185 protein-coding genes, 1 tRNA gene and 1 riboswitch are annotated in these 182,821 nt (G+C 68.8%); of the genes, 113 read left to right on the plus strand and 73 right to left on the minus strand.

The window, feature by feature from the left end; translation table 11 throughout:
• Positions 1 to 181 precede the first annotated feature (181 nt).
• A complete protein-coding gene (locus tag ASH02_RS04345) occupies positions 182 to 877 on the plus strand; it encodes a GNAT family N-acetyltransferase (protein ID WP_056678005.1) in 696 nt (231 codons plus the stop codon).
• Positions 878 to 912: 35 nt separating this feature from the next.
• Here ASH02_RS04345 and def read toward each other — a convergent pair whose 3' ends face one another.
• Positions 913 to 1,551 (minus strand): peptide deformylase, encoded by a 639-nt coding sequence (def, locus tag ASH02_RS04350; RefSeq protein WP_056678010.1) that lies wholly within the window; start codon positions 1,549 to 1,551, stop codon positions 913 to 915.
• A gap of 105 nt (positions 1,552 to 1,656) precedes the next feature.
• Here def and ASH02_RS04355 point away from each other — a divergent pair, with 105 nt between their 5' ends.
• Positions 1,657 to 3,033: an acyl-CoA dehydrogenase family protein gene (locus tag ASH02_RS04355; RefSeq protein ID WP_156388649.1), complete on the plus strand. Its 1,377-nt coding sequence runs from the start codon at positions 1,657 to 1,659 to the stop codon at positions 3,031 to 3,033.
• Between the two features lie 29 nt (positions 3,034 to 3,062).
• A complete protein-coding gene (locus ASH02_RS04360; protein WP_056678015.1) occupies positions 3,063 to 4,274 on the plus strand; it encodes an acyl-CoA dehydrogenase family protein in 1,212 nt (403 codons plus the stop codon).
• A 126-nt stretch (positions 4,275 to 4,400) separates the two neighbouring features.
• Here the strand turns inward: ASH02_RS04360 and ASH02_RS04365 are convergent, their stop codons facing one another.
• Positions 4,401 to 4,688, minus strand: a complete 288-nt coding sequence (locus ASH02_RS04365) for a YiaA/YiaB family inner membrane protein (RefSeq protein WP_056678020.1) — start codon at positions 4,686 to 4,688, stop codon at positions 4,401 to 4,403.
• A 92-nt stretch (positions 4,689 to 4,780) separates the two neighbouring features.
• Between ASH02_RS04365 and ASH02_RS04370 the strand changes: the two genes are divergently transcribed.
• Positions 4,781 to 5,392 (plus strand): hypothetical protein, encoded by a 612-nt coding sequence (locus ASH02_RS04370; protein WP_056678024.1) that lies wholly within the window; start codon positions 4,781 to 4,783, stop codon positions 5,390 to 5,392.
• Between the two features lie 78 nt (positions 5,393 to 5,470).
• Here the strand turns inward: ASH02_RS04370 and galK are convergent, their stop codons facing one another.
• Positions 5,471 to 6,628, minus strand: coding sequence for a galactokinase (gene galK, locus ASH02_RS04375; protein ID WP_056678029.1), 1,158 nt, complete (start codon positions 6,626 to 6,628; stop codon positions 5,471 to 5,473).
• A gap of 26 nt (positions 6,629 to 6,654) precedes the next feature.
• On the opposite strand from galK, the gene ASH02_RS04380 reads away from it, so the two are divergent.
• Positions 6,655 to 7,110: a peroxiredoxin gene (locus tag ASH02_RS04380; protein WP_056678032.1), complete on the plus strand. Its 456-nt coding sequence runs from the start codon at positions 6,655 to 6,657 to the stop codon at positions 7,108 to 7,110.
• A 3-nt stretch (positions 7,111 to 7,113) separates the two neighbouring features.
• Here ASH02_RS04380 and ASH02_RS04385 read toward each other — a convergent pair whose 3' ends face one another.
• Genes ASH02_RS04385 through ASH02_RS04400 form a run of 4 tightly spaced genes read right to left on the minus strand, consistent with a single transcriptional unit; the run spans position 7,114 to position 13,043 of the window.
• Positions 7,114 to 7,872 carry a class I SAM-dependent methyltransferase gene (locus tag ASH02_RS04385; protein ID WP_056678033.1) on the minus strand — a complete coding sequence of 253 codons (759 nt, stop codon included), beginning with the start codon at positions 7,870 to 7,872 and terminating at the stop codon, positions 7,114 to 7,116.
• A 52-nt stretch (positions 7,873 to 7,924) separates the two neighbouring features.
• Entirely contained in the window at positions 7,925 to 10,699 is a 2,775-nt protein-coding gene (locus ASH02_RS04390) for a bifunctional YncE family protein/alkaline phosphatase family protein (protein ID WP_056678034.1), read from the minus strand.
• Positions 10,700 to 10,701: 2 nt separating this feature from the next.
• Positions 10,702 to 12,060 (minus strand): ABC transporter permease, encoded by a 1,359-nt coding sequence (locus ASH02_RS04395; RefSeq protein WP_056678037.1) that lies wholly within the window; start codon positions 12,058 to 12,060, stop codon positions 10,702 to 10,704.
• A complete protein-coding gene (locus tag ASH02_RS04400) occupies positions 12,057 to 13,043 on the minus strand; it encodes an ABC transporter ATP-binding protein (protein WP_056678040.1) in 987 nt (328 codons plus the stop codon). The genes ASH02_RS04395 and ASH02_RS04400 overlap by 4 nt, the downstream gene beginning before the upstream one ends.
• Positions 13,044 to 13,229: 186 nt before the next feature.
• Between ASH02_RS04400 and ASH02_RS04405 the strand changes: the two genes are divergently transcribed.
• The 5 genes from ASH02_RS04405 (at position 13,230) to ASH02_RS04425 (ending at position 20,655) form a co-directional block, all read left to right on the plus strand.
• Positions 13,230 to 14,666: a GuaB1 family IMP dehydrogenase-related protein gene (locus tag ASH02_RS04405; RefSeq protein ID WP_056678043.1), complete on the plus strand. Its 1,437-nt coding sequence runs from the start codon at positions 13,230 to 13,232 to the stop codon at positions 14,664 to 14,666.
• Positions 14,667 to 14,752: 86 nt separating this feature from the next.
• Entirely contained in the window at positions 14,753 to 16,579 is a 1,827-nt protein-coding gene (locus ASH02_RS04410) for an ABC transporter ATP-binding protein (RefSeq protein WP_056678046.1), read from the plus strand.
• Entirely contained in the window at positions 16,576 to 18,474 is a 1,899-nt protein-coding gene (locus ASH02_RS04415) for an ABC transporter ATP-binding protein (RefSeq protein WP_082563563.1), read from the plus strand. The genes ASH02_RS04410 and ASH02_RS04415 overlap by 4 nt, the downstream gene beginning before the upstream one ends.
• Positions 18,475 to 18,746: 272 nt before the next feature.
• Positions 18,747 to 20,069, plus strand: coding sequence for a lytic transglycosylase domain-containing protein (locus ASH02_RS27370; RefSeq protein ID WP_327152809.1), 1,323 nt, complete (start codon positions 18,747 to 18,749; stop codon positions 20,067 to 20,069).
• A 34-nt stretch (positions 20,070 to 20,103) separates the two neighbouring features.
• Positions 20,104 to 20,655, plus strand: coding sequence for a nucleosidase (locus tag ASH02_RS04425; RefSeq protein ID WP_056678050.1), 552 nt, complete (start codon positions 20,104 to 20,106; stop codon positions 20,653 to 20,655).
• Between the two features lie 72 nt (positions 20,656 to 20,727).
• On the opposite strand, the gene ASH02_RS04430 is transcribed toward ASH02_RS04425, so the two are convergent.
• Entirely contained in the window at positions 20,728 to 21,489 is a 762-nt protein-coding gene (locus ASH02_RS04430; protein ID WP_082620812.1) for a LysR family substrate-binding domain-containing protein, read from the minus strand.
• A gap of 328 nt (positions 21,490 to 21,817) precedes the next feature.
• Between ASH02_RS04430 and ASH02_RS04435 the strand changes: the two genes are divergently transcribed.
• The 3 genes from ASH02_RS04435 (at position 21,818) to ASH02_RS04445 (ending at position 23,633) form a co-directional block, all read left to right on the plus strand.
• Positions 21,818 to 22,438: a M23 family metallopeptidase gene (locus ASH02_RS04435; protein WP_200951074.1), complete on the plus strand. Its 621-nt coding sequence runs from the start codon at positions 21,818 to 21,820 to the stop codon at positions 22,436 to 22,438.
• 511 nt (positions 22,439 to 22,949) lie between these two features.
• Positions 22,950 to 23,150: a cold-shock protein gene (locus tag ASH02_RS04440; protein ID WP_056678061.1), complete on the plus strand. Its 201-nt coding sequence runs from the start codon at positions 22,950 to 22,952 to the stop codon at positions 23,148 to 23,150.
• A 72-nt stretch (positions 23,151 to 23,222) separates the two neighbouring features.
• Positions 23,223 to 23,633: a pyridoxamine 5'-phosphate oxidase family protein gene (locus ASH02_RS04445; protein WP_057294339.1), complete on the plus strand. Its 411-nt coding sequence runs from the start codon at positions 23,223 to 23,225 to the stop codon at positions 23,631 to 23,633.
• A gap of 60 nt (positions 23,634 to 23,693) precedes the next feature.
• Here the strand turns inward: ASH02_RS04445 and ASH02_RS04450 are convergent, their stop codons facing one another.
• From ASH02_RS04450 to ASH02_RS04460, 3 genes are all read right to left on the minus strand, one after another.
• Positions 23,694 to 24,206, minus strand: coding sequence for a ferritin (locus tag ASH02_RS04450; protein WP_057294340.1), 513 nt, complete (start codon positions 24,204 to 24,206; stop codon positions 23,694 to 23,696).
• Positions 24,207 to 24,268: 62 nt separating this feature from the next.
• Positions 24,269 to 24,889 (minus strand): response regulator transcription factor, encoded by a 621-nt coding sequence (locus tag ASH02_RS04455; RefSeq protein WP_057294341.1) that lies wholly within the window; start codon positions 24,887 to 24,889, stop codon positions 24,269 to 24,271.
• Positions 24,886 to 25,968: a sensor histidine kinase gene (locus tag ASH02_RS04460; protein WP_235538980.1), complete on the minus strand. Its 1,083-nt coding sequence runs from the start codon at positions 25,966 to 25,968 to the stop codon at positions 24,886 to 24,888. Before ASH02_RS04460 ends, ASH02_RS04455 begins: the two co-directional genes overlap by 4 nt.
• 109 nt (positions 25,969 to 26,077) lie before the next feature.
• Here ASH02_RS04460 and ASH02_RS04465 point away from each other — a divergent pair, with 109 nt between their 5' ends.
• From ASH02_RS04465 to ASH02_RS04475, 3 genes are all read left to right on the plus strand, one after another.
• Positions 26,078 to 27,127: an ABC transporter permease gene (locus tag ASH02_RS04465; protein ID WP_235538981.1), complete on the plus strand. Its 1,050-nt coding sequence runs from the start codon at positions 26,078 to 26,080 to the stop codon at positions 27,125 to 27,127.
• Positions 27,124 to 27,807: an ABC transporter ATP-binding protein gene (locus tag ASH02_RS04470; protein ID WP_057294343.1), complete on the plus strand. Its 684-nt coding sequence runs from the start codon at positions 27,124 to 27,126 to the stop codon at positions 27,805 to 27,807. Before ASH02_RS04465 ends, ASH02_RS04470 begins: the two co-directional genes overlap by 4 nt.
• A gap of 68 nt (positions 27,808 to 27,875) precedes the next feature.
• Positions 27,876 to 28,676 carry an alpha/beta fold hydrolase gene (locus tag ASH02_RS04475; RefSeq protein ID WP_057294402.1) on the plus strand — a complete coding sequence of 267 codons (801 nt, stop codon included), beginning with the start codon at positions 27,876 to 27,878 and terminating at the stop codon, positions 28,674 to 28,676.
• A gap of 77 nt (positions 28,677 to 28,753) precedes the next feature.
• On the opposite strand, the gene ASH02_RS04480 is transcribed toward ASH02_RS04475, so the two are convergent.
• The 3 genes from ASH02_RS04480 to ASH02_RS04490 form a co-directional block, all read right to left on the minus strand.
• A complete protein-coding gene (locus ASH02_RS04480) occupies positions 28,754 to 30,415 on the minus strand; it encodes a SulP family inorganic anion transporter (protein ID WP_056891089.1) in 1,662 nt (553 codons plus the stop codon).
• 16 nt (positions 30,416 to 30,431) lie between these two features.
• On the minus strand, positions 30,432 to 31,331 hold the full coding sequence (locus tag ASH02_RS04485) for a universal stress protein (protein WP_082620794.1): 900 nt from the start codon (positions 31,329 to 31,331) through the stop codon (positions 30,432 to 30,434).
• Positions 31,332 to 31,482: 151 nt separating this feature from the next.
• A complete protein-coding gene (locus ASH02_RS04490) occupies positions 31,483 to 32,379 on the minus strand; it encodes a universal stress protein (protein ID WP_057294345.1) in 897 nt (298 codons plus the stop codon).
• Between the two features lie 180 nt (positions 32,380 to 32,559).
• Between ASH02_RS04490 and ASH02_RS04495 the strand changes: the two genes are divergently transcribed.
• Positions 32,560 to 33,000, plus strand: a complete 441-nt coding sequence (locus ASH02_RS04495) for a pyridoxamine 5'-phosphate oxidase family protein (RefSeq protein ID WP_057294346.1) — start codon at positions 32,560 to 32,562, stop codon at positions 32,998 to 33,000.
• Between the two features lie 26 nt (positions 33,001 to 33,026).
• Here ASH02_RS04495 and ASH02_RS04500 read toward each other — a convergent pair whose 3' ends face one another.
• Positions 33,027 to 33,821: an ABC transporter permease subunit gene (locus ASH02_RS04500; protein WP_082620796.1), complete on the minus strand. Its 795-nt coding sequence runs from the start codon at positions 33,819 to 33,821 to the stop codon at positions 33,027 to 33,029.
• Complete coding sequence (locus ASH02_RS04505; protein WP_200959070.1) at positions 33,760 to 34,725, minus strand: ABC transporter ATP-binding protein; 966 nt, start codon at positions 34,723 to 34,725, stop codon at positions 33,760 to 33,762. Before ASH02_RS04505 ends, ASH02_RS04500 begins: the two co-directional genes overlap by 62 nt.
• Positions 34,726 to 34,889: 164 nt before the next feature.
• On the opposite strand from ASH02_RS04505, the gene ASH02_RS04510 reads away from it, so the two are divergent.
• A complete protein-coding gene (locus ASH02_RS04510; protein WP_057294348.1) occupies positions 34,890 to 36,272 on the plus strand; it encodes an MBL fold metallo-hydrolase RNA specificity domain-containing protein in 1,383 nt (460 codons plus the stop codon).
• Positions 36,273 to 36,327: 55 nt separating this feature from the next.
• On the opposite strand, the gene ASH02_RS04515 is transcribed toward ASH02_RS04510, so the two are convergent.
• Positions 36,328 to 37,194, minus strand: a complete 867-nt coding sequence (locus tag ASH02_RS04515) for a universal stress protein (RefSeq protein WP_082620797.1) — start codon at positions 37,192 to 37,194, stop codon at positions 36,328 to 36,330.
• Positions 37,195 to 37,421: 227 nt separating this feature from the next.
• On the opposite strand from ASH02_RS04515, the gene ASH02_RS04520 reads away from it, so the two are divergent.
• The gene (locus ASH02_RS04520) at positions 37,422 to 37,844 is read left to right on the plus strand and encodes a pyridoxamine 5'-phosphate oxidase family protein (RefSeq protein WP_056891096.1); all 423 of its coding nucleotides are present in this window, start codon (positions 37,422 to 37,424) and stop codon (positions 37,842 to 37,844) included.
• Here the strand turns inward: ASH02_RS04520 and ASH02_RS04525 are convergent.
• On the minus strand, positions 37,769 to 38,722 hold the full coding sequence (locus ASH02_RS04525) for a universal stress protein (RefSeq protein ID WP_057294349.1): 954 nt from the start codon (positions 38,720 to 38,722) through the stop codon (positions 37,769 to 37,771). The genes ASH02_RS04520 and ASH02_RS04525 overlap by 76 nt on opposite strands.
• 132 nt (positions 38,723 to 38,854) lie before the next feature.
• Here ASH02_RS04525 and ASH02_RS26350 point away from each other — a divergent pair, with 132 nt between their 5' ends.
• The 5 genes from ASH02_RS26350 to ASH02_RS04550 all read left to right on the plus strand — a co-directional run bounded on the left by ASH02_RS26350 (position 38,855) and on the right by ASH02_RS04550 (position 42,676).
• Positions 38,855 to 39,760 carry a hypothetical protein gene (locus ASH02_RS26350; protein ID WP_057294350.1) on the plus strand — a complete coding sequence of 302 codons (906 nt, stop codon included), beginning with the start codon at positions 38,855 to 38,857 and terminating at the stop codon, positions 39,758 to 39,760.
• 82 nt (positions 39,761 to 39,842) lie between these two features.
• A complete protein-coding gene (locus ASH02_RS04535; RefSeq protein WP_162254270.1) occupies positions 39,843 to 40,253 on the plus strand; it encodes a pyridoxamine 5'-phosphate oxidase family protein in 411 nt (136 codons plus the stop codon).
• Positions 40,250 to 41,260, plus strand: coding sequence for a magnesium transporter (locus tag ASH02_RS04540; protein ID WP_057294351.1), 1,011 nt, complete (start codon positions 40,250 to 40,252; stop codon positions 41,258 to 41,260). Before ASH02_RS04535 ends, ASH02_RS04540 begins: the two co-directional genes overlap by 4 nt.
• 83 nt (positions 41,261 to 41,343) lie before the next feature.
• Positions 41,344 to 42,246 carry a universal stress protein gene (locus tag ASH02_RS04545; protein ID WP_057294352.1) on the plus strand — a complete coding sequence of 301 codons (903 nt, stop codon included), beginning with the start codon at positions 41,344 to 41,346 and terminating at the stop codon, positions 42,244 to 42,246.
• Between the two features lie 13 nt (positions 42,247 to 42,259).
• Positions 42,260 to 42,676: a pyridoxamine 5'-phosphate oxidase family protein gene (locus ASH02_RS04550; protein WP_057294353.1), complete on the plus strand. Its 417-nt coding sequence runs from the start codon at positions 42,260 to 42,262 to the stop codon at positions 42,674 to 42,676.
• On the opposite strand, the gene ASH02_RS04555 is transcribed toward ASH02_RS04550, so the two are convergent.
• Together ASH02_RS04555 and ASH02_RS04560 are read right to left on the minus strand one after the other, a co-directional pair.
• The gene (locus tag ASH02_RS04555) at positions 42,666 to 43,655 is read right to left on the minus strand and encodes an Acg family FMN-binding oxidoreductase (RefSeq protein ID WP_156409702.1); all 990 of its coding nucleotides are present in this window, start codon (positions 43,653 to 43,655) and stop codon (positions 42,666 to 42,668) included. The genes ASH02_RS04550 and ASH02_RS04555 overlap by 11 nt on opposite strands.
• Positions 43,652 to 44,107: a hypothetical protein gene (locus tag ASH02_RS04560; protein ID WP_200959072.1), complete on the minus strand. Its 456-nt coding sequence runs from the start codon at positions 44,105 to 44,107 to the stop codon at positions 43,652 to 43,654. Before ASH02_RS04560 ends, ASH02_RS04555 begins: the two co-directional genes overlap by 4 nt.
• A gap of 184 nt (positions 44,108 to 44,291) precedes the next feature.
• On the opposite strand from ASH02_RS04560, the gene ASH02_RS04565 reads away from it, so the two are divergent.
• Entirely contained in the window at positions 44,292 to 45,704 is a 1,413-nt protein-coding gene (locus tag ASH02_RS04565; RefSeq protein WP_056891105.1) for a DUF4389 domain-containing protein, read from the plus strand.
• Positions 45,701 to 46,120 carry a DUF5655 domain-containing protein gene (locus tag ASH02_RS27480; protein ID WP_442938369.1) on the plus strand — a complete coding sequence of 140 codons (420 nt, stop codon included), beginning with the start codon at positions 45,701 to 45,703 and terminating at the stop codon, positions 46,118 to 46,120. Before ASH02_RS04565 ends, ASH02_RS27480 begins: the two co-directional genes overlap by 4 nt.
• Here the strand turns inward: ASH02_RS27480 and ppdK are convergent.
• The 3 genes from ppdK to ASH02_RS04585 form a co-directional block, all read right to left on the minus strand.
• On the minus strand, positions 46,051 to 48,711 hold the full coding sequence (gene ppdK, locus ASH02_RS04575) for a pyruvate, phosphate dikinase (protein ID WP_057294357.1): 2,661 nt from the start codon (positions 48,709 to 48,711) through the stop codon (positions 46,051 to 46,053). The genes ASH02_RS27480 and ppdK overlap by 70 nt on opposite strands.
• A gap of 63 nt (positions 48,712 to 48,774) precedes the next feature.
• Positions 48,775 to 48,957 carry a hypothetical protein gene (locus ASH02_RS04580; protein ID WP_057294358.1) on the minus strand — a complete coding sequence of 61 codons (183 nt, stop codon included), beginning with the start codon at positions 48,955 to 48,957 and terminating at the stop codon, positions 48,775 to 48,777.
• Between the two features lie 11 nt (positions 48,958 to 48,968).
• Positions 48,969 to 49,352 (minus strand): carboxymuconolactone decarboxylase family protein, encoded by a 384-nt coding sequence (locus tag ASH02_RS04585; protein WP_056891107.1) that lies wholly within the window; start codon positions 49,350 to 49,352, stop codon positions 48,969 to 48,971.
• A 186-nt stretch (positions 49,353 to 49,538) separates the two neighbouring features.
• On the opposite strand from ASH02_RS04585, the gene ASH02_RS04590 reads away from it, so the two are divergent.
• Positions 49,539 to 49,925, plus strand: coding sequence for a DUF302 domain-containing protein (locus tag ASH02_RS04590; protein WP_235530069.1), 387 nt, complete (start codon positions 49,539 to 49,541; stop codon positions 49,923 to 49,925).
• A gap of 2 nt (positions 49,926 to 49,927) precedes the next feature.
• A complete protein-coding gene (locus tag ASH02_RS04595) occupies positions 49,928 to 50,188 on the plus strand; it encodes a metal-sensitive transcriptional regulator (protein WP_056891109.1) in 261 nt (86 codons plus the stop codon).
• Positions 50,189 to 50,306: 118 nt separating this feature from the next.
• Here the strand turns inward: ASH02_RS04595 and ASH02_RS04600 are convergent, their stop codons facing one another.
• Positions 50,307 to 50,861, minus strand: coding sequence for a hypothetical protein (locus ASH02_RS04600; protein ID WP_235530070.1), 555 nt, complete (start codon positions 50,859 to 50,861; stop codon positions 50,307 to 50,309).
• A 257-nt stretch (positions 50,862 to 51,118) separates the two neighbouring features.
• Here ASH02_RS04600 and ASH02_RS04605 point away from each other — a divergent pair, with 257 nt between their 5' ends.
• The 3 genes from ASH02_RS04605 (at position 51,119) to ASH02_RS04615 (ending at position 56,368) form a co-directional block, all read left to right on the plus strand.
• Positions 51,119 to 53,836, plus strand: coding sequence for a bifunctional acetate--CoA ligase family protein/GNAT family N-acetyltransferase (locus ASH02_RS04605; protein WP_057294359.1), 2,718 nt, complete (start codon positions 51,119 to 51,121; stop codon positions 53,834 to 53,836).
• Positions 53,837 to 53,914: 78 nt separating this feature from the next.
• Complete coding sequence (locus ASH02_RS04610) at positions 53,915 to 54,580, plus strand: response regulator transcription factor (RefSeq protein WP_321163504.1); 666 nt, start codon at positions 53,915 to 53,917, stop codon at positions 54,578 to 54,580.
• Between the two features lie 57 nt (positions 54,581 to 54,637).
• Positions 54,638 to 56,368: a sensor histidine kinase gene (locus tag ASH02_RS04615; protein WP_057294360.1), complete on the plus strand. Its 1,731-nt coding sequence runs from the start codon at positions 54,638 to 54,640 to the stop codon at positions 56,366 to 56,368.
• A 7-nt stretch (positions 56,369 to 56,375) separates the two neighbouring features.
• Here ASH02_RS04615 and ASH02_RS04620 read toward each other — a convergent pair whose 3' ends face one another.
• The 5 genes from ASH02_RS04620 to ASH02_RS04640 are packed head-to-tail and all read right to left on the minus strand — an operon-like array spanning position 56,376 to position 60,791.
• The gene (locus tag ASH02_RS04620; RefSeq protein ID WP_200950014.1) at positions 56,376 to 56,927 is read right to left on the minus strand and encodes a flavodoxin family protein; all 552 of its coding nucleotides are present in this window, start codon (positions 56,925 to 56,927) and stop codon (positions 56,376 to 56,378) included.
• A gap of 56 nt (positions 56,928 to 56,983) precedes the next feature.
• Complete coding sequence (gene arcC / locus ASH02_RS04625; RefSeq protein WP_082563568.1) at positions 56,984 to 57,997, minus strand: carbamate kinase; 1,014 nt, start codon at positions 57,995 to 57,997, stop codon at positions 56,984 to 56,986.
• Between the two features lies 1 nt (position 57,998).
• A complete protein-coding gene (argF, locus tag ASH02_RS04630) occupies positions 57,999 to 59,000 on the minus strand; it encodes an ornithine carbamoyltransferase (protein WP_056678117.1) in 1,002 nt (333 codons plus the stop codon).
• A 3-nt stretch (positions 59,001 to 59,003) separates the two neighbouring features.
• Positions 59,004 to 60,227 (minus strand): arginine deiminase, encoded by a 1,224-nt coding sequence (locus tag ASH02_RS04635; protein WP_057294361.1) that lies wholly within the window; start codon positions 60,225 to 60,227, stop codon positions 59,004 to 59,006.
• Between the two features lie 24 nt (positions 60,228 to 60,251).
• The gene (locus tag ASH02_RS04640) at positions 60,252 to 60,791 is read right to left on the minus strand and encodes a universal stress protein (RefSeq protein WP_057294362.1); all 540 of its coding nucleotides are present in this window, start codon (positions 60,789 to 60,791) and stop codon (positions 60,252 to 60,254) included.
• 216 nt (positions 60,792 to 61,007) lie between these two features.
• On the opposite strand from ASH02_RS04640, the gene ASH02_RS04645 reads away from it, so the two are divergent.
• The 8 genes from ASH02_RS04645 (at position 61,008) to ASH02_RS04680 (ending at position 72,240) form a co-directional block, all read left to right on the plus strand.
• Positions 61,008 to 62,564, plus strand: a complete 1,557-nt coding sequence (locus tag ASH02_RS04645; RefSeq protein WP_082620798.1) for a YfcC family protein — start codon at positions 61,008 to 61,010, stop codon at positions 62,562 to 62,564.
• A gap of 17 nt (positions 62,565 to 62,581) precedes the next feature.
• Positions 62,582 to 63,511 carry a universal stress protein gene (locus tag ASH02_RS04650; protein WP_268793369.1) on the plus strand — a complete coding sequence of 310 codons (930 nt, stop codon included), beginning with the start codon at positions 62,582 to 62,584 and terminating at the stop codon, positions 63,509 to 63,511.
• 102 nt (positions 63,512 to 63,613) lie between these two features.
• Positions 63,614 to 64,876 carry an MFS transporter gene (locus tag ASH02_RS04655; RefSeq protein WP_235538983.1) on the plus strand — a complete coding sequence of 421 codons (1,263 nt, stop codon included), beginning with the start codon at positions 63,614 to 63,616 and terminating at the stop codon, positions 64,874 to 64,876.
• 132 nt (positions 64,877 to 65,008) lie between these two features.
• Entirely contained in the window at positions 65,009 to 68,710 is a 3,702-nt protein-coding gene (locus ASH02_RS04660) for a nitrate reductase subunit alpha (protein ID WP_057294405.1), read from the plus strand.
• Between the two features lie 60 nt (positions 68,711 to 68,770).
• Positions 68,771 to 70,420, plus strand: coding sequence for a nitrate reductase subunit beta (narH, locus tag ASH02_RS04665; RefSeq protein ID WP_056891112.1), 1,650 nt, complete (start codon positions 68,771 to 68,773; stop codon positions 70,418 to 70,420).
• Positions 70,417 to 71,121: a nitrate reductase molybdenum cofactor assembly chaperone gene (narJ, locus tag ASH02_RS04670; protein ID WP_056678136.1), complete on the plus strand. Its 705-nt coding sequence runs from the start codon at positions 70,417 to 70,419 to the stop codon at positions 71,119 to 71,121. Before narH ends, narJ begins: the two co-directional genes overlap by 4 nt.
• Positions 71,118 to 71,849: a respiratory nitrate reductase subunit gamma gene (gene narI, locus ASH02_RS04675; RefSeq protein WP_056891113.1), complete on the plus strand. Its 732-nt coding sequence runs from the start codon at positions 71,118 to 71,120 to the stop codon at positions 71,847 to 71,849. The genes narJ and narI overlap by 4 nt, the downstream gene beginning before the upstream one ends.
• Before the next feature lie 58 nt (positions 71,850 to 71,907).
• Positions 71,908 to 72,240, plus strand: a complete 333-nt coding sequence (locus ASH02_RS04680; protein WP_056678144.1) for a cupin domain-containing protein — start codon at positions 71,908 to 71,910, stop codon at positions 72,238 to 72,240.
• Between the two features lie 23 nt (positions 72,241 to 72,263).
• Here ASH02_RS04680 and ASH02_RS04685 read toward each other — a convergent pair whose 3' ends face one another.
• Positions 72,264 to 73,205, minus strand: a complete 942-nt coding sequence (locus ASH02_RS04685; protein ID WP_056891114.1) for a hypothetical protein — start codon at positions 73,203 to 73,205, stop codon at positions 72,264 to 72,266.
• 78 nt (positions 73,206 to 73,283) lie between these two features.
• On the opposite strand from ASH02_RS04685, the gene ASH02_RS04690 reads away from it, so the two are divergent.
• Positions 73,284 to 75,671, plus strand: a complete 2,388-nt coding sequence (locus tag ASH02_RS04690) for an outer membrane protein assembly factor BamB family protein (RefSeq protein ID WP_082620801.1) — start codon at positions 73,284 to 73,286, stop codon at positions 75,669 to 75,671.
• 57 nt (positions 75,672 to 75,728) lie between these two features.
• Here ASH02_RS04690 and ASH02_RS04695 read toward each other — a convergent pair.
• Positions 75,729 to 75,814 (minus strand) — tRNA-Leu (locus ASH02_RS04695).
• Positions 75,815 to 75,892: 78 nt separating this feature from the next.
• Here ASH02_RS04695 and ASH02_RS04700 point away from each other — a divergent pair.
• From ASH02_RS04700 to ASH02_RS04715, 4 genes are all read left to right on the plus strand, one after another.
• Entirely contained in the window at positions 75,893 to 77,221 is a 1,329-nt protein-coding gene (locus ASH02_RS04700; RefSeq protein WP_057294365.1) for a M20/M25/M40 family metallo-hydrolase, read from the plus strand.
• Positions 77,222 to 77,533: 312 nt separating this feature from the next.
• The gene (locus ASH02_RS04705; RefSeq protein WP_057294366.1) at positions 77,534 to 78,193 is read left to right on the plus strand and encodes a hypothetical protein; all 660 of its coding nucleotides are present in this window, start codon (positions 77,534 to 77,536) and stop codon (positions 78,191 to 78,193) included.
• A 115-nt stretch (positions 78,194 to 78,308) separates the two neighbouring features.
• Entirely contained in the window at positions 78,309 to 78,956 is a 648-nt protein-coding gene (locus ASH02_RS04710; RefSeq protein WP_057294367.1) for a hypothetical protein, read from the plus strand.
• A 77-nt stretch (positions 78,957 to 79,033) separates the two neighbouring features.
• Complete coding sequence (locus tag ASH02_RS04715) at positions 79,034 to 79,522, plus strand: cupin domain-containing protein (protein WP_057294368.1); 489 nt, start codon at positions 79,034 to 79,036, stop codon at positions 79,520 to 79,522.
• Between the two features lie 31 nt (positions 79,523 to 79,553).
• Here ASH02_RS04715 and ASH02_RS04720 read toward each other — a convergent pair whose 3' ends face one another.
• From ASH02_RS04720 to ASH02_RS04730, 3 genes are read right to left on the minus strand one after another with little or no spacing between them, the layout of a single operon-like run.
• The gene (locus ASH02_RS04720; RefSeq protein WP_200959074.1) at positions 79,554 to 79,955 is read right to left on the minus strand and encodes a DUF4190 domain-containing protein; all 402 of its coding nucleotides are present in this window, start codon (positions 79,953 to 79,955) and stop codon (positions 79,554 to 79,556) included.
• 43 nt (positions 79,956 to 79,998) lie between these two features.
• Positions 79,999 to 80,229, minus strand: coding sequence for a DUF5703 family protein (locus ASH02_RS04725; RefSeq protein ID WP_056678157.1), 231 nt, complete (start codon positions 80,227 to 80,229; stop codon positions 79,999 to 80,001).
• Between the two features lie 4 nt (positions 80,230 to 80,233).
• Entirely contained in the window at positions 80,234 to 81,184 is a 951-nt protein-coding gene (locus tag ASH02_RS04730) for an aldo/keto reductase (RefSeq protein WP_057294370.1), read from the minus strand.
• 99 nt (positions 81,185 to 81,283) lie between these two features.
• Between ASH02_RS04730 and ASH02_RS04735 the strand changes: the two genes are divergently transcribed.
• Both ASH02_RS04735 and ASH02_RS04740 read left to right on the plus strand, forming a co-directional pair.
• Positions 81,284 to 82,108, plus strand: a complete 825-nt coding sequence (locus ASH02_RS04735) for an undecaprenyl-diphosphate phosphatase (protein ID WP_235530073.1) — start codon at positions 81,284 to 81,286, stop codon at positions 82,106 to 82,108.
• A gap of 248 nt (positions 82,109 to 82,356) precedes the next feature.
• Positions 82,357 to 82,635 (plus strand): GIY-YIG nuclease family protein, encoded by a 279-nt coding sequence (locus ASH02_RS04740; protein ID WP_057294371.1) that lies wholly within the window; start codon positions 82,357 to 82,359, stop codon positions 82,633 to 82,635.
• Between the two features lie 246 nt (positions 82,636 to 82,881).
• Here ASH02_RS04740 and corA read toward each other — a convergent pair whose 3' ends face one another.
• A complete protein-coding gene (gene corA, locus ASH02_RS04745; RefSeq protein ID WP_056891122.1) occupies positions 82,882 to 83,862 on the minus strand; it encodes a magnesium/cobalt transporter CorA in 981 nt (326 codons plus the stop codon).
• Between the two features lie 49 nt (positions 83,863 to 83,911).
• On the opposite strand from corA, the gene ASH02_RS04750 reads away from it, so the two are divergent.
• Genes ASH02_RS04750 through mshC form a run of 4 tightly spaced genes read left to right on the plus strand, consistent with a single transcriptional unit; the run spans position 83,912 to position 87,219 of the window.
• On the plus strand, positions 83,912 to 84,613 hold the full coding sequence (locus ASH02_RS04750; protein WP_056678164.1) for a histidine phosphatase family protein: 702 nt from the start codon (positions 83,912 to 83,914) through the stop codon (positions 84,611 to 84,613).
• 10 nt (positions 84,614 to 84,623) lie between these two features.
• Positions 84,624 to 85,202, plus strand: coding sequence for a DUF3090 domain-containing protein (locus ASH02_RS04755; RefSeq protein WP_056678166.1), 579 nt, complete (start codon positions 84,624 to 84,626; stop codon positions 85,200 to 85,202).
• A complete protein-coding gene (locus ASH02_RS04760; RefSeq protein WP_235538986.1) occupies positions 85,199 to 85,969 on the plus strand; it encodes an SCO1664 family protein in 771 nt (256 codons plus the stop codon). The genes ASH02_RS04755 and ASH02_RS04760 overlap by 4 nt, the downstream gene beginning before the upstream one ends.
• A 23-nt stretch (positions 85,970 to 85,992) precedes the next feature.
• A complete protein-coding gene (gene mshC / locus ASH02_RS04765) occupies positions 85,993 to 87,219 on the plus strand; it encodes a cysteine--1-D-myo-inosityl 2-amino-2-deoxy-alpha-D-glucopyranoside ligase (protein WP_057294372.1) in 1,227 nt (408 codons plus the stop codon).
• Between the two features lie 6 nt (positions 87,220 to 87,225).
• On the opposite strand, the gene ASH02_RS04770 is transcribed toward mshC, so the two are convergent.
• Positions 87,226 to 88,071 (minus strand): PAC2 family protein, encoded by an 846-nt coding sequence (locus ASH02_RS04770; protein ID WP_056679393.1) that lies wholly within the window; start codon positions 88,069 to 88,071, stop codon positions 87,226 to 87,228.
• 158 nt (positions 88,072 to 88,229) lie between these two features.
• Between ASH02_RS04770 and metH the strand changes: the two genes are divergently transcribed.
• The 8 genes from metH (at position 88,230) to ASH02_RS04810 (ending at position 99,952) form a co-directional block, all read left to right on the plus strand.
• Complete coding sequence (gene metH, locus ASH02_RS04775; protein WP_200959076.1) at positions 88,230 to 91,949, plus strand: methionine synthase; 3,720 nt, start codon at positions 88,230 to 88,232, stop codon at positions 91,947 to 91,949.
• Between the two features lie 95 nt (positions 91,950 to 92,044).
• Positions 92,045 to 92,983 (plus strand): alcohol dehydrogenase catalytic domain-containing protein, encoded by a 939-nt coding sequence (locus ASH02_RS04780; protein WP_057294373.1) that lies wholly within the window; start codon positions 92,045 to 92,047, stop codon positions 92,981 to 92,983.
• A gap of 146 nt (positions 92,984 to 93,129) precedes the next feature.
• Positions 93,130 to 93,759, plus strand: a complete 630-nt coding sequence (locus ASH02_RS04785) for an HAD family hydrolase (RefSeq protein WP_268788523.1) — start codon at positions 93,130 to 93,132, stop codon at positions 93,757 to 93,759.
• Between the two features lie 161 nt (positions 93,760 to 93,920).
• Positions 93,921 to 95,573 carry an ABC transporter substrate-binding protein gene (locus tag ASH02_RS04790; RefSeq protein WP_056891126.1) on the plus strand — a complete coding sequence of 551 codons (1,653 nt, stop codon included), beginning with the start codon at positions 93,921 to 93,923 and terminating at the stop codon, positions 95,571 to 95,573.
• A 75-nt stretch (positions 95,574 to 95,648) separates the two neighbouring features.
• Positions 95,649 to 96,668, plus strand: a complete 1,020-nt coding sequence (locus tag ASH02_RS04795; protein ID WP_056678178.1) for an ABC transporter permease — start codon at positions 95,649 to 95,651, stop codon at positions 96,666 to 96,668.
• Positions 96,668 to 97,600 carry an ABC transporter permease gene (locus ASH02_RS04800; RefSeq protein ID WP_056678182.1) on the plus strand — a complete coding sequence of 311 codons (933 nt, stop codon included), beginning with the start codon at positions 96,668 to 96,670 and terminating at the stop codon, positions 97,598 to 97,600. The genes ASH02_RS04795 and ASH02_RS04800 overlap by 1 nt, the downstream gene beginning before the upstream one ends.
• Positions 97,597 to 98,667 (plus strand): ABC transporter ATP-binding protein, encoded by a 1,071-nt coding sequence (locus ASH02_RS04805; RefSeq protein WP_056678184.1) that lies wholly within the window; start codon positions 97,597 to 97,599, stop codon positions 98,665 to 98,667. The genes ASH02_RS04800 and ASH02_RS04805 overlap by 4 nt, the downstream gene beginning before the upstream one ends.
• A complete protein-coding gene (locus ASH02_RS04810) occupies positions 98,651 to 99,952 on the plus strand; it encodes an ABC transporter ATP-binding protein (protein ID WP_056678186.1) in 1,302 nt (433 codons plus the stop codon). Before ASH02_RS04805 ends, ASH02_RS04810 begins: the two co-directional genes overlap by 17 nt.
• A 134-nt stretch (positions 99,953 to 100,086) precedes the next feature.
• On the opposite strand, the gene ASH02_RS04815 is transcribed toward ASH02_RS04810, so the two are convergent.
• Entirely contained in the window at positions 100,087 to 100,962 is an 876-nt protein-coding gene (locus tag ASH02_RS04815; protein ID WP_056678189.1) for a RecB family exonuclease, read from the minus strand.
• Between the two features lie 107 nt (positions 100,963 to 101,069).
• Between ASH02_RS04815 and ASH02_RS04820 the strand changes: the two genes are divergently transcribed.
• From ASH02_RS04820 to arc, 3 genes are all read left to right on the plus strand, one after another.
• On the plus strand, positions 101,070 to 102,230 hold the full coding sequence (locus ASH02_RS04820) for a site-2 protease family protein (RefSeq protein ID WP_235532512.1): 1,161 nt from the start codon (positions 101,070 to 101,072) through the stop codon (positions 102,228 to 102,230).
• Between the two features lie 10 nt (positions 102,231 to 102,240).
• Entirely contained in the window at positions 102,241 to 103,227 is a 987-nt protein-coding gene (locus ASH02_RS04825; RefSeq protein ID WP_156393515.1) for a tRNA (adenine-N1)-methyltransferase, read from the plus strand.
• A 153-nt stretch (positions 103,228 to 103,380) separates the two neighbouring features.
• Positions 103,381 to 105,120 carry a proteasome ATPase gene (arc, locus tag ASH02_RS04830; RefSeq protein ID WP_056679405.1) on the plus strand — a complete coding sequence of 580 codons (1,740 nt, stop codon included), beginning with the start codon at positions 103,381 to 103,383 and terminating at the stop codon, positions 105,118 to 105,120.
• Between the two features lie 22 nt (positions 105,121 to 105,142).
• On the opposite strand, the gene ASH02_RS04835 is transcribed toward arc, so the two are convergent.
• The gene (locus tag ASH02_RS04835) at positions 105,143 to 105,760 is read right to left on the minus strand and encodes a class I SAM-dependent methyltransferase (protein WP_056678191.1); all 618 of its coding nucleotides are present in this window, start codon (positions 105,758 to 105,760) and stop codon (positions 105,143 to 105,145) included.
• Between the two features lie 74 nt (positions 105,761 to 105,834).
• Between ASH02_RS04835 and dop the strand changes: the two genes are divergently transcribed.
• From dop to ASH02_RS04900, 13 genes are all read left to right on the plus strand, one after another.
• The gene (gene dop, locus ASH02_RS04840) at positions 105,835 to 107,343 is read left to right on the plus strand and encodes a depupylase/deamidase Dop (protein WP_056678193.1); all 1,509 of its coding nucleotides are present in this window, start codon (positions 105,835 to 105,837) and stop codon (positions 107,341 to 107,343) included.
• Between the two features lie 63 nt (positions 107,344 to 107,406).
• Complete coding sequence (locus tag ASH02_RS04845; RefSeq protein ID WP_056678196.1) at positions 107,407 to 107,604, plus strand: ubiquitin-like protein Pup; 198 nt, start codon at positions 107,407 to 107,409, stop codon at positions 107,602 to 107,604.
• Between the two features lie 4 nt (positions 107,605 to 107,608).
• Positions 107,609 to 108,451: a proteasome subunit beta gene (gene prcB, locus ASH02_RS04850; RefSeq protein ID WP_056678198.1), complete on the plus strand. Its 843-nt coding sequence runs from the start codon at positions 107,609 to 107,611 to the stop codon at positions 108,449 to 108,451.
• A gap of 21 nt (positions 108,452 to 108,472) precedes the next feature.
• Entirely contained in the window at positions 108,473 to 109,450 is a 978-nt protein-coding gene (gene prcA, locus ASH02_RS04855) for a proteasome subunit alpha (protein WP_056678200.1), read from the plus strand.
• Between the two features lie 151 nt (positions 109,451 to 109,601).
• Entirely contained in the window at positions 109,602 to 110,963 is a 1,362-nt protein-coding gene (gene pafA / locus ASH02_RS04860) for a Pup--protein ligase (RefSeq protein ID WP_056678203.1), read from the plus strand.
• Positions 110,964 to 111,030: 67 nt separating this feature from the next.
• Entirely contained in the window at positions 111,031 to 111,957 is a 927-nt protein-coding gene (locus tag ASH02_RS04865) for an FKBP-type peptidyl-prolyl cis-trans isomerase (RefSeq protein WP_156393516.1), read from the plus strand.
• Positions 111,958 to 112,040: 83 nt separating this feature from the next.
• The gene (locus tag ASH02_RS04870; protein WP_056678206.1) at positions 112,041 to 113,015 is read left to right on the plus strand and encodes a helix-turn-helix transcriptional regulator; all 975 of its coding nucleotides are present in this window, start codon (positions 112,041 to 112,043) and stop codon (positions 113,013 to 113,015) included.
• Positions 113,012 to 113,995, plus strand: a complete 984-nt coding sequence (locus ASH02_RS04875) for a helix-turn-helix transcriptional regulator (RefSeq protein ID WP_056678208.1) — start codon at positions 113,012 to 113,014, stop codon at positions 113,993 to 113,995. The genes ASH02_RS04870 and ASH02_RS04875 overlap by 4 nt, the downstream gene beginning before the upstream one ends.
• A 37-nt stretch (positions 113,996 to 114,032) precedes the next feature.
• Complete coding sequence (tatA, locus tag ASH02_RS04880) at positions 114,033 to 114,311, plus strand: Sec-independent protein translocase subunit TatA (protein WP_056678210.1); 279 nt, start codon at positions 114,033 to 114,035, stop codon at positions 114,309 to 114,311.
• A 90-nt stretch (positions 114,312 to 114,401) separates the two neighbouring features.
• The gene (gene tatC, locus ASH02_RS04885) at positions 114,402 to 115,172 is read left to right on the plus strand and encodes a twin-arginine translocase subunit TatC (protein WP_235530076.1); all 771 of its coding nucleotides are present in this window, start codon (positions 114,402 to 114,404) and stop codon (positions 115,170 to 115,172) included.
• The gene (locus ASH02_RS04890) at positions 115,169 to 115,576 is read left to right on the plus strand and encodes a hypothetical protein (protein ID WP_056678213.1); all 408 of its coding nucleotides are present in this window, start codon (positions 115,169 to 115,171) and stop codon (positions 115,574 to 115,576) included. The genes tatC and ASH02_RS04890 overlap by 4 nt, the downstream gene beginning before the upstream one ends.
• Before the next feature lie 28 nt (positions 115,577 to 115,604).
• Positions 115,605 to 116,480, plus strand: a complete 876-nt coding sequence (locus ASH02_RS25945; RefSeq protein WP_057294374.1) for a diacylglycerol/lipid kinase family protein — start codon at positions 115,605 to 115,607, stop codon at positions 116,478 to 116,480.
• Positions 116,477 to 119,218 carry a DEAD/DEAH box helicase gene (locus ASH02_RS04900; RefSeq protein ID WP_235532513.1) on the plus strand — a complete coding sequence of 914 codons (2,742 nt, stop codon included), beginning with the start codon at positions 116,477 to 116,479 and terminating at the stop codon, positions 119,216 to 119,218. Before ASH02_RS25945 ends, ASH02_RS04900 begins: the two co-directional genes overlap by 4 nt.
• Here the strand turns inward: ASH02_RS04900 and ASH02_RS04905 are convergent.
• Together ASH02_RS04905 and ASH02_RS04910 are read right to left on the minus strand one after the other, a co-directional pair.
• Positions 119,197 to 119,595, minus strand: a complete 399-nt coding sequence (locus ASH02_RS04905) for a DUF3054 domain-containing protein (RefSeq protein ID WP_056678220.1) — start codon at positions 119,593 to 119,595, stop codon at positions 119,197 to 119,199. The two genes, ASH02_RS04900 and ASH02_RS04905, sit on opposite strands and share 22 nt — an antisense overlap.
• 35 nt (positions 119,596 to 119,630) lie before the next feature.
• Positions 119,631 to 120,539 (minus strand): 5'-3' exonuclease, encoded by a 909-nt coding sequence (locus ASH02_RS04910; RefSeq protein ID WP_056679408.1) that lies wholly within the window; start codon positions 120,537 to 120,539, stop codon positions 119,631 to 119,633.
• Positions 120,540 to 120,591: 52 nt separating this feature from the next.
• Here ASH02_RS04910 and ASH02_RS04915 point away from each other — a divergent pair, with 52 nt between their 5' ends.
• On the plus strand, positions 120,592 to 121,032 hold the full coding sequence (locus ASH02_RS04915; protein ID WP_200950020.1) for an Lrp/AsnC family transcriptional regulator: 441 nt from the start codon (positions 120,592 to 120,594) through the stop codon (positions 121,030 to 121,032).
• 16 nt (positions 121,033 to 121,048) lie between these two features.
• Here the strand turns inward: ASH02_RS04915 and ASH02_RS04920 are convergent, their stop codons facing one another.
• Together ASH02_RS04920 and ASH02_RS04925 are read right to left on the minus strand one after the other, a co-directional pair.
• Positions 121,049 to 121,525 (minus strand): VOC family protein, encoded by a 477-nt coding sequence (locus ASH02_RS04920; protein ID WP_056678225.1) that lies wholly within the window; start codon positions 121,523 to 121,525, stop codon positions 121,049 to 121,051.
• Positions 121,526 to 121,671: 146 nt separating this feature from the next.
• Positions 121,672 to 123,126 carry a KamA family radical SAM protein gene (locus ASH02_RS04925; protein WP_056678227.1) on the minus strand — a complete coding sequence of 485 codons (1,455 nt, stop codon included), beginning with the start codon at positions 123,124 to 123,126 and terminating at the stop codon, positions 121,672 to 121,674.
• A 624-nt stretch (positions 123,127 to 123,750) separates the two neighbouring features.
• Here ASH02_RS04925 and lnt point away from each other — a divergent pair.
• Genes lnt through ASH02_RS04940 form a run of 3 tightly spaced genes read left to right on the plus strand, consistent with a single transcriptional unit; the run spans position 123,751 to position 126,529 of the window.
• On the plus strand, positions 123,751 to 125,286 hold the full coding sequence (gene lnt, locus ASH02_RS04930) for an apolipoprotein N-acyltransferase (RefSeq protein ID WP_056678229.1): 1,536 nt from the start codon (positions 123,751 to 123,753) through the stop codon (positions 125,284 to 125,286).
• A 26-nt stretch (positions 125,287 to 125,312) separates the two neighbouring features.
• Complete coding sequence (locus ASH02_RS04935; RefSeq protein ID WP_056679411.1) at positions 125,313 to 126,038, plus strand: polyprenol monophosphomannose synthase; 726 nt, start codon at positions 125,313 to 125,315, stop codon at positions 126,036 to 126,038.
• 5 nt (positions 126,039 to 126,043) lie between these two features.
• Positions 126,044 to 126,529 carry an FxsA family protein gene (locus ASH02_RS04940; RefSeq protein WP_056679413.1) on the plus strand — a complete coding sequence of 162 codons (486 nt, stop codon included), beginning with the start codon at positions 126,044 to 126,046 and terminating at the stop codon, positions 126,527 to 126,529.
• Here the strand turns inward: ASH02_RS04940 and ASH02_RS04945 are convergent.
• The 3 genes from ASH02_RS04945 to ASH02_RS04955 all read right to left on the minus strand — a co-directional run bounded on the left by ASH02_RS04945 (position 126,526) and on the right by ASH02_RS04955 (position 129,188).
• A complete protein-coding gene (locus tag ASH02_RS04945; protein ID WP_056678231.1) occupies positions 126,526 to 126,912 on the minus strand; it encodes an RNA polymerase-binding protein RbpA in 387 nt (128 codons plus the stop codon). The genes ASH02_RS04940 and ASH02_RS04945 overlap by 4 nt on opposite strands.
• A 180-nt stretch (positions 126,913 to 127,092) precedes the next feature.
• The gene (locus ASH02_RS04950) at positions 127,093 to 128,427 is read right to left on the minus strand and encodes an MFS transporter (protein ID WP_057294408.1); all 1,335 of its coding nucleotides are present in this window, start codon (positions 128,425 to 128,427) and stop codon (positions 127,093 to 127,095) included.
• Positions 128,415 to 129,188 (minus strand): glycerophosphodiester phosphodiesterase, encoded by a 774-nt coding sequence (locus ASH02_RS04955; RefSeq protein ID WP_235538988.1) that lies wholly within the window; start codon positions 129,186 to 129,188, stop codon positions 128,415 to 128,417. Before ASH02_RS04955 ends, ASH02_RS04950 begins: the two co-directional genes overlap by 13 nt.
• A gap of 105 nt (positions 129,189 to 129,293) precedes the next feature.
• Between ASH02_RS04955 and ASH02_RS26355 the strand changes: the two genes are divergently transcribed.
• Complete coding sequence (locus ASH02_RS26355; protein ID WP_056678236.1) at positions 129,294 to 129,560, plus strand: TFIIB-type zinc ribbon-containing protein; 267 nt, start codon at positions 129,294 to 129,296, stop codon at positions 129,558 to 129,560.
• Positions 129,561 to 129,598: 38 nt separating this feature from the next.
• Here the strand turns inward: ASH02_RS26355 and ASH02_RS04965 are convergent, their stop codons facing one another.
• Positions 129,599 to 131,128: a UDP-N-acetylglucosamine 1-carboxyvinyltransferase gene (locus ASH02_RS04965; protein ID WP_056678238.1), complete on the minus strand. Its 1,530-nt coding sequence runs from the start codon at positions 131,126 to 131,128 to the stop codon at positions 129,599 to 129,601.
• 66 nt (positions 131,129 to 131,194) lie between these two features.
• Here ASH02_RS04965 and ASH02_RS04970 point away from each other — a divergent pair, with 66 nt between their 5' ends.
• Together ASH02_RS04970 and ASH02_RS04975 are read left to right on the plus strand one after the other, a co-directional pair.
• Positions 131,195 to 132,211, plus strand: a complete 1,017-nt coding sequence (locus ASH02_RS04970; RefSeq protein ID WP_056678240.1) for a zinc-dependent alcohol dehydrogenase family protein — start codon at positions 131,195 to 131,197, stop codon at positions 132,209 to 132,211.
• A complete protein-coding gene (locus tag ASH02_RS04975) occupies positions 132,208 to 132,396 on the plus strand; it encodes a hypothetical protein (RefSeq protein ID WP_056678242.1) in 189 nt (62 codons plus the stop codon). The genes ASH02_RS04970 and ASH02_RS04975 overlap by 4 nt, the downstream gene beginning before the upstream one ends.
• Positions 132,397 to 132,502: 106 nt before the next feature.
• Here the strand turns inward: ASH02_RS04975 and ASH02_RS04980 are convergent, their stop codons facing one another.
• Positions 132,503 to 132,817 carry a hypothetical protein gene (locus ASH02_RS04980; protein WP_056678243.1) on the minus strand — a complete coding sequence of 105 codons (315 nt, stop codon included), beginning with the start codon at positions 132,815 to 132,817 and terminating at the stop codon, positions 132,503 to 132,505.
• A 106-nt stretch (positions 132,818 to 132,923) separates the two neighbouring features.
• A complete protein-coding gene (locus ASH02_RS04985; RefSeq protein ID WP_162250919.1) occupies positions 132,924 to 133,250 on the minus strand; it encodes an HU family DNA-binding protein in 327 nt (108 codons plus the stop codon).
• Between the two features lie 209 nt (positions 133,251 to 133,459).
• Here ASH02_RS04985 and ASH02_RS04990 point away from each other — a divergent pair, with 209 nt between their 5' ends.
• Together ASH02_RS04990 and ASH02_RS04995 are read left to right on the plus strand one after the other, a co-directional pair.
• On the plus strand, positions 133,460 to 134,791 hold the full coding sequence (locus tag ASH02_RS04990) for a TrkH family potassium uptake protein (protein WP_056678247.1): 1,332 nt from the start codon (positions 133,460 to 133,462) through the stop codon (positions 134,789 to 134,791).
• Between the two features lie 19 nt (positions 134,792 to 134,810).
• Positions 134,811 to 135,455 (plus strand): potassium channel family protein, encoded by a 645-nt coding sequence (locus tag ASH02_RS04995; protein WP_056678251.1) that lies wholly within the window; start codon positions 134,811 to 134,813, stop codon positions 135,453 to 135,455.
• Positions 135,456 to 135,465: 10 nt separating this feature from the next.
• Here ASH02_RS04995 and ASH02_RS05000 read toward each other — a convergent pair whose 3' ends face one another.
• A complete protein-coding gene (locus tag ASH02_RS05000; protein WP_056679416.1) occupies positions 135,466 to 135,780 on the minus strand; it encodes a DMT family transporter in 315 nt (104 codons plus the stop codon).
• A gap of 11 nt (positions 135,781 to 135,791) precedes the next feature.
• Positions 135,792 to 135,855, minus strand: a riboswitch (guanidine-III (ykkC-III) riboswitch).
• A 71-nt stretch (positions 135,856 to 135,926) separates the two neighbouring features.
• Between ASH02_RS05000 and ASH02_RS05005 the strand changes: the two genes are divergently transcribed.
• Positions 135,927 to 136,466, plus strand: coding sequence for an MOSC domain-containing protein (locus ASH02_RS05005; protein ID WP_056678256.1), 540 nt, complete (start codon positions 135,927 to 135,929; stop codon positions 136,464 to 136,466).
• A gap of 58 nt (positions 136,467 to 136,524) precedes the next feature.
• Here ASH02_RS05005 and ASH02_RS26595 read toward each other — a convergent pair whose 3' ends face one another.
• Positions 136,525 to 136,683 carry a hypothetical protein gene (locus tag ASH02_RS26595; protein WP_200950022.1) on the minus strand — a complete coding sequence of 53 codons (159 nt, stop codon included), beginning with the start codon at positions 136,681 to 136,683 and terminating at the stop codon, positions 136,525 to 136,527.
• 167 nt (positions 136,684 to 136,850) lie between these two features.
• Here ASH02_RS26595 and ASH02_RS05010 point away from each other — a divergent pair, with 167 nt between their 5' ends.
• A complete protein-coding gene (locus ASH02_RS05010) occupies positions 136,851 to 137,309 on the plus strand; it encodes an SRPBCC family protein (protein ID WP_056678258.1) in 459 nt (152 codons plus the stop codon).
• A 208-nt stretch (positions 137,310 to 137,517) separates the two neighbouring features.
• Here the strand turns inward: ASH02_RS05010 and ASH02_RS05015 are convergent, their stop codons facing one another.
• The gene (locus tag ASH02_RS05015) at positions 137,518 to 138,072 is read right to left on the minus strand and encodes a pyridoxamine 5'-phosphate oxidase family protein (protein ID WP_056891145.1); all 555 of its coding nucleotides are present in this window, start codon (positions 138,070 to 138,072) and stop codon (positions 137,518 to 137,520) included.
• A 98-nt stretch (positions 138,073 to 138,170) separates the two neighbouring features.
• On the opposite strand from ASH02_RS05015, the gene ASH02_RS05020 reads away from it, so the two are divergent.
• Positions 138,171 to 138,638: a GNAT family N-acetyltransferase gene (locus ASH02_RS05020; protein WP_056678265.1), complete on the plus strand. Its 468-nt coding sequence runs from the start codon at positions 138,171 to 138,173 to the stop codon at positions 138,636 to 138,638.
• 34 nt (positions 138,639 to 138,672) lie between these two features.
• Here ASH02_RS05020 and ASH02_RS05025 read toward each other — a convergent pair whose 3' ends face one another.
• Entirely contained in the window at positions 138,673 to 139,131 is a 459-nt protein-coding gene (locus ASH02_RS05025; protein ID WP_056678268.1) for an HIT family protein, read from the minus strand.
• A 67-nt stretch (positions 139,132 to 139,198) separates the two neighbouring features.
• Here ASH02_RS05025 and ASH02_RS05030 point away from each other — a divergent pair, with 67 nt between their 5' ends.
• The 8 genes from ASH02_RS05030 (at position 139,199) to ASH02_RS05065 (ending at position 144,625) form a co-directional block, all read left to right on the plus strand.
• Entirely contained in the window at positions 139,199 to 139,555 is a 357-nt protein-coding gene (locus tag ASH02_RS05030; protein ID WP_056678271.1) for a VOC family protein, read from the plus strand.
• Positions 139,556 to 139,634: 79 nt separating this feature from the next.
• The gene (locus ASH02_RS05035) at positions 139,635 to 140,939 is read left to right on the plus strand and encodes a lipase family protein (protein WP_082563576.1); all 1,305 of its coding nucleotides are present in this window, start codon (positions 139,635 to 139,637) and stop codon (positions 140,937 to 140,939) included.
• 116 nt (positions 140,940 to 141,055) lie between these two features.
• The gene (locus ASH02_RS05040) at positions 141,056 to 141,442 is read left to right on the plus strand and encodes a helix-turn-helix transcriptional regulator (protein ID WP_235530119.1); all 387 of its coding nucleotides are present in this window, start codon (positions 141,056 to 141,058) and stop codon (positions 141,440 to 141,442) included.
• Between the two features lie 20 nt (positions 141,443 to 141,462).
• Positions 141,463 to 141,885 carry a VOC family protein gene (locus tag ASH02_RS05045; RefSeq protein WP_056678276.1) on the plus strand — a complete coding sequence of 141 codons (423 nt, stop codon included), beginning with the start codon at positions 141,463 to 141,465 and terminating at the stop codon, positions 141,883 to 141,885.
• A gap of 10 nt (positions 141,886 to 141,895) precedes the next feature.
• On the plus strand, positions 141,896 to 142,720 hold the full coding sequence (locus tag ASH02_RS05050; protein WP_056678278.1) for a phosphotransferase family protein: 825 nt from the start codon (positions 141,896 to 141,898) through the stop codon (positions 142,718 to 142,720).
• 2 nt (positions 142,721 to 142,722) lie between these two features.
• On the plus strand, positions 142,723 to 143,229 hold the full coding sequence (locus ASH02_RS05055) for a GNAT family N-acetyltransferase (protein ID WP_056678282.1): 507 nt from the start codon (positions 142,723 to 142,725) through the stop codon (positions 143,227 to 143,229).
• A gap of 21 nt (positions 143,230 to 143,250) precedes the next feature.
• Positions 143,251 to 144,231 carry a GrpB family protein gene (locus tag ASH02_RS05060; protein ID WP_056678285.1) on the plus strand — a complete coding sequence of 327 codons (981 nt, stop codon included), beginning with the start codon at positions 143,251 to 143,253 and terminating at the stop codon, positions 144,229 to 144,231.
• A 76-nt stretch (positions 144,232 to 144,307) separates the two neighbouring features.
• Positions 144,308 to 144,625 carry a GNAT family N-acetyltransferase gene (locus ASH02_RS05065; protein ID WP_056678288.1) on the plus strand — a complete coding sequence of 106 codons (318 nt, stop codon included), beginning with the start codon at positions 144,308 to 144,310 and terminating at the stop codon, positions 144,623 to 144,625.
• Between the two features lie 15 nt (positions 144,626 to 144,640).
• Here ASH02_RS05065 and mraY read toward each other — a convergent pair whose 3' ends face one another.
• On the minus strand, positions 144,641 to 145,726 hold the full coding sequence (gene mraY, locus ASH02_RS05070; RefSeq protein WP_056678291.1) for a phospho-N-acetylmuramoyl-pentapeptide-transferase: 1,086 nt from the start codon (positions 145,724 to 145,726) through the stop codon (positions 144,641 to 144,643).
• 616 nt (positions 145,727 to 146,342) lie between these two features.
• Here mraY and ASH02_RS05075 point away from each other — a divergent pair.
• From ASH02_RS05075 to ASH02_RS05085, 3 genes are all read left to right on the plus strand, one after another.
• Positions 146,343 to 147,449 carry a tyrosine-type recombinase/integrase gene (locus ASH02_RS05075; protein WP_057294376.1) on the plus strand — a complete coding sequence of 369 codons (1,107 nt, stop codon included), beginning with the start codon at positions 146,343 to 146,345 and terminating at the stop codon, positions 147,447 to 147,449.
• A complete protein-coding gene (locus ASH02_RS05080) occupies positions 147,446 to 147,781 on the plus strand; it encodes a helix-turn-helix domain-containing protein (RefSeq protein WP_057294377.1) in 336 nt (111 codons plus the stop codon). The genes ASH02_RS05075 and ASH02_RS05080 overlap by 4 nt, the downstream gene beginning before the upstream one ends.
• Positions 147,782 to 148,060: 279 nt before the next feature.
• A complete protein-coding gene (locus tag ASH02_RS05085; RefSeq protein WP_200959078.1) occupies positions 148,061 to 149,305 on the plus strand; it encodes a hypothetical protein in 1,245 nt (414 codons plus the stop codon).
• Positions 149,306 to 149,714: 409 nt separating this feature from the next.
• Here the strand turns inward: ASH02_RS05085 and ASH02_RS05090 are convergent, their stop codons facing one another.
• Positions 149,715 to 149,981 carry a metal-sensitive transcriptional regulator gene (locus tag ASH02_RS05090; protein ID WP_057294378.1) on the minus strand — a complete coding sequence of 89 codons (267 nt, stop codon included), beginning with the start codon at positions 149,979 to 149,981 and terminating at the stop codon, positions 149,715 to 149,717.
• Positions 149,981 to 150,391, minus strand: coding sequence for a DUF302 domain-containing protein (locus tag ASH02_RS05095; protein ID WP_057294379.1), 411 nt, complete (start codon positions 150,389 to 150,391; stop codon positions 149,981 to 149,983). The genes ASH02_RS05090 and ASH02_RS05095 overlap by 1 nt, the downstream gene beginning before the upstream one ends.
• 152 nt (positions 150,392 to 150,543) lie before the next feature.
• Here ASH02_RS05095 and ASH02_RS05100 point away from each other — a divergent pair, with 152 nt between their 5' ends.
• The 6 genes from ASH02_RS05100 (at position 150,544) to ASH02_RS05125 (ending at position 155,883) form a co-directional block, all read left to right on the plus strand.
• A complete protein-coding gene (locus ASH02_RS05100; RefSeq protein ID WP_057294380.1) occupies positions 150,544 to 150,846 on the plus strand; it encodes a rhodanese-like domain-containing protein in 303 nt (100 codons plus the stop codon).
• Between the two features lie 7 nt (positions 150,847 to 150,853).
• Complete coding sequence (locus tag ASH02_RS05105) at positions 150,854 to 152,335, plus strand: MBL fold metallo-hydrolase (RefSeq protein WP_082620805.1); 1,482 nt, start codon at positions 150,854 to 150,856, stop codon at positions 152,333 to 152,335.
• Position 152,336: 1 nt separating this feature from the next.
• A complete protein-coding gene (locus ASH02_RS05110; protein ID WP_057294381.1) occupies positions 152,337 to 153,161 on the plus strand; it encodes a sulfite exporter TauE/SafE family protein in 825 nt (274 codons plus the stop codon).
• Between the two features lie 40 nt (positions 153,162 to 153,201).
• Entirely contained in the window at positions 153,202 to 155,367 is a 2,166-nt protein-coding gene (locus tag ASH02_RS05115; RefSeq protein ID WP_057294382.1) for an MMPL family transporter, read from the plus strand.
• A 148-nt stretch (positions 155,368 to 155,515) separates the two neighbouring features.
• Entirely contained in the window at positions 155,516 to 155,683 is a 168-nt protein-coding gene (locus ASH02_RS26600; protein ID WP_200959080.1) for a hypothetical protein, read from the plus strand.
• On the plus strand, positions 155,680 to 155,883 hold the full coding sequence (locus tag ASH02_RS05125) for a YgaP family membrane protein (RefSeq protein WP_057294384.1): 204 nt from the start codon (positions 155,680 to 155,682) through the stop codon (positions 155,881 to 155,883). The genes ASH02_RS26600 and ASH02_RS05125 overlap by 4 nt, the downstream gene beginning before the upstream one ends.
• Before the next feature lie 359 nt (positions 155,884 to 156,242).
• Here the strand turns inward: ASH02_RS05125 and ASH02_RS25950 are convergent, their stop codons facing one another.
• From ASH02_RS25950 to ASH02_RS05135, 3 genes are all read right to left on the minus strand, one after another.
• Entirely contained in the window at positions 156,243 to 156,458 is a 216-nt protein-coding gene (locus tag ASH02_RS25950) for a hypothetical protein (RefSeq protein ID WP_156393518.1), read from the minus strand.
• Positions 156,459 to 156,541: 83 nt separating this feature from the next.
• Complete coding sequence (locus ASH02_RS05130) at positions 156,542 to 157,183, minus strand: HAD family hydrolase (protein ID WP_056678293.1); 642 nt, start codon at positions 157,181 to 157,183, stop codon at positions 156,542 to 156,544.
• The gene (locus ASH02_RS05135) at positions 157,180 to 158,010 is read right to left on the minus strand and encodes an inositol monophosphatase family protein (protein ID WP_056678296.1); all 831 of its coding nucleotides are present in this window, start codon (positions 158,008 to 158,010) and stop codon (positions 157,180 to 157,182) included. Before ASH02_RS05135 ends, ASH02_RS05130 begins: the two co-directional genes overlap by 4 nt.
• Before the next feature lie 88 nt (positions 158,011 to 158,098).
• Here ASH02_RS05135 and ASH02_RS05140 point away from each other — a divergent pair, with 88 nt between their 5' ends.
• The gene (locus ASH02_RS05140; RefSeq protein ID WP_056678299.1) at positions 158,099 to 158,632 is read left to right on the plus strand and encodes a DUF402 domain-containing protein; all 534 of its coding nucleotides are present in this window, start codon (positions 158,099 to 158,101) and stop codon (positions 158,630 to 158,632) included.
• Between the two features lie 10 nt (positions 158,633 to 158,642).
• Here the strand turns inward: ASH02_RS05140 and ASH02_RS05145 are convergent, their stop codons facing one another.
• From ASH02_RS05145 to ASH02_RS05170, 6 genes are all read right to left on the minus strand, one after another.
• A complete protein-coding gene (locus tag ASH02_RS05145; RefSeq protein WP_056678303.1) occupies positions 158,643 to 159,284 on the minus strand; it encodes a hypothetical protein in 642 nt (213 codons plus the stop codon).
• A 50-nt stretch (positions 159,285 to 159,334) separates the two neighbouring features.
• Positions 159,335 to 159,847: a hypothetical protein gene (locus ASH02_RS05150; protein WP_056678306.1), complete on the minus strand. Its 513-nt coding sequence runs from the start codon at positions 159,845 to 159,847 to the stop codon at positions 159,335 to 159,337.
• A 15-nt stretch (positions 159,848 to 159,862) separates the two neighbouring features.
• Positions 159,863 to 160,519, minus strand: coding sequence for an anti-sigma factor family protein (locus ASH02_RS05155; RefSeq protein ID WP_056678309.1), 657 nt, complete (start codon positions 160,517 to 160,519; stop codon positions 159,863 to 159,865).
• A complete protein-coding gene (locus tag ASH02_RS05160; RefSeq protein WP_082563662.1) occupies positions 160,512 to 161,021 on the minus strand; it encodes a sigma-70 family RNA polymerase sigma factor in 510 nt (169 codons plus the stop codon). The genes ASH02_RS05155 and ASH02_RS05160 overlap by 8 nt, the downstream gene beginning before the upstream one ends.
• A 157-nt stretch (positions 161,022 to 161,178) precedes the next feature.
• A complete protein-coding gene (locus tag ASH02_RS05165; RefSeq protein ID WP_056678311.1) occupies positions 161,179 to 162,714 on the minus strand; it encodes a M1 family metallopeptidase in 1,536 nt (511 codons plus the stop codon).
• Positions 162,715 to 162,821: 107 nt separating this feature from the next.
• Complete coding sequence (locus tag ASH02_RS05170) at positions 162,822 to 163,265, minus strand: hypothetical protein (RefSeq protein ID WP_056678313.1); 444 nt, start codon at positions 163,263 to 163,265, stop codon at positions 162,822 to 162,824.
• Between the two features lie 84 nt (positions 163,266 to 163,349).
• On the opposite strand from ASH02_RS05170, the gene ASH02_RS05175 reads away from it, so the two are divergent.
• From ASH02_RS05175 to ASH02_RS05185, 3 genes are all read left to right on the plus strand, one after another.
• Positions 163,350 to 163,775, plus strand: coding sequence for a hypothetical protein (locus ASH02_RS05175; protein ID WP_056678318.1), 426 nt, complete (start codon positions 163,350 to 163,352; stop codon positions 163,773 to 163,775).
• Positions 163,776 to 163,799: 24 nt separating this feature from the next.
• Positions 163,800 to 164,570 carry a thioesterase family protein gene (locus tag ASH02_RS05180; protein WP_056678320.1) on the plus strand — a complete coding sequence of 257 codons (771 nt, stop codon included), beginning with the start codon at positions 163,800 to 163,802 and terminating at the stop codon, positions 164,568 to 164,570.
• A 213-nt stretch (positions 164,571 to 164,783) separates the two neighbouring features.
• Entirely contained in the window at positions 164,784 to 165,938 is a 1,155-nt protein-coding gene (locus tag ASH02_RS05185; protein WP_057294385.1) for a GDSL-type esterase/lipase family protein, read from the plus strand.
• Positions 165,939 to 165,946: 8 nt separating this feature from the next.
• Here the strand turns inward: ASH02_RS05185 and ASH02_RS05190 are convergent, their stop codons facing one another.
• Entirely contained in the window at positions 165,947 to 166,591 is a 645-nt protein-coding gene (locus ASH02_RS05190) for a class I SAM-dependent methyltransferase (RefSeq protein WP_057294386.1), read from the minus strand.
• 66 nt (positions 166,592 to 166,657) lie between these two features.
• Between ASH02_RS05190 and ASH02_RS05195 the strand changes: the two genes are divergently transcribed.
• Both ASH02_RS05195 and ASH02_RS05200 read left to right on the plus strand, forming a co-directional pair.
• Positions 166,658 to 167,776, plus strand: a complete 1,119-nt coding sequence (locus ASH02_RS05195) for a methyltransferase domain-containing protein (RefSeq protein WP_057294387.1) — start codon at positions 166,658 to 166,660, stop codon at positions 167,774 to 167,776.
• Between the two features lie 10 nt (positions 167,777 to 167,786).
• On the plus strand, positions 167,787 to 168,464 hold the full coding sequence (locus tag ASH02_RS05200) for a transporter substrate-binding domain-containing protein (RefSeq protein ID WP_057294388.1): 678 nt from the start codon (positions 167,787 to 167,789) through the stop codon (positions 168,462 to 168,464).
• Here the strand turns inward: ASH02_RS05200 and ASH02_RS05205 are convergent.
• The gene (locus tag ASH02_RS05205; RefSeq protein WP_235538989.1) at positions 168,433 to 169,134 is read right to left on the minus strand and encodes a sortase domain-containing protein; all 702 of its coding nucleotides are present in this window, start codon (positions 169,132 to 169,134) and stop codon (positions 168,433 to 168,435) included. The two genes, ASH02_RS05200 and ASH02_RS05205, sit on opposite strands and share 32 nt — an antisense overlap.
• A 111-nt stretch (positions 169,135 to 169,245) precedes the next feature.
• Here ASH02_RS05205 and ASH02_RS05210 point away from each other — a divergent pair, with 111 nt between their 5' ends.
• The gene (locus ASH02_RS05210; protein WP_057294390.1) at positions 169,246 to 170,004 is read left to right on the plus strand and encodes a YwaF family protein; all 759 of its coding nucleotides are present in this window, start codon (positions 169,246 to 169,248) and stop codon (positions 170,002 to 170,004) included.
• On the opposite strand, the gene ASH02_RS05215 is transcribed toward ASH02_RS05210, so the two are convergent.
• The 3 genes from ASH02_RS05215 to ASH02_RS05225 form a co-directional block, all read right to left on the minus strand.
• Positions 169,988 to 170,356 (minus strand): hypothetical protein, encoded by a 369-nt coding sequence (locus ASH02_RS05215; protein ID WP_057294391.1) that lies wholly within the window; start codon positions 170,354 to 170,356, stop codon positions 169,988 to 169,990. The two genes, ASH02_RS05210 and ASH02_RS05215, sit on opposite strands and share 17 nt — an antisense overlap.
• Positions 170,357 to 170,422: 66 nt before the next feature.
• Positions 170,423 to 173,965 (minus strand): S8 family serine peptidase, encoded by a 3,543-nt coding sequence (locus ASH02_RS05220; RefSeq protein ID WP_057294392.1) that lies wholly within the window; start codon positions 173,963 to 173,965, stop codon positions 170,423 to 170,425.
• A gap of 205 nt (positions 173,966 to 174,170) precedes the next feature.
• Positions 174,171 to 177,047 (minus strand): helix-turn-helix transcriptional regulator, encoded by a 2,877-nt coding sequence (locus ASH02_RS05225; RefSeq protein WP_162262575.1) that lies wholly within the window; start codon positions 177,045 to 177,047, stop codon positions 174,171 to 174,173.
• Between the two features lie 93 nt (positions 177,048 to 177,140).
• Between ASH02_RS05225 and ASH02_RS05230 the strand changes: the two genes are divergently transcribed.
• Positions 177,141 to 177,875, plus strand: a complete 735-nt coding sequence (locus ASH02_RS05230) for a peptidylprolyl isomerase (protein WP_057294394.1) — start codon at positions 177,141 to 177,143, stop codon at positions 177,873 to 177,875.
• A gap of 12 nt (positions 177,876 to 177,887) precedes the next feature.
• On the opposite strand, the gene ASH02_RS05235 is transcribed toward ASH02_RS05230, so the two are convergent.
• Together ASH02_RS05235 and ASH02_RS05240 are read right to left on the minus strand one after the other, a co-directional pair.
• Positions 177,888 to 178,793: an oxidoreductase gene (locus tag ASH02_RS05235; protein WP_056891169.1), complete on the minus strand. Its 906-nt coding sequence runs from the start codon at positions 178,791 to 178,793 to the stop codon at positions 177,888 to 177,890.
• Between the two features lie 24 nt (positions 178,794 to 178,817).
• On the minus strand, positions 178,818 to 179,246 hold the full coding sequence (locus ASH02_RS05240) for an OsmC family protein (protein WP_056678368.1): 429 nt from the start codon (positions 179,244 to 179,246) through the stop codon (positions 178,818 to 178,820).
• 65 nt (positions 179,247 to 179,311) lie between these two features.
• Between ASH02_RS05240 and ASH02_RS05245 the strand changes: the two genes are divergently transcribed.
• Entirely contained in the window at positions 179,312 to 179,620 is a 309-nt protein-coding gene (locus ASH02_RS05245) for a Fe-S cluster assembly protein HesB (RefSeq protein WP_235530081.1), read from the plus strand.
• 54 nt (positions 179,621 to 179,674) lie between these two features.
• On the opposite strand, the gene ASH02_RS25505 is transcribed toward ASH02_RS05245, so the two are convergent.
• Together ASH02_RS25505 and ASH02_RS25955 are read right to left on the minus strand one after the other, a co-directional pair.
• Positions 179,675 to 179,809 carry a LuxR C-terminal-related transcriptional regulator gene (locus tag ASH02_RS25505; RefSeq protein WP_268793370.1) on the minus strand — a complete coding sequence of 45 codons (135 nt, stop codon included), beginning with the start codon at positions 179,807 to 179,809 and terminating at the stop codon, positions 179,675 to 179,677.
• 154 nt (positions 179,810 to 179,963) lie between these two features.
• Positions 179,964 to 180,101, minus strand: coding sequence for a hypothetical protein (locus ASH02_RS25955; protein WP_156388658.1), 138 nt, complete (start codon positions 180,099 to 180,101; stop codon positions 179,964 to 179,966).
• Between the two features lie 169 nt (positions 180,102 to 180,270).
• On the opposite strand from ASH02_RS25955, the gene pepN reads away from it, so the two are divergent.
• Positions 180,271 to 182,739 (plus strand): aminopeptidase N, encoded by a 2,469-nt coding sequence (pepN, locus tag ASH02_RS05250; RefSeq protein WP_057294395.1) that lies wholly within the window; start codon positions 180,271 to 180,273, stop codon positions 182,737 to 182,739.
• The last annotated feature ends 82 nt before the right edge of the window (positions 182,740 to 182,821 follow it).

The following is a 182,821-nucleotide window of genomic DNA, read 5'->3' on the forward strand; positions in this document are numbered from 1 at the left end:
CGACGCAGGACGTTGTGCCGGACGTCCTGCNTGACGCAGGACGTTGTGCGTCACAACCGGTGGAGCAGCAGGGCGTCGGTCGGGACGTTGAGCAGCTGGGGCAGCTCGTCGAGTCCGGTCCGGCACAGCGCGGCAAAGGGTTGCCGATCATCGGACTTTGTCCTCGTGTCACGATGAGTCGATGACTCACTCTCTGGCGGCGTCGACCCTGCAGCAGATCAGGGACGGCTGGGCGGGGGAGTTCGACGTGCCGGTCGAGGTGTTCGCGGAGCCGGGCAGCCACACGTTCGGCCGCGACGACGCGGGTTCGCTCGTGGTCGTGACCCTCGAGGGAGCGCAGGTCGCGGTCGGTACGCCGGAGGCGATCGAACGGCTCGAGACCCTGGCTCCCGAACATCGCGCCGACGTCGAGGCGGTCCTCACCGTCCTCCACGGACTGCAGCCCGAGCCGCTCGGCTCCGCGAGCCTGTCGTACGTCGAGCGGGTGCTGGTGCCCACGGGCATCGAGGTGGCGGTCGGGCCCGTGCAGAACGTCGACATGCTGCGCGACCACTGCACGCAGGAGGAGTGGGACGAGAGCGGGCTGATCGACATGCCGGCGAGGGTCGCCGCCCGACGACCCGACGGCAAGGTCGCGGCCGTGGCCGGTTACGAACGCTGGGGCCAGCACCTGGCCCAGCTCGGCGTCCTCACCGATCCGCAGTGGCGCGGCATGGGCTACGCGGCGGCGGCAGCTGCGCGCGCCGCCCAGGTCTCGCAGAACGAGGCGCTGGTCCCGCAGTGGCGCTGCCGGGTCGGCAACACGGCGTCGGAGGACGTGGCCCAACGACTCGGTTTCCAGCGGATCGGCCACCAGCTCGCGATCCTGCTGGGTTGACCGCGGTGGTTTCGAGGCGGCGCTGGCGCGCCTCCTCAACCAGCGGGCGACTCCTGGGCATCTGACTCCGGCTTGGCGCCGACCGGCCAGTCGGCCGGGTAGTCCTCGACCAGCTTGTCGTGCTGCTTCTTGAGCTTCTTGCGGTTCCGGTCGCTGATCCGGTCACCGAAGACCGTGCCGACCGTGTGGTCGGTCTCGTGCTGGAGGCAGCGGGCCAGCAGGCCGTCACCCTCGAAGGAGACCGGCTCGCCGTCGAGCCCGGTGCCCGTCACGAACGCGAAGTCGGGGCGGGCGCACTCGACGAACGCCCCCGGGAACGACAGACAGCCCTCCTCGGCGACGTCGAGGGTGCGGTCCTTGCCCTCGGGGAGGGTCACCTCGGGATTGCAGACCACGCCCACCGTGCGGCGTCCGCTCTCGTCGGGACAGTCGAAGACGAAGACGGCCAGGTCGACCCCGATCTGGCAGGCGGCCAGGCCCACGCCGTCGGCGGCGTACATCGTGGCAACCATGTCGGCGACCAGGCTGCGGAGGTCGTCGTCGTACGACGTCACCCGCTGTTGCGGCGCGTGCATGACCGGGGTTCCCCACCGGGTCATGGGTCGCGCGGACCCGCCTTCCGGGAGCGACCCGTGGGGCGCGTGGACGGCTGGTTCGGCGGCGTTCGAGCTCATGGGGACATCGTAGAGAGCGAGCCCGAGGCGCAGATTCCCGCCTCGTGACGTGGGACATACCGCGAAATTGTGGCGCGGTGTGTAACTCCGAGTTACATTTTCTACATGTCCCTGATCAGAGCAACGAAGAACGCGGTGGCGCCGGGCGGCAAGCACGGCCTCTCGAACCGCGAGTCGCGCGACCCGATCGGCTATGCCGTCCTCGCGCTCAACAAGCTCGCCCAGAGCGAGCTCATCGACCGCATGGGCCTGCGCAAGCAGACCGAGCAGACCGTGTTCACCGTGACCCGCAGCGGGTTCAAGGTGGCCGGCCAGGCCGGCCGGGCGTTCGCGAAGAAGGGCAAGAAGGGCGCCGACGGCGTCCGCGTGCCCGCCGCCAACGCCCAGGGCGTGTTCGACCTGACTCCTACCGACGACGAGCAGATGCTGGTCGACGTGGTCTCGGAGTTCGCAGCGGAGGCGCTGCGTCCCGCGGCCGCCGAGGCCAACGAGACCTGCGTGGCCCCCGACGACTTGCTCAAGTCGTCCCTCGAGATCGGCCTCCCGATCCTCGGCGTCCCCGAGAAGCTCGGTGGCATCTCAGAAGAGCGGTCGGCGATGGCCGGCACTCTCGTGGCCGAGGCCCTCGCCAAGGGCGACATGGGCCTGGCCGTCGCCGCGCTCGCACCCGGCGCGGTCGCGACCGCCCTCTCCCTGTGGGGCACCGACGAGCAGCAGTCGACCTACCTGCCCGAGTTCACCGGTGATGACGTCCCGGCCGCGGCCCTCGCACTCAACGAGTCGAAGGTGCTCTTCGACGTCCTCAAGCCGTCGACCCAGGCCGTCAGGGCCGAGGGTGGATACGTGCTCAACGGCGTGAAGACGCTCGTGCCGCGCGGTGCCCAGGCAGAGCTCTTCATCATCGGCGCCGAGCTTGACGGCAAGAACGTGCTGTTCCTGGTCGAGTCCAAGGCCGAGGGCCTGCTCGTCGAGGGCGACCCGGCCATGGGTGTGCGCGCCGCGAGCCTGGCCAAGATCACCCTGCAGGACGTCAAGGTCCCCGCCGACGCGATCCTGGGCGCGACCGACGGGTCGACGTACCTCGAGGCCGTCCGGCTCTCGCGGCTGGCCTGGTGTGCACTCTCGATCGGTACGGCGCAGGCCGTGCTCGACTACGTGACCCAGTACGTCAACGAGCGTCACGCCTTCGGTGAGCCGATCAGCCACCGCCAGAGCGTCGCGTTCATGGTGGCCAACATTGCGATCGAGCTGCAGTCGATGCGCCTGGTCACCTACAAGGCCGCCGCACGCGCCGCCCAGGGCAAGGACTTCTCCCGCGAAGTCGCCCTGGCCCGCAAGATCTGCGGCGACAAGGGCATGCAGATCGGCCTCGACGGCGTGCAGCTGCTCGGCGGCCACGGCTTCGTCAAGGAGCACCCGGTGGAGCGTTGGTACCGCGACTTGCGGGCCGTCAGCCTCGTGGAAGGAGGCGTCCTGGTCTGAGCTCCGGCTCATGACTTGGCGAGAACACCATGATCAATCTCGAAACCCCCAAGAAGCACCGCGCACTCATCGACCAGGCCCACCAGGTCGCGATGAACATGCTGCGCCCCATCTCCCGCAAGTACGACCTCGGCGAGCACGAGTACCCCAAGGAACTCGACATGCTGGCCGCGATGATCGACGGGCTCTCCGAGTCCGGTGCGTCCGAGGGCGCCGGCGCGACCGGCGTTCGTCGTGACGAGAGCAGCGACGACAAGACCGTCAAGAACGGCGCCAACCTGGCCTCGGTGCTCTCCGTGGCCGAGATGTGCTGGGGCGACACCGGCCTGCTGCTCTCCATGCCCCGCCAGGGCCTGGGCAACTCCGCGATCGCCTCCGTGGCCAACGACGAGCAGCTCAAGCGCTTCGAGGGCACGTGGGCGGCGATGGCGATCACCGAGCCCGGCATCGGCTCCGACTCCGCGAACCTCTCGACGACTGCCCGCAAGGACGGCGACGAGTACGTCCTCAACGGCGAGAAGATCTTCGTCACCTCGGGTGAGCGCGCTGACTGCGTGGTCGTCTGGGCGACGCTGGACAAGGCGCTCGGTCGGGCCGCGATCAAGTCCTTCGTGGTCGAGAAGGGCACGCCCGGAATGAACGTCGAGCGCCTCGAGCACAAGCTCGGCATCCGCGCCTCCGACACCGCGGTGATCACCTTCACCGACTGCCGGGTGCCGGCCGCCAACCTCCTCGGCTCGCCCGAGGTCGACGTGAAGCAGGGCTTCGCCGGCGCGATGGCGACCTTCGACAACACGCGTCCGTTGGTCGCCGCGATGGCCGTGGGCTGTGCCCGCGCGTCGCTCGACCTCACCCGCGGCCTGCTCGAGGAGGCCGGCGTCGAGATCGACTACGACCGCCCCGCGCAGCTCCAGTCCGCCGCCGCTGCGAAGTTCCTGCAGATGGAGGCCGACTGGGAGGCCGCGCAGCTGCTCACCATGCAGGCCGCCTGGATGGCCGACAACCGCAAGCCCAACTCGCTGGAGGCCTCGATGGCCAAGGCGAAGGCCGGCCGCGTCGGCTCCGACATCACCCTCAGCTGTGTCGAGCTGGCCGCCGGTGTCGGCTACAGCGAAACTGAGCTGCTCGAGAAGTGGTCGCGCGACTCGAAGATCCTCGACATCTTCGAGGGCACGCAGCAGATCCAGCAGCTGATCGTCGCGCGCCGCCTGTTGGGACTCTCGAGCGCCGAGCTCAAGTGACCCGCTGACCAGAAGCCTGTCTCCATTGACAGGGACATGAGAGGGCCCCGGCCACCACCTGGTGACCGGGGCCCTTCCCTGTCCCGGACCCCCGCGCCGGGGCAGTTCATGGGTCAGGCGCGTCGATCAGACGGCCGGACGGAAGGGGTCGTGCTCGGCGAGGATCTTGTCCACCCGGGCCTGGTCGAGGCGGGCCACGACGGCCTGGTTCTCCTGCGAGTCGCGCACGCACTTGGCGAGGGTGAACGACGAGGTGGTCAGGAACAGCGTGCCCAGGGCGAGGAACGCGCGGATCCAGGGATCGACCGGCAGGTAGCAGACCGCCAGGATCATGGTCAGCAGGGCGATGCCGAAGGAGATCGCGGCCTGGAGGAAGAAGGCGTTGGTGGACTTGGCGGGGAGTTGGTTGCTCATGACGACAACTCTGCCCAGTGCGGGGCCCCGCCGTACCCGCCTCGCTACCCGAGTTCACCTGAGTACGCCTACCCATGTGATCGGATACGTGCATGAAGCTGTACGCCGACCACCGGCCGCGCCGGGCCCGCCAGATCGCCGCCGACGTCTTCTTCGTGGTCTGGATCGGGTTCTGGATCTGGCAGGGGGTGAGCACGTTCCAGTCCACGATGGAGCTGACCAAGCCGACCGAGCGCACCCAGCGGGCCGCCACGTCGCTGGCCGACAACATGGGGGAGGCGGCCGAGTCCCTCGGATCCATCCCGTTGCTCGGCGACGCCGCAGCCTCACCGTTCCTGAAGGCGGAGGCATCGGCCCAGGAGCTGGCCGACGCGGGTGACCGCACCGAGCACTCGCTGAGGGTGCTGGCCTGGAAGCTGGGGCTTTCACTCGGCCTGGGACCGGGCGTGCTCCTGGGCGCCTTCTACCTGCCGCCGCGGATCCGCTTCATCCGCAACGCCACCGCCGGACGCGGGTTCGTCGACTCCACCCACGACATCGACCTCTTCGCCCTGCGGGCCCTGGCCAACCAGCCCCTGCACGTGCTGGCCCGGATCAGCGACGATCCCGCAGGTGCCTGGCGGCAGGGCGACCCGGCTGTGATCCGCGCGCTGGCCCACCTCGAGCTGCGCGACTCCGGGCTTGCCCCGCCCCCCGGCCTCTGACGCGAACCGTGGATTCTTGATGCGCGAACCGTCGACTGTTGATGCGCGAACCTGCAGTTCTTGACGTGAGGCCGATGCTCAGCCGATGACTCCGGCGCGGTCCGACGGGCTGGTCCGCAGGAATGTCGGGGCCTTCCAGCCGCGTGCGGAGTACGCCGCCACCACGGTTGCCGCCACGTCGTCGAGGCGGTCGCGGTCGACCAGTGCGATCGCCGATCCGCCGAAGCCCCCGCCGATCATCCGGCCACCGAGCGCACCCGCGGCCCGGGCCGTCGAGACCGCCACGTCGAGCTCGTCGCAGCTGACCTCGAAGTCGTGGGCCAGTGAGGCGTGCGAGGCGTCGAGCACCTCGCCGAGCTCGCCCCACTCGCCTTCGACGATGGCCTGGTCGGCGGTGTCCACGCGCTCGCACTCGCTGATCACGTGACGGGCCCGGCGCAGCAGCACGTCGTCGTGCAGGGCGGACCACCGGTCTGCGGACGCTCGCCCGAGGTGGGTCACTCCGAGCAGGTGCGCCGCGGCGTCGCACTCCCGCCGGCGTGCGGCGTACGACCCGTCACCCAAGGCATGCCGCACACCGGTGTCGATCACCAGGAGCTCCAGGCCCGCCTCGTGCCAGGGCACCGGGACCGCCCGCGTGGAGCCGTCCGCGAAGTCGATCCACAGTGCCTCGCCGGCCGGCGCCAGCATCGACACCAGCTGGTCCATGCCGCCTGTCGGGGCGCCCGCGACCTCGGCCTCGACACGCATGCACGCCTCCGCGAGCTCCCGACGTCGTACGTCGTCGAGCGTGCGCCCGCTCAACGCATCGACCGCGACGGCCACGGAGCAGGCCAGTGCCGCGGAGCTGGACAGCCCGCTGCCCAGGGGAACCGTGCTGTCGACGACCAGGTCGACGCCGTGCTCGAGCTCGAGGGCCCAGGGCACCCCAGCGGCGTAGGCCGCCCATCCGGTGGCGCTCCGGAGACCAGCGAGGGTCCCGGTCCAGGTGTCGTCGAGGGTGAGGCTGTGCACCCGCACGGTGTCGTCGCTGCGGGCCCGCGACGCGGCGTACGTCGCGTGGGGGAGCGAGAGCGGCAGACAGCGGCCGCCGTTGTAGTCGGTGTGCTCGCCGATCAGGTTCAGTCGCCCGGGCGCCCTGGCCACCAGCTGTGCCGGGTGTCCGAAGAGACTCGCGAAGGCGTCGGCAGTCCGGTCCTTGAGGGCAGCAGGGTCGCCCGGGTCCACGTAGTCCACGCACTCACTCTAGGGATACTTGTGCCATGAAGACCCTTGCCGCCGGCCAGACCGCCCCCGACTTCGAGCTGCCCGACCAGGACGGCGTGGTGCGCCGCCTGGGCACGCTCGTCGAGGACGGCCCCGTCGTGCTGTTCTTCTACCCGGCGGCGATGACCGCCGGGTGCACCAAGGAGGCGTGCCACTTCCGCGATCTCGGCGCCGAGTTCGCGGAGGCCGGGGTGCAGCGCATCGGCATCAGCACCGATGCGGTGGAGAAGCAGGCCGAGTTCTCCGCGAAGCACGGGTTCGACTACCCGCTCCTGGCCGACGTCGGCGGCGAGGTGGCCGCGTCGTACGGCGTGAAGCGGTCACTGATCGGCAAGGCCAAGCGGTCCACGTTCGTGATCGGCCGCGACCGGAGCATCGTGAAGGTGATCAGCAGCGAGCTGAACATGAACGTCCACGCCGACGAGGCGCTCGCCGCCGCCCGTGCCAGCTAGGCGTCAGACCCGGCGGGCCAGGTGGATCCGCAGGTCGCTGCTGACCGCGACCCGCTCCGGCAGGGCGGCGCGGATCCGCGCGAAGACGTCGTCCCGGTCCTGGCGGCTCAGCATCAGGTACGCCGACACCGTCGAGAGGTAGCCGAGGTAGTCGTCGACCGCCACCTCACCTCGCCGGGGCACGACGGCGGCCACCACGTCGGTGAACATGGGTGACGCGGCCAGCTCGGTGCCCGGCCACTCGAGGTCTCCCTGCCCGGGCGTGACCTCCTGCCTGGGGGCCCGGTCGTCGGACAGGACCGGACTCCTCGCCTCGCGGACAGCCGCCCGCACCTCGGGGTCGGACAGCCTGGTCGGCCCGCCGAAGCATGCGAACACCCCGCCGGGGCGCAGCAACCGGGAAATCCTGGTGAATCGGGTGGCGGGATCGGTCCAGTGGAGTGAGGCCGCGGCATAGACCAGGTCGAAGACCTCGCCCTCCGGGTAGCCCTCGAGAGTGCTCTGACGTGCCGTGACCGACCGGGGCACGCGGCGGCCCAGCTCGGCCAGCATCTGGGCGTCGGGATCGGTGGCCGTGACCGAGATGCCGCGCGCCGCGAACACCCGGGTCGCCTTGCCGGTGCCGGCGCCGATCTCGAGGGCCGTGTGCACGTCACCCTCGGCATGGGCCAGCACCCGGTCCACGATCTCGGGTGGATAGTCGGGCCGATGCAGCTCGTACGCCGCGGCGGCCGCGCCGAAGGTGAGTGCGCGCTCGGTCATGTCCGCAAGGCTAGTCGCGGCCCTGACCGAGCGTCTCCGGATTTCCGGACGGTCAGTCGGCATCCGCCCCGGGAAGGGCGGCGCCCGGAACCTCGTTCGGCAGGTAGACCTTCGGGTCACCCGGGTAGGACAGGTCCCAGTGGTGGGCGTCGTACCAGGTGTAGCGGTTCATCAGCTCAGGGTTTGCGAAGTCGGGCTTCGGGTTCTTGCCGCTCAGGTGCTGCCTCGCCGCCCACTTCTCCCACGCCTGTGAGTAGGAGACGAACTTGTCGGGCACGGGCGGCGCCTTGGCTGTCCGGGCACCCGTGGGTGTGTCGAGGCCGCAGGCGGGCGGGATCACGATGTTCTCGGTGAGGGAGATCCGGTTGGGCAACGCGGTGTACGGCGTGTTGTCGGGCCGCTTCTGGAACGCGTCGAACATCGGCGTCGCGGCCGCGACCTTCTGGTTCAGCGGTTCGGCACCGAGGATCTGCTCGATGGTGCGCACCATCGAGATCTGGGAGTAGTACGTCGAGATGGTCTTGCCGTGCGCGGCCCACGGGCTGATCACCTGGATGGGGGCACGGTGGCCGTCGACGTGGTCCGGGCCGTTCTGGCTGTCGTCCTCGACCACGAAGATGGCCGAGTCCTTCCAGTACTTGCTGTGCGAGATGGTCTCCACGATCTTGCCGACCGCGAGGTCGCCGCCGGCGACGTTCGAACGAGCGGACACCGGGCCTCCCGTGTGGTCGTCCGAGAGCCACATCATGTTGAAGTCGGCCGGGCCGTTCTTCTCGAAGTCCTGCTTCCAGATCTGGTAGCGGTACTGGTCCGGGATCTGCATGTCGAACATCGGCGCGTCGTGGTCGGAGATCGCGTCCAGTGACGGGATCGGCGAGTGGGTGTCCAGCCGGATCGCGGGGTCGTAGAGCTGGGCCGGGTCGCCGCCGCCTTCCACGGACGTGGCCGCGCAGTGGTACTGCTGCCAGGTCGCCCCGGACGGCTTGTTCTCGAAGATCATGAACTCGCCGTGGTTCCTGGCGGTGTGACCGGCCGACTGGACCGCGGTCCACAGGAACCCGGAGCGCTGGTGGCCCAGGACGTCGTTCTCGCTGTCATAGGAGCGGATGTACTCGCCCGCGCTGGACTCCGTGTACTCGGGGTTGTCGCCCTGCATGATCCAGCTGTGCCCCTCGGCCGAGTTGGTGCCGATGTCGTAGGTGTTGTCGTAGAGACCGAACTGGCGGGACAGGGCGTGGAGGTTCGGGGTGACCTCCTGGCCGAACTGGGCCAGCGAGGCGTCGCCGTTTCCCTCGGGCATGTCACCGTGGATCTGGTCGTAGGTGCGGTTCTCCTTGACCAGCATGAACACGTGCTTGATGGTCGAGGGGTCGCCGATGCGCCTGGGCACCGGGACCGGCTTGGCCTTGCGGCCCTTGGCGTGCTTCACGTCGGTGTCCGCATCGCCCCAGCCGTTCTGGGAGAAGACCGTCGGGGTGGTGGTCTCACGGATGTCGCTGTCGGAGGGGAGCGCGAAGCGGGTCAGCGAGGCGGTCGTGCCGTGGGTGCCGTGCCCGGTTGCCGGCGTGGTGCCGTAGCCCTTGTCGAACGTGATCAGCGGACCCCGGGCGTCGATGCCGCGGCGGTTGGCGACGACGACCTTGTCGTCGACCGAGAAGACGTCCTCGGGGTAGTAGTCGGTCGGCACGAGCCCGACGTAGCTCACCGGGTCGATCGCGTTCTCACCGAGCTTGTAGACCGCGATCGCGTTCGCGCGGCCGAGGCTGACGAGCAGGCGGTCGTCGTGGAAGGTGATCGCGTCGGGCTCGTAGCCGACGTCCGAGCCCTGCCACGGCTGCGTCGAGATCGTCTGGACGACCTCGTCGCTGCTGGTGTCGATCACCGAGACCGTGTCGTCGTTGGTGTTGGCGACGTAGAGGATCCCGTCCCGGACATGCATGGCGGTCGGGTGCAGCCCGACCGCGATCGTTCCGACCGGCGCAGCGGTGTCCGTGGTGTCGATGACGCTGACCTGGCCGGTGGTGGAGGTGCCGAGATAGGGGTCTGCCGGCACCTGGGTCCCGTAGGACTCGATGGTGTCGTCGCCCGCCCGGGCCCGACGTCCGCCCTCGTCGCTGACGTAGAGCCTCTCGCCGACGAACCTCAGCTGGCGCGGGGCGATCCCGACGTCCCAGGTCCGCTTGACGGTGCCGAGGACCGGGTCGATCGCGGCCACCGTGTTCTGGCCGTTGACCGCGGCGTACAACGTCGCGCCGTCGGGGGAGTAGGCCAGGCCGGCGGTGAGCGGCTGGCGGCCGTCGACGGTGGGCAGGGTGACCTTGGTGCCGGGGCCGAGGGCGCCGCCGTCGACGACCGGGAAGCGGGTGAGGCCGGTCGCGTTGGGCATCCAGAGGAAGTCGCCGTCGGGGGAGTAGATCGGGCTCTCCTGGCCGACGGTGTTGTCGGAGAGACGCATGTCCACACCGGAGGCCGTGCCACCGCGCCAGACCAGCTCGTACGACTCGAGGTCGAAGATCTGCAGCGAGACCGAGCGGTCGTTGGCCGTGGCGGCCAGGTAGCGGCCGTCGGGACTGACCGTGGAGCCCATGAACTTCCCGTACTCCGTCACGAGTCGTTCGCCCTGGGGCTTCAGGATCTGGTTCGAGGAGATCTGCAGCCCGGCGTCGTACTCGGTGCCGACCTCGTTCTCGCCGAAGCCGACGGTGGAGCCGTTGGCGACCCCGGCGCCGAGCACGATGGCCAGCCCACCGGCCAGGAGCCCGACCGGCAGCTTGCCGGCGAGGCGCCGACGAGCAGGCCTCACCACGCGGTTGCGTTTCACGTGCATGACTACTCCTTGGGTTGGTCGTCGAGCAGGTCGACGAATCCGTCGAACTGCCACAGCGGGTTCGGGGCATCGCCGGTCGGGGTGTGGATCTGGAAGTAGCCGTTGACTTCCTTCGGCCCGTCGCCGTCGGCGACGTAGCGACCGTCTGCTGCCACGTCGAGCTGGTAGATCGCGTTGCCGGTCGCCCTGGTGCCGGGGAGGGTCCAGGTGACGACACAGCGCCAGTCAGCCCCCGGACCCACGTCCTCGACCCGGTCTCCGGCCTTGTCGCATCTGGCGGTGGTCTTCAGCTGCTCCTTCGTGACGGCAGGGCGGTGCAGCTGGTTGGTCTGTCGCACGTAGAGGTGCGAGAACGACGTGGCCAACGCGGCCTCGAGCTTCGGTCGCTCGATGCCCGATCCGGTGCCGCCGGTGGTGGCGGCGATGGCCACCGTCGTCGCCGCCGTGAGGGCGGCCAGTGGCACCAGGCCCGCGACCGCGAAGCGCAGCCCCGAGCCGTCGTGAGCGAGATCGGTGAAGTCGCGGCGCACGAAGATGCGGTAGGCCAGCAACGTGGCGAGCCCGGCCCACGCGAGACTCACGGCGGTGCCGATCCACAGGGGCCCGAACTGGCCCGGAGTGGTGAGCAGGCCGCGGTAGCCGATGAAGGCGTTCGTCGGAAGGGCCAGGCGAAGCGCAACCGGCACGGGCATCAGCGCGAGGCCCGAGAGTGCGAGGGCGAGCACCACCGGCATCAGCAGACCGAGGGGTGAGCGACCCAGTGCGACCGAACCCAACAGTCCGACGCCCGCGAAGGCGAGTGTGGGAGGAACGATGCTCAGCCAGGCGAGCAGCACCGTGCGCGTGAGTTCTCCGGAGTCCATCGGGTGTCCGTCGAGGCCGGGGAGCGGGTGGTTGCCCACCGAGGCCAGGCCGCCCACGGTGGACGACACCGCGAGGGCGACCAGCAGGGCAAGGATCACGGTGAGTGCGGCGAGTGCCTTCGACACGAAGATCAGCCGCGGCGAGCGTACGGCGACCAGCAGGTGCCGCCAGGTGCCCAGTCGGTCTTCGGTCGCGAAGATGTCGCCGGCCACGAGGGAGGTCAGCAGTGGCAGGGCGAAGGCACCGAGGAAGACGAGGATCACCAGCGATCCCGCCCAACCCGACTGGTTCATCCACCGGCCGTACACGGCATCGGCCGGCAAGGAGGTCTGCCGGCTGATCACGGCCGTGTAGACGGCAGGGGCGACCAGGCAGGCCCCGAACATCAGCCGGACCCGCCACTGCGCGATCAGCTTGAGCAGCTCGAAGCGGTAGCAGTCGCGGAGGACCACCGGCCGCATCCGTGACGGTGCGGCAGCGGTGACGGTCGTGGTCATCGTGTGGGCTCCTCGACCCGGGCGTGAGATGCCTCCGGGTCCGGGTCGCTGTCGGAATCTGCTTCGGTGGCGGTCAGCGCGAGGAAGGCCGCCTCCAGGGGTGGGACGACCGGTCCGAGCTCGCGAAGGGAGATGCCTGCGCCGACGAGTCGCACCACCAGGTGATCGACCGCGGACTCGGGTCCTCGTACGACGAGCGCGTTCTCGTCGGTCCGGGACTGGCCGGTGGCCCTTCGCAGGCCCGGCGTGGACCCGGCGATCCGACGGGCCTCCTCGGGGTCGGAGGTGACCAGGCGATAGTCGAGCTCGCCGCCCTCGGCGGCCAGCTTCCCGAGGGGTCCGGAGAACACGACCCGGCCCGTCGACAGCAGGGTCACCTCGTCACACAACGCGGCGAGATCGTCCATCCGGTGGCTCGAGAGGACGACCGTGGTGCCGGCGTCGGACAGGTCAGCAAGGATCTGGTGGACCTGCCGCTTGCCGGCAGGGTCGAGGCCGTTGGCGGGTTCGTCGAGGACCAGCAGGCGCGGCTCACCGAGGAGCGCGGCGGCCAGGCCGAGCCGCTGGCGCATCCCGAGGGAGAAGCCGCGCACCGGGTCACCCGCCACCTCGCCGAGGCCGACCCGCTCCAGCAGCCCGTCGACGGACTGAGCGCCTGCCCCGCCGCGGAGGGACGCGAGGGTGGCGAGGTTCTGGCGTGCCGTGAGCATCGGATAGAGGCCCGGACCGTCGACGAAGCCCGCGACCTCGGCAGGCACGGAGAGCGCGCGGCCCACGTGGGTGCCGAGGATCTCCAACCGGCCACCGTCTGCGGTCGCCAGCCCGAGAAGCAGCCCGAGGAGCGTCGTCTTCCCGGCACCGTTGGGGCCGACAAGGCCGTGGATCTGACCGGTGGGCACGTCCAGGTCGACACCGTCCAGGGCGATCACGTCGCCGAAGGTCTTGATGACACCGTGTGCCCGGATCGCAACGGTCGACTGCACAGGGTGCCTCCATTCGGTCGCCGCCAGGGAAGGCCGATTGGCCCGAGACGAGGTCGTTGCATCCCGCAACTTCCCCGCAACGGACGTTAGGGGTCCCGGGTGTCCTGATCGGCTCGGTTCCCCCAACGAGGTGCGAACGGAAGGTGACCCCGCCGTTCACCCGGATGGCGGGTAGATTCGACCGCTGTGCGCTTCCTCCACGACACCCCGCCGTCCCATGACCTGACCTACGACGACGTCTTCATGGTCCCGCGGCACTCCGCGATCGCCAGCCGGTACGACGTCGACCTGTCCACCTCCGACGGCACCGGGGCCACGCTGCCTCTCGTGGTGGCGAACATGACCGCGATCGCCGGCAAGCGGATGGCCGAGACGATGGCCCGCCGCGGCGGCCTGACCGTGATCCCGCAGGACATCCCGATCCCGGTCGTCGCCGACGTGGTCCGCTTCGTGAAGTCGCGCCACCTCGTCTTCGACACTCCCATCGAGCTGCGTCCCGACCAGACCGTCTCCGAGGCGCTCGCCCTGATCCCCAAGCGGTCGCACCGGGCCGCGGTCGTCGTCGACGGGAACCGTCCGGTCGGCGTGGTCAGCGAGGCCGACTGCGCAGAGGTCGACCGTTTCGCGCAGGTGCGTGACGTGATGAACGCCGGCTTCGTGCGCCTCGATGCCGACACCGAGCCTCGCGCTGCCTTCGACGCGATCGACGGAGCCCGCGCGCCACTGGCGGTGGCGGTCGACGCCGACGGCGCGCTCGTCGGCGTACTCACCCGCACCGGGGCCCTGCGCGCGACGCTCTACTCGCCGGCCGTGGACGCCGACGGTGGACTACGCATCGCCGCGGCGATCGGCGTCAACGGTGACGTCGCGGCCAAGGCGGCCGAGCTCCTCGACGCCGGGGTGGACTGCCTCGTCGTCGACACCGCCCACGGGCACCAGGAACGCATGATCGAGGCCCTGCGCGCCGTGCGTGCCCTCGACCCCGGGGTGCCGGTCGCGGCCGGCAACGTGGTCGACGCCGACGGAACCCGGGCACTGATCGAAGCCGGCGCAGACATCATCAAGGTCGGGGTCGGGCCGGGCGCCATGTGCACCACACGCATGATGACCGGCGTCGGCCGCCCGCAGTTCTCGGCGGTGCTCGAGTGTGCGGCCGAGGCCCGCACCCACGGCAAGCACGTCTGGGCCGACGGGGGAGTGCGGCACCCGCGCGACGTGGCGCTCGCCCTGGCCGCCGGAGCCTCCGCGGTGATGGTCGGCTCCTGGTTCGCCGGAACGCACGAGTCCCCGGGTGACCTGCTCACCGACCCCGACGGCCGGGCCTTCAAGGTCTCCTTCGGCATGGCCTCGGCGCGAGCCGTCGCGAACCGCACGTCGGCGGAGTCGGCGTACGACCGGGCCCGCAAGGGCCTCTACGAGGAGGGCATCTCGTCGTCGCGGATGTACCTCGACCCGCAGCGACCCGGCGTCGAGGACCTCGTCGACGAGATCTGCTCCGGCGTGCGTTCGGCGTGCACCTATGCCGGGGCCGCTTCCCTGGGCGAGTTCCACGAGCGTGCCGTGATCGGGGTCCAGTCGGCGGCGGGATTCCACGAGGGCCGGCCGCTGTCGACCAGCTGGTGACCCGTCGGAAAATCATTCGAGCGCCGTCAGGGGCAGGGCGTAATCTGGTTCTTACAAGAATCCACGAGGGGAACCGCCAGCGCCCGATGTCATCCACCGCCCCTGCCACGTCCCCCGAATCGCACCACGAGCACACCCAGCCGTCGTCGCATCCGCCCGCCGGCGTCCATTCCCTGTGGCGGCTGCGCGGCTATCTCCGGCGGCACGTCCCCGCACTCGCGGTCATGCTCGGCACCTCGCTCGGCGGGGTGGGCCTGAGCATCGCGATCCCCCTGGTGACCAAGGCCCTCATCGACGGCCCGATCGCGGACGGCGAGATCGATCCCGTGCTGCCCCTCGGCCTGCTGGCACTCGCACTCGGCGTCCTGGAAGCGATGCTGATCTTCTGGCGGCGCTGGATCCAGTCCAACGCCGTGCTCGGCGTCGAGACCGACATCCGTCACGACCTCTACGAGCACCTCCAGCGACTGCCGATGGCCTTCCACAGCCGTTGGCAGTCCGGGCAGCTGCTCTCACGCGTCACCACCGACCTCTCCAGCATCCGGCGGTTCAGCGGATTCGGGCTCCTCTTCCTGCTGATCAACGTCACCCAGCTCATCGTGGTGACCGGGGTGCTGCTCCACATGTACCTGCCGCTCGGCCTGGTGGTGGCCGCGGCAGCCCTCCCGATCATCTATCTCTCGATGCGGTTCGAGAAGCGCTATGTCGTCGTCTCCCGGCGGGTGCAGGACGAGCAGGGCGACCTGGCCACCCTGGCCGAGGAGGGCGCCGTCGGCATCCGGGTGATCAAGTCGTTCGGACGCTCGCGCCACGTCTCCGAGCAGTACGACGACGCCGCCCGCACGCTCCACGCCACCTCCATGGACAAGGTGCGCCTCTCCGCCCGTTTCTGGACCTTCCTCGAGGTGATCCCCAACCTGGCGGTCACGCTGGTGCTGCTGCTCGGCGCGCTCGGCGTGGGCCGTGGCGACCTGAGCCCGGGCACCCTCGTCGCGTTCATCGTGCTGATGCTGTCGCTGGTCTGGCCGATCGCCTCACTGGGCGTCATCCTCGCCATGGCGCAGGAGGCGATGACCGCTTCGGCCCGCGTGCTCGAGATCTTCGACGCCGAGCCCGCCATCGTGTCCGGCACCGAGACCCTCGAACGGCCCCGAGGCCACCTTCGCTTCGAGCACGTCGACTTCCGGTTCCCCGACCAGCACGACGACGAGCTCGTGCTGCGCGACGTCAACCTCGACATCGCGCCGGGGGAGACCGTGGCCGTCGTCGGTGCCACCGGCTCCGGCAAGACCACGATGACCGCCCTCGTGCCCCGGCTCCACGACGTCACCGCGGGGCGGATCACCGTCGACGGCGTCGACGTGCGCGACCTGACCCTGCCCTCGCTGCGCACCATCGTCGCCACCGCGTTCGAGGAACCGACCCTGTTCTCGATGAGTGCGCGCGAGAACCTCACGCTCGGTCGAGCCGACGCCACCGACGACGAGATCGCCGAGGCCGTCGAGGTCGCCCAGGCGGGGTTCGTGCACGACCTTCCGTGGGGTCTCGACACCCGCATCGGCGAGCAGGGGATGTCGCTGTCCGGCGGTCAGAGGCAACGTCTGGCCCTGGCCCGTGCCGTCCTCGCCCAGCCACGCATCCTGGTGCTCGACGACACGCTGTCGGCCCTCGACGTACACACCGAGAAGCTGGTCGAAGAGGCGTTGCAGCGCGTGCTCGCCGACGCCACCGGCATCGTGGTGGCACACCGTGCGTCCACGGTGATGCTCGCCGACAAGGTCGCGCTGCTCCAGGGCGGCACCATCACCCACGTCGGCCAGCACAGTGAGCTGATGGCGACCGTGCCCGCCTACCGCCAGCTGCTGGCGGCAGACGTGTCCGACAGCGATGCCCTCGAGGAGGCACCCGCGTGACCAGCACTCCGGTCCACACCTCGACGCCGGACCCACGAGACCCGGGCAACGAGGAGGAGCCCTTCGAGCGGGCCAGCCAGCAGGACTGGCGTGGAGTCGCCGGCGACGGCCGGTCCGACGAGATCACCGACGCTGTCAGCATCAGACTGCGTGACCGCTCGCGACGGTTGCTGGGCGACCTGCTGCGCCCGCACCGCACCTGGCTGTGGATCGTGGTCGGCATCGTCATCGTCGAGAACGCCGCGCGCCTCTCCATCCCCTACCTCGTCAAGGAGGGCATCGACCGTGGCATCCCGCCGATCCGTGAGAGCGGTGAGACCGGCACGCTCTACCTGATCGTCGGCATCGTGCTCCTCGCGACGATCACGCAGGCGATCACCCGCCAGATCTTCCTGGTGATCTCCGGCCGCATCGGACAGGACATGCTCTTCGAGCTGCGCCGCAGGGTCTTCCGGCACTTCCAGAAGCTCAGTCCGGCCTTCCACGACGACTACACGTCGGGGCGCGTCATCTCGCGACAGACCTCCGACGTCGACGCGATCTACGAAATGCTCGAGACCGGCTTCGACGGGCTCGTGACCGCGCTGCTGACACTCGTCGGAACCTCGGTGCTGCTCCTCGTGCTCGACGTGAAGCTCGGCCTGGTCGCGCTGTTGTGCTTCCCGTTCCTGATGCTGCTGACCAACTGGTTCCGCAAGGAGTCGGCCAAGACCTACCGGGTCACCCGCGAGAAGGTCGCCCTGGTCATCGTCCACTTCGTCGAGTCGATGGGTGGCATCCGGGCGGTCCAGGCGTTCCGGCGCGAAGACCGCAACCAGGAGATCTTCGACGACATCAACCACCAGTACCGCCGGGCGAACCTTCGCGCCTTCCGGCTGGTGGCGTGGTTCATGCCGGGCATCAAGCTGATCGGCAACCTGACCATCGGGGTCACCCTGCTCTACGGCGCCTACCTCGCGTTCCACGGCGAGGTCACTGTGGGTGTCCTGGCGGCGTTCCTGCTCTACCTGCGCCAGTTCTTCGAGCCCATGCAGGAGATCTCGCAGTTCTACAACACCTTCCAGTCGGCCTCGGCCGCCCTCGAGAAGCTCTCCGGGGTGCTCGAGGAAGAACCTTCCGTCGCCGAGCCGGCCCGACCAGTGCCGCTCGACGATGCCCGGGGCGAGCTCACCTTCGACGCGGTGAGGTTCGAGTACGTCGAGGGCGTGGCAGTGCTCCCCGGCCTCGACCTGCAGGTTCCGGCCGGCCAGACGGTGGCCCTGGTCGGCACCACCGGTGCCGGCAAGACCACACTGGCCAAGCTCGTCTCGCGGTTCTACGACCCGGTCTCCGGTGCGGTCCGCCTCGACGGCATCGACGTGCGCGAGCTCGACGACGAGACGCTGCGCCGGTGTGTGGTCATGGTGACCCAGGAGAACTACCTGTTCAGCGGCACCGTCGCCGACAACATCCGGTTCGGCAAGCCCGACGCGACGATGGACGAGGTCGTGGCCGCGACGACGGCCATCGGTGCCCACGACTTCATCGTGGCACTGCCGCAGGGATACGAGACCGACGTCGCCAACCGGGGCGGTCGGCTGTCGGCGGGGCAGAGGCAGCTGGTCGCCTTCGCGCGTGCCTTCCTGGCCAACCCGGCCGTGCTGATCCTCGACGAGGCGACCTCGTCGCTCGACGTCCCGTCGGAGCGACTGGTACAGCGGGCCCTCAAGACGATCCTCAGGAACCGCACGGCGCTGATCATCGCCCACCGCCTCTCCACCGTGGAGATCGCCGACCGGGTGCTGGTGATGGAGCACGGGGACGTGGTCGAGGACGGTTCTCCCGACGACCTGATCGCCAGCGGCGACGGTCGTTTCTCCGACCTGCACGACGCCTGGCTCGAGTCCCTGGCCTGAGATCGGGCTCCAGCCGGGGGATGTCCTCAACGGGCTGCACAGGCGGCTGTCGACCCGTCGGTGAGCGCTGCAGAGTAACCTGCGGCGGCCGTTCTGGTGATTTCTTGTCACCTACATACCAAATCTGCGCCAAATTCCTTGCGGATCCCGTTTTCAAAACGGAAATCGGTGCAAGGATCGGGGTCAGCGGCGACCTCGTCTGAGGTGTACGGGGGCCACGACACTAACGAGACGACTCTGCCATGAACGGTTCACGCTCAGGACTGGTCCGGATGTCCACGCGCGCAATGCCCGCTGCGGTGCTCGGGGTGGCCCTCCTGACCGGAGTGACCGGATCTCTGCACGCCCCGTCCGACTCCGGCGCGGCCAGCGCCGACACCGGTACGAGTCGTGCCCAGGCAGCGCCCCCGGCGCCCGAGGTCGCACTCGAGGCTCCGGCCAGCGTGACGCCCGCGGCCAACGCCGGCACCGACGGACGGGTCAGTCTGATCGCCTCGACGACCGGAACCGCTCTTCCGTCTCCCGCACTCAGCGCCTACCAGCGCGCGGCCTCGGTGATCAACGCCTCCGACACCACCTGCCACATGGACTGGCAGCTCCTCGCCGCGATCGGCCGGGTCGAGTCCGCGCACGGCACCTACGGCGGCAGCACCCTCGACGCCAACGGGCTGGCCACTCCCTCGATCATCGGCGTCGCCCTCGACGGTCGCCGTACCGCCCGGATCACCGACACCGACGCTGGCCAGCTCGACGGAGACACCCGGCACGACCGCGCCGTCGGACCGATGCAGTTCATCCCGGCCACGTGGTCGGTCGTGGGGGTCGACGCCGACGGCGACGGTGAGCGCAACCCGCAGGACATCGACGACGCGGCCCTCGCCGCAGCGGTCTACCTCTGCTCCGGCAGCGATGACCTCGGCACCGACGCCGGCCGGCGCTCCGCCGTGTTCCGCTACAACCACTCCCAGGCGTACGTCGCCCTGGTGCTGGGCCTCATGCAGAAGTACGTCGACGGCGACCTCTCGGCGGTGCCCGCCACGATGACGGTCTCCGCCGCGATGAACACGAACCTCGTCGGACCGGTCGCGATGGGTCCCTTCGCCTCACGCGTGGCCACCGACCACCGGGCCAGCAAGGTCGCGGACCACAAGAGGGCGACCAAGGACGAGGCAGCCGCCGAGCCCGGGAAGCTCAACCCCACGCCCGTCTCGCCCGGCACCGCCACCGCACCCGTCCACCCGACAGCGCCGACCGACCCGGGCACCACCGAGCCGTCGGAGCCGACCGACCCGGGCACCACTGACCCGGGCACCACCGACCCGGGCACCACCGACCCGGGCACCACCGACCCGGGCACCACCGACCCTGGCACCACCGAGCCGTCGGAGCCGACCGACCCGGGGACACCGAGTGAACCCACGCCCACGGACCCCCCGGAGACGACGCCGCCCACCGACCCGGTCGAGCCGGCCGCGCCGGCCTGCATCCTCGACCCGGCGACCGGGCAGCCGATCGACGCGGCAACCGGGCAGCCGCTCGACCCGGCCGACCCCTGCGTGCTCGCGCTCGAGCCGGCTCCCACGACGACCCCCTGACCTTCCCGGCTGGACCCACTCGTAGCCTTCGGGCGTGAGCTCCTACCTGATCGTCGCCGCGACTGCCGCGGAGGCGGCGTACGTCCCCGACGGGCTGCCTGTCGTGATCACCGGCATGGGCAAGACCGCCGCAGGCGTCGCAGCGGCCCGCGCCCTGGCCGCGTTCGAAGACACCGACGGACTGCAGGTCATCAACATCGGCACGGCCGGGGCCCTGCGCGACGGACTGACCGGACTGCACGAGCCGGGTGTCGTCCTCAACCACGACATCAACGCCGACGCGATCCGGGAACTCGGCTACGACCCGCAGGAGGAGCTGCGCGTGGGTGAAGGACCCGTCGTGCTGGCCACCGGAGACACGTTCGTCACCGACCCTCTCGTGCGGTCACGCCTTGCCGAGCGGGCACACCTGGTCGACATGGAGGGCTACGCCGTCGTCTGGGCCGCCCGCCAGTTCGGCGTGCCGGTGCGGGTGGTCAAGCACGTCTCGGACAACGCCGACGAGGGCGCCGTCGACTGGCCGTCCCTGGTGGACCACAGTGCCAAGGTCCTCGGTGCCTGGCTCCACGAGTCGCTGCCCGAGTAACGCTCCGTCCATGACGCCGTGCACCCTGCTGGCAGGGCACAAGGCGTCAACAGGGGCGCACAAGTGCGACGGTCAACGTCGGCGCTTGCGGGCCGGGGGAGTGCGGCGCTTGTCCCCGGACGCCTTGCGTGCGCCGGTCTTCTTCGCCGCTCCGGCGGCGGACCTGCCGCCAACCGGCTTGGCCGGCGCCTTCCGGGCCGGCTTCTTCTCGCCCGCCTTGCCCGTGGCGGGCCGCAGGCCGGTCTCGCTGCGCGAGCTGTTGGCCCGGCGGCCGCGGACGACACCGATGAACTCCTCGAGCCGCGGGTCGTCCACGCCGAGCGGCCAGGCCAGCCCCACTCGCGTCGGGGGTACGCCGACCACGGGCCGGTGCACCACGTCCTTGCGGTGGTGGAGCCGGGCCACCGACATCGGCACGATGACCATGCCCGTGCCGGAGCCCACCACCTCGAACGCGTCCTTCCACGTCATCTCGGGGAAGTCCAGGGGAGTGGCGGTCGCCAGCTCGGCCCAGCCCGGCACCTCTCCAGCCACCAGCTGCTCGTCCGCGAGGTCGGCCAGCGGCACCTCGTCGTACGCCGCGGCCGGGTGGTCCTTGGCCACGACCACCACCGGCTGCTCCTCGTAGAGCGGAATCAGGTGCAGGCCGTCCTGGTCGAGAGGGAGCCTGACGAAGACCATGTCAGCGCGGCCCTCGTCGAGCACGAGACGCTGCTCGGCCTCCTCCACCAGGGCCAGCTCGAGCGGGAGTCTCGGGAAGCGCTCGCGCCAGATGCGCGACCACTTGTCGGGGCTCACGCCGGGCACGAACGCGATCCGTAGCGGCTCAGTCACCTGCACAGGCTAGCGAGGACGCGGCGATCCGGCGGGTTTCGGGGCGTTGTGATCTCCCTCGCCATTTCCGGGCCGCTCAGGCGTGGGCCCGGAAAATTCCTGTGACCGGCGTTACCGGGCGGAATGTCCTGATTTGAACCAGCGAAGCCCACATGGCCCACTGGATGGGCCGCCGCTTGCAATTGTTAGCACGCCGCAAGCGGGGCCGGAACCGGGACGCCGACCACTGCCCATCCCGACTCCGTCCATGTCACCGATATCGGATCACCGGGCAGGTCCAGCGCAAGCAGTCGCAGCGGTCAGCGATCGGCGAGTGACCCACAAGAGCATGCCTACACGTTCACAGTTCCGCCGTACCCTCGCCCGCAGCGCCGCCTTCGGCGTCCTCCTGGTCAGCACCTCGCTGGCCGCCCCGAGCCAGGCCCACCCCGCCTCGGCCACGGCCCAGGCCCCCGCCGGGAAGCAGGTGGCCGCGCAGGCCCCCGTCCCCGTCTCCGCGGACGCGAAGCCGAAGTCCGTCGCCAAGCCGGTCACCCTCGAACCGCTTCCGCCGGCCTGGGTGCTGCCCGTCTCGGGCTACCACCTCACCGGCACCTTCGGCGCCACCAGTTCGCTGTGGTCCAGCACCCACACCGGCCTTGACTTCGCCGCGCCGGACGGAACTCCGATCCACTCGGTCACCGACGGCGTCGTGATCGAGTCGGGCTGGGACGGTGCCTATGGCAACAAGACGGTCGTCGAGCTCGCCGACGGCACACAGCTCTGGTACTGCCACCAGAACTCGATCACGTCCACGGTCGGGCAGGAGCTGGCAGCCGGGGACCTGCTGGGCTACATCGGTGCCACCGGCAATGTCACCGGCCCGCACCTGCACCTCGAGGTTCGGCCCAGCCCGGACGTGCCGGTCGACCCGTTCACCGCGCTCACCGAGCACGGCCTGCACCCCTGATCCGGCCAAGGCAATGACGAAGGCCCCGCCGATCGGCGGGGCCTTCGTTGTGTCATTGAGCGAGCCCTTCGGCGAGTCCGGGGCTCAGTCGCGCACGCGGATCGGCTGGGGCTGCGGCTCTTCCTCCGCCGGCAGCAACACGCCGATCACGTGGAGCAGGGCGATGCCGCCGATGATGGTCGTCCAGACGAGCATGGTGTTCCTCCTGTCGGTGCGGTGAGCTCCCCCGTGGGCTCGCCGATGGAACACGTGTGCCCACCTTCGACGGGTTCTACACCTCGGGTGATGCGGAACACGCCATGCCGATGTCGTGCCGAAATTCGCTATTCGCTTCCGTTGCCCGTACCGTTGTCGTCGTCGGGCCGCGTTGTTCTGTCGGTGCCCGACCGAATCAGCGTCAATGACCGTGTGTTGCGGACAACGATCCGCCCCGGGCAGAACGCATCATCAGTTTATTGGGACTTTCGCATCATGCAGGGCCCCGCTTTACGCTCCAGAAGGGAGCAGCAACATGACACAGGGAACCGTCAAGTGGTTCAACGGCGAAAAGGGCTTCGGCTTCATCGAGCAGGCTGAAGGCCCCGACGTCTTCGTGCACTACTCGGAGATCCAGGGCACCGGCTTCAAGAACCTCGAAGAGAACCAGAAGGTCGAGTTCGAGGTTGCCCAGGGTCCCAAGGGCCCCCAGGCGACCAACGTGCGCGGTCTCTGAGACCCTCACTCGCAAGAACCCCCGCAGCCTTCGGGCTGCGGGGGTTCTTCGTATTTCGGGGAGAATGACGTCATGTCCCGACTCGACCTGCTCGACGACCCGGCCTACCTTGCCTTCTGGCGGGCCCGCCACCTCTGCACGGTGAGCACCCCTCGCCCCGACGGCACGTTGCACGTCACCCCGATGGGGATCGTGCTCGACGCGGACCGGGCGTTCGCGTGGGGCATCACCAGTCGCACGTCGGTCAAGGCCCGCAACATCGCGGCGTACGACGAGGGCGCGCCCGTCGCGGTGTGCCAGATCGACGGCCGGCACTGGGCGTCACTCGAAGGTGTCGGCCGGGTCCTCGACGACCCTGAGTCCGTGCGCGAGGCCGAGGAGCGCTACGCGGTCCGCTACAAGGTGCCGCGGGCGAACCCACAGCGGGTCGCGTTGCGCATCACACTGTCCCGGGTGCTGGGCAGGGCCCCCGAAGAGCACTGAACGAGAACGGCACCGCAACCCCAGTGGGGTGCGGCGCCGTTGCTCAGGCGGAGCGATGCGTCACTTGGCCTCGGTCGACCTGGTCGGCCGGGCGCCGAGCTCCTCGTCGAGACGGAGCAGGCCGGGGCCGTCCTCGTTGATCAGCTCGACGCGACCGACGATCTCGCTGACCGTGGCCTCTTCCTCGACCTGCTCCTCGAGGAAGAAGTTGAGCAGCGGGCGGGAGTCGAGGTCGCCCTCCTTCTCCGCTGCCCGGTAGAGCTCGCGAATGCTCTCGGACACGCGCTGCTCGTGGGCGTAGGCCGCCTCGAACACCTCCAGCACGGAGGACCCCTTCACGGTCGGGGCGCTGAGGCCGCCGATCTTCGGGTGGTTGCCCCGGTCGGCGAGGTGGTCGATGAACTTGTTGGCGTGGACGATCTCCTCGTCGGCCTGGTGGCGGAGCCATGCGGCCATGCCGGGCAGGTCCTTCAGCTCGAGCTCGATGGCCAGCTGGCGGTAGACCAGCGATGCCTCGAACTCCAGGGTGATCTGGTCATTGAATGCGGACTCGAGGTTCTCGTTGAGCTTCATGGCCCCAAGCCTAGGCGGCCGGAATGCCTTGTGCATCGAAGGATTGGCTCACCTTCACCTCGTCAGCGGATCAACCCGGACGCCCGCGCACAGGCCACGGCCGCCGTGCGCGAGTCGACGCCGAGCTTGCCGAACACGTGCACCAGGTGGGACTTGATCGTGGCCTGGCTGAGGAACAGCCGCTCGCCGATCTGCTGGTTGGAGAGCCCGTCGGCAACCAGCCCCAGCACCTCCAGCTCCCTGGGAGAGAGGGACGTGTCCGGACGCAGCGTGCGGCGTACCAGTCGTTGCGCGATCGAGGGAGCCAATGAGGTCTCACCGCGCGCCGCCGCCCGGATGCCGGCCGCGAGGTCCGCCGGGTCGGCGTCCTTGAGCAGGTAGCCCACCGCGCCGGCCTCCACGGCAGCCAGCACGTCGGTCTCGACGTCGTACGTCGTGAGCACCAGCACCTGGGGAGGCTCGGGAAGCGCCCGCAGGCTGCGGGTGGCATCGATCCCGTCGACGCGATCACCGAACCGCAGGTCCATCAGCACCACGTCGACCGGCGTGGTGGCGCAGAACGCCACGGCCCCCTGGGCGGTGTCGACCTGGTAGACCACCTCGACGTCCGCCTGCAGCGCGAGTACGGCGGCCAGCCCTGCACGCACCACGGGATGGTCGTCGGCAAGCAGGACCCGGATCATGGGTGCACCTCCAGGCGGAGCCGGGCCGCGACGGCGGTGCCGTGGCCGGGTGTCGACTCGAGGTCGAAGGTACCGCCGAGCTCGGCGACCCGGGCTCGCATGGAGGTGAGCCCGTAGCCACCGTTGTCCGTGGCGGCCCCGTTGCCGTCGTCGACGACGTCGAGGGCGACCTCGTCGTCCTGGTAGGACAGTGTGACGGTGACCCGTCGGGCACCGGCGTGTCGGACGGCGTTGGCGACGGCCTCCTGGGCGACCCGCAGCAGCGCCACGTCGTGGGCGCCGGGCAGGGCGAAGGGTGTGCCGTCCACGCGGAACGTGGTGGTGGGGGAGTCGACGCCGTCCGCCAGCCGGGCCAGCGCCTCGGGCAGGGACCGCTCCGCGAGGTCTGCCGGCCCCTGGGCCCGCACCAGGCGACGAGCTTCGGCCAGGTTCGCGCCGGCCACCTCGCGCGCCTGGACGACCAGGTCCCTGGCCGGGCCCGGGTGTGCGTCGAGGTGACGCTCGGCCGCACCGAGGAGCAGGTGGATGCTGCCGAGGCCCTGGGCGAGCGTGTCGTGTATCTCGCGGGAGAAGCGTTCCCGTTCCTCGAGCTTCCCGCGTCGTTCGCTCTCCTGACTGGCGACCCGGAGTCCGAGGACGACGGCGATCGCCACTCCGGCGCCGATCACGGGACCGAGCACGCCGCCGATCTCCCACGCGTCGCTGTGGTGCGCGAAGCCGACGACCGCGACCACGGTCAGGGCACCGACCACGGGTACCGCCACGCGGGCGGGCAGCACGTTGAGGGCCAGGAAGAACAAGGGAAAGGCCAGCCAGACGCCCATCGGGGTCAGCACGACGAGGCCGATCCACACCAGGGAGAGCAGGGCGCCCCAGAGCGGGACCAGCGCCGGCCGTCGGGTGATCCACGGGCCGAGTCCGGCGACGTACACGGCCGCAAGCAGCGCGGTGACCACGAGGACGGCCGTGTCGGGACCGTCGCCGAGAGCCGACACCGCGGTGACCAGCAGTAGCGCCACCACGAGCAGATGGGTGACCAGTCGCACCAAGGGGAGTGCGCGGCTGATCGGGGAGGTCACCGGGCCAGCATAGGCAGTCGGGGAGCCGCCACCCATCAACCGAAAGTTGGAGCCGGGAGCCTCCTCACGGGCGATCTCCCCGCGCCGGCTCACGACCAGACTCGAAGACGTGGCCGTCACCGTGACGACCGCGAAGTCGAGGAGGCAGACGTTGTACGTCGGATGGCGCGACCTGGTGCATGCAAAGGGCCGGTTCCTGTTGATGGCGGGTGTGGTCACCCTGATCGCCGTGCTCGTCGGACTGCTGAGCGGGCTCACCCGCGGGCTGGCCGACGAGAGCACCTCGGCGATCACCGGACTCCGTACGGAGCGTCTGGTCTTCTCCGGAGCCACGGCCGACTTCTCAGCGTCGCGGGTCCCGACCGACGGCAGCATCGAGGGCGAGCCCCTGGGTGTGGCCACCTCGCGTGCGGCGACCGCGGCCAAGGCCGAGCCGGTGACGGTCATGGGGGTGCGGCCCGGCAGCCCGATCGCGCCCGACGCCGACGGGGTCGGTCCCGGAAGGGTGGTCCTGACCGACCAGGTCGCCGAACACCTCGACCTGCACGAGGGCGACGAGCTCTTGGTCGGCACACAGGAGTTCACGGTCACCGCCGTGCGTGGTGACGCGTCCTACTCGCACGTGCCCGTGGTGTGGCTCGACCTCGTCGACTGGCAGTCGGTGACCGGCGCGACGGATTCCGCGACCGTCTTCGCCACCGATTCCACCTCGGCGCCGACCGGTTTCACCAAGGTGTCCCTCGACGACTCGCTCGCGGGGATCGGCGCGTACTCGTCGGAGAACGGCTCGCTGCAGCTGATCCGCGGGTTCCTGTTCGCCATCTCCGCACTCGTGGTGGGCTCGTTCTTCACGGTGTGGACCGTGCAACGCCAGCGCGACATCGCCGTCCTGAAGGCGCTCGGTGCCTCGACCGGCCACCTGATCCGCGATGCCCTCGGTCAGGCTGCACTGCTGCTGGGACTGGGAGTCGGACTCGGTGCCGTGATCGTCGTCGGCGTCGGGGCGCTCGCCGTCCGCGCCGTGCCGTTCGTGCTCGACGCGGCCACGATCGGACTGCCGTTGCTGGCCCTGGTCCTGCTCGGCCTCGCCGGCGCCGCCCTCGCCGTACGCCGCATCACCTCCGTCGACCCGCTGACCGCACTGGGGAGTGCCCGATGAACGCCCTTGAACTGACCGACGTCACCCTCACCTACCCCGACGGTGCCTCCCGGCTGACCGCCGTCGACCACGCCTCGCTGGTCGTGCCGCGCGGCGCCCTGACCGCGCTGGTCGGGCCCTCTGGGTCCGGGAAGTCGTCACTGCTCGCGGTGGCGGCCACCCTGATCACCCCCGACACGGGCCGGGTGGTCGTCGACGGAGTCGACACCGGCACCCTCTCGGCAGGCCAGCGCACGCAGCTGCGCCGCGACCGGGTCGGTCTGGTCTTCCAGCAACCCAACCTGATCGACTCGCTGACCGCCCTCGAACAGCTCACCGTCACCGCGTCACTGGCTGGTCGCTCACGCCGTACGGCGACGGGGGAGGCGCGTGACCTCCTCGCCGATGTGGGGCTGCTCGAGCAGTCGGACCGTTTGCCGGCGCAGCTCTCGGGCGGGCAACGCCAGCGGGTGAACATCGCCCGGGCGCTGATGGGTTCGCCGGCACTGCTGCTGGTCGATGAGCCGACGTCCGCGCTGGACCACGCACGCGGTGCCGAGGTGATGGCCCTGATCCGGCGGATGACCGTCGACCGCAACGTCGGGACCGTGCTGGTCACCCACGACACCGGGCACCTGGGCGACGACGACCGCGTCGTCGAGTGCGTCGACGGCCGCCTGCGGGAGTCTGCCCCCGTCTGAGGCGGCCGTATCGCCCCCGAAGACTAAGGTGCAGATGGGGGCCCGTGAACGAGGAGGTGGTGGGGCGCATGACGGTGGATTTCGCGCAGGTGAACGGGATCGAGGTCGCCTACCACCGGGTCGGTGACGGGCCGCTCCTCGTCCTCGTCCACGGCGCGGCGGAGGACGGCCGCATCTGGGAACCACAGCTCGAGGTTCTCTCCGACGACTTCACGGTCGTGGCCTGGGACGAGCCCGGCGCCGGTCGGTCCGGTGACATGCCCAGGGACTTCGGCCTCACGGACTACGCCGACTGCCTCGCGGGACTGATCGACTCGCTGGCCCTGGGGCCCGCGCACGTCGCCGGTCTCTCGTGGGGCGGCACGGTGGTCCTTGAGCTCTACCGCCGTCATCCGGCTCTCGTCGCCACGCTGATCATGAACGACACGTACGCCGGGTGGTCGGGGTCCCTTCCCGCCGACGAGGTCCGGGCTCGGGTGGACGGTGCCCGCCGGATGCTGGCTGCACCTGCGGAGGACTTCAGCCCCACCCTTCCGGGGCTCTTCGCCGGCGACCCACCGGCGGAGTTCCTGCCGCTGCTCGCGGCCATTTCCGCCGACGTCCGGCCGGCCTCACTCAGGCACCAGCTCGCCATCATGGCCGCGGCCGACCTGAGCGACCTGCTTCCTCGGGTCGCCGTCCCCACCCTGCTGCTCTGGGGCGAGGAGGACGTGCGCTCGCCCCTGAGCGTGGCCCGTCAGTTCGAGACGGCGATCGCGGACACGCAGCTCGTGGTGATCCCGGGCGCCGGGCACATGTGCAACCTCGAGCGGCCCGGGCTGGTGAACCGAGCCGTGCGCGAGTTCTGCCTGGCCCATCCCCAGAGGTGAACGAGGCGGGCAGGCTGTCGCGCAGGTGACTTTTCCGCTGGCTCCGCGCTTCGAGCGTGTCGACAGGACCCGAGCAGTCACCGCTGGCTGGACTCGTACGCCGACACCGCCATCGGAAGGGTCGGGAAGATGCGGTCGGCCCCGATCCGGTCCAACAGCCCGGTGGGCTTCAACTCATCCCGCAGGTCCTGCTTCACCCGGGCCAGGGCCAGGGTCACCCCGCGTTCGGTCATCTGGCGGCGCAGCGTCTCGAGCGCGTCGGCAGCGGTGATGTCCACCTCGACCATGGCTTCCGTGTTCAGCACCAGCCAGCGCACCGGCTGCTGGGCTCCGTCCACGGCCCTGACCGCCCGTCGCAGGAAGTCCCCGGCGTTGGCGAAGAAGAGCGGGGAGTCGTACCGATAGACCACCAGGCCCGGAACCTGCTGCGCGAGCGGGTAGTCATCGATGTCGTGCATGCCCGCCACGCCCGGAACCGTGCCCTCGACTGCGTCATGGGGCCGGGCCACGCGACGGAGGAGGTCGAGCACGGAGAGCACGATCGCGATCAGCACACCCTGGAGCACGCCGAGCACGAGCACCGCCGCGATCGTGGCGACGCACAGGAGCAGCTCGCTTCGCCGGAACGCGGCGAAGCGACGCAGCTCGGCTATCTCAATCAGCCGCACCGCCGCGTAGACGACGACGGCCCCCAGGGCCGCCGAAGGAAAGGCGGCGAGCACGGGGCCCATGGTGAAGATGGCGGCCACGGTGGCGGCCAGGGTGACCAGGCTCGTCACCTGCGACCTGGCACCGACCGCGTCCGCGATCGCCGTACGGCTGCCGCTGCTGCTGACCGGGAAGCCGTGCATCAGTCCGGACCCGATGTTGGCCAGGCCGAGACCGAGCAGCTCCCTGCGCGGGTCTATGGCCTCCTGGCGGCGGTCCGCGAACGATCGCGCGGTCAACACGTTGTCCGTGTAGCCGACCAGTGCCACGCCCAGTGCGGGCAGCACGAGGCCTGCCACGTCGCCGAGGCCCACGGCCGGTACGGCGGGCATCGGCAGGCCCGTGGGGATCGTCCCGATGACCTCGACGCCGGCACCAGGGAGGTCCAGCAGCACCGACACGCCGGCAGCGCCGAGCATCCCGATCAGGGCAACGGGCGCCCTGGGAAACGCCCACGACCCGAGCAGCAGCACGGCCAGCGTGGCCAGGCCCAGTGCGAGCGTCGGAGCATGCACGCCGTCGATGTTCTCGACCAGGCTGACGAGGTCGGCCCCGGTCGAGTCCCCGGACGCGGTCGTGCCGGTGAGCCTGTCCAGCTGAGAGACCACCATGACCACGGCGATTCCGGTCATGTAGCCGACCAGGACGGGGCGCGAGAGGAGGTCGGCGAAGGCGCTGAAGCCCACGAACCACCCCAGCAGGCAGATCAGCGCGACCATCAGCGCCAGCGCCGCCGCGAATGCGGCCGGATTCGCCGAGGCGGCGGGGCTGGCGCCGAGGACCGCGGCCGTCATCAGTGCCGTGGTCGACTCCGGTCCGACCGACAGCACCCGCGACGACCCGACGAACGCATAGCCGAGGAGGGCTCCTGCGGCAGCCCAGAGGCCTGTCACGGCAGGTAGTCCGGCCAGCTCTGCGTAGGCCATCACCTGCGGAATGAGATAGGCGGTGACGGTGACGCCGGCCAGCAGGTCGCCCCGGAACCACGATCGGTGGTACCCGGTCAGCAGGGAGACCGGTTTCCCCGCCATCACGAGTTCCCGCGGATCAGTGGGAAGGGACCACGACGACAGGCGTCTCCGAGTGGTGCAGCACCCCTCGGGCCACCGAGCCCAGCTCCAGACCGAACCTGCCGTTGCGGCGTCGGCCCAGCACCAGGAGCTGTGCCCGAGCCGCCGCGTCGAGCAGCGCGGTGCCCGGATGGCCAACCTTGTGGGTGAGCTCCACCTCGACGTCGGGGAACTCGTCGCGGAGCGGCTTGACGGTGCGCTCCACGGACCCGGCACCCCGTTCCTGCCATTCCCGGTACGTCGGCCCGCCGAGCTGGGGGTCCCACACGAGGATCGGCTCGATGTCCACCGAGTGCAGGACCTCCAGCCGGACGCCGCGTCGCGCGGCCTCGGTGAACGCGAAGCGCAAGGCGGTCTCCGACTCCTCGTCGGGGTCGATCCCCACGAGGACCTTGTCGTGCTCGTGAGCAGCCTGCTCCCAGGCCGGCGGGACGACGAACACCGGCACCCGTGACCGGCCGGCCACCGCGATGGAGGTCGACCCGGCCAGCATCCGGCTGAACGTCCCGAGCCCGCGTTTGCCGACGACCAGGCGGGCCTGTTCGACGGAGCGGTCGAGCAGGCAGTGGGCGGCCCCACCGAACCTGACCTCGTGGTGAACTGTCAGGTCGGGGTGGTCGGCGCGCAGCCGACGTTCCGTCTCGTGCAGGAGCTGCCACTCGTGCGAGGTGTCGAAGCGAACGTCGTGATGGGGCACGGGGATGACCGAGTCGTCGACGGCGACGACCAGGACCAGGTCACGCCCCGTGGCGGTGGCGTCATGCGCGGCGTAGTCGACGGCGGCGGCGTTGCTCGGTGACGCGTCGACGCCGACGACGATCGCGCGGGTCGGGTCGGTCCACGCCACGGGGCGGCTCTGCCATGCCGGGGCGGTCATCGCAGTGCTCTGATGACGGGGTGGGTGCGCAACATGATGATTCCTCCTGGAGTCCGATTGCCTCCAGCGAACCGCGCAGGCCCTGCGCGCCGGCAGGGACGATCGTCGTGTGTCGGTGGGCACAAAGCCCCGGACGGAGTCCGGGCCCGGATCAGCCGAGAGTGGGCGACGAGACGGGGCGGAGCCACGGCACGACGGCGACAGGACTCTCCGTGCGCTGCAGAAGCCCTCGTACGGTCGAGCCGAGTCGATGACGGCCCAGGCCCTTGGACCGGGTCCGCCCGACGACGGTCAGCTGGGCCTGGCGAGCGGACTGGAGCAGGGCGACCACCGGCGTGGCGGCGCTGCAGGACAGGGTCGCCACCACCTCCGGGAACTGTTCGAGCCATGGTTCCAACCGGGTCGCGAGGGACGTCCGGACCGACTCTTCGTAGAGGGCGATCGCCTCGGCGTCGTACGCCAGCACCGGAGGAACCTGCCAGGCGCAGACGATGGTCAACGGTGCCCGGAGGTCGTCCGCGCGGGCGAACGCGAACGCGAGGGCCGGCGCCTCGGGTTCCTGGCCCTCGCCAGCGTCGGGCGAGAGTCCGAGCACGATCGGTGCCGCCGCGAACCGAGGTTGGATCCATGCCTCAGGGACCACCACCACCGGCACGGGGGAGTGTGTGGCCACCAGGGCCGACGTGCCGCGGGTCATCGCCCGCGCCGTACGTCCCATGCCACGGTGGCCGATCACCACCAGCCCATTGCCGGGGGCGGCCGCCAGGAGGGTGGGAGCGACGGGGCCGACCAGTCGGCGTGTCTGCACCTGTCCCAGGGCGAGCCGTCTGGCGAGCACGGACAGGTCGTGGCCGGTCTGCTCCGAGGCCTCGTCCGCGCTCGACTCCACGGCGGTCACGAGGCGCACCAGCTGCCCGGTCCGTTCCGCTTCCTGGGCAGCCCAGACGACGGCTGAGGCCGAACGGCCGTCGGCGCCGACCCCGACCAGGAGCGGACGCGTTGCGGAGCCATGCCGTGCGCGCGCCACTCCAGTGGAACGGTTGTCCATGGTGGGCTCCTCGCTGCCTGCGGTTCCTCCCTTCACGATGGCGTCGACCGAACCGCGCCGGGAGGGCCAGCCGTCCCGACTCGCGGGACCTTCGCCCCTGCATGGAGCGACAGCCCGCTCCTAACGTGGGGACGCCAGGTCGCGGTGACGTGCCGCGGCCGTTGCAGGAGGAGCGACCCAGTGAATGTGCCCCGCGAACTGCCCACGGAGAAGTGCCTGGACCTGCTCTCTGCGGGAGTGGTCGGGCGGGTGGCGATCTGCACCCCCGACGGCCCGCGCATCGTGCCGGTGAACTACGCCGTCGTGCGCGGCGCCGTCGTCTTCCGGACGGATCCCGACTCGGTCCTTGGTCAGCGCCGCTGGCCGGAGCTCCTCGCCTTCGAGGTCGATCACCTCGACTACGAGCGGCACCGTGGCTGGAGCGTGGTGGCGGTCGGCACCGGTGAGTGTGTCGAGGACCCGGACACCCTGGCCGTCATCCGCCGGGACTGGGAACCGCGGCCCTGGGCCGGGGGCGAGCGTCCGCTCCACATCCGCCTCGCCTGGACTGAGCTGTCCGGCCGCCAGCTCGGAGGACCCTGGTCCTCGACCGAGGAGATGCCCGTACGACGCACCGTATGAGGCCTGGTGACCGGCGGTCGCCCGAGTCAGCGGCCGATGCCGATGTCACGACGCGACCAGAACGGCAACGCGGTGACAAGAGCGAGCATCGGGGGCACGACCAGCCACACGAATGACGCGGGCAGTTGAGCTGCCAGCGGCCCGGCGTGCAGCGCCTGGTCGAACGGAGAGAGCCTTCGCCAGTCCGTGAACTCATTCACGAGGGCGCCGGCGACGAACAGTAGATACGCGGCCAGGACCAGGGCGGCGGGCACGCCGACCGCCAATCCACGACGCCCGGTGAGGGCACCAGTCACCAGGGCGAGCATCCCGAACTCGAAGCCCAGCAACACCAGGGCGATGGCGCCCACGGTCGCTGCCGCCAGCGAGATGCCGAGGCCGAAGAATCGGCCGCCGATCACCGTCGCGCCCCAGACCGCGGTGCCGAGGACGGCAATGCTGAGGGTGAGGGCGGCGGCCTCCTGCACGAGGAGTCGTGTGGCCGACAGCGGAGTGACGAGCAGTAGGTCGAGTGTGCCTGCCTCTTCCTCGCCGGCAAGCATGCGTGCCCCGCGCGTGATCGCGAACACCAGGAAGATCATCGGCAGGACCAGCGTGAACAGTTCGGCGTTGAGGAAGCCGGCACCGGTCGCCATCTGGTCGAGTGAGAAGACTTCCCGCAGGGCCGGTGGGAGATCCCTGAGGTAGTCGTCGAGGGTGGTCATGTTGGCCATGGAGGGCCAGAGTGCGGCCTCGAGCAGGACGACCAACGCGACTCCGCTAGCCCAGAAGGGAAGGCTGCGGCGCTGATCCCACAGGGCCTTCTGAAAGACGTTGCGCATCAGGGTCCTCCGATCCGTTCTCGTAGAAGCCGAGGAAGGTGTCTGCCAGGTCCGTGTCGTGGGTCGTGATCCGCGCGACGCCGTACGGTGCGGCGACCCGCACGAGGTCGGCGGTCGACCCGGTCACGGTCAGGTGAGCGGTCCGGTCGCGGACGTGGACGTCGCGCACGCCACTGGCGTGGCGGAGCTCAGCCTCGGGGACGTCATGTTCGAAGGTGAGGTCGATGCTGCGGCGCGCGCCGGCGTGGAGCTCGTCCATCGGCAGTGTGGTCAGTAGTCGTCCGCTCTTCAGGATCGCTATCCGGTCTGCCACGGCCTCCACCTCGGAGAGGACGTGGGAGGAGAGCAGCACTGTCTGCCCTCGCCCGCGGACCTCACCCAGGAGCGCCAGGAACTCGCGCTGCATCAGGGGGTCGAGCCCTTGCGTCGGTTCGTCGAGGACGAGCAGCGGCGGCTGGTTCATGAAGGCCTGGATGATGCCGATCTTCTGCCTGTTGCCGTGGGAGAGCGTCCCGAGCCTCCGCCCCAGGTCGACGTCGAACCGTTCGGCCAGCCGCCTGACCATGGCCGGATCCACGCCGCCTCGCAGTGAAGCGATCAGGTGGAGAAACTGCCGGCCGGTCTGGTCGGCGTACCCGGTGAAGTCCCCGGGAAGGTAGCCGATCATCCGTTGGACGCGGTCGCGGTCGGAGGTGACGTCGCGGCCGAAGATGCGGGCCCGACCCGAGGTGGGTCGGTAGAGCCCGGCCAGAAGCTTGAGGGTGGTGGTCTTGCCGGCCCCGTTGGGTCCCAGGTAACCGAACACGACGCCGCGCGGCACCTCAAGGTCAAGGTCCTGCAGGGCGCGCCGCTTCCCGAACGCCTTGGTCAGGCCGGTCGTCGCGACGGCAAGGGACTCGTCCACAGTGACTCCTCTCCGGCTACACGCTAGGAGTCTCGCTCCGGGTGCCGGGAGGGTCCAAGGGCCCGCGTCGACGAGTCTCCCGGCCCCAGACAGGGCTGAAGGTCCCGAGCAGTTGACGACCAACGCCACTGTCGGTGGCCCGGGCTCGCGATGAGCGTTGGGTCATGAGCAACCCCATGACGTTGACCTTCCTGGGCGCGGCCGGCACGGTCACCGGGAGCAAGTTCCTGTTGGAGCACGACGGCCGCCGGATCCTGGTCGACGCCGGCCTCTTCCAGGGTGAGTCCGCTTGGCGGCGGCGCAACTGGGAGCCGCCGCCGCTGGATCCGTCGACACTCGACGCCGTGGTGCTGACTCACGCCCACCTGGACCACTCCGGGTACCTTCCGGTCCTGGCCCGCGAAGGCTTTGCCGGCCACGTGACCTGCACGTCGGACACCGCGCGCCTGGCGGCGATCGTGCTGCGCGATGCTGCCCACCTCCAGGAGGAGGAGGCACGGTGGGCGCGGTCGACGGGCCTTTCGAAGCACGAACGCCCGCGACCCCTCTTCGACAGTGCTGACGCGGAGCGGGCGATCGCACTCCTGCGCCCGGTTGCCCGACATGAGGAGATTCCGCTGGGTGGGGAGTTCACCGCCGAGCTGTTCCGCGCCGGCCACATCCTGGGATCGTCGTTCGTGGCGATCTCCCGAGGCACGACCCGACTTGTGTTCAGCGGTGATCTCGGCCGGACGGATCATCCGTTGCTGCGTGCACCGGAACACCCCGGACGGGCCGATCACTTCGTCGTCGAGTCGACGTACGGCAACCGGGAACACCACGGCCACGGCAGCGAGGAGCTGGCCGGGGCGTTGGAGCGAACTTTGCGACGCGGTGGCGTCGCACTGCTGCCTGCCTTCGCAGTCGACCGGACTCCGATGGTCCTGCACGAGATCCAGCGGCTCGTGAGATCCGGCCAGGTTCAGGACGTGCCGGTGTACGTCGACAGCCCGATGGCGCTGAGTGCTCTGCAGGTCTACCAGGCGGCCTTGCGAGCCACCGACACCGACTTCCGCGACGAGATCGCGAGCGACTCGGATCCGTTCGACCCGGGCAAGCTTCGGCTGGTCTCGGACCCCGACGAGTCAAGGCGGCTGAACGACCCACGGCATCCGTGCATTCTCGTCTCGGCGTCGGGTATGGCGACCGGCGGCCGCGTGCTTCACCACCTCGAGCACCAGTTGCCGATGGAGCGGAACAGCGTGATCCTCACCGGGTACCAGGTCGCAGGGACCCGCGGGCGATTCCTCGCCGACGGAGCGCGCGCCGTCAAGATCCACGGTCGTTACGTCCCCGTGCGTGCAGAGGTCGTCAATGTCCGGGGCTTCTCCGCGCACGCGGACGCCTCCCAGATGATCGAGTGGCTGCGTCCCTCCCCGTCGCCGCGGACGACCTTCGTGGTCCACGGGGAACCGCACTCGGCCCAGGCACTTGCGGAGCGCCTGCGTGAAGAGCTCTCCTGGACTGCCGTCGTGCCCGGCCATGAGGAGAGGGTGCTCGTCGACTGACGGCGCGGACCGGTACCTGGGTCGCGCGGCGGTGCGGTGAGAAGCGTCGGTGGTGTCAGCCCGGTACCACCGCGACCGGGACCTCGGCGTAGTGGAGCACCTGGCGCGAGGTGGAGCCGAGACCCGGCGCAAAATGTTCTCGGTCTTCTCTGCCCAGCACCAGCAGCTGGGCAGCCCGCGCACGACGCAGCAGGGCTGTTGCGGGGTCGACCCGTTCGTCGCAGAGTGTGACCGGCACCGAGGCGAAGGCGGATTGAAGAGGGGCCACCACGTCTTCCAGGCGCCTCGCACCGATCGTCAGCGTGCTTCGGTGGGCGGGAGCGGCCTGCAGGGGATCCCAGACCAAGCGGGTCTCGGCGTCGATCGCGTGCACTGCCACGAGGGAGGCCCCCCGTCGCGCTGCCTCCGCGAAGGCGAACCTGAGAGCCGTGTCGTCGTGGCGCGCCGGATCGACGCCCACCACGACTGTTTGGCGCCCGTGGTCCGCGTGGCGCCAGGCCGCGGGAACGATCACGACCGGTCGGTCCGAGCGGGCTGCGACGTCGGTGGAGGTCGAGCCCAGAATCGGACGACCGAAGGTTCCGAGCCCGCGTCGCCCGACCACCAGACGGTCCGCACGCCTTGTCCGGTCGAGCAGGCGGGAGGGCACGTTGCCGAACTCGAGGGTGCTGCGCACCCTGAGCTCGGGGTGCTGCCTCGTGGCCTTTCGCGCGACGTGAGTGAGCAGGGTCCAGGCAGGCTCCGGATCCCGGGCGGGCGAGGGGGCGCCCGGAACGTCGAGCACTGCCACCAGAAGGAGTGGACGCCGCGTTCCTGAAGCCTCTTCGACGGCATACCGGACGGCCGCCTGGTTGTTCCTCGAACCATCGACTCCGACAACGATCGGGCGGCGACGTGGCAGATCACGGATGCGTTCTGGCATGTCTTGACCCTGTCGAAGCGTGGCCGACTGCAGAAGGGCCGGAGGTCACTCGGACAGGGACTGAGTGCCCGTGTGGGCAGCCCCTCCTGCGGGAAGCCCGGCTCGACCCTGCTCGACGCAGGCGTGGGACCGGGACCTTCGACCCTTCGCCGACCCCCGCACCGGCTCGTAGCGTGAAGCCAGGGGCACCCGTCGCCCGATGGGCAGCCAGAAGAGAGGAGCCTGTCATGGACATGCCGCGAGAACTCTCCCCACAGGAGTGCCTCGAACTGCTCTCGCACGAGGAGGTGGCCCGGGTGGCAGTGTGCACACCGTCGGGTCCCCACATCGTGCCGGTGAACTACGTCGTCGTGGACGACGCCATCGTGTTCCGTACGGCGCCGTACTCAGTGCTGGGCACGGTGGGCTGGTCGTCGCACCTGGCCGTCGAGGTCGACCATCTCGACCCTGGCCTGCGGCGTGGCTGGAGCGTGGTGGCCACAGGTCACGGCGAGATGCTCTCGGACGCCGATGCGCTGTCCGCCTTGGCAGGCTTGGCCGACCTCGAGCCCTGGGCGGGTGGGAGCCGGCATCTTCACATCAGGTTGCCGTGGGTCTCCTTGACGGGACGCGCGGTCGGGGGAACCACCGCCACGGGCACCTCGGCATAGTGGAGAGCGGCTTGTGCGACGGAGCCGAACGGAAAGCTGCCCCTGCGGTCGCGGCTGCCATGGCGTCCGAGTACGAGCAGCTGCGCAGGTCCGGTCCGGTCGAGCAGGACGGTCAGCGGGTGTTCGTGGCCGTGGAGCAATTCGACGTGGACGTCGTCGAACCGGTCACGGAACGGCGCGACCGCGCGGGCGAGCGCCTCTGGCGAGGCCTGCTCGGCGGCTTCCACGGCACTGACCTCCGGAGGAGGATCCTGATCCCAGTCCCGCGCTGGCAACTCTCGTCCGTGCGCCGCGATCAGGGTCACGCCGCGGCGCTGAGCTTCCAGGAACGCATAGAGCAACGCTTCCCCCTGCACGTCACGATGATCGACTCCGACGACGACAGGTTCCCTGCGATGCGCGCGACTGTCCCAGTCCTGCGGGACCACCACCACGGGCACGCGCGCGCGGCCGCAGACCTTCAGCGATGTGGAGCCGATGAGCAGCCGAAGGAAGGTGCCGTGACCACGTCGACCGACCACGACAGCCGACTGTGCGGCGGAGCGCGTGACCAAGGTGTCCTCGAGTCGGCCGATCCCGAGTTCCTCGAGGACGTGGGCCTCGGGGTGAGCGCTGTGAACCGTCTCCGCCACAGCTGCGAGGAGTCGTCGTCCCAGGGTGTCGTCAGGCTCCATGCGATGGAACGGCAGTGGAATCTCCGACCCGTCGAGCACGTGCAGCAGGGTCAGCGGGCGGTCGCTCCCGACCGCGGTGTCGGCAGCCCATTCGATGGCGGCCCGGTTTTGGCGGGAACCGTCCACAGCCACGACGACTGCCCTTCCGGGCTCCGTCCATGCGGGGTCTTCGTGTCCGACCTGGGTGGCCTCGTCAGCGGGCATCGTGGGTCCTTCCAATCGTTGCGTCCCTCCAGCCAACGGCGGCGCCTCCCGGCTTCACAGGGGAGCAGGTCTCGTGTGATGGAGCACAAGGTCCCTCCCACGAGGACATCAGGAGGGCGCAGAGTGTCCGGTATGGAGCGCGCAGGGATCGGATCGATGCCGGGCGAGACCAGCAGGCCCGCTGCCAAGGCACCACCACCGGGCGCCTATGGGGTGCTCCTGTTGGTCCTGGCCGGCAGCCTGCTCGCCAACTCCGTGCTCGGGCCCCTGGTCCTGGGAGTCGTGAGGTACCCCGTCTCCGACACGCTGGCGAACCAGCTCCTCGGACTCGAGCTCGTGACCCTCGTCGTCGTCGTCCCGTGGGCAGCGCTCGCGGGAGTGGCGGGGCTCATGGGGGCGCGCTCGGCGCCCCTCTTCGGGTTCGCCCCGTCCGCCTACGCGGCCTACATGCTCGTGCAGTACATCCTCGGACCCGAGTACGACCACTACTCGGTTGTCGTGCTGGGTCAGCTGCTGACCTTCGTCCTCGCAGCCGGTTTGATGGTCTGGTCGTGGGCACTGTCGGCGTACGTCCCGGTGCCGCGACGCGACAGTCGTGACCAGCGACGGGCCGGGCTGGTCATGTTCGCCCTGGCCACCTTCGTGGCGCTTCGGTACGCCGGCGCCGTCGGCGGCTCGTTCGCCGGAGCCGGGATCGGAGCCGAGTTCGCGGAGGAGCGAACCTTCTACTGGTCCATCTTCCTGCTCGATCTGGGGATCGTGGTGCCCTGTACTGTCGCCGCCGGATGCGCGCTCGTCTCCGGAGCCGCGGGCGGATGGCGTGCCCACTACGCGGTGATCGGCTGGTTCGCGCTGGTTCCCCCGTCGGTGACCGCGATGGCAGTCGTCATGCTGCTCAGGGACGACCCGCATGCCTCGGTTCCCACGACGCTGCTGTTGGGGGCTGCCTCGGTGGTGTTCGGCTCCTTCGCCTGGCACACGTTCCGCACGCTCCTCCGGCCCGCCGGGTCCTTGGTCCCGACGGGGCATGTCTCGTGACCCTGCAGCCACGGTCGCCTGCCGAGAAGACTCGGAAGTGAGCGGGCACGTCCTGGGCCCCCACTCCGACGAGGGAGACGACATGACCAACGAGCGCTGGTACGCGAACCACTTCAGGGAGCTGTCCCCGGACGAGTGCCTGGAGCTGTTGGGATCCTGCCCGGTCGGGCGCATTGCCTACTCGGTCGAGGGCGGTCCGGTGGTCCTTCCGGTGAACCACGTGCTCGATGGCGGTGACATCCTGTTCCGGACCTCTCCGCACACCGAACTGGGCCGCACGATGATCTCCGGCCACGTCGCCTTCCAGGTCGACCACTTCGACGAGACCGACCGCACCGGTTGGAGCGTCCTCGTGCGCGGCTCGGCCGAGTACGACGACTCCGACGTGAGCATTCCGGAGGATCGGCCGGCTCCCTGGGCGGACGGAACGCGGAACCTCGTGGTGCGCATCCGGCCTCGTCTGGTGACCGGGCGCAGACTCCTGCCGGCGTGACCACGCTGGAGGCCCCGAGCGGCAAGGTGGCCCGCGCCAGCGACGGTCCCGGGCGTCGCCGGAGGGTGGCCAGCCGCATCGAGGCACGAGTGCCCGAGGTCGGGCCGGACGCACTGGTGGTCGAGGCCCGCGCCCTGTTGGCAGCCGGCCGGTTCTCCTACGCCGGACATCTCGCCGTCCTCGACGGCGACCACCTGGTCGGGCTGGTGCCCGTCGAGTCGCTGTCAGCCGCGTCGCCCGGCGATCGAGTGGCCGGGCTGGTCGATCCGGGCGTGCCTCGGGCGGCACCCGACGACTTCGAGGAAGCGGCAGCCGCAGACGTGGCTCGGCGGGGCTCCAGGGTGCTCGCGGTGGTCGACGTGGATCACCGCTTCCTCGGTGTGCTCCCGCCGGAGGCGTTGCTGCTGGCGTTGGTGACCGAGCACGAGGAGGACGTCGCCCGCTTCGGCGGTTCCCTGGCCCGGACCGCCCAGGTGCGCTCGGCACTCGAGGAGCGCGTCGTGCGTCGGCTCTGGCACCGCACCCCGTGGCTGGTCCTCGGCCTGCTCGGGGCGATGTTCTCCACGGTGCTGACGGCCTCCTTCGAGGACGCGCTCGCCACCCGTGTGGTCCTGGCCTTCTTCGTCCCGGCGGTCGTCTACCTGGCCGACGCCGTCGGCACCCAGACGGAGGCCCTGGTGATCCGCGGCATCTCCCAAGGTGTCTCCCTGCGCGCAATCCTGGTCAGTGAGCTGGCGACGGGCCTCCTCATCGGGCTCGTCCTGGCCGGCCTGTTCCTGCCCTTCGCTTTCATGGTCGGCGGAGACCTGCGACTGGCGTTCGCGATCTCCCTCGCGTTGGTGGTCAGCTGTGCCACCGCCACCCTCGTGGCGCTGGGGCTTCCCTACGTCTTCGCGAAGTTCGGGAAGGACCCGGCCTTCGGATCGGGACCCCTGGCCACCGTGATCCAGGACCTGCTGTCGCTTGCCGTCTACTTCGCCCTGGCCATCTCGGTCGGGGGAGTCTGAGCCCTCGGCTTCGGGCCCTTGGTCCTCGTCGTTCGGGCCCATGGACCGTGTGGCACGCCCTTCGTCGTCGGCACGCTGAAACCATGGACACACACATCACACCGGACAGCATCGTGCTCGGCTATGACGGCTCCGAGCCCGCCAGGCATGCCGTCACCTGGGCAGCAGATCAGGCGGCCCTCGAGGGACGGCCCCTCGCCATCGTGAATGCGGGCGGCGAGGGTGAGCTCAGGACCATCGGATGGGCGGGAGTGGACGGCGGCTGTTCGCAACAGCTGCCGGATCTCCTCGCGACGTCCAGGGCGCTCGTGCAGGAGGCCGTGACACTCGCGTCGTCGACGCAAACCGGCGTCCAGGTCCAAGGAGTGCCACTGCTGGGTGGAGCCCGGCAGCGTCTCGTCGAGCTCTCCGCCTCGGCACACATGATCGTCCTGGGATCGCGGGGCCGGGGTCCCTTCCGCAGCACGGTCCTCGGATCCGTGAGCGCAGCCGTTGTCCGATCGGCACACTGCACCGTCGTGGTGTGCCGGCCCGGGCACGCCGGCGCCCTCAAGGACGGCGTCCTCGTCGGCGCCGACGGGTCCGCAGAGTCGCTTCCGGTGGTCGAGTACGCCTTCCGCCACGCCTCCCTGCGGGGCCTCCCGTTGACCGTGGTGCACTGCGTGACAGGTTCCGTCACCCACCCGTCTGTTCCGGAGTCCGTGGTCCTGTCCGACGACCAGGAGCTTCACCTGATCCTGTCGGAGTCGGTCGCTGGCCTGGCGGAGAAGTTCCCGGACGTGCACGTCACGCTCCAGCTGGCTCGGGGCCCCGTCGAGCAGTGCCTGACGAGCGGATCGCGACCCAGGGATCTCATCGTCGTGGGCCGCCACCGGGTGTCACCGCTCCTGGGGCTGGTCACCGGAGCCACGGCCACGGCGGTGCTCGAGCGGTCGGGCAGCACGGTCGCCGTGGTCCCCGAGGCTGCACCCGACAGCGAGATCTGACGGAGGACCGGTGATGGAACATATCGAGGACGCCGTCACGGAACTGACGTCCGAACAGTGCTGGGCACTGCTCGAGGGCGAGGAGTTCGGCCGGCTGGCCTTCCGACTGGTCACCGAGGTGCACATAGTGCCGCTCAACTACTCGGTGGCGCGGCGCATGCTGCTCTTCCCCACGGACTCTGGCAACAAGCTTCTGGCCGCGGCCATGCACTCCGAGGTGGCCTTCGAGATCGACTGGTACGACGACGAGTCCGCCTGGTCCGTCGTCGCTCGGGGCACACTCCGGCGACTCGGTGAGGACGAACAGCACCGTCTCGGGGAGAAGACACCGAAGTCGTGGCTGCCCACACTCAAGTTCGACGTCGTGGAGCTGAGCCCCTCAGTGGTCACCGGCCGCCGCTTCGTCCTCCGCCGGCCGATCACCAGCTGAGTACGTCGTCCAGCGGCCGGCGCGGCGTCCTGGGGAGAGCCCCTCGGCTGATCGCCTGCCAACCGACCCGGACCAGGAGATGCGGGGTGCCCATTCCGTGGAGGACCTCGGCGCGCAGGCGTTCGCGTGTCTCGTCGACCTCGATGACCTGGCTCAGCGGCACCACCGAGAGGCCCTCCCTGGTCGCCCGTAGCCACAGGGCGCTCAGGCCCTCGCCGGTCCGCAACCAGGCGGGGGTGTCGTCCGATGCACCCCGCATCACCAACAGCCCGTCTGCTCCTTCGAGCTCCCGCTCCGGCTCGGTGAGGAGACCGCTTCCGAAGCGCGTGCGCAGGTGTGTGTCGTTCGGCGCGTTCGCGGGGATGACTACGCCGGGGACGCCATCGCGAGCGCTGTGGTTGACCCACTGCCGTTGTTCTTCGGCGAGTGGTTCATCGGTCGCCTGACGGTCGAGTGCCCGGCCGACGAGGAGTTCGGTGCGGAGCTTCTCGGCGAGATCCTGCACCACCATCACATGTGCGCCCCACTCGTCGGCGGTGGCCGCTAGGTGGCGGAGGCGCTCCTCGGGCACCGGCCACGACGTGAACCGACGACGATCCGTGCAGCGATCGCGGATAGCCTGCAGCGCCTCCGCGGCGTCCGGCGGCGGTGTTGCGGGCGTGAGCCTGATCCGGGCCAGGAGCGTCGAACCGTCACCGTCCGGGAGTCGGGTGACGGTGGGCTCCCAACCGAGTGCTCTGGCCGCGACCTGGGCATGGTGAAGTGCGGCACCACAGCTGATCACCAGGTTCCGACCGCGGGTATCGGCCACGGTGAGCTGACGCCCGGTGTCGGCGAACAGCTCGAGCGTGTTGCCGGAGGCATGCCAGGACCACGGTTGGGTGTTGTGGACGCTGGGTGCCATGCAGGCGTGCCCGACGATGTCGCGCAGGATGCGCGCCGGGACCACCTTGGTTTTTGCGGCTCCATCGCCCGTCATGACAGTGACTCAGGCGACGTGCGCAGGTCGCGCAGTGCCAGCGGCACCAGGACGGCCAGCGCGGGGATCGACCACACCCAGACTCCCCAGCCGAACAGCAGCAGCAACAGGTGGAAGACGATGACTTCGGCCCAGCCGTACCTCGCCGCGCGGCCCCCGACCAGAAGGGCGGTGCCCATGGCGATCTCGCCGGTCATCAACAGGAGACCGTAGACGGCAGGTTCGGCCATCACGATCTGTTGCCATCCGTCGCGGACGAACGGGAACAGTCCGTGGTCGGCGAATCCGGCGTACGTCTGTGGGTCGGCGGAGACCAGACCGAGGTGAACGCCACCCATGACCAGGAAGAAACCGCCGACGAGGCGGCGCCCCAGGGCATGGTGGAGCGGGAACGGGCCGAGCGGCTCCCTGTCCTGGGTCGTTGCTGGAACGGCGCGTGTTGCGGTGGTCATCAGGTGTCCCTTCGTCATGTCCAACGATCCAGCACGGTCAGGGGCGGCCACAGGGTCGTTGGTCCCGGCTCGGCGGGTACGGCGGACCCTGCCGGCCCGCACGACACGGCGGTTGCATGGCGTCATGCCGGTCCGAGCGGCCGAGTACGACCCGCGCGTGCGAGCCCCTCCAGGAGGAGAACCGATGGACAGTCCCGCCTATCCCGTCCGTGTGGATGCGACCCTGCAGGCACAGCTCAGTCGTTGGCTCTGGCTGGTGAAGTGGATCCTGGTCCTCCCTCACTACGTCGTGCTGGCGTTCCTGTGGCTCGCCTTTCTCGTCCTGACGGTGGTGGCCTTGGTCGCCATCGTGGTGACCGGGCGCTACCCGCGCCCGATCTTCGACTTCAACGTGGGGGTGTTGCGCTGGACCTGGCGTGTTGCCTACTTCTCCTACGGCGCCCTGGGCACCGATCAGTACCCGCCGTTCAGCCTGGCCGAGCGGGCCGACTACCCGGCGCGCCTCGAGGTCGTCCACCCGGAGCACCTCTCCCGTGGTCTGGCTCTGGTCAAGTGGTGGCTGCTGGCAATCCCGCACTACCTAGTGCTGGGCCTCCTCATCGGTGGTGGTGGGTACGCCGCCTCCGGCGCTGAGGACAGGGCCGGCGGTTGGGGACTGGTCCCGCTGCTGGTGCTCGTCGCAGGCGTCGTGCTCCTGGTCACCGGGCGCTACCCCCGAGGCATCTTCGACCTCGTGATCGGCCTGAACCGGTGGGCGCTGAGGGTTGCGGCGTACGCGACCCTGATGACTGACCGCTACCCGCCCTTCCGCCTGGACCAAGGTGGTGACGACCCAGCCGGCCGCGGTGGGCACGGTGGCGCGGACCTTCCCGACGACTCCAACGCGGCCGGCGAGGACACGGTTGCTCCGCCGAAGGTGCCCAGTCGCCAGGCTTGGGGAGTCGGACGCATCGTGGCCGTGATCGTGGCCAGCGTGGCGCTCATCGGCGCCCTCGGACTGTTGAGTGGCGGGGTCACCCTGAAGGTCTTCGACGAAGTTGCCCGCGACGGTGACGGCTACATCACCAGTTCGGCAGTGGACTTGCGGACGCAGGGGCATGCACTGGTCTCCGAGGAGGCCGAGATCCGAAACGACACCACCATCGTGGACCTTCCGAAGAAGGTCATTGGAACGGTCAGGATCGAGGCCCGGGCGCCAGACGGAGAAGTCTTCATCGGCATCGCCCAGCGCGACGACGTGGCGGGCTACCTCTCCGGGGTCGCGCACTCCGTGGTCCGGGACCCGCTCGACGAATACGGCGACCCGGACTACCGGTTCACGGCCGGTGGTGCACCGGGGATCCCACCGGGGGACAGCCAGATCTGGGCGGCCTCGGCGGTGGGGTCAGGCACACAGCGGATCACGTTCACGCCACGAGAAGGTTCGTGGTCGGTGGTCGTGATGAACGCGGACGGAACCGCCCCCCTGCAGGCCTCGGTCCGGGTGGGCGCAACGCTGCCGGTGCTGGACAAGCTCGCATCCGGACTTCTGTGGGCAGGCCTGGCGTTCTTGTGCGGCGGAGGTGTCGGCCTGTGGCTGGCGGCTCGGAGGCGGTGACTCCCGAGGAGGTTTTCGACGGTGACCCTGTCGCGCTCGCCATCCACGACGAGATCCGGCGGACGCTACTTCTCCTGGACGGAGTCAGGGGGCGGGTCAGCAGGTCACAAGTCGGGTTCCGTCGGGACCGGGCGTTCGCCATGTTGTGGTGTCCGGGCCGATACGTCGCTTCCGACGTGCTGTCCGTGGCGCTGCCCCGGGCACTGCAATCAGCACGAGTGAAACAGGTGGTGCACCCCTCAGCCGGGACGTGGATGAACCATCTCGAGCTACGCGACGTGGCTGACGTCGATGACGAGGTCCGTGGCTGGCTCGTCGAAGCCTGGGCAGCCGCCACGGTCACCGGTCATTCCAAAGTGGAGCGACCTGCCTCCAGCCGGGCGACCGGGACCCGGAAGGGCGAACACGACACGTAGTCGAGGCCGGCGTCGTCGAAGAAGTGGATCGAATCGGGGTCGCCTCCGTGCTCGCCGCACACGCCGAGGTGCAGATCGGGGTTGGCTTCGCGGCCCCGCTCGGCGGCGAGGCGCACCAAGGCACCCACCCCCTCGGTGTCCAGCGACTCGAACGGTGACACCTGGAAGACGCCCTGCTCCAGATAGGTGGAGAAGAACGAAGCCTCGACGTCGTCGCGTGAGAAGCCCCAGGTCATCTGGGTGAGGTCGTTGGTGCCAAAGGAGAAGAAGTCGGCGGAGCGGCCGATCGCGTCGGCGGTCAGGGCCGCGCGGGGCAGCTCGATCATGGTGCCGACGTGGAAGGGCACCTCCACCCCTGTCTCTGATCGGACGTCCGCGGCGACCTCGAGGATGCGCCCCTTGACGAGATCCAGCTCGCGGACCGAGCCGACCAGCGGGATCATGATCTCCGGGTGCGGGTCACCACCGGCCTGGATCCGCTCCGCCGCGGCCTCGAGGATCGCTCGGGCCTGCATGGTGAAGAGGCCGGGGATGACGATGCCCAGACGGACACCGCGCAGTCCGAGCATCGGATTCTGCTCGTGCAGGCGCTGGACGGCCTCGAGCAGCTTGCGCTGGCGCTTGTTGCGATGTCCGTGGGCATCCGCAAGGGCCAGGTTCACCGACAGCTCGGTGATGTCGGGCAGGAACTCGTGGAGCGGTGGGTCGATCAACCGGATGGTGACCGGCAGTCCGTCCATCGCCTCGAGGATCGCCATGAAGTCGGCCTTCTGCAGTGGGAGCAGTTCCGCCAGGGCCTTGTCCCGGCCTTCCTGGGCTTCAGCGACGATCAGGTGCTCGACGAGTTCGCGGCGCTCGCCGAGGAACATGTGCTCGGTGCGACAGAGACCGATGCCCTGGGCTCCGAACCTGCGCGCGCGGGCCGCGTCATCCGCGGTGTCGGCATTGGCCCTGACCAGCAGTCGACGCGTGTTGTCCGCGTGCTCCATGAGTCGTGCAACCGCGTGCACGAGTGGGTCGTCGACGTCGTCGCCCTCGAACCAGCGCACGACCGCGGAGTCGGTCACCGGAACGCCCCCGGCGAAGACCTCACCCGTGGTGCCGTCGATCGAGATCACGTCACCCTCACGGATCGTCGGGCCGCCACGCACCGTGAACTGCGCGTTCCTCGTGTCGACGTCGAGGGCCGCGGCCCCACAGACACACGTGCGCCCCATACCGCGTGCCACCACGGCTGCGTGCGAGGTCTTCCCGCCTCTGCTGGTCAGGATCCCCTTCGCGACGACCATGCCGTGCAGGTCGTCGGGGCTCGTCTCCTTGCGGACCAGGATGACGTCCTCCCCGCGCTCAACCCACTCCACGGCGGTGGCCCAGTCGAACACAGCCTTGCCGACCGCTGCCCCGGGTGAGGCGTTCATTCCCTTCGCCAGCAGTGTGCGAGGAACGGAGTGGTCGAACCGGGGAAACATCAGTTGGGCCAACTGTGCGCCGGTCACCCGCCTGAGCGCCTCGTCGAGATCGATCATGCCCTCGTCGACCATGTTCTCGGCGATCCGGAACGCCGCCTCGGGCGTGCGCTTGCCGACGCGGGTCTGGAGCATCCAGAGCCTTCCGTGCTCGACGGTGAACTCGATGTCGCACATGTCCCGGAAGTGCTTCTCGAGCTTCTCCATGATCGCCAGCAGCTCGTCGTGGGAGGTGCGGTCGAGGGCTGCCATGTCGGTCAGCGACACGGTGTTGCGAATGCCGGCGACCACGTCCTCGCCTTGTGCGTTCTGGAGGTAGTCGCCGTAGACACCCCGTTTGCCGGTGGCCGGGTCACGGGTGAAGGCGACGCCTGAGCCGGAGTCAGTGCCGAGGTTGCCGAACACCATCGCCTGCACGTTGACGGCGGTGCCGAGGTCTTCGGGGATGTGTTCCTGGCGGCGGTAGAGCACTGCGCGGTCGGTGTTCCAGGAGTCGAAGACGGCGTGGATGGCGAGGTCGAGCTGCTCACGCGGATCCTGGGGGAACGGGTCACCGTCGTGCTCCTCGATGAGGCCCTTGTACGTCGCGACGAGGGCACGCAGATCTTCCGTACCGAGGTCGACATCCAGTTCAGAGCCCCTGGTCTGCTTCGCCGCATCCAGTGCCCGGGAGAAGACACCGTCCTCGATGCCCAGCACGGTGGAGCCGAACATCTGGAGGAGACGACGGTAGGAGTCGTACGCGAACCGTTCGTCGTCGCTCTGCCCGGCCAGGCCCTCGACCGAATGGTCGTTGAGGCCGACGTTGAGCACGGTCTCCATCATTCCGGGCATCGAGAATCTGGCGCCACTGCGCACGCTGACCAGCAGCGGGTCGGTGGGGTCGCCTAGTCGACGGCCCGTGGCCCTCTCGAGTGTGACCAGATGTTGGCTCACCTGGGCGGCGAGCGCCTCGGGGTCGCTGCCCTCCTGCAGGTGGGCGCGGCAGGCCTCGGTGGTGATGGTGAAACCTGGCGGCACGGGAAGCCCGAGCGTGGTCATCTCGGCGAGGTTGGCGCCCTTTCCACCCAGGAGGTCCTTCAGGTCCATGCTGCCGTCGGCGAAGTCGTACACGTAGGTACTCATGGATCGATCATGTCGACGTGGCACGGGGGGAGTCAGGGGAGAAAGTCACGAATCAGTCCAGGTTCATGGCTTCCCTTCGATCTGGTGGAGGATCCGGCGAATCCAGGACGTGCGCGCCCTGGTGTCGTCGGGATGTCCCCGGCACCACTGGTCGTCGGGGACGCCGGCCTTCACCTGGGCGATGTGGGAGCCGCAGCCGGACCAGGTGGTCTTGGCGCAGGTGCGGCATCGAACTGCTCGGCACATGAGATCTCCTCTCAGGCTGGTGTGGCGCCTGACTCGACATCGGCGGCGAAGCCGCAGAACGCGTCGTAGGCACGGGGGCCGTGGATGGTGGCGGGTCCTCCCTTCATCAGGAAGGTCACGCCGATTGCTTCGGCGGCCTCCTGGCGGGTGGCTCCGGCACGTGCCGCGGCTTGGGCATGGGATGCGATGCAGCCGTCGCAGCCCTCGACGACGCCGATCGCCAGGGCGATCAGCTCCTTGGTCTTCATGTCGAGCGCTCCTGCGGTGAAGGCTGCCTTGTGAAGTTCGCCAAAGCCCTTGTAGACCTCGGGGATCGCGCGTCGGAGGTGGCGGTGCAGGGGCGCGAGTTCGGTGAGGACGTCCTTGCCGTGCTCGATGTGGGTCGTGGAGCTCATGGTTGTTCCTTTCGCTGGACGAGTGGTCACGAGGCGGGCGGGCACTGTGTCAGTCATCGATCTCCTGTTCGGGGCGGACATGTATACCCTAGGGGGTATAGACTGCATTGTTCAAACACCCCAGGGGGTATGCTCATTCCTGAGCACACCATGCACTCAGGAGGCAGCCCGATGAGCAGTTACACGATGGCCACGACCGTGGATCGGAGCTTCCCCGAGACCGTCGAACTGGTCCGGGCCGCACTCGTCGAGCAAGGGTTCGGGATCATCACCGAGATCGACATGAGCGCCACGTTGAAGGCCAAGCTCGATGTCGACATGCCGCCGCAGGTCATCCTCGGGGCTTGTCGCCCGGCACTGGCCCACCAGGCACTGCTCGCCGACCCGTCGATTGCGGCTCTGCTTCCTTGCAATGTGGTCGTCCGCAGCATCAAGGGTGACCAAACTACGGTCGAGGCGTTCGACCCCGCCTTCATGGCCGCGATGGTCGACAGTGATGCGGTCCGGACCGTGGCATCTGATGCCCGAGAGCGCTTGTCCAACATGCTCGAGACAATCGCGAGGGAGAACTGAGAATGCAGCTCGACACTGAGGCGATGAAGCCGGTGGTGAACCGGATCAAACGTGCCCAAGGTCAGTTGGCCGGGGTCGTGCGGATGCTCGAGGAGGGCCGCGACTGCGAAGACGTGGTCACCCAGCTCGCAGCGGTCTCCAAGGCCCTTGACCGTGCCGGATTCGCGATCGTCGCCACCGGACTCCAGCAATGCATCACCGAGGGTGGTACTGACAGCCTCGACATCAAGAAGATGGAGAAACTGTTCCTCAGTCTCGCGTGAGGCGTTCCTCGAACCTTCCGCGCTCAGTCGGCACCGCACACCGCCGGTTGGTCCTGCTTGCGCTAGGCACGCCGAAGCCACCCGGACCTCGAGAAGTCCGGGTGGCTCTGGCGGCGTTCTACCGGAGGACCGGGTTGTCCCGGACCACGCGGTTCCTCGCCCAGACCTTGCCGAAGCCCCACGTGTCGCCGGCACTGAGTGCCGCGAGAACCACCAGGGTGACGGCGCCGAGGAGGTGGTCGTCGATCACCGGGTTGTTCTCCGGGGGCAGGACGACGGACCACATCAGCACGTAGAGCAGGGCGCCAGCGGCCGCGGCGAGCCGCATGCCGATGCCGAAGGTCAGCGCCGCGCCGATGCCGAGCAGGCCGAGCATGAACAGCCAGTCCGCCCAGGCGGCTCCGGCAATGTCGTTGTAGAAGCTCTGGAACGGGCCGTCGGCTCCGAACTTCAGGAAGCCTTCGGTGGGGCTGCCGCCGTTGATCCAGGCGGCGTCACCGTAGCGGTCCAAGTTGCCGGCCTGGTCGTAGCCGGTGTGAAAGCCCAGTGCCAGCAGCTTGTCGAAGAACGCCCACAGGAACGTGATGCCGAAGCCGATCCGGAGCACGGCCAGCGTCCGTCCTGCGAACGTGTTCGTCCCGGTTTCTTCGGCCATGTGGACCGAGTCCGTCATTTCGTGACGGTGGCGATGCAACGTGATCATGGCTGACCTCCTGTTTCTCTGTGATGGATGGCTCTTGTGATGCCCTCAGCCTTGCCAGTCGAGCGACTGGCCTGAAGTGCCGTCCGTCATCGGAAGCGCGGGTAGTTGGTCCCGGGTGCCTGGGCACGTTCGGCCCTGTGTGGGGTGAGCCGGATCGCCGTACGTTCGACGAACGTGGCCCGATCGGGCCGGAACGGCACCGCTGGCGCGGGCCATGAGGAGGATCCGTGCGACTCGACCCGACCACGACCGACGCGGCCGGTGCGGCCATCGACCTGGCGGACCCGGCCCCAGCGGATGTCCTGCTGCAGGACGGCTCCATAGCCATCATTCGCCCCATGGCACCGCAGGACCTGCCAGCCCTCGAGGCGCTCCACGACGGGATCTGCGAGGACAACCTGCGGCTGCGATTCTTCAGCTGCAACCGTGCCGCGGCCCGGGCGTACGTCGAGCACCTGGGCGTGAGCCCCGACACCCTGGTCCTGGTCGTGGAGCGTGCGGGTGCCCTGGTCGCGGTCGGCACGGCGGAACCCGTGGGTCCCGACGTTGCTGAAGTTGCGTTCCTGGTCGACGACTCACAACACGGACTGGGACTGGGCAGCCTCCTGCTCGAGCACCTCGCCGCGGCCGGCCGGGCGCGCGGCGTACGCCGCTTCGTCGCCGAGATTCTCGCCGAGAACCGCGGGATGTTGCGTGTGTTCACCGACGCCGGGTTCGCCGTATCCCGACGTGCCGAGCAAGGCGACGTCCACCTCGAGATGGACACGGTCAGCTCCGCGGCCGCGCTCCTCGCCGCCGACGAACGAGAGTGCCAGTCGGAGGCCAGGTCGCTCCGACCGCTCCTTTATCCGCGAAGCGTCGCTGTCACGGGCGTCCGCCGGGACGGCACCGGCATCGGTGCGACCATCCTGCGTTCAGTCGTGACGGGTGGCTTCACCGGCGAGGTGTACGCCGTGCACCCGGAAGCGGACCGACTCGGCGGGGTGGCGGCGTACCCCGGACTCGTCGAGATCCCCGGTCGGGTCGACCTGGTCGTCGTGGCGGTTCCGGCGAGGCGCGTGCTGGCCGCCCTTGAAGACGCTGCCGACGCGGGTGTGCGGGCCGCGGTGGTCGTTTCATCGGGCTTCGAGGAGCTGGGTGCCGAGGGCGCGCGGATGCAGCACGAGATGCTGGCGCTGGCCCGGCGGCGGAACATCAGGATCGTCGGGCCGAACTGCCTGGGCCTGATGAGCAACGGCGCCGGCACTTCACTCAATGCGACGTTCAGTGGCACGGTCCCTCCGGTCGGCGGCTTGGCCATCGCCTCGCAGTCGGGTGGTGTGGGCATCGTCCTCAGCGACCTGGCCCGGGAGCTCGGCCTGGGTGTGGGCTCCTTCGTGTCCTTGGGCAACAAGGCGGACGTGTCGAGCAACGACCTGCTCGCCGCGTGGCGGGACGACCCGCGCGTGACCGCCGCAGCGCTCTACCTCGAGTCGTTCGGCAACGCCCCGAAGTTCGCCCGGTTCGCCCGGCGCTTCGCGGAGCGCAAACCCCTGCTCGCAGTGGTCGGCGGCCGGTCGACCGGCGGCCGGCGAGCCGGTGCCTCCCACACGGCCGCCGCGGCCTCCTCGTCCGTCGGGGTCGACACGCTCTTCGCCCAGGCGGGCGTGATCGCGTGCAGTGGCGCCGAGGACATGGCGGAGGCCGCGTTGTTGCTCAGCGAGCAGCCGCTTCCTTCCGGCAACCGGATCGCCGTCCTCAGCAACGCCGGTGGGATGGGGGTGCTCGCCGCCGACAGCGCCGACACCTGCGGACTGCGGGTGCCCGAGCTCTCCGCGTCCCTGCAGGCCCGGATCGCGGAACACGTCGCAGGCACGACCGGCACGGGCAACCCGATCGATGCCGGGGCAGGAGCCGACGCGCGTGCGCTCGCCGACATCTGCTCACTGCTCGTCACCTCCGAAGAGGTGGATGCGGTGGTGGTGGTCGTCGTCGCCACCGGCGTGAGCGACTCGGCCGCCTCGTTGCAGCGCCTCGCCGATGTCACGCATCCCGGCAAACCCCTGGTGGTGGTGCCGATGGGCGGGCTGACCGTCGCCCCCGGTGAGCTGTCGGGCGTCACCACCTTCCGCAGCGTTCCGGCGTCGGTCCGCGCGCTCGGCCGGGCCGCGCGCTATGCAGCCTGGCGCAAGCAGCCGGCACAGCAGCCGCTCCCGGTCGATCGAGACCGTGCGCAGCGTGCGCGTCACGTCGCCGAGGAGCTGCTCGGCCGCGTCGACGCGGAGGGAGGCTGGCTCGACACCGGTGACCTGGTGAGCCTGCTCGACGACTACGGACTTGCCCCGGTCGGCACAGTCGTGACCGACCCCGACGCGGCAGCTGGTGTTGCGGCAGCGATCGGGTTCCCGGTGGCGCTCAAGGTGGCCGACCGGACCGTTGTGCACAAGACCGACCGTGGCCTCGTCCGCGTCGGGCTGCTCACGACCGCGGCGGTCGCGGACGTCGTGCGGGAGTTCGAGAGCGAGCTCGGCCGTCAGAGTGTCCCGGTTCTCGTGCAACCCGTGGCGAGCGGCGTCGAGATCGCCCTGGGGGTGGTCCGCGATCCCGGATTCGGTCCCCTGGTGATGGTCGGTGCCGGGGGAGTGGCCACCGACCTGTGGGACGACCGCGTCTTCCTGCTCCCGCCGGTCACCGCCGGTGACGCGGCCCGCGCCCTCCGCTCCTTGCGGATCTGGCCGATGCTGGACGGCTACCGGGGCACGGCACGCTCCGACGTCGCCAGCTTGGAGGAGATCCTGGTGCAGCTCGGGCAACTGGCCGAGGACGTGCCGCAGGTGGCCGAGCTGGACCTCAACCCGGTGCTCGCCGGCCCGCACGGGTGCGTGCTGGTCGACGTGAAGGTCCGTCTTCAGACCCCGCTGGCCCTCGACGCCGGTGTGCTGCGTCGGCTGCGGAGGAGCGTCTGACAGACGGGACGAAAGTCCCGTGAGGACGGGGACTGTCGCCACCTGCCCGGCCTCACGCTCCCGCCGTACAGTGAGGACGTGAGCCATGACAGCACTGCCCCGACGCCCGAACCGATCAAGGTCTACCTGCTCGACGACCACGAGATCGTCCGGCGCGGGATCCGGGAGCTGCTGGAGGCCGAGGGCGACATCGTCGTCGTCGGCGAGTCGGGCCTGGCCCAGGAGGCCTCGCGGCGGATTCCCGCGCTGCGGCCCGACGTGGCCATCCTCGACGGGCGGCTGCCGGACGGCTCCGGCATCGACGTCTGTCGCGAGATCCGATCACGCGACGCGAGCATCGCCGCGCTGATCCTCACCTCGTACGACGACGATGACGCCTTGTTCTCCGCGATCATGGCCGGTGCCGCCGGCTATGTCCTCAAGCAGGTGCACGGCAACGACCTCGTCGACACCGTCCGCCGCGTGGCAGCAGGCCAGTCGATGCTCGACCCGGGCGTGACCGCCCAGGTGCTGGAGCGCCTCCGGAACGGCCCCAAGAAGGACCCTTCGCTGGACCAGCTGACCCAGCAGGAGCAGAAGATCCTCGAGCTGATCGGCGAGGGCATGACCAACAGGCAGATCGCCGGCGCCATGTTCCTGGCCGAGAAGACGGTCAAGAACTACGTGTCGTCGCTGCTGGCGAAGTTGTCCCTCCAGAGCCGCACGCAGGCCGCCATCTTCGCAACCAAGCACCTGAAACGCTGAAGCCGGCCGGCCGCGCTGTTACGGTCGGAGTGGAGGGAGTCCCTTTGCGGAGAGACGATGAACATCAGGCCGCCTGATCCTGGCCGGCCGAACGACGAGCCGGCGCGGTCGCAGCTCGCCAGGACCAGTTTCGACGACCTCCTGCGCGAGGTGGTCGACCGGACGCACCGCGCCCTCGACGAGCAGTCGCGGTGGAAGCTGCTCCTCGACGCCGTCGTCACCATGGGCGCCGATCTCGACCTCGACGCCCTGCTCAGCCGGATCGTGGAGGTCGCCAGCGACCTGGCGCGGGCTCACTACGCGGCCCTGGGCGTGCTCGACACCGGGCCCGAGCGCAGGCTGCGCACCTTCATCACCCACGGCCTCACGCCGGGCCAGAAGGCGAAGATCGGAGACCTCCCCACAGGTCACGGAATCCTCGGGTTGATCATCGACCGGCCGGAACCGCTCCGTCTGCACGACCTCGCCGAGCACCCGGAGTCCTACGGCTTCCCGGCCGACCACCCGCCGATGAAGTCGTTCCTCGGAGTGCCGGTGCGCACCCGCGAGAAGGTGTTCGGCAACCTCTACCTCACCGAGAAGGAGGGTGGCGGCGACTTCACCGAGGAGGACGAGGGGATCGTCGTGGCCCTTGCCGCCGCCGCAGGGGTGGCGATCGAGAACGCCCGCCTGTCCGAGGAGGCCGCACGCCGCGAACGCTGGCTGGGTGCGACGGTCGACATCGCCTCCAGCCTCTCCGACGCCGGGTCCGATGCCCTGCAGACCGTGGCCGACCGGGCCCGCGAGGTGGCCGACGCCGACATCGCCTGGGTCGTGGTCGCCGATGCCGCCGAAACCCTCGCCCTGCGCGTCGTCTCCGGTGTGTCCCACGACGCGCACGCGGCCGAGGGCGTCTCGTTCGAGCACTCGCTGGCGAGTGCGGTGCTTCGCAGCGGCACCCCCATCGCAGTCGAGGACTTCGTCGCCGACGAGCGTGCTCTCGACCTGGGAGCAGCGCTCGGCTGGCCGCGGTTGGGGCCGGTCGTCATCGTGCCGATGAGCAACTCGCACGGAGTCAGTGGTGCGCTGGCCCTCGGCTGGGTGCCCGCCAACGCGCAGCGATTCCATGAGCTCGACACGTCGCTGCCGGCCAGCTTCGCCGAGCAGGCAGCCCTCGCCATCGAGATCACCCGGGCCCGGGAGGACCAGCACCGACTGACCCTGTTCGAGGACCGCGACCGGATCGCTCGCGACCTCCATGACCTGGTCATCCAGCGGCTGTTCGCGGTGGGGCTGGGCCTGCAGAGCCTGAGCCGGCTGGCCGACCGTCCGGAGATCGCCACCCGCCTCGCCACCGCGGTCGACGACCTCGACGCGACCATCAAGGACATCCGGCGCACGATCTTCGCCCTGGGGTCCATGGACGACTCCGCCGACGTCCAGGCAGAGGTCCAGCGCATCGTCGACCGGTCCGCCGAGACCCTCGGGTTCCGGCCGAGCCTGCAGTTCGAGGGGCCGGTGCGCACCAAGATCGGGCCCACGGTCGTGCCGGACCTCCTGGCCGTCCTGGGGGAGGCGTTGTCGAACGCAGCCCGGCACGCCGAGGCGAGCGCCGTCGACGTACAGCTCACGGCCGGTGACGAGATCCGGCTGCGGGTGAGTGACGACGGCCGTGGCCTGCCCGCGGGCGCGACCGAGAGCGGGCTGCTGAACATGAAGCAGCGCGCGGCGCGGCTCGGTGGCACGTGCGCGATCACGTCCAGGGCCGGCGAAGGCACCTGCGTGGAGTGGTCGGTGCCCTCGGGCTGAGAACGCTTCAGTGCACCGAGCCGGCCGCGATCCGGCTCCGGGTCTCGACGGCGAGCTGACGTCCCCAGCTGGTCGCCTCCTTGAGCTGTCCCTCGCTCAGCGGCCCCGGCACGTCCTCCACGAGGAAGCCGTGCGGGGGCACCACGAGGTGATAGCCCTTCCGATGCAGCAGCCGTGCCGCCGTACGCGCGGCGGAGACGGGCAGGTGCCGGACCTTGCGCACCCGCGTGTCGAAGACGGCGGCCATCCCGTGACCGGTGCCCGGCGACGGGGCGCCCTCGATCCACTCGCGCAGGCCGAGCGCAGCGGTCTCCGGTGGTGCGCCCTGCCTGACCGCGTCCTGCCGGGTCGCGGGCCGGCTGAGTGAGAACGCGTGGGTGGGCGCGCCGACCACCAGCAGGTCGAGGTCGTCGGCGGGTACGGCGAACCGGACGTCGACGACCGTGGTCTCGAAGCCTTCCAGCCGGAGCCCCTCGGCGACGGCCAGGGCGATCCATGCCGTGTTGCCGAACAGGGACTCATGGACCACCCGGGCCCGCAGGCACTTCTCCGTGCTCATCGTGACGCTCCTCTGTCCCGAACCTCTGATGTGGGCCACGTCAGGCCCCTTGTCCCTCAAGCGTGCTGGCTCGCCGGCGCGGACGCAGGTGCCGTGGTGCCCCAGGGGAGGGGCACTTGGTCCGGTGCCGCTGTGCGTGACAGTCCGCCGCCCTCGTAGAGCCCGTCGGGAGTCACGAGGGTTCCGGCCTCGCCGCGAAGGATGGCAGCAGCGTCTTCGAGGGTGCCGATGGCGGCGACGCCCCCGGTGAGCTCGACGAATCGACACGCGGCCTCCACCTTGGGCCCCATCGATCCCGCCGGGAAGGTGATCGCACGCAGGCTGCTCGGGGTAGCCCGGAGCACGGGCCGCTGGTCGGGGGTGCCGAAGCCGCGGAACACGTGCGGCACGTCCGTGAGCACGAGGAGCACGTCGGCATCCAGCGCTTCGGCGAGCACGGCACTGGTGAGGTCCTTGTCCACCACGGCCTCGACACCCTGTAGGTGTCCCTGGGGGTCGCGGATGACCGGCACGCCACCGCCACCTGCGCAGACCACCACCGCGCCACTCTCGAGGAGCAGCCTGATCAGTCTCGTCTCGACCACACGCTGTGGGCGCGGGGACCCGACCACGCGCCGCCAACCGTCGCCGTCCGGCTTGACCGCCCAGCCTCGTTCGGCCGCAAGACGCCGTGCCTCCTCGCCGGTGTACATCTCTCCGACGAACTTGGTGGGGTCGCGGAACGCCGGGTCTGCAGCCTCGACCAGGGTCTGGTTGATGATGGCGGCGACCTGACGACCGGGCAGGTGGTTCTGCATGGCCTGCAGCAGCCAGTAGCCGATCATCCCCTGGGTCTGGGCACCCAGCACGTCGAAGGGATACGGCGTGGTGAGGTGCGGGTCCATCGCGCTCTGCAGCGCCAGCACCCCCACCTGGGGACCGTTGCCGTGTGTGAGGACGAGCTCGTGCTCCGCGGCCAGGGGAGCCAGGGCCTCGGCGGCGCGCTGCACGTTCCGTTCCTGGATGTCGGCATCCGGCTTCTGCCCGCGCCGCAGCAGCGCGTTGCCGCCGAGCGCCACGACGATGCGCACCTCAGCCGCCCAGCGTCGCGACGAGCACTGCCTTGATGGTGTGCAGGCGGTTCTCCGCCTGGTCGAACACGATCGAGTGGGACGACTCGAAGACCTCGTCGGTCACCTCGAGCCCGTCCATGCCAGTGCTGCGGAAGATCTCCTCACCGATTTCGGTGTGCCTGTCGTGGAAGGCAGGCAGGCAGTGCATGAACTTGACCTGCGGGTTGCGGGTGGCCTTCACCACGGCCTGGTTGACCTGGTAGGGGCGCAGCAGCTCGATGCGTTCGGTCCACACCTCCTCGGGTTCACCCATCGAGACCCACACATCGGTGTAGAGGAAGTCGACACCGTCGACGCCGTCCTCGACGTCTTCGGTGTGCAGGATCCGGGCCCCGGTCTCGTCGGCGATCTCTCGGGCCCGGGAGATCACGTCGGGCTGGTTCCACAGCTGCTCGGGCGCGACGATGCGCACGTCCATGCCCATCAGTGCGCCGGCGACCAGCAGAGAGTTGCCCACGTTGTTGTGGGCGTCGCCCAGATAGGCGAACGAGATCTCGGCATCCTGCTTGCCCGAGTGCTCGCGCATCGTGAGCATGTCGCAGAGGGTCTGGGTCGGGTGCCACTCGTCGGTCAGACCGTTCCACACCGGCACGCCGGCGTACGCCGAGAGCGTCTCGACGTCCGACTGTGCCGAGCCGCGGTACTCGATGCCGTCGTACATCCGGCCCAGCACGCGTGCGGTGTCCTTCATCGACTCCTTGTGCCCGATGTGGGAACCGCTCGGCCCCAGATAGGTCACCTGGGCGCCCTGGTCGAAGGCCGCCACCTCGAACGCGCACCGCGTGCGGGTGGAGGCCTTCTCGAAGATCAACGCGATCTCCCTGCCGACCAGTCGGGGTTGTTCGGAGCCGGTGTACTTGGCGATCTTCAGCTCGGCGGCGAGGTCGAGCAGGAACTTCCATTCCTTCGGGGTGAAGTCGAGCTCCTTGACGAAGCTGCGGTTGCGCAGGTTGAAGGCCATGGTTCAGATCCCGTCCCGCTCGATCGGGCAGGTCATGCAACGCGGTCCGCCACGACCACGTCCCAGCTCGTTGCCCTGGATGGTGATGACCTCGATGCCGTTCCTGCGGAGGTGTGTGTTGGTCGTGACGTTGCGTTCGTAGGCGACCACGACGCCCGGTTCGACGGCCAGCACGTTGCAGCCGTCGTCCCACTGCTCGCGCTCGGCGGAGTGCACGTCCTGCGTCGCGGTGAGCACGTTGATCGAGTCGATGACCAGCGCCGCGGCGATCACCGCGTGCATCTGGTCCGGTTCGTGCGCGGTCACCTTCAGCTCCTTCTCGGTGTCACCCGGCTCGATCGTGTACGACGGCAGCATCCCGAGTCCGACGTATTTGGTGAAGGTGTGGTCGTCGACCATGGTCATCACCGTGTCGAGGTGCATGAAGGCGCGCTTCTGTGGCATCGCCAGGGCCACGATCCTGCTGGCGCGCCCGGCGTCGAACAGGCGACGCGCGAGCCGTTCGACACCTTGCGGCGTGGTGCGTTCGCTCATCCCCACCAGCACGGCGCCCCTGCCGAGCACCAGGATGTCGCCGCCCTCCGTGGTGGCCGCGCCGCTCGCCGTACCGTCGGCCCAGACGAGGAAGTCATCGGCCACGAAGATGGGGTGCCAGCGGTAGATGGCCTCGTAGTGGATGGTCTCGCGCATGCGTGCCCGCTTGCGCATCGCGTTGACGGACACCCCGTCGTAGATCCACGCGGAGGTGTCGCGGGTGAACAGGTGGTTCGGCAGCGGAGGGAGCAGGAAGTCGTCTGCTGCCATGGCGCGCACGACGACCGACGACGGTTCGTCCATCCGCTCGAGCAGCTCGGCCTTGGTCATGCCGCCGATCAGGTAGTTCGTCAGCTCACGCGGTTGCATCGAGCTGAAGAGACCATGCAGGGCATCGAGCGCCATCGGGCCGTGGACGCGTTCGTCCAGGGTCGACTCGAGCACGTGCTTGCGTGCCTCGGGGATGGCGAGCGTCTCGGTCAGCAGCTGGTCGAGCAGGTGCACCGTCACCCCGCGGTCACGCAGCGTGTCGGCGAAGGCGTCGTGCTCCTGCTTCGCGTGCTTGACCCACAGCACGTCATCGAAGAGGTAGTCGTCATGGTTGGTCGGGGTCAGCCTCTTCAGCTCGAGGTCCGGGCGGTGCAGGATGGCCTGCCGTAGCCGGCCGACCTCCGAGTCGACGTGCAGGTTCACGGTGTTCCTCTCGTGGTGGTCCTGTCAGCGTGCAGCCGTCCTGGAGGGCGTCGAGAGGGGCAAACGTCCTGTGCTGGTGGGTCGGTGGACCTCGCCCGCACGGTCGACGACCACGACCTGACACTCCGCCTGTTCGGCGACCCGGGTGGTCAGAGGATGTGGTTCGTCGCCCGAAGCCGCCCCGAGCACCACCAGCTCGCATCGTGCGGACGCTTGGACGATCGAGTCCAGGACGCGTCCGTTCTCCAGCCGGGCTGCATGGATCGACCCGCGGGGCACCTGGGCGAGCGCCTTCCGGATGACTTGCCGTTGGGCGTCGCGAGCCTTCCAACGAGGGGCACTGAAGTGTCCGGCGACCTCATGGACGAAGACGGTGTGGCGTGACGGCCAGATCGTGACGACCTCGACGGTGAGTTGGTGAACGGCTGCATGGTGGAGGGCCCAGACCAGGCACTGGACGCTGGCGTCGGATCCGTCGACCGCGACCAGGCAGACGCGGTCTCGAGTCTCGGCGCCCTGGTTCGCGGCGTACGCGCTGGCTCTCCGGATGCGGTGACTACTCATGGCCACAGACTTCGGGGACTGGGTTGCGCAGCACCAGCGACGAACGGCCCCGGGCCGACGGGCACTTGGTCCTCAGGTGCGCGAGGGGCGGGTGGACCCAAGGCGGCCGGGTCGAAGGTCCTCCCAGGGAGGGGCCGATCGCCACGTCTGCCGATGCCCCCTTCCGTGGTTCGGTGAATTTCGGCCGAACTGTGTCGATCCGAAAGAGGGAGCACCATGACCACCACGAGACGGGCCATCCTGCCGAAGTTGACCGCTGGGCACGACGCCGACGACGGAGAGCCGACCACCACTGCGAAGAGGTTCCGCTTCCCGAGCGCCTTCACGGTGCTGTTCGGGGTGACGATCGCGGTGTGGTTGCTGGCCTTCGTCGTTCCGACCGGTGCCTACCAGACCGACGCCGACTCCGGACGGCCGATCCCCGGCAGCTACGAAGCCACCGACAGCGCGTTCTCGTTCGGCGACCGTTTGATGGAGCTGTTCATGGCGCCGATCAACGGCCTGTACGGCGTGATCAACGCCGACGGCTACATCGGGCCCTACGAGTCCGGTGAGCTGTACGGCGCCGCGGGGGTCTTCCTGTTCGTCCTCGCCATCGGGATCTTCATCACGATGGCGATGAAGACCGGGGCCATCGACAACGGCGTGGCTCGGGTCGCCCAACGCATGAGCACCCGTGGAGCCTTGCTGATCGCCGTGCTGATGGTGCTGTTCTCGATCGGCGGCACCACCGAGGGGATGGCCGAGGAGACCCTCGGGTTCTACGCCCTCCTGATTCCGCTGATGCTCGCCCTCGGCTACGACCGGATGGTGGCCGCCGCGACGATCCTGGTGGGTGCCGGCATCGGCGTCCTGGCCTCGACCGTCAACCCGTTCGCCACCGGCGTGGGCTCCGGCGCCGCGGACATCTCGATCGGCGACGGCATCGGCTTCCGCCTGCTGATGTACGTCGTCCTCGTGCCCGTCGGCGTGTGGTGGGTGCTGCGCTACGCCCGCAAGGTCAAGGCCGACCCCACGACGTCCCTCGTCGGCCAGATGGAGGGTGACGCCGAGCTGAAGGCGCACGGGGTGCGCGAGGTGGCTCGTCTCACCGGCCGGGAGAAGAGTGTGCTGGCGATCGTTGCCGCCACTTTCGCGTTCATGATCTATGCGATCGTGCCGTGGGCCCAGGTCATCCAGGGTCCCGACGCCGCGAGCTACGGCTGGCAGCTCGACTGGTACTTCCCCGAGCTGGCTGCCCTGTTCCTGCTGATGGCGCTCGTGGTCGGTCTCGTCGGCGGACTGGGGGAGAAGGGAATCGCGAACTCGGTCGTGAAGGGCGCGGCGGACTTCATCGGGGTCGGGCTGATCATCGTGCTGGCCCGCGGAGTCACCGTGATCATGAACAACTCCGAGATCACCGGGACGATCCTGCACTCGATGGAGAACATCGTCGGCGACACCAACTCCGGCGTCTTCGGCGTGCTGATGTTCCTGATCAACCTTCCCCTCGCGTTCCTCGTGCCGTCGACCTCGGGTCACGGCGCCCTGGCGATGCCGATCCTGGCGCCGCTGGCTGACTTTGCCGGTGTGTCACGCGCCATGGTGGTCACCGCCTTCCAGTCGGCCTCGGGGATCGTCAACCTGATCACCCCGACCTCGGCAGTGGTGATGGGCGGCCTGGCACTCGCCCGGGTCCGCTACGACCAGTACCTGCGCTTCGTCCTCCCGCTGGTCGGCATCCTGCTGGTCCTCTGCGCGGCGTTCATCTGCGTCGGCGCGGCGGTCTCCTAGTCGTGGGGCGCCTCACGGTGGTTCCTGCACGTGGGCGGATCGTCGCCGCAGTGGCAGGACAGGACACCCGAGCGCTGGTGGACTTCGTGTCCGAGGAGGCGCTGCGCACGGGTGCCGACCTGCACTTCGTGCACGTGCCCCAGCTGGCACCGGGTCTCTCGGGACCCTTCGACGTTGACTGGGAGGCCGCCCGGGCCTTCGGTCATCACGTGCTCGCCCGCGCGTCAGCTGACGCCCACGAACTGGTCGGTGGCAGGATCACGATCACCCACGAGCTCGTGGCGGAGAGCCGCGGGACCGTCACCGACATCGTCGCGCGCTCCGAAGGCGCACGGTTGGTCGCGCTGCAGCACAGGCGTCTGACGGGAATCGGTCGGGCGGTCGGCACGTCCACCACACAGGGGGTCGCGTCGCGGTCACACGCACCCGTGGTCTCCGTGCCGGCGTCCTGGCAGCCGGAGAACCGACACCACACAGTGGTGGTGGCGGTGCACGACCCAGCCGGTGCCGACCACACGTTGCGCACTGCCTTCACGCTCGCCGGCCAGCGTCAGGATCGGCTGCGCGTCCTCCATGCGTGTTTGCCGTGCGACGGTCACGGGGACGAAGGGGTCCGCCGCGATGCCGTCCGGGAGGACCGCTTTCGCAACGCGCTCGCCGCGCAGGTGCAGGCGCTGAGGGCGGAGTTCTCAGATGTCAGGGTCGAAATCGAGGTGCGCCACGAGCCGATCGGCTCAGCGCTGCTCCGTGGGGCGGAGCACGGTGACCTGCTGGTGCTGGGACGCCGTCACCCGCGGCTGCCACTCGCCGCACATCTGGGTCCGGTGAGCCGGCTGGCCCTGGAAACCAGCACGATCCCGGTGATGTTCGTGGAGACCGTCGCACCCGTGCCGGTGCCAGGGCAACGCGTCGAGACGACCACGTCTCCGGGGCAGACTCGTCGCTGACGCCCGAGTCAGCGGATGGGAGGCAGCGGATGGGCAGACAGGCCGCAGCTGTCGGGACCTTCGGCCCGTGCGGAACGACGACCGCGTTGCGAAGGTGGATGTGTGCACACACCAACGACGAGCAGCATCCAGTCCAGGACCACGGGTGACGGGTCGCCGCGCGAGACGACAGGTTCGCCCTGGCTGATGCTGGCCGTGGCCACGCTCGGCTTCGCGGTCAACTTCTGGGCCTGGGCACTGCTCAGCCCCCTTGGGCCGTTGTTCCGCGACAAGGGGACGCTCGGCGCGCTGACGGAGTCCGACGTCGCCCTGCTGGTCGCCGTACCGGTCGTCGTCGGATCGCTGGGCCGAATCGTGGTCGGCGCCCTGACCGACCGCTTCGGGGGACGAGCCATGTTCCCCCTGGTCTCGGCCGCCACCATCGTGCCGGTGCTGTTCATCGGCTTCTTCGCCCAGACGTCCTACGCCGCACTCCTCTTCGGTGGCTTCTTCCTCGGCATCGGTGGCACCGCGTTCGCGGTGGGCGTCCCGTTCGTCAATGCGTGGTTCCCGCCGGAGCGACGCGGCCTCGCCGTCGGCATCTTCGGTGCCGGCATGGGTGGCACGGCCATCAGCGCACTGACCACCGTGAAGCTCTACACCAACGTCGGTGAGCGGGCTCCGTTCCTCATCATGGCCGCAGCGCTCGCGGTGTACGCCGTCGCCGCGTGGCTGGTGCTTCGCGATGCGCCGGGACGCACCGTTCCCACCACGCCACTGGTGCAACGCCTGTCGGCGACGGCACGACTTCCGATCACCTGGCAGGCCAGCCTGCTCTACGCCGTGGCCTTCGGCGGCTACGTCGCGTTCTCGGTCTACCTGCCGTCGTACCTCAAGGTGGCCTACGAGCTGACCCCTGCCGACGCCGCGAACCGGATGGCCGGCTTCGTCGTCGTCGCGGTCATCATGCGACCGGTCGGAGGCTGGCTCTCGGACCGGTTCGGAGCTGTCCCGGTCCTTGCCACCGGCTACGGCGTCGTGGTCATCGGTGCCGGCATCACCGCGACCCAACCCCTCCTCGAGCACGTCGGCACAATCTCGTTCCTGGCCATGGCCGCGGCCCTCGGAGCCGGGAGCGGCGCGACCTTCGCACTGGTCGCACGAGTGACCGAGCAGTCACGGGTCGGTGGCGTGACCGGAATGGTGGGCGCGGCCGGCGGTCTCGGCGGGTTCCTGCCGCCGTTGATCATGGGCTACATCTACGGCCGCACGGACTCCTACGCCATCGGCCTGTGGATGCTGTCCGCGACTGCTGCGCTCGCGCTGGCGTTGACGCTCACCGTGGTCGCCCACACCGCAAGGGCGCACGAGCCCGCCCATGGATGACCAGACGCCACCGGACCCTGGGAGTAGGGTCCGAGACGTACGGTCCGAAGCACCTCACCCGCAGACGACCAAAGGCAATGCCGCGTGAGCAACGAAGTGGAACCGAAGCAACGCAAGCGGAACGCGGCGGGAATCGACGGTGGCCTGAGCGACGCTCTGCTGCGCACCCGCCGCTACTTCACGAAGGACAAGGTCTCCGACGACCTGCGCACCGTGCACAGGACCGGTGGTCGCGACGCGGACGACTTCTACCGGGACCGCTGGAGCCACGACAAGGTGGTCCGCTCCACGCACGGCGTGAACTGCACGGGCTCGTGCTCGTGGAAGGTCTACGTCAAGGACGGGATCATCACCTGGGAGACGCAGCAGACCGACTATCCGTCGGTGGGTCCGGACTCCCCGGAGTACGAACCCCGCGGTTGCCCGCGTGGCGCGGCGTTCTCCTGGTACACCTACTCGCCGACCCGGGTTCGCTATCCCTACGTGCGTGGAGTCCTGCTCCAGATGTTCCGCGAGGCCAAGGCCCAGCACGACGGTGACCCGGTCAAGGCGTGGGAGCACATCGTCGAGAACCCGCTGCGGGCCAAGGCCTACAAGTCGGCCCGCGGAAAGGGCGGCCTGGTCCGGGCCACGTGGGAGGAGGCCAGTGAGATCGTGGCCGCGGCCCACGTCCACACGATCAAGAAGTACGGACCCGACAGGGTCGCCGGCTTCTCGCCGATCCCGGCGATGTCGATGGTCTCCCACGCCTCGGGGGCCAGGTTCGTGAACCTCATCGGCGGCTCGATGCTCAGCTTCTACGACTGGTACGCCGACCTGCCGGTCGCCTCACCCCAGGTGTTCGGCGACCAGACCGACGTGCCCGAGTCCGGTGACTGGTGGAACGCCGGCTACCTGATCATGTGGGGCTCCAACCTCCCCGTCACCCGCACACCCGACGCGCACTGGATGGCGGAGGCCCGCTACCGCGGCCAGAAGGTGATCGCGGTAGCGCCGGACTACGCGGACAACGTGAAGTTCGCCGACGAGTGGCTGCCCGCCAAGCCGGGCACCGATGCGGCACTGGCCATGGCGATGGGTCACGTGGTGCTCAAGGAGTTCTTCGTCGACCGGCAGACGCCGTACTTCACGGAGTACGTCAAGTCCTACACCGACCTGCCCTACCTGGTGAAGCTCGACGAGGCGGCCGACGGCGAGTTCACGGCGGGCAAGTTCCTGACCGCGGCAGACCTGGCCGCGACCGACGAGGACGAGGAGAACGCCGCGTTCAAGACCGTCCTGATCGACGCACGCACCGGTGAGCCGGTGGTGCCGAACGGCTCGCTCGGGCACCGTTTCGGCGAGTCCGGCGTCGGCAAGTGGAACCTCGAGCTCGGTGACGTCGACCCGCGGCTCTCACTCCTCGACGCCGGCACCGACGGCGAGACCGTGCTGGTGCGGATGCCGCGCTTCGACACCCCAGACGGCGCGGCCGCCGACCTGCCACGCGGTGTGCCGGTCCGACGCGTCGACGGCCACCTGGTCACCACCGTCTTCGACCTGCTCCTCGCGCAGTACGGCGTCGGCCGGGACGGGCTGCCGGGGGAGTGGGCCAGCGGCTACGACGACGCGGAGTCGCCGTACACACCCGCGTGGCAGGAGGCCATCACCGGCGTACCAGCCTCGACCGCCGCCCGCATCGGCCGCGAGTTCGCCGCCAACGCCGAGGAGTCCAAGGGCCGATCGATGATCGTGATGGGCGCGGGGACCAACCACTGGTTCCACTCCGACACGATCTACCGCGCCTTCCTCACCCTCACCAACCTCACCGGCTGCCAGGGCGTCAACGGCGGTGGCTGGGCACACTACGTCGGGCAGGAGAAGGTGCGGCCCCTCACCGGCTACACCCAGATAGCCAACGCCCTCGACTGGAACCGCCCACCGCGCAACATGATCCAGACGGCGTACTGGTACCTCCACACCAACCAGTTCCGCTACGACCAGTTCGGGGCCGACACCCTCAGCGCGACCACCGGCAAGGGTCAGCTCGCGGGGAAGTCCACGGCCGATGTCATCGCGCAGAGCGCGCGGATGGGCTGGATGCCGTCGTACCCCACCTTCGACCGGAACCCTCTCGACCTCAGCGACGATGCCGCTGCGGCCGGCAAGCCGGTGGGGGAGTACGTCGTCGAGCAGCTCAAGTCCGGCGAGCTCGACTTCGCCGGCGAGGATCCCGACGCGCCACAGAACTACCCGCGGATCCTGTCGATCTGGCGGGCCAACCTGCTCGGCTCGTCGGGCAAGGGCAACGAGTACTTCCTCAAGCACCTGCTCGGCACCGACTCGTCGGTGCGGGCGACCGAGACACCCGAGGACCAACGCCCCGTCGACGTGACGTGGCGAGACGTTGCGCCCGAGGGCAAGCTCGACCTGCTGATGACGATCGACTTCCGGCAGACCAGCACGACGATCTTCTCGGACGTCGTCCTGCCGGCGGCGACCTGGTACGAGAAGCACGACCTCAACACCACCGACATGCACCCGTTCGTGCACTCCTTCAACCCGGCGATCGCACCGCCGTGGCAGACCCGCACCGACTGGGACGCGTGGCAGACGATCGCGGAGAAGTTCAGCTACCTGGCCACCACTCACCTCGGTGTGCGCAAGGACGTCGTGGCGGTGCCACTGACGCACGACACCCCGGACGCGATGGCCAACCCGCACGGCGTCGTACGCGACTGGAAGAAGGGCGAGTGCGAGCCGATCCCGGGCGTCACGATGCCCAAGCTGGTCGAGGTCGAGCGCGACTACGGTGCGGTCCACGAGAAGATGAACGCGCTTGGGCCACTGGTCGACACCCTCGGCGCCACCACCAAGGGAGTCACGTTCGAGCTCGGCAAGCAGGTCGACTACCTGCGGGCGAAGAACGGCGCCGTTCGCGGTGGTGTCGCCGATGGTCGACCGTCGCTGAAGAAGGACATCAACGTCTGCGAGGCGATCCTCGCGATGTCCGGGACCACCAACGGACACCTGGCCACCCAGGGCTTCAAGACGCTCGAGAAGCGCACCGGCGTGCGACTGGCCGACCTGGCCGAGGAGCACGAGGGCAAGCAGATCACCTTCGCCGACACCCAGGGCCCGCCGGTGCCGGTGATCACCTCACCGGAGTGGTCGGGCTCCGAGACCGGTGGCCGGCGCTACTCGCCGTTCACCATCAACGTGGAGCGCAAGAAGCCGTGGCACACGCTGACAGGACGGATGCACTTCTACCTCGACCACGACTGGATGACCGAGCTCGGCGAGGGCCTGCCGATCTACCGTCCGCCGCTCAACATGGCGGCTCTCTTCGCGGAGCCTGTCCTTGGCGACGTGTCCGACGGTTCGAACGGCCAGGTCGAGGGGCTGACCGTGCGCTACCTGACCCCGCACAACAAGTGGTCGATCCACTCCGAATACCAGGACAACCTGTTCATGCTGTCCCTCTCGCGCGGCGGGCAGAACATCTGGATGAGCGACCGGGACGCAGTGAAGGTTGGTATCAAGGACAACGACTGGATCGAGGCGGTCAACCGCAACGGCGTCGTCGTGGCGCGGGCGATCGTGTCGCACCGGATGCCCGAGGGAACCGTGTACATGTACCACGCCCAGGACCGGCTCATCGACGTACCGCTCGCGGAGACCTCCGGCAAGCGAGGGGGCATCCACAACTCGCTGACCCGGCTCTTGGTGAAGCCCTCCCACCTGATCGGGGGCTACGCCCAGCTGACGTACGCGTTCAACTATCTCGGTCCCACCGGCAACCAACGTGACGAGGTCACCATCATCCGCAAGCGCAGCCAGGACGTGACGTACTGATGGGTCTCGATACGACGCTCGCTGGCGCTCGCGTCACTCGACCACCGAGGGGGCACTGACATGCGTGTGATGGCGCAGATGGCGATGGTGATGAACCTCGACAAGTGCATCGGCTGCCACACCTGCTCGGTCACCTGCAAGCAGGCGTGGACCAACCGCTCGGGCACCGAGTACATCTGGTTCAACAACGTGGAGACCCGGCCCGGACTCGGCTACCCGCGGACGTACGAGGACCAGACGAAGTGGAAGGGCGGCTGGGAGCTCAACAAGAACGGTCGGATGAAGCTCAAGGGCGGTGGACGCTTCAAGAGCCTCGTGACCATCTTCTCCAACCCCAAGCTGCCCTCGATCGACGAGTACTACGAGCCGTGGACCTACGACTACGCCACGCTCACCGACGCCCCCGCGCAGGAGCACACGCCGGTCGCCCGCCCGAAGTCCCTGATCAGCGGCAAGAACATGAAGATCTCGTGGTCGGCCAACTGGGACGACGACCTGGGCGGCTCCACCGAGACCGCGCACCGCGATCCGATGCTGGCCAAGATCGCCGACAAGGTGAAGTTCGAGTTCGAGCAGACCTTCATGTTCTACCTGCCGCGGATCTGCGAACACTGCCTGAACCCGTCGTGCGCGGCATCGTGCCCCAGCGGCGCGATCTACAAGCGCGAGGAGGACGGCATCGTCCTGGTCGACCAGGACAAGTGCCGCGGCTGGCGCAAGTGCGTCTCCGGCTGCCCCTACAAGAAGATCTACTTCAACCACCGCACCGGCAAGGCGGAGAAGTGCACGTTCTGCTTCCCGCGCATCGAAGTGGGCCTGCCCACCGTGTGTGCCGAGACGTGTGTCGGCCGACTGCGCTACATCGGCCTGATGCTGTACGACGCCGACAAGGTGCTCGAGGCGGCCTCGACGGAGGACGAGCACGGGCTCTACGAGGCCCAGCGCGATGTCTTCCTCGACCCGTTCGACCCCGAGGTGATGCGCGAGGCCGAGAAGGCGGGCATCGCCCGTGACTGGATCGATGCCGCGCAGCGCTCACCGATCTATGCACTGATCAACACCTTCCGGGTGGCCCTGCCGTTGCATCCGGAGTACCGCACCATGCCGATGGTCTGGTACATCCCGCCGCTGTCGCCGGTCGTCGACGTGGTCCAGGAGACGGGGGAGGACGCCGAGGACAAGGGCAACCTCTTCGCTGCCATCGACGCGCTGCGGATCCCGGTCGAGTACCTCGCCGAGCTGTTCACCGCCGGAGACGTCGCACCGGTCGATGCCGTGCTCAAGAAGCTGGCCGCGATGCGCTGCTACATGCGCGACATCAACATGGGCCGAGAGCCCGACGCCTCGATCCCGGCCGCGGTCGGGATGAGCGAGGAGGGGATGTACGACATGTACCGACTCCTCGCGATCGCCAAGTACGACGAGCGCTACGTCATCCCGTCGGCGCACACCGAGCAGGCGCACTCGCTCGAGGAGCTCGGCACGGAGTGCGCGGTGAGTGAGTACGGCGGTGGGCAGCACGACCTCTTCGGCGAGGGCTCCGGAACGCCGACACCGATCGCCGTGGAGAACTTCGAGATGCTGCAGGACCGGCAGACCTCCGACTCGCTCGCCGGGCCTGAGAACAAGCGCGCCCGGGTGAACCTGCTCAACTGGGACGGCAAGGGGTCCCCTCCCGGACTGTTCCCGCCGAAGGGACCGGACTCGTGAGCCGCCTGCGGAACCGTCGCTCGTCGTTGACGACCGAGCAGCTGACGGTCGTCTGGCAGTCGACGTCGCTCCTGCTCGGCTATCCCGACGAGCATCTCCTCGGGCAGCTCGACCTCGTCGACGCCGCCTCGCACGAGCTGCCGGCCGCCGTCGGCGACCCCCTCCGCAGGTTCGTGGTGCACCTCCGCACCACCCCGCTGGACCAGGTCCAGGAGGACTACGTAGAGACCTTCGACAACCGCCGGCGCTGCAACCTCTTCCTCACCTACTTCGCCCACGGCGACACGCGCAAACGGGGGATGGCGCTGCTCAGGTTCAAGCAGACCTACCTCGACTCGGGGTTCGTGCTCGACGAGTCCGAGCTGCCGGACCACCTGGCCGTGGTCCTGGAGTACGCCGCCACCTGTGACCAGGCGCTCGGCCGAGGGCTCATGCTCGACCACCGGGCGGGACTCGAGCTGCTGCGGATCTCGTTGCGCGACATGCGCAAGCCCTGGGCCGACGTACTCGATGCGGTCACCGCCACGCTGCCCCCGTTGCGGGGCGACGAGCGTGACGCCGTACGCCGGCTGGCCGCCGAAGGACCTCCCGAGGAGGAGGTCGGCCTGGCACCCTTCGCCACGCCGGCGTTCAGCCCCGGTGCGCCGGACGAGTCGCCCACCCTGTTGCCCATGCCGTCGTTCCCCGGAGCCCGCCGATGAGCACGTTCCTGTGGGTCGTGGTGCCCTACGTCTGTCTGACGGTGTTCGTCCTGGGTCACGCGTGGCGCTACCACTACGACAAGTTCGGCTGGACGACGCGCTCGTCGCAGCTCTATGAGCGGAAGCTGCTGCGCATCGGTAGCCCGCTGTTCCACTTCGGCATGCTCGGGGTCGTCGGAGGCCACGTGATCGGTCTCCTCGTGCCACGGTCCTGGACGGAGGCGGTCGGCATCGACGACCACCTCTACCACGTCGTCGCCGTCACCGGGGGCCTCGTGGCGGGCGTCATGGCAGTCGTCGGGATGGCCATCCTGATCTACCGCCGGCGCACCGTGGGACCGGTCTTCTCGGCCACCACCGCGATGGACAAGGTCATGTACCTCTTCCTCGGGGCAGCGATCCTCCTGGGGATGTGGAACACCATCGCCGGCTCGATCTTCACGCTCGGCGGGGAGTACAACTACCGGGAGGGCGTCTCGGTCTGGTACCGCTCTTTCCTTGCCTTCCAACCGGATGCCGGCCTCATGGCAGACGCACCCCTCGGCTTCCAGCTGCACGCGCTGGTGGCCTTCGGCCTCTTCGCGCTGTGGCCATTCACCCGCCTGGTGCACGTGTTCAGTGCCCCGGTCGGCTATCTCACCCGCCCCTACATCGTCTACCGCAGTCGTGACGACCAACAGCTGGGCAGCCACACTCCGCGCCGCGGCTGGGACCGGATCAACAAATGAGGTCGAAGAATCGCCGGGGGCGATCAACCAATGATCCATCCAACATTGAGGAGACGCCGTGCAGAAGGAATCACTGACCGCACTGGTCCGCCAGCACCTGAAGACCGCTGCCAGCGCGTCGAGCGGTCGCAGTGCCCACACGATCTATGGAGGTCACGAACACGTCCTTCGCCAGACCCTCGTTGCACTACGGGCAGGGAGCAACCTGGACGAGCACGAGAACCCCGGCGAGGCCACGCTCCAGGTCCTCCACGGCCGCATCACGCTCGTGGCCGGTGAGAACCGGTGGAACGGCTCACCCGGTGACCTCCTGTTCATCCCCGACTCCCGTCATGCCCTCGAGGCCGTTGAGGACTCCGTGGTCCTGCTGACCGTGGCCAAGCGAGGCTGACCCGCGCACCGGACGGTTCAGCCCTACTCCTGGTCGAGGCTGACGACCTCGTCCCACTCGACCTCGTCGGCGCCGACCAGGGCGCGGCCGATCGCGTCCATGTCAGGCACGTCGCCGGTGCCTTCGCGCACCGTGGCGGTGAGCCGCATGCCGCCGACGTCGGCGCTGACCGCATCCGCGACACCGTCACGTTCCGTGATGACGTAGCCGTCGCTCTCGATGCAGGCGAGGTAGTCGCTGATCTCCTCGCAGGCGGCGCCCTCGGGGCGGAGCACGTTCAGCGAGATCGACGCGGCGTCCCAGCTCTGCTCGCCGCTGGACTCCTGCTCGTAGGTCATGCTGTAGCCGACCACCGCGTGCGAGCCCTCAGCAGTCGAGGTGAACTTGCCGTCGTACTCCGGGACCATCCCGTCGATCTCGGGGAGGTACGGCGACAGGCCCGCCTCCTCGAACGCCCTGGCATCGGCCGCCTGCTCACGCGCGTCGTCGAGCAGCTCGCCGATGGAGGGGCCGGCGCTGATCGCGATGGTCAGGCCGAGCACCGCGCACACGGCGCCGACCGCCGTGGCTCCGGTGTTGTCGCTGGTCCAGTGCACGACGGCCGTCGTGGCCGGTGCGGCGACCGCCGCTGCCGGAATGCCCGCCATCAACGTGACCGTCGTGTCGCTGCCGGGATCGCCGAGGTTGCCCACGATGGCCAGGGCGATCACGACACTCACCGTGTAGATGCCGGACGTGGTCAGCACGATGCCGAGCGCCTGGGGCACCTGCGTGACCCGCAGCACGAAGCCGAAGGCGACCATGATCACCAGTCCGGCGAGGGTCCAGTAGAACAAGGCGTCGTACGTCGTGGTGCCCAGCGCGCCGCGCACCGGCACCAGCAGCACGAGCCCGGCAAGGAAGGCCGCGTTGAGCTGCCGCGCGACGGGGTCGACGGCTGTGGGGGTCGAGGTCTCGGATGACATGGCCAGCAGTGTTGCCGACTTTTCGGCGCCAAAACCCTTCGTCGTTTCGGGCCGCGCCTTCACGGGTAGAGGCTCGCCATGTCACTCCGGATGGCCCGCGCAGGTCTCGCAACCGTCGTCGCACTCACGGTCGCGCTGTCCGGGTGCGCCTCGACGGACGACAAGAAGGACGACTCGTCGAAGGTGTCCCTGCCGAATCCCCTGGAACCAGCCTGGGTCGCGAAGGCAACCGAGACGACGTTCGGTGTCGCGGTTTTCCGCCGAGGCGATCGGTTGTTGCAGGTCAGCCAGGAATCGGTGACGGCCCTGGACCCGGTGTCTGGTGACGTGGTCTGGAACCGGCCGATCCCGCAGGGCTGCTCCGCAGGTGAGCCGAATGCCGCCGGAGACGTGGTGGTCGTGTTCGGTGAAGGATGTCGCGACGTGGTGGTGATCGACAGTGAGAAGGGCACGGCCCAGTGGCGGGCGCACATCCCGTCGATCTCGAAGCAGTACGACTCCGGCAATGTCGTGGCGAGCATCGGTGACAGGACCGTGACCGTGATCCAGTTCTGCGGACAGGTCACCCGCCTCTCGTTGAAGGACGGGCACCGCCTCGGCGTGCTGTCGCCCCATGACGTTGCCTGCGCCAACGAGGCGGACTCGGACGGCCAGGTCATCGCGGTGTGGCACGACCCGGCCACCGAGGCGACCCCTGATGACCACGGCACCGGCTTCATCCCGCCCTGGGACGGTGCTGCTTCCTTCGAGCTGTACGACGCGGACTCCGGCAAGCTCCTGTGGCGGCGTACGAGGTCACGACAGGACAGCGGCCTGGACGCCGGAGCAGTGGTCAGCTCCTCACCACTGATCCTTGCGCTGCGCGAGGACGGCCACACGCTGATGCGCCGCCACTCGCGGGCGCACGGCCGCCCCGGGGCCACGGTGGGCCTTCAGCTCGGCGCATACCGGGGCTTCTTCACGCCGCTGGGGACCGCAGACGGAGTGATGGTGGGCACCTACGACACCTCGCCCAAGAGCCCGACCGGCGCGCCACGCAGGGTCTACGCGTACGACGTGACGACGGGCCGGGAGCTCTGGTCGCGCGCGGTCTCTGCAAACACGCTTTCACCGCACTACGCCTCCTCCGCCGTGGCCGGAGTCGACTCGGAGGGCGTGGTGGTCACGGAGCGCCGGATGCGTGACGACGGCCGTTCGTTCGAGATCTGGCTCGCCCGGTGGAACCTGCGCACCGGCGAGGATGCAGGGACGGCAGGTCGGATCGACGAGGACGAGTCGCAGGCCGTCACCTGGCAGGTGTCGGACGGTCTGTTGCTGGGGCAGGGCAGGGGCACCCTGGAGGCCTACGAGCTCGAGGCGGCGGACCCCGACGTGAAGCTGCCGGGAACAGAGCCGGCCTGGGCAGAGGGCGACGTACGTCCGGATCCGATGTCAGAACCGTGCGCGGAGGTCGGCCGCCAGACGCTGCGCACCCTGGGGCTCCGGGCCAGCGCGGCGTTGCCGGCCCCGGCGAACTGCACCTGGACCGAGACCGCCGAGCCGCGCTACTCCGACCGCAGTCTTCGGGTGAGTGTGCACGTCGCCCGCCCCACGGAGTCCACGGACGAAGAAGGCCAGCCGAAGACGATGCCGGCCGTCGACGGGGCCCGCGCCGTCGCCGCACAGTGGCGCAAGGAGTTCAACCCGGACCTGACAGGTGGGATCCTGCACCCGGGGCTCGGAGCTCCGCACGAGGTCGACGGACTCGGCGACGAGGCCTATGCGACGTCGGGCACCCGCTTCGCCGGTTCGATCGGTGTCACCACGGGGAGCTATCTCCTGGTGAGGGCCGGCAATGTCGTGGTGGAGGTGCAGGCCGAGGGCGGCTACGACGTGGCGCACCGCCAAGCCACGCCGCCCTCGCTGAACAGGATCGAGACGGGCACGCTGGCCGCTGCTCGCGAGGTTCTCGCCTCGCTCGGAGTGACGTTGGACGCGACCGAGCGGCCCGATCCGGGACGAGTCCGGCGGGTGGGCGACGTGTGTGCGGTGCTCCGCGCGGACGCCGCGTCACTCGGTCTGCCTGCGGGGCATTCGGTGACGCCGCCCGGCGCCGACCCGCGCCTGGCCGACTGCGCTTGGGAGCAGGACGACTCGATCGGGGACCTCGCCGTCCACGTGTACGCCGCCGGTGGCAACCCGTTGGACGGCGACTCGGCGTCGACGGTCGCCCGCAAGGTGTTCGCCGCAAGCCGCTCGCGCGACGACAAGCCATTGCGCGGCCTCGGTGAGAAGGCCGTGATCTCGCGTTGGGACCAGACCGAGGCGGCCGACGGCTACGACCTGAGTGAGCGCGAGGTCCTGCTGGTCGCCGACAACCTGGTCATCGAGCTGTCGTACTCCCGCGACGGCGCCGGCCTCGGTGAGCAGGTCGAGCGCGACGCTCTCCGGATGACCCGCAAGGTGCTCGACGCCACCCGGAAGTAGGGCCCGCGGCGGTGCCTGAAATGAAGAAAAGGCCCCGTGGAGCCGGGGCCTTTCCAGTGTCCGAGGGGGGACTTGAACCCCCACGCCCTAATACGGGCACTAGCACCTCAAGCTAGCGCGTCTGCCAATTCCGCCACCCGGACGAGTGCTGGAGAACTGTAGCAAGAGACGTGCCGAAAACTCACATCGGCCCCACTGGGCACGGATGCAAGGATGGGGACATGTCTGCACCCGACCCGACGACGGCCCACAACTCGGCGTACGACCCGTCCTCCGAGGTGGTCGACATCTGCCGCGACCTGATTCGAATCGACACCTCCAACTACGGGGACGACGACGGTCCGGGGGAGCGCAAGGCGGCCGAGCACGTCGCCGCGCTGCTCGACGAGGTGGGCATCTCGAGCAACCTCTACGAGTCCGAGCCGGGTCGAACGTCGCTGATCGCCAGGTGGGGCGACGGTCCCGGTGAACCCCTGTTGCTGCACGGGCACCTCGACGTCGTACCGGCCGCGGCGGAGGACTGGCAGTTCGACCCGTTCGCCGCCGAGGTCCACGACGGCTACGTGTGGGGCCGTGGCGCGGTCGACATGAAGGACTTCGACGCGATGGCGCTCTCGGTGGTGCGGGCCCGTGCCCGCGCGGGGGCACTGCCGCCGCGACCCGTCGTGCTCTGCTTCACCGCCGACGAGGAGGCTGGTGGCCACAAGGGCGCTGAATACCTGATCGACAACCACGCCGACGAGATAGCCGACTGCACCGAGGCCGTGGGCGAGGTCGGCGGCTTCACCACGACCGTGCGTGGGAAGCGGATCTACCTGATCGAGGCGGCCGAGAAGGGCATGGCCTGGATGAAGCTGACCGCCCGCGGCAGTGCGGGCCACGGCTCGATGATCAACCACGACAACGCGGTGACCGAGTTGGCCGGCGCGGTGGCGCGGATCGGCTCGCACAAGTGGCCGGTGCGGCTGACCCCGGCCATGGAGGTGCTCCTTGCCTCGGTCGCCGACATCGCCGGCACCGAGGCCACCCCGGAGAACGCGGAGGCCCTGGTCTCTGAGTTCGAGAGCTCGGCGCGCATGCTCGGCGCGGTGATCCGCAACACCGCCAACCCGACGATGCTCAACGCCGGCTACAAGGTGAACGTGATCCCGACCGAGGCCTCGGCTCACGTCGACGGCCGCTTCCTGCCGGGCTTCGAGGACGAGTTCTTCGCGACCCTGGCCGAGCTGTGTGGCGAGCACGTCACGTGGGAGTTCGTCTCCAAGCAGCAGCCCTGGGACTCGCCGTACGACGGCCGCATCGTCGATGCGATGACGCAGTCGATCCTGGCCGAGGACCCGGACGGCATCGTCGCGCCGTACCTCATGTCCGGCGGCACTGACGCCAAGCACTTCCGCAAGCTCGGGATGACCTCCTACGGCTTCGCGCCGTTGCGTCTGCCCCAGGAGCTCGACTTCGGCGCCCTCTTCCACGGCGTCGACGAGCGGGTGCCCGTCGACGCGCTCGAGTTCGGCGCTCGGGTCTTCGACAAGTTCCTCGACCTCGCCTGAGGTGGGTCGAGCCGGACGCCAACGCAACTGTTTCTGCGCGTTGTCCGCATGCTGGGATGTGGGGCTGGTTTCGGGGCCTGACTGTCGGTGGTGCCGTGTTGAGTTCTGGATATGCAGACGGCAGCGGCTCTGACGGATCTTGACTCGGGTGACACGCTCACCGGTGTCGAGTCTGCAGTGGTGGCTCGTCGGGTTGCAGAGGTTGCGTTGTTGCATCATGCGGCGCACTGGGCTGACCTGCATGGTGACCATGAGCGGGTGACACGGGGTCATGGTGCGTGTGATGAGCCGGGGGCCAGACGGGGTCACCCGGTGTTCAAGGTCTTCGGTGGTGAGGGGACCCCGGTAGTGGCGGAGTTCGCGACCGCGGAGCTGGGGGTCAGCTTGGGGGTGCATCCGTTGGCGGCACGGTCGTGGATCGGGGATGCGTTGGATCTGCGGCACCGGTTGCCGGCGTTGTGGGCGGTGACGTTCACCGATGCGGCGTTCGAGGTGTGGGTGCTGCGCAGGATCGCGGTGCTGACCCGGGGCCTGGACCCTGAGGCGGCCGAGCTGATCGGCCTCGAGTTGGCCGGTGTGGTCGGGTCGTTGCCGGCGCCACGGTTGCTGGAGAAGGTCGAGTCGATGGTGCTCCTTGCCGAGGCCCAGGCGGCCGAGGAGGACCGGCAGGACAACCTGGGCAAGCGGTCCGTGGCGTTCAACAAGTCCAACCAGCGTGGTCTCAAGGGCCTGTACGCGAAGCTGTCGGCCGCCGACGCGGTCATCGGCGAGGCACAGGTGCAGCGGTTGGCGGAGTTGCTGCTGGCCCAGGACCTGGCGGCCGGGATCGACCTCAAGGATCTGGACTCGATGGCGGTGGCCCGCTCGCGGGCGTTGGGGTTGCTGATCGCGAACCCCGACTCCGCGCTGGCCCTGATCGCCGCAGCCCACGCCGCTGCCGTCGATGAGGACGCTGGCCCCCGCGAACGATGAGCCCGAGCCCGCGGACGCCCCCGACACCGCGGACGATGAGCGCGAGCCGGTTGACAGACCTGCGGACCAGTCGAGTGCCCCGGCGTCACACAGTCGTGGGTCGCGGTGGGCGCCGGTGACGACGGTGCTGCACCTGCACCTGTCCGAGGACGCATTGCAGGCCCTGGCCCACGCCAAGGCCCACGGCGGACACCCCGCGGGCGTCGGGCGGCTGGAGGGCCACGGCCCCCTCTCCTTGCCGGAGGCCCTCGAGCTGCTGCAGTTGAGCCAGGTGGTGATCCGCCCGGTGCTGGACCCGTGGGTGACCGCGCCGGTGGACTCCTACGCGTTCACCGGCAACCTGCGCGAAGCCGTGCTGGCCCGGGTGCCGACCGACTGCTACCCCTACGGGGTCAACACCACCCATGCGATGGACATCGACCACACCCGTGCCTACGACCCCGGCTCCCACGACACAGGTGGATCGCCGGGGCAGACCAGTGTCGAGAACGCCGGCCCGATGACCCGAAATCATCACCGGATCAAGACCCACGGACAGATGAGCGTGCGACAACCTGTGCCGGACACCTATGTCTGGCGCACCACCCACCACCGGTACTGCCTCGTCGACGGCACCGGCACCCACGACCTGGACCCACGCATCGGAGCCCTGGTCTTCAGCGACCACCGAGACGACCGCGAACACGCAGCCCTGCTGCTGACCACCGGACTCGACCTCGGCATGGAGGAGACCGAACCCGACGACTGGCAACTCATCGCCTGACAGTTGCGTAGCTGCGGTGTGCCGGGCCCGGCGGTAATTTCCTCGACCTTGCCTGATCGGCGTGCTTGGCTCGACCCATGTCCTATCCAGACCCGATCTACTTCGGCGACGAGGGTGAGCAGAGCGCCACGTTGCGACGCAACGACGAGGACCCCACGCTGACCTACCGAAGCGGGGGCACGGTCGACTACCTCGCCACGGGCGCCAGCACCGGCGGCCTGTTCGGGCTCTACCGGTGGAACTTCGCCGAAGGCGTCAGCGGACCCGACCCGCACTTCCACAAGACCATCTCCGAGTCGTTCTACATCCTCTCCGGGACGGTGAAGATCTACGACGGCAACGCGTGGGTGGACACCCGTGCCGGCGACTTCGTGCACGTGCCGGCCGGGGGAGTGCACGGCTTCCGCAACGAGTCGGGGGAGAAGGCCTCGATGCTGCTGCACTTCTCACCGGGGGCGCCACGTGAGGCCTACTTCGAGACGTTGAAGAAGCTGGGTGAGGGCCTCACCATGACCGACGAGGAGCGCGACGCCTTCTATCTCGCGCACGACAACTACTGGCTCTGAGCCGATCGTCGACTCGGCTACCTGACGCTGGTCACGGAGTGTCGAGGAAGGCGATGAGGACACCGCCGCCGATCACCACGGTGAGTACGCCGACGCCGATCCAACCCAGGATGATGCCGGCGAGTGCCATGCCCTCGCCGTCCTGCCGGCCGCCGGACTCCTTGATCTGGCTGCGGGCGATGTAGCCGAACACCAGCGCCAGGACCGAACCCAGCCAGTAGATCCACAGGATGCCGAGCACCAGTGAGGCGATGGCCAGGCCGTTGGTCGAACGGGGAGGCGGGAACTGCTGGTAGCCGTAGGGAGGCGGATAGCCACCTCCGTACATCGGCAGGTACGGCGGCGCGCCCTGAGGTCCGGACGGCGTCGTTCCCCAGCCTGTCTGGGGATCGGGCGAGGAAGGGGTGTCGGATCCCGGGTCTTGTTCGCTCACGGCCCAGAGCATGCCATGCGGCAGGAGTGAGCGGAGGCGTCGTTCACACGTAGAAGAACTCCGGGCGGGGTTGACGGATGATCTTGCGCCGCAGCAGCACCCGGCGTACGCCGTCGGGACCGATGCGCACGCTGCGCAACTCCCAGCCACCCTTCTCGGCGCGCTCGACGAGCATGCGGGTGACCACGTTGCGGCTGAACTCGCGCGGCAGGATGAGCCTGTCGTACTCCCATTCCACGTTCTTGCGGAATGCCTTGCGCGCGGTCTCGGCCATGCGATCAGTCTCCTCCGGACACGTCGTCGAGGGCCTCGACGATCTCGGTTGGCAGGGTCAGCTCGTCGATGCCGAGTGCTGCTTGCAGCTGTGCCGCCGTACGGGCACCGACGATGGGGGCGGTGACTCCGGGACGGTCGCGGACCCAGACCAGGGCCACCTCGAGGGGCGACCAGTCCAGACCCTCGCCGGCACGGACCACGGCCTCGACGATGCGTTTCGACTGCTCGCCCAGGTAGTTGCCCACGAAGTTGGCGAAGTGCGCGGACGCGGCGCGTGAGTCGGCAGGCGTGCCGTTGCGGTACTTCCCGGTGAGCACCCCTCGGCCCAGCGGGGACCACGGCAGGACGCCGAGACCCAGGGCCCGTGCGGCGTCGAGGACCTCGTGCTCGACGTTGCGGTTCAGCAGGGAGTACTCGACCTGGGTGGAGGCGAGCGTGGCCCGGCCGGGGACAGCACGCTGCCACGTGGCCGCCTGCGCGGTCTGCCAGCCGGAGTAGTTCGAGACCCCGACGTACGACGCCCGACCGCTGGCGACCGCGTAGTCGAGGGCGCCCAGGGTCTCCTCGAGCGGGGTGCCGTCGACCCAGGTGTGCACCTGCCACAGGTCGATGTGGTCGACGCCGAGGCGTCGCAGCGACTGGTCGAGGGTGGAGATCAGGTGGCCGCGCGAGACGTTGGTCTCCCGCTCTCCGCGGCGTCGGGAGATGCCGGCCTTGGTGGCCAGGACCACGTCGTCGCGCGGCACGACATCGCCCAACAGGCTGCCGATGAGCTCCTCGGAGGCCCCGTCGCCGTACCCGGCTGCGGTGTCGAGGAAGGTGCCTCCGGCCTCGCTGAAAGCGATCAGTTGGTCGCGGGCCTCGTGCTCGTCGGTGTCGCGTCCCCAGGTGAGAGTCCCCAGACCAAGCCGCGAAACCTTGAGGCCGGTCGAGCCCAGGGTGCGTTGCTGCATGGGCGCAACGGTAGCCACACCGGGGCAAACCGCCCTCGAGGCACGCCGGTGGCGGACGACGTACGAGCGTGCTGCACCTCGGCACGTAGGCTTCGCGCCGTGCTGGACTTCCTCAAAGCCGTCTTCCTCGGCGTCCTCCAAGGCCTGACCGAGTTCCTGCCGATCTCGAGCAGCGCGCACCTGCGGATCTTCCCCGAGTTCTTCGGCTGGGAGGACCCGGGCGCCGCGTTCACGGCAGTGATCCAGATCGGCACCGAGCTCGCCGTGCTGATCTACTTCCGCAAGGACATCTGGCGGATCGCGTCGATGTGGGTGAAGTCGCTGGCCAAGCCGGAGTATCGCGGGCACATCGACGCGCGCATGGGGTGGTACGTCATCGTCGGCTCCGTGCCGATCGTGATCCTCGGCATCTTCCTCAAGGACATCATCGAGAAGGACTTCCGCAACCTCTGGATCGTCGGCACGACGCTGATCGTCCTCGGTGTGATCCTCGGAATCGCCGACCGGATGAGCTCGGGCGAGCGTGCGATCAAGCAGATGAACCTCAAGCACGCCGGTCTGCTCGGCTTCGCCCAGGCATGCGCGTTGATCCCGGGTGTCTCCCGCTCGGGAGCGACGATCTCGATGGGCCGCTTCCTGGGCTACGACCGTGAGGCCGCGACGCGCTTCGCGTTCCTGCTGGCGATCCCCGCGGTCGTGGGCGCGGGACTCTTCGAGCTCAAGGAGATCCCACACGGCGAGAACAGCTACGGCTGGGGCCCCACGATCACCGCGACCGTGGTCTCCTTCATCGTCGGGTACGCCGCGATCGCGTGGTTGCTGCGCTACGTCTCGACCAAGTCCTACCTGCCGTTCGTGATCTACAGGATCGGCCTTGGCGCCCTCGTGCTGGCACTGCTGGCCGGCGGCGCAATCGCCGCCTGACCCTCGCAGCCCCTCGTTGGTCGGCCAGCGAGCGCCGCTTTCGTTGGTCGAGTAGTGAGCGCCAGCGAGCGTATCGAGACCCAGCAGCTGTGATCTCGATACACCGCCTCGTTCCTCGGCGGCACTCGATCACCGGAGGGAGCCTCGGTGGTCGAGTAGTGAGCGCCAGCGAGCGTGTCGAGACCCCGCCATCCACAGGCACCGTGAAGGCCGTTGAAGACCGACTCCCAGACTTGGACGCTGGGGGCATGGCTTTCACCTACATGCTGCTCTGTTCCGACAACACCTTCTACGTCGGAAGCACGCGCAATCTCGAAAGGCGTCTCGAGCAGCATGACGTCGGCAAGGGCGCTGCCTACACCAGCCGTCGACTGCCCGTGAAGCTCGTTTGGTACGAGGAGTTCGAGAACGTGGCGCTGGCGTTTGCCCGTGAGAAGCAGATCCAGAACTGGAGCCGCTCGAAGCGCCAGGCGCTGGCTGACGGGCGGTGGGGAGACCTGCCCGGTTTGGCTCGCAAGAAGTTCTGAGCTGCTGGGTCTCGATACGCTCGCTGGCGCTCGCTACTCGACCACCGGGGCGGGCTCGACGGGGTCGGGTCTCGATACGCTCGCTGGCGCTCGCTACTCGACCACCGAAGAGTTCCGCACTCGCTACTCGACCACCGAAGAGTTCCGCGCTCGCTACTCGACCACCGGGGCCAGGTTCGTTGGTCGAGTGCCGGCGAGGAACGAGCCGGTGTATCGAGACCAGTCGACCAGTGATTCAGCTCTCGGTCAGAGCCAGCCGGACTTCTTGAAGAAGATGAAGGCGACCAGGGAGCTCAACGCCATCAGGCACAGCGCGAACGGGTAGCCGAAGGCCCAGTGCAGCTCGGGCATGTGGTCGAAGTTCATCCCGTAGATCGCACCGACCAGGGTGGGTGCCGCGACCAGGCCGACGCCGGCCGAGATCTTGCGCATGTCCTCGTTCTGCTGGACCGAGATGCGGGCCTGCTGCGCCTCGAACGCAGAGGAGAGCAACGAGTCGAGGTTGTCCACGGTCTCCGCGACCCGGGCCAGGTGGTCGCCGACGTCGCGGAAGTACGGTGCCGCCTCGCCCGACATCCCGGGGACCGACGCGGTCGACGCGCGGCGTACCGGGTCTCGCAGGGGGAGTACGGCGCGGCGCACCTCGGCCAGCTCGCGCTTGAGGACGTAGATCCTGGGGGAGTCGTCGGTGCGCTCCGGGGCGAACACGGACGCCTCGACCTCGTCGACGTCCTCCTCGAGGCTCGCCGCGACCCGTTCGTACCCGTCGACGACCCGGTCGCACACGGCGTACACCACGGCCGTGGGCCCGTGCACGAGCAGCTCGGCCTTGCCCTCGAGGTAGGAGCGCGAAGAGTGCAGCTCGGAGCCCTCGCCGTGGCGCACCGAGACGATGAAGTCGCTGCCCACGAACAGGTTGATCTCCCCGGTCTCGACGGCGTCCTCCTCGTCGACGTACCAGAGCGTCTTGAGCACCATGAAGAGCGAGTCGTCGTACTTCTCGAGCTTGGGGCGCTGATGAGCCTTGACGGCGTCCTCGACGGCGAGGTTGTGCAGGCCGAACTCCTCGGCCACCTCGACGAGCTCTTCCTCGGTCGGGTCCAGCAGGCCCACCCACACGAAGCTGTCTGGTCCGGAACAGCGGGACCGCACGGACGCGAGGTCGGCGATGTCGAAGTCCAGGGGAACCCTGACTCCGTTGCGGTAGAGCGCGTTGTCGACGATCACGGGTGTGAGGCTACGCCGGGTTGTGCATCTCCCGGCTAGTGTCCGGGGCATGGCAACGGTGATCCTGGTCCGGCACGGTAGAAGCTCGGCGAACACAAGTGGTGTGCTGGCCGGGCGCTCCGGTGGCGTCCGCCTGGACGACACCGGTACGGCCCAGGCCGACCGGGCGGCCACCCGGCTCGCCGCAGTGCCCCTGGCCGCGGTCATCAGCAGCCCGTTGGAGCGGTGCCGACAGACGGCGCGTCGGATCGCGGCAGCCCAACCCGGGGGACCGGACGTGCGCACCGAGCGGGGCATCGTCGAGTGCGACTACGGCGACTGGACCGGCCGCCAGATCAAGGACCTGGCCAAGGAGAAGCTGTGGTCCACGGTGCAGCAGCAGCCCTCGGCCGCGGCCTTCCCCAACGGCGAGTCGCTCACCGCGATGATGGCACGCTCCGTGGCCGCCGTACGACGCCTCGACGCCGAGATCACCGCCGAGCACGGGGAGAACGCCGTGTGGGTGGCGGTCAGCCACGGGGACATCATCAAGTCGGTGCTGGCCGACGCCCTGGGCATGCACCTCGACCTCTTCCAGCGACTGCACGTCGACCCGGCGTCGCTGTCGATCGTGCGCTACACCTCGACCCGCCCGTTCGTGCTGGGCACCAACACGCACGACGGCGACCTCGGCTGGCTGGCACCCGCCAGGAAGAAGCGTTCCCGCCGCAGGACCGATGCGGTCGTCGGCGGCGGCGCCGGACCGGAATAGGGTTGGCGCCATGGCTCCCGTGATCCACGAATTCGACCCGCCCGACCGGTTCGTCGCCGGCACCGTCGGTGAGCCGGGTGACCGCACGTTCTTCCTCCAGGCCCGGCGCGGGGCCAAGCTCGTCAGCGTGTCGCTGGAGAAGCAGCAGGTGGCGGTGCTCGCAGACCGCATCGACGACCTGCTCGACGAGCTGATGGCCAACGCCACGACGCAGAACGTCATCCCGGCGGTCGCGCCGCTCGACCTCGACGACTCCGCACCGCTCGACCAGCCCATCGAGGAGGAGTTCCGGGCCGGCACCATGACGCTCTCGTGGGAGAGCGACGTCGAACGCATCGTGATCGAGGTGTTCCCGTTCAACGAGGCGGCCGTGGTCAGCCCCGAGCAGGTCGACGAGGACTTCACCGAGCCGGAGCCCGAAGAGGTCTTCCTCGTGCGCATCACGGCCGGAGCCGCCCGGGCGTTCGTCAAGCGCGCCGCCCAGGTGATCGAGGCCGGCCGGCCGGACTGCCCGTTCTGCGGTGGCCCGATCGACCCCGACGGCCACCTGTGCGTGAGGGCCAACGGGTTCCGCAGAAGGAATCCGTGAGCGAGCCGGTCCCGCCGGCGGCGATCTCCACCGGCGACCTGGAGCTGTTGGGCCGGGTGATGCCTGCCTCCAACGCCACCTTCATCGGCATCGTCGACGGCACCCAGGTGGTCTACAAGCCGGTCGCCGGCGAGCGGCCCCTGTGGGACTTCCCGGACGGCACCTTGGCGCAACGCGAGGTGGCCGCGTACGCCGTCTCGCAGGCCCTCGACTGGAACGTCGTCCCGACGACCGTGCTCCGCGACGGCCCGCACGGACCCGGCATGGTGCAGGCCTGGGCCGAGCCCGACCCCGACCAGGCACCCGTCGACGTGGTGCCCGAGGGAGAGCTGCCGGAGGGGTACCTCCACGTGTTCGACGCCGTCGGTCCCGAGGACGAACCGGTCGCCCTGGTCCATGAGGACTCCCCGGCCCTGCGCCGGATGGCCGTCTTCGACGTGCTGGTCAACAACGGCGACCGCAAGGGCGGTCACGTGCTCGCGATGACCGACGGCCACCGCTACGGCGTCGACCACGGAGTCTCCTTCCACGTCGAGAACAAGCTGCGCAGCGTGCTCTGGGGCTGGCTCGGCACGCCGCTCACCGACGACGAGGCAGACGCCGTACGCCGGGTGGCCGCCGACGACGACCTGCACAAGCGGCTGGGCGACCTGGTCACCCCGCGTGAGCTGGCCGCGTTCGTCGCGCGGTGCCACACACTGCTGGAGACGGGCGTGATGCCGGAGCCGTCGGGGGAGTGGCCGGCCATCCCGTGGCCCGCGTTCTAGAGGTCGTTGGTTAGGCTGCCGCCATGCAGACGTGGTCAGCCCCGCAGGTTCCTTCCCTCCCCGTTCGGGGCCCGCAGGTCTCGATCCATGACACGAGTTCCGGTGGCCCGGTCGCCACCACTCCGGCCGACGTCGCGCGTCTCTACGTCTGCGGCATCACGCCGTACGACGCCACGCACATGGGCCACGCCGCGACGTACGTTGCCTTCGACCTGCTCAACCGGGCGTGGCGGGCGGCCGGCCACGACGTGCACTACGTGCAGAACGTGACCGACGTCGACGACCCGCTGCTCGAGCGGGCCACCAAGGTCGGCGTCGCCTGGGAAGAGCTCGCCCTGCGCGAGACCCAGTTGTTCCGTGACGACATGGAAGCACTGCGGGTGCTCCCGCCCCGCGACTACATCGGTGCCGTGGAGTCGATCCCGTTGGTGATCGACCTGGTCGAGAAGCTGCGCGCCACCGGCTCGGTCTACACCGTCGACACCGACCTCTACTTCTCCGTGACCTCCGACCCGGCGTTCGGCGACGTCTCGGGTTGGGACCGAGACCAGATGCTGGCGATCTTCGGCGAACGTGGCGGCGACCCCGAGCGCGAAGGCAAGAAGGACCCCCTCGACTGCGTCGTGTGGCGCGGCGAGCGCGACGGCGAACCCGCCTGGGACAGCCCGTTCGGCCCCGGCCGCCCCGGCTGGCACATCGAGTGCGCCGCGATCGCCCTCAAGCACCTCGGCACCGGCTTCGATGTCCAGGGCGGCGGCAGCGACCTGATCTTCCCGCACCACGAGATGTCGGCGGGCGAGGTGCAGGTCGCCGAACGCGGCGACGCGTTTGCCAAGGCCTACGCCCACGCCGGCATGGTGGCCTACGACGGCGAGAAGATGTCGAAGTCCAAGGGCAACCTCGTCTTCGTGTCCGCGTTGCGGATGAGCGAGGTCGACCCGATGGCGATCCGGCTGACCCTGCTCCGCCAGCACTACCGCTCCGACTGGGAGTGGACCGACGAGCAGCTCTGGAGCTCGGTCGACACCCTGGCGTCGTGGCGCGACACGATCACTGCCGGCGCCGGAGCTCCCGCGCAGCCGGTCGTCGAGGCCGTGCTCGCGGCGCTGGCGAACGACCTCGACGCCCCCACGGCCCTGGCCGCGGTCGACACGTGGTTCACAACCACTGCAGGCGGTGACACGACCGACCCGAACGCCGCCGAGACGATCCGCGCCCTCCTCGACGCCTCCCTCGGCCTCGCGCTCTGACGGGACCTAGTCGGTGTTGCGGCGTTTGAGATAGCGCTCGAACTCGCGGGCGATCGCCTCACCCGAGGCCTCGGGCAGGTCAGCGGTGTCGCGGGTCTCCTCGAGCGCGCGGACGTAGTCGGCGATCTCTTCCTCCTCCTCGGCGAGCTCGTCGACCCCGCGTTCCCAGGCCCGAGCCTCCTCGGGCAGGTCGAGCAACGGGATGCCGGTGCCGAGCAGGTCCTCGATCTGCCCGATCAGGGCAAGGGTCGCCTTCGGGCACGGCGGCTGGGCCACGTAGTGCGGCACCGCCGCCCAGTAGGAGACCGCAGGGATGTCGAGGAGCACGCACGCGTCCTGGAAGACGCCGACGATGCCGGTCGGGCCTTCGTACGTCGACTGCTCGATGTCAAGGCGATCGACGAGGTCGGGCTCGGTCGCCGTACCGGTCACGGGAATCGGGCGGGTGTGCGGCGTGTCGGCCAGCAGGGCGCCGAGCGTGACCACCATCTGGCCGCCGAGCTCGTCGCAGGCGGCCAGCAGCTCGGCACAGAACTGGCGCCACCGCATGTTGGGCTCGATGCCGCGGATCAGGATCACGTCGCGGTCGAGACCGGGGGGAGACGCGATCGAGACGGTCGTGCTCGGCCAGGTCAGCGACCTGTGCCCGCGGGCGTCGGTGCCCACGACCGGGCGGTTCATCTGGAAGTCGTAGAAGTCCTCGGGGTCGACCGACGCGACCACCCGGGCGTCCCACACCTCGATGAGGTGGTCGACGACGGACGAGGCCGCGTCGGCGGCGTCGTTCCAGCCCTCGAAGGCCGCGATGACGACGGGGTCCACCAGCTCGGGCACTTCGTCCATCTCGATCATCAGGCCAGCGTAGTTGAGGCACTGTGACGGGTGCGACACACGTGACCCGGCAGCGATTCGTTCGTTGACGGGGATTGGTGTCAGCATGCGGGAAACCCGTCCGGAACGTGGACGGCCTGCCTACCCTGAAGAGGTCCCCAACCTCGGAGAGGAACTTCGTGTCGGAGTCCCCAGCCCTTCGTCCAGACGCGACCGCGGAACTCACGCGGGCCCTTGGCGAGCGCATCCTCGTCATCGACGGGGCCATGGGCACGGCGATCCAACGCGACCGACCCGACGAGGCCGGCTACCGCGGTGAGCGGTTCGCCGACTGGCACATCGACCTCCAGGGCAACAACGACCTCCTCACGCTGACCCAGCCCGACATCATCGCGGCGATCCACCGTGAGTATCTCGAGGCCGGCGCCGACATCCTCGAGACCAACTCGTTCAACGCGAACGCCGTCTCTCTGGGCGACTACGGCATGGAAGACCTTGCCTACGAGCTGAACTTCGAGGCCGCACGCCTGGCCCGTCAGATCTGCGACGACGTGGCCACCCCCGACAAGCCGCGCTACGTCGCCGGAGCCCTCGGCCCGACCACGCGTACGGCGTCCATCTCGCCCGACGTCAACGACCCGGGTGCCCGCAACGTCAGCTACGACCAGCTCGTCGCGGCGTACCGCGATGCGACCCGCGGGCTGCTCGACGGCGGCGCGGACCTGATCTTCATCGAGACGATCTTCGACACCCTCAACGCGAAGGCGGCGATCTTCGCGGTCGAGACCGTGTTCGAGGAGCACGGTCGCCGCTGGCCGATGATCATCTCCGGCACCATCACCGACGCCTCCGGCCGCACGCTGTCCGGTCAGGTGACCGAGGCGTTCTGGAACTCCGTGCGCCACGCGCAGCCCCTGGCCGTCGGCCTCAACTGCGCGCTCGGGGCCAAGGAGATGCGCCCCTACATCGCCGAGATGAGCCGTCTCGCCGACACCTTCGTCTCCTGCTACCCCAACGCCGGGCTCCCCAACGCCTTCGGTGAGTACGACGAGTCTCCCGACGAGACCGCAGCGGTGATCGAGGAGTTCGCCGCGAGCGGACTCGTGAACCTGGTCGGCGGTTGCTGTGGCACCACCCCCGACCACATCGCCGCGATCGCCGGCGCCGTGGCCGACAAGCCGGTCCGCGCGCAGGTCGAGGTGGCCTCCGCCATGCGCCTGTCCGGTCTCGAGCCGCTGACGATCGACGAGAGCTCGCTGTTCGTCAACGTCGGCGAGCGCACCAACATCACCGGGTCGGCCCGCTTCCGCAACCTGATCAAGGACGGCAACTACGACGCCGCCCTCGCGGTCGCTGCGCAGCAGGTCGAGAACGGCGCGCAGGTCATCGACGTCAACATGGACGAGGGCATGATCGACGGCGTCGCCGCGATGGACCGCTTCCTCAAGCTGGTCGCCACCGAGCCCGACATCAGCCGGGTGCCGATCATGATCGACTCCTCCAAGTGGGAGGTCATCGAGGCCGGCCTCAAGTGCGTGCAGGGCAAGCCGATCGTCAACTCGATCTCCATGAAGGAGGGCGAGGAGAAGTTCCGCGCCGAGGCCCGGTTGTGCCGCAAGTACGGCGCCGCCGTGGTCGTGATGGCCTTCGACGAGGACGGCCAGGCCGACAACCTCGAGCGACGCATCGAGATCTGTGGCCGCGCCTACAAGATCCTGGTCGAAGAGGTCGGGTTCCCGGCCGAGGACATCATCTTCGACCCGAACTGCTTCGCGCTCGCGACCGGAATCGAGGAGCACGCCAACTACGGCGTCGACTTCATCGAGGCCACCCGCTGGATCAAGCAGAACCTGCCCGGCGCCCAGATCTCCGGCGGCATCTCGAACGCGTCGTTCTCGTTCCGCGGCAACAACCCGGTACGCGAGGCGATCCACGCGGTCTTCCTGTACCACGCGATCAGGGCCGGCCTGAGCATGGGCATCGTCAATGCTGGCGCCCTGGTGGTCTACGACGAGATCGACGTCGAGCTGCGTGAGCGCATCGAGGACGTCGTGCTCAACCGGCGGCCCGACGCCGCCGAGCGGCTGCTCGAGATCGCCGAGGCCCACAAGGGCAACGGCGAGGCCGCCGAGGCCAAGACCGAGGAGTGGCGCGAGCTGCCCGTCGACGAGCGCATCACCCACGCCCTGGTGAAGGGCCTCGACGCGTTCGTCGAGGAAGACACCGAAGAGCTCCGTGCCCTGATCTCCGAGCGTGGCGGCCGCCCGATCGAGGTCATCGAGGGCCCGTTGATGGCCGGGATGAACGTGGTCGGCGACCTGTTCGGGGCCGGCAAGATGTTCCTGCCCCAGGTGGTCAAGAGCGCCCGCGTGATGAAGAAGGCCGTCGCCTACCTGATCCCGTTCATCGAGGCCGAGAAGCAGCCCGGCGACGTCGACCGCACCAACGGCACCATCGTGATGGCGACCGTGAAGGGCGACGTGCACGACATCGGCAAGAACATCGTCGGTGTGGTTCTCCAGTGCAACAACTACGAGGTCATCGACATGGGCGTGATGGTTCCTGCCCAGAAGATCCTCGACAAGGCCCGTGAGGTCAACGCCGACATCATCGGGCTCTCCGGCCTGATCACGCCCTCGCTCGACGAGATGGTCAACGTGGCGGCGGAGATGAAGCGGCAGGAGTTCACCATCCCGTTGTTGATCGGCGGCGCCACCACCTCCCGCGCGCACACCGCGGTGAAGGTCGACCGGCAGTACGACGGCCCGGTGGTCTGGGTCAAGGACGCCTCACGGTCGGTGCCGACCGCAGCAGCGCTGTTGAGCGACGCCCAGCGCCCCAAGCTGATGGCCGACATCAAGGACGACTACGACGCCCTGCGCACCCGCCACGCGGCCAAGCAGGAGCGTCCGACGGTGTCTCTCGAGAAGGCGCGCGCGAACCGCACGCCGATCGAGTGGGACGGCTACGTGCCGCCTCTCCCGAACGAGCCCGGCATCCACGTGCTCTCCGAGTACGACCTCGGCGAGCTGCGCGACTACATCGACTGGCAGCCGTTCTTCAACGCCTGGGAGATGAAGGGCAAGTTCCCCGACATCCTCAACAGCCCCAGCACAGGCGAAGAGGCGCGCAAGCTCTACGACGACGCCCAGAAGATGCTCGACCAGGTCATCGAGGAGCGCTGGCTCACCGCCAACGCGGTGTTCGGGCTCTTCCCGGCCAACGCTGTCGGTGACGACATCGAGGTGTACGCCGATGACACCCGCGCCGACGTACAAGCCGTGCTGCGCAACCTGCGCCAGCAGGGCGAACACCGCGCCGGCGTGCCCAACCGGTCGCTCGGCGACTACGTGGCTCCCAAGGAGACCGGACTGGCCGACCACGTCGGCGCGTTCGCGGTCACCGCCGGCCTCGGTTCCACCGAGCGCATCATGAAGTTCAAGGAAGACCTCGACGACTACTCGGCGATCATGCTGGAGGCCCTGGCCGACCGGCTCGCCGAGGCGTTCGCCGAGCGCCTGCACCAGCGCGTGCGCACCGAGTTCTGGGGGCACGACGCGGGGGAGACCCTCTCCAACGAGGACCTCATCGCCGAGAAGTACCACGGCATCCGCCCCGCACCGGGCTACCCGGCCTGCCCCGAGCACACCGAGAAGCAGACGCTGTGGGAGCTCCTCGACGTCACCGCCAACACCGGCATCGAGCTGACCGAGAGCATGGCCATGTGGCCCGGAGCCGCCGTGTCAGGGTGGTACTTCTCGCACCCGCAGGCGCAGTACTTCGTGGTCGGCCGGCTCCAGCGCGACCAGGTCCTCGACTACGCCAGGCGCAAGGGGTGGACCCAGGCCGAGGCCGAGCGCTGGCTCTCCTCGAACCTGGCCTACGAGCCCGAGGACTGAGCAGCCTCGCCGTCCTGATCACCGAGATCGGGAGGGAGCGCAGCCGGAATCGGCGCCTACGTTGGCGCGGTGAACAAGGACCGGGGTGAACGGCGATGAAGGCGTGGCGCCTCTTCGCTGCCCATGAGCCACTGCGGCTCGTCGACGTGCCAGAGCCCGAAGCCGGCCCGAGCGACATCATCGTCGACGTGAGGGCGGCTGGCATCTGTCACACCGATGTCGGGTACCTCGACGGATCCCTGACCCACGCGCTGGGTGCCATGCCGATCACCCTCGGCCACGAGATCGCCGGCGTCATCTCCGAGGTGGGCAGCGACGTCACCGGTTTCCAGGTCGGCCAGAAGGTCGTCATCCCTGCCAGCGTCTCGGGGCCCGGCACCGGCATCGATGGTGGCTTCGCCGAGCAGGTCAGGGCCCGCGACCACCAGGTCATCGCCCTGCCTGACGGCATCCCGTGGGAGCAGGCAGCCCCGGCGACGGACGCGGGTGTGACGTCGTACCACTCCCTCAGGCGCGGGGGTGTCAGGGCCGGCACGAGACTGGGAATCATCGGCGCCGGAGGTCTCGGCAGCCTCGCGCTCCAGTTCGCGCATGCCCTCGGTGCCGAGGTGTACGTCGCCGAGACGAACCGGACCATCTGGGACCGGCTGGCCGGCCTCGGCGCGGTCGGTGTCGCCGAGAGCATCCGCGAGTTCGCCGACCGGGACCTCGAAGTGATCGTCGACTACGCGGGCTTCGGGACCACGACCGACGACGCGCTCGTGACCGTCGGCGACCGCGGCACAGTGGTCCAGGTCGGTGTCGGTGTCCAGCGTGCTGACATCTCGACCACTGCGATCGTCGGCAAGCAGGTCGACCTCCTCGGCTCCCTCGGTGGCACCCACGAGGAACTGGTCGAGGTGCTCGACCTGTTGGCCGCAGGCACCGTGAGCTCAGAGGTCGAGCTCGTCAGCTTCGAGAGCATCGGCGACTCCATCGACCGCTTCCGGCGGGGCGAGGCGAACCAGGGACGCCTGGTCGCGGTCCGCGACTGAGCTTCGTGGTTGGACCCGAGCTCCCTTCGCCCTAGGGTGGGCCGTCGCAACGTTGCACGCAGCGCCTTGGAGGGATCCTGAACACCGCATCGTCGTCCGAACCGGCAGGTCACCCCCTCGATGGCGATGTGTGGCGGCCGGCGGCAGTGCTCTGGGACATGGACGGCACCCTGGTCGACACCGAGCCGTACTGGATCTCGACCGAATACGAGCTCGCCGCGAAGTACGGCGGCACGTGGAGCGACGAGCACGCCCTGAGCCTGGTCGGCAACGACCTGATCGAGTCCGGGCGCTACATCCGTGAGCACATGGGGATCGACGTCGAGCCCTCACAGATCGTCGAGGAGCTCCTCGACGGCGTGGTGGCCGCGGTCGAGCAGCAGGTGCCGTGGTGCCCGGGTGCCGTGGAGTTGCTCGCCGACCTGAGGGCCGAGGGTGTGCCCTGCGGGCTGGTGACGATGAGCTACCGCCGGTTCGTGGCCCCGATCCTGGCTGCCCTGCCGCCGGACACGTTCGACGTCGTGGTCACCGGCGACACGGTCTCGCGGGGCAAGCCGCACCCGGAGCCCTATCTGAAGGGTGCGGCGCTGCTCGGGGTCGAGCCCGGTGAGGTCCTGGCGATCGAGGATTCCAACACCGGGGTCCGCTCCGCCGTGGCGGCCGGGTGCACCGTGCTCGTCGTACCGAACCACGTGCCGGTGCTCGAGGGGGAGCGGCGCATCTTCCGGAATTCGCTGGCCGGCATGCGTGCCGAGGACCTGCGCCACCTGCGCTGAGCCGCAAGATCTCCGCCCGGATGCGGGCCGTCACGAAATCGTTGCGGGATTGCGACCCTTTCACGCCCGGGCCACGGTGGCGCCGGTCACAACGATCAGAGTAGGTTGCCGGGCATCGACCCCGGTACGTCGCCGGGTGTCCGACCACCAGAGGTGACACTTTGAACCGCAAGACCAAACTGATCTCGCTGGCATCAGCGGCGCTGCTTGCCGCGTCCATGTCGGCCTGCGGGGCCGTCAAGGACGCCGCCGAGAAGTCGATCGAGAACAAGCCTGCAGAGGGTGAACTGCGCCTGGGCACCACCGAGGTGGTCACCGCGATGGACCCGGCCGGCTCCTACGACTTCGGTTCGTGGAACATGCAGTACTCCATCTTCCAGCAGCTGATGTCGATTCCCCCGAACGGCGACCAGCCCGAGGACGACGCAGCCCACTGCGAGGCCAAGGACCCGAAGACCGTCGAGTGCAAGCTCAAGGAGGGCCTGAAGTTCTCCAATGGCAACGAGCTCACCTCGTCCGACGTGCTGTTCTCGATGAAGCGCAACGTCGAGATCGCCGACCCCAACGGCTCCTCGGTCCTGCTCGGTTCGATCTCCAACGGCGATGCCAAGAACCCCGGCCTTGCCGACGGTGCCATTGAGACGCCCGACGACCAGACGGTGGTCTTCCACCTCAACGCTGCGGACTCCACCTTCCTGAAGGTGCTCACCACGGCCACCACGTCGATCGTCGACGAGGAGACCTTCCCGGCCGACGAGAAGCTCGCCGACGACAAGGTGATCGGCTCCGGCCCCTACACGCTCGACACCTACAAGAAGGACGAGCTCACGGTCCTCGCGGCCAACAAGAGCTACGAGGGCACCAAGGCGCCGGCCTCGAAGACCATCTACATCACCAGCTACGGCACCTCGGCGAACCTCAAGACCGCGATCGAGAACGACAAGGTCGACGTCGCCTGGCGCACGCTCAGCCCGCAGGAGCTCACCGACCTCGGCTCCAACGACAAGGTCGACGTGATCACCGGCAGCGGCTCCGAGTTCCGCTACTGGGTCTGGCAGTTCGGCACCAAGGTCGGCAAGGACCAGGCCGTCCGCCAGGCCGCGGCCCAGATCATCGACCGCGACCGCATCTCCGAGCGTGCCTACGACGGCACCGTGGAGCCGGCGTACTCCATCGTGCCGCCCGGCTTCGGTGGCCAGAAGGACTCCTTCGAGGAGAAGTACGGCGACCCGGACCCCGCGGCCGCCAAGACGATCCTCGACGAGGCCGGCGTGAAGACCCCGGTCAAGATCACCGTGGGCTGGAACCCCGACCACTACGGTCCGAACACGGTCGACGAGGCCCAGGAGCTGGAGAAGCAGCTGGAGGCCGACGGCCTGTTCGACGTCACCCTGCAGTCGGACCCGTGGGAGGAGTACCAGACCCTCTACAAGCAGAACGCGTACGACCTGTTCATCCTCGGTTGGTACCCCGACATCCTGGACGCCGACAACTACCTCACGCCGTTCCTGCGTGACGGTGGGTTCTTCGCGAACAACTACCAGAGCGACGAGGTCAACGACCTCCTGTCGCAGGAGCTCGCGGAGACCGACGAGGGTGCGCGTGACGACATCATCGGGCAGCTCCAGGACGTCACGGCTGAAGACGTCCCGCTGATCCCGAGCTGGAACGGCAAGAACGTCGCCGTTGCCAAGAAGGGAGTCACCGGCGTGAAGGAGACGCTCGACCCGACCTACATCTTCCGACTGTGGATGGTGAAGGCACCGGGCGACGAGAGCTCCGAAGCGTCCGAGAGCCCCAGCGCCAGCGAGTAACACGCCTGACGGGGAGGACACCGCAACGCCGGTGTCCTCCCCGTCGGTGCGTCACAGCAAACAGAAAGTAGGTCCATGACCGCCGGCGGTTCCCTGCCCCGATACATAGTTCAACGGCTGCTGTTGATGTTGCCGATGATCTGGTTCCTGACCACGATGGTCTTCTTCCTCCTCCGGGTGGTGCCCGGAGACCCGATCTCCGCGGCCTTCGGTGACAAGATCACCGAGGAGGACAAGGAGGCCCGGCGCGAGAAGCTCGGCCTCAACGAGCCCCTCTGGAAGCAGTATCTCGACTACTTCGGCTCGCTGCTCCGCTTCGACTTCGGGCACACCTTCCGGGGGAACAAGGACGTCCTGGACGTCATCATCGACAAGGGCGGCGCCACCCTGACGCTGTCCATCGGGGCGTTCGCCATCGCGCTCCTCATCGGCATCCCGCTCGGGCTGCTCGCCGGGCGCATGCGTGACTCGGCCTTCGACGTCTTCATCCGCATCTTCGGCATCTTCACCTACGCCGCCCCCGTCTTCTGGATGGGCATGATGCTGATCCTCGTGGTCGCGCCGACCGGTTGGCCGACCAGCCAGATCGCGAACCCCAGCACGCTGCGAGAAGTGCCCACGGTCACCCACGTGCTGCTGTTCGACTCGATCCTCGACGGCAACCTGGTGGCCGTGGTCGACGTCCTCATCCACCACGCCCTGCCCTGCTTCACCCTGGGGCTGCTGCTCTCGGGTGTGTTCATCAGGCTGGTGCGGGTCAACGTGCTGCAGACGCTGAAGGGCGACTACGTCGAGGCCGCCCGGGCCCGCGGCATCGCCGAGAGCAAGGTCGTGCGCCACCACGCGTTCCGCAACGCCCTGGTGCCGGTCATCACGGTGATCGGCCTGCAGGTGGCCCTCACGCTCTCCGGCGCAGTCCTGACCGAGACCACGTTCGGCTGGCCGGGAATCGGCAACGAGCTGATCAAGTTCATGGGCCAGCGTGACTACGGCGCCATCCAGGGCATCGTGACCTTCATCGCGATCATGGTCGTGCTGGTCAGCCTGCTCGTGGACATCATCAACGCCATCATCGACCCGAGAGTGAGGTACTGATGCTCACCCGCCTCACGAGTCCGTTCCGCAACACCACCGGCATGGCCCGCTGGCTGCTCATCGTCGGCCTGATGATGACCGCGATCTTCCTGTTCCTGGCCGTGTTCGCTCCCTTGGTCGCGCCCACCGGGTTCAACGACTCGATGATGAACGGCAAGGAGATCGCCGACAACCAGGCGCCCTCCGGCACGCACTGGTTCGGCACCAACGACGCCTACAACGACATCTTCAGTCGCACCATCTGGGGTGCCCGCACGGCCGTCCAGGTGGTGCTGTTCTCCCTGCTGTTCTCGCTGCTGATCGGTGTCCCGCTCGGACTCGTCTCCGGCTACCTCGGTGGCTGGGTCGACCGCCTGCTGGTCTTCGTCATGGACGCGATGTACTCGTTCCCGTCGCTGCTGCTGGCCCTGATCTTCTCGTTCCTGCTCCAGGACAAGCTGGGCGGCGGCATCATGCCGGCGGCACTGAGCCTGACGGTGATCTACATTCCGCAGTACTTCCGCGTCGTACGCAACACGACGGTCTCGGCACGCGAGGCGACGTACGTCGAAGCGGCGCGCGCGATCGGCGCGAAGGACCGCACGATCATGAGCAAGTACCTCTTCGGCAACGTCATCCAGTCGGTCCCGGTCATCGCCACCCTCAACGCGGCCGACGCGATCGGCACCCTGGCCGGACTCGGCTTCCTCGGCTACGGCATCGAGCCGGGCGAGGCTGCCGAGTGGGGCTACGACCTGCAGCGAGCCATGGACGAGGCCACCTCGGGCATGTGGTGGCAGAGCTTCTTCCCGGGCATCGCCATCGTGCTGCTGATCACCGGCCTCACCCTGCTCGGCGAGGGGCTCAACGAGACCATCAACCCGAGCCTGCGCAAGCGCCGGATCACCAAGGTGGTCATGCCGCCCCACACTCCGAAGGAGATCGCGAAATGAGCGCGTCGACGCGGCCAGCGGCCGCACCGACCACCGACAACGTCCTCGAGGCCCGCAACCTGAGGGTCTGGTACGGCGCGGCCGCGGGCCCGGTGCGTGCGGTCGACGGGGTGAACTTCACGCTCCGCAAGGGCGAGATCCTCGGCCTCGTCGGCGAGTCCGGCTGCGGCAAGTCCACCCTCGGACGCGGGCTCATCGGCCTGCTGCCCGAGGGCGCCAAGATGGACGGCGAGCTGCTGTTCCAGGGCAAGGACATCGTGGGTCTGAAGAAGCGCAAGCTGCACAAGATGCGCGGCAAGGACCTCGGCATGATCTTCCAGGAGCCGCTGACCCGGCTGAATCCGTTGATGCGCATCTCGGAGCACTTCGAGGAGACGCTCAAGACGCACGAGAAGCGCATCTCGAAGAAGGAGGTCGAACGGCGCTCGCTCGAGGTGCTGCGGATGATGGGCATTCCGCCGACCCGCTACACGGCCTATCCGCACGAGTTCTCGGGCGGCATGCGGCAGCGTCTGATGATCGCCCTGGCCCTGGTGCTCAAGCCGGCCTTCGTGGTCGCCGACGAGCCGACCACTGCCCTCGACGTCCTCGTCGAGGCGCAGATCATCCGCATCCTCCACGACCTGCGTCGCGAGTTCGACACCTCGCTGCTGCTGATCACCCACAACCTCGGCATCGTCGCCGAGGCCTGCGACCGGGTGGCGGTGATGTACGCCGGCGAGATCGTGGAGATCGGTGATGCCAGCGAGGTCTTCTCGCGTCCCAAGCATCCCTACACGCGCGAGCTGCTGCGTTCGACGATCTCGTTGCGCACCACCGGCCTGGAGTTCATCCCCGGTGCTCCGCCGAACCTGATCGATCCGCCGTCGGGCTGCAAGTTCCACCCCCGCTGCCCCTTGGCGATGGCGGTCTGCGCAGAGCGCGAGCCCCGCGTGCTGACCACGCCCGACGGGACCACCACCCAGTGCTGGGACGCCGAGATCACGGCCGGCACCAACCACGGGCTGACCGACGCCGACCGGGCACCCCTGATCCGCGAGGAGATCTCCGTTGCAGACGAAGCCTGAACCCCTCCAGGTCGGCGACCAGATCATGGACGTCGACGACCTCTCCGTGCACTTCCAGCTGGGCGGTGGTGTGCTCGGTCGCCTGTTCGGGTGGGGCACCAAGACAGTCAAGGCGGTCGACGGTGTCGACTTCACCCTGCACAAGGGCGAGGTCATCGGTCTGGTCGGCGAGTCGGGAAGCGGCAAGACCACCCTGGGTCGGGCCCTGCTCGGCATGGCACCGGCCACCGACGGCGTGATCACCTACCAGGACGTCGCGCGCGGCACCCGACGCGTCTCCCACATGGGCAAGGCCGAGCTCCGTCACCTGCGCACCGACGTGCAGATGGTCTTCCAGGACCCGCACGCGGCGTTGAACCCGACCATGACCATCGAGACCGCTGTCGGGCACCCCCTGGTCATCCACGAGGGTGCGAAGGGGGAGGAGCTGCGCAAGAAGGTGGCCGACACCCTCGAGCGCGTGGGGCTCAGCCCGGCCGAGCAGTTCATGAGCAAGTACCCCTCCGACCTCTCGGGCGGCCAGAAGCAGCGCGCGGTGATCGCCCGTTCGATCATCATGGAACCGCAGGTGCTGGTCGCCGACGAGCCGGTGTCGATGCTCGACATGAGCGTGCGCGCCAAGATCCTCCAGCTGATGATCGACCTCAAGGACGACCTTGGGCTGACCTACGTCTACATCACCCACGACCTGGCCAGCGCGAAGTTCTTCTGTGACCGCATCGCGATCATGTACCTCGGCCGCATCGTCGAGATCGGCACGACCGAGGAGATCTTCGCCAACCCGCGTCACCCCTACACCAAGGCGCTGCTCAAGGCGATCCCCGAGCCCGACCCCGAGCTCGCGGTGCCCCGTGACCTGCCCCGTGGTGAGATCCCGGACGCCGCCCAGCCGCCGCTCGGCTGCTCGTTCCACCCGCGCTGTCCGGTGGCCGTCGCCACCTGCGGGTGGGAGTCCCGCGACCTCAAGGTGGCCCTCGAGGAGCACTGGGTGCGCAAGGGCGACGCGACGGCGTACGCCAAGGAGCGCAAGCTGCTCGGGAAGCTGGACGCCCTGGACTCACCCTCGCAACGCGTCACCCTGGGCAAGGGCAACGCCGGCGAGGCGCTCGCCCTGCTGGAGGGGATCAGGAGCGAGAATCCCGACGAGCCCATGTGGAAGGGCGTCGACTCGATGTCCGCGACACCGGACGGCGTCGAGATCGTCTTCCACGAGGCCGAGGACCCGGCCCTGCGGCCGGCCGGCGGTGCCGAGGTGGCGTGCGTGCTCTACCCCCGGGAAAGCTGACCTGTCGCCAGTTCTGGTTGACCTGTCGTGAGTTCTGGTTGACCTGTCGCCAGTTCAGTCAGCGCCGCACGTGGGAGAGTTGACCCGTCGCCAGTTTTCTCCCCCGCTTCGCTCCTCCGGAAACTGGCGACGGGTCAACTCTGATGCTCTGCAGCTTGCTCCGCAAGCGGCAGAGCAGGGATCTCGCCGCCGAACTCGGGGCACTTGTCCTGGTAGCTGCACCAGCCGCACAGCTTGCTGCGGTGCGGCCGCCAGTCGCCACTGAGCTCGGCGCGCCGGATCGCCTGCCAGATCGACTCCACCTTGCGCTCCGTGGCCCGTAGGTCGGCCTCGTCGGGGGAGTAGCGGAGGATCTCACCGTTGCCGAGATAGATCAGCTGCAGCATCGCCGGGACGACCCCGCGGGTGCGCCAGATGACCAGTGCGTAGAACTTCATCTGGAACAGCGCCTTGGCCTCGAACATCTCGCCAGGAGCTCGGCCAGACTTGTAGTCCACCAGTCGGATCGCGCCGCTGGGGGCGATGTCGATGCGGTCGATGAAGCCCCGGAGCAGCAGCTTGGAGTCGAGCAGTGTCTCGACATAGAGCTCACGCTCGGCGGGCTCGAGGCGGGTCGGGTCCTCGAGCTCGAAGTACTTGTCGAGGACGGTGCGGCAGGTGGTCAGCCAGGCCTGCAGGTCCAGCGCCTCCTCGCCCTCGGGTGCGGTGAACAGCTCGGCGACTGCGGGCTCGGCCTCCAGCAACGCGTCCCACGCGGGACCGACCATCTCCTGGGCCCGCGGTGGCGTGCGTTCGGGGGCGGGCAGGTCGAAGAGGTCCTCGAGCACCTTGTGCACCAGTGTCCCGCGGATCGCGTCGGGTGACGGCTCCTCGGGGAACCTGTCGATCGTGCGGTAGCGGTAGAGCAGGGGACAGGTCATGAAATCACCGGCGCGGCTCGGCGAGAGGGCCCCGAGCACCTCGACACCGTCGACCGGTGTGGAGTGCCTCTCTGCGGGTGACTGGGTCATCTGGGCCCCTTCCTGAAGGTGCGCGGCAACACTAGGCGACGGCACCGACAGCGACACCGACACCGCCGCGTCAGTGTCGGCGAGGGCGCGTCCGATAGCCTCGACATGTGCCTGACCCAGACCCGCGACACGCCGACGTGCCGTCCCGACCGCCTCGGCCTCCCGGCACGCTCCGGGTCGGACAGATCGCCGGGGTCGACGTACTCATCACCACCTCGTGGTTCTTCATCGCCGCCCTGATCGCGGTGCTGATGGCACCCCGGATCGAGCAGGTCGAGCCGGGCCTCGGGGGATGGAAGTACGTCGCCGGCTTCGCGTTCGCCGTCGTGCTCTACCTGTCGGTGCTCCTCCACGAAGCCTCGCACGCACTGATGGCGCAGCACTACGGCCACCCCGTCTCGTCGATCACCCTCCACTTCCTGGGCGGCGCGACGATGATCGAGGGAGAGGCGCGCCGACCGCGCGAGGAGTTCTGGATCGCCGTGGTGGGCCCGCTCACCTCCATCGCCGTCGGCCTGGCTGCCCTACCGCTGCTGCTCGTCATCCCGGACGGGCTCCTGCGGACGGCGGTCGAGGTGCTGGCCGGCGCGAACCTGATCGTGGGAGTGATGAACCTGATCCCGGGGCTCCCGCTCGACGGCGGACGCGTGCTGAAGTCCGCGGTCTGGGGAGTCAGTGGCAACATCCACAAGGGCACCATCGCCGCCGGTTGGGGCGGGCGCATCGTCGCCGTCGCCGCCTTGGCCTGGCCCCTGTTCATGCGGTCGGTCCTCGGCGTCGAGCCGCGAATCGTCGACTACCTGCTCTCCTTCGTGGTCGCGATCTTCCTGTGGACCGGAGCGACCGCATCGATGCAGAGCGCCCGGCTGCGCCGGCGGCTGCCGTCGATCGTGGCCCGCCGACTGGCCCGCCGTACCCTCACCGTTCCTGAGGACACGCCCGTCTCCGAGGCCGTACGACGCGCGCAGGAGGCCGGGGCCGGCAGCATCGTGACGGTCTCGACCGCGGGCGCCGCGACCGGCATCGTCAACGAGTCCGCCCTGCTGGCCACGCCTGAGGAACGGCGTCCGTGGATGGCCGTCTCGACCATCTCACGCAGCATCGAGGAGGGTCTGACCCTGCCCGTCTCGATCGTCGGTGAGGACCTCATCAAGGCGATCACCCGCATGCCCGCCCACGAGTACCTCCTCGTCGAGGACGACGGGGCGATCTACGGCGTCCTCGCGACCGCCGACGTCGACAGGGCGTTCAGCGAGCGTCACCAGTAGGGTTCCGCCCATGCCTGACGTGGACCTGCCCGAACCGACCGACCTGCCCGACGTACCCCTCGAGGCGTGGTCCGGCGTGCACCGTGGACCCCTGCGTGCGGGGGAGTGGGTGCGGTTGACCGACCAGAAGGGCCGGCGCCACAACTTCGAGCTCACGCCCGGCAAGCGCTTCTTCAGCAACCGTGGCCACATCGAGCACGACGAGCTGATCGGGCGCGACGAAGGCTTCACCGTGCCGTCGTCGGCGGGCGGTGAGTACCTCGTGTTCCGCCCGTTGCTCTCCGAGTTCGTGGTCTCGATGCCGCGTGGGGCCGCGGTGGTCTACCCCAAGGACGCCGCCCAGATCGTGGCGATGGCCGACATCTTCCCGGGTGCCCGGGTCGTGGAGGCCGGTGTGGGCTCGGGTGCGCTGACCTGCTCGCTGCTCCGCGCCGTCGGACCGTGGGGTCGGGTGACGTCGTTCGAGCGGCGCGAGGAGTTCGCCGACGTGGCTCGGCGCAACGTGAACCAGTTCTTCTCCGCCCCCGACGGCGAGACCCACCCGGCCTGGAACCTGCGGCTCGGCGACCTCCAGGAAGAGCTGCCGGGGCTCGGCGAGAAGGTCGACCGGATCATCCTCGACATGCTCGCACCGTGGGAGTGCGTGGACGCGGTGGCTGACGCGCTGGCGCCCGGCGGGATCGTCGTCGCGTACGTCGCCACCACGACGCAGCTGTCGCGCTACGTCGAGACGGTGCGCGCGCACGGCGGGTTCACCGATCCCCAGCCGTGGGAGTCACTGGTGCGCGACTGGCACGTCGAGGGACTCGCCGTACGCCCCGGGCACAAGATGATCGGGCACACCGCCTTCCTCGTCACGGCACGCCGGATGGCGCCCGGCCAGACCGCGCCGCGCAAGAAGCGCCGACCCGCTCCGGGTGCCTACGGGGTGGACTACAACGGCCCCCGGCCGGCCGACCTGCCTCCGCAGGTGTTCGAGGAGTCCTTCGACGACTGATCGACGCGGAAATGGCGTGAACCGACGCCAGAATGGCCTGTTCACACGCTCGTGACGTCTCACGTAGCAAATCGTTTCCGAACCGCGCGCCGATTTGCTTTGCTTCCTCCTCCTGATGGGTAAGGTCACAAGGAGACGCAGGAGGTGGTGCACATGTCGGCATCGGACAACTCGAGCAGTCGCGAGGAACTCACCAGTCAGGTGAGGTTCCTCGAGGCCGAAGTCACTGACCTGCGCCGGAGGCTGGCCGATGGCCCAGTTCACTCCGGTGCACTGGAGCAGCGACTGATCGACACCCAACGGTCCCTGGCCGCGGTGACGTCGCAGAACGAACGCCTGGCCCAGACCCTGCGCGAGGCCCGCGACCAGATACTCACGCTCAAGGAAGAGGTCGACCGACTGGCCCAGCCGCCGGCCGGGTTCGGCACGTTCCTCGCCCGCAACGACGACGACTCCATCGACGTGTTCACCGGCGGTCGCAAGCTGCGGGTGACGGTGAGCCCCAACGTCGACCTCGACGCGCTGCAGCGTGGCCAGGAGGTCATGCTCAACGAGGCACTCAACGTCGTCGCCGCGCTCGACTTCGAGCAGGTCGGCGAGGTCGTCATGCTCAAGGAGATCCTGGCCGACGGCGACCGTGTCCTGGTGATCGCGAACGCCGACGAGGAGCGCGTGGTCCGCATCGCCGAGCCGCTGCGCAGCCTCAAGCTGCGGGCCGGTGACTCCCTGCTGCTCGACTCCCGAGCCGGCTACGTCTACGAGAAGGTGCCGAAGTCCGAGGTCGAGGAGCTCGTCCTCGAAGAGGTCCCCGACATCGACTACAGCGCGATCGGCGGTCTGATCGCCCAGATCGACCAGATCCGCGACGCCGTCGAGCTGCCCTACCTGCATCCCGAGCTGTTCAAGCAGCACCAGCTCAAGCCGCCGAAGGGCGTGCTGCTCTACGGCCCTCCCGGCTGCGGGAAGACGTTGATCGCCAAGGCGGTCGCCAACTCCCTGGCCAAGAAGGTCGCGGCCAAGACCGGCCAGGAGGGCAAGTCCTACTTCCTGAACATCAAGGGTCCCGAGCTGCTCAACAAGTACGTCGGCGAGACCGAGCGGCACATCCGCCTGGTCTTCCAGCGGGCTCGCGAGAAGGCCAGTGAGGGTACGCCGGTCATCGTGTTCTTCGACGAGATGGACTCCCTGTTCCGCACCCGAGGCTCCGGGGTCTCCTCCGACGTCGAGAACACCATCGTTCCCCAGCTGCTGAGCGAGATCGACGGTGTGGAGCTGCTCGAGAACGTGCTGGTGATCGGTGCCTCCAACCGTGAGGACATGATCGACCCGGCCATCCTGCGCCCCGGCCGGCTCGACGTGAAGATCAAGATCGAGCGCCCGGACGCCGAGTCCGCACGCGACATCTTCAGCAAGTACCTCACCGCCGAGCTGCCGCTGCACACCGATGACCTGGCCGAGTTCGGCAACGACCGCGACGCCTGCGTGGCGGGCATGATTCGGGCCACCGTCGAGCGCATGTACACCGAGACCGAGGAGAACCGCTTCCTCGAGGTGACCTACGCCAACGGCGACAAGGAAGTCCTCTACTTCAAGGACTTCAACTCCGGCGCGATGATCCAGAACATCGTCGACCGGGCGAAGAAGATGGCGATCAAGGACCTCCTCGACCACGACCAGCTCGGTCTCCGGGTCCAGCACATGCTCCAGGCGTGCGTCGACGAGTTCAAGGAGAACGAGGACCTCCCGAACACCACGAACCCCGACGACTGGGCCCGCATCTCCGGCAAGAAGGGCGAGCGGATCGTCTTCATCCGCACCCTCATCACCGGCAAGCAGGGCACCGAGCCCGGGCGTTCGATCGACACGGTCGCCAACACCGGCCAGTACCTCTGAGCAACCGGCTACCGCGGCGTCGTCACTCGGCGATGCCGCGGAAGCCGTACGTCCAGGGCCGGCCGATCCTCGGTCCGGGCAGGTAGCGCTGGTCGAGGACGGCAATCCCGAACCCGGCATCGCCCACCAGGGCAGGGATGTCGCGGTCCAGGTGGCAACCTCCGCACACCAGTCCCTGTACGCCGTTGAGCCGGCCCTGCCAGCGCGCCACACCCGCATCGGGCGCGAGGCCGTGCTCGAGGAAGTGCAGTCGACCTCCGGGTCGCACCACCCGGCGTACCTCCCTCAACGCGCGGAGCGGCTCCGGGATCGTGCATAGGGAGAACGTCACCAGTGCGGCGTCGACCGAGGCATCGGGCAGGTCGATCGACTGGCCGTCGAGGCCCACCCGCTCGACCGGCACCGAGGACTTCTCGCGGCGGCCTGCCGAGCGGGACCAGCCCAGGTCGCTGGGCTCCACCGCGGCGACGGCGCTCACCTCCTCGGGCAGGTGGGGGAGGTTCATCCCGGACCCGAAACCCACCTCGAGGACCCGGCCGGTCAGGCCCTCACAGGCCTGCGCTCGAAGCTCGCCGATCTCCGGGGCGCTGAGCCCGGCATCGGTCAATCGCGGCACGACGTGTTCGACCCACCAACCCATGTGACCGACACTAGGTCGCGCGAACGGCCGCGTCCACGGGTCGATGCGTCGGTCGTCCCGAGTAGGCTCGAATCATGAGCGTTCGCAGGGTGATGGGCACCGAGGTCGAGTACGGCATCTCGGTCCAGGGACAGCCGACGGCCAACCCGATGGTGGCGTCCTCGCAGGTGGTCAACGCCTACGCGTCGGCCACGCTGAAGGCGCGACGCGCCCGATGGGACTTCGAGGAGGAGTCACCGCTGCGCGACGCCCGAGGGTTCGACATGTCGCGACAGGTCGCCGACGCCAGCCAGCTTACCGACGAGGACCTCGGCCTGGCCAACGTCATCCTCACCAACGGCGCGCGCCTGTACGTCGACCACGCCCACCCCGAGTACGCCACGCCCGAGTGCACGAACCCGCTCGACATCGTCCGCTGGGACAAGGCGGGGGAGCAGGTGATGCTCGACGCAGCCCGTCTGGCCGCCAACATTCCCGGGGCCGCGCCGATCCTGCTCTACAAGAACAACACCGACAACAAGGGCGCCTCCTACGGCGCCCACGAGAACTACCTGATGCGCCGCTCGACGGCGTTCGCCGACATCGTGCGCCACCTGACGCCGTTCTTCGTGTCCCGACAGGTGGTCACCGGCGCCGGCCGGGTGGGCATCGGCCAGGACGGCCGCGACAACGGCTTCCAGATCAGCCAGCGCGCCGACTTCTTCGAGGTCGAGGTGGGTCTCGAGACCACGCTGAAGCGGCCGATCATCAACACCCGCGACGAACCGCACGCCGACCCGGAGAAATACCGCCGGCTGCACGTGATCATCGGAGACGCCAACCTCGCCGAGGTGTCGACGTACCTCAAGGTCGGCACGACCGCGCTGGTGCTGGCGATGATCGAGGACCGCTTCCTCACCGCGCCGCTCTCGGTCGAGTCACCTGTCGCGTCGCTGCGGGCGATCTCGCACGACCCGACCTGCAAGCACCTCGTGACGTTGGGCGACGGCCGCAAGCTGACCGCCGTACAACTCCAGATGGAATACCTCGACCTCGCCAGGAAGTACGTCGACGAGACCCTGGGCGACGACGCCGACGCCCAGACCCGCGACGTGCTGACCCGCTGGGAGTCGGTGCTGACCCGTCTCGAGCGTGACCCCATGGAGTGCGCCACCGAGCTCGACTGGGTGGCCAAGCTCAAGCTGCTCCAGCAGTACCGCGACCGCGACGGCCTCGAGTGGGACGACGCGAAGCTGCACCTGATCGACCTGCAGTACTCCGACATCCGCCCCGAGAAGGGCCTCTACCACCGCCTCGTGCGCATGGGCCGCATCGAGCGTCTGCTCGAGGAGCCGTCCATCGAGAGCGCGATGCACGAGCCGCCCACCGACACCCGGGCCTACTTCCGTGGCCGGTGTCTCGAGAAGTACGCCGACTCGGTGGCCGCTGCGTCGTGGGACTCGGTGATCTTCGACCTCCCCGGACGCGAGTCCCTGCAACGGGTGCCGACCATCGACCCGCTGCGCGGCAGCCGGTCACACGTGGGCGAGCTGCTCGACCGCTGCGACACCGCCGAGCAGCTCTTCGACGCACTGACGCACTGATTCCCGTCCGTTGGTCGAGCAAGTCGGGGCCATTTCTTTCCCGGAGTGGATAGGGTCGGAGACATGGCACAGGAGCAGAAGCAGCCGAAGAAGTCGACCGAGGACACCCCGGTCGAGGAGGAGACCGTCGCGCCCGAGGTCACCGAGCGCAAGGAGCAGCTCGACGAGGACATCGACGCGATCCTCGACGAGATCGACGACGTCCTCGAGACCAACGCCGAGGACTTCGTGAAGTCCTTCATCCAGAAGGGCGGGGAGTGAGTCGGTGAGCGCCCCCAGCTACGGGTCCCGCCTGCCCGCTTCGTTCCTGACCCCCGGCACGTCGTCGTTCGCCGACTTCATCGGTGAACACTCACCCGACCTGCTGCCCTCCAAGCGTGCCGTGCCGCAGGGCAACGTCGGAGACCTGGCGCCGCACGGCACCACGATCGTCTCCGCGACGTTCCCCGGCGGCGTGATCATGGCCGGCGACCGGCGCGCCACGATGGGCAACATCATCGCGCAGCGCGACATCCAGAAGGTCTTCCCGGCCGACGAGTTCAGCTGCGTCGGCATCGCCGGCGCCGCCGGGCTGGCGGTCGAGATGGTGCGACTCTTCCAGACCGAGCTCGAGCACTACGAGAAGATCGAGGGCACCACGCTCTCCATGGACGGCAAGGCCAACCGCCTCGCGGCCCTGATCCGGGCGAACCTCGGCCTGGCCATGCAGGGCCTCGCCGTCGTACCCCTCTTCTCGGGCTACGACCTCATCGCCGAGCAGGGGCGCATCTTCTCCTACGACGTCACCGGCGGCCGCTACGAGGAGACCGCGTTCCACTCGGTCGGCTCCGGGTCGATGTTCGCCCGCGGTTCGCTGAAGAAGCTCTACCGCGAGGACCTCACCGAGACCGAGTGCGTGACCGCCGTCGTGCAGGCGCTCTACGACGCCGCCGACGACGACTCCGCGACCGGTGGTCCCGACGTGAGCCGTCGCATCTTCCCCGTCGTGCAGGTGATCACCGCCGACGGAGGCCGCCGACTCGCCGACGACGAGGTCGCCGCGATCGCGGACCAGGTGATCGCGAGTCGACTCCAGCGCCCCGACGGCCCCGCCGCCTCACTGGTCTGACCCGAGCCAAGGATTTCTCACATGAGCATGCCGTACTACGTCTCTCCCGAGCAGTTGATGAAGGACCGTGCGGACTTCGCGCGCAAGGGCATTGCCCGCGGTCGGTCCGTGGTCGTCGTGCAGTTCGCCGACGGCGTCCTCTTCGTCTCCGAGAACCCCTCGCAGGCGCTGCACAAGGTCTCCGAGATCTACGACCGCATCGCGTTCGCCGCGGTCGGCCGCTACAACGAGTTCGAGAACCTCCGCATCGCCGGCGTACGCCTGGCCGACATGCGCGGCTACGCCTACGACCGTCGCGACGTCACGGGCCGCGGGTTGGCGAACGCCTACGCGCAGACCCTCGGCACGATCTTCTCCAGCGGCGGGGAGAAGCCCTACGAGGTCGAGCTGTTCGTGGCCGAGATCGGCGACGAGGCGGCCGACGACCAGATCTACCGGCTGACGTACGACGGCCAGGTGGCTGACGAGCACGGGTACGCCGTGATGGGTGGCGCGGCCGACCAGGTGGCCTCACACCTCAAGGAGCACTACACCGAGGGCGCGACGCTCGACGACGCGATCAAGCTGGCCGTGGCTGCGCTCGGTCACTCCGACACCGACGACCGGGTGATCCCGGCCGACGACCTCGAGGTCGCCGTGCTCGACCGCACCCGCACCCAGCCCCGCAAGTTCCGTCGCCTGCGGCCAGCCGCGCTGACCGAGATCCTCGGGGACCGTGGCCCCGAGACCGCGGCCCAGCCAGACGCCGAGGACGCCCAGGTGGGGGCCGCCCCGACGGTTCCCACCGGTCCCGACAACCCCGCTGACCCGACCGACACGGTGAGCGGATCCACGCCCCCGCTGGAAGACCCGGTCACCGGTGAGCCCGCTTCCGGAGAACCGGAGTCCGGCGAGCCGCCCACCGCTCCTCCCACGGCACCGCCCACGCCCCCGACACCACCCGTGGACCCACCCACGCCCGGCCACGGCGAGCCCCCGATCGCCCCACCCCCTGCCTGACCGGCTCCCAACACCGCCGTCACCGAACAGTCAACAGGTCTTTGCCAGAGAAATCCTGAGGCCTGTTCGGTGACGGCGACGGGTGGGTGGAAGTCGCATGACAACGGTCAACCTCCCACCGTGATGCCCAAGCTGTGACTACTGTTGGGCCATGGACCGCCGGATCTTCGGAATCGAGAACGAGTACGGCGTCACCTGCACGTTCAAGGGGCAGCGACGCCTGAGCCCGGACGAGGTGGCCCGCTACCTCTTCCGCAAGGTCGTGTCGTGGGGGCGCAGCAGCAACGTCTTCCTGCGCAACGGTGCCCGGCTCTACCTCGACGTCGGCAGCCACCCGGAGTACGCGACGCCGGAGTGCGACGACATCGTCGAGCTGGTCACCCACGACAAGGCGGGGGAGCGGGTCCTCGAAGGGCTTCTGGTCGACGCCGAGCGCCGGCTCCACGACGAGGGCATCGCCGGCGACATCTACCTGTTCAAGAACAACACCGACTCCGCAGGCAACTCCTACGGTTGCCACGAGAACTACCTCGTCGGCCGGGCCGGCGAGTTCAGTCGGCTGGCCGACATCCTGATCCCGTTCCTGGTGACGCGCCAGATCGTGGTCGGCGCCGGCAAGATCATCCAGACACCGCGCGGGGCGTCGTACTCCATCAGCCAGCGCGCCGAGCACATCTGGGAAGGCGTCTCGAGCGCCACCACCCGCAGCCGCCCGATCATCAACACCCGCGACGAACCGCACGCGGACGCCGAGAAGTACCGCCGGCTCCACGTCATCGTAGGCGACTCCAACATGAGCGAGACCACCACCTTGCTGAAGGTGGCCAGCTGCGACCTCGTGCTCCGGATGATCGAGGAGGGGGTCGTGATGCGCGACCTCACCATGGAGAACCCGATCCGGGCGATCCGCGAGATCTCCCACGACATGACTGGCCGCAAGAAGGTCCGGCTGGCCAACGGCCGCGAGGCCAGTGCGCTCGAGATCCAGCTCGAGTACTTCACCCGGGCCCGCGACTTCGTCGACCGTCGTGAGCTGCGTACGCCGGTCATCGACCAGGCCCTCGACCTCTGGGAGCGGGGCCTCAAGGCGATCGAGTCCGGCGACCTCGACTCCGTCGACCGCGAGATCGACTGGGTCATCAAGTGGAAGCTGATCGAGCGCTACCGCGCCAAGCACGGCATGGCGTTGGGCCACGCGCGCATCGCGCAGCTCGACCTCGCCTACCACGACATCCACCGCAACCGGGGTCTCTACTACCTGCTCGAGAAGCGCGGAGCGGTTGCCCGGGTCACCGACGACCTCAAGATCTTCGAGGCCAAGTCGGTGCCGCCGCAGAACACCCGTGCCCGCCTGCGCGGCGAGTTCATCAAGAAGGCACAGGAGCGGCGACGCGACTTCACCGTCGACTGGGTGCACCTCAAGCTCAACGACCAGGCCCAGCGCACGGTGCTCTGCAAGGACCCCTTCCGCTCGGCCGACGAACGCGTCCAGCGACTCATCGACGGCATGTGAGGGATCGTTGCTCCATCCGGCTAGGCTGTCCCGCGCTCGCCGTACCCCGAATCCGAAGGTGAACCCGTTGCGCCGCGTCCTTGTGCTCCTGAGCGTCCTGCTGCTGATGATGATCGGTCTCACCGCCTGCGGTGACGACGACGGCGGCGGCAAGTCCAACGACGGATCGGTCAAGGTCACCGGCACGTTCGGATCCGAGCCGAAGGTGGCCTTCAAGGGCGAGTACAAGCGCACCACCACCGAGACCACGGTGCTCAGCGAGGGCGACGGCGACCAGGTCAAGGTGGGCGACAGCGTCTTCGCGAACCTCTACATCGCCAACGGATTCACCGGCAAGCAGGCGGCGAGCACGTGGGACGAAGGTTCCGCGAGCCTGGTCAAGGTGAGCGACGACATGCTGCCCGGCCTCAAGAAGGCCATCGACGGGCAGAAGGCCGGCTCGCGGGTGATGGTCGAGTCGACCCCCAAGGACGCGTTCGGCGAGGCCGGCAACCCCAACCTGTTCATCGACCCGTCGGACTCGGTGGTCTTCGTCGTCGACATCATCAAGGTGATCCCGACGAGCATCGACACGAGCAAGGCGACCGCCCCCAAGGGTGCGCCGAAGGTGGTCGAGAAGGACGGCGCCGTGACCGGCCTGACCTTCACCGGCAAGCCCGCCAAGATCACCAAGCTCGAGACGATCACCCTGGTCAAGGGCACCGGCCCCAAGGCGAAGAAGGGCTCCACGCTGGCCGTGAAGTACCTCGGCCAGGTCAACGGCAAGAAGCAGGTCTTCGACCAGAACTTCACCAAGGGCGATCCCTACTCCGTGACCATCGGTCAGGGCGGCACGATCCAGGGCTGGCAGGAAGGCCTCACCGGGGTCACCGAGGGCAGCCGGGTCATCCTGCGGATCCCCTCGAAGCTCGGGTACGGCAAGAAGGGCAGCGCGCCCAAGATCAAGCCCGGCGACGACCTGGTCTTCGTGATCGACGTGCTCGCGGTCAACTGACCGCCAGCATCTGACCGCCAGCATCTGACCGAACGGGTCAGGCATCATCGAACAAGTCATGGCACACACGGGAGGAGCAGCAGGTGACGAAGAGTGAACGCCTCCTCAACCTGCTGATCCTGCTGCTCGTGCAACGCCGCCCGCTGTCCAAGCAGCAGGTGCGCGACAGCATGCCGCCGTACCTCGAGGCCGGCGACGAGGCCTTTGACCGCATGTTCGAGCGCGACAAGGACGAGCTGCGTGCCCTCGGTGTGCCGGTCGAGATCGTCACGCTGGACAACTACTTCGACAACGAGATCGGCTACCGGATCAACCCGGACACGTTCGCCCTGCCCGGCATCACGCTGGCCGCGGACGAGGCGGCCGTGATCGGCCTGGCCACCCGGGTCTGGCAGCACGCCGGGCTGGCGGCCGCGACCAGTGACGCCCTGGCCAAGCTCAGCGCCGCAGGCGTCGAGGTGGACCGCAGCCGGCTCGACATCGCAGCTCCGGTGGTCGCGGTCTCCGACCCGAACTTCGACGTGCTCTGGCAGGCCTCCCTTGACCGCACCCGGGTCACCTTCGACTACCAGCGCTCCGGCACGCCCAAGCCCGCCAAGCGACGCCTCGAGCCGTGGGGCGTCGTCTCGTCCTCCGGCCGCTGGTACGTCGTCGGGCGCGACGTCGACCGCGGCGAACCCCGGTTGTTCCGACTCTCCCGGGTCCACGGCGCGGTCAAGCGCACCGGCAAGTCGGACGCGTTCGTCGTACCGCCGGAGACCAACCTGCGCGAGCTCACCGCGAGTCTCTCCCCGGGGCCGGCCACCGAGGTCGGGACGGCCCTGGTGCGGCAGGGGAGCGGCCACGGACTGCGTCGTACGGCGACAGCTGTCGAGACCGACGTGCCCGGACCTGACGCGGTGACCGCATGGGACCGGGTCACGCTCACGCATTCCTCGGTGCACGGCTTCGTCGACGACGTGCTGGCCTTCGGGACCGACGCCGTCGTCGAGTCGCCCGCCGAGGCGCGCGACCTGGCCGTCCGACGGCTCACCGCCGCTGCAGGAGTCAGTTCATGAGCGCCGGCGCCAAGGAACAGGTCGGCCGGCTGCTCGCGCTGGTCCCGCTGATCCAACGCGAGGGCGACATGCGGCTCGAGGACGCTGCCCGGCGTCTCGGCGTGCCACCCGAACAACTGGTCGCCGACCTGCGCGTCCTGATCTACTGCGGCTGGCCGGGGTGGATGCCGGGAGACCTGATCGAGGTCGACCTCGACGCGCTCGACGGCGACAGCGTGATCCGCATCCACAACGCCGACTACCTCGGCACGCCCCTGCGGCTCTCCGCCGCCGAGGCGTCCGCGATCACGGTGGCCCTGCGCACGCTGCGCGAGTCGGCCGACGGTGACACGCTCGACAGCCTCGACCGGGCGCTCGCCAAGATCGAGACCGTTGCCGAGGACGGCCACCAGGCCGCGCATGTCGAGGTGCGCGTGCCGCCCGGGCAACGCGAAGGCGCTGCCCTGCGCACCCGGCTCGCCGCGGCTCTCTCCTCGGGCCGCCAGGTCCGGCTGACCTACTACGTCCCCGCGCGCGACGAGAACACCGAGCGCACCGTGGACCCGATGGCGCTCGTCGACTCCCAGGGCATGGCCTACCTCCAGGCGTGGTGCCACGTCGCCAACGGGCGGCGGTTGTTCCGACTGGACCGGATCGTCGCCGACGAGACCCTCGACAGCGCGGCCGAGCCGCACCCCGACGTCGAGCCGGTCGACCTCGCCGACGGACTGTTCCGACCGGAACCCGACAATCCGCTGGTCACCCTCCGGCTGGCGCCCCAGGCCCGCTGGGTCGCCGAGTACTACCCGGTCGAGGCAGTCCGCGAACGGCGCGGCGGCAAGCTCGAGATCGACCTCAGGGTGGCCGACAGCCGGTGGCTGATGAGGCTGCTGTTGCGCCTGTCGCCGTACGCCGAGGTGCTCCGGCCCGCCGAGTACGCCGAGGCCTTCACAGCAGCCGCACAGGAGACCCTCAGCCTCTACCGTGTACCTGGCGCGTAGGATGGGACCGACCCCACAAGCGACCTTGAGGACGGACATGCTTCAACCACTGATCGCAACTCCCGGAGGCTGGGAGCTGGTCCTGATCGTGCTGGTGATCGTGCTGCTCTTCGGCGCCAAGAAACTGCCGGAGCTGGCCCGCGGCAGCGGCCGTGCCCTGCGCATCTTCAAGTCCGAGACCAAGGGCCTGTTGACCGATGACGAGGACGATGACAAGCCGGCGGCCGACAAGCCTGCCGGTGAGCTGGGTGCTCCCGAGAAGCGCGCCGAGTCCGAGCCGTTGACGTCGGAGCACCGCCCCGACACCACCAACTGACCCGTCCCTGAAGCCACTCCTGTGTCCTTGCTCGGTGTCGTCGCGCTCTTCAGCACGAAACCCATGCACGGCCTGGGAGCCGATGGCCGGATGGCCATCTCCGACCACCTGCGCGAGCTGCGCGCCCGGATCCTGCGGATCACGGTGGTGCTGGTCGTCGCCATCACGGTGTCCCTGTTCTTCTTCGACCAGATCTTCCAGCTGATCCTGGGACCCTACGAGGACGCACAGAAGGCTCTCGGCGAGGACGTCACCACCACCGCCACCATCAACGGCGCCGGCGGCCCGCTGATGCTGCACCTCAAGCTCTGCGGGCTGGCCGCTCTCGTGGTGACCAGTCCCTACTGGCTCTACCAGGTCTGGGCGTTCATCCTTCCGGGGCTGCACGCCAACGAGCGCAAGTGGTCACGGGTCTTCGCCGCCGTTGCGGGGCCGCTGTTCCTGATCGGTGCCTACGTCGGCTACCTGACCCTGCCCAAGGGTCTCGAGGTGTTGATCTCGTTCACCCCCGCCGACCTGACCAACCTGATCGAGTTCAGCGACTACCTGACGTTCCTCACCCGCACCCTGCTGGTCTTCGGGATCGCCTTCGAGATCCCGGTCTTCGTGATCCTGCTCAACCTGGCCGGCATCGTGAAGGGCAAGGCGCTGGGGGACCACCGGCCGTGGATCATCATCGGCACCTTCGTCTTCGCGGCGGTCGCGACGCCCTCGACCGACCCCTTCTCGATGCTGTTCCTGGCCATCCCGATGGTCGGGCTTTTCGCCATCTCCGAGGTCATCTGCCGCATCCTCGACCGCCGCAAGAACAACGCCGACCCCCTCCACGGTGTCGGCGACGACGAGTTGTCGCCCCTGTGAGGGGCCTGGCGACGGTCGATGCGTTCGACCTGCCCGAGTGGCTCGGCACCGGCGACGTGACCTGGCACGCCGAGGCGGCCGCAGACCGGTTGGGCGGGCACTTGGTGCACGGCCTCCTGGTCGGTGACCACGTCGAGCTGCCCTGCGACCTGCTGGGTGTCGACCGGGCCTGGCCGGAACCGGTGACCGACGACGCGACCCGGGTCCTGGCGCACCAGGCCTGGCGCAACGGACAGGTGCTCCTGGTCGAGCACGAGGACCGCCTCACGTTGGCCGTGCCGGGCACCGGCTTCACCGCCGACCGGATCCTGACCGCCCTGGCCCGGCTGGCGAAGGCGGTCGGTGCCCCGCCCGAGAACTTCGTCGCCGCGATGCGGCTCGGCGTGGTCGACGACCACGGATAGGGCAGACCTGCCCTATAGGGTCGGGCACGTGTCCACACCACGTCGAGAGATCGCCCTTCTCGTCAACCCGACGGCCGGCCGGGGCAAGGGTGCCCGCTACGCCTCGCTGGCCGCGCCACGGCTGCGTGACGCCGGCTTCGACGTACGACTCCTGCAGGGCACGTCCGCGGAGGAGGCTGAGGCGTTGGCCCGCGGTGCGGTCTCCGACGGATGCCACGCGCTGGTCGCCTGCGGCGGCGACGGGCTGGTGCACCTGGCCGTGCAGGCGCTCGCCGGCACGGACACCCCGCTCGGCATCATTCCGGCCGGCACCGGCAACGACGTGGCCCGCTACCTCAACATCTCGCGAACCGACCCGCTGGCCGCCGCCGACCGGGTGGTCGCCTCGCGACGACGGCGGATGGACCTGGCCCGCTGCGGCGACCGTTGGTTCGTCACCGTGCTCGCCGCGGGCTTCGACGCCATCGTCAACGAACGGGCCAACGCCATGACCTGGCCGCGCGGCCAGATGCGCTACAACCTGGCCACGCTCGCCGAGCTGCGCACGTTCCGGCCCCTGCACTACACGCTCGAGCTCGACGGCGAGACGCGCACCCTCGACGCGATGCTGGTCGCCGTGGGCAACGGGCCCTCGTTCGGCGGCGGCCTGCGGATCACCGAGGGGGCTCTGCTCGACGACGGCTACGTCGTCATCATCAAGGCCATGTCCCGCCCCGAGCTGATCCGGACCTACCCGAAGCTGTTCTCGGGCACGCACACCACGCACCCGGCCTACGAGCACCACCGGGTGCGTCGGGTCACCGTGGCCACACCCGGAATCGTCGGCTACGCCGACGGGGAACGCTTCGGCGCACTGCCGTTGACCGTCGAGTGCGCCCCGCTGGCGCTGGAGGTGCTGCTGTGAACGACCACCCGTCCCTGCGCGAGTTCTCGGCGCTCTACGACTTCCCGCTCGACGACTTCCAGGTGCGGGCCTGTCGCGAGGTCGAGGAGGGCAAGGGCGTCCTCGTCGCCGCACCGACCGGCTCCGGCAAGACGATCGTCGGCGAGTTCGCCGTACACCTTGCGGTGCAGTCCGGCCGCAAGTGCTTCTACACCACCCCGATCAAGGCGCTGAGCAACCAGAAGTACGCCGACCTGGTCAAGCGGTACGGCGCCGACAAGGTCGGCCTGCTGACCGGTGACAACACCATCAACGGCGAGGCGCCGGTCGTGGTGATGACCACCGAGGTGCTGCGCAACATGCTCTACGCCGGCTCGCGCACGCTGACCGGCCTGGGCTTCGTGGTGATGGACGAGGTGCACTATCTCGCCGACCGCTCGCGCGGTGCCGTCTGGGAAGAGGTGATCATCCACCTCCCCGAGAGCGTCTCGGTGATCTCGCTGAGCGCCACCGTCTCGAACGCCGAGGAGTTCGGCGAGTGGCTGGCCACGGTGCGCGGCGAGGTGACCACCATCGTCGAGGAGCACCGGCCGGTGCCGCTCTTCCAGCACGTGATGGTCGGCAAGCAGTTGCACGACCTCTTCGCCGACGAGGAAGAGCTGGCCCAGGCCGGCTTCGCCCAGGAGGGCGCCAAGGTCAACCCGCACCTGCTGCGGGTGGCCCGCGACGACTGGGCGGCGACCCGCTTCAAGGATCGTCGCGACAAGAAGGGCAACCGTGGCCGCGGCTCCAAGCCGCAGGGCCGACGGCACTACCAGCCGACGCGTTTCGACATCGTGTCCCGGCTGGACGCCGAGGGCCTGCTGCCGGCCATCGTGTTCATCTTCAGCCGGGTCGGCTGCGACGCGGCCGTCCAGCAGTGCCTCAACGCCAACCTGCGGTTGACCACCCCCGAGGAGCGCGACGAGATCTTCGCGTTCGTCGAGGAGCAGTGCCGCGACCTGCCCGAGGACGACCTCGAGGTGCTCGGCTACCACGAGTTCCTCGACGGGCTGACCCGCGGCGTGGCGGCCCACCACGCCGGAATGCTGCCGCGGTTCAAGCAGTGCGTCGAGGAGCTCTACCTGCGGGGGCTGTGCCGGGTCGTGTTCGCCACCGAGACGCTGGCCCTGGGCATCAACATGCCCGCCCGCACCGTCGTGCTCGAGAAGCTCTCGAAGTGGAACGGTGAGGCCCACGTCGACCTGACCCCGGGGGAGTACACCCAGCTGACCGGACGGGCCGGTCGCCGCGGCCTCGACGTCGAGGGACACGGGGTGGTGCTCTGGCAGCAGGGGATGAACCCCGGGGAGGTCGCCGGCCTGGCGTCCACCCGCACCTATCCGTTGCGCTCGTCGTTCCGGCCGTCGTACAACATGGCGGTCAACCTGGTGCACCAGTTCGGCAGGGAGCGTTCCCGCCAGCTGCTGGAGTCGTCGTTCGCGCAGTTCCAGGCGGACAAGGCGGTGGTCGGGCTGGCCCGCAAGCTGCGCAAGAGCGAGGACGCACTCACCGGCTACGCCGAGGCGGCCCAGTGCGACCGCGGTGACTTCATGGAGTACGCCGCCCTGCGCCGCAAGCTCTCCGACGTCGAGAAGGGTGCAGCGAAGGCGCGACGCCGTGACGACCGTGACGACGTGATCAACTCCCTGGCCCGGCTCAAGGTCGGCGACGTGATCCTGGTGCCCAACGGAAAGTTCGCCGGGTATGCCGTGGTCACCGATCCGGGGCTCTCGCACGACGAGCCGCGCCCCTCGGTGGTGACCGCCGGCGGTCAGTCGCGGCGCCTGGCCCTGATCGACTTCACCACCCCGGTCGAGTCGCTCGACACGCTCCGCGTGCCGCGCAACTTCAGCGGCCGCAACCCGCAGATGCGACGTGACCTGACCTCGACCCTGCGGAACCGGACCCACAAGTTCGCCCCGCCACCGCCGTCGCGGCGTTCGTCACGGTCATCGCGCTCCGACGCCACCGCCCTCTCAGGAGTCGAGGCCGAGGTCGCCGCGCTGCGCCAGCGGATGCGCGAGCACCCGTGCCACGAGTGCCCCGAGCGTGAGGACCACGCCCGGTGGGGCGAACGCTGGTTCAAGCTGCAGCAGGAGGCGAACACGCTCAAGCGTCGGGTGGAGTCGCGCACGAACACGATTGCCCGCCAGTTCGACCGCGTCTGCGACGTGCTGACCGCGATGGACTACATCGACGGCGACACCGTCACCGACCGCGGCGTCCACCTCCAGCGCATCTACTCCGACATGGACCTGGTGGCCGCGGAGGCGATCCGCACGGGTCTCTGGAACGACCTCGACGCCTCGGAGCTGGCCGCCGTGCTCTCCGCCCTGGCATTCGAGGCGCGGCGCCCCGACGACGCGCGTTCACCGAAGATGCCCAGCGGCCGGATCCGCGACTCGCTGCGCGACCTGGTCCACCTGTGGAGCGACCTCGACGAGCTCGAGCGCAGCAACAAGCTCGACTTCCTCCGTGAGCCCGACATCGGCTTCGCGTGGGCGGCCTACCGCTGGGCCGAGGGCGATGCCCTCGACGACGTCCTCGGCGGCATCGACCTGGCCGCCGGCGACTTCGTGCGGGTGATGAAGCAGCTGCTCGACCTCGCGGTGCAGGTCGGACACGCCTCGGCCGGTACGCCGCTGCGCGCGGTGGCCCTGGAGGCCGCCGACCGCCTGCGACGCGGGGTGGTGTCCTACTCGTCCGTCGCGGAGTAGCCCGCACCCTGGCGCGCGGCCCGGGCCAGGGCCCATCCGTGGACGGCGCGTGAGCCGATCAGGAGCACCCCGAGCACGATCGTGGCCACGACGATGAACGAGAACGCCGTGCCGTCGCCGGTGACCACGCGGAGCAGCATCCCGATGACGACCGCACTGACCACCACGGTGATGCCGGACCCGATGTCGGTGGCTTCGCGCCTGCCGAGCTGACGGACCAGCAGCCAGCCGACCAGCACGCCGGCCAGGAACGGCCACGCGGTGTCGAGGACCCCGACGACCACGTTGCCCTTGTCGTGCTCGGCACGACCGATCGCAGCGAAGACGATGACCAGCACGAGGTCGAGGGCCAGGACGGTGAGGGCACGGCGCGACATGGCCGCCAACCTACCGGGTCGCGATGCCGGCCGGCTCAGCCCTGGAGGGCCTCGACCAGCCGGACCGCCGAGCTCCCGAGGTCCCACCGCTTGTCGAGCTCTACGACGCGCTCGGGGTCGGCCGGCGTCCGCGGCATGGTGAGGTCGAGGTCGCCCAGGTCCAGGTCGCGACGTACGGCGACCACCGTGGGCGCGACCTCGAGGTAGTCGGCGGCGTCCTTGATCTTGCCGCGCGGGCCGGGTCCCATGTCGGTCTCGGGATCGAACGCGGCCGCCACGATTGTCTTGATGTCGACAAAACGACCGAGCAGGGTGGCCGCGGTCTTCTCGCCGACGCCCTTGACCCCGGGGAGGCCGTCGGAGGCGTCGCCGCGCAGCGTGGCGAAGTCGGCGTACTGGTGGGCGTCGACGCCGTACTTGTCGCGCACCCACGCGTTGTCGACGCGCTCGTGCCTGCCCACACCGCGCGCGGTGTAGAGGACCCGGACCTCGGCTTCGTCGTCGACCAGCTGGAAGAGGTCGCGGTCACCGGTGACGATGTCGACCGGCATGCCCGCGCCGGTGGCCAGGGTGCCGATCACGTCGTCGGCCTCCATCTCGTCGGCACCCACGATCGTGATGCCGAAGGCCTCGAGCACGTCGATGATGATCGGGATCTGCACCTGGAGTGGGTCGGGCACCTCCTCGACGTCGGGGTCGGTTCCGGCCACCTCCTCGACCACGCGGTGCGCCTTGTACGTCGGGATCAGGTCGACCCGCCACTGCGGCCGCCAGTCGTTGTCCCAGCAGCAGACCAGGTGCGTGGGCTGGTACTCGCCGACCAGTCGGCTGATGAAGTCCATCAGTCCGCGGACCGCGTTGACCGGCGTGCCGTCGGGCGCGCGCATCGAGTCGGGGACGCCGAAGAACGCCCGGAAGTAGAGGCTGGCAGTGTCGAGGAGCATCAGTCGCTGGATGGTCACGGCGCACAGTGTGTCACTTCGCTACGCTGCCAGCGTGGAAGAAACCGATCGGCACATCCTGACGCTGCTGGCGACCGACGGCCGCATGTCCTACACCGACCTCGGCAAGGCGACCGGACTGTCGACCTCTGCGGTGCACCAGCGCGTGAAGCGGCTGGAGACGCGCGGCCTGATCAAGGGGTACGGCGCGACGATCGACCACGACCAGACCGGCCTGCCGTTGACCGCGTTCATCTCGATCACGCCGATCGACCCCTCGCAGGACGACGACTACCCCCAGCGGTTGAGCGGCATCACGCAGATCGAGTCATGCTGGTCGGTGGCGGGGGACGAGTCCTACATCCTCAAGGTGCGGGTGGCCACGCCGGCCCACCTCGAGGACCTCCTCGCGAAGATCCGGGGTGTCGCCAACGTGTCCACCCGCACCACGATCGTGCTGTCCACGCCCTACGAGAACCGACCCGTCTCGGGCTGACGCCGTTCGCGTCGCTTCAGGCGGTGCCGTCGTAGGCGGCCTGGAGCTCGGCGAGGTTGAACTTGCCCTGTGTGGACAGCATCTTCTTCATGAACCTGGCCACGGCCTCCGGATCGCCGGTCGTGTAGTCGGTGAAGTTGCTGGGGCCGACCTGCCACGACAAGCCGTACTTGTCCTTGAGCCAGCCGCAGGGCTGCTCGGTGCCGCCCTCGACCAGCGCGTCCCAGACCCGGTCGATCTCCGCCTGGTCCTCACAACGGACCTCCAGGGAGATCGCCTCGCTGAACGTGAACATGGGGCCGCCGTTGATGCCCACGAACCGTTGCCCGAGGAGCTCGAACTCCACGGCCATCGCGGTGCCGTCGTCGCCCATCCCGGTGGCGTCGTACTTCACGACGTTGAGCACCCGGCCGTCGCCCAGGACCGAGATGTAGTGGTCGATGGCTTCCTCGGCGTTGTCGTCGAACCAGAGGTTGGTGACGATCTTCTGCATGGGATGGTCCCTTCGTCGGAGTGTGTGGTCGTGTCGACCCGGTCTCGTCCCCGGATTCATCGCACTGGCCCGAAATGAGCAGCGGGTGCCATCCACCCAGGATGACACCCGCTGAGCCGTCCCCCCGGACGCGTGTGGTTGCTGAGTCAGTGAGCCTGCAGTGCCGCCGTGCGCCGCGACGCCTCGGCGACCTCGGCCGCGCGCAGGGCCGACTCGTCGAGGTTCCCGTGGTCGGCCCACCACTTCTGGCCCTCGAGTGGCAGCGTGTGGATCGGGTCGTAGTAGTGGTACTCCCGCGACAGGGCCTCGGGGTCGGTGGCCTCGATCGAGGTGCGGTAGTTCTTCGTCCAGCCGGAGATGCCGCGCACCTCGTCGTACGACGCCAGCTGGTGCACCCAGCGCTTGCCGACGAACGGCACGTCACACACGATCCGCGGCGTCGCGAAGCCTGGCAGGTAGCCCATGATGTGGTGCTGCAGGCGCTGCGCGTCGGCGACCGAGACCCGCCAGTGCTCGGAGTAGGGGATCATGTCGCACATGTAGAAGTAGTAGGGCATGATCTGCGCCCCGTCGAGCAGTCGGAAGCACAGGTCGAGCAGCGCGTGCGGGTCGGCGTTGACGCCGTTGAGCAGCACGCCCTGGTTGCGCACGTCGCGGATGCCGGTCTCGAGCATCGTGGCCGCCGCCTTCGCCACCAGCGGCGTCACCGAGTTCGCGTGGTTGACGTGGGTGTGTATCGCGATCGACACACCACGCGACCGGGCCAGCGTGGCGACCCGGGTCATGCCGTCGACGACGTCGTCCTGGAGCCAGTGCTGGGGGAGTCCCATGAGCGCCTTGGTGGCCAGGCGTACGTCGCGGATGTTCTCGATCTCGAGCAACCGCATCAGGAAGTCCTCGAGCCGCGCCCACGGCATGTTGGCCACGTCGCCACCGGAGACGACCACGTCGCGCACCGTCGGCGTACGGCGCAGGTAGTCCATCATCGAGTCGAGCCGGTCGACGGGCTTTGCGGTGAACTTCAGCTTCTCGATCACCGGCGTGGAGTTGCCGACGAGGTCCATGCGGGTGCAGTGGCCGCAGTACTGGGGGCAGGTCGGCAGCAGCTCGGCCAGCACCTTGGTGGGGTAGCGGTGGGTCAGGCCCTCGGCCACCCACATGTCGTGCTCGTGCAGGGAGTCACGGGTGGCGTGCGGGTGTGAGGGCCAGTCGGTACGGCGGTCGGAGAAGACCGGCAGCATGTAGTGGCGCACCGGGTCGGCGTAGAACGCGTCGGTGAGTGAGCCCGGGCCCGTGGGTTCGGTGGTGGGCGCCATCGTGTTCATCATCTGCGGCGGCACCAGCATCGACATGGTGGCCCGCTCGGTCTGGTCACGCTCGAGGTCGGCGTAGAACCGGTCGTCGACGAGGTCGCCGAGCAGCTCGCGCAGCTGCTTGAGGTTCTTGATGCAGTGCGAGCGTTGCCACTGCACGGATTCCCACTCCGCGACGGTGACGTCCTTCCATCCGGGGAAGCGGGTCCAGTCGGGTTCGACCAGCTCGGTGCGGCGGTAGGGGTACGGCTGACCGGTGAGGGAGGCGATCGAGGTCTCGATGCTCATCGGAGGCTCCTGTCGGGACGACGTGGGGACGCATGGCGAGGCGGAAGGTGTGACGTGGGCCTCAAAGACCAGAATAGATGGAGATTATCCTGCAGTTCAAATGCAACACCGTAAATTGTCCCGCAAGATGAGTCCTGGTGCGGAATTGCCACCGAAGGCGGACCTCGCGTCGGATTTCGTGGGTGAACAGCGGTTGTCCTGGCGCCCTCCGCGGGCCGGTCTGGACCGCGCTTCCGGCGTGTCTCGCGAGACACGCCGGAGCTGCTGGAAAACAATGATGAATTCTTGGCGACCAGGCCCCCTGCCTGACCTGCGACAACGCGAGTTTGTGCAGGTCAAGGCCGTGTTGACAGCGCCCGGACTGGTGGGCAAAAGTGCCCGGGTCCGCCCATGCAGATCGTGATGGCGGACCGACGTCCAGGTGGTCGTCGGAGACGGTGCGAGCACCACGTGCCGGTCCCCGATGACTCGCGGAGGTCGGTCCCGCCGCTCGAGGGCGGATGCGGGAGGGCCTCCAGCTCCGTAGACAACTTCGCACCGACGGCCGCCAGTCGCCGATGAGGAGGTCCGAAGGGTTGCCTGGCCCTCCCGCGCCTGCATGAACCCCGCAGGTAGCCTTGCCGGGTGCTCCGCATCCTGCTCGCCCTGGTCAGCGGGATCGCCGTGGGACTGGCCTTCGAGCCGGTCGCAGCAGCCGTCCTCCTGCCACTCGGCCTGGCCCTCTTCCTGTGGTGCGTGCACCAGCAGTCGACGCGGTATGCCGCGCTGCTCGGCCTGGTCTTCGGGCTCGCCAACATGCTGGTCCTGCTGTTCTGGCTGCGCGTCATCGGCATCGACGCCTGGCTGGCGCTCTCCGCGTTCGAGGCGCTCTACTTCGCCCTGGCCGGCGTCGGCCTCGCCGCGGTGTCGCGGCTGCCGGGGTGGCCGGTGTGGTCAGCCGTGGTCTGGGTGGCCGTCGAGACGTTCCGCGGTGCCTGGCCGATGAGCGGGCTGACCTGGGGCCGGGTGTCGTTCGCGGTCATCGACACCCCGTTCGAGCGCTGGTTCCCGTGGGTCGGCGCCAACGGCGTCAGCCTCCTGGTCGTGCTGTGCTCGGCAGTCCTGCTGTGGTGCCTGCAGAACCTCCGCAACCGGCAGGTGCTGGCCGGGGGAGTGCTCAGCGGCACGGTCCTGGCCGTGGTCGTGCCCTGGTTCGTGCCGATCCACGCGACCTCCGACGAGACCGCGACCGTGGCGGTCGTTCAGGGCGACGTGCCCGGCAACGGCGACGACCTGATCGCCCACCACCGCGAGGTCACCGCCAGCCACATGGCACTCACCCAGGAGCTGGCGGAGCAGGTGGAGGACGGCAAGGCCGAGCGCCCCGACTTCGTGGTCTGGCCGGAGAACACGACCGCGGTCGACCCGTTTCTCGACAGCAGCGTCCGCCAGATGCTCTGGCTGACCTCGCAGATGATCGGGGTGCCGATCCTGGTCGGCGCCATCGTCGATGCCGATCGGGAGCACGTGCTCAACCAGGGGATCGTCTACGACCCGGTGACAGGTGCGGGCGACCGCTACACGAAGCGTCACCCCGTGCCGTTCGGCGAGTACATCCCGTATCGGCAACGCTTCGGCACCGCCAACTTCGGCCGTCTGGAGATGGTGCCGCGCGACATGCTCAGCGGCACCGGCGTCGAACCCCTGCGCGTCGACGGCCTCAAGGTGGCCGACGTGATCTGCTTCGACGTCTCCTACGACGACACGGTCACCGACCAGGTACGTCGTGGGGCCGACCTGCTCGTCGTACAGACCTCCAACGCGATGTTCATCCACACCGGCCAGATCGAGCAGCAGTTCGCGATCAGCCGACTGCGCGCCCTCGAGACCGGGCGCACCGTCGTGGTGGCGGCGGTGAACGGTCGCAGCGGAGTCATCGGTGCCGACGGCAACGTGATCAAGGCGATCGAACCGCGCACCCGCGACGTCCTCGTGCAGGAGGTGCGCCTGGCGGACGGCACGCCGCCGGCGATGGTGGTCGGTCCGTGGCTCGGGCGACTCGCCGTGCCGCTCGCCCTCGGTGCGGCGCTGTTCCCCCTGCTGTCGTATCGTCTGCAACGCAGGAAGCGGGTCCCCCACGAGGCGGATCCCGAGCCGGACGACCAAGGGGACAACGCGTGACGTACGACGGACTGGGCCGCGTCGTGATGGTGATTCCGACGTACAACGAGTCGCTCAACATCGAGTGGATCGTCGCGCGTCTGCGCGAGGCCCAACCCGGCGTCGACGTGATGATCGTCGACGACAACTCTCCCGACGGCACCGGCAAGCTGGCCGACAAGCTCGCCGAGGCCGATCCCCAGATCACCGTCGTGCACCGCACGGAGAAGGCCGGGCTCGGTGCGGCGTACCTGCACGGCTTCCGGGTCGCCCTTGACCTGGGCTACGACGTGATCGGCGAGATGGACGCCGACGGGTCCCACCAGCCCGAGCAGCTGCACAGGCTGCTCGACGCGCTGCGCACCGCCGACCTGGTCATCGGCTCCCGGTGGATCCCGGGCGGTTCGGTGGTCAACTGGCCCAGGTCCCGTGAGTTCCTCTCCCGGGGCGGCAACCTCTACGTCCGCCTGTTGCTCGGCGTGAAGATCAAGGACGCCACCGCCGGGTTCCGGGTCTTCAAGCGGGCCACGCTGGAGGCCATCGACATCGACACGGTCGAGTCCACCGGCTACGTCTTCCAGACCGACATGGCGTGGCGCACACTGCAGACCGGCGGCACCGTCGCCGAGGTGCCGATCGAGTTCATCGAGCGCGAGCGCGGCGACTCCAAGATGAGCGGTTCGGTGGCGACCGAGTCCCTGAAGCGGATCACCCGCTGGGGCCTGCACGAGCGGTGGGCCCGCCTCAAGCGCACCTTCCGGCGCGGGCGCTGACGACCATGCCTCGCCGTCGTCGGCTGCCCGGACTGCTGATCGCGGTCCTGTTCTTCGGGATCCCGCTGCTCGAGATCTACGTGCTGATCCAGGTCGGCCAGGTGATCGGCGTCGGCTGGACGATCCTGCTGCTGATCGCCGACAGCCTCCTCGGCGCCTGGTTGATCAAGCATGAGGGCGCCCGCGCGATGTCCGCGTTCAGCCAGGCGCTCTCCAGCGGCCGGATGCCGGCCAAGGAGATCGCCGACGGCATCCTGGTGCTGTCCGGCGGCATGCTCATGCTCTCGCCCGGTTTCGTGCTCGACATCGTGGGCCTGCTGCTCGTCCTCCCGTTCACCCGACCGTTGGCCCGCCGAGGACTGTCCCGGTTCGTCGCGGCACGGCTGGTCACCGACCTGCCGTTCGGGGGCGGAAATGACAAGCGCCCCCGACCCGGTTCACAGGGAACCGTGGTCGAGGGCGAAGTCGTCGATGACGACCCGTCGAACTAGACGGACGCCTTCTTCTTGCTCTTCGAGGCGCGGTGCAGGTGCGCCGGGCCGATCTCTCCACCGCGGAGCAGCTCGAGCCGCTCGCTGAGGATGTCTTCGAGCTCCTTGATCGAGCGACGCTCGAGCAGCATGTCCCAGTGAGTACGAGCCGGCTTCTCAGCCTTCTCCTCGGGGAGGATGCCGTCGACGTTCAGCGCGACCGCCCCACACTTGGGGCATTCCCAGTTGGCCGGGATGTCCGCCTCGACGGACATCGGGACCTCGAACTTGTGACCCTGCGGGCAGGCATAGCCCACCTGCTGACGTGCTGCGAACTCGATGCCGCGCTCGTCCTCGAAGCTCTGGCCTCCGAGCCGGGCTCCGCGCAATGTGCGCTCCGCCATGAGCTACCTCCGATTGACGTTCTGATTTGTCTCTTCGTGGTTGAGACGGAGTCCCCCCACAACCATGACGGGGCTTTCGTGCGTGCCACGTCACACCTACAAACGTACGACGGGGGCCAAGGATTCCTCAGGAGAGCTGAATGTGGCCGAACGCACGTTCGGGGCTCACTCCGGGAGGATCTAGATGACCGACGGCTCCACGTTACCGGCTTCGCGGATCCCGCGCGCGGTGTCCACCTTCAGGAGCAGCAGGCCACCGAGGACGAAGAACGCGATGAGGGCGAAGATGGCCGGCCGGTAGGAGTCGGTCAGCTGGTAGACCACACCGAAGGTGAGCGTGCCGAACCACGAGGTACCTCGGTCCATCGCGTGGTAGAAGCTGAAGAACTCACCCTCACGCCCGCGGGGGATCAGCAGGGAGAAGTAGGAGCGGGCCAGTGCCTGCGTGCCGCCGAGCACCAGACCGATCGCGAAGCCCATCGCCAGGAACGGCACGATCTGCTCCTTGGGCAGGACCAGGGCCACCGCCACGATGGCCATCCAGATGACCAACCCGACGAGGATGACCTGTTTCGCGCCGTACTTCTCGGCTGCCTTGCCGAAGACCAGGGCGCCCGCGAACGCGACGAACTGGACCATCAGGATCGTCCCGATCAGCACCGACGTGCCGAAGCCGAGCTCCTCGGCGCCATAGATCGAGGACGACGCGATGACGGTCTGGATGCCGTCGTTGAAGAAGAGGTAGGCGCCGAGGAAGGTCAGCGCCATCGGGTAGTTCTTCATGTCCTTGAGCGTGGCCCAGAGCTGGCCGAAGCTCTGCGAGATGATGCCGCCCTCCTCGGCGACCACGTGGACCGGCTCGTGGTTGCGCAGGCGCAGGTAGGGGATGAACGTGAACCCCGCCCACCAGATCGCCGCCGAGAGCATGCTCAGCCGCACCGAGAAGCCCTCCGACATGCCGAACGTGTCGTGGAACAGGAACATGACCAGGTTCACGACCAGCAGCAGTCCGCCGCCGAGGTAGCCCCAGGCCCAGCCCCGCGAGGAGACCCGGTCGCGTTCCTCCTCGGTGGAGATCAACGGCAGGATCGAGTCGTTGAACACGGTGGACGCGCCGAGGCAGAGGTTCGCCCCGATCACCGCGATCGCACCGATCTGCCAGTTCTCGCCCTTGCAGAAGAACAGCAGGGAGGCGAACGCGGCACCGGTCCACGCGAAGCCGGCGAGCAGACCCTTCTTGTTCGCCGTACGGTCGGCCACCGCGCCGAGCAGCGGCAGCAGGATCGCCGACAGGATCGTGGAGAAGGTGACGAGGTACGACGGCAGGGCCCCGGGTGCGATCGAGAGTCCGAGGACGTCGATGCGGTTGTCGACCGCCGCGTTCTTCGCGATCGCGATCAGGTAGGGGCCGAGCATGACCGTCGACACGGTGGTGACGTAGGCCGAGTTGGCCCAGTCGTACCAGTACCAGGCCTTCTGCTCCCGTGCCCGCGCCAGCGGCCTCAGGTCCGCAATCCCTTGAGTATGTCGGTGCGATCGGTCATCAGACCGTCGACACCACGTTCGAGCAGCTCGACCATTTCGGCCGGCTCGTCGATCGTCCAGACGTGCACATGGGTGCCGACGGCGTGCGCCTTGCGCACCAGCCACCGGCTGGCCACCGGGATCGGCCCCCTGCGGTGGGGGATCTGCAGCGCGGCGACGTGGCCGCGGGTCAGCAGCCGGGCGATCCGTCCGGTGGGGGAGAGCACCCAGACCACCACCTCCAGCGGGTGCGCGCTGGTGGGCACCCGTCCGCCGGTCAGCCTGCGGAACTGGCCGAGGCTGCGACCGTTGAAGGAACCGACCAGGACCCGGTCGTGGGCCTCACGGGCTCCGATGAAGTCGGCCAGCGGGCGTACGGCGGCAGCCGACTTGATGTCGATGTTGAACCGGGCTCCGGGGAACGCGTCGAAGAGCTCGGCCAGGGTCGGCACCCGCTCCTTGCCACCGATCAGCGCGCCCTGCACCTCGGCGTAGGTCAGCGCCGCGATCTCGCCCTTGCGGTCGGTGACCCGGTCGAGGACGGTGTCGTGGAAGGCGAGCAGGACGCCGTCGCGGGTGGCGTGCACGTCGGTCTCGAGGTAGCGGTAGCCGAGGTCGAAGGCGTGCTGGAATGCCGCCATGGTGTTCTCCAACCCCTCGATCTCGGGGTGGAAGGCACCGCCCCGATGGGCGAAGGCGAGCGGTCCGGTGGGCTCGTCGAGGAACGGGAATCCTGTGGGGCGTCGGGTCACGACTGCATTCAACACGCACATGGGGCAATCGTGTCCCCGAAACGACGGCGCGGCATGCGCCCGGATACTCAGATTCCTTGCCCACAAAGGAGTAACGTGCGCCCCATGGAGGACTCGCTGAAGTGCCCGAACTGCGGCGCCGAGATGGTCGAACGCGATCTCGGCCGGATGAGTGTCAACCAGTGCCCCGAGGGGCACGGCGTGTTCCTGGCCCGGGCCGACCTGGGCGAGTTCATCGACGCCGAGAACGACTGGCACCGTGAGGGCGGCGGCTTCCACACCGCCCCGCTCCCACGCATCACGGCCGACATGAGCAAGCCCCCGCCGATGGCACCACGGGCTCCCGCGTTCATCGCCACGCTCTTCACCTGAGCCCGGTCGCCCCGCGCGGGGCGACCGGCCCGCGAGCCTCAGATGTCGCGGAAGGTGACGATGTTGGCACCGAGGGTGTTCAGCCGCTCGGCGAGGTCCTCGTAGCCACGGTGGATCACGTACGTCGAACGCAGCACCGAGGTGCCCTTCGACGCCAGCATGGCCAGCAGGATCACCACGGCGGGACGCAGCGCGGGCGGGCAGACGATCTCGGTGCCCGACCAGCGTGTGGGCCCCTCGACCAGCACCCGGTGCGGGTCGAGCAGCTTCACCTGTGCGCCGAGCTTGGTCAGCTCGGTGAGGTAGATGGCGCGGTTCTCGTAGACCCAGTCGTGCAGCAGCGTCTGGCCCTCGGCGACGGCGGCGATCACCGCGAAGAACGGCAGGTTGTCGATGTTGAGGCCCGGGAACGGCATCGGGTGGATCTTGTCCATGGGTGCCCGCAGCTGCGACTGGCGCGTGGAGACGTCGACAAGACGGGTGTGGCCGTTCTCCGCGAAGTACTCCTCGGAGCGGCTGTAGTTGAAGCCCATCTCCTCGAGGGTGGCCAGCTCGATCTCGAGGAACTCGATCGGCACCCGGCGGATGGTGATCTCGGAGTTGGTCACGATGGCCGCGGCCAGCAGTGACATCGCCTCGATCGGGTCCTCGCTGGGCGCGTAGTCCACGTCGACGTCGATCTGGGTGCGGCCGGTGACCGTCAGGGTGGTCGAGCCGATGCCCTCCACCGTGACGCCGAGACGCTGCAGGTAGAAGCAGAGGTCCTGGACCATGTAGTTGGACGACGCGTTGCGGATCACCGTGGTGCCGGGGTTCAGGGCGGCGGCCATCAGGGCGTTCTCGGTGACGGTGTCGCCGCGCTCTGTGAGCACGATCGGACGCAGCGGCTCGATGGCCCGGTTGACCGTGGCGTGGTAGCTGCCTTCGGTCGCCTTCACGTCGAGGCCGAACGGGCGCAGTGCGGCCATGTGCGGCTGGACCGTGCGGTCGCCGAGGTTGCAGCCGCCGGCGTACGGCAGGTCGAAGACGTCTTCACGGTGCAGGAGCGGGCCGAGGAACATGATGATCGAGCGGGTACGGCGCGCGGCCTCCTCGTCGATGTTGGCCAGGTCGAGCTGGGCCGGCGGCACTATCTCGAGGTCGTTGCTGTCGTTGAGCCACCGGGTCTGGACGCCGATGCTGTCGAGCACCTCGAGCAGGCGGTTGACCTCTTCGATGCGGGCGACCTTGCGCAGCGTCGTACGCCCCTTGTTGAGCAGGGAGGCACAGAGTAGGGCGACACCGGCGTTCTTCGACGACTTCACGTCGATGGTGCCCGAGAGCGTCGTCGGCCCGGTGACCCGCAGGTGGGTGGGTCCGCCGGCGCCGAGCGCCACGATCTCGGAGTCGAGGGCGGAGCCGATGCGGGCCAGCATCTCGAGGGAGAGGTTCTGGTGACCCTTCTCGATGCGGTTGACCGCAGACTGACTGGTGGCGAGCAGGTCGGCCAACTGCTGCTGGGTGAGTCCGCGGTGCTTGCGGGCATCGCGGATCAGGTTGCCGATGCGTCCGAGGTAGTCCTGAGTCATGCCGACGACGGTATCTCAGATATGAGATACGTCAAAAGTCCCACGCCGCGTGCAAGGATTCTTCACATGCGCGCCACCACCATCCACGGCACTCGGGACATCAGGATCTCCGAGGTGCCCGACCCGACCATCGATGCCCCTACCGACGCCATCGTCAAGGTCGTGGCGGGCTGCGTCTGCGGCTCCGACCTCTGGCCCTACCGGGGAGAGAACCGGATCACGGCGGGGGACACCATCGGCCACGAGGCCGTCGGGGTCGTGGAGGAAGTCGGGGCGGCGGTGACCAGCTTCAAGCCGGGCGACTTCGTGGTCATCCCGTTCTGTCACGCTGACAACACCTGCCCGCACTGTGCTGTCGGCATGCACTCGGTGTGCGACAACCTCGGATTCACCCACAGCGGCCAGGCGGAGTACACCAAGGTGTTCCAGGCCGAGGGCTCCTTGGTCAGGACCGACGGCATGCCCGACGAATCGCTGATCCCGTCGCTGCTGGCCCTGGCCGACGTGATGCCCACCGGCTGGCACGCAGCGACCGCGGCTCGGGTGAAGGCCGGCGACACGGTCGTCGTGGTCGGTGACGGCGCGGTCGGACTCTGCGGAGTCCTCGCTGCGGCACAGATGGGCGCCGAGCGCGTGGTCGCGATGTCGCGCCATGAGTCGCGCCAGGAGATCGCCCGCACCTTCGGGGCCACCGACATCGTCGCCGAACGCGGCGACGAGGGCGCGCAGCGGATCGCCGAGATCACCAACGGCATCGGCGCGGACGCCGTGCTCGAGTGCGTCGGCACCGACCAGTCGATCAAGACCGCCTTCAGGATCGCCCGGCCGGGAGCCACCGTCGGCTTCGTCGGCGCTCCCCACGGCGTCGAGCTCCCGGTGCGCAAGATGTTCGAGCGCAACGTCGGCCTGGCCGGTGGCATGGCGCCGGTCCGGGCCTACCTGCCCGACCTGCTCCAGCGCGTCGTGGACGGCACGATCAACCCCGGCCTCGTCTTCGACCTGACCCTGCCACTCGACCAGGTGGCCGATGCCTACAAGGCGATGGACGAGCGCACCGCGACGAAGGTCATGGTGCAGCCATGAGCCGCGGCATCCGCATCACCGTCGGCGTCCTTCTGGTCCTCCTCGGGTTCCTCTTCTGGGGCCAGGGCCTCGGCGCCATCGAGGGAAGCGCGATGACCGGCAGCACCTTCTGGGCGTACGCCGGCCCCGTCATCGCCGGACTCGGTGTGGCCCTGTTGTTCGTCACGTTCCAGAAGCGCCGCTGACCAGGTTCTCGTCGGGGGAGCTGAAGTTGAAAACACCTTCCTGGGTGCGGCGAGTGGTTTCGAGACAGGCGCTGGCGGGCCTTCCTCGACCATCGTGCGCTTGAGGTCAGCTGCGGGCGATCTCCGCGGCTGCTGCACGCAAGGCGGCTGCCGCGTGAGGCCGGGGGACCTGGTCCGCGATCTCATCGAGGGTGCGGGCCAGCAGCCACAGCAGCTCTTCACTGTGGTGCGACGTACGCCGGAGCAGGGGCAGCCGTCCGTGACACCAGCCGCGCACCAGCGGAGCGATCGACCGCGCCGGGTCGGCACCCCGTGCGTCAGCGGTGACAGCCACCCGCACCATGCGGTGCGCAGTGCAGACGATGCTGATCTCCTGGCGGGCCAGCGAGACCGGTCGGTCGTGCTTGAGGGCGAAGGTCATGTGCGTGAGGAGTCCGGCGGTGCACTCCAGATACGCAGGGGTCCCGACGCGACGAACCCCGCCCCGGTCAGGTGACGGGGCGGGGTTCGTGTCTGAGCGGTTGGCGTCAGCCGCGAGCCTTGCGGATCGCAGCCTGGTCCTTCTTCGACGCGGCCACGTAGGTCTTGAAGCCGGTGCCGGCCTTGAAGGCGGGCACGTTGGTCTTCTTGATCTTGATGGTCTCGCCGGTCTGCGGGTTGCGGGCCTCGCGGGCCGCGCGCTCACGCTTCTCGAAGGAGCCGAAGCCCGGGATCTGCACGCGGTCGCCCTCGGCAACGGCGTCGCTGATGGTGTTCACGACTGCATTGAGGCCCTGTTCGGCCTCCTTGCGGGTCCAGCCGGTCTGCTCGACGATCGCGTCCACCAGTTCACGCTTGTTCAATTTCTCCACCATTTCGGGTCTTGGGGATGTCCGTACACCCCGAAACTAACGACAGGGCCCCAAGAAATCGGCGCAGGACACCCCGAAACCCCCAAGAACTGGGGGTTTCGGGGCCATCGACCGCGGAAAGCCGGGCCTGACCTGGTCGCCGGAGCCGACCGCGCGGGAGTGCCGTCACCGGATGTCCATGCCCTAGGGTGTTCCCGATTCCGGGAGGTTCGATGAAGCGCACGCTGATGCACCCGACGCGCATCGTTCCTCTGGCGTTCCTGATGGCCATCGTGGTCGGCACGCTGCTGCTCTCCCTGCCGGCGGCGACGCCCGGTCCGAACCGCCCTCCCGTGCTGACCGCTGCCTTCACCAGTGTCTCCGCGGTCTGCGTCACCGGGCTCACCACTGTCGACACCGCGACCTACTGGTCGCCGTTCGGGCAGGTCGTGGTGCTGAGCCTGATCCAGGTCGGCGGCTTCGGCATCATGACCCTGGCCACCCTGCTCGGCCTGCTGGTCAGTGGCCGCCTGCGGCTCAGCTCCTCGTTGATCGCGCAGGCGGAGACGCACACGATGAACATCGGGGAGGTGCGCCACGTCGTACGCCGGGTGGCGATCACGATGCTGTCCTTCGAGGCCGTGTTCGCGCTCATCCTGGCCGGCCGTTTCCGGGCCAACTACGACGACACATGGGGCACGGCGCTGTGGCACGGCCTGTTCCACTCGGTCTCCGCGTTCAACAACGCCGGCTTCGCGCTCTACAGCGACAACCTGATCGGCTTCGTCTCCGATGCGTGGATCGCTTTCCCGATCTGCGTCGCGATCATCGTCGGCGGCCTCGGTTTCCCGGTGCTCTTCGAGCTCCGGCGCAAGTGGCGACGACCGCGCATGTGGACGGTGCACACCCGACTGACCGTCTACGGATCCGTGTTCCTCCTCGTGGTCGGGACCCTGGCCTTCCTCGCCCTCGAGTGGACCAACCAGGGCACTCTGGGCGGGCTGTCACCGTGGGGCAAGGTCGTCGGCGGCGTCACCGGCGGTGTCGTGCCCCGCACGGCTGGCTTCAACAGCGTCGACTACGGGGCCATCACGCCCGAGACGATGGCGGTCAACTACCTGCTGATGTTCATCGGCGGGGGCTCGGCCGGCACGGCGGGTGGCATCAAGGTCACCACGTTCTTCCTCCTCGCGTTCGCGATCTTCGCCGAGATCCGCGGCGAGCGGGACACCACCGTCGCCCACCGCAGCGTCAGTCACTCCACCATCCGCCAGGCCCTCACCGTCGTGCTGCTCGCCATCGCGGCGATCGCCACGGGGACCATGGTGATCCTGATGGCGACGGACTACGCGCTCGACGTCGTGCTCTTCGAGTCGATCTCTGCCTTCGCCACGGTCGGCCTGTCCACCGGCATCACGCCCGACCTTCCGCCCGTCGCTGAGGTGACCCTGATGGTGCTCATGTACGTCGGCCGCGTCGGCACGATCACCGTCGCCTCCGCACTGGCCTTCAGACGCGGACACCGCCACTACCAACTGCCCGAGGAGAGACCCGTCGTTGGCTAAGTTCAAGAAGGAAGAGCCCATGTCGATCATCGTGATCGGCCTGGGACGTTTCGGCACCGCTGTCGCGACCTCGTTGGTCCGGTTGGGTCGCGAGGTGCTCGCCGTCGACGAACGTGACGACCTCGTGCAGCGGTGGTCCGACGAGCTCACCCACGTCGTCCAGGCCGACAGCACCGACGAACAGGCCCTGCGCCAGCTCGGGGTCGGTGAGTTCGACCGCGCGGTGGTCGCCATCGGCACCGACATCGAGGCCAGTGTGCTCACCGTGCTGGCTCTCGCCGAGGCCGGCGTCCCGGACATCTGGGCCAAGGCGATCACCCGCAAGCACGGCAAGATCCTGCAGCGCGTCGGGGCACACCACGTGGTCTATCCCGAGTTCTCGATGGGGGAGCGGGTGGCCCACATGCTCACCGGCGGAATGATGGACTACATCGAGTTCGACGACGACTTCTCCATCGCCCGCGCCCCTGCCCCGCCGGAGACGTGGGACAAGACCCTGGCCGAGTCGTCCCCGCGGACCCGTCACGGCGTGACCATCGTCGGTGTGAAGCGCCTGGGCGAGGACTTCACGTATGCCCGCCCGGAGACGAGGGTGGCCCGACACGACCAGTTGATCGTGTCGGGTCCCACCGCCAAGGTGGAGAAGTTCTGCACGCTGCGCTGAGGGCGTCGGCTCAGTGCACGTACTTGAGGCCGACCACGCAGCCGATGAGGCCGGCGACCAGCAGCACCTTGGCCAGCGACACCGGTTCGGCGCCGGTGGCCATCGCCCACGCCACGGTCAGCGTGGCGCCGATGCCTACCCACACGGCGTACGACGTGCCGACCGGCAGCTCACGCATCGCCCAGGCCAGGCCCCCCATGCTGAGCACGAGCGCCACCACGAACGTGGCCGTGGGCACGGGACGGGTGAAGCCCTCGGACTTGTCGAGCGCGGTCGCCCAGACCGCTTCGAGGACACCGGAGACAATGAGCACGAGCCAGGACATGACGTTCTCCTCAGGCGCCGTCTTGTCGCACACCGGGTACGGCACACCTCGTCCGGGAGCCACGTCGGGCTCTTCGCTGATCGTCTCAAAGGTGCTGCGCGGGGGCAACTCGAGCGGTGCACGAAGGGCGATGCGAGACTGGGCACGTGCCCGCCACCGTCGCCGCCGTCCACCTCAGTGACACGCACGCCTTCAGCAAGGACCCGACCGACCGGATCAGGCTGATCGAAGGCCAGGGCGTGGAGGGTGACGCGCACTGCGGTGTCACCGTGCAGCACCGGTCCCGGGTGGCGGTCGACCCTTCGCAACCCAACCTGCGGCAGGTTCACCTGATCCATGCGGAACTGCTCGACGAGCTGTCGGCGTCCGGCTTCGACATCGCACCGGGGCAGCTGGGCGAGAACGTCACCACCACCGGACTCGACCTGCTGTCGTTGCCCGTCGGCACCCGGCTCGAGGTGGGCGGCGCGGTGGTCATCGTCACCGGGCTGCGCAACCCGTGCCAGCAGATCAACACCTTCCGCGACGGTCTGCTCAAGCAGGTCGTGCGCACCGGCGAGGACGGCGCGGTCGAACGGCGCGCCGGTGTCATGGGCGTGGTCGCGCGCGGGGGAGACGTCGGCCCGGGTGACCCGATCGAGGTCACGCTGCCTCCGCAACCGCACCTTCCGTTGACCCGGGTCTGATCACCGGTTAGTCCGTGCGGAGCGGCTGCCGCCGGCTCGTCGTACGGGCGCGGTTGCCTCAGGCGGCGGAGTAGGCGCCGACCGTGCCGGGCAGCGGCTGCGGAACACACGCACAGCTGTCTGAGCACGACAGGTAGGTGTGGACTGCGTGGCCGCAGCCGGGGCACGGCAGGTCGTGCGAGAGGTGTGCCGAGTGGTTGTCCACGGTGTCCCACATGATGGTGCTCCTTCCTGCGGTGTCGTAGGTCAAGGTGTGTCCGGTTTGCCTGCTGATACCCACTTTGACCCCGACCACCGACAAGATTCATCGAATTCCCACTGAATGGGCCGTTCGAAGGGGGAGAACTACCCGATCGGGTGACCCCCACATGGCAGGGTTCGACCATGCGAGGAGCAGTCACGGTGCACATGAAGGCAGCACCCGAGAAGGTCTGGGGTCTGGTCAGCGACGTCACGAGGATCGGCGAGTTCAGCCCGGAGACGTTCGAGGCCGAGTGGACCGACGGTGCCACCGGCCCCGAGGTCGGCGCCCAATTCCGTGGCCACGTGAAGCGCAACGGCGTCGGGCCGGTCTACTGGACGAACTGCAAGGTCATCACCTGCGAGCCGGGGAGTGACTTCGGCTTCGCGGTGTACGCCGCCGGGCAGCGGGCCAACACCTGGCGCTACCAGTTGCGGGAACGCGACGGCGGCACCGACGTCACCGAGTCCTACGAGCTCGGGACCCATCCCGCGTTGCGCCTCTACGGACTCGTACTCGGCCCGTTGCGCGGGCGCACCAACCTGCGGGGCATGCGGCAGACGCTCGAGCGCATCAAGGCGGTCGTCGAGGTCGGGAGCTGACGCGGTCCGTCGAGCGGGGAGGGCGCGAGCCTCGGCCACCGGGAATTGCAGGGCGAACGGACCATTCAACATGCAGTTCGCTGTTCCGGATGCTGTTTGACGCTCACGGCTCGCCGGTTCGGCATGAACTGCATGTTCGATGGTCCGCCTGTGCTCGATCGTCAGCCGCAGGTTCAGGCGCCGAGTGCGGCCACGCCCTGCTCGCGGCTCAGGATCGAGCGTGCTCGGGAAGGCCGGTCGGGAAGCCGTCGATGCTGAGCAGGTTCTTCTGCTGCTGGTAGACGTCGATGCCGTCGTCGCCCTTCTTGCGGGCCCAGTTGTCCATCAGGTCGCGTTGTCCCTGGAGCTCCATCAGCGGCACGCCGTAGCCGCACGAGGTCTGCACCAGGTCGATGTCGAGGACGAAGATGTTGCGGGCGCCGAGCATCGGCGGGAAGAGCGACTGGAGGTCGTCCCAGTCCGCGTCGTCGGGGTGCACGGCCCTGGCGTCGCCGTACAACCGCAGGATCAGCGGCTCGCGCACGAACGAGCAGAACATGATCGTCATCCGCGGGGTGTCGAGCAGGTGGGCCGCGGTCTCGTTCCCGCTGCCGGTGCCGTTGAGCCACACGACGCGCGTGGGGGAGAGGACCCGCAAGGAGTCGAGGCCCTTCGGCGAGACGTTGACCCGGCCGTCGCGGGCGGCGGTGGCCACGAAGTACATGGACTGCTCGGCGATGAAGTCGCTCAGTCGGTCGGTCAGCTCCGGGAACTGCTTGGCCATTGATCCTCCAGGTCGGCTCGTCCCGCCATCTTCACGCCGACCCTGCGGCTCCGCAAATCCTTTCGGCTGCGCGGGCTCACCATGGCAGGATCCCGTGGATGGACTCGATCAGAACGGCCGTTCCTGCGGACGCACCCGCACTGGCGGAGCTGCACCTCGAGGTCTGGGACGACGGGTACGCCGGCCTGGTCCCGCAGTCGGTCCTCGACGCGCGGCGAGCCGAGCCGTCGTCGAAGCGGATCGCGCGTTGGGAGACCAGGCTCGAGAACTCGCCGACGTGGGTGGCCGAGGACGAGCAGGGGCTCGTCGGGTTCGCCAGCTGTGGACCGGGTCGCGACGACAGCGACCTCCTGGAGCTGATGGCGCTCTACGTGCGGGCCCGCGTCTACGGGACCGGTGTGGGGCATCGGCTGCTCTCGGCATCCGTCGGCGAACGGCCGGCGTACCTCTGGGTGCTCGACGGCAACACCCGGGCGATCACGTTCTATGAACGGCAGGGCTTCCGGTTCGACGGGCAGGTCCAGGACTGCGACGAGGGACCCGAACGGCGCATGGTGCGCCGCTGATCCCACCCGCACGGATCAGCGCCCCAACCAGCGCTCACGGCAGGGCAGCGCGTACGGCGAGCGCGATCTCGTCGCGACGGGAGTGCGGCAGCCACTGGGTCTGGTCCGGGCTCAGGTAGCTGAACACCTTCGGCCCCATCGCCGTGGCGGGCTGGTCGGGCATGCGCGGCACGAGGTGCAGGTGCAGGTGTGAGAAGCCCTCGGCCTCGGAGAACTGCATCAGGTAGGTCTTCACGCACCCGGTGACCTGCTCGAGCGCGATGCCCAGCCGGCGTACCAGTCCGCCCAGCTCGTCGGCAGCCTCGGCCGACAGCTCCGTGAACGAGGTGAGGTGCCGGGTCGGCAGCAGCACCAGCCACCCGGGCATGGTCGAGTTGAACGCATGGACCACCCGCCAGTGCTGCGTGTGCAGCAGGTCCTCCCGCGGCGGCCGGGACACCGCGCCCTGCAGCTCGCAGGGGAAGCATCCGGGCTGCAGGGCGTCGTGGGTCATCGGAGCAGGCTAGCCGCGTCGCGGAAGAGGACGGGGAACGTCCGCAACCGTCCGTAGCGTGTCGGGCATGCCCATCGCACAGTTCCCGTCCTTCGTCCTCGACTGCCCCGACGCCGCCGTCCTGGCCTCGTTCTACGCCGCGATCCTCGAGTGGGAGGTGAAGGAGCAGGACGGCTGGTTCGACATCCGCGCCGACAACGGCAACTGCATCTCGTTCCAGCAGGTCGACGACTACCGGGCGCCGACGTGGCCGACCCAGGAGGTCCCGCAACAGATGCACCTGGACGTCGTCGTCGCCGACCTCGACGTGGCCGAGGATGCCGTGGTCGAGCTCGGCGCCACCCGTCACGAGCACCAACCCGGCACCACGTTCCGGGTCATGCTCGATCCGGCCGGGCACCCGTTCTGTCTCTGCCTGAGTTGAGCAGCGGTGAAACCTACGGTTCGGTAACCTTGGTCTGATCCACCGGATCTCCCCGCGGTGGCAGGCAAAGGAGAGCGGCGTGGCCGAGACCATCGCCCATGCGGACGACGTGTCGCCCGACGACGACACCGTGGCCACCGGACGACCCCTGCGACCGCGGGACGACCCCTTCCACGACGCGCCGCCGAACCTCGGCGCCCTCGCCGACGGCACCGTGATCCGCAGTCGGCGAGTGCGCCTGGGATTCCTCGGGCTGGTGCCGCAACGAGGGCTCACCGCCTGGCAGCTCGCGCACCGCAGCAACGATCTCGACGGGAAGGCCGAGGTCGCCGTGACCACCGTTCTCGTGCCGCGCGGCTACGACCCGACCCGGCCGCAGCGGGTGATCGCCTACCAGTGCGCGATCGACGCCATCTCCGACAAGTGCTTCCCGTCCTATGCCCTGCGCCAGGGCGCACGGTCCTGGGGTGCCCTGCCGCAGTTCGAGCTGCTGTTGATCTCCGGACTGCTCGACCGCGGCTTCGTCGTGTCGCTCTCGGACCACGAGGGCCGCGGCGGGCACTTCGCGGCGCCGCGGGAGCCCGGCCACCGGGTGCTCGACGGCATCCGCGCCGTGCTCCGCTTCGAGCCGCTCGGGCTCGCCCACGACACACCCGTCGGCATCTTCGGCTACTCGGGCGGCGGGATGGCCTCTGCGTGGGCGGCCGAGCTTGCGCCGTCGTACGCACCGGAGCTGCGGGTGGTCGGCGCCGTGCTCGGGTCGCCGGTCGGTGACCCGGGGGAGGCCTTCATCAAGCTCAACACGGGCCTCAACGCAGGGCTGCCTGCGCTGGTCGTCTCGGGGCTGCGCCATGTCTATCCGGGGTTGGCCCGGGTGATCCGGCAGCACGCCAGCGCCGGCGGCCAGAGGCGCCTCGACGCCCTCGGCGAGATGACCACGGTCAGTGCCGTGCTGCGCTACGCGTTCGACGACTTCGACGACTATCTGGATGCTCCGCTGGCCGATGTGCTGGCCCTGCCCGAGGTGCTCGCGCTCTTCGACGACCTGCGCCTCGGCAAGAACGTCCCGGCCTGCCCGCTTCTGGTGGTGCAGGCCGTGCACGACCAGGTCATCGACAAGGCCGAGGTCGACGCCCAGGTGGCCAAGTACGTCGACGGCGGCGCCGACGTTCGCTACCTCAGTGACCGGCTCAGTGAGCACATCAGCCTGATGGTGCTGGCGATGCCGACGATGCTGGGCTGGCTGGAGGATCGCTTCGAGGGCGCTGAGGTGCCCACCGGCAGCGACACCACCTTCTCCGTGGCCCTGTCGCCGCGTGCGTGGATCGGCTACGCGCGCATGCTGGCGTCGGCTGCCAGGGCCACCGTCGGCCGCGCCGGCTGAATCGTGTCGGCTGGCCGGGTCTCCGTGCCCGTGGCACGATCGTGGGTGTGACCAGCACACCGGCCAACGACGATCGGCTGCGTGACCTCGCCCTGCTGCGGCGGGTCCGCGACCGGATGGACCGTGAGTACGCCCAGCCGCTCGACGTCGAGGCACTCGCCCGTGGGGTGCACATGTCGTCCGGCCACCTGAGCCGCCAGTTCAAGCAGGCGTACGGCGAGTCGCCGTACTCCTACCTGATGACGCGACGCATCGAGCGTGCGATGGCGTTGCTGCGCCGCGGCGACCTGAGCGTCACGGAGGTCTGCTTCGAGGTGGGTTGCTCGTCGCTCGGCACGTTCAGCACCCGTTTCACCGAGCTGGTCGGTGTGCCCCCGAGTGTCTATCGGCAGCGCGCCCCGGAAGCCCATCCGACCACCGGCATCCCTTCCTGTGTGGAGAAACAGGTCACCCGGCCGGTGCGCGAGCGATCAATCAGGAATGAAGAAGCGCCCACGTCCTGAGCGCCGCTAGCGTGAGCGCCATGAACCTCACCATCCACGCCAGCTTCCTTCCGCACACCGACCCGGACGCGTCGATCGCGTTCTACCGCGACGCACTCGGCTTCGAGGTCCGCATGGACGTCGGCGAGGGCACGATGCGCTGGGTGACCATCGGCTCGCCCGATCAGCCCGACACCAACATCGTGCTGACTCCTCTCGGCGTCGACCCGGGCGTCACGGAGGACGAGACGCGCATGATCAACGAGATGATGGCCAAGGGCACCTACGCCACCATCGTCCTGACCACGCCCGACCTCGACGGCGTCTTCGACCGGGTGCAGGCGACCGGCGCCGAGGTGATCCAGGAGCCGATCGACCAGCCGTACGGCGTCCGCGACTGCGCGTTCCGCGACCCGGCCGGCAACCACGTGCGGATCAACGATCAGGGGGAGCTGCCTCGGTAGGGTCGCGAACGTGCAGACGCAGACCCACGACCTCGAGTTCACTCCGACCGAGGTGCGAAAGCGGTTCGTCCGCTGGGACCGCGGTGAGGCAGACCGCGAGTGGGGCTGCCTGAGCGTGCTGGCAGAGCACGCGCCCGGTGTGGCCCCACGTCCGTTGCGTCGCGAGACCGGTTCCGATGGCGCCCCGGTGGTGGTCATGGAGCGGCTTGCGGGGGAGCCGCTGGGGGGCCGACCGCTCACTGCGGAGCAGACCGCGTCACTCGGTCGAGCGCTGCGTCGGATGTACGACGTCCCGAGCTCGGCCGTGGAAGCAGCCGGCATCGGCGAGCGCTTCTACGGTCCGTCTTCCCAGGTAGCCACGATGACCGAATGGCTGGGCGAGACCTACGACCTGGCCAAGTGCCAGGAGCCCGACCTGGTGCAGCTGGCGGTCGATGCTGCGACGGAGTGGTTGGCCGCGGAGTCACTGCCCGCGCCGCACCTCGGCTCTCTCGGCATTGCCGACCTGAACCCGGCCAACGTCATGTGGGACGGCCACACGTGTCGGCTGATCGACTTCGAGGACGGTGGCCTCAGCGACCCGGCGTACGAACTCGCCGACCACGTGGAGCACATCGCCGGCCGACTCGCCGGGGTCTTCGACGCCGACGCGCTGGTCGAGGCGGTCGGGTTGTCGGCGGGGGAGCGGGAGCGGTTCCACGCCTACCGTCCCCTGTGGGCGACGTTCTGGCTGGCCATGCTGCTGCCCGGCAACGGCGGGTTCCACCGCAACCCGCCGGGCACCACGGAGGTGCAGGCGTCCCACCTGCTCTCGTTGCTTGCGGATCCGGTCTGACGATGTCGGTCCTGTTGCCAGAACCCACGGCAAGGCTCACGTTCGGGCGCATGGGTCCCGAGGACCTCGACGACCTGGCCGCCCTGATGGCCTCGCCCGAGGTCATGGCGTTCTTCCCCCGGACACGCTCTCGCGCGGAGGCCGCCGAATGGATCGAGTGGAACCAGCAGGGCTACGCCAGGGACGGCCTCGGACTGTGGGTGCTGCACGACGCGAACGGCACCTTCGTCGGGCAGTGCGGCCTGTCCTGGCAGTGGATCGACGGTGCCGAGCACCTCGAGGTCGGCTATCACCTCATGCCCGAGCACCAGGGCCGCGGGCTCGCGACGGAGGCCGCACTGGCCAGCCGCGACTTCGCACGCATCCGGGGGATCACTCGCCTGATCGCAATCATCCACCGGGACAACCTCGCCTCACAGCGAGTTGCCGGGAAGATCGGGCTGGCGCTCGAGAGTGAGGGCCCCAGCGCGCTCGGCGTACCGACGCGGATCTACGCCACCACGCTCTGACACATGCATAGGCGCGGGTGCATGGCCACGCACCCGCTCTGGAACCCCTTCGAGACTCCGTCGATGGAAGAGATCGAAGCCGCACGGGTCTCCATCGGCGCCTGGACACCGCAGTCCGTCGAGGTCGTCGCGCCGGATCCGTCGTGGCCCGCGGCGTACGACGTCGCACGTGGTCAGATCGTTGCCGCGCTGGGGGAGCGGGTGCTCTCGATCGAGCACGTGGGTTCGACCTCCGTGCCCGGTCTGTGGGCCAAGCCGATGATCGACGTCGACCTGACGGTTGCCGACTCCGGCGACGAGGCCGCGTGGTTGCCCGACCTCGAGGCCGCGGGTTTCACGCTGCGTGTGCGAGAGCCCGAGTGGGAGGAGCATCGTTGCCTTCGCGGCGAGGAGCCGGCGGTCACGCTCCACATCTTCTCGCCGGGTGCGCGCGAGCCTCGACGACACAGGCTGTTCCGTGACTGGCTGCGCACCCACGCAGAGGATCGCGACGAGTACGCCGCGGTGAAGCGTGAGGTGGCGGCCAGAGGATTCGCCGACGTGATGCGCTACAACAACGCGAAGGGGGCGTTCATCTACGACCTCTACGAGAAGGTCTTCGCCGGCGACCCTTCGCACGATCATGATCCGCACCCGCGACCGCCGACCGTGCTGGTGATCGGCCTGGACCCGTATCGCGTCCTCGGGCCGTGGGATCCCGAACCAGTGGCGACCGCCATCGAGGCTGCGACCGTGACCCTCGCCGAGCGTGGCTACGACGCGACGAACTGCCTGGTCGGACTGGACGGCAGTGACGACATCCCCGCAGTGGTGGCCACGGCGCTGCAGTCGCGTCCGTGGGACTGCGTCCTCGTCGGGGGCGGCATCCGCAAGCAAGCGGACTTGCTCGAGGTCTTCGAGGAGATCGTCAATCTCGTACGTCGCCACGCCCCGCACGCCGCCATCGCCTTCAACAGCACGCCCGAGAGCATCGTCGAGGCCGTGGACCGCGCAGTTCGTTGAGGGCCACACGAGGGAGCGGCTCGTGGAGTGACCTAGCGTGTCTCTCGAGCGCACATGCCCACAGAAGGAGTTCGCCATGGCCAGGGCCGAGAACGTCATCGTCACCGACAACCGCGAGGCACACCACTACGAGGCCCACGTGGACGGCGTACTCGCCGGATTCGTCGACTACCAGGTGGCGAACGAGCTCGTCGTACTCACCCACACCGAGGTCGATGAGGCGTTCGAAGGGCAGGGGATAGGCAGCGCGTTGGCCCGTGCCGCTCTGGACGACGTACGCGAGCGCGGCAGCCAGGCCTTGGTGATCTGTCCGTTCATCACCGGATGGATCGGCAATCACCGCGACTACGCCGACGTCCTCTACGGCGCACCCAAGAGCAAGGTCACCGACTGAGCGTCGGGCGCCGACTCACACCAGCCAGGCGGCATAGAAGATGCCGAGCCCAGCGGCGACGAAGACTCCAGCGACGATCCAGAAGCGGACCACCACGGTGACCTCTTCCCAGCCGAGGTGCTCGAAGTGGTGGTGGATGGGTGAGATGCGGAAGATGCGGCGCCCCGTGCCGGTGAGACGACGGGTGAGCTTGAAGTAGCTCATCTGCAGGATCACCGACAACGTCTCGAGCACGAAGAGTCCGGCGATGACGGCCATCAGGAGCTCGGTGCGCGACATGATCGCCAGCCCGGCCAGGGCGCCACCTATGGCAAGGGAGCCGACGTCGCCCATGATGATGCGCGCGGGCTTGGCGTTCCACCACAAGAAGCCGATGCAGGCCGCGGAGATGGCGGCGGAGAACACCGCGAGGTCGAGTGGGTCACGCACCTGGTAGCACTGTGACTCCACCACCGTGGGGCGCGCGGAACCGCAGAGCTGGTTGCTCTGCCAGACGTTCACGAGTGTGTAGGCGCCGAAGACCATCGCCGACGTGCCGGCGAGCAGGCCGTCGGCGCCATCGGTGAGGTTGGCGCCGTTGGAGGTGGCGGTGACGATGAACCAGATCAGCAACAAGGTCACGACCAAGGGCAGCTTGACTCCCCAGTCGTGGGTGGTCGAGAGGTGCTGCGACGCCGGCCGGACACCGCGCTCGTCGGCGAAGAGGCTCGTGGCGAGGACACCGAAGACCAGCGCGACCAGCGTCTGACCGGCCATCTTGGCCCGGCTGCTCAGGCCCTGGTTGTGCTGGGTGTAGACCTTGATGAAGTCATCGAGAAAGCCCACCACACCACAGCCGAGGAACAGCAGCAGCAGGAGCCAGGCGCTGGCACTCGGCCAGTTGCCGGTGAGGATCGTGGCGACCAGATAGGCCGCCGTGGCGCTCAACAGGATCACGAGGCCGCCCATCGTCGGCGTACCGCGCTTGACGTGATGCGTCGTCGGCCCGTCGACCCTGATCGGTTGGCCGAACCCGCGCCGGGTGAACCAGCCGATGGCGAGCCAGGTGCCCAGCAGCGAGCAGACCATCGCCAGTCCACCGCTCAGGAGCAGTGCCCGCATGAAGTCCAGCCTCTCGTCCGATGATCGGTCCCTGCGATGGGCGAGGGAGTCGTCGAGCCGCCCATTGTGCGCATGGTGGCGCGAAAAGTCGGTCGAGGCTCACCGACGAGCGCCCGATTGGCTCAGCGGCGGAAAATGTCGTTTTCTGCGAGGTTGTGCTCTCTCACCCGATCTGACGTTTTCAGGCAGACCCGACGTGTGGTGAGCCAACTTCAGTTGAGGCTGGAGGCAGTCGTGTGCCTCCATGAAGTTGACGCAACCGTCCGGGTCCTTGCGTCGGACGAGCACCGAGAAGGCGTTTCAGACCTGCCGGAAGAGCTCGTGCCTAACCGCCGATAACGTACATTATGTCAATTAGTAGTCTGCGTATTGCATCAGATGAATCACATCAGCCGACCTGAGCCGCTTCCCCGCCGGACGCGCTGGAATGGCTCTTGACCTGCGCAAACGGTGCGTCTCGCGCCCCGATTCGAGCGCGTAGAAGTTGCTGAGGCCCGCAGAACTCCGCAGATCGCCGATCTGTCCGACACGCCGTTGACCTGCACAAACACATCTAGATGTCTCATCGGATGCATCATGGAATCACTGGATGAAACCAGACTTTCGGGAGAACTCGATGCAGATTGACGGCTCAGGACGGGTCCAGTTGGTGCAGTCGGTGCCGGTGCTGCGGCCCGACGAGCAGGTGCTCCAGATGATGCTCGACGGTTGGCGCAACCAGCAGCTCTCCCGGAACTTGCAGTTCGCCACGATCGACCAGCGACTGCGAATGGTTCAGCGATTCATCGGCCACGTGAACGTCGACCCGTGGAACTGGACGCCGGCCGATGTCGAGGAGTTCTCGGCCGATCTCCGGACCGAGAAGCACGTCGCCCATTCGACCCTGCGCGGGTATCACGCCGCTCTCCGCGCGTTCACGAGCTACATCAGCAACCCCGACTACGGCTGGGACCTGATCTGCGAGCAGTACTTCGGCACCCATCCTGCGCAGGTGTTCTTTGACTGGAACACCGCTCCCCACGTTCAGGAGTACGACGGCCGCCCGAAGAAGCGTCCGTACACGCGAGAGGAGATCAGCGCGCTCTTCGACTACGCCGATGACGAGGTCGAGCGCATCGGCAAATCCGGTCGCAAGGGCTGGCAGGCGGCGTACCGCGACGCGGTGATGATGAAGGTCGCCTACGGCTACGGTCTTCGCTTCAACGAGCTGCGTCATCTACAAACGGTCGACTTCGCTCGCAACCCACACGCCCGCGAGTTCGGTGCCTTCGGTGTCTGCAAGGTCCGCTACGGCAAGGCCAAACGCTCCTCGCCCCACAAGCCCCGCAGCGTTCTCACCGTCTGGCGCTGGACCCCGGGCGTCATCGAGGACTGGCTCGCCAACGGCCGCGGCGAACCCGGGACCTTGGACCTCTTCCCCAGCGAACGAAGTGGCCTGGTGGTCGAGTCGACATTGTTGCGACGGGTCCGGCGCTACTGCGGAGACTTGGGACTGTCCGACGGCCTCGACCTCCACTCCTTACGACGCTCCTACGCCACACACCTCCTCGAGGCCGGCTGGGACCCACGATTCGTACAGGACCAGATGGGGCACGAACATGCCTCGACCACCGGGATCTACCAGTTCGTGTCCGACGAGTTCCGACGCTCCACACTCAGGAGCGCCCTGGACCGTACGGTGAAGGAAGCCCTGGCACGTACAACCGAGGACGGCACATCATGAAGCGCAAAGTCGACTACACATGGCGGCTCGCCGAACTGATGGCCGCACGGGGCCTACACAACACCACCGACCTCATTCCCCTGCTGGCCGAACGCGACATCACGCTGTCCCGCCCACAGGTCTACCGGCTGGTCAACCAGCGTCCCGAGCGGATGTCGCTCCAGGTGATCGCCGCCCTGTGCGACATCTTCGAGTGCACCCCTGCGGATCTACTCACCACCACAGCCACCGATCTGCGTGTCCGCAGGACAGGCACGACCGCCGCTCCCCCAAACGTCGTTTCGCTCGACCGCAGTGTGCGGCCGCGCCGCGCCAACATCCTCGACGAATAGCCCAGGCCAGGAGCAGCCATGGATGACAAACCGGCCGGTCTCTCCCCTCGCTCGACCGTGCGCGGTCGACCTCGCACCACGAGCAGCCACGAGGACCCCTGCGCGCGCTGCGGTCGAAACATCCCCCGACTCGCAGCACGCTGGCCAGAAGGCAGGCTGTGCTTCATCTGCTACTTCGATGCCATCCACACTCGCGGCACCTGCCCCGAGTGCCTCCAAGACCGCCTACTGCCAGGGCCTCCCAATGCCGACGGTCACCCGATCTGCTCGACGTGCGCAGTGATCCCCTACGACTTCCACTGCGAACGCTGCGACGTCGAAGCAGGACATCACCGTGGACGGCTGTGCGCCCGCTGCTCATTGCGCGACGACCTCCACGGTCTCCTCGGCGGGACGCCTCACAACCCGGCACTGGTCGGACTGGTCGATGCGCTCTGCGCCTCGGATCGACCTGAATCGATCATCGTGTGGAAGCGCTCGACCAAGGTCCAAGAACTGCTCCGAGGACTCGGCGACGGCGCCATTTCGGTATCGCACGAAGGTCTCGACTCCGTGCCCTGCAAGCAAACAGAGCATCTCCGGGCATTGCTGCAGCATCACGAACTACTCCCCCAGCGCGACGTGTATCTCCCCCGCTTCGAGCAATGGATCGAGGCCAAGCTGGAGGGGCTCCCTGACGACGTGCGCCAGCCAGTGCAGCAGTTCGCCACCTGGCATCACCTCCGGCGCATCCGCGCCAAGGCTGTCGCAGGTGCGTCCACGCGCGGTCCAGTCCACTCAGCCAAGCAGGAGATCACCGAAACGGTGAAGTTCCTGCTCTGGCTCCACGAGACCTACCAACGCTCCGCCGCTACCTGCACCCAGCAAGACGTCGACGAATGGTTGGCAACCGGGCCGACAACACGCAGCGCGATCAGAACGTTCTTCGTGCGTGCCAAGAAGGACCGCCTCAACACGACGGTGACCGTCCAGCACCGATCAGCCAAGGCGAGTCCCTCGCTGAGCCAAGACCAGCGCCTTGCCTGGATCCAGGAGCTCCTCACTGGAACCAGCGAGTCACTCCCCTATCGCGTCGCAGGGATGCTTCTCCTGCTCTACGCCCAGCCTCTGGTCAAGGTCGTCGCCTTTCCTGCGTCCATCGTCGACGACAGCGACTCCGGCATGACCATCACGCTCGGCACCCACCCGACCGACGTTCCCGAACCGTTCGCGACGCTCATCCGCACACACCTCGGCGCCCGGCCAAACCTGCGCACCGGCGCTGGCCCTGACAGCCCGTGGCTGTTCCCCAGTACTTTGGCAGGCCGCCATCTGCACCCCAACACCGTCATGGATCGCCTCCGCGATCTGGGCGTCAACCTCCTCGGCGCACGCAACCGCGCGATCGGCGAGCTCGTCCTCGAGTGCCCACCGTCGCTCGTCGCCGACGCGCTCGGCTACAGCTACCAGGTCGCGTTCCTCCACGCCGACAAGGCGGCCGAGCCATGGGCTCGCTATGCCGGCCGCTCCATCATGTCACCGTGATGATTCGCTCGCTCATGCCGATGAGCGGACACCTCAGTCACAGGGTCGACTGGTACGAAAGATGGGTCCGACGAGCAGCCCTCTGAATCCAAGCCGCGGTGACCTGCAGCTCAGGGATGCCCAGATCGCGCAAGTCGCGGCGGCCTCAAGACCACGAGGCGCTTCGACAGGGCACGCAAGAACGTTGGCCGGCACCCCGAATAGGCTTCGCCGCCTTGATGGCGCCTGCGATCGCCTAGCGAACCGAAGTTCGGTGCGCTGAGCAGACGGCACGGCCCGCAGTGGCGGCTACTTGCCGAGACCGCGATAAGTGGGAACGGTCGCCCAACTGGGTCTCGTGCGAAAGGCCCATAGCTCACCCCGCCCTAGTTGCTACCGATAGCGCCGGAACCGTCCGGCCCACACCGCCTTAAGCCAGTGCGAGGAAGAGCTTCTCCATCTTCTTGACGTCCACGCCGTCGAGACCCTCGTCGGTCTCGGTGAGGCACTGCTGCAGGCCGGTGGCGACGATGGCGTAGCCGGCGCGGGAGAGCGCCTTGTTGACGGCGGCCAACTGGGTGAGGACGGACTCGCAGTCCGACCCCTCTTCCATCATCCGGATCACGCTGGCGAGGTGGCCGTTGGCGCGCTTCATGCGGGTGATGATCGCCTTGATCTCGGTGGGTTCGAGGTCCATCAGTTGTTCTCCAGTGCGGCCAGGGCCGCGGTCAGCCGCTGTCGTGCGTCGGTCGCGACGGTGCGGAGGGTGTCGCCGGCCTGGTCGTGGGCAGCGAGGGACATCATGGCGTCGGGGTCGAAGGCCTCGACGACGGTGGTGGTCTCGTCGACGGCCCGGACGACGACGTTGCAGGGCAGCAGCGCGGCGATCGAGGGTTCCGCCTGCAGCGCCTGGTGGGCCAGCTCGGGGCGGCAGGCCCCCAGGATGACCTGAGGCGCGACGTCGACGTCGAGCTTCGCCTTCAATGTGGCCTTCAGGTCGATCTCGGTGAGGATGCCGAATCCCGCGGCCGAGAGCTCGGCGCGCACCGCCTCGACGGTCTCGTCATAGGGGCGGCGCACCGTGGTCTTGAGCGTGTACTGCGTCATGGGTCACTTCCTCCCGGGTACCGACCACGAGGTCCGTGGCTGAGCTGCACCCACAACTATACAACCCCCCTGGGGGATGTGCTAACGTCTGGAGCATAACCCCCCGGGGGGTTATGTTGTGCAGTTCGACAAGCCAGCAAAGGAGTTCTTCTATGCGTGAGACCACCGTCGACCAGCTCGCTGCGGCGCTCGACCAGGGCGCGCCTGTCGTCGACGTCCGTGAGCCTGCGGAGTTCCGCGAGGGCCACGTGCCCGGTGCGATCAACATCCCGATGGGTCAGCTGACGGCCCGACTGGGCGAGATCGGGCGGAACCGACCGGTGCACGTGGTGTGCGCCTCGGGCAACCGCAGCAGTGCGATGGTCGACGTTCTGACCGCCAACGGCTTCGAGGCGATCAACGTCGCCGGCGGCACCAGCGCCTGGGTCCGCTCCGGGCGACCGATCGAGAAGTGAGGCAAACATGACTGACGACACCACCACCGAGACCCCCGCGCCGGCCTCGGCGACCGAGGAGGCTCAGCAGCGGCCGGCCGAGGGGCTGACCGTGCGCACCCTTGAGACCCCATCGCTCGGGGACCGCACCTACGTGGTTCACGACGGCGCGGTCGCCCTGGTGGTCGACCCTCAGCGTGACATCGACCGGGTAGTGGAGGTGCTCGAGGCCGACGGCGTGCGACTGACCCACGTCTTCGAGACCCATATCCACAACGACTACGTCACCGGTGGCCTGGCGCTCGCGCAGACAACCGGAGCGGCCTACTTGGTCAACGGCGAGGACGAGGTGTCCTTCGACCGCACCCCGATCGTCGACGGCGAGGTCGTCGAGGTCGGCGACCGGATGCGCGTCCGCGCGATCGCCACCCCCGGTCACACCTTCACCCACCTGTCCTACGCGCTCTCGGTCGATGGGCCTGACGGCGAGGAGCCGTACGCCGTGTTCACCGGCGGCTCGCTGCTTTACGGTGCCACCGGTCGACCCGACCTGCTCGGCGAGGAGCACACCGACGCCCTGGTGCGCCACCAGCACGCGTCGGCGCACAAGCTCGCCCAGCAGCTGCCCGACGAGGCCGAGGTCTACCCGACCCACGGGTTCGGGTCCTTCTGCTCCGCCACCCAGTCCGATGCCACCGCCTCGACGATCGGCGACGAGAAACGCTCGAACCCGGTCCTGACCCAGGACGAGGAGACCTACGTCCGCGAGCTGCTAGAGGGTCTCGGTGCCTGGCCGGCGTACTACGTGCACATGGGACCCGCCAACGCCGCCGGTCCGTCCGCGCCCGACCTCTCCCCGGTGCAGGAGGCCGACGCAACCGAGCTGCGGCGCCGGATCGAGGCGGGCGAGTGGGTGGTGGACCTGCGCAACCGCAAGGCCTTCGCCGCCGGACATGCCCCCGGAACCTTCAACTTCGGACTCGACGGTGCCTTCTCGACCTACCTGGGTTGGTTGATCGAGTGGGGCACCGCTGTGACTCTGCTCGGCGAGACCGCTGAGGACGTGGCCACCGCCCAGCGCGAGCTGGTCCGGATCGGGATCGACCGGCCCGCAGCCCGAGCCACCGGCGGACCGCAGGACTGGACTGAGGGCGAGCTGGGCAGCTTCCCCACCGCCACCTTCGCCGACCTGGCGCAGGTGCGCCACCACCGCGACGTCGTCGTGCTCGACGTGCGACGTGCCGACGAGCACGAGGGGGCAGCGATCGCCGGTGCGGTCAACATCCCGATCCACGAGCTGCCCCGCCGCGTCGGCGAGGTGCCGGCCGGTGAGGTGTGGGTGCACTGCGCCAGCGGCTACCGCGCCTCGCTCGCCGCCTCGTTCGTCGCCGCCGCCGGCCGCACCCCGGTCGCGGTCGACGACTCCTTCGAGAACGCTGAGAAGGTCGGTCTGCACCTGGTGAGCCCCAAGGGCGACACCACCGACACCACTGACGGCGCCGACGCCTGAGATGACGCTGCTCCTCGCCGTCGCCGCTGGCGCGCTCATCGGCCTGTCCCTGGGGGCACTCGGTGGCGGCGGCTCGATCCTGGCGGTGCCGGTGCTGGTGTACCTGCTCGATCAGTCCGCCTCCCAGGCGACGACCGGGTCGCTGGTGGTCGTCGGCGTCACCTCCCTGATCGGGGCGATCGCCGCACACCGCGCGGGCAACGTGCTGCTCGGCCGCGGTCTGGTCTTCGGCCTGGTCGCGATCGGCGGGGCGGTGGCGGGAGCGGAGGCGTCCAGCCGGGTCTCCGAGGAGGTCCTGTTGGCCGCCTTCGCCGCCTTGATGCTGCTGGTTGGCGGGATGCTGGCCTGGCGCCAGCTACGCCACCGTCGCGGAGACGACTCTCGGCACGCCGCGCGGCCCGCCCTGGATGACCCGATCATCACGTTCAGCCCGACGTTCGCCTGCCAGTGCCCCCGGGCGCTCAAGGTGCTGGTGACCGCCACCGTCGTCGGCGCGCTGACCGGTTTTCTGGGCGTGGGCGGCGGCTTCCTCGTGGTGCCCGCCCTCCTGCTCGCCCTCGCGTTGCCGATGGAGTACGCCGCCGGAACGTCGCTGGTGGTCATCACCATCACCAGCGCCGCAGCGCTGACCGTCCGGGCCGGCTCTTACGCCGCGCCGGACTGGACGTCCGTCGCCGTCCTCACCGCAACATCGGCGGCAGCAGCCGTTGTAGGGGCACGCCTCGCCGACCGTGTCGGCACCAACCGCCTCCAGGCCGCCTTCGCCGTCCTGGTCCTCGGCGTCGCCGTCTACACGGCAGCCCGGGCGGCTCCCGCCCTTCTTTAATCACACACCCACCGCTCAACCCTCATCGAACGGAACACTCATGAGCACCACCACCGCCCGATCGAAGGGCGCCTCCCCCGACTTCACTCGCGGCTTCCGCCCCGGACCCCTCGGCCGCCTCGGCCTCTGGGTCACCAACCACGCCAAGCTCGTCACCGGCGTCTGGCTGCTGCTCATCATCGGATTGGGCGCCTTCGCCCCCCAGGTCGAGCACAATCTGTCCGGCGCCGGCTGGCAGGCCGACGGCTCGGAGTCCGTCGCTGCGCGCGAGCTGGCCCAGGAGAGCTTCGGCGGCAACGCCTCCTCGGCCATCCAGGTCGTCGTGCACTCCACGGACGGATCCGTCACCGAGGGCCCCGGCGCCGAGGTCCTCGCCGAGGTGACCCGGGTGCTCGAGGCCGAGCCGCGCATCGCTGAGGTGATCCAGCCGATGCCCGGCGCGACCATCAGCCAGGACGGCAGTACCGCGATCATCCTTGCGGGCGCGGGTGCCGACACCAACGAGATGGTTCGTGTCGCCACCGATCTCAAGGGCGACCTCCAGGACCTTTCTGTCGAGGGCGTCCAGGTCAACCCGACCGGCTCCTCGCTGCTCTGGTCGGACTTCAACGAGGCCAACCTCGAGGCGATGCTGAAGTCCGAGATGGTCTCCTGGCCCGTCACGATGGCGATCCTGGTGCTCGCTTTCGGCGCTCTGGTCGCCGCAGGCCTCCCCCTGATACTGACCCTCGCCGGTCTGGTCGCCTCCACCGGCTCGCTGGTCCTCATCAACGAGCTCGTCCCGGTCTCCATCTGGGCGATGAACTTCGCGATGATGTTCGCCCTGGCGCTCGGCATCGACTACGCACTGTTCCTCGTGGTGCGCTACCGCGCCTCCCGCATGGGCTCGGGCAACGCCGCACGCCAGGCCGTCGCCGAGACCATGGACACCGCAGGCAAGGCGGTCCTGCTCTCCGGCGCCACAGTCCTGATCTCGCTGTCGGCGGTGATGCTGGTGCCCTCGCCGTCCTTCCGCTCGATGGCCGGCGGGATCATGCTCTCGGTCGTCTTCGTCCTGGCCGCAACACTCACCCTGCTGCCGCTGGTGCTGTTCAAGCTCGACCACAAGATCAACAAGCTGTCCCTGCCCTGGGTCAAGACCGGGGAGCACCGCTCCCCGAAGTTCGCCGCGTGGGGTGAGCGACTCTGGAAGCGCCCCGTCGTCTGGGGCCTGGGCGCGCTCATCGTGCTGCTCGCACTCGCCGCACCGATCATCGGTCTCAAGACCGCCATGCCCTCCATCAAGGTCCTGCCCGAGGACGCCAGCGCCCGGATCGGCTACGACCTGGTCCAGGAGTCCTTCGGTGAAGGTGCACCCGGCACGCTGCAGATCGTGATGAAGGCCTCCGACGCCGACGCCGCGAAGACCGTGCTCGCCTCCGACCCCGGCATCGCCGGGGCGATGCCCGCCATGCCGGCGGCCGACGACAGCGGGCTGGTCCTCATCCAGGCCGTCCCGACCGTCGACCCGTCCGACCCCGCCCTCAGGGACACTGTCGACCGGCTGCGCGCCGACCTGCCGTCGAGCGCGCTCGTCGGAGGCGCGGCGGTCGAGAACCTCGACCTCAAGGCCCAGCTCGACGACTCCACGCCGCTGGTGATCGTCGTCGTCCTCTTGCTCGGCTTCCTGCTGTTGCTGGTGGCGCTGCAAGCGCCGCTGATCTCGTTGCTCGGCACGTTGGCCAGCCTGCTTTCGACCGCCGCCGCCTTCGGCGTGGCACGGCTGATCTTCCAGGAAGGCATCGGCGCCGACTTCTTCGGTTTCGAGAGCCAGGGCTTCCTCGACGCGTGGGCGCCGGTGTTCTTCTTCGCAATGATCTTCGCGATCGCGATGGATTACACGGTGTTCTTGCTCGCCTCGGCCAAGGAGCACTACGAGCACTCGGGCGACCCTAAGGACGCGATGGTCGGATCACTTGCCCACTCCGGCCGGGTCATCTTCGCTGCCGGCGCGGTCATGGTCGCGGTTTTCTTCACCTTCGCGCTCTCCGGCCCGCTTCCCCCCAAGGAGATGGGCATCGTCCTCGGCGTCGCCGTGCTGCTCGACGCCTTCCTCGTGCGGCTTGTGCTGCTGCCCGTCATGCTGCGCCTCACTGGCAAGGCGGCCTGGTGGTCGCCGGCCTGGCTGCGCAAGGTGCTGCCGACCATCACGTTCTCGCACGGCTGATCACCCCTCGAGCGCCGCGACGTATCCCCACGCGTACCCAAGCGTCGCGGCAACTGGTCCGGACGCCCGCCTTGTCCCCGCAGGCGTCCGGACCACCCCGACCACCTTCACCCTCGCGGTGCCACCCTCGAACCGAAGGAGCTCCACCATGTGCCGAGCAGTCCCTTGCAAGAAGTGCGGTAAGACCACCTGGGCAGGCTGCGGCCAGCACGTCGACCAGGTCCTCGCCCGCGTCCCACGCGCCGACCGGTGCGGCGGGCACCCCCACCAGGGCGGCGCCGGCTTCTTCAGCCGCTTCTTCGGAGCCAAGGCATGAACCTCGACCGCGCCGTCCTCCTCCTCGCCGGCACCGTGACCCTGCTCAGCGCACTTCTGGTGGCCCTCGTGTCACCGTGGTGGCTGCTGCTGACCGCCTTCGTCGGACTCAACCTGCTCCAGTCGTCCATCACCGGCTTCTGCCCCGCAGCCGTCATCTTCCGCCGCCTCGGCGTCAGCAACGGATGCGCCTTCCGATGAACCACGAGCGCGCTGATCACTGGGACGGCATCTTCACCTCGCGCGACCTCAACACCGTCTCGTGGTTCGAGGACACACCCACCACTCCGTAGAGCTGCCACGCTCAAAGGCCAGTTCGGTGACCGACATCGGGGCGGGCGCCTCCCGTCCCCCGACGCTCGGTCCTCACAGACGGCGGGCCGCCGAAGTTCTGATCTCGGTTTGGCAGCTGGGTCAGAGAGAACCGTCCGCTCGTGCCGCGTTGAGTGTGCGGATCGAGCGGTGCAATACGACCGGACTTGATACGCAGGCTGTCCACTAATACAGGTGATTACCTCGGGAGATCGATGCCCTGGGCCGCTCGAGCCGCCTGTGCAAGGTCACTCCAGAAACGATGCGTGGTCCGGATGCGCGGGCCACCACACGTCGTCACGATCGGGCGGTTCGCCGCCGACGGGTGCCAGCGCTTCGGCGCGCGCCTCATTGAAGGTCTCGGGAAACGTGATGCGTCGAAGTCCATCAAAGTGATAGACAGACGTGTCATTCACCTCTGAGAGGGTCAGATCACGCGGTTCGATGCCGGAGCCGACCACCACCGCGTCGACCGCGGCGCAGGGTGCCCACCAGGAGCCACGGACGCGTGCCGGCCCGTGTCGATGATGACACCTGCTCCCCCGGCTCATCTCGAGTCGAGGACGATGCCCGTCAATTCACTCAGGGAACTGATTCGATGAGTGGCCCGGGAGAAGTCCTGTGACTTGGTGAAGTCGTTGTGAACGATGGCGCAGTCGATACCGGCCGCCACGGCTGAGTTGAGCCCTCGCGACGAATCTTCGACGACCAGCGCTTCTTCCTTTCCGGCTCCGAAGCGCCGCAAGCCGGTGAGATACGGCTCTGGATGCGGCTTTGCGAGGTTGTAGTCCTCGCGAACCAGGACGAAGTCCATGAACTGTCGGATGTGACGCTTCTTGTGGATGATCTCGAAGTCCACGCGCTTGGCAGTCGTCACGATGCCCATGCGCACGTATTTCGAGAGCTCAGCAAGGGCGTCGACGACGCCCTCTATCTCGATGGCTTCGGTTTGCAGGTGTTCCTGGTAGTAGTGATCGCGAACCTCCCGTTGCCGGTCGAGGGTCTGCTCATCGATTCCTGCCGCCCTGGCCTGGGCCCACGTGCCGATCGCGTTGCCCATCCCCCGCAGGTATTCCTCCTTGTCGAGGGTGAAACCGATGTCCGCAAGGGCACGTTCACCGGCCTTGTAGTACCAGAACTCGGTGTCCACAAGAACGCCGTCATGATCGAAGAGGATGTACTTCTTCACCTTCGTGATCCCTTCCCAGCAGTGAGAGCAACAAGATGTGGCCGCACGATGCTGAGCAACTGCCGGTGGGTCGAATCGTCCGCCGCGACGAGCAGGCCTCTGCCTTCGCCGAGCGAACCACCGGCCAGGTCGGTCACCACGCAGCCGGCTGCCCGGCACAGCTCGATCCCGGCCGCGAAGTGCACGTTGTCCACGAATCCGCCGTCGCTGACGTAACCCGCTCTCCTACCGGCCGCGACCCAGGCGACCGCCAGCGTCGAGGAGACGACCCGCGGTCCGAACGCCGCTCTGAACTCCGGATCGGCAAGCAGCTGAGGCCCCACGAAGGAGCGGTCGAGCGGACCATCGCAGTTGACGTCGACGAGCCTGGAGGCCACCGACGGCAGCGCCCTCTCGTCGACGCCGTCCTTGCGGACCCACGCGGCCACACTGTCGCTCCAGAAGGTCTCCCCCGCGATCGGATCAGTCGAGGCAGCTGCCAGAGTGCCCCTCTCGCCGATCAACGCGACGTTCACGGCCACGAGTGGTGTCTGCGCCGCGAAGTTCAAGGTGCCGCAGAGTGGGTCCACCAGCCAGCGGCGGCTGGCTGCGCCTCGTGATTCACCGGTCTCCTCCCCCAGGAAGCCGTCTGCGGGTCGCCGTACGGCGAGAACCTCGCGGATCACGCGCTCGGCGGCGAGATCGGTGTCCGTGGCGAAGTCGTTGCCCGACTTGGCATGACGGATCACCACCCCGCCGTACGCCTCTCGAACCTTGGCCGCACCGGCCTCGGCAGCTGAGATCGCGACCTCCACATCCGACAGCTCGGCGCCCGTTGCCTGTGTCATGGGTCCCGCAGCGGGAACTGCTCGACGTAGCTGTTCACACGCGCCAAACTACACAGACCCCGTCGCAACCGGCCTAGCATCGTGCGAGATGACGCGATTCGAACCGGGGACGACCCTTCAACGGCGCGAGGTCCTCCACGGACAGCTCTGGTTCGCGCAACCTGCAGTCGTCGTACACGACGTCGGCGACGTCCTGGCGATTCGGGTGGACCCCGGCTCCGCATTCCACTTCCCGGACCATCCACACGGGCCGCATCCCTGGTCTGGGCGCACGGAGTGGGGCGAGACGATCGTCTTGCAGCTCTACCGCGCCGGCGACCTCTACAGCGTCTGGAAGGTCTTCGCCCACGACGGCACATTCCGGCACTGGTACGTCAACTTCGAGGCTCCGGTCATCAGGAGCTCGACGGGCATCGACACCGACGACCACGGACTCGACCTGATCATCCGGGCGGACGGAACCCGGGAGTGGAAGGACGTCACCGACCTCCATCACCAACGCACCGAAGGTCGCATCACGGAGCAGACGGTGACTGACGTCTTGTGTGCCGCGGCTGGAGTCGAGGATGCCTTGCGCGACGGTGACCACTGGTGGCGGGACTGGGACGACTGGACCCCTTGAAGGTGAGCCCTCAGGTCGTGCGGGTCGCGTCGCCCGATCCGCCGTTGTCGATGACCCAGGTTGCTCGCTGCCGTGGTCGGCAGGAGTCGAGATAGAGACGCTGACCCTCGACGTAGCGTCGCGTCAGTGGATCGGCCGAGTCAAGCTCCAGGCCATCGCGTTTCCCCTTGCGGGCAAGGGAAATCTCTGTCTCGACGTCGAGAAAGATGGAGTGGTCCCACCGGCCGAAGAGTTCATCCCGAAGGAGGAACAGTCCCTCGACGAGGACGATGGTCCCGTGGCCGGCGTACTGCCGCGGGTGAGGCACCACGACGTCTCGAGCACGGTCGACCACGCCGCCGCGGAACCAGCCGTCTCCGCCCGGGCCGAGGGGCTCGAGCACGTGCCGGGTCAGGGACCCGTAGTCGTAGCTGTCGTGGAAGTAGCCCTCGGGTGAGTTCCGGCCCTGCCTGTGACGCACGGAGCTCGTGTGGAGGAAGTCATCGACATGGATCACCAGGACGCTTCGTGTGAGCACCCGCAGCTGGTCTGCCAGCGACTGGGCGAAGGTGGTCTTCCCACTCCCGTCGACACCGTCGATCGCCACGAGCACCCGCCGTTCGGGTCGAGAGTCGGCGAGGGCTTCGGCGACAACGGCGACATTGAGGGGCATTGCCGGATCCTCGCATGTTCGGCCGAGGCGTTCCTTGCCGCCGCCAGCTCCTAGTAGTCGTAGCCGTTTCCCGTGTCAGGACTGGACGACGTGTCCGACGGGGCCGCTCCCCCGGCGTCCACGACGTGCCAGGTGAAGCTCACGCCGTCGAACTCGTCGGTCACGTCGTTCCCGGTGACCTCGCCGGATCCTTCCAATGTGAAGGTGTAGACCGGGGCGCCCTCGAAGGTCACCTGCTTCTCGTCAGTGTCGGGCCGGGTCAGGGTGCCGAAGTCACCGGTCGTGGCCGAGCCGGACGCGATCACCGGCTTCCAGACGTCGAGGCAGGAGTCGGTGCACAGCACCTTGCCCGACTTCTCCTCCTCGGCGACGTAGACCGCGCGGCCGTCTGCGTCGACGTACACGTCGCCGGCGCTGCCGACGCTGCGGACCGCGAGCGGTCCGGTGTTCGTGTCGGAGCCGGCGGTGTCGTCGTCGGAACCACCATCGTTGCCACAGGCCACAAGGGTCGTGGCCAGGCCGGGTACGACGAGCACGACCAGGATCAGCTTGTTGATTTTCATGGGATCTCCAGTGGGTCAGGGCGACAGGGTGAGCACGGCCTTGTCCGTGCGGTTGCGCACCTCGACCGTGGCGATCTCGTCGAGGTCCAGGGAGGTCGACCCGTCAACGGTCGTCGTCTCCCCCGGTACGACCGCCCAGGTCGCCAGCTGCTGGACGGTGCCGTCGTTGTCGGTGACGACCAGTCGGTAGGTGCCCGGCCGATAGCTGGACGTGTCGCGGTACCAGCAATGCAGGCGAATATGAGTGCCCCAGGCCTTGGCGTCAAGGACGGCCTCGGCCTGAACCGGGCTTCCGGCCGCGACAGCAGTCATCTCGATCGCGCTCGGGTCGGTGTCCGGCGGGGGCGGCCGGAGGCCGATGAAGGCGCCAGCCGCGATGGCGATGATCACAGCTGCTGCTGTCGCGACAAGCACGACGCGTCGCCTGCGCGCGCGACGGCGGGCCACCTCGGCAAGCAGTGCGGGCAGCAGGCTCTCGGGCACCGGACCCGGGGCGTCGACCAGGTCGGGCTGCGGCGCCTTGGCCAGGAGTCCCGGCAACCCGCTGAGACGAGTGACACTCGCGGAGCAGTCGGCGCAGCCACGCAGGTGCGTTTCGAAGTCGCGGCGCTCCTCGGGGCTCAATGCGCCGAGGAGGTACGCCGCGTCGTACGTCGAGTAGTCGTCAGTCATCCTCGACCCCCATCTCCTGGAGCACCAGGCGCAGCGAGGTCAGCGCATAGTGGAGACGCGACTTCACGGTCCCGTCGGGCACCCCGAGACGACGCGCTGCCTCGGCCGTCGTGTGGCCGCGGTAGTAGCACTCCACGATCACGTCGCGATGGGCACTCGACAACCGCTGGAGTCCGTCGGCGACGAGCCAGGCCTGGAGGGCGGCGTCGGTCTCGTCGTGCGACGGCGGCTCCGGAGGTGAGTCGGTGACCACCTCAGGGTGCCGCACGCTGCTGCGCCACTCATCGATCGTGATGCGCCGCGCCACCGTCAACAGCCACCCTCGCGCGGAGCCGCTGGAGCGCGCCAGGACCTCCGGGTGACGCCAGGCGCGCAGCAACGTCTCCTGCACGACGTCCTCGGCCCGGCCGCGGTCGCCGTTGGTCAAGGCCAGGGCGTAGGCCCACAGCGCGGGAGCGTGCTCGTCGTGCAGGGCCCGCATCAGGTCTGCCTCTTGCGTCACCACCGTGCCTCCGCGACCGTCCGGTCAACTCCAGCATGTCCCACACCCGAGAACACGACGACGGTTCGCGAAAGGTTCAGTCGAACGGCGCTGACTCCGGCGGCGCACTCCGGCAGCGCTGGTCCCGACCCGGGCCAGGACCAGCGCCGCGGATCCGTCAGCGGCCGAGCTCGGCGGCGATCAACTGGCGGTGGGTGCGCTGGATCTTCGTGAACGACGCGGGCGCCGACTTCTCGCTCGTGACGCTGCGCTGGGAGCCGGCGAACCCTGCCGGGAAGCCGTTCTCCGGTGTCATCTCCGGCTTGGTGGGCTGGTAGAGCCAGGCGTCGAAGAACGACGCCAGGTCCTCACCGGAGTTCGTCTCGGCGAGAGTGATGAACTCCAAGATCTCGGCGTTCCCGTAGCGGTGATCGGCGGCCCAGTCACGCATGGTGGCGAAGAAGGCGGCGTCGCCGATCCGCACCCGCAGGGCTTGCAGGGTCATGGCACCGCGGTCATAGACGGCACCCGCGAACTCGTGCCCGGCACCGGGGTCACCGATGACCCTGGTCCAGAACGCGTCGTTGCCCTGGTAGTAGTCCCAGTACTCGTCGAAGAGCTCGGCACCCGTGCCCTCGCCGTGGTCCTCGGACCACAGCCACTCCGTGAAGGACGCAAAGCCCTCGTTGAGCCAGATGTCGCGCCAGTTGTGCACCGACACCGAGTCGCCGTACCACTGGTGGGCGAGCTCGTGCACGACCACGTAGATGTTGGGCCCGCCACGCCAGAAGCCCCGGGTGTAGACCGGACGCGTCTGGTTCTCCAGCGCGAAGCCGAAGTCGGCTGCGGGTGCCACGCCACCCATGGCGTCGAAGGGGTAGGCGCCCCACTGAAGCGACGCCCATTCGACGACCTCGGGGGTGCGCGCAAGATCAGCTGCGGCGTACTCCCCCTCCGCGCCGCCGTCGGAGGCGACCGCTGTGACCACGGGCAGTCCTGCCGGGGAGGTGCTCTGGGTGATGTCGTACTGGCCGGACGCGAAGAAGGCCAGGTAGGTCGCCATCGGCTTGGACTCACGCCAGTGCCAGGCACGGGTGTCGCCGTGGAGCTCGTTGGAGACCAGGACGCCGTTGCTCAGCGCTTCCTGGTCGGCGGGCGTGGTCACCGTGACGTCGAAGGTGGCCTTGTCGCGGGGATGGTCGTTCGACGGGTACCACCAGGCCGCGATCTCGGGCTCGCCGACGGCTGCGGCTCCGGTGCTGGTCTGGATCCACGGCGAGGCGCCGTACTCGGGGACCTCGATGCTCGAAGGCTGCCCCGCGTAGACCACTCGAACCTTCATCGTCTGGCCCGGCCGCAGCGGACTGCGCGGGGTGACGACGAGCTCGTGCGGCTTCGCGGTGAAACCGGCCGCCTTGCCGTTGACCTGGACGGATGAGACCGGCAGCACGAAGTCGAGGTCGAAGCTGCGGAGCCGGTCGGTGGCAGTGGCGGTGACGGTCGTGGTGCCGGCCAGCGTGTCGGTGGCCTTGTCGTAGGAGACCGCGATGTCGTAGTGGGCGACGTCGTAGCCGCCGTTGCCGTAGAGGGGGTAGTACGGGTCCCCGATGCCGGGGTCGCCGGCTCCGGGCGGTGCTGCGGCGGCAACCCCGATGGGTAGTGCGAGTGCTCCCGCGGACACCAGTGCGATCCGGCGCATCAGGCCGATGGACATGTTTCCTCCCGAGTTGGACCGCTGTAGCGGCCTCTAGGTTGCGTGACCCACCCACACAACCAGACCCGGTCTGCGCCGTCGAGCGCAAAAGTCGAGCGAGCTCACCGTCACAGGATCGTGAGGGTCACCGTGGTCCCGGCGTCCATGGTGAGCGTGGTCAGCTCGAGCGAGGTTCCGTCGTCGACGTCGAACTCCTTCTCGTCGGAGTTCAGGTTGATGCCGCCGCCGTCCTGCTTCGTCGACATGGCCTGGTCGGTCTCGACCGTGATGCCGTCATCGCGGATCTCGGTGACCTCGAACGTCATGGGGCCACCCACCACGGCGACCTCGAACGTCTCTCCTTCGGCGACGTCCACCGTGGTGGTCTTGGGATCGGCCTGCCCCTTGCTCCACCCGCTCCAGTCCTCAGAGACCACTTTGAGCTCGGCCGAGCCGGGACCGGACGCCTGCTGGTCGGAGCCCTCCTCGCCACAGGCGGCAAGCAGCCAACCGCACAGGGCGAGCAGGACCAGGGGAAGGAGTCGGCGAGGGGCAACCCGTGTGATCGTCATGACAGTCGGACGTGCCCGTCGACGAACCGGTTCCCGCCTCGTTCTACGCTGGCCCGCCCGGCCTTCTCATCAAGGGACCCACACATGACCCGCACCATGCGCGCGCTCGCCAGCGCCGCCGCCGTCACCGCGCTCGCGTTCACCGGCGCCTGCTCCGACGACGACACCACGTCCGACTCCACGCCCGACTCGTCGACCTCTCCCACCGAGTCGGAAAGCTCGGGTGGCGGCCACGCGTTGCCCGAGGGCTGGCCGATCCACTCGCTGCCGATTCCGCCGGGCGGCACCGTCGAGGACGAGAACGTCACCGCCGACATGGTGTTCTTCCACGTCGGCGGGGTCGAGGCCGACGAGGGCATGGCCTTCTACGACACGGCGCTCCCAGAACTGGGCCTGACGCGGAGCAAGTCCGCTGTCGTCGATCCCGTGGCCTACGAGAGCAGTGAGCTGAAGGTCATCGTCCAGTCGGGCGACTTCGGCGACGTGACCCTCACCGTCACTCGTCCCTGACTCGTCACGCCACAGGAGGCGACCATGGCTTACTTCGAGCGGCTCGGAGCGACCCGCTTCCGGGCCACCGAACACGTCAGCGGTGCCTGGGACGTCACGACCCAGCACATCGCCCCGGCCCTAGGGCTGCTGGCGCACGCCGTCGAGGCCGACCACGCCGAACGTCGTACGGACCGACTGGTGGTCAGCCGGCTCTCCTACGACATCCTCGGCACGCTGCCGGTCGACGTCATGGACGTCGAGGTCGAGGTGATCCGCCCCGGGCGCACCATCGAACTCGTGCAGGCCACCGCGTCGTACGCCGGGCGGGCCGGCGTGATCCTGCGCGCCTGGCTGCTCGAACCCCGCGACACCACCGGGATCGAAGGCACCCCGCTCCCCCGGATCCCCGGACCCGACGACATGCCTGCATGGAACCCGTCGAGCCTGTGGCCGGGCGGCTTCATTGCATCCGCCGAGCTGCGTCGTGTCCAGGAGGCGCCGGGGCGTGGCACGTTCTGGGCGCGCACTCCCCTGCCTCTCATCGCGAACGAGAAGACCAGCGAACTGGCTCGGTTCACCGGCCTGCTCGACATCGCCAACGGGATGACCGTGCGAGAGGACCCGACGCATGTGGCCTTCCCCAACGTCGACCTGACCGCGCACTTCTTCACCGAGCCGCGAGGCGAGTGGGTCGGCTTCGACACCAGCGTCTCGTTCGGAGCGGGTGGGCTCGGCCTCACCAGCAGCGTGATCCACGACGTCCACGGCCCCGTCGGCACGGTGTCCCAGTCACTGACGGTGCGGCCGAACTGAGTCGTTCGTCAGCGCGAGGAGAGCGCTGCCCTGAGCCGAGCGATGACACCGGGTCGCTCAAGGGAGCGCCCACGTGCTACCGACACTACTCGCGCGACGCCGGCCAGGAGTCGAAAACCCGGTCGCGTTCGAGAGGCCCCACCAGACACACTGGTCGCGATGAGTTCCGGTCATGCATCGGACCCGACCAGCCGACCCGTCACGGAGCCCACCATGCAGAGCCTCACCACGCCCGTCACCGCCGACCTGATCCGCGGAGCCCTTGACATCGAGACGACCGAACGTGGCGTACTCCCCCACCGGCTGCCGCCGAAGGCACGTGCTCAGGTCAACGACGAGCAGCTGAGGATGGCAGAGGCTCAGCCCTCGGGTTGCCGCATCGCGTTCCGCACCTCAGCCTCCTGGATCGAGCTGGACTCCGTGCCGACCAAGCGCGTGTACGTCGGAGCGCCGCCGCGTCCCGACGGCGTCTACGAGCTGGCGGTCGACGGTGACGTGATCGGTCGAGGAAGCGTCACGGGCGGCAACACGATCACCATCGACATGACCGCCGGCACCTTCTCCCACGATGTCGGGGACCCCGGCACCGTGCGCTTCGACGGTCTGCCGGACGGCGACAAGGACGTCGAGATCTGGCTGCCTCACAACGAGACCGCCGAGCTGGTCGCCCTGCGCAGTGATGCGCCACTCGAGGTTGCCGCGCCCTCGGATCGTCCGGTCTGGCTGCATCACGGCAGCTCGATCAGCCACGGCACCGACTCACCCAACCCGACCGGCACCTGGCCGGCAATCGCCGCACGCCGGGCCGGGGTCGAGCTGGTCAACCTCGGGTTCGGCGGCGGCGCCGTGCTGGACCCGTTCACGGCGCGGGCGATGCGCGACACCCCGGCCGACCTCGTGACGGTGAAGATCGGGATCAACGTGATCAACCTCGACGCGATGCGCCTGCGCGCCTTCGCCCCGGCGGTGCATGGCTTCCTGGACACGATCCGCGAGGGCCACCCGACGACTCCGCTGGTCGTGATCTCGTCGGTGCTCTGCCCGATCCACGAGGAGACGCCCGGCCCGAGCGGCCCGGACATGGAGGCGCTCGGCCGGGGTGAGATGCGCTTCGTGGCCACCGGCAACCCGGCCGAGGTGCCGGCGGGCAAGCTGACGCTGCGCGTCATCCGCGACGAGCTGGCCCGCATCGTCGCCGACCGGTCGGCGCACGACCCGCACCTCCACCACGTCGACGGCACCGAGCTCTACGGCGTTGTCGACGCCGCCGACCTGCCCTTGCCGGACGGGCTGCACCCCGACGCCGCCACTCACGAGTTGATCGGTGAGCGGTTCGTCGAGCTGGTGCTGGGTCCGCGTCTGGGCTGACCTGCGGCCTATCGCCTGCGCGCCACGAGGTGTGCGTGCGGGGTCTTCTCGTCCTCGAGCCGGGCCCGCACCAGCGACGCCACCACGTCGAATCCCCTTTCCTGCAACAGGATTGCGAACCTCTCGGGGTCGATGCGGTGGAAGTCCAGCTCGATCGCGTGACCGCCCAGCTCGTCGATCCGGCGTACGCCGTCACCCATCTGGAAGGCCACGGCGAGGTGCCCACCCGGGCGGAGTACGCGGTGGAACTCGTCGAGAGCGTCGGGCAACCGTTCCTGCGGGAGATGGATCAGCGAATACCAGGTCACCACGCCGGCCAGCGCCCCGTCGGCGTACGGCAGCTCGAGCATCGAGCCCACGGAGAACGACAGGTGGGGCTGGTCCGCGCGCGCGATCCTCACCATCTCCGGCGACAGGTCGAGACCCGAGATGGAGAGCCCCCGGTCGTGCAGGAAGGCCGTGGTCTCGCCCGGTCCGCTGCCGACCTCCATCACCTCTCCCCCACCGTCGGCCAGCACCAGCTCGGCGTAGGCGGTCAGCATCGCGCGGAAGAACGGTAGTTCTTCGATCTCGCCGGCGAAGGTGGCCGTGTAGTCGGCCGCGATCGTGTCGTAGCCGTGGCGGGTACGTCGGAGAAAGTCTGGCTCAGTCATCGGCGACAGGCTAAACCGGGTGAGGAGCCGACACACGGGGGCCACGCGGGGCCGTAGGGTTGCGGCGTGCAATGTGGCTACTTCGACGCGGGTGTGTGCCGCTCGTGCACGCACATGGGCGTCGACCACGCCGAGCAAGTCGCACGCAAACAGGCAACCGTGGCCGACGCCCTCGGCCCGCGCCTCTCGTGGACCGAACCGGTGACCGGCGCCGAGTCGGCCTTCCGCAACAAGGCGAAGCTGGTCGTCGGCGGACGCCGTGGCGAGCCGACGCTCGGCATCCTCGACGGTGGTCAGCGCGGCGTCGACCTGACCGGCTGCGGGCTCTATGAACCGGGTCTGGCCGACGTCGTGCACCGACTCCCGGCAGTCGTCGCCGACCTCGGCCTCACGCCGTACGACGTGCCGGGGCGCACCGGTGAGCTCAAGCACCTGCTGGTCACCCACTCCCCCGACGGCGAGGTGATGCTGCGGTTCGTGCTCCGCTCCCCCGGCCAGCTCCGGCGGATCCGCGAGGGACTGGACGTCATTCGCGAGCGGGTGCCGGAGACCCGCGTCGTGAGCGTCAACCTGCAGCCGGAGCACAAGGCCGTGCTCGAGGGCCCGGACGAGGAGGTCCTGACCGACCTCGACACCCTGCCGATGCGGGTCAACGACGTCACCCTGCACCTGCGACCACGCAGCTTCTTCCAGACCAACACGTTCATCGCCGAGGCTCTCTACGCCCGGGCCCGAGCGTGGATCAGCGCGCTGCGACCGAGCACGGTGCTCGACCTCTACTGCGGTGTCGGCGGGTTCGGCCTGCACGCACTGGGACACGGCGCCCACCACGTGATCGGAGTCGAGTCGTCGGCCGACGCCATCCTGAGCGCGCGGCGCAGCGCAACCGAGCTCCCCGAGGGGCTGACCAGCGAATGGCACGCCGGCGACGCCACGCAACACCTCATGGACGCCACCCCCGACCTCGTCGTCGTCAACCCGCCCCGACGCGGCATCGGGCCCGAGCTCTGTGGGCGGCTGGAGACCGGCGGACCGGCCCACGTCATCTACTCCAGCTGCAACGTCACCACACTGGCCCGCGACCTGGCCGCCCTGCCGTCGTACGACGTCCGCACCGCGGGCCTGTTCGACATGTTCCCCCAGACCGGGCACCACGAGGTCATGGTGCTGCTGGCCCGCCGGTAGCGTCATCGGCATGACCATAATTGAGGACCTCGCCCCGACCGGCACCCTGCGTGCCTCGATCAACCTGGGCAATCCCGTGCTGGCGCAGGGCACCGCCGCGGAGCCGCGCGGCGTGACCGTCGACATCGCCCGCGAGATCGCGCGACGCCTCGAGGTCCCGGTCGAGTTCCTCTGCTTCGACGCAGCCCGCAAGTCGTTCGAGGCAATGGCCACGGGTGCCGCCGACCTGTGCTTCCTGGCCATCGACCCGGCCCGGGCCACGGAAGTCGCGTTCACGGAGCCCTATGTCGTGATCGAGGGCGTCTTCGCCGTGCCGCGCGACTCCCCGCTGCACGCCCTGGACGAGATCGATCAACCCGGCGTGCGGGTGGGCGTCAAGCACGGCTCGGCGTACGACCTGCACCTGAGCCGCTCGCTGCAGCGAGCGGAGATCGTGCGCGGGGCCGAGGGCGTCGACGTCTTCCGCAGCGAGAGCCTCGAGGTCGCCGCGGGCATCCGCCAGCCCCTCACGGCGTACGTCGAGGAGCACGACGACCTGCGGCTCATCGACGAGCCGTTCATGCAGATCCGCCAGGCGGTCGGCACCACGGTGAGCCGGCAGCCGACCACCGTCGCCTTCCTGCGCGAGGTCGTCGACGAGCTCGTCGAGTCCGGCTTCATCGCCGCGTCGCTGGAGACCTCCGCCTGACGGGTCCCGAGGCGACCAGCACGCCGACCTTGTCGATGCGGTGCTCGGGGTTGTGGAACTCGTCGGACCAGTAGTTGCCGGCCGTGTGGTCCTCCTGCGTCGCGCAGGTCGAGAGCGTGACCATCGCCCTCGTCGGGGCGGCTCCGGGCCGGCCGGGAACAGCGGCCTCCTGGCGTGCCCGCGAACGGTCGGAGCGGAACGAGGTCGACCGGGTCAGCCGGATCTCGTAGACGTAGCGCACCCCTGCCGCCTCCACCACGACCCGGTCACCTCGTCGCAGCTCCGGAAGCCGGGCGAAAGCCCGCGTGCTCGACGTGCGGTGAGCGGTGACCAGGTAGTTGCCGACCCCGCCCGGACCCGTGCCGCCGCGTGGCCCGTGAGGACTGGCGCCGAGGCCGCGGTCCTGGAGGCGGGTGCCCGGTGCGTCGTCCGGGCGTCCCCGGTAGGGCTCCACGACCAGTCCGGCCAGCCCGATTCTCGGGATCCGCACCGTCGCGCGTCGCGGCATGCCGTCCGACGGCTGCGGACCACGATGCTCCAGGACCACCCGGGGACCCGTCGAGCGAGGGCTGTCGGCACGCGTCGACGGGGCGCTGGCCGGCGACGACCCGTCGCACGCGCTCGCCACGAGCAACAGGCCCACGACCGCCATCGGCCACGTCGGCGCCACGCCGTCGAGCCTAGGCCGTGACACGGCCTACGTCCGGGTGTGGTGGCACCCAGCCCGAACTGAGTACCCGCACGGATGTCCCGAAGCGGTCCGGGCACGAGAGTTGAAGGCATGAACCCGATGACTGCCTCGACCTTCGTGACCTTCGGTCCCAGCCACCTGCTGATGCTCGCGCTGTTCGCCGCCGGCATCTGGCCGGTGGTCCTGCTCGGTCGCGCCCAGCGCGGTGCCGCGGACCCACGGCGGGTCAGCCGCTGGTTCGCCTTCGCGATCATGGGCTTCACGATCCCGATGCAGCTGGTCGACTTCATGCCGTCGCAGTTCTCCTTCAACACCACGCTCCCCCTGCAGCTGTGCGACTTCGCCTGGATCGCCGCGGTGCTCGCCCTGCTGACCCACCACAGGTTCTTCGTCGCCCTGACCTACTTCTGGGGGCTGGTGCTGACCACCCAGGGGCTGCTCACGCCGTGGCTCACCGCCGACTTCCCCAACCCGAAGTACATCGGCTTCTGGGGCATGCACATGCTCATCGTGTGGGCTGCGATCTACCTGGTGTGGGGCCTCGGCCTCAAGCCCGCCTGGCGCGACTACGCCACCACCGTGGCCACCACGCTCACCTGGGCCGTGTCGGTGTTCACCTTCAACGCGATCACCGGCACGAACTACGGGTTCCTGAACCACAAGCCCAGCAGCGGCTCGGTCCTGGACTACCTCGGCCCGTGGCCGTCGTACGTCGTGATCGAGGTCGTGATCGTGGCCACGGTGTGGGCGCTGATGACGTGGCCGTGGGTGGTCGCGCACCGCCGGCAGAACCTGCCGGGGCACACGACCACCTCACCGGTGACCGGCGCGACTAGCGGCGCAGAGTGATCGGCACGACTCGGGTCGGCCGCGCACCGCCGTTGCCACGCAGGACCAGATTCACCTGCTTGACTCCCTTCGGTACGGCGGCCCAGTTGATGCGCACCGGGATGCTCACCGTCTTGTTCACGCCCACGGCACCCGTGTCCGTCGGCACCGAGATCCACCGGGGCTGCCGGGTGATCGGGTCGCTCGTCCTCACGGTCACGATCGTCCCGCTGGCGAAGAACATCGCGACCAGGTCACCGTGCTCGTCGAGGTCGAGGGACGTGCTCGGCATCCCGGGCATCGAGTACGACGGCACGTTCACCGTCGCCTGCTCCGCGCAGGTGGCCGGGTCGACCTGACGGAACTTCGACATGTTGCGTTTCAGCGGAATACCCGTGATGTCCTGGGTGTGGGTCCAGAGTGCCTGAGAGTCAGGGTTCTAACCCAGGCCCTGCCCCTGACGGGCATAGGTGCACCTGCCCAGCACGTCACCAGTGTTGGGGTGCTCCAGCCCGGCGATCGTGCGCACCTGGTGCTGCCAGCCGCCCGAACGTGCCCCGGCGATCACGAAGAACCGGTCCCGCTCCGCGTCGTACGCCAGGCCCTGGACGGAAAGTGCACTTCGGAGGCCGGTCTCGACCACGGCGATGTCATGAGCGCTGACCCGGTCAGGATCCACACAGGCGATGTCGTTGGTGAAGTTGTAGAAGGTCATGCACAACATGCCGCGGGACGGCACCCAGGCGAGGTCCGCGGGAGTCAGGGTCAGGTCGTCGGTCACACCCAGCGCCTCGGCGACCGGGGCCAGCGGGATCGTCCTCCCGGTGGGACTGCCGGTCGAGGTGACCTCGACGGCCCTGTGCGCCAGCACGTCACCGACCCAGTACTGCCCGTCGACCTCCTCGACGGCGATCGCTGCCTTGCCGTAGTCCGTCCTGCCCACCTCGGTGCCCGGCTTGGGTCCCGACGTCGCCGGGAGGGCCAGAGAGGCCCGCCAGCGCAGGGCTGCACTGCCGGTGTTCTTGAGGCTCACCCTGACGGCCCTGCCTCGCTTCGCGGTCACCGACGTCGGGAGCGTCATCCTCCCCCCGGACAACGGCGTCCGGAGCATGATCGTCTGTCGGTCCCTGGTCACCCTCACCGAGGCCCTCTGCGCTGCATAGCCGGGGCGCTTGAGGACCGAGACGGTGTAGTTCCGGCCGGCCATCAGCTGGAACCGGTAGCGACCGGCCGCGTTGGTGAAGGCGCGCTGGGTGAGCCACCCGTTGGCGTCGACGAGGTCGACGCTTGCATTCGCGACGGCGGCGCCGGTGCGCTTGTCGGTCACCAGGCCGCTGACGAAGCCGTTCGCGGGCAGGCTGAACCTGATCTGTCGGTCACTGCCGAGGATCGGCTCGTTCACCGAGTAGAGGAACTGGGTCCTCAGGCCGGCGCGGCCGTCGGGACTGTGGTCCTGCATCGAGACCTCGGTCTGCTGGCCCCGCTCGAGCAGGTTCGCCGGGTCGATGCCGTCGTAGGCGAAGACGATGTCGCCGTCCTCGTGCAACGTGACCTCGTAGCTCATCCGGGTGTCGGGGCTGTTGAGCACCGTGAAGTCGCGGAACTCGATCGTGAACGCGCGGTTCGGCGCCGTGCCCGTGGTGCGGGTCAGCAGCTTGGCGGAGCCGTCGTCGGAGGCGATCGGTCCCAAGCTCGGCACGATCCCGCGGATGAGGGTGTCGATGCCGTACTCGGCGTACGGATACGTGGCGCTGTTGTAAGGAGAGGTCCAGAACCCGACTTGGGCGAGGCTGGTGGGACTGGCGTAGATGGTGGAGTAGTCCTTGCCGAAGTAGGAGAACCTGAACGGCAGACGGACCGCCGTCGTGTCATAGACGTCAGGCTTCTCGATCTCCGTGGTGCCCTTGATCCACTTCGTGGGCTCCAACAGGCAGGAGTAGCCGTACGGTCCCCCGTTCCAGCCGGCCGGGCTCGCCGGCTCGTCGGTCCGGCGACGCAGCTCGACCGGTGCGATCGCCGCGTCGCCGGTGATCTCGAGGCTGCGGTAGACCGGCGTGGCACAGGCTCCGCCGTCGTCGATGCGGACGGTGTAGTTCCGAGGTCCCGGCACTCCCTTGATCGCGAAGTGCCCCGAGGCGTCGGCGGTGGCCGAGTAGCGCGATCCGATCACGCTCGCCGTGCCGGCGATCGGCTTCCCGGTCGTCCTGTCAGTGATGACACCGCTGACCGTGAAGCCCTCGGCGGCAGCCAGGGAGACGTTCGTGGTCGTGCTCTGGCCGGAGGTCACCTCGATGGTGACCTTCCCCGGTGCGAACCCGAAAGCCGTGACGGTCGCCTGGTAGGTGCCGATCGGGAGCTCGGCGACTCCGTAGGCGCCGTCGCTGCCGGTGCGGGTCGAACGTTGGCCCGCACCGCCGGTCAGGGTGACCGCGGCGCCCTCGACGGGCTCGCCGCCGTCGTCGGTGACCGTTCCGTCGATCGCGCCCGACTCACCGGAGTCGACCGCCTCCACGAGGGCGAGCGCGTCGAGCCGGCCCTCGCCGTAGACGTTGTTGTCGGCATCGGTGCCGCCGCACTGGTCGTCGGCGGTGTCGATCGCGGTTTCGTCGAGGAGCTGCCGGATCTGTGCCACGTTGCCGATCAGCTCGGGGTGGGCGGAGAGCAGTAGCGCCACCGAGCCGGAGACGTGGGGGGCCGCCATCGACGTCCCGCTCATCGAGGCGTAGCGGCCGCCCGGGTAGCTCGAGCGCACACTTGCCCCGGGAGCCGCGATGTTCGGCTTGATCTCGCCGTCCTGTCCCGTGCCGCGACTGGAGAAGCTGGCGATGGTCCCGGCTTCGGTGGTGGCACCGACCGCGTAGTTGAGGGTGCGACTGCCGGGTGAGCTGGCCGTGTTGCAGGCCGGGCCGAGGTTGCCGTTGGACCAGACCCCGAAGATCCCGGAGTCGGCCCACGCCTGCTGGATGTCTTCGAGGAACGGGTCCGTGGCCGGGTTCTCGGAACCCCAGGAGTTGTTCACCACGTGCGGCCGTTTCGCGGGGTCGGGCGCGGTGCCGTCCGTCTTGGTGGGGGCCAGCATCCACTGGGAGGCAGCCAGCAGTGTCTCGTCCGAGGCACAGCAGCCGTTCGCCTCGATCCACTTGGCCCCGGGTGCTACGCCGACCTGGTTGGCGGCACCGTCGTCGCCGACCATCGTGCCCATGGTGTGCGTGCCGTGCCCGTGTGCGTCCGTGGGGAAGTCGGAGGCACCCGTGGTGTCGAGCCAGTTGTAGTCGTTGGTGAACGTGCCGTCCCCGTTGCTGCCCCGGTAGTGCTCCACCAGTGCCGGGTGGTCCAGCTCGGTGCCGGTGTCGATGCTGGCCACGACGATGCCGTCACCGCGGGCGCCGTACTTCTGCCACACCTGATCGGCCTTGATGTCGCGGACACCCCACTCGGGTGCGGCGTCGTGGGTGCTCATCCGTCCGGTGAGCTCCTGCTTCACCGGCTCCGGCTCCGTGTAGCTGACCGGTGCGAAGATGCGCTCCACGTCGGTGGACCCCGCAAGGCTCAAGGCCAACGTGTAGTCGCCGCCGTGGACCCGGATGGCATTGGTGATCCAGTACGCCGTGTAGTCCGCACCGGCTGCGTCGAGTGCGGCGATCGTGTCGGCCTGGGCGGTCTTGGCGGTGCTCCTGAGCCGGTCGACGACCTGTTGGCCGCGCCTGGCCCAGTCACCCACCGTGGATGCGGCGCTGGTGTCGGCGTCGGCGTCGAAGCTGATCCAGAAGTCGCGCGGCTCGGTCGCGTCCGTGTCGAACTTGCGCTGGAGGGCTGGAGCGATCTTGGCTCCCGGGTCGACCGCGCCGGTGGGCGACGCTGACGGCTGGGCGTTCGTGGGTTGCTGGCCGAGGGTGGTCACTGCCAGGGCGAGCGACAGCGCGACCAGAATGAGGCCGCGGACCAGGCGATGGCGGGCGCGGGGACGGGAGTGGTGAGGCATGACGACTTCCTGTCGATGAGGATGAAGGTGAGCTCAGACCGGTTCGTAGTCGTCGTCCGCGGGTTCGGGGTCGGGCTGACCCGGACGGGGGCGGTTGGCGAGCGGATCGGTCATGGTCGACAGTCAAACGCTCGGCGCGACACCGTGGTGACCCTCGACGTACCAATGTCGAGCCTCGGCGCACCAAACTGAACCCGTGGTCGGCTCAGTCAGGCACGACCAGATCGCGTCGCGACGAGACGCCGAGCTTGCGCATCGCTGAGCTCAACTGGGTCGAGACCGTGTGGGGAGAGCGGAACAGTGCCTCGGCCACCTCCCGGTTGGTCCTCCCCTGCGCCACCAACCGCACCACCTCGCGCTCGCGCGGCGAGAGGTTGGCTCCATAACCGGTGCGTCCGCCCCACCACGGCCGACTTCGCTCCACGCCGTGTTCGGCCAAGGTCTCGAGCACCCGCGTCGCATCGGCCCGTGCACCGAGGTCGGCGAGGCCGTCGAACACCGCGGACAGTCGAGCGATCCCCGGCTCGGTGGCACCGACGGCGAGCTCGTGCCGAGCCCAGCGCTCGCGAACCAGGAGGGCCGGATGTGGGCGAGGCATCCGGCTCCAGGCGTCCACTGCGCGTTGGTAGGCCGCTCCGGCGAGTGCCACGTCGTCGTCGCGCTCGGCGAGCATCGCCTTGCAGGTTGCCAGGCCCGCCTCTGCGGCTGGGATCCCGCGTCCCCGGATGCCCCGCTCGCACTCCACGGTCAAGGATCGGGCTGCCTTCGCGTCACCGCCTGCCAGCAGTGCCGCCACCCGCACGGGTGCCAACTCCGATGCCCACAGCCACAGTTGCTTGAGACGGACCATCGCCAGGGCGTCGGAGGAGACCCGGAGGGCGTCGTCGAGGCGCCCGGCAATGAGGTGGCGCAGGGCGAGCAGGCTCCCGGCCTCGATCGTGATCGGCTCCAACGGGAACTGTCGAGCCAGCTCCCAGGCGTGCTCCAGGCGAGGCCGGGCCGTCCCCTCCGGTGCCGAGGCGAACTGCAGGCCGATCGCGACCACGAGCGGCTCGAGACGCGTGTGTGGCGGGATGTCCTCGTTGTCCGCAAGGTGTTCGACTCGCGCGGCGAGGCCGTCCCACGTGCCGGTGAGCCAGTCGAACCGCGCACGGTTGAGCATGAGCAGGTCGTCGACCCGCGGGTAGCCGCCGCCGCGAGCCAGGTGCTCCGCACGCGCCAGTGACCGCCCAGCGACGTCGAACCGACCCCACAACATCGCGACGTCGCTCAGGTTCACGTGCCCGCGCACCAGGTGGTCCCGCTCCTGGGCGTCGGCGGTGTCGTCCGGGAGGTGCGCGGCCTCGTCCCACCCGGACGGTTGCCCGAGGCCCAGCAGGGCCGTGACACGGTCGACCAACACCCGTGTGCGGTCACTTCGCCTCACCGGCGGCTCGACCCGTTGCGCCCGGTCGAGCCACTCCAGGTGGCGTGACCCCGACCAGTCCGTGCCGAACGGTGACCCGAGCATCAGCATCGCCCGGAGCGCGGTCTCCGCGTCGGCGAGGTCTGGGATTGCGAGCTCGAGCTCGTTCCTTGACTGCACGTAGTCCCCCGCATTGCTGAGCGCCCTGCCGAGCTGGAACCTCAGCAAACCGCGCACCTGCGGTGCGACGTCACCAGCATCGACAGCGCGACGCAGGGTCGCCACCAGTCCGTGGAGGCGCTCGACGCCGACTGCTGCGCTGTAGGTGATCTTGTCGGCCAACCTGGCGAGCTCGGCGGGCAACAGCTCCGCGTGCAACACGACCTCGAGGAGCAGTGAGACAGCGGTCGTCTCGTCCCCGCTGGACGAGGCGAGCTCGGCCGCCTGCTCGGCGTACCGGCACCACCGGGGCACGTCCCCCGCCCTGCGGAAGTGCGCGGCGAGCCGGGCAAGCGGCGGCCGCTCCCTCTGCTCCAGGACCTCGCCGGCAATCCGGTGGCCACGCCGTGCCTCCGAGGGCGAGATCGCGTCGTACACGGCCTGCCCGACCAGGACATGGCGGAACCGGAACTGCGAGCCACGGACCTCGAGCATCAACACGGTCAGCGCTTCGTCGAGGCCCTTGCTGACCTCGTCCGGAGACAGTCCCGACATGGCAACCAACGTCGCCTCGTCGACGGCATCCCCGAACGTCGCGGCTGCCCGGAGGACGCCTCGTGCCTCCGCGCCGAGCCGCCGGTACCGCTCGAGTACTCCGTCACGCACCGTAGGCGGCACCTCGATCCGGTCGAGGTGGCGACGCACCCACTCGCCGTCCCTGCGGGTCAGGTCAGCCCGGTCGTGCAGCAGACGGACAGTCTCCTCGAGGGCGAGCGGCACACCCTCCGTGCGGGCATGGAGGAACTCGGCGAACGCTCCGGTGACCGGTCGCTCCTGCAGCATCGACGACACCATCTGGCGGGTGTCGTCGACACCGAGACTGGCGAGGCCGATCCGTAGCATGCTCGTCCCCGTCGGCGCCTTGCCGGTGAGACGGTGCAAGTTGGAGGTTGCCTCCAGCTCCGAGGGCCGGTAGGTCAGCACAATTCGGTGGGCGGCCGTCGGGCGGGACGCCAGGAAGAGGAGCAGGTCGAGGGTGGCCGGGTCGGCCCAGTGCGCGTCGTCGACCACGAGAAGGCCGGGTGCCAGGGCGTCGACCAGCTCGGCAAGGGCACGGAAGATCCGGTGCTGGGAGGCGGCAGGATCGGAGAGGGCCTCCGGGCTCGGCGGTAGATGAGGGCCCCACTCGGGGAACAACGGCCTCAGTGCACCGGCGAGCGGGGTGAGCGAGAGCCGGCGTACGTCACCGACCGTGTCCCGGAGCGCGTCGATGACCGGCGCGAGGGTGAACGAACGGCTGTAGGCAGGGCACGCGACCACGAGCACGTCGACGTGCGTGCGCAACAGCTCTTGGACAAGGCGAGTCTTGCCGATGCCTGTCTCGCCCTCGATGAGGACGAGCGCGCGATCGGCGCGCACCAGCACCTCGTTGATCCGCGACAGCTCTTCTGCCCTGCCCACGAAGGCCGGGGTGGAGAGCGAGGAGGGACTTCCGCGCTGCATCGTGGATTCGCTCACTCGCGCGCGATCCCCCTGCCGAGACAGCCGGACGGGAAACCGTCCGAGGCAACCTGCGTGGCAGCCTAATGCCTCGCTGGCTACCATCGCCGCATGTTCAAGCGAAGCCTGGCCGCGATGGCCGCACTGACCCTCTTCTCCCTCGCGGCCTGTTCGGACGACGGCGGTGACAAGGACGACGACACCGTCGCGGGCGACCCTTCCGCCAGTGCCACGACGGACCCGAGCGAGACCGCCGACCCGTCGACGCCCGCGGAGACCACGCCCGCCGCGGGAGCGTGCGCCTACGACGCGGACGGCACGCAGCCGGCCAAGGAGGTCGACCCCCCACCCGGCGACCCGAAGAAGAAGGGCCTGGTCCACGTCACCATCGAGACCAGCGCCGGTGACATCAAGGCCACACTGAACGCCAAGAAGACTCCCTGCACGGTCAACTCGTTCCTCTCGCTGGCCGACCAGGACTACTTCGACGACACCAGCTGCCACCGGGTGACCACCCAGGGCATCTACGTCCTCCAGTGCGGTGACCCGACCGGCACCGGCATGGGCGGCCCCGGCTACCAGTTCGACGACGAGCTGGCCGGCACGGAGAAGTACCCGGCCGGCACCCTCGCGATGGCCAACGCCGGCCCGGGCACCAACGGATCGCAGTTCTTCATGGTCTACAAGGACTCGTCCGCAGCGCTGTCCCCGGCGTACACCGTCTTCGGCACGTTCGACACCGCGAGCATCAAGCTGCTCCAGAAGGTGGCCGCCAAGGGCACCGACAGCGGCACCGCCGACGGCGCCCCGAAGGTGCCGGTCACCATCGACGAGGTCGACGACTGACCACACCGATGGTCACAGCGGGAACGTGACTCCCGTGAGCGACTCGGACTTCCGCCACAACGCACTGGCGAGGTCGGGGTCGTTCGCCATTTCGGAGCGACCGACAAGGGTCGGGTGGCCGAGCAGCTCACCGGGGCCGTGCGGACCGACATAGCTGTTGCCGGGCAGGTCCCCGGTGGCGGCGTACAGGAGCGGCTGCGCGCCCTGCGACGGCTTCATGCCGATCAGCGCGTTGCCCAGGCTGCCCAACCGGGTGAAGGCCTTGTTCCCCGTGCCGCCATGGATTCCGGTCGCCGTGTAGCCCGGGTGTGCTCCGACCGCGCGCACGTCGGAGTCGGTCGCCGCGAGGCGCCGGTCGAGCTCGGCGAGGAACAGCAGGTTCGCCAGCTTCGACTGTGCGTACGCCGCATAGGGGACGTAGCCGCGTCGGGCGAAGTCGAGGTCGTCGACCTCGATCGTGCCGCTGCGGTGGGAGGCCGACGAGACCACCACGACCCGGTCGTGGAGCCGTGGCAGCAGCAGGTTCGTCAGGGCGAAGTGGCCCAGGTGGTTCGTACCGATCTGCGACTCGAACCCGTCGACCGTGCGCGACTCGGGAACGGCCATGATGCCGGCGTTGTTGACCAGCACGTCGAGGCGATCGAGGTTGCTGGCGAACGCGTGCACCGAGCCCAGGTCGGCGACATCGAGCCAGCGCACCTCGATCCGGCCGGGTGCGCCGGTCCGGCGCACCCGCTCGGCCCCGGCCTCGCCCTTCGCGGTGTCGCGGACCGCCATCACCACCTCGGCACCGGCCGTGGCCAGCGCGCGGGTCAGCTCGAGTCCAAGGCCTCCGGTGGCACCGGTGACGACGAAGCGTCGTCCGTCCTGGGCGGGCATCTGCGCCGTGGTCCACGGCGTGCGTCGATGTCGGGCCATGGGCGGCACCCTATGCGGGACCGGTCACGCGTCGGGCGTGAACTCGACGGGCACGCCGATCTGCACGGTGCGGCTCACCGTGCACAGCCGGTCACGTGACATGGCGACCGCGCGGGGCAGGAACTCCCGGGCCGCGTCGCCGCCCTCCCCCTCGGGGAAGACCACGTCGAAGGTCACCTTCAGGTTGGTCAGGTGGTTGCCCTGCTCGTCACGGATCTTGTCGCCCTCCGCGTGTACGTCGAACGCGACGGGGGCTGCACGCTTGCCGGTGATCGCGTCGACGTCGATCGCGCTGCAGCCCGCCAGCGCGGCGAGCAACAGCTCCACCGGGGTGAAGTCGGGGTCGTCGCCCGAGCCGATGGGGAGCACTCCCCCGCGACGGTTGACCGCCTTGTAGCGGCCGTCGCCGATGCGGGTCAGGTCGATGCTGCGCAGGGTGTCGGAATCAGTCATGCACCGAGCCTGCCAGACCCGCCGCGTTTGCGTGAGCCGCCCGACCGCGCAAGGGTGGAGGGGTCATGCCCGCAATCAGCGAAGGAGAGCACATGCTCACCCTCACCGAGAACGCCAGCACGATCGTCAAGGACATCGCCGCCCAAGCAGGCGACGAGGCCGCAGGACTCCGCATCACCAGTGACGACACCCCCGAGCCGGCTTTCGCGGTCAACGCCGCGCCCGCCCCTGAGCCCGGTGACCAGACCGTCGAGCAGGACGGTGCGACCATCTTCCTCGACGAGGATGCTGCCCAGCAGCTCGACGACAAGGTGCTCGACGCCGCAGTCGACCAGGCCGGTGGCGTGCAGTTCTCGCTCACCGTCCAGGCCTGAGCAGAACCACGAAGAAGGCAGGGCCCGGGGTCTCCCGGGCCCTGCGCTCATTTCCTAGAGCCAGCCGTTCTGCTCGGCCGTTCGTACGGCCGAGCAGCGGTTGTCGGCGCCGGTCTTGCCGATCGCGGCCGAGAGGTGGTTGCGCACCGTGCCCTCGCTGAGGTGCAGCCGCTTGGCCACCACGGCCACACGCGACCCGTCGCGGGCTGTCAGTGAGCGAAGGCCTCTCCACCTCGGTCAGCACTCACGATCCCGCCATCACAAATGTCAGGACCCAACCCCGAAATGGCCGCAGGGCCCGGGATCGCTCCCGGGCCCTGCGTCGCTCATGACTCCTGACGGATCAGAGGCCGCGCAGCCGACGTCGTTCGCGACGCGCCTCGGCGCGGGCTGCCTCCAGCGCCCGGACCGCGATGGTGTCCTGGGTCTGGTGGATCCGCCCGGCGATGATTCCCTGGGCGACGTACAACTGGGCCTTCATGATCCTTCTCGTCCTCTCGCGTCATCGTTGACGCAGGTGATTGGTGTAATAAGTACTTCAGGCAGGGTGCCTCTTACATTCTACGGGAGCCAGCACCGCCGATCGGCCCGTTCAGGGGTGATCTCAGCCACCATGCGGCGGGTGAGGACGCGCCTCGTAGGGTGATGCCGTGTCTTCCGCCGAAACTCCCTTCCGCAGCCTGCAGCAGACCGAGGCGGTCGCCAGGTTCGACCTGCTCGACGTCACGTCGTACGACGTCCGTCTGGACCTCGCGACCGGTGACGAGACGTTCGCCTCGACCACCACGATCAGGTTCACCAGCCGCGGCGGCGCGACGTTCGCCGACCTGAAAGCAAGCGCCGTGAACCGCATCGTGTTCAACGGGTCGACGCTGAGCCCCGACCTGGTCGAGCGAGGCCGGCTCCCCCTCGCCACGCAGGCCGGCGAGAACGAGCTCGTCGTCGATGCGGTCATGCCGTTCCGCAACGACGGGGAGGGCCTGCACGCCCACGTCGACCCTGCCGACGGACGGCGCTACGTCTACGGAATGTCGTTCATGGATGCCGCGCCGACGATCTTCGCGTGCTTCGACCAGCCCGACCTCAAGGCGCCCTACACCTTCCACGTGCGCGCGCCCCTGGACTGGACCGTGATCGGCAACGCCCCCGGCAAGCAGGTGGAGCCCGGCACCTGGGAGTTCGACGAGACCCCGCCGCTGTCGACGTACTTCGTGACCCTGGTCGCCGGGCCCTACCACGTGATCCACGACGAGCACGACGGCATTCCGCTCTCGCTCAGCTCTCGTCAGTCGATCGCCCACTCCCTCGACGACGACGCCGACGAACTGTTCACGATGACCAAGCAGTGCTTCGACGAGTTCCACCGACTGTTCGGCATCCGCTACCCGTTCGGCAACTACCACCAGGCGTTCGTGCCGGAGTTCAACGCCGGCGCGATGGAGAACCCGGGATGCGTGACCTACCGGGACCCGCTGCTCTTCACCAGCAAGGTCACCCGCGGAGAGCGCATCCAGCGGGCCACCACCGTCGCCCACGAGATGGCGCACCAGTGGTTCGGCAACATCACCACGCCCAAGTGGTGGGACGACCTGTGGCTCAACGAGTCGTTCGCCGAATACATGGGCAACCGGGTCACCGCCGACGTCACGCAGTACGACGACGCCTGGATCCACAACGGCTACGCCCGCCGCCAGTGGGGACTCGTCGCGGACCAGCGGCCCAGCACGCACCCGGTGGCCGGCAACGGCGCGTTCGACGCGACCGCCGCCCTGCAGGACTTCGACGGCATCTCCTATGCCAAGGGCTCCACGATCCTCAAGCAGCTGAACGCGACCCTCGGCGACGACGTCTTCTTCGCCGGGGTGATCGACCACTTCACCCGCAACCGCTACGGCAACGCGACCATGCACGACCTGTTCGCCTCGTGGGAACGCGCCGGCGCCGGCGACCTCGGGCCGTTCAGCGAGCGTTGGCTGCGCACGGCCGGACCCGACACCCTCGAGCTCGACCGCGCTGCCGGCGTCGTACGCCGCACTCCCCCGGCCGGTCAGACCGAAGCACGTGACCACACCATTCACGTGACCACCGCGGACGCCGACGGCCGATGGACCACCACTCCGCTGCACGTCGATGCCGACGAGGTCACGGTCGACGTGCCTGACGACGCGGCGTTCCTGGTCGACCCGGGCATGGAGACCTGGGCGTCCACGCTGGCCGACGACGTCTCCCTCGAGGCCTTCCCGCGCCTCATCGCTGCGACCTCCGACCTGACGATCCGCTCGGGCATCTGGAACTCCGTCCGCTCCGGCTTCCACCACGCGCGCGTCTCCCCCGAGTCCGTCGTACGCCTGGCCGAGGCATCGTTGCCGACCGAGACCAACGACGACGCGCTGCGCACCCTGCCGTTCCTGATCGGCACGGTGGCCGGGCTCAGCCACGACCCGGCCTCTGCCCTGGCACGGCTCCACGCGGCGTGCCGTTCACTGCTGGACGTCGCCACTCCGGGAGGCACCGTGCAGCTGGGCGCCTTCCGGGGAGCGGTCGACTCCGCCGCCGACGTGACCACCCTGCGCACCTGGCTCGACTCGGCCGATCTTCCTGACGGTGTGGTCGTCGACGCCGACCTGCGCTGGCGGATCCTGATCAGGCTGGCCTCGCTCGACGCGATCAGCCGGGCGGGCCTCGACGGCGAACTGGCCGCCGAGCCCACCACCAAGGCCCGCGTCGACCATGCCCGCGCGGTCTCCGGTCGGCCCGACGCGGAGAGCAAGGCGTGGGCCTGGGACCGGTTCACCGGGTCCGCGCCGGCCACGAACTACGAGCTGATCGCCTGCGGCACCGGTCTCTGGCAGCCGGGGCAGGAGTCGTTCACCGAGCCCTACGTCGACCGCTACCTGAGCGAGCTGCCGGGGGCGGCGAAGGTGCACTCGGGGTGGGTGCTCGGCGACGTGACCGAGCACTTCTTCCCGATCACCTCGGTGCGGCAGTCGACCGTCGACCGGGCTGACGAGCTGATCGCTCGGGACGGACTCGACCTGACGATCCGCCGCAACCTGGTCGACATGACCGACGAGCTGCGCCGACGCCTCTCCATCCGCACCACCTTCGATACTCCCTGACGTTTCGGCCCCTCTCGCTGGATACTCCCTGACGTTTCGGCCCTCCAGCCGGGATACTCCCTGACGTTTCGGCCCTCCAGCC

Origin of the sequence: Nocardioides sp. Soil796 (genome assembly GCF_001429525.1) — a bacterium.
In the GTDB taxonomy this organism is placed as follows: Bacteria; Actinomycetota; Actinomycetes; order Propionibacteriales; family Nocardioidaceae; genus Nocardioides.

Bases quoted from the DNA above. Each gene is read 5' to 3' on its own strand.
- ASH02_RS04345 (WP_056678005.1), top strand. From the start codon at position 182: ATGACTCACTCTCTGGCGGCGTCGACCCTGCAGCAGATCAGGGACGGC.
- def (WP_056678010.1), bottom strand. From the start codon at position 1,551: ATGAGCTCGAACGCCGCCGAACCAGCCGTCCACGCGCCCCACGGGTCG.
- ASH02_RS04355 (WP_156388649.1), top strand. From the start codon at position 1,657: ATGTCCCTGATCAGAGCAACGAAGAACGCGGTGGCGCCGGGCGGCAAG.
- ASH02_RS04360 (WP_056678015.1), top strand. From the start codon at position 3,063: ATGATCAATCTCGAAACCCCCAAGAAGCACCGCGCACTCATCGACCAG.
- ASH02_RS04365 (WP_056678020.1), bottom strand. From the start codon at position 4,688: ATGAGCAACCAACTCCCCGCCAAGTCCACCAACGCCTTCTTCCTCCAG.
- ASH02_RS04370 (WP_056678024.1), top strand. From the start codon at position 4,781: ATGAAGCTGTACGCCGACCACCGGCCGCGCCGGGCCCGCCAGATCGCC.
- ASH02_RS04380 (WP_056678032.1), top strand. From the start codon at position 6,655: ATGAAGACCCTTGCCGCCGGCCAGACCGCCCCCGACTTCGAGCTGCCC.
- ASH02_RS04385 (WP_056678033.1), bottom strand. From the start codon at position 7,872: ATGACCGAGCGCGCACTCACCTTCGGCGCGGCCGCCGCGGCGTACGAG.
- ASH02_RS04390 (WP_056678034.1), bottom strand. From the start codon at position 10,699: ATGCACGTGAAACGCAACCGCGTGGTGAGGCCTGCTCGTCGGCGCCTC.
- ASH02_RS04395 (WP_056678037.1), bottom strand. From the start codon at position 12,060: ATGACCACGACCGTCACCGCTGCCGCACCGTCACGGATGCGGCCGGTG.
- ASH02_RS04410 (WP_056678046.1), top strand. From the start codon at position 14,753: ATGTCATCCACCGCCCCTGCCACGTCCCCCGAATCGCACCACGAGCAC.
- ASH02_RS27370 (WP_327152809.1), top strand. From the start codon at position 18,747: ATGTCCACGCGCGCAATGCCCGCTGCGGTGCTCGGGGTGGCCCTCCTG.
- ASH02_RS04435 (WP_200951074.1), top strand. From the start codon at position 21,818: ATGCCTACACGTTCACAGTTCCGCCGTACCCTCGCCCGCAGCGCCGCC.
- ASH02_RS04440 (WP_056678061.1), top strand. From the start codon at position 22,950: ATGACACAGGGAACCGTCAAGTGGTTCAACGGCGAAAAGGGCTTCGGC.
- ASH02_RS04445 (WP_057294339.1), top strand. From the start codon at position 23,223: ATGTCCCGACTCGACCTGCTCGACGACCCGGCCTACCTTGCCTTCTGG.
- ASH02_RS04450 (WP_057294340.1), bottom strand. From the start codon at position 24,206: ATGAAGCTCAACGAGAACCTCGAGTCCGCATTCAATGACCAGATCACC.
- ASH02_RS04455 (WP_057294341.1), bottom strand. From the start codon at position 24,889: ATGATCCGGGTCCTGCTTGCCGACGACCATCCCGTGGTGCGTGCAGGG.
- ASH02_RS04470 (WP_057294343.1), top strand. From the start codon at position 27,124: ATGAACGCCCTTGAACTGACCGACGTCACCCTCACCTACCCCGACGGT.
- ASH02_RS04475 (WP_057294402.1), top strand. From the start codon at position 27,876: ATGACGGTGGATTTCGCGCAGGTGAACGGGATCGAGGTCGCCTACCAC.
- ASH02_RS04480 (WP_056891089.1), bottom strand. From the start codon at position 30,415: ATGGCGGGGAAACCGGTCTCCCTGCTGACCGGGTACCACCGATCGTGG.
- ASH02_RS04485 (WP_082620794.1), bottom strand. From the start codon at position 31,331: ATGACCGCCCCGGCATGGCAGAGCCGCCCCGTGGCGTGGACCGACCCG.
- ASH02_RS04490 (WP_057294345.1), bottom strand. From the start codon at position 32,379: ATGGACAACCGTTCCACTGGAGTGGCGCGCGCACGGCATGGCTCCGCA.
- ASH02_RS04500 (WP_082620796.1), bottom strand. From the start codon at position 33,821: ATGCGCAACGTCTTTCAGAAGGCCCTGTGGGATCAGCGCCGCAGCCTT.
- ASH02_RS04510 (WP_057294348.1), top strand. From the start codon at position 34,890: ATGAGCAACCCCATGACGTTGACCTTCCTGGGCGCGGCCGGCACGGTC.
- ASH02_RS04515 (WP_082620797.1), bottom strand. From the start codon at position 37,194: ATGCCAGAACGCATCCGTGATCTGCCACGTCGCCGCCCGATCGTTGTC.
- ASH02_RS04520 (WP_056891096.1), top strand. From the start codon at position 37,422: ATGGACATGCCGCGAGAACTCTCCCCACAGGAGTGCCTCGAACTGCTC.
- ASH02_RS04525 (WP_057294349.1), bottom strand. From the start codon at position 38,722: ATGCCCGCTGACGAGGCCACCCAGGTCGGACACGAAGACCCCGCATGG.
- ASH02_RS26350 (WP_057294350.1), top strand. From the start codon at position 38,855: ATGGAGCGCGCAGGGATCGGATCGATGCCGGGCGAGACCAGCAGGCCC.
- ASH02_RS04535 (WP_162254270.1), top strand. From the start codon at position 39,843: ATGACCAACGAGCGCTGGTACGCGAACCACTTCAGGGAGCTGTCCCCG.
- ASH02_RS04545 (WP_057294352.1), top strand. From the start codon at position 41,344: ATGGACACACACATCACACCGGACAGCATCGTGCTCGGCTATGACGGC.
- ASH02_RS04550 (WP_057294353.1), top strand. From the start codon at position 42,260: ATGGAACATATCGAGGACGCCGTCACGGAACTGACGTCCGAACAGTGC.
- ASH02_RS04555 (WP_156409702.1), bottom strand. From the start codon at position 43,655: ATGACGGGCGATGGAGCCGCAAAAACCAAGGTGGTCCCGGCGCGCATC.
- ASH02_RS04560 (WP_200959072.1), bottom strand. From the start codon at position 44,107: ATGACCACCGCAACACGCGCCGTTCCAGCAACGACCCAGGACAGGGAG.
- ASH02_RS04565 (WP_056891105.1), top strand. From the start codon at position 44,292: ATGGACAGTCCCGCCTATCCCGTCCGTGTGGATGCGACCCTGCAGGCA.
- ppdK (WP_057294357.1), bottom strand. From the start codon at position 48,711: ATGAGTACCTACGTGTACGACTTCGCCGACGGCAGCATGGACCTGAAG.
- ASH02_RS04580 (WP_057294358.1), bottom strand. From the start codon at position 48,957: ATGTGCCGAGCAGTTCGATGCCGCACCTGCGCCAAGACCACCTGGTCC.
- ASH02_RS04585 (WP_056891107.1), bottom strand. From the start codon at position 49,352: ATGAGCTCCACGACCCACATCGAGCACGGCAAGGACGTCCTCACCGAA.
- ASH02_RS04590 (WP_235530069.1), top strand. From the start codon at position 49,539: ATGGCCACGACCGTGGATCGGAGCTTCCCCGAGACCGTCGAACTGGTC.
- ASH02_RS04595 (WP_056891109.1), top strand. From the start codon at position 49,928: ATGCAGCTCGACACTGAGGCGATGAAGCCGGTGGTGAACCGGATCAAA.
- ASH02_RS04600 (WP_235530070.1), bottom strand. From the start codon at position 50,861: ATGACGGACTCGGTCCACATGGCCGAAGAAACCGGGACGAACACGTTC.
- ASH02_RS04615 (WP_057294360.1), top strand. From the start codon at position 54,638: ATGAACATCAGGCCGCCTGATCCTGGCCGGCCGAACGACGAGCCGGCG.
- ASH02_RS04620 (WP_200950014.1), bottom strand. From the start codon at position 56,927: ATGAGCACGGAGAAGTGCCTGCGGGCCCGGGTGGTCCATGAGTCCCTG.
- argF (WP_056678117.1), bottom strand. From the start codon at position 59,000: ATGGCCTTCAACCTGCGCAACCGCAGCTTCGTCAAGGAGCTCGACTTC.
- ASH02_RS04640 (WP_057294362.1), bottom strand. From the start codon at position 60,791: ATGAGTAGTCACCGCATCCGGAGAGCCAGCGCGTACGCCGCGAACCAG.
- ASH02_RS04645 (WP_082620798.1), top strand. From the start codon at position 61,008: ATGACCACCACGAGACGGGCCATCCTGCCGAAGTTGACCGCTGGGCAC.
- narH (WP_056891112.1), top strand. From the start codon at position 68,771: ATGCGTGTGATGGCGCAGATGGCGATGGTGATGAACCTCGACAAGTGC.
- narI (WP_056891113.1), top strand. From the start codon at position 71,118: ATGAGCACGTTCCTGTGGGTCGTGGTGCCCTACGTCTGTCTGACGGTG.
- ASH02_RS04685 (WP_056891114.1), bottom strand. From the start codon at position 73,205: ATGTCATCCGAGACCTCGACCCCCACAGCCGTCGACCCCGTCGCGCGG.
- ASH02_RS04690 (WP_082620801.1), top strand. From the start codon at position 73,284: ATGTCACTCCGGATGGCCCGCGCAGGTCTCGCAACCGTCGTCGCACTC.
- ASH02_RS04700 (WP_057294365.1), top strand. From the start codon at position 75,893: ATGTCTGCACCCGACCCGACGACGGCCCACAACTCGGCGTACGACCCG.
- ASH02_RS04715 (WP_057294368.1), top strand. From the start codon at position 79,034: ATGTCCTATCCAGACCCGATCTACTTCGGCGACGAGGGTGAGCAGAGC.
- ASH02_RS04725 (WP_056678157.1), bottom strand. From the start codon at position 80,229: ATGGCCGAGACCGCGCGCAAGGCATTCCGCAAGAACGTGGAATGGGAG.
- ASH02_RS04730 (WP_057294370.1), bottom strand. From the start codon at position 81,184: ATGCAGCAACGCACCCTGGGCTCGACCGGCCTCAAGGTTTCGCGGCTT.
- ASH02_RS04740 (WP_057294371.1), top strand. From the start codon at position 82,357: ATGGCTTTCACCTACATGCTGCTCTGTTCCGACAACACCTTCTACGTC.
- ASH02_RS04750 (WP_056678164.1), top strand. From the start codon at position 83,912: ATGGCAACGGTGATCCTGGTCCGGCACGGTAGAAGCTCGGCGAACACA.
- ASH02_RS04755 (WP_056678166.1), top strand. From the start codon at position 84,624: ATGGCTCCCGTGATCCACGAATTCGACCCGCCCGACCGGTTCGTCGCC.
- mshC (WP_057294372.1), top strand. From the start codon at position 85,993: ATGCAGACGTGGTCAGCCCCGCAGGTTCCTTCCCTCCCCGTTCGGGGC.
- ASH02_RS04770 (WP_056679393.1), bottom strand. From the start codon at position 88,071: ATGATCGAGATGGACGAAGTGCCCGAGCTGGTGGACCCCGTCGTCATC.
- ASH02_RS04780 (WP_057294373.1), top strand. From the start codon at position 92,045: ATGAAGGCGTGGCGCCTCTTCGCTGCCCATGAGCCACTGCGGCTCGTC.
- ASH02_RS04795 (WP_056678178.1), top strand. From the start codon at position 95,649: ATGACCGCCGGCGGTTCCCTGCCCCGATACATAGTTCAACGGCTGCTG.
- ASH02_RS04800 (WP_056678182.1), top strand. From the start codon at position 96,668: ATGCTCACCCGCCTCACGAGTCCGTTCCGCAACACCACCGGCATGGCC.
- ASH02_RS04805 (WP_056678184.1), top strand. From the start codon at position 97,597: ATGAGCGCGTCGACGCGGCCAGCGGCCGCACCGACCACCGACAACGTC.
- ASH02_RS04815 (WP_056678189.1), bottom strand. From the start codon at position 100,962: ATGACCCAGTCACCCGCAGAGAGGCACTCCACACCGGTCGACGGTGTC.
- ASH02_RS04825 (WP_156393515.1), top strand. From the start codon at position 102,241: ATGCCTGACGTGGACCTGCCCGAACCGACCGACCTGCCCGACGTACCC.
- arc (WP_056679405.1), top strand. From the start codon at position 103,381: ATGTCGGCATCGGACAACTCGAGCAGTCGCGAGGAACTCACCAGTCAG.
- ASH02_RS04835 (WP_056678191.1), bottom strand. From the start codon at position 105,760: ATGGGTTGGTGGGTCGAACACGTCGTGCCGCGATTGACCGATGCCGGG.
- dop (WP_056678193.1), top strand. From the start codon at position 105,835: ATGAGCGTTCGCAGGGTGATGGGCACCGAGGTCGAGTACGGCATCTCG.
- ASH02_RS04845 (WP_056678196.1), top strand. From the start codon at position 107,407: ATGGCACAGGAGCAGAAGCAGCCGAAGAAGTCGACCGAGGACACCCCG.
- prcA (WP_056678200.1), top strand. From the start codon at position 108,473: ATGAGCATGCCGTACTACGTCTCTCCCGAGCAGTTGATGAAGGACCGT.
- pafA (WP_056678203.1), top strand. From the start codon at position 109,602: ATGGACCGCCGGATCTTCGGAATCGAGAACGAGTACGGCGTCACCTGC.
- ASH02_RS04875 (WP_056678208.1), top strand. From the start codon at position 113,012: ATGAGCGCCGGCGCCAAGGAACAGGTCGGCCGGCTGCTCGCGCTGGTC.
- tatA (WP_056678210.1), top strand. From the start codon at position 114,033: ATGCTTCAACCACTGATCGCAACTCCCGGAGGCTGGGAGCTGGTCCTG.
- tatC (WP_235530076.1), top strand. From the start codon at position 114,402: ATGGCCATCTCCGACCACCTGCGCGAGCTGCGCGCCCGGATCCTGCGG.
- ASH02_RS04905 (WP_056678220.1), bottom strand. From the start codon at position 119,595: ATGTCGCGCCGTGCCCTCACCGTCCTGGCCCTCGACCTCGTGCTGGTC.
- ASH02_RS04910 (WP_056679408.1), bottom strand. From the start codon at position 120,539: ATGCTCCTCGACACTGCCAGCCTCTACTTCCGGGCGTTCTTCGGCGTC.
- ASH02_RS04920 (WP_056678225.1), bottom strand. From the start codon at position 121,525: ATGCAGAAGATCGTCACCAACCTCTGGTTCGACGACAACGCCGAGGAA.
- ASH02_RS04925 (WP_056678227.1), bottom strand. From the start codon at position 123,126: ATGAGCATCGAGACCTCGATCGCCTCCCTCACCGGTCAGCCGTACCCC.
- ASH02_RS04935 (WP_056679411.1), top strand. From the start codon at position 125,313: ATGGTGATTCCGACGTACAACGAGTCGCTCAACATCGAGTGGATCGTC.
- ASH02_RS04940 (WP_056679413.1), top strand. From the start codon at position 126,044: ATGCCTCGCCGTCGTCGGCTGCCCGGACTGCTGATCGCGGTCCTGTTC.
- ASH02_RS04945 (WP_056678231.1), bottom strand. From the start codon at position 126,912: ATGGCGGAGCGCACATTGCGCGGAGCCCGGCTCGGAGGCCAGAGCTTC.
- ASH02_RS26355 (WP_056678236.1), top strand. From the start codon at position 129,294: ATGGAGGACTCGCTGAAGTGCCCGAACTGCGGCGCCGAGATGGTCGAA.
- ASH02_RS04965 (WP_056678238.1), bottom strand. From the start codon at position 131,128: ATGACTCAGGACTACCTCGGACGCATCGGCAACCTGATCCGCGATGCC.
- ASH02_RS04970 (WP_056678240.1), top strand. From the start codon at position 131,195: ATGCGCGCCACCACCATCCACGGCACTCGGGACATCAGGATCTCCGAG.
- ASH02_RS04975 (WP_056678242.1), top strand. From the start codon at position 132,208: ATGAGCCGCGGCATCCGCATCACCGTCGGCGTCCTTCTGGTCCTCCTC.
- ASH02_RS04980 (WP_056678243.1), bottom strand. From the start codon at position 132,817: ATGACCTTCGCCCTCAAGCACGACCGACCGGTCTCGCTGGCCCGCCAG.
- ASH02_RS04985 (WP_162250919.1), bottom strand. From the start codon at position 133,250: ATGGTGGAGAAATTGAACAAGCGTGAACTGGTGGACGCGATCGTCGAG.
- ASH02_RS04990 (WP_056678247.1), top strand. From the start codon at position 133,460: ATGAAGCGCACGCTGATGCACCCGACGCGCATCGTTCCTCTGGCGTTC.
- ASH02_RS04995 (WP_056678251.1), top strand. From the start codon at position 134,811: ATGTCGATCATCGTGATCGGCCTGGGACGTTTCGGCACCGCTGTCGCG.
- ASH02_RS05000 (WP_056679416.1), bottom strand. From the start codon at position 135,780: ATGTCCTGGCTCGTGCTCATTGTCTCCGGTGTCCTCGAAGCGGTCTGG.
- ASH02_RS26595 (WP_200950022.1), bottom strand. From the start codon at position 136,683: ATGTGGGACACCGTGGACAACCACTCGGCACACCTCTCGCACGACCTG.
- ASH02_RS05010 (WP_056678258.1), top strand. From the start codon at position 136,851: ATGCGAGGAGCAGTCACGGTGCACATGAAGGCAGCACCCGAGAAGGTC.
- ASH02_RS05015 (WP_056891145.1), bottom strand. From the start codon at position 138,072: ATGGCCAAGCAGTTCCCGGAGCTGACCGACCGACTGAGCGACTTCATC.
- ASH02_RS05020 (WP_056678265.1), top strand. From the start codon at position 138,171: ATGGACTCGATCAGAACGGCCGTTCCTGCGGACGCACCCGCACTGGCG.
- ASH02_RS05025 (WP_056678268.1), bottom strand. From the start codon at position 139,131: ATGACCCACGACGCCCTGCAGCCCGGATGCTTCCCCTGCGAGCTGCAG.
- ASH02_RS05030 (WP_056678271.1), top strand. From the start codon at position 139,199: ATGCCCATCGCACAGTTCCCGTCCTTCGTCCTCGACTGCCCCGACGCC.
- ASH02_RS05040 (WP_235530119.1), top strand. From the start codon at position 141,056: ATGGACCGTGAGTACGCCCAGCCGCTCGACGTCGAGGCACTCGCCCGT.
- ASH02_RS05045 (WP_056678276.1), top strand. From the start codon at position 141,463: ATGAACCTCACCATCCACGCCAGCTTCCTTCCGCACACCGACCCGGAC.
- ASH02_RS05055 (WP_056678282.1), top strand. From the start codon at position 142,723: ATGTCGGTCCTGTTGCCAGAACCCACGGCAAGGCTCACGTTCGGGCGC.
- ASH02_RS05060 (WP_056678285.1), top strand. From the start codon at position 143,251: ATGGCCACGCACCCGCTCTGGAACCCCTTCGAGACTCCGTCGATGGAA.
- ASH02_RS05065 (WP_056678288.1), top strand. From the start codon at position 144,308: ATGGCCAGGGCCGAGAACGTCATCGTCACCGACAACCGCGAGGCACAC.
- mraY (WP_056678291.1), bottom strand. From the start codon at position 145,726: ATGCGGGCACTGCTCCTGAGCGGTGGACTGGCGATGGTCTGCTCGCTG.
- ASH02_RS05075 (WP_057294376.1), top strand. From the start codon at position 146,343: ATGCAGATTGACGGCTCAGGACGGGTCCAGTTGGTGCAGTCGGTGCCG.
- ASH02_RS05080 (WP_057294377.1), top strand. From the start codon at position 147,446: ATGAAGCGCAAAGTCGACTACACATGGCGGCTCGCCGAACTGATGGCC.
- ASH02_RS05090 (WP_057294378.1), bottom strand. From the start codon at position 149,981: ATGGACCTCGAACCCACCGAGATCAAGGCGATCATCACCCGCATGAAG.
- ASH02_RS05095 (WP_057294379.1), bottom strand. From the start codon at position 150,391: ATGACGCAGTACACGCTCAAGACCACGGTGCGCCGCCCCTATGACGAG.
- ASH02_RS05100 (WP_057294380.1), top strand. From the start codon at position 150,544: ATGCGTGAGACCACCGTCGACCAGCTCGCTGCGGCGCTCGACCAGGGC.
- ASH02_RS05105 (WP_082620805.1), top strand. From the start codon at position 150,854: ATGACTGACGACACCACCACCGAGACCCCCGCGCCGGCCTCGGCGACC.
- ASH02_RS05110 (WP_057294381.1), top strand. From the start codon at position 152,337: ATGACGCTGCTCCTCGCCGTCGCCGCTGGCGCGCTCATCGGCCTGTCC.
- ASH02_RS05115 (WP_057294382.1), top strand. From the start codon at position 153,202: ATGAGCACCACCACCGCCCGATCGAAGGGCGCCTCCCCCGACTTCACT.
- ASH02_RS26600 (WP_200959080.1), top strand. From the start codon at position 155,516: ATGTGCCGAGCAGTCCCTTGCAAGAAGTGCGGTAAGACCACCTGGGCA.
- ASH02_RS05125 (WP_057294384.1), top strand. From the start codon at position 155,680: ATGAACCTCGACCGCGCCGTCCTCCTCCTCGCCGGCACCGTGACCCTG.
- ASH02_RS05135 (WP_056678296.1), bottom strand. From the start codon at position 158,010: ATGACACAGGCAACGGGCGCCGAGCTGTCGGATGTGGAGGTCGCGATC.
- ASH02_RS05140 (WP_056678299.1), top strand. From the start codon at position 158,099: ATGACGCGATTCGAACCGGGGACGACCCTTCAACGGCGCGAGGTCCTC.
- ASH02_RS05145 (WP_056678303.1), bottom strand. From the start codon at position 159,284: ATGCCCCTCAATGTCGCCGTTGTCGCCGAAGCCCTCGCCGACTCTCGA.
- ASH02_RS05150 (WP_056678306.1), bottom strand. From the start codon at position 159,847: ATGAAAATCAACAAGCTGATCCTGGTCGTGCTCGTCGTACCCGGCCTG.
- ASH02_RS05155 (WP_056678309.1), bottom strand. From the start codon at position 160,519: ATGACTGACGACTACTCGACGTACGACGCGGCGTACCTCCTCGGCGCA.
- ASH02_RS05165 (WP_056678311.1), bottom strand. From the start codon at position 162,714: ATGTCCATCGGCCTGATGCGCCGGATCGCACTGGTGTCCGCGGGAGCA.
- ASH02_RS05170 (WP_056678313.1), bottom strand. From the start codon at position 163,265: ATGACGATCACACGGGTTGCCCCTCGCCGACTCCTTCCCCTGGTCCTG.
- ASH02_RS05175 (WP_056678318.1), top strand. From the start codon at position 163,350: ATGACCCGCACCATGCGCGCGCTCGCCAGCGCCGCCGCCGTCACCGCG.
- ASH02_RS05180 (WP_056678320.1), top strand. From the start codon at position 163,800: ATGGCTTACTTCGAGCGGCTCGGAGCGACCCGCTTCCGGGCCACCGAA.
- ASH02_RS05185 (WP_057294385.1), top strand. From the start codon at position 164,784: ATGCAGAGCCTCACCACGCCCGTCACCGCCGACCTGATCCGCGGAGCC.
- ASH02_RS05190 (WP_057294386.1), bottom strand. From the start codon at position 166,591: ATGACTGAGCCAGACTTTCTCCGACGTACCCGCCACGGCTACGACACG.
- ASH02_RS05200 (WP_057294388.1), top strand. From the start codon at position 167,787: ATGACCATAATTGAGGACCTCGCCCCGACCGGCACCCTGCGTGCCTCG.
- ASH02_RS05210 (WP_057294390.1), top strand. From the start codon at position 169,246: ATGAACCCGATGACTGCCTCGACCTTCGTGACCTTCGGTCCCAGCCAC.
- ASH02_RS05215 (WP_057294391.1), bottom strand. From the start codon at position 170,356: ATGTCGAAGTTCCGTCAGGTCGACCCGGCCACCTGCGCGGAGCAGGCG.
- ASH02_RS05220 (WP_057294392.1), bottom strand. From the start codon at position 173,965: ATGCCTCACCACTCCCGTCCCCGCGCCCGCCATCGCCTGGTCCGCGGC.
- ASH02_RS05230 (WP_057294394.1), top strand. From the start codon at position 177,141: ATGTTCAAGCGAAGCCTGGCCGCGATGGCCGCACTGACCCTCTTCTCC.
- ASH02_RS05235 (WP_056891169.1), bottom strand. From the start codon at position 178,793: ATGGCCCGACATCGACGCACGCCGTGGACCACGGCGCAGATGCCCGCC.
- ASH02_RS05240 (WP_056678368.1), bottom strand. From the start codon at position 179,246: ATGACTGATTCCGACACCCTGCGCAGCATCGACCTGACCCGCATCGGC.
- ASH02_RS05245 (WP_235530081.1), top strand. From the start codon at position 179,312: ATGCCCGCAATCAGCGAAGGAGAGCACATGCTCACCCTCACCGAGAAC.
- ASH02_RS25955 (WP_156388658.1), bottom strand. From the start codon at position 180,101: ATGAAGGCCCAGTTGTACGTCGCCCAGGGAATCATCGCCGGGCGGATC.